Source organism: Mycolicibacterium psychrotolerans (assembly GCF_010729305.1).
GTDB classification, from domain to species: domain Bacteria; phylum Actinomycetota; class Actinomycetes; order Mycobacteriales; family Mycobacteriaceae; genus Mycobacterium; species Mycobacterium psychrotolerans.
In genome coordinates, this window is record NZ_AP022574.1 from 1,469,123 (window position 1) to 1,696,422 (window position 227,300).

Consider the following 227,300-nt stretch of genomic DNA (forward strand, 5'->3'; position numbering starts at 1 on the left):
GGCTGGGCCGTCAACGCCGACCTGCCGACCACGATGGGCTTCGACGGCGCGACGCAATTCGTCCGGCCGGAGGACACCGCGGAGTCGATTCCGTGCGGACCCGACCTCGACGCGATCGTCGAGGCGGTGAGCGAGTACTGGAAGGCCGGTTTCACCGACATCGCGCTGGTTCAGGTCGGCGGCGACAGCCAGGACGCGTTCTTCAAAGAAGCAGCAGAGCCGCTGCTCGACAAACTCCGCAGTGCCGCACAGTGAGGACGGGCCGATGACGCGAGGTAGTGGAATCTACGACGACGAGAGCGGGTCGACCGCCGACAAGGCGCAGGACACCGAGAAGGATCCGGACCGCGACACTCCCGACGTCGACAAGGACGGCGGCGAGCCGACGGCCTGAGCCCGTTCAGCGTTGTCGGCGGTCGAGCGCATCGATGCCGTGCAGGATCGCCCGCAGCCCGAACTCGTAGTGGGCGTCGGCGTCGTGTGCCGCCGAATGCGCTTGTCCCGCAGCGGTTCCGACCCGGGAGGCCAACGGGTAGCGCTCGGTGACGCCGAGCGTGGCGAGCTTGGCGCCCTCGCGCTGCCACCACTGCTCAGGCGATTCCTGAGTGCGCTCGCGGCGTGCGTGCGCCCGTGCCCGCGCGCACGAACGGACGAAGTCCAGCACCAGCGTCAGCGCGGCGTCTTTGTCGGTGTCGGAAAGCCCTAGCGGCTCGACCGCGGCCAGTTCGCGCTCGTACTTGGCGAGTGTGCCTGGACCGAGCACGGTGCGCTCCGACTCGATGTCCGCCATCCAGGGGTGCTCGTCGAACAGCCGGGCGTTGTCGGCGGCGACGGATCGCAGCCGGGCTTCCCAGTCGCCGGACAGCCCGCGATGCGTCATGTCCGCCCGGCATTGGTCCACCATGAGTTCGAGCAGTTGTTCGCGACCGTCGATGTAGGAGTACACCGACATCACCGGCGCGGCCAGGGCCTGCGCGACGTCACGCAGCGTGAAGGACAAGCCCGTGCGGTCGGCCACGGCGATGGCCGCGGCCACGACGGCGTCGACGGTGAACCGGGGAGGCCGGCCCCGGCGCGGTGCGGCAGGCAGTTCCCGACGCCACAGCAGTTCGATGGTGCCCATGTGCGCTCCAGCAGGCCGGTTGCATTTCCGTGCAGTGTACGGATACTGGTTCTCGTACAGAATACGAGAAAGGAATGTGCATGAAGGTGACTGGCACGGCGATTTCCCTCAACGTCGCCGATCCGAGCGCGTCAGCCGAGTTCCTGACCCGCCACGTCGGCCACACGGTCGCGATGCAGGCGGACGGATTCGTGTCGCTGAGCCACCCCGACGGCGGGCCGAATGTCGTCTATCTGCGCTCCGGCCTGCCGACGTTCCGGCCCGCGCACCGGGCCGGTAGCGCCGGCGACGGTCTGCTGCTGGTGTTCGTCGTCGACGACGTCGACGCGGTCTACGAGAACGTCCGCGCCGCCGGCGCCTCCGTCGTCACCGCTCCCGAAACCGAGCCGTGGGGTGAGCGGTACTGCCAGTTCGAGGACCCCAACGGGATCATCGTCCAGTTCGTCACGTGGGTGTGACGGGGTCGTGGCGGCGCTTCGTCTCCAGCCGGTACCAGGTCCACCAGAACAGGAGAGCCGCGGCGATCGACCCCGCGGCGGCCAGCCACTGCGAACTGAGGAAGAGGCGCCAGGCCGTGGGCCGGTCGTTCACGTAGGCAGAAGCCGCATGGAGCATCGCAACCGTGCCCAGCACCAAGCTCGCGGCACCGATGAGGCCCACGATCACGATGAACACTGTCCGTAACAGGTAGCGCTGCGGACGCGGAGAGACCACCGCACGGATCCGCCCCGTCCACGCCAGCACCTGGGCAGCCGTACATGCCACGGCCAGAGCCACGGCATCGGCGACGAGCGTGTCGGAGAGGCGGTGAACCTGAACGATGACGGTGTACGCCCCGATGCCCACCGCCCACGAGAGGGTGAAGAACATGGCAACGCCGCGGAAGCGGTAGGGCACCACGATCAGCGTCGCAAAAAGGAGACACATCGCCGCGGTGGTATGTCCACTGGGCACGGTGTTCTCGGCAATGGTGTTGTGTGCCGCCAGGAGATCAGGACGAGAGAGCACGTGATGTTTCAACAGTTGTGTCACGGCCTGGCCGCCGAGGATGACGCCGACTCCAGCGACCGCCAACCACACTTGACGACGCAGCAACCCGACCACTGCGACGAGTGCCGTGGCAGCCAGTTGTGAGGTCACCGTGATGGTGTGCAGCGCGTGCATCGCGACCCGACGCACGTCGGGATCGACCTGATGCGCGCCGCGCAGGGCCGCCTCCTCGAGTCGCTGTCCCGTGCTGGTCTGATCGGCCAACAGATAGACAGCAGCGCCGAAGAGCAGTGCCCCGATCATCACCCCCGTCCACTGGCGCGTGGCACGTCGTAGCAGGCGGTCGCCGTCGAGAGTCACCCCCTTGTGCGACCTCGTCACCAGTCACAGCCCTCTCGCCCGTCTGTGGGAAAAGAAAAACGCCCGAACCAGTTCGTCGGTCCGGGCGTTTCACCTGCGATCACACGAGTCGGGGTGGCGGGATTCGAACCCACGACCTCTTCGTCCCGAACGAAGCACGCTACCAAGCTGCGCCACACCCCGAGTGAAGCCACGACAGCGTATCGCACCGCCCGCCGTTGAAGCCAAACGCGTATCGGCTCCGCGACACGCCGCGGGATGGAACTGGCCTGCGGAAAGCGTTATGCACACTGAGAACGACGAACGGACGAAAGCAGGCGGGACATGACTGGGCTGGGTGCATCGATCTACCTGGGCTTCTTCGCGTTGGCCGCGCTGTGGCTGTTCCTGACCTCCGACGGCCCGCTGACGCGGCGCTCCGAGAATCAGGGCCAGCGGCCCGACCGCTCGAACTCGGCGAGCACCTCGGCCGGTTCGGACGGATCGAGCCCGTGGCTGGTGAGCCACTCGTCGCGGAAGTAGGTCTCCGCGTAGCGCTCGCCTCCGTCGGCGAGCAGCGTGACCACCGACCCGCTGCGCCCCTGCGACCTCATCTCGGCCAGCAGGCCGAACGCGCCCCACAGATTGGTCCCCGTGGACGGTCCCACCCGCCGGCCGAGCACCCGGCTCACGTGATGAGCGGCCGCCACCGACGCCGCGTCGGGCACCACGACCATCCGGTCGACCACACCCGGCAGGAACGACGGTTCGACCCGCGGCCGTCCGATCCCCTCGATCCTGGACGACTTCCCGGTGACGACGCCGGGATCGTCGTTCAGATACGACGGGTAGAACGCCGAGTTCTCCGGATCGACCACGCACAGCCGCGTCGGGTGGCGCCGGTAGCGCAGGTACCGCCCGATCGTCGCGCTGGTGCCGCCGGTGCCCGCGCCGACCACGATCCACTCCGGCACCGGGTGGGTCTCGCGTGCCATCTGATCGAAGATCGACTCGGCGATGTTGTTGTTGCCACGCCAGTCGGTCGCGCGTTCGGCGTTGGTGAACTGGTCGAGGTAATGCCCGCCGGTCTGGTCGGCCAGCCGTTGCGCCTCGGCGTACACCTGAGCTGACTCGGTGACGAAATGGCAACGGCCGCCCTGGGATTCGATCAGAGCGACCTTGGTGGCACTCGTCGAGGCCGGCATCACCGCGATGAACGGCAGCCCCAGCATCGACGCGAAGTAGGCCTCCGACACCGCCGTCGACCCGGACGACGCCTCGATGACGGTCGTGCCCTCGCAGATCCAGCCGTTGCACAGCGCGTAGAGAAACAGCGAGCGGGCCAGCCGGTGCTTGAGGCTGCCGGTGATGTGCGTGCTCTCGTCCTTGAGATACAGCGCCAGATCGCAGTCGTGCGACCAGCTCGACGGCAGCGGGTAGCGCAGCAGATGGGTGTCTGCGCTGCGGCGGGCGTCCGCCTCGATCAGCCGCACGGCGTTGTCGGCCCACGAACGGGACCGGTCATGCGCGGCCGAGGAGGCCGAGTGGTTCACCGCGCCGATACGGTGGGGTGGGACTGCCCCGCGCGCGTCCCCGCGTCCGACCCGCCGGTCGGTGCCGCCACCAGCGTCAGCAGTGTCGCCTCCGGCCGGCAGCAGAATCGCAGCGGCGCGAATGGCGACGTGCCGATCCCGGCCGAGACGTGCAGCTGGGTGCGTGCGCCCCACCGCGACGGCCCCTTCACCCGGGACCGGTCCAGGTCGCAGTTGGTCACGAGCGCGCCGTAGAACGGCAGGCACAGCTGCCCGCCGTGGGTGTGCCCGGCCATCACCAGCTGGTAGCCGTCGGTGGCGAAGCGGTCCAGCACCCGCGGCTCGGGGGAGTGGGTCAGCCCCAGCGTCAGGTTCGCGGTCGGGTCGGCCGCGCCGGCGATGGTGGCGTAGCGATCCCGCGACAGATGGGGATCGTCGACGCCGGCTGCGGCGATGTGCAGGCCGGCCACCTCGAACTCGCGCCGGGTGTGCGTCATGTCCAGCCAGCCCCGCTCGGTGAACGCCGCCCGCAGGTCCTGCCAGGGCAGCGGCTCACCGTGGATGCGGTGACCCGGGTTGGTCAGGTAGTTGGCCGGGTTCTTCAGCCGGGGCGCGAAGTAGTCGTTGCTGCCGAACACGAACACGCCGGGCACCGACAGCAGGTCGCCGAGGGCCTGAACCACCGCGGGCACCGCTTTCGGGTGCGCCAGGTTGTCACCGGTGTTGACCACCAGGTCGGGCTTCAGACCCGCCAGCTCGCGCAGCCACGCCTGCTTACGGCGCTGGGCCGGCCGCATGTGGATGTCGCTGAGGTGCAGCACCTTCAGGGGAGACGACCCGGGGGAGAGCACCGGCATCGTCGCCTCGCGCACGACGAACGCGTTGCGCTCGATCAGCGAGGCGTAGCCGATCCCGGCGACGAGGGCGCCCGCCGAAGCGAGAGCGGCGTTCTTCACTGTCGAGCTGGCAGAAACGGAAGACACGCGGTCCAGACTACTGCCAGTCGCCGTGCGGCGGACGGCCTGCGACCGTCACGGAGGAGGCGGCGGGGCCGGCGGCGGGCCGAGCACTGGGACGGTGATCGGCGGTAGACCCGGGATCTGGATCACGGTCTCGCCCACTGGCGGCGGAGGCAGCCCCGGGGGCAGCGCGCCGGGCGGCGGTGGCGGCGGCGCCGGAGCGATGCCGTTGGAGATCTGAATGGTGATGATCGACCCGGGCACCGTCTGACCGCTCGGGGTCGTCCCGACGACCGTGCCGTAGGACGACGCACTGTTCACCGGAGTCGCCTGGTCGGCGACCTGGAAGCCGGCCTCGCGCAACCGCTGCCGCGCCGTGTCCTGATTCATGCCGGCCACACTCGGCACCCGCGAGCCGGGAGCGCCGTCGACGTAGCGGGGGTCGGTCGGGGGCAGTGCCACGTCGCCGAAGGCAGTCGCGATGGGTTGCATGGCCGTGAACCACGTCCGGGCCGGCTCGTTGCCGCCGAACAGGTTGCCGTCACCGCACTGGCGCAGCGGGAACGAGCAGAGCTCGCCGGGGGCGTTGGAGTCGTCGTAGATGTAGTTGGCGGCCGCCAGCTGATTGGTGAAGCCGAGGAACCCCGACGACCGGTGCGCCTCGGTTGTGCCGGTCTTGCCCGACATCGGCAGGTTCCAGCCCACCGAGCCGGCCGCGCCGGCCGCGGTACCCGAGCCCTGGTCGTCCTTGCTCATCGCGTTGGCCAGCGTGTTGGCCAGCCCCTCGGGCACGGCCTGCTCGCAGGTCTCGGTGGTCACCGACACCTCCTCGCCGTTGCGGTCGACGACCTGCGCGATCGGGTTCGGCGGGCACCAGGTGCCCCCGGAGGACAGCGTCGCCGCGACGTTGGACAGCTCGAGTGCATTCACCTCGATGGGCCCCAGCGTGAACGACCCCAGGTTCTGCCGCTTGACGAAATCGGCCAGGCTCTCGTTGCTCTCGGGGTCGTAGTCGCGCGCGGTGCCGGGCAGTGCGTAGGACCGCAGCCCCAGCCGCACCGCCATGTCGACGGTGCGCTGCACGCCGACCTGGGCGATCAGCTTGGCGAACGCGGTGTTCGGCGACGTCGCCAGCGCGTCGGTGACGCTCATCTGGCCGCGGTAGTTGCCTGCGTTCTGCACACACCAGGTGGCCGGCGGGCAGCCGCGGGCGCCGCCGGTGCCCAGGCCCTTGGCCTCGAACCGCGACGGCGCGTCGAGCTGGGCGTTGATGCCCATCCCCATCTCCAGCGCCGCGGCGGTGGTGAAGATCTTGAAGATCGACCCTGCGCCGTCACCCACCAGCGAGAAGGGCTGAGGCTGCATGGTCTCGCCGGCATCGAGGTTCAGGCCGTAGGTCCGGTTGCTGGCCATCGCGAGCACCGGATGGGACTCCTTGCCCGGGCGGATCACGCTCATCACGCTCGCCACGCCGTCCAGATCAGGGCTGGCGATGCCGTCGATCGACGACTTCACGGTGTTCTGGATGTCGGGATCCAACGTGGTCTTGATCAGGTAACCGCCCTTGGCCACCTGGTCCTTGCTGATACCGGCGCGGGCCAGGTAGTCCAGCGCGTAGTCGCAGAAGAACGCACGATCACCGGCGGCGATGCAGCCACGCGGCAGTTCCTTGGGCGTCGGAAGGATGCCGAGCGGTTCCTGCTTGGCCGCCCGCAACTCGTCGGCGTGCTCGGGCAGGTTCTCGATCATCGTGTCGAGCACCAGGTTGCGCCGCGCCAGCGCACCGTCGGGGTTGGTGTACGGGTTCAGCGTGCTGGTCGACTGGACCATGCCGGCCAGCAGCGCGGCCTGCTGCCAGTTCAGCTCCGCGGCGTTGATACCGAAGTAGGTCTGGGCGGCGTCCTGCACGCCGAAGGCGCCGTTGCCGAAGGAGACCAGGTTCAGGTAGCGGGTCAGGATCTCCGGTTTGGTGAAGGTCTTGTCCAGCGTCAACGCCATGCGGATCTCCCGCAGCTTGCGCGCCGGGGTGGTCTCGATCGCCGCCCGCTTCTCCGCGTCGGTCTGCGCGATCACCAGCAGTTGGTAGTTCTTGACGTACTGCTGCTCGAGCGTCGAGCCACCGCGGGTGTCGAGGTTGCCGGACAGGTATCCCGACAAGCCGGTCAGCGTGCCCTGCCAGTCCACGCCGTTGTGCTCGGCAAACCTCTTGTCCTCGATCGACACGATCGCCAGCTTCATGGCGTTGGCGATCTGGTCGCTGGGCACCTCGAAGCGCCGCTGGCTGTAGAGCCAGGCGATCACATTGCCCTTCGCGTCGACCATCGTCGACACCTGCGGCACCTCACCCTCGACCAGCTGAGCCGAGCCGTTGGCCACCACATCGGAGGCGCGGTTGGACATCAGCCCCACTCCGCCGACGACGGGGAACATCAGCCCCGCGGCGATCACGCTCGCGAGAAGCACGCACCAGGCGAGCTTGATGACCGTCACCGCCTTGGGCGGCCGGGTCGTCTCGTCCTCCGGCATGCGTACAGAGTAGCGACGGGTGCAGGGCACACTGACGCCGAGCGGACCTGACTGACTCCTGGCAGAGGGTGACAAATGCAGAGGTCGGGCACTGTACCGGCCTGACGGCACGGTCGTCCCAAAAAAGTGGTCACGAATGTATTGCGCAGAATGCCTGTGACCACCTAAATTGAGCGCACAGTGCGATACAGGTCACACTAGACCCTCGCAATGTGGCGTAGATCGCATGCGGTGGTCGACGTCGGTGTATCAGCCGTCTGCGTTGTCGGGGCGCGGCCAGAACGAAGGGGATCGCTGGTGTCAGTTACCAAGCCCGCCGCTCGCAAGACCACTGTGAATCCGTCAGGTGAGTCCATTCTGCACGGCGCCGAGGCCGAAGCCCGTATTGCGTGGGTTTCGCAGGCCCGGTGTCGCCAGGCCGATCCCGACGAACTGTTCGTGCGCGGCGCAGCCCAGCGCAAGGCAGCGGTCATCTGCCGGCACTGCCCGGTGATCGCCGAGTGCGGCGCCGACGCCCTGGACAACCGCGTCGAGTTCGGCGTCTGGGGTGGCATGACCGAACGCCAGCGCCGCGCCCTGCTCAAGCAGCACCCGGAAGTGGTGTCCTGGTCGGATTTCTTCGCCGCACAGCGCAAACACCGCAGCGCCGGCTAGACCCGGCGGCTTTCCCCGCCGTCAAAATTTGCAGAAAGCGCCGCGGCCTGACGTTGTTCAGGCCGCGGCTGCGTCTCCGGTGATCTGATCGGCGATGGCCCGCAGGGCCTCCAGATCGGACACGTCGAACGGCAGCGACGGCACCCCGACGATCGCGACGTGCGGGTTGGCGCCGGTGAAGCGTGACAGCAGCCGGACCTCCCGCTTCGCGGTCGAGGCGCGGTCGGCGTGCACCCGCAGGACCGCGGCCGCCAGCGAGTCGGGATCCGACTTCTCCAGTTCCTCGGCAGCCTCGGTCGCCTTGTCGGCGTGCAGATCGCACAGCGTCGGGTGCGTCCGGTTGAGGATCAGTCCGGCCAGCGGCATCCGCTCGCTCGAGAGCCGGTCCACGAAGAACGACGCCTCACGCAGGGCATCCGGTTCGGCCGCCGACACGACGACGAACTGCGTGCCCCGGCGCTTGAGCAATTCATAGGTGCGGTCGGCCTTCTCGCGGAACCCGCCGAACGTGGCGTCCAGCGACTGCACGAAACCCGCTGCGTCCGAGAGCATCTGCGAACCCAGGATCGTCGACATGCCCTTCATCGCCAGCCCCACCGCGCCGGTGACCAGCCGGCCGATGCCGCGACCGGGAGCCAGCAGCAGCCGCCAGAGCCTGCTGTCCATGAAGCTGCCCAGCCGTTTCGGCGCGTCGAGGAAATCCAGTGCGTTGCGCGACGGCGGGGTGTCCACCACGATCAGATCCCACTTGTCCTCTGCCAGAAGCTGTCCCAGCTTCTCCATGGCCATGTACTCCTGCGTGCCCGCCAGGGAGGTGGCCACCGTCTGATAGAACTGGTTGTCCAGGATCGCGTCGGCGCGATCGGCGCCCGAGTACTGCACCACCATCTCGTCGAACGTCCGCCGCATGTCGAGCATCATCGCGTGCAGCTCACCGGGCACCTCGGGCGCGAGCGGAACCCGCTGCGGGGTGTTGCCCAGATCCTTGATGCCCAGCGCCTGGGCCAGCCGCTTGGCCGGATCGATGGTCAACACCACGACGGTGCGTCCGTACTCCGCGGCGCGCAGCGCCATGGCCGCGGCCGTCGTGGTCTTGCCGACGCCGCCCGCGCCACAGCACACCACCACGCGGTTGGCGGTGTCGTGCAGGATCGAGGCCAAGTCCAGGGCCGCTGGGGTGGTGCTCATCGGTTGCCTCCCGTCACCGCACGCCCTGATGGGCGAGCGCTTCGGCCAGTTCGTACAGGCTGCCCAGGTCGACCCCGTCGGGCAGCGCAGGCAGTTCCAGACGCGGGATCTCCAGCTCCACGAGCTGCTCCGCGCTCTCGGCGCGGGCCGCGATGCGCGTCGCGTGCTCGATGGTCTCGGTCAGTAGTCCCGCGAAGTCGTTGTCGGACAACGTGATTCCAACGCTTCCCAGGTCCGACCGAATCGCGTCGGCGTCGATGCCGCCCTCGGCGGCCTTCGCGAGGTCGTCGGGCGGCAGGTACGCCGGGATGTTGCGGTTGATGATCACGCTGCCGATCGGCAGCTCCATCCCCCGCAGTTCGGTGATCGCCTCCAGGGTCTCCTGAACCGGCAACGCCTCCAGCAGAGTGACGAGGTGGATGGCGGTGAGCTCCGAATGCAGCAGCCGCACCACCCCCTCGGCCTGCGAGTGCACCGGCCCGCCCTTGGCCAGATCCGACACCGCCTTGGTGACGTCGAGGAACCTCGCGATGCGCCCGGTGGGCGGGGAGTCGACCACGATCGAGTCGTAGTAGCCGTATTTGCCCTTCGCCTCTTTCGGGGTGCGGGTCACGACCTCTTTGATCTTGCCGGTGAGCAGCACGTCGCGCAGACCGGGAGCGATCGTCGTGGCGAACTCGACGGCCCCGATGCGGCGCATGGCGCGCCCGGCCAGCCCGAGGTTGTAGAACATGTCGAGGTACTCGAGGAACGCCGCCTCGGTGTCGACGGCCAGCGCGTTGACCTGCCCGCCACCCTCGGCGGTGGCGATCTTCACCTCTTCATATGGCAGCGGGGGTACGTCGAACAGCTGCGCAATTCCTTGCCGGCCTTCGACTTCCACCAGCAGCACCTTGCGGCCACCGGCTGCCAGCGCCAGCGCCAGCGCCGCCGCGATGGTCGACTTGCCGGTGCCGCCCTTGCCGGTGACGAAATGCAGCCGAGCCTCGGTCAGGCGCGCCGGCCAGCCGACCGGCTTGGAACCATGCGGTGTCACCTCAGGTGTGGTTGCCACCACTGCATGCTAGCCATAGGGGATCGGGCGCCGGATAAGCTCAGCCGCATGAGCGAACCGACCCGCTGGGAGTACGCCACCGTTCCGCTGCTGACGCACGCGACCAAACAGATCCTCGACCAGTGGGGCGAGGACGGCTGGGAGCTGGTCTCGGTGCTGCCCGGCCCGACCGGCGAGCAGCACGTCGCCTACCTGAAGCGACCCAAATGAGCTCGACCTGGTCCGCCCGGCTGGATGAGCTGGGGATCGCGCTGCCCGAGGTCGTCGCCCCGCTGGCGGCCTACGTGCCCGCGGTGCGGACCGGGAACCTCGTCTACACCGCAGGTCAGCTGCCCATCAGCGGCGGGGAACTGGCCGAGGTGGGCAAGGTCGGCGCGGAGGTGTCGGTCGAGGACGCAGCGCACCTGGCCCGTCGGTGCGCGCTGAACGCACTGGCCGCGATCGACGCGCTGGTCGGCATCGACGCGGTGGTCCGCGTGGTCAAGGTCGTCGGCTTCGTCGCGTCCGCGCCCGGCTTCGGTGGTCAGCCCGTCGTGATCAACGGGGCGTCAGAACTGTTCGGCGAGATCTTCGGCGAGGCAGGGGCCCACGCCCGCTCGGCGGTCGGGGTGTCGGAGTTGCCGCGCAACGCGCCGGTGGAAGTGGAAGTGATCGTCGAGGTCGCCGGAGGCGACGATCAGGCAGAGGTCGCCGGAGGCGACGATCAGGCAGAGGTCGCCGGAGGCGACGATCAGGCAGACGCCGACTAGGTGGAGCACCCCGCCTACGGATTGCTGCGGCCGGTGACCGACACCGCGTCGGTGCTGCTGTGCGACAACCCGGGGCGGATGACGCTCGACGGCACCAACACGTGGGTGCTGCGCGGGCCCGGCAGCACCGAGATGGTGGTCGTCGACCCCGGGCCCGACGACCGTGACGAGCACATCGAGCGGCTCGCCGCACTCGGCCCGATTCCCCTGGTGCTGATCAGTCACCGGCACGGCGACCACACCGGCGGCATCGACCGCATCGTGGAGCTGACCGACGCCGTGGTCCGCTCGGTGGGCAGCGGTTTCCTGCGTGGTCTCGGCGGACCGCTGACCGACGGTGAGGTGATCGACGCGGCCGGGCTGCGGATCACCGTGATGGCCACTCCCGGGCACACCGCCGATTCGCTGTCGTTCCTGCTCGACGATGCCGTGCTGACCGCGGACACCGTGCTGGGCCGCGGCACCACCGTCATCGACACCGAAGACGGCGACCTCGGGGACTACCTGGACTCGCTGCGGCGCCTGCACGGCCTCGGCCACCGCAGGGTGCTGCCGGGGCACGGACCCGATCTAGAGGACATGGCCGCCGTCACCGACATCTACCTCGCGCACCGCGAGGAGCGGCTCGACCAGATCCGCGGTGCGTTGCGCGACCTCGGGGACGACGCCACCGCCCGCGCGGTGGTCGAGCACGTCTACACCGACGTCGACGAGAGCCTCTGGGACGTCGCCGAGTGGAGCGTGCAGGCGCAGCTGAACTATCTGCGCCGCTGACTCACCCCGCCGAAACCGACGTTTGGGCGCGAAAACGGCCGGATTTCACGCCCAAACCGACGTTTGGGCGAAAGGGGTCAGCGCGCTCGGCGCGCCAGCCGCTCGGAGTCGCTGATCAGCACGCTCTTGCCCTCGAGCCGGATCCAGCCGCGATGGGCGAAGTCGGCCAGCGCCTTGTTCACGGTCTCGCGGGAGGCGCCGACGAGCTGGGCGATCTCCTCCTGCGTCAGGTCGTGGGTGACGCGCAACGCGCCGCCCTCCTGTGTCCCGAAGCGCTGGGCGAGCTGCAGCAGCTGCTTGGCCACCCGGCCGGGCACGTCGGTGAAGATCAGGTCGGCGAGATTGTTGTTGGTGCGGCGCAGCCGGCGGGCCAGCACCCGCAGCAACTGCTCGGCGATCTCGGGCCGGTCGGCGATCCAGGCCCGCAGCGCCTCGCGGTCCATCGAGACGGCCCGCACCTCGGTGATGGTGGTGGCGCTCGACGTGCGGGGACCCGGATCGAAGATCGACAGCTCGCCGAACATGTCCGACGGGCCCATGATCGTCAGCAAGTTCTCGCGGCCGTCCGGCGAGCGGCGTCCGATCTTCACCTTGCCCGAGATGATGATGTAGAGCCGGTCCCCGGGCTCCCCCTCAGCGAACACGGTGTGTCCGCGGGGGAAGTCGACAGGCTGCAGCTGCTTGGTCAGCGCGGAAACGGCGCTGGGTTCGACCCCCTGGAAGATTCCGGCCCTGGCCAGGATCTCGTCCACGTTGCCCCTCTTTGGAGATGTTGGTGGTCAGACATGCGCACGCTGACCCGCGATGAATCGTCAGATCAGTCTAGAGGCATGGCTTCCCATGACCAGCTCACGCTACACAGGATTGGCATGTGGGGTCTGCTGAAACCCCGTATTGACGCGCTGTGGAAAGGACCGGACCGTCGGCAAACCCGCCGGCGCCGCGCTGCGCCCGGCGACCGCGACGGCCGCCTCCCGCTCACCGCGGCGGCGATGCTGATCGTGGATGGCCGTGCCGAGGCCGTCGCGCACCAGGACGTCGACGTCACTGGCCTCGGCCTGATCCAGGAATTGGGCGACCTCGTCCGCCGAGATCGTCTCGCGGCGCAGCCCGGCCTCCACCCGCTCCAGACCAAACGTCGCCAGCATCAACAACCCGGGTATCAGCGCGACGAGCAACCACGACACAAGTCGGAAGTAAACACGGCCAAGGTCTCGGCGGGATCACGAAAAGCCCTCGTTAAGGACCGATCCGCGGACCGGCGCGTCGTCGCTGTGTCCGGGGTGCTCAGTACGCTGGCCTGGTGACCGTGACGCAGCGGAACAGCAAATGGGACAAAGAGACTCACCTGGGTCTCGTCCGGCGCGCCCGCAGAATGAATCGCACTCTGGCCCAAGCATTTCCGCATGTGTACTGCGAGCTGGACTTCACCAACCCGCTCGAGCTGACGGTGGCCACGATTCTTTCCGCCCAGAGCACCGACAAACGCGTCAACCTGACCACCCCTGCGCTGTTCGTCAAATACCGCACCGCCGCCGACTACGCAGGGGCCGACCGGGCGGAACTCGAGGAGCTCATCCGGCCCACCGGGTTCTTCCGGAACAAGGCCAACTCGCTGATCCGGCTGGGTCAGGAACTCGTCGAGCGGTTCGACGGGCAGGTGCCGGCCACGCTCGACGAGCTGGTGACGCTGCCGGGGGTGGGCCGCAAGACCGCCAATGTCATCCTCGGCAACGCGTTCGACATCCCCGGCATCACGGTGGACACCCATTTCGGCAGGCTGGTCCGCCGGTGGCGCTGGACCGCCGAGGAGGATCCGGTCAAGGTCGAACATGCGATCGGTGCGCTGATCGAGCGCAGCGAGTGGACGCTGCTCAGCCACCGGGTGATCTTCCACGGGCGCCGGGTGTGCCACGCCCGCAAGCCGGCCTGCGGTGTCTGCGTGCTCGCCAAGGACTGCCCGTCGTTCGGGACCGGGCCCACCGATCCGCTGGTGGCGGCCCCGCTGGTCAAAGGTCCGGAAACCGAGCACCTGCTGGCGCTCGCCGGGCTGTAGGGCGCCGATGAGCGCATCGGCACGCTGGAGCATCGTGGCGCTGATCGTCCTCATCGCGGTCGGGATGGCCCTGTTCGCCGAACTGGGCGCCGACGACGCCGGCCCCGCCACGCCGGGGACGGTGTCCGCGCGCGACAAGCGCGACGCCGACACAGACGCCGCGCTCGGCCCCCCGCGGGCCCGGGCCGACCTCGCGCCGTGCCCGTCGCCGGGCACCGGGCCCGGTCCTGAGGTGCTGCGCGGCATCGTCGTCGAGTGCGCCGGCGACGGGACGCCCGTCGACGTGGCCGACGCCGTCGCGGGACGGCCGACGGTGCTGAACCTGTGGGCGTACTGGTGTGGTCCGTGCGCCGACGAGCTGCCTGCCATGGCCGAATATCAGCGCCGCGCCGGTCCCGAGGTCACCGTGCTCACCGTGCACCAGGACGAGAACGAGACCGCGGCGTTGCTCCGGCTCGCCGAACTCGGGGTGCATTTGCCGACGCTGCAGGACGGACGCCGCCGCATCGCCGCTGCGCTGCAGGTCCCCAACGTGATGCCGGCGACAGTGGTGCTGCGCGCGGACGGTAGCGTGGCCGAGATCCTGCCCCGGTCCTTTGCGACCGCCGACGAGATCGCCGCCGCGGTCGACCCGAAGATTGGAGTGAGGTGAGCTGGGACAGCAGGGACGGTGAGTTGACGCCCGACGCCGCGCCGCCCTGGCTCACACCGCTGGTCAGCCGGCCCGACGCGGTCAAGAACGCCTACCGCCGCCGGGTGCCCGCCGAGGTGCTCGCCGCGCTCACCGCCGCCAACGCGACCGCGGCCGTCACCGGATCCCGCCGCGACGCGGCCGTGCTGGTGCTGTTCTCCGGACCAGAGGACGGAACCCCCGGCGTCCTGCCCGCCGACGCCGACCTGCTCGTCACCGTTCGCGCGTCCACGCTGCGCCACCACGCAGGCCAGGCCGCGTTTCCCGGCGGCGCGGCCGACCCCTGTGACCAGAGCCCGGTGCACACCGCGCTGCGGGAGGCGACGGAGGAGACGGGGCTCGCAGCAGGCCGGCTGCGCCCGCTGGCCACGCTGGAGAAGATGTTCATCCCGCCGTCGGGGTTCCACGTCGTGCCGGTGCTCGCCCACTCCACCGATCCCGGCCCGGTCGCGGTCGTCGACGAATCCGAGACCGCGCTCGTCGCACGGGTCCCGGTGCGCGCCTTCGTCAACCCGGCCAACCGGATCATGGTGTACCGCAAGGAGAACACCCGGCGCACCGCCGGGCCCGCGTTCCTTCTCAACCAGATGGTGGTGTGGGGCTTCACCGGTCAGGTGATCGCGGCGATGCTCGACGTCGCGGGCTGGGCGGTGCCGTGGGACACCGACGCCGTGTACGAACTCGGCGATGCAATGGCGCGACTGGACGCCGAGGACAGCTACGGTGAGGTCCAACGATGACATCGTCACAGTGGCTGGACATAGCCGTACTCGCCGTAGCGCTCATCGCCGCCATCTCGGGCTGGCGATCCGGGGCGCCCGGTTCTGTGCTGGCACTGGTCGGTGTGGTGCTGGGCGCGGTCGCCGGCGTGCTGTTGGCTCCGCACGTGGTCAACCACATCGACGGGCCGCGAACCAAGCTGTTCGTCACGCTTTTCCTGATCCTCGCGCTCGTGGTGATCGGCGAGATAGCCGGAGTCGTGCTCGGCCGCGCCGTGCGCGGGGCGATCCGCAACCCGACGCTGCGCGTCGTCGACTCGGTGGTCGGCGTCGCAGTGCAGTTGGTGCTCGTCCTGACGGCGGCCTGGCTGCTGGGTACCGCGCTTGTCTCGTCGCCGCAGCCCAATCTCGCTGCCGCGGTGCAGGGTTCCAAGGTGATCGCCGAGGTCGACTCGGTGGCGCCGAACTGGCTGCGGAGCGTGCCGGGCCGGTTGTCCGGGCTGTGGGACACCTCCGGGCTGCACGACGTGCTCAAGGACTTCGGGCCGACCCCGGTCGCGGCGGTCGACGCCCCGGACGCGTCGTTGGCGACGTCGGCGGTGGTGGGCGCCACGCGTTCGAGCGTGGTCAAGGTGCGCGGGGTCGCGCAGAGCTGCCAGAAGGTGCTGGAGGGCAGCGGTTTCGTCGTCGCCCCCAACCGGGTGATGTCCAACGCGCACGTGGTCGCCGGCTCGGAGAGCGTCACCGTCGAGGTCGATGGGCAGACCTACGACGCCGGGGTGGTGTCCTACGACCCCAACGCCGACATCTCGATCCTCGACGTGCCCAACCTGCCGTCGGCGCCCCTGCAGTTCGCCGACGCCCAGGCGCCCACCGGCACCGACGGCATCGTCATGGGCTATCCCGGCGGGGGTGATTTCACCGCGACGCCCGCACGTGTGCGGGAGGTGATCGAGCTCAACGGCCCCGACATCTACCGCAGCACCACGGTGACGCGCGAGGTGTACACGATCCGGGGCACGGTGAAGCAGGGCAATTCAGGCGGGCCGATGGTCAACCGCTCCGGCAAGGTGCTCGGGGTGGTGTTCGGCGCGGCGGTCGACGACGTCGACACCGGGTTCGTGCTCACCGCCGAGGAAGTGTCACGGCAGATGGCCAAGGTCGGCAACATCGAGCGGGTGCCGACGGGGACCTGCATCAGCGGTTAACGGTAGACCTGTCCCAGGAACCGGGCGAGCTGCTCGTTGACCGCCGCCGGCGCCTCCTCGTGGCCGAAATGCCCTGCGCCTGCAACGGATACGAAGCGGCCGTGCGGCGCATAGCGCTGGGTCCGGTACACCGGGTCGGCCAGCACATAGGGGTCGGCATCACCGCGCAGGTGCAGTACCGGCACCGAGATCGGCCGCTTCATCGAGCGCATGAAGCGCCGCCCCTCGCCGCGCAGCTGGCTGCGCACCGCCCAGCGCTGGTACTCCAGAGCCGAGTGCGCCGCGGACGGGATCTGGATGGCACGCCGCATGTGCGCCATCGTCTCCGAAAAGTCCTCTGTCGCCTGCCATTTCGCGCTTGACCGGCTGCGGACGATCCGCTCCAGCTCGGCTGCGTCGTGGCGGGTGAGCGCGCGCTCGGGCCACGTGGGCATCTGATAGCGCAGCATCCACGGCAGCAGCGCGCGACCCTGATCGCGTCGCCTCAGCGCCGACGCCCGCAACGCGGCCGGATGTGGGGAACTGACCGCGGCGATCGCGGTGACCACCCTCGGGTGCAGCACCGCGGTCGCCCAGCAGACCAGCCCGCCGTCGGCGTGACCGACCAGCGTCGCGGAGCTGTGGCCCAGCGCCCGCACCAGCCCTGCCGTGTCACCGGCGAGCGTCCAGCCGTCGTAGCCCCGCGGAGGTTTGTCGCTGCCGCCGTAGCCGCGCAGATCCACCGCGACGACGCGCGCCCCGGACAGCCCGCGCAGCTGATGGCGCCACGACCACCAGAACGAGCCGAACCCGTGCAGCAGGATGACCAGCGGCCGGTCCGTCAGCGGCCGTGACTGGTCGTCAGCGCGCGCCTCCAGGTCGGCTTCGACGACGTGGAAGCGAATCCCGTTGGCGTGCACATCGAGATGACGCCACGCTCCGTCGATGCGCACCACCGACGGATCGGGTTTGCCCATTACCAGCCGGAGGGATCGGCGGGCGCCGCCTGCTTACCGTCCGTCGTCGCGACAGCCTTCTTCTCCGCCCCCGACGTGAACGCCTCGGGGATCTCCTTGACCGACTCGATCGTCTTCTGCGGTCCGCGGATCCTGCGCACCTTCAAATAACCCAGCAGGGCCAGCGCCGCGGTCACCACCACCATGATCCCGAAGACGATGAGGAACGCCGCCCAGCGCCACAACCAGTTGTCGAGCAACTCGGCGAGGAAGAAGAAGAAGAAGAACGTCGAGTAGAACAGCACCACCAGCGCCAGGATGAAGAAGACGCTTCCGGTGAGGCCCTTCTTGACGTCACGGGTGATCTCGGCCTTGGCCAGTTCGACCTCGGCGCGGACCAGAGTCGACACCTGAGCGGTCGCGTCCTTGACCAGATCGCCGATGGACGGATCGGGCTTGGGCGCATGCGGGTCCACCAGCGGTATCGATGTCACCGTGGCCGGCGCGCCGTTTCTGCGATCGCTCACAAGAGCTTCCCTTCCCGCATGTGTTCTGGTCGCGGCTTATGTTGCCACGTGGCGGAGAACGAAACGATTCCGCGGTGACGTTAGACTGCCTTGATTCCTTCCATGGCGGGTCGGGCCACGTCGATTGGGGTGAGCAGGTGAGAACCAGCGACCAGCCTGGTGTCCGCATCATGAGTTCTCGCGCGATCGTCTCGGTGCTGCTGGCGATGATGCTGCTCGGCGGCGGGGTGGCCCACGCCGCCACGCCGGTACCGCTCGGCGGCGGTTCCGGCCTGGTGGTCAACGGCGACACGCTGTGCACGCTCACCGCGATCGGTAACGACAACCGCGGCAATCTGATCGGGTTCACCTCGGCGCACTGCGGCGGCCCGGGCGCCGTCGTGGCGGCCGAAGCCGACCAGCCCGCCGGCATCGTCGGGACGATGGTGGCCGGTAACGACGTGCTGGACTACGCGGTGATCCAGTTCGACCGGCAGAAGGTCCGGCCGGTCAGCGAGGTCAACGGGTTCCGTATCGACGGGCTGGGGCCCGACCCGGTGTTCGGCGAGGTGGCCTGCAAACTCGGCCGCACCACGGGCTACTCGTGCGGGGTGACGTGGGGTCCCGGCGAACAGCCCGGCACGATCGTCAATCAGGTGTGCGGCCAGCCGGGGGACTCCGGAGCGCCCGTGACCGTCGACAACAAGCTCGTCGGCATGATCCACGGAGCCTTCTCCGAGGAGCTGCCGACGTGCGTGATCAAGTTCATCCCGCTGCACACCCCGGCCGTGACGATGTCGATCAACACCCAGCTCGCCGACATCACGGCCAAGAACCGGCCCGGGACGGGCTTCGTCCCGGTGGCCTGATTCTCCTCGCGCAAGCGCTCGTCGGTGGCCTGAGCGGCTACTTGCTCGCGCGGATCGCCTCGAACACGCTCGGATCCAACAGGGTCGAGGTGTCCCCGAGCTCGCGGCCCTCGGCGACGTCACGCAGCAGACGACGCATGATCTTGCCGCTGCGCGTCTTCGGCAGCTCGGGCACGACATGGATCTCGCGAGGCTTGGCGATCGGGGAGATCTCGCGGGACACCTCGGCGCGCAGCTCGTCGACCATCTGCTCGCGGGGCGTGTCGGCATGGTGGGCCTTCAGGATGACGAACGCACAGATCGCCTGCCCTGTGTGGTCGTCGGTGGCGCCGACGACAGCGGCCTCGGCCACCCCGGAATGCCCGACGAGCGCGGACTCCACCTCGGCGGTCGAGATCCGGTGTCCGGACACGTTCATCACGTCGTCGATGCGGCCGAGCACCCAGATCTCGCCGTCCTTGCCGTACCGGGCGCCGTCCCCGGCGAAGTACCAGCCCTGCTCGGCGAACCGGGACCAGTACGTCTCCTTGAAGCGTTCCGGATCACCCCAGATACCGCGCAGCATCGCCGGCCACGGCTCGTCGAGAACCAGGTAACCACTGGCCTGCTCGCCGTGATCGGTGCCCGGCGCCAGCTCGTTGCCGTCGTCGTCGACGATCTTGGCCGAGATGCCCGGCAGCGCGCGCATCGCCGAACCCGGCTTGCAGTGCGTCACCCCCGGCAGCGGCGAGATCATGATCGCGCCGGTCTCGGTCTGCCACCAGGTGTCCACCACCGGCGTCTTGTCCCCGCCGAACACCAGGCGATACCAGCGCCACGCCTCGGGGTTGATGGGCTCACCGACCGAGCCGAGCAGCCGCAGGCTGGACAGGTCGTGTTCGAAGGCGAGCTCACGGCCCCACTTCATGAAGGTGCGCACCACCGTCGGCGCCGTGTAGTAGACGGTGACGCCGTACTTCTCGATGACCTGGAAGTGCCGGTGTTCGTCGGGGGAGGCGGGGGTGCCCTCGTAGACGACCTGGGTGAGGCCGTTGGACAGCGGCCCGTACACGATGTAGGTGTGCCCGGTCACCCAGCCGATGTCGGCGGTGCACCAGTAGACGTCGGACTCGGGCTTGATGTCGAACACGTAGTGGTGCGTGTAGGACGCCTGGGTGAGGTAGCCGCCCGAGGTGTGCATGATGCCCTTGGGCTTGCCGGTGGTGCCCGAGGTGTACAGCAGGAACAGCGGCTGCTCGGAATCGAACGCCTCGGGGGTGTGCTCGGTGGACGCGTTGGGCACCGTCTCGTGCCACCACAGGTCGCGGTCCTCGGCCCAGGGCACGTCGATGCCGGTGCGCTGCACCACCAGCACGTGCTCGACGGGGCTGCTGTCGCCGAGGGCCTCGATCGCCTCGTCCACACCGGCCTTCAGCGGGGCGGCCTTGCCGCGGCGGAACTGGCCGTCGGTCGTGATCACCAGCTTGGCTTCGGCGTCCTCGATGCGGGCCTTGAGCGCCGAGGCGGAGAACCCGGCGAACACCACCGAGTGCATGGCGCCCAGCCGGGCGCAGGCCAGCATCGCGATGATCGCCTCGGGGACCATCGGCATGTAGATGGCCACCCGGTCACCGGCGGTCAGCCCGAGCTCGGTCAGCGTGTTGGCGGCTTGGCACACCTCGTCCTTGAGCTGGGCATAGGTGATGTCGCGCGCGTCGCCGACCGGCTCACCCTCCCAGTGGATGGCCACGCGGTCGCCGTTACCTGCCTCGACGTGGCGGTCCACGCAGTTGTAGGCGACATTGAGTTTGCCGCCGACGAACCACTTCGCGAACGGGGCATCCGACCAGTCGAGCACCTCGGTGAACGGGGTGTCCCAGGCCAGCCGTTCGGCCTGCCTGGCCCAGAAGCCCAGCCGGTCTTTCGCGGCCTCCTCGTAGAGCGCCTCGGTGGCGTTGGCCTGGGCGCTGAACTCAGGGGCCGGCGGGTAGGAAGCCTGAACGTCAACATGCGTCTCGGTCATGACTGTGAGGGTAGTCACCCAACGTTGCATCGACGTTGGCAACTCACACGCGCCGCTGCGGGCGGCAGTTGACGCGCGCCGAACGTCGCGGCCGGCGCGCCCATCGGTACCTTCCCCGTCCACTACCGTGTGCGGGCGTGACCGATCCGCTCGCCCCGCTGACCACTCTGCCCGGCGTCGCCGAGGCGGGTGAAGAGGCCCGCGAGGCGCTCGGCCGGGCCCATCGGCACCGCACGAACCTGCGCGGCTGGCCGGCGACGGCCGCCGAAGCCGCCCTGCGGGCCGCGCGGGCATCGTCGGTGCTCGACGGCGGACCGTTGCAGTTCGCGCCGGAAGGCGCGCTCGCTTCGGAGGGCAGCGACAACGACCCCGTACTCGCGGGCGCCCTCCGGGTGGCCGAGGCGCTGGAGGGCGGCCAGGGCGCGTTGATCGGTGTGTGGCGACGCGCACCACTGCAGGCCATCGCCCGGCTGCACTCCCTGGCCGCCGCCGACCTCGTCACCGACGACGCGCTGGGCAGGCCTCGCGGCGACGCTGACATCGGGCGCCGGCTGGAACTGCTGGCCGACCTCGTGACCGGCGGTACGCGCGTGCCCGCCACGGTGCTGGCGGCGGTCGCACACGGCGAACTCCTGACACTCGCGCCGTTCGGCAGCGCCGACGGCGTCGTGGCGCGCGGAGTGTCGCGGTTGATCACCATCGCCAGCGGACTCGATCCGCACGGGCTCGGCGTCCCCGAGATGCACTGGATGCGACGCTCGGGCGACTACGCCGCGGCGGCACGGGGATTCGCGTCGGGCACTCCGGAGGGGCTGGCGGCGTGGCTGGTGCTCAGCAGCGAGGCGCTGCATGCCGGAGCCCGCGAGGCGCTCGCGATCGCCGCGGCGCAGACCTCCTGATCGGCGGATCGACAGACCCCTGCAGCAAAGAAAACGGGCGGCGTCCGAAGTAATTCGAAAAGTACTTCGGCGCGCCGCCCGCGAGCACGAGCCTCCGGTTACCATGCGTGCGTATGGGGTTGCGTGGGTGGCCTCGGCGTCCGTGCGATCCGCTTCGACTGCGACCCCACCCAAAGGGTCGTCGAGGTCGTCCGATCTTCACACTTACGCAGGCCCGCAACACTTTTGCCTGTTCCGCGGCATGTGCGCCGCGTGGGTTCCGGGACTCGTGCTGGGGAGCCGAGGTCGGGAGGTCGAACCTTCTCTTCCGGCTCGGCCTTGGCCTCACCCGGCTTCCGTGGTTCCTTTGTACTCCGTGACCACGGTCACATCAAGGGCCAATCCCGTTTTGTGACCCGACACCCGTCAGCAACGGCCCGGCGGCCCGGGCTCAGAACGCGAACCGGCGCAGCAGCGTGTAGGTCAGCGCGCCGGCGGCCAAGGCGCTGAGCCCCACGGCGAAGCTGGTCGCGACGGCAGCGCCGGACGGCGCCGCGGGCAGACGGTCGCGCAGCGACACCGGCTTGGAGAACGATCGCATCTGCCATCCGCGAGCGGCCGCCTCCTTGCGCAGCGTCCGGTCGGGATTGACCACCGTGGGATGGCCGACGGTCTCGAGCATCGGCACGTCGGTGATCGAGTCGGAGTAGGCGTAGCAGTGCTCCAGCGCATAACCCTCGCGGGCGGCCAACGCCCGGATCGCCTCCGCCTTGGCGTCGCCGTAGCAGTAGAACGCGATGTCGCCGGTGTACTTGCCGTCCTCGACGACCATCCGGGTGGCCATCGCGTGGGTGGCGCCCAGCGCGCGGGCGATCGGCCCGACGATCTCCTCGCCGGAGGCCGACACGATCACCACGTCGCGGCCGCACAGCTTGTGATCGGAGATCAGCTCCGCTGCTTCGGCAAACACGAGCGGGTCGACGATGTCGTGCAGCGTCTCGCTGACCGCCGACTTGACCTGTTCGACGTCCCAGCCGGCGCACATCGTCGTGATGTAGGACCGCATCCGGTCCATCTGATCGTGGTCGGCGCCGGACATGAGAAAGAGGAATTGCGCGTAAGCAGACTTCAGAACCGTCCGGCGATTCATTAGCCCTTGACTGAAGAAGGGTTTGCTGAAAGCGAAAGTGCTCGACTTCGCGATGACGGTTTTGTCGAGATCGAAGAACGCTGCGGTGCGGACCGGGCGCTCGGCGGAGGACGGACCATCAGCTGCTCGGAAGCTCGTCACCGGGTCGGATGAGGTCACAGCGTCAGCATAGAGCGCGCCCGAGTGACAAATCGGGGCAGATCGTACAAATTGGCAGTTCACGACACGTGGCTAGAACTGCAATCTTTTCTGGATTCGACCGACTTCTCTGCGTTGCGGTCTTGCGCCGGCCCGCTCGGGCGTGTGTATAGTGGGCATCACTCGGCTTATGCCGGGTGTGCATCAGCCCGACCCCCCGGGGCTGATACACGACGACCTCCGCCTCCTCCCCCCCTGGCGGGGGTCGTCCCTTTTCTGGGGTCATTCGTAAAGCGGATAGATCTGCTTCTCAGTAGATGGTTGCGGAACGCTGTTTTCGGCGAAGTCGACCCGCGTCTTGTGGATAAGTCCCGATCGCTCCACAGATCGTCCGACGGCCCTTCCCCACCCGAGGCTCTGCGCCCACGCTGAGAAGCATGTCGACCCCCGCCGCCATCCTGATCCTCGTCGAGGACGCCACGCTCACCATGACGGTGGACCGCGTGGTGGCTGCTGCGGGACTGCAGGTGGTCCGAGCTGCCGACACGTCGAACCGGCGTGCGTGGACGGGCGCCGCGGCGGTGCTGCTCGACGCGGCGGCTGCCCGCCGGTGCGCCGGGCAGGGGCTGCCGCGCCGGGCCCGCGTGCTGCTGGTCACCGGTTCTGCGCCGGAGCCGGCGGCGTGGGAGGCTGCCGTCACCGTCGGCGCCCAACGGGTGCTGACGGTTCCCGCCCAGGAGGCGGAGCTGATGGCCGTGCTCGCCGAGGCCGCCGAGGCCGCCCGCGACGGTGGCGCGCGCGGCGCGGTGGTGGCCGTGATGTCCGGCCGCGGCGGCGGTGGCGCATCGGTGTTCGCGGTGGCGCTCGCGCGGACGGCAGCCGAGGCTCTGCTCGTCGACGGCGATCCCTGGGGCGGCGGCCTGGATCTGGTGCTCGGCAGCGAGACCGAACAGGGGTTGCGATGGCCGGATCTCACCGTGGCAGGCGGACGGCTGACCTACCCGGCGCTGCGCGACGCGCTGCCGCGGCGGCACGGCGTCAGCGTGCTCTCCGGGAGTCGGGTGCTGTCCGGGGAGCGACCGTGCGACGACATCGACCCGCTGCCGCTCGACGCGGTGATCGACGCCGGCAGCCGGGGCGGTGTCACCGTGGTCTGCGACGTCGCCCGGCGGCCCGCGCCCGCCACCGACACGGCGTTGGCCGCGGCGGATCTGGTGGTGTTGGTCACACCGGCGGACGTCCGGTCCTGCGCCGCGGCGGCGGCGACCGGCCAGTGGGTCGCGAGCAGTAACCCCAACACCGGCGTCCTCGTCCGCGGGCCGGCTCCCGGCGGGCTGCGCCCGGTCGATGTCGCCCGGATCGTCGGCTTGCCGCTGCTCGCTTCCATGCGGCCGCAGCCGGGCATCGAGCAGCAGCTCGAGCGCGGCGGGCTGCGGATGCCCCGACGGTCACCGCTCGCGGTGGCGGCGCGCACGGTGCTCGCTGTGCTGCAGACCAAGCCGGCCGGCCACGACGCGGATGCCGCCGCGTGAACGCGCCGCTGCTGGACCGGGTGCGGGAGCGGCTGGCTGCCGATGGCGCGCCGCTGCGGCCCAGCGTCGTCGCCGCGGCGATCCGCGCGGAGTCCGGCGGGGTCCTCGGCGACACCGAAGTACTGACCAGCCTCCGCGAACTGCAGACCGAACTCGTCGGCGCAGGCATCCTCGAACCGCTGCTGTGCGCGCCGGGCACCACCGACGTGCTCGTCACCGCGCCCGACGCGGTCTGGGTCGACGACGGATCCGGTTTGCGACGCACCCCGATCTCGTTCGCTGACGAAGCGGCGGTCCGGCGCCTCGCGCAGCGGTTGGCGCTCGCTGCGGGGCGTCGCCTCGACGACGCGCAGCCCTGGGTCGACGGACATCTGAGCGGTCTGGGCCCGGCGGCGCCCGGCGCGCCGCTGAGTGTGCGGCTGCACGCGGTGCTGCCCCCGATCGCCGCGGCCGGCACGTGCCTGTCGCTGCGGGTCCTGCGCCCAGCCACCCAGGATCTCGACGCACTGGTCGAGGCGGGAGCGATCGACACCGACGCGGCCGCGCTGTTGCGCGGCGTCATCGCCGCCCGGCTGGCGTTCCTGGTCTCCGGCGGTACGGGCGCCGGGAAGACGACCCTACTCAGCGCGCTGCTCGGCGCCGTACCGGCAGATGAACGGATCGTGTGCGTCGAGGATGCCGCCGAACTGGCACCCCGCCATCCGCATGTGGTCAAGCTGGTCGCGCGCTGTCCGAACGTCGAAGGCGTCGGCGAGGTCACCGTCCGCGACCTGGTCCGGCAGGCACTGCGGATGCGGCCCGACCGGATCGTCGTCGGTGAGGTGCGCGGGGCCGAGGTCGTCGACCTGCTCACCGCCCTGAACACCGGTCACGACGGTGGCGCAGGCACCGTGCACGCCAACAACCCCGCCGAGGTGCCTGCACGCTTCGAGGCGCTCGCCGCGCTCGGCGGCCTGGACCGGGCCGCCCTCCACAGCCAACTCGGCGCGGCGATCCAGGTCGTGCTGCATGTGTCCCGCGACCGCGCCGGCCGGCGACGGCTGAGTGAGATCGGGATGTTCCGGCGCGGCGACGATGGTCGCGTGCAGGTGCTGCCGTGCTGGCACATGGATGCGGGCTTCGACCGCTGCGCCGACGACCTGCGCCGGCTCATCGGCACCCGGAGCCGACCGTGACGGCGGCGATGATGCTGGCGCTGGCGGTGCTCGTGGCGCCGTCCACCTCCCGCGGGCGCGCCCCGGTCCTGGTCCCGGCGCGACGCCGGCTTCCCGTCGCGGCGTGGGGAATCCTCGGCTGCCTGACGGTGTCGTTCGTGCTGCCGCTGAGCGCGGTCGTCTCCACTGCGGTGATGCTCGGCGTGCTGATGCTGCGGCGGCGCGCCCGCCGACGCCGCCGCGACGCCGTGGAGGAAGCCATCGCCCTGCAGGGTGCCCTCGACGTGCTGGTCGCAGAGCTGCGCGTCGGGGCGCATCCGGTCGCCGCCATGCGGGTCGCCGCCCGGGAATCCGGCGGCCGCGTCGCCGGGTCCTTCGGCGCGGTGGCGGCGCGCGCGCTGCTCGGAGCCGACGTGGCGGCCGGGTTGCGGGCGGAGGCTCGGCACTCCCGGGCGCCGGGCCACTGGGAACGGCTGGCGGTGTGCTGGCAGCTCGCACAGAGCCATGGCCTGGCGATCGCGACACTGATGCAGGCCGCGCAGCGGGACCTCGGCGAGCGGGAGCGGTTCCGGTCGCGCGTCGACGCCGGGATGGCCGGCGCGCGGGCCACCGGAAGCGTGCTGGCGGGGCTGCCCCTGCTCGGTGTGCTGCTCGGATGTGCGATCGGGGCCGACCCACTGGGGTTCCTGTTCTCCAGCGGGCCCGGCGGCTGGCTGCTATGCCTGGGGACGCTGCTGGTCGGCGCAGGCCTGCTGTGGTCGGACCGCATCACGGCGCGGGTGCTGACATGACGTGGGCTGCGGCGCTGCTCGCCGCCGCGGTGCTGGCCCTGCCACAGCCCGCGGCTGCGCGGATCCTGGCCGGCCTGCGATCACCCGGCGACGCCGGTCCGCCGGTCGCGTCCGACGATCCGTTGGCGGTGGCCGCCACGCTCGACCTGCTCGCAGCCTGTCTGCGGGCAGGCATGGCGGTGTCGACCGCGGCCGCCGGCGTCGCCGCGTCCGCGCCCGCGCCGCTCGCGGCGGTGTTGCAGCGGGCCGCCGACCTGCTGGCGCTGGGCGCCGACGCCGGCCAAGCCTGGGTCGACCACCAGGACGACAGCGATCCGCATGTCCGTGCGTTCGTGCGGATGGCGCGGCGGTCGGCTGCCTCGGGCGCCGCTCTGGCGCAGGGCGTCGAAGACCTGGCCGTGGCGTTGCGCGCCGATGCCGCGGATGCGGCAGGCGCCAGGGCCGAGCGGGCGTCCGTGCTCATCGCCGGCCCATTGGGGCTGTGCTACCTGCCGGCCTTCCTGTGCCTGGGGATCGTGCCCGTCGTGGCCGGGCTGGCCGGAGACGTCCTGCGGTCAGGGGTGTTGTGACAACAATCGAGGAGGAAACACATGGCCAGACAACGGATGGCGGATCTGCGGGCCCGCCTGCTCGTGCTCGCGGTGGCCGACGACGGCATGTCGACCGTCGAGTACGCCATCGGGACCATCGCCGCCGCGGCGTTCGGCGCCGTTCTCTACACCGTCGTCACCGGCGACTCGATCGTCGGCGCGCTGACGAACATCATCAGCCGGGCGCTCAACACCAACGTCTAGATGGCTCGGCCGGCTTCGCCACCGTCGAGGCGGCGTTGGCGATCCTGTCGCTGGTGGCGATGCTGGTGCTCTGTCTGGCGGGGCTCACCGCGGTCACCATGCAGGTGCGGTGCGTCGACGCGGCCAGAGAGGCGGCGCGGCTGGCGGCGCGCGGCGACGACGGCGCTGCCGCCGACACCGCACGCCGGGTCGCCCCGGCGGGAGCCGGGGTGCACCTGCGCCGAGAAGGCGGCTACGTCGTCGCGACTGTCACGTCGAGGTCGGCGATGCTGCCGGGCATCGAGATCGCGGCCCGCGGCGTGTCCGCCGTCGAACCGGCCGGCTGACGACCACGGCGCGGCCACGGTGGTCGCAGCGATGATGCTTCTCGCCCTCGGTGCGGTGACCACGGGCGGCGCTGTGGTCGGGTCGGCGGTGGTGGCCCGGCACCGGGCGTCGGCCGCTGCCGACCTGGCCGCACTGGCCGCCGCCGCCCAGGTCCCCGCGGGGCCGCAGGCAGCCTGCGCGGCCGCGGAGTCGGTGGCCCGGGCGATGGCCGCTACCGTGGCATCGTGCGACGTGGACGGACTCGATGTGATCGTGGTCGCCCGGGCCGCGCCCGGCTTCGGGGCGAGGGTGGCGGGCCCGGCGACGGCGTCGGCGCGGGCCGGACCGGCGGAGCCGGGGTGATCGCTGCCCGTCGATGTGTTTACGGCGTCGTAAGGCGGGTTACGCACACCTCATGATCGGCCACGAACTCCTCGTGGGCCGCTACGAACAGCGTGGCCTTCTCGGTCGCGGCGGCATGGCCGAGGTCCGCGACGGGTGGGACACCCGGCTGTGCCGTCCGGTGGCCATCAAGGTGCTGCATCCTGCCTTCAACAGCGACCCCGACCTGCGTCGGCGGTTCGAGGTGGAGGCACGCGCGGCCGCCGCCCTGGAGCACCCGAACGTCGTCGCGGTGCACGACTTCGGTGAGCACGAGGGATCACCGTTCATCGTGATGGAGCGGCTGCCCGGCCGCACGCTGCACGACGTGATGGGGGCAGGCCCGATGCCTCCGCAGCAGGTGCGCGCCGTGCTCGACGACGTCCTCGCCGGCCTCGGTGCCGCCCACGCCGCCGGGGTGCTGCACCGCGACATCAAACCGGGCAACATCCTGCTGTCGGCCAGCGGAGACCGGATGAAGGTCGCCGACTTCGGCATCGCCAAGACCGGCGGTGCCGCCGATACCAAGACCGGCCAGATCATCGGCACCATGTGCTACATGAGCCCGGAACGGGTGATGGGCGCCCCGGCGTCGGTGGCCGACGACCTCTACGCCGTGGCCGTCATCGGCTACGAAGCGCTGCTCGGGCACCGCGCGTTTCCGCACGACCACCCGGTCGCCCTCGCGCGCGCCATCATCGACACCCCGCCGCCGCCCTTGCGCGCCTGCCGCGCCGACGTCGACCCCGTACTCGCCGCTGTCATCGAACGCGGGATGGCTCGCGACCCGGCTCAGCGCTTCGCGAGCTCCGATCAGATGCGCGCCGCACTCGCCGGTGACCCCGCCGCGCTGATGGGCGGACCCGCCCCGGCGCCCGCCGTGACCGGTGTCCGCCCGGCGACCAGGGTGATGGCCACGCCGCTGCCGCCCACCGCCGGTTACCCGCCGCCGCCGCTGCGCTCACCACGGCGCAAGGGTCCGCGCCGCTACCTGCTCGCCGCTGCGGCCATCCTCACCGCGTTCGTCGTCGCGGCGATGGCCCTCGCGATGGATCCGTTCGCCTCCTCGCCGTCGCCTGCGTCGGTCAGCACCAGCACCAGCGTGCCGCCGCCCGCCACCAGCGTCGCCCCGCCTCCGCTCCCGGCGCCGGTTCCCGTGGTGCAGCAACCCGCGCCGGCACCTGTCCAACCCGCGCCGGGACCCGGCAACGGGAACGGAAACGGCAAGGGCAACGGCGGAAAGAAGAAGAAGGACTGAGGGCCGGCTCAGCGCTTGCCGTTTCTCCTTGTGCGCGTTCGCTTTTCGTCCACCACCGGGGCCTGGCGTTCGTCCAGTCGCGCCTCGCCGATCTCGGCGGGCGTCGGTAGCCGCATCTCGGCCAGCCCCGCGTGCACGCCGTCGCGGAGTTCGACGCGGTGCACCGTCACATGCACCGGCGTCCATCCGCCGTCACGGGCGACCACCCGGAGCACTCCGGACACGGCGCCGGTGCCGAAACTCGCGGCCATCTCGGTTGCGGTGGCCATGTCGTCCGGGTGGATCCCCTGCGCCCCGGACATCCCGGCGCGCCAGTCGAAGAACGGCACCGGATCGTCGAGCCACTTGACCAGCATCCAGTGTTGCGGATCGACGAGCGCCCGGTGCACGCCCGGCCGGGCGAGGCCCGCCAGGATGCGCTGCGCGAGCATATCGTCCTGCACCGTGCGCCCCTCCCGCACGCTGCGCCAGTTCATCGCCCGGCACACCAGACGCTCACGGCCGTCGTCGTCGGTCTCGGCGAGCGAGCGCGCGACGAACCCGATGGTGATCTGCTCGCCGCGGTAGTCGGTGACATCCCAGGTGCTGCAGATCGTCACGCCCGCTTCGGGTTCGATCAGCATGCTGATGACCTCGGCCTCGTGCGGCTTGAGGTCGCGGCGCGGCAGGTCGTCGGCGAAGGCGCGGTCGTGGGTGGGCTGTTTGGCCGGATCCCAGCCACCGATCTCCAGCGATTCGGTGGTGTCGGTGGCAGTGCCCGCGGTCAGATTCCACACGAGGGGGCCCACCGGCGGACGCGGAGGCGGTTCCTCGTCGGCCGCGCCGATCCACATCTGCACGCCGTGGATGCGGCCGTCGGACATCGCGACGACCTCGGTGCGGATCACGCAGTCGTTCTTCGGGGTGATGCTGCTCAAGCCGGACCCGCCGCGCACCGTCTCACTGATCGCGGTCTGGATCGCCATCAGGTGGGGGTTGCGCCGCAGCAACGACGAAATGGGAATGAGGTTCACGGTCCGTGCACCCTGCGCCACCACGGTCGGCTCACTGCCCAATGTCTCCACGAGCATCCAGTCGTGGCTCATGGCGTCGATCCTACCGAGGACGAGCCGCCCGGACCGGCGCGCTCAGCGCTGCGAATCGCGTACCGCGCCGCGCCCGAGAACTGGGGCAAACACGGCATCGGGGCCCCGTGGTCTTGCCCCACCCGCACGTGAGGGGGTAGGTTTCGATCCGTCGAGGCGGGTACGGATTCCGTTGTCGGCAACCACGGCGACTGTCGAGGGGTCGGTCGCCGGCACGGGTCAACACCCCGCCAGCGCGTCGAGAACCAGGCGCAGTACCCGGACCGCACCGTCCTTGTCCAGCGGATCGTTGCCGTTACCGCACTTGGGCGACTGCACGCACGACGGGCACCCCGCCGGGCATTCGCACGCCTCGATCGCCGAGGCGGTGGCTCCCCACCAGCGCGCGATCGCGCCGAAACCGCGCGCGGCGAAGCCGGCGCCGCCCGGATGGCCGTCGTAGACGAAGATCGTCGGCAGCCCGTCGACGGGCCCCACCGCGGTGGACACCCCGCCGATGTCCCCACGGTCGCAACTGGCGATCAGCGGCAGCAGCCCGATGGCCGCGTGTTCGGCCGCGTGCAATGACCCCGGTATCCGCAGCGGATCGATCCCGCTGTCCGCCAATGCTTCCGGCGTGATCGTGCACATCACCGCCATGGTGTCGAGCGTGCGGGTCGGCATGTCGAGTTCGCAGAAGTCGATGATCTCCCCGTCGAGACGGCGACGCAGGTATCCGGTGACGGTGTTGCTCACCGACACCGGCACCAGGCCGACGCTGACCGAACCGTGGTCGGACCGCTCACCGGTTCCGGTGACGGCGATGTCGGTCAGTTCCCGCGCGAACGTCGTGTAGCCGGGATCCTCGGCATGCACGAACGCGATGCCGTCCTCGAAGTCCAGCGAATCCACCACATAGCTCTCGCCCTGATGCAGATACACCGCGCCGGGATGCACCGAGGCGGGCGCCTGCCCCGCCCCCGCGCTGCCCAGCATCCGACCGGTGTCGGCCTCCAGGATCGCGATCTGCCCACCGCTGGCCCCGCGGATGTCCACCGCGGGATGCGGGTCGACGCCGGGCGCGGGGAAGTATCCACTCGGACGCCGGCGCAGCAGTCCGTCGTCGACGAGCGCGCCGGCCACCGCCTCCGCGTCCCACATCCGAACCTCCGCGTCGGTGAGCGGCAGTTCGGTTGCCGCGCAGAGCAGTTGAGGGCCCAGGACGTAGGGGTTGCCCGGATCGATGACCACCCGTTCGATCGGCTTGTCCAGCAGCGCCGCCGGGTGGTGCACGAGGTAGGTGTCGAGCGGATCGTCGCGCGCGATCAGCACCACCAGGGCGCCCTGGCCGCGCCGCCCCGCACGGCCGGCCTGCTGCCAGAACGACGCGACCGTGCCCGGAAACCCGGCCAGCACAACGGCATCCAGGCCCGCGATGTCGACACCGAGTTCCAGCGCGTTCGTGGTCGCCATACCCCGCAGGCGTCCGTCGGCCAGCGCCCGCTCCAGGAAGCGGCGGTCCTCGGCGAGATAACCCGCCCGGTAGGACGCCACCTGTGCCGCCAAGTCCGGGGCCGTGTCGACCAACCGCGCTCTGGCGCCCAGGGCGGCCAGCTCCGCGCCGCGCCGCGACCGCACGAACGTCAACGTGCGCGCCCCCTCGGTGATCAGATCGGCCATCACCCGGGAGGCCTCCGCGCCGGCCGATCGGCGCACCGGTGCCCCGTTCTCACCGACGAGATCGGCGATCAGCGCAGGCTCCCACAGCGCCACGGTGCGTGCACCCTGCGGTGATCCGTCCTCGGTGACCTCGGCGACGGTCTGGCCGATCAGCTCCGACGCCGTACGCGCCGGATCCGCCGTGGTGGCGCTGGCGAAGATGACGGTCGGCATCGCCCCGCCGGGTGAATAGCGTGCACACAGCCGCAGCAACCGGCGCAGCACCATGGCCACGTTGGAGCCGAAAATGCCGCGGTAGTAGTGACATTCGTCAACGACGACGTAGCGCAGGTGACGCAGGAAGATCGCCCAGCGGGCATGGTTGCGCAGCATCGACAGATGAATCATGTCCGGGTTGGAGAAGATCCACCGCGACCGTTCGCGCGCGAACCGGCGCACGTCGACGGAGGTGTCGCCGTCATACGGCGTCGGTGCGACGTCGTCGAGCCCGGCGGCCGCGGTCAGCGAGGCCACCGCGCGCAACTGGTCATGCCCGAGCGCCTTCGTCGGGGAGAGGTACAGCGCGCGGGACCGCGGATTCTCTGTCAGCGCCGTCAATATCGGGAGTTGGTAGGCCAGCGACTTGCCCGACGCGGTGCCGGTACTCAGCACGACGTGGCGACCGTCGCGCGCGAGTTCGGCCGCGGCGAGCTGATGCGACCACGGGGCCTCGATTCCGTGATCATGGAAGGCCCGCACCACATCTGGGGGCGTCCACGCCGGCCAGGCGAGGCTGCGCGCGCGGCGCGGCGGGAGGTCGGCGATGTGGCGCAGCGGGTGCTCGTCGGCCGGGGTGCCCTCGACCGCGCAGGCCAGCAGCTCGCGGCCGAAACCCGGCCCCGGATCAGCCACCTCGGACTCCTCCACACATCCCCTACAACGCGTCGTACGTCAATTGTCGCCTACATGTTGATTTTGAAGCGCTCGTCGGACTGTCGCAGCAGCCCGAGACGTGGTTGACTTACCGCGGTCGCAGCTTCTGTGTTCGTGTATACGCACTCGCAGGAACGACGTTGCGATCGCGGTTCCTGCGAGGGTTGTAGGTCGGGTCGAGTTCCGAGCACTCCACGAAGGTATGGCGGTCGGAACGGGCCCGGTCTGCCGGATGTCGGTGGACCGCTCCCGGTAAGAAGAGAAGGAAATTACGAAAGATGCCACAGGGAACTGTGAAGTGGTTCAACGCGGAGAAGGGCTTCGGCTTCATCGCCCCCGAGGACGGCTCCGCTGACGTTTTTGTCCACTACACGGAGATCCAGGGTTCCGGCTTCCGCACCCTGGAGGAGAATCAGAAGGTCGAGTTCGAGGTCGGCCAGAGCCCCAAGGGGCCGCAGGCCACCGGCGTTCGCGCCGTCTGAGCAACCGAAGACCTCTTCGAACACCCCCGCGCCATCCACACCAGGACGACGCGGGGGTGTTTCGTTTCGTCGTGAGGCGACGCGCAGCGGCAACGCAGGGTTCACGTCGGGGCGCTCGGGCTGGCCTACTGTCGTCAGTGTGAGCCAGCTGTCCTTCTTCTCGGCTGAGTCGGTGCCGCCGGCGATCGCCGATCTGACGGGGATTCTGGCCGCGCCGGGACAGGCCGTGCTGGTCGGCGGAGCCCAGGGGCAGGCCGCGCGCCTGTCGGTGGTGGTCGATCGGTTGTGGCGGGCCAACGGGCTGGCGGAGATGATCGCCGAGGCCGGTCTGGAGCCCGAGATCTCCCGCACCGACGAGAACACCCCGCTGATTCGCACCGCGCTCGACGTCCGCCTGGTCGCCATCGCCACGGAGTGGACGCGGGGGGCGGTCAAGACCGTGCCGGCGCAGTGGCTGCCCGGCCCGCGGGAGCTGCGGTCCTGGACGCTGGCCGCGGGCAGCCCGGAAGCCGACGATCGCTACCTGCTCGGGTTGGACCCGCACGCGCCTGACACGCATTCCGCGCTCGCGTCGGCGATGATGAGGGTGGGAATCGCGCCGACGCTGATCGGGACGAGGGGGGCGCGGCCCGCGCTGCGGATCAGCGGGCGACGACGACTGTCGCGCCTGGTAGAGAACGTGGGGGAACCTCCGGAGGACCCTGAGGCGTTGGCTCACTGGCCGCGGATCTGACGGTTCGGGCGTGATCGCGGCCCGGGGGGCCGGTTTGCGTCGGCACGCCCGGGGTGCCAAATTGATCGTTGCCGGAGCGGGGGAGCGCATGAACGTGCGAGCCTGCAGGGCGACAGAGAAAGAAGTAGTGCGAGTGAGAACAGTGAACGGGATAGGTGGCTGACGCAGACCGCGACCGCGGTGGCAACGGCAGAGTCCGGCGACTCGTCATAGTCGAGTCGCCTACCAAGGCGCGCAAAATCGCTGGTTATCTCGGTTCCAACTACATCGTCGAGTCGTCCCGCGGACACATCCGCGACCTGCCGCGCAACGCGGCCGACGTGCCCGCGAAGTACAAATCCGAGCCCTGGGCCCGTCTCGGGGTCAACGTCGAGCACAACTTCGAGCCGCTCTACATCATCAGCCCGGAGAAGAAGAGCACCGTTGCCGAGCTGAAGGACCTGCTCAAGAACGTCGACGAGCTCTATCTGGCCACCGACGGTGACCGCGAGGGCGAGGCCATCGCGTGGCATCTGCTGGAGACGCTCAAGCCCCGCATCCCCGTCAAGCGGATGGTGTTCCACGAGATCACCGAGCCGGCGATCCGCGCGGCCGCCGAAGACCCCCGCGATCTGGACAACGCCCTGGTCGACGCCCAGGAGACGCGCCGCATCCTCGACCGTCTCTACGGCTACGAGGTCAGCCCCGTGCTGTGGAAGAAGGTCGCGCCGAAGCTGTCGGCGGGCCGGGTGCAGTCCGTCGCGACGCGCATCATCGTCCAGCGCGAACGCGAGCGGATGGCGTTCCGCAGCGCCGGGTACTGGGACGTCACCGCGGAACTGGACGCCAGCGTCTCCGACGAGCAGGCCAGTCCGCCGACCTTCACCGCCAAGCTGAACACCGTCGACGGCCGCCGGGTCGCGAGCGGCCGTGACTTCGACTCGCTGGGCGGACTCAAGAAGCCCGACGAGGTCCGTGTCCTCGACGAGGCGGCGGCGAACGCCCTGGCCGCCGGTCTGCGCGGGGCACAGCTGCAGGTGGCCTCGGTCGAGCAGAAGCCGTACACCCGCCGGCCGTACCCGCCGTTCATGACCTCGACGCTGCAGCAGGAGGCGGGCCGCAAGCTGCGGTTCTCCTCCGAACGCACGATGAGCATCGCGCAGCGGCTGTACGAGAACGGCTACATCACCTACATGCGCACCGACTCGACGACACTGTCGCAGTCGGCGATCGATGCCGCCCGCAACCAGGCGCGTCAGCTCTACGGCGAGGAGTACGTGCACCCGTCGCCGCGTCAGTACACCCGCAAGGTGAAGAACGCCCAGGAGGCGCACGAGGCCATCCGCCCCGCCGGCGACGTCTTCCAGACGCCGGGCCAGCTGCACGCCGCGCTGGACACCGACGAGTTCCGGCTCTACGAGCTGATCTGGCAGCGCACCGTGGCCTCGCAGATGGCCGACGCGCGCGGCACCACCCTGAGCCTGCGCATCGCGGGCCAGGCCACGGGCGGCGAGCAGGTGGTGTTCAACGCCAGCGGCCGCACGATCACGTTCGCCGGGTTCCTCAAGGCCTACGTGGAGAGCCTCGACGAGCAGGCCGGCGGCGAGGCCGACGACGCCGAGAGCCGGCTGCCGAACCTGACCCAGGGTCAGCGCGTCGACGCCAAAGACCTGACCGCCGACGGGCACACCACCAGTCCGCCCGCCCGCTACACCGAGGCCTCGTTGATCAAGGCGCTCGAAGACCTGGGCATCGGCCGGCCGTCGACCTACAGCTCGATCATCAAGACGATCCAGGACCGCGGCTACGTCCACAAGAAGGGCAGCGCGCTGGTTCCGTCGTGGGTCGCGTTCGCGGTCATCGGACTGCTGGAGCAACACTTCGCGCGGCTGGTGGACTACGACTTCACCGCGGCGATGGAAGACGAGCTCGACGAGATCGCGGCGGGCAACGAGCGAAGGACCAACTGGCTCAACAACTTCTACTTCGGCGGCGAGCACGGGGTGGACGGCTCGATCGCGCGGGCCGGCGGGTTGAAGAAGCTGGTGGGCGGCAATCTCGAGGAGATCGACGCCCGAGAGGTCAACTCCATCAAGCTGTTCGACGATGCCGAGGGTCGGGCGGTCAACGTCCGCGTGGGCCGCAACGGCCCGTACCTGGAACGCATGATCGTCGGGGAAGACGGTGAGCCGACCCCGCAGCGCGCCAACCTCAACGACGACCTGACGCCCGACGAGCTGACCCTCGAGCTCGTCGAAAAGCTTTTCGCCACACCGCAAGAGGGCCGTTCCCTGGGCGTCGATCCGGAGACCGGGCACGAGATCGTCGCCAAGGACGGCCGCTACGGTCCGTACGTCACGGAGGTCCTGCCCGAACCTCCCGACGATGGCGAGGCCGGATCGACGGCGAAGAAGGGCAAGAAGCCGACGGGACCCAAGCCGCGCACCGGTTCGCTGCTGCGCTCCATGGATCTGGAGACGGTGACGCTCGAGGACGCGCTGAAGCTGCTGTCGCTGCCCCGCGTGGTCGGGGTGGACCCGGCCAGCGGTGAGGAGATCACCGCGCAGAACGGCCGCTACGGCCCGTACCTCAAGCGCGGCACCGACTCTCGCTCGCTGGCCACCGAGGAGCAGATGTTCGACATCACGCTCGACGAGGCGCTGAAGATCTACTCCGAGCCGAAGCGGCGTGGCAGGCAGGGCGCGGCGACGCCACCGCTGCGCGAGCTGGGCACCGACCCGGTGTCGGAGAAGCCGATGGTGATCAAGGACGGCCGCTTCGGCCCCTACGTCACCGACGGCGAGACCAACGCGAGCCTGCGCAAGGGCGACGACGTCATGTCGATCACCGACGCGCGGGCCTCGGAATTGTTGGCCGACCGCCGCGCTCGTGGCCCGGTGAAGAAGAAGGCTCCGGCGAAGAAGGCAGCCAAGAAGACGGCGGCCAAGAAGGCACCGGCCAAGAAAGCTGCCAAGAAGGCCTGACGACGATCAAGCGGCGAGGGAGGAGCCGCGTTGAGGAGTCAGGCAAGACGGAGAAGGCCTGAGCTCGTCTAGCGCGCCGACTTCGACACGTCGCTGCTGACCTCGCGCTCGACGCTGTCGGGCGTCACCAGGTGCACCGGGCGGGCGAGCTGCGTCGGCGCGGTGCGGCCGCGCAGGTTCACGGTCTCCCCGACGTCCCAGCACAGCGCCTCGGCGTCGAGCGCCTCGCTGACCGCGATCGCCGACGCCAGCACATGGCCCTTCTCCAGCTTCGCCAGCTCGGTGAGCCGGGCGGCCTCGTTGACCGGGTCCCCGATCACGGTGTATTCGAAGCGGGCCTGCGCGCCGATGTGGCCGGCGATCGCCCGCCCGGCGGACACGCCGATGCCGAACTCGGTTTCGCCGAGCACCTCGATCAGCTCGTCGTGCAGTTCCCGGGAGGCGGCCAGCGCCGCCCCGGACGCGTCGGGGTGTTCGATCGGGGCGCCGAAGATCGCCAGCGCCGCGTCACCCTGGAACTTGTTGACGAACCCGCCGTGCCGGTTCACGGTGTCGACGACCACGCGGAAGAAGTCGTTGAGCAGGTTGACGACCTCGGCGGCGGGGATGGTGGCGGCCAGATGCGTCGACCCGACCAGGTCGACGAACAGCACCGCCACGTCGCGTTCCTGGCCGCCGAGTTCGGTGCCGCGCTCCAGCGCCCGGCGGGCGACGTCCTCGCCGACGTAGCGGCCGAACAGGTCGCGCAGGCGCTGCCGCTCAGCGAGGTCGCGCACCATGTCGTTGAAGCCGGCCTGCAGCAGGCCCAGCTCACTGGCGTCGTAGATCTGCATGTGGGCGTTGTAGTTGCCCCGCTGCACCTCACCGAGCGCCCAGCGCAGCTGGCGCAGCGGGTCGGCGATCGACATCGCGACCAGCACGGTGCCCGCCAGCCCGATCACCAGCGCGACGATGGCCAGCAGCAGGATCGTCGTGATCACCCGGTCGGCGGGCGCGTTGAGGATGTCGAACTTGCTGGCCACCAGCGCCAGCAGGATCGCCACCAGTGGCACCCCGGTGGACAGCACCCACGTCAGCACCTGGCGCAGGATGACGCCGGGGGCGTGGAATTTCTCCGGCACGCCGCCGCGCAGCGCGGCCACCGCAACCGGCCGCAGCACCCGCTCGGACTGCAGGTAGCCGATGATCGCGGTCGCGGTGGCTCCAAGGCCCGTCGCCACGGCCACCACCGGCGCGGACTTGCTGGCCACCGGCCAGCTCGCGACGATGAACACCACGGATCCGAGCAGCCAGTTCGTCGCGCTGATCACCGAGCGGTAGAACGGCATCCGCAGCGCCCGCATGCGCGCGACCTCGGTGTCGGCGGGGTCGCGGTCGCCGAGCAGCATGTCGCGGCGCTGCCAGCGCATCACCGGGATCAGCATCCGCAGCGTCAGGTACGACGCCACAGTGAACGACACGAACAGGTAGGCGAGGAAGATCGACAGGTTGTAGGTGGGCAGGTCCTGCAGCTGAATGCGGTCCTCGGGGGGTAGCCCGAAGCGCAGGAAGCCGAGCACGAGCAGGGCGCCGATGATGTCGGCCTGCAGCATGCCGAGGGTGAACACCGGCCAGGGCGTGCGCGCGACCCAGCGGACGAATGCACTGATTCGCCCCATCTGGATCGCTTCGGCTGCCACCAGATCACCGTATCGGGCGGAGCTGACGGCTACGGGGCGTCTGAGACGGACGTGTCGGTTCGCAGCACTACTGTTATCCGCGATGGCCGGTGTTTTCTCGCGTCTTGTGGGCCAAGACGCCGTCGAGGCGGAGCTCACCGCTGCTGCGCGGGCAGCCCGCGGTGATTCCGCTCACAGCGGGGGTCCCGGTGAGGTGGGCACCATGACGCACGCCTGGCTGATCACGGGTCCGCCGGGGTCGGGGCGCTCGGTGGCCGCGCTGTGCTTCGCGGCCGCGCTGCAGTGCACCTCCGACGGCGTGCCGGGCTGCGGGGAGTGCCGGGCCTGCACGACGACGATGGCGGGCACCCACGCCGACGTCCGCCGGATCATCCCCGAGGGGCTCTCGATCGGGGTGGACGCTATGCGCACGATCGTGCAGATCGCGTCGCGCCGGCCCGGGACGGGCCGCTGGCAGATAGTCGTCATCGAGGACGCCGACCGGCTCACCGAGGGCGCCGCCAATGCGCTGCTGAAGGTCGTGGAGGAGCCGCCGCCGTCGACGGTGTTCCTGCTGTGCGCGCCGTCGGTGGATCCCGAGGACATCGCGATCACGCTGCGTTCGCGCTGCCGCCACGTCGCGCTGGTGACGCCCGGAGTGGACGCGATCGCGCGAGTACTGGTCGACACCGACGGTCTGCCGGAGGCCGAGGCGGCCTGGGCGGCGTCGGTGAGCGGCGGGCACGTCGGCCGGGCGCGCCGGCTGGCCACCGACGAGCAGGCCAGGGAGCGGCGCCGGCGGGCGCTGGGACTGGCCCGGGACGCGGCGACCCCGTCGCGGGCCTACGCCGCGGCCGAGGAGCTGGTGGCCACCGCGGAAGCCGAGGCCCGGGCGCTGACCGAGGACCGCAACGAGGTCGAGACCGAGGAGTTGCGCACCGCGCTGGGCGCCGGCGGCACCGGCAAGGGCACCGCGGGCACGATGCGCGGGGCCGCCGGGGCGCTCAAGGACCTGGAGAGACGGCAGAAGTCCCGCCAGACGCGCGCGTCGCGCGATGCGCTGGATCGGGCGCTCATCGACCTCGCCACCTACTTCCGCGACGCGCTGCTGATCGCCTCCGGGGCGGCCGACGTCGCCCCCAACCACCCCGATATGCGGGACAAGGTCGCGGCGATGGCCGGGCACGCATCGCCCGCCGCACTGCTGCGGTGCATCGAGGCTGTGCTCGAGTGCCGTGAGGCGCTGGCGGTCAACGTCAAGCCGAAGTTCGCCGTCGACGCCATGGTCGGCACCGTCGGGCAGGCGTTGCGCGGCTGACTTGGGTCGCGGGCAGGCCCTGCCGTAGAGTGGTGCCGCCCGACGTGCCGCCTTAGCTCAGTCGGTAGAGCGATTCACTCGTAATGAATAGGTCGGGGGTTCGATTCCCCCAGGCGGCTCCATGTTTCAGCGCCGAGTGTGCGTCCAGGGCGGGAATCGTCGTGGATTCCCGCCCTGGACGCACGCCCGGCACGCCCGGCTATTGCGGCGCCAGGAACCCGACGGGGCCCGACGCCACGCACACGGACAGCGCCGCGGTGTTGGCGCGCACGGTGATGGCGTCCCCGGCGCCGGGCAGCCGGACGAACACCCGGTTCAGCCCCGGCCGCACCGGCACCTTGACCTCGTCGCCCTCGGTCAGCGCCAGCATCATCGACCCGTCGGAATTGGCCAGGTAGTTGATCTCGACGGTCCAGTCCGCGGGTAGCAGCGGACCGTCCAGCGGCATCCGCACCGGGAAGTCCGGCTGCACCAGATAGCCGCACCGCGGATCGGGGCCGGGCCGGATACTGCGCACCCAGGTCACCTTCGCGCCGACGAGCCGGCCGGAGGAATCGAGCATCCGCAGATCCGTTGTCGCCGGAGCGAACTCGGGGCGTTCGCGCAGCAGAGCGAACATGTGCGAGGTCAGGTTCTCCGGCCACGCCACCCGCTGCAGCACCAGGGGGTCGACCTCCTGGTCGAGCATCGGGGCCGCGGAGGCGGCGTGCGCGGCGGCCAGACCGGCCTGTGCGGTGCGCAGGTAGTCCCGGGTGGGGTTGTCGCGCCAGCTGACCAGGAACGTCGCGGTCGAGTAGAGGCTGCTGACCACGAAAAGACCTGTGACACATACGATCCCGAGGGAACGCGCACGTGATGCGTCGAGCCACCGCGCCCTGTCCCGGTTCGGCGCGCACAACCCGACGGCGGCCAGCAGCGCCAGCACCACCACGAGATCGGGCAGATAGCGCAGGGTCTGCGCCAATTCCAGCGCGGTGAACCGCGAGGAGCGCATCAGGTAGATCGGGACCTGGCAGGCCACCGCGTATCCGAGCGCGGCCAGCCAGACGGGGCCGAGGCGCTGCTTGCGCAGCAGCGTCACCGCCACCACCGCGGCCAGCGCGATCCAGCCCAGCACCATGACGGCCGCCGGCGGGGTGGCCCACGGCGAGGCGGGCGCCCAGCGCTGCCAGTCCCACGGTCCGCCGACCAGACCCGGCACGATTCCGTGGGTCATCGAGCGCCACAGCAGATCCGCCGTCATCGACAGATCGAAGCTCCAGCGCTGCTGATCGACCACCGCCACATAGACGGCGACCCAGCCGGCGATGAGCGCCAGGCAGGCCACCCACAGCGCCCGCCCGCGCTGCCACACCTGCCGCACCGTCGCGCCGCCGGTCACGTGCCCGTACAGCGCGGCCACCGCGAACGCGACGAACGGCACGATCGCCGACTTCTCGAAGAACAGCAGCGCACCGAAGAACACCACGGTCCCGGTCACGGCGTAGCGCCTCGCCCCGGTGCGCACCAGCAGCAGGGCATCCGCGCACACCCAGGCCAGCGCCGCCAGCATCGGCAACGAGTTCAGCCCGGCCGCCCACCACGCGTACCCGGGCAGTGCCAGCGGGGTGAACAGCGCGAACGTCAACGGGATCAGCAGCACGGGGCGCCGGCCCAGCATCACGTGCATCGCCCGCAGCAGCGCCAGCGATGCGAGCAGCGCGAGCACCACCAGGCTGATCGCAGGCCCGATCCAGTTCAGCGGCGCGAGCCGGGTGATCGCCCCCGCGACCAGGAACGCGCCGGGCATCACGTGACCGTCGTGGTCGTCGAACAGGTAGCCCGGCGACAGCAGAGGTTGGGTGCCGGCCCGGCCGACCAGGATCAGGTCGTCCCAGTAGAAGTAGCCACCGAAGGCGAGAACCCCCCGGATCACCAACTGCAGCACGACCAGTGCGACGGCGGTGCGGGCGACCCATTTCATGTCGGCTCGACTCTACGGATGCGACGGGCGCGGCCGCGCCGCCGGTATGGTGGCCCCGTGCGCACACTGGTCACGGGGGCAGCCGGTTTCATCGGGTCGACGCTGGTCGACAGGTTGCTCGCCGACGGGCATGCGGTGGTGGGCCTCGACGACCTCAGCTCCGGGCGCAGCGAGAACCTCGGGCAGGCGGAGCGCTCCGACGACTTCGAATTCGTCAAGGCCGACATCGTCGAGGCCGACCTGATCGGTCTGCTCGAGGACGTGAAGCCCGAGGTGGTGTTCCACCTCGCCGCGCAGATCTCGGTCAGCCGCTCGGTCACCGAACCGGTGTTCGACTCCAGCGTCAACGTGGTGGGCACTGTGCGCCTCGCCGAGGCCGCCCGCCGCGCCGGCGTCCGCAAGGTCGTGCACACGTCGTCGGGCGGATCGGTCTACGGCGTTCCGCCGGCCTATCCCACCGACGAGAACAATCCGCTCGACCCGGCGTCGCCGTATGCGGCCAGCAAGGTGTGCGGCGAGGTGTACTTCGGCATGTTCCGCAACCTCTACGGCATGGACTGCAGCCACATCGCGCCCGCCAACGTCTACGGCCCGCGTCAGGATCCGCACGGTGAGGCCGGCGTGGTCGCCATCTTCTCCCGCGCGCTGCTGGCCGGCCGGCCGACGAAGATCTTCGGCGACGGCAGCGACACCCGCGACTACGTGTTCGTCGACGACGTCGTCGACGCGTTCGTGCGCGCGTCCGGCGAGGCCGGGGGAGGGCAGCGGTTCAACATCGGCACCGGCGTGGAAACCTCGACGCGGCAACTGCATTCGGAGATCGCGACGGCGGCCGGCGCGCCCGACGAGCCGGAGTTCCAGCCGCCGCGGCTCGGTGACGTGCGCCGCTCCTGCCTGGACAGCAGCCGCGCAGGGTCGGTGCTGGGGTGGCGACCGACGGTCGCGCTGAGCGACGGGGTGGCCAGGACCGTGGACTACTTCCGGGCCAACGGTTAGGGCTGGTCGGGCACCCGCGCGTTCTGCAGCGCCACCGCACGGGCGAGCCGGGTGTACTTGAGCTCGATGTCCTTGAAGCGCATGTAGGTCGACAGCGTGGTGAAGGCGAACGCGATGATCAGCACGTACTCCAGCAGGTCCGTTCCGCGGTCCACGCCGAGCCAATTCGCGACCACGGTGGTGTCGTCGGGCCGCAGGATCGCATAGATGCCCGTGATCACGAACAGCACGTAACCGACCTTCACCCACGCCTTGCTGCGGGCACTGCCGCGGGAGCGCAGCAGGTAGACCAGCAGCACCAGCACCGAGGCGATCAACAGCACCTGGATCCAGTTCATCGTGTCGTCCTTCTGCGCAGCAGACCGTCGAAGACGATGTTGACGCCGTTGAGCAGCGGCTGGCCCTTCGCCTTCGAGTAGTCGGTGTAGAGGATGTCGACCGGCACTTCGGCCACCCGCCAATGCTTTTCGTGAGCCAACGCGATGAACTCGCTGGCGTGTCCCATGCCGCTGATCGTGAGGTCGAGCTCGTCGGCGACGCGCCGGCCGAACACCCGCAGTCCGTTGTGGGCGTCGGTCAGACCGAGCTCGCGGTTGCGCCGGCCGACCCGCGCCACGGTCTTGAGCACCCACCGTTTCAGCAGCGGCGTCTGCGTGCCGGCCCCGGCGAAACGGGTGCCCACCACCAGATCCGGCCGTGTTTCGGGGGAGCCCGCGCGCAGCCGCTCGATCATCGTCACCACGTCGGCGACCCGGTGCTGCCCGTCGGCGTCGAAGGTGGCGAACACCTCGGCACCCGGCTGGTGGCGGGCGTATTCCACGCCGGTCTGGATCGCCGCGCCCTGCCCGAGATTGACCGGGTGGGTGACGACGTGCGCACCGGCTTGCAGGGCCGCGTCCCCGGTGCCGTCCTCGCTGCCGTCGTCGACGCAGACGACGTGTGCGAACACCGAGCGCACGTCAGTGATGACGTCGCCGATGACGGTCGCTTCGTGAAAGGCCGGGATGACGACCCACACGTCGCGGTAGCGCATGTCCGAGGTGTCGATGCGCAACAAAGTACACGCTCAGACGGTCGGAATTCTGGCAAGGGCGGCCAGGTGCACGGCGATGCCGAGCAGCGGTCCGCACAGCAGCGCGACGACGGTGCGCACCTGAAGATCCAGCGGCAGCGCGAGCAGCAACGCCGAGGCGACCGTCGCCGACATCCACCCGACCGCGTACGCGCGGTGCAGCGCCGCGGCCACGGCGGCCGCACCGGTCAGCGTCAGCAGCGCGATCGCCACGGCCGCCGCGGTCAGCCAGCCCAGCAGCGCGCCGTCGGCGACGTAGTCGTCACCGAAGCCTTCGCGCAGCAGCCACGGTCCGAACGCGGCCGCCAGCGCGACCCCGGCCACGCCCAGCGCCACCACGACCGCCGCCGGGGTGATCAACGCCCGGAGCCGGTGAGCGCGCTGGTCGACGAAGTGCGCGATCAGATTGCCCTGCATCGCGGTCAGTGGGACCAGCAGCGGGGCGCGGGTCAGCGTGACGGCCAGGATCACCACACCGCCCGCGGCCCCGAGATCGCCCGAGGTGGCCTTGAGCAGCACCGGGAAACCCATCACCAGCACCGCGCTGGCGCCGGCGGCGGCGATCGAATGGCCCGCCCCGCGCAGGAACGTCACCGTGCCCCCGGGCGTGGACAGCCGCGCCGCGGCGCGGGTGACCGGCGACGCGACCAGCATCAGCAACCAGCCGATCGAGCCGGCCACGGTCGCCCACAGGTAGCCGCCCAGTCCCCAGCCCAGCAGGAAGCTGCCCGCCGCGACCGCGACGCGCAGCAGCGCGTCGGCCACCATGAGCGCCCCGTACTCCGACCACCGGTCCAGCCCGGCGAGCAGTCCCAGCAGCGTGGTGTGCAGACAGAACCCGGCCAGCCCCACGGCCAGCAGGAGCACGCTGAGCAGGCGGGCCTCGGCGAACACGTGCCCCGCCCACAGCGGCGAGGTCGCGGCGATCACCGCCGCCGCGCCGATCCCGACGCCGATCGCGACCCGCACCGGCCTGGTGCGCGGCCCGGCGTCATCCCCCGAAGCGGCTTGCCGGACCTCGCGGGTGGTCTCCTGCAGCAACCCGAACGCGGCGCCGCTGGCCAGCCCGAACGCCCCCCAGAACACGCCGAACACGGAGAACCCGGCGGGTTCGAGGTCACGTGCGGCCAGGTAGAGCACCGCGTACCCGCACAGCGCGGACACCGCCGTCGCCGCGCCGACCCGCACGACGCTGCCCCGCGTGACCGCGCCCGGACCCGCCGCGGCGTCGGTCACGACGGGTGGTCCAGTGGCGGGACGTCGGTCGAGTACAGCCACGCCGCCCACAGCGGCCGCAGCGACTCGTCGGCGTAGCGGGCCGCCAGCCCGATGAAGTCGTCGGTCACCACGCTGGCGTGCCGGTAGCGCGTGGTCCACTCCTTGAGCAGCGCGAAGAAGTCCTTGTCGCCCAGGCTTTTGCGCAGCGCGTGCAGCGTGAGCGCGCCACGCTTGTAGACGCGGTCGTCGAACATGTCGCGCGGCCCGGGGTCGGCGAGCACCAGATCCTGCGCCGAGTTCGTCAGCCGCTGGTGATAGTGCCGGGCGAGTTCGTCGGCGCTCTCTTCGCCGCAGTGTTCGGACCACAGCCATTCGGCGTAGCACGCGAAGCCCTCGTGCAACCAGATGTGGCGCCAGCGCTGCACGGTGACCGAGTTGCCGAACCATTGGTGGGCCAGCTCGTGGGCGATCAACCGCTCGGCGCCACGTTCCCCGTCGCAGTGGTTCGCGCCGAAGATCGAAATGCCTTGTGCCTCGAGGGGAATCTCGAGGTCGTCGTCGGTCACCACCACGGTGTAACCGGAGTCCAACGGATACGGGCCGAACAGTTTGACGAACAGCTTCATCATCTGGCCCTGGCGGCCGAAGTCGTGGTCGATCTCCCGGCGCAGTCGCTCGGGCGCCACGGCGTGGATCTCGACGCCGTTCTTGGCCAGGCGGTGGCGCTCGTACATGCCGATCTGCAGCGTGATCAGGTACGTCGAGGTGGGTTCGGGCTGCTCGTACACCCACGTCGTCATCCCGGCCCGGGCGCGCCGGTTCAGCAGCTTGCCGTTGGCCAGCGCGAAATACGGGCTCTCCGTGCTGATCTGGATGCGGAAGCTGGCCTTGGCGCTCGGATGGTCGTCGCACGGGAACCACGACGACGCCCCGTTGGGCTGCCCGGCGACCAGCGCGCCCTCGGTGAGCTCCTCGAAACCCACCTCGCCCCACAGGGACCGGATGGGCCGCGGCGTGCCGGCGTAGCGCACCGCGACCGTCATCGCCGCGCCCGCGGGCAACCGGTCGGTGAGGCTGATGTGCAGCTTGGCGCCGGAGGTGCGGAAGTGCGCCGGCCGCTTGCCGTTGACCGTGACCTTCGACACCGAGAGTGCGTCGGACAGGTCGAGCGTGAAGGTCCCCAATTCGGCGAGCGTGACCGCGGTGATGGTGGCTGCCCCGGCCAGCCGGTTGATCGCGACCTTGTACTCGAGGTCGAGTTCGTAGCGGGAGACCCGGTAGCCGAAGTTGCCGGTGGCGGGCAGGTACGGATCGATGACCGGCGGCGACCCCTTCTTGGCCACCCGTTTGCGTGCTCTCACGCGGCCGCGGGCTTCTTCGTCTTCGGGCCCGCGGCGTCGCCGCGCTTCTTGCGCGACGGCAGCCACGGCGCGATCGGATTGCCCTGCCAGCGGGTCGAGGCGGGCACCTCGTCACCGCGCACCACCAGCGACGCGGGCCCGACGGTGGCGCCGGCGCCCAGCCGCGCGGCAGGCAGCGCCACGCAGTGCGGTCCGAGGGTGGCGCCGCGCTCGATGACGACGGTGTCCATCCGCATGATCCGGTCGTGGAACAGGTGCGTCTGTACGACGCAGCCGCGGTTGACCGTCGCGCCGTCGGCCAGAGTCACCAAGTCGGCCTCGGGCAGCCAGTACGTCTCACACCACACCCCGCGTCCGATCTTGGCGCCCAGCGCGCGCAGCCACACATTCATCACCGGGGTACCCGTGGCGGCCCGGGCGAACCACGGCGCCGCGACGGTCTCGACGAACGTGTCCGACACTTCGTTGCGCCACACGAACGACGACCACAGCGGGTGTTCGATCGCGGTGATCCGGCCCACCAGAAGCCATTTCGCCACCACCGCGATCCCGCCGGCCACGGCCCCGGCCGCCAGCAGCACCAAGCCCGTCAGGCAGGCGGCGCCCAGCCAGCCGAGCGTCAGCACCAGGGACTGCGCGGCCAGCAGCACGCCGACGCCGATCGCGAACGTGACGACGACGGGCACGAACCGGAACGTCTCGACGGTGGCCCGCAGCGCACGCAGTCGCGCCGAGGGATGGAACGTGCGCAGGGCGTCGGCCGCGGTCGGCTGCCGCCGCAGCCGCATCGGCGGGCTGCCCAGCCACGACGAACCCGCCTTGGCCTTGTGCGGCGTCGCCGACAGCACCGCCACCAGGCCGTCGTCGGGCACCCGGCGGCCGGGCTGGGTGATCCCCGAGTTACCGAGGAACGCCCGCTTTCCGACCGTCGCCCGCGCCACGTGGATCCAGCCGCCGCCCAGTTCGTAGGAGGCCACCATGGTGTCGTCGGCCAGGAACGCGCTGTCCTCGACCACGGTGAACTTCGGGATCAGCAGCGCCGTGGAGATCTCGGTGCCCTTGCCGATACGGGCGCCCAGCAGGCGCAGCCACCACGGCGTCAGCAGGCCCGCGTAGATCGGGAACAGGTAGTTGCGGGCGCCGTCCATCAACCGTTCGGTGGCCCACAGCTGCCAGCCCGACCGGCTGCGCACCGGGTGGTAGCCCTCGCGCAGACCCAGCGACAGCACCCGCACACCGAGCACCATCAGCGCCGCGTACACCACCAGCGCCGCGGCGGTGGCCGGGACGCTCCACGCCAGCGCGGGCAGCACCGCCTCGCCCAGCGTCGCCGTCCCGCGCACCCCCCAGCCGACCACGGCCAGGCCCACCGCCAGCGCCGCCAGCGGCAGCGCGCCCAGCAGCACCGACGTCACGCCGTACACCGCCACCCACAGCGGAGACCGCGGCGGACGGTGGTCGGGCCACGGATGCTTGGCCTTGCCGGACTTCACCGCCGGCGAGCCCTTCCAGTACTGCCGGTTCTTGACCTTCCCCACCACGCCGGAGCCGGGCGCCACATCGGCGTTCTTGCCGACCACCGCGCCGGGCAGCAGCGTCGTGCGCGCGCCGATGGTCGCGTCGTTGCCGACGGTGATGGGCCCGAGATGGAACTGGTCGCCGTCGATCCAGTGCCCGGTCAGGTCGACCTCGGGTTCGATGGAGCACCGGTGCCCGAGCGTCAGCATCCCCGTCACCGGCGGCGCGGAATGCAGATCGACCCCCGTGCCGACCGAATTGCCCAGTGCGCGGGCGTAATACACCAGCCAGGGCGCGCCGGCCATGTTCTCGGCGCCGCTGGCCTCGGCAAGGCGTTCGGCCAGCCACACCCGCAGGTGCACCGAGCCGCCGCGCCGGTAGGTGCCCGGCTGCAGTGTGCCGGCGAGGATACGGGCCCCCAGCACCGCGATGCCCATCCGTCCCGGCGGGGAGACGAACAGCAAGAACCCGACGAGAATCCACCACCAGCTGAGCGGCCACGCCCACGGCACCAGCGACAGCGCGGCGGCGATGTTGTTCGCGATCGCCAGCCACACCACCCACTGCATGCCGGTCAGGGTCGCCAGCGGCACCGTCAACGCCACCTGCGCCACCTGGGTCAGGCGCGAGACGGGCTTCACCTCCCGTGTCTCGACGGCCGGGGGCGGTTCGAGTTCCTCGAGATAGCCGGCCAGCGAGCCAAGCCGCGGATGGTCGTAGAGGTCGGCGACGGTCACCTGGGGGTAGCGCTGCCGCAGCGCGGCGATCAGCTGGGCCGCCGACAGCGAGCCGCCGCCGAGAGCGAAGAAGTCGGCCTGCGGACCGTCGATCGGGGCCGCCAGCACGTCGCGCCACAGCCCGGCCAGCCAGCCCAGCGTGCCGCCGAGGTCGGCGGCGTCGTCCTCGGCGGGGCCGACGGGCCACGGCAGTGCGTCGCGGTCCACCTTGCCCGACGTGCGGGTGGGCAGCACGTCGACGACGACCAGCCGCGGCACCAGCGCGGCGGGCAGCGACTCCGCCAGCCGGGACCGGGCCGCGCCGAGATCGAACGCCGCGCCCGGCGCGACGACGACGTACCCGACCAGCAGCGGCGTCCCGCTGGCGCTGCGCCGCACCGCGGCGGCGCCGCCGCTCACCCCCGGCAGATGCACCAGCGCGGTGTCGACCTCACCGAGTTCGATGCGCCTGCCGCCGACCTTCACCTGGTCGTCGGCCCGTCCGACGAAGTACAGCCCGTCGGCTTCCAGCCGCACCAGATCACCGCTGCGGTAGGCGCGGCTCCAAGAGCCGTGTGGGCTCAGAGAGGGTAGAGCGGCGTACTTCTCGGCGTCCTTCTCCGGGTCGAGGTAGCGCGCCAGCCCCACCCCGCCGATGACGAGCTCACCGACCTCACCGATCCGCACCGGATTCCCCGCGGCATCGACGACGGCCAGGTCCCACCCGGCCAGCGGCAGCCCGATACTCACCTGCCCGCCGGACCCGGTCAGCCGCGCCGCGCACGCCACCACCGTCGCCTCGGTCGGGCCGTAGGTGTTCCAGACCTCCCGGCCCTCGACCGCGAGCCGCTCGGCCAACTCCGGCGGGCACGCCTCACCGCCGAAGATCAGCAGGCGCACCGCCTCAAGCGCCTCGGCCGGCCACAGCGACGCCAGCGTCGGCACCGTCGAAACCACCGTGATGTCCCGGGACACCAGCCACGGGCCCAAATCCATGCCGCTGCGCACCAGCGACCTCGGCGCGGGCACCAGGCAGGCGCCGTGCCGCCACGCCAGCCACATCTCCTCGCACGACGCGTCGAAGGCCACCGACAGACCGGCCAGCACCCGGTCGCCCGGCCCGAGCGGATTGCCTTGCAGGAACATCTCGGCTTCGGCGTCGACGAACGCCGCGGCGTTGCGGTGGGTGACCGCGACACCCTTCGGGGTGCCGGTCGAGCCCGAGGTGAAGATGATCCACGCGTCGTCGCGGCTCAGCGGTGCGGTCGCGCGCCAGCCGCGCGAGGATCCGGGACCGCGGACCAGGCCGCGCTCGGTGATCACGCCGACGACGTCGGCCTCGGTGAACACCAGCTCGGCGCGCTCGGGCGGGTCGTCGGCATCGACCGGTACGTAGGCCGCGCCGGTGGCCAGTGTCGCCAGGATCGCGACGTAGAGCGCGTAGCTGCCCGACGGCATCCGGATCCCGATGCGGTCCCCGCGGCCGATCCCGCGCGCCGCGAGCCAGGCCACGCTGTCCTCGACATCGGCGATCAGCTCGGCGTAGGTGAGCTGGACGGTGCCGTCGTCGAGCGCGGTCGCGTCGGGATAGCGCCGCGCGGTCTCGTAGAGGATGTCGATCAGAGTGCGCGGCTGCGGAGCGAGCGACGACAGCAGGTACTGACCGGGGATCTCGGAGGTTGGATCCGCTGCTGTCACGGGTACAAACTACTCACTGCGCGAAGCCACTACTCGCCGTCGGGCGGCTGTCCATTTCGCGTGTCGGCGGCCCGACTGGCAGAATGACCGGCTTGGAGGGGAGTATTCCTTCGCCACAGTGTCGTCATCACGTCGTCCGTGACCGGACGACCGGTGCTGTGGGCCGACCACCGGTGACGGTGGCGGTGGAAGAGACCTCCGGCGTTGAACGACGACCGGAGGTTTGATGAACGTCAGTGCACTCGAGTGGGGCATCACGCTCAGCGTGACCATCGCGATCCTGCTCTTCGATGTGATCGTGATCGGGCGCCGCCCCCACGAGCCGTCCCGCCGCGAGACGGGAATCGCACTGACCGTCTACGTCAGCCTGGCCATCGCGTTCGGCCTGTGGACCTGGTTCTTCCACGGCAGCCAGTTCGGCATCGAGTTCTTCGCCGGCTGGCTCACCGAGTACAGCCTGTCGGTCGACAACCTGTTCATCTTCCTGATCATCATGGCCAGCTTCAAGGTGCCGAGGGTCTACCAGCAGCAGGCACTGCTCGTCGGCATCATCCTGGCGCTGATCTTCCGCGGCATCTTCATCGCGCTCGGCGCGGTGGCCATCGAGCAGTTCAGCTGGGTGTTCTACCTGTTCGGCGCGTTCCTGGTGTACACCGCGCTGAAGCTGGTCCGCGACACCGACCATGACGACGACGCCGAGAACGGCGTGGTGCGGTTCGCGCAGAAACACCTGAAGTTCACCGACCAGTGGGACGGGCTCAAGCTGTGGGTGAAGGAGAACGGCTCGCGGCTGATGACCCCGATGTTCCTGGTCATCGTCGCGCTGGGCACCACCGACCTGCTGTTCGCGCTCGACTCGATCCCCGCGATCTACGGGCTGACCCGCGAGCCCTATCTGGTGTTCACCGCCAACGTGTTCGCGCTGATGGGCCTGCGCCAGCTGTACTTCCTGCTCGGTGACCTGCTCAAGCGGCTGGTGTACCTGTCGCAGGGGCTGGCGTTCATCCTCGGCTTCATCGGCGTCAAGCTGCTGCTGCACGCACTGCACGAGAACGAGTTGCCGTTCATCAACGGCGGCGAGCCCGTGCCGGTGCCGGAGATCCCGACGCTGGCCTCGCTGGGCGTCATCGTGGTGACGCTGCTGATCACCACGGCGGCGAGTTTGTACAAGACGCGGGTGCACGACGTGCGCAAGGGCGAGGACGAGGCGCAGCAGGAGAACCCGGACCCGGCGGCCGACACGACGCGCTGACATTTCGTTGTGCTCGCGCTGATCGCAACGGGTGCCGCGGCTTCCGGCGCTGGCTAGCGTGGCCGGGTGCGGCTTTTCCTCTCCGACGACGCGGGTGTCAGCGAGCTCACCGACGGCCACCAGCCGATCATCCGGTTTGCGGCGCCCGACCTGCAGCGCGCGCGACGGGTCCGGGCCCGCATCCGGTCGGGCCAGGAGGACCTCGCGGTGATCCTGGACGTGACCGTCGCCGTCGCCGGTGACTTCCGGTCGGCGCGCAGCGCGTTCGAGGCCGCTGCGCAGACCGGCCTGGCCGGTGACACGATCCGCTACGCCGGCACGGTGGCCGGCCTGGTGGGTCTCATCGGAGACATCGAGTCGGCGGGCGTGGCCGACGGGGTGACGCTGATCGCGGCGTCGGACCGCCAGGACCTCGGCCGGATCGGGCGTGACGTGCTGCGCGCGCTCGCGTCCCGCGGTCAGGCCCGCGCGTCCTGAAGCGCCTCGTCGATCAGCCGGGCGTACCGCTGTGACCGGGCGGTGCCCGTCGTGCCCTGCCCCATCTTGTTCATGACGTAGGCGAACGTCGCGCGTCGGTCGAGGTCCATCACCACCAGCGAGCCGCCCCAGCCGCCCCACCAGCACACCCGGCCGGCGGGCACGGCGCGCACGCTCTCGGGTGTGGACAGCCCGAAGCCGATGCCGAAGCGCAGCGGCACCCCGAGCACCAGGTCGGTGCCGCGGGACTGCTCGGCGAAGATCAGGTCGACCGTGCCGGAAGACAGCAGCCGCATGCCGTCGACGCCGCCGCCCAGCGAGATCGCCCGCAGCGCCCGCACCAACCCGCGCGCGTTGCCGTGCCCGTTGGCGCCGCCGATGTCGGCCTGCCGCCATCGCGCCGTCTCGGCGACCGTGACGCCATACGCGCCGGGCGGGAAGGCCGCGAACGTCTTGACCGCGGGGTGATCGGGAGGCAACCGGTCAAGCCCGCGGTCGCGCGGCGGCGGCGCGACGAGCTGCGCGATCCGCGGTTCGTCCGCTTCGTGCGCGCCGATCTGGACGTCGGCGCCCAGCGGGCCCGCGATCTCGTCGCGCACGAAGTCCTTCAGCGTGACGCCGGTGATCCGGCGGATCAGCTCGCCGATCAGGTGGCCGTAGTTCATCGCGTGGTAGCCCGACGCGGTGCCCGGCGGCCACCACGGGGCCTGGTTCGCCAGGTGGGCCGTCGCACCCTCCCAGTCGTAGATCTGCTCGACGTCGAAGGGCACCTGCCACCCCGACACCCCGGAGGTGTGCGAGAGCAGGTGGCGCACCTCTATCGCGTCCTTGCCGTTGGCGGCGAACTCCGGCCAGTACGACGCGACCGGCGCGAAAGGATCCAGCTGGCCGCGGTCGACGAGGATCAGCGCCGCCAACGCGGTCAGCGTCTTGGTGCACGACCAGAAATTGACGATCGTATCCTGTTGCCAGTCAACGGTTTTCGCGCGATCTGCGGAGCCGCCCCACAGGTCGGCGACGAGCTCGCCGTCGACGTCGACCGCGATCGATGCGCCGAGCTCCTCACCGGTGGCGAGCTCGGTGGCCAGCGCCTCGGCGAGGCGGTCGAACCGCCGGTCCCAGCGACCCTGCACGGCACCACTCATGGGCCGAGCCTAAGCGGTCACCAGTTGTCACCAGTTGTCGTAGCCGCCCTCCGGGCCGAGCATGCGTTCCAGCCGGGTGCGGTTGATCCGGGCGAGTTCGTTGCGCACGATCTTGCGTTCGGTCTCGTAGTCGTTGAGCATCCGGTCGCGCAGCGTGGCGAGCACGTCGTCAGCGCGGTAGCCGTTGACGAACATCACGAAGCCGAACCCGAAGTGGTCGAGGTACGCCTTGGACGCCGCGGCCAGCTGGGCCATCATCTCCGGGCGCTCGTCGCTGATCGCGCACTGCTCGGCCTTGCACTTCTCGCTGCCGGGGCGCCGACCGACGTCCGGGTAGGCCTGCAGGATCGAGTCGATCGAGTCCTCGGCGAGTGCGAACAGCAGCGAGTCGGCGCAGCGGAACAGCTGGTCGTGACTGTCGAAGGGACGCTGCCGGGCCAGGTCGGCGGCCAGCGGGACGCTGTAGCAGCATTCGTAGACCGCGTGCACGGCGCGGCGCATCGGCATCGCATTGAATGCCTCGAGCCCGATCCCCTGATGCAGCAGCACACCGCAATGATCGGGTCTTCAGGGAACGGCGGCGTTACGCCGTGTTACGGGCACGCTAATTCCCGCGGCGGCCCCCGCACGAGATCCACTTTTTGTAGCGACTTACTCGCACTTCTGCTGCAAAAGGTGGATCTCGCCACCCTCCCTCGGTGCCCCTTGGTCGGCCTCCTCAACGCGGCTCGTTCCTCGCCGCTTGATCGTCGGCCTCAGTGCCCTTTGGTCGGCCTCCTCAACGCGGCTCGTTCCTTGCCGCTTGATCGTCGGCCTCAGTGCCCCTCGGTCTTGAACCTCTCGATCGACCGGTTCACCTCGGCCTCGGCCTCTTCACGACCCACCCAGTCGGCCGCCTTGACGAACTTGCCCGGCTCGAGGTCCTTGTAGTGGACGAAGAAGTGCTTGATGCCGTCGAGTTCGAAGTCCGAGATGTCGCTGAGGTCCTTGATGTGCTCCCAGCGCGGGTCGTCGGCGAGCACGCACAACACCTTGTCGTCGCCGCCCTTCTCGTCGGTCATCCGGAACATGCCGACCGGGCGGGCCTCGACGATGCATCCGGGGAACAGCGGCTCGGGCAGCAGCACGAGCGCGTCCAGCGGGTCGCCGTCCTCGCCGAGGGTGTCCTCGATGTAGCCGTAGTCCGCCGGATAACCGAACGCGGTGAACAGGTAGCGGTCCAGCTTCACCCTGCCGGTGTCGTGGTCCACCTCGTACTTGTTGCGCGAACCCTTGGGGATCTCGATGAGAACGTCGAACTGCACCGGGAGGCTCCTTCGGGTGACGGGCGATCAACAGGGGCGGAATCACCTTAATCCGGAGCGATACGCTGCTGTAGCGGGGTGGCTTTCGACCGATCGAGGGACAGGGGAAGTATGCGGCCCACTCGATGGCGGCGGTCCACCTATGTGGTGGTGGGGGCGGTGGTCGCCGTGCTGGTGGTGGTCGTCGTGGCCGCGGCCGCGCTGCTGGTCGGCCGACAGACCTCCGAGGCCGTGGCCGTCAAGCCCGCGCCCGCGCCGGCCACGGCCGATCCGGGAGTGGTCCCGGTGCCCGACACCGCCGACGCGCCGACACCGGCCGGGCTCGCCGCCGTGCTCAGGCCCGTCCTGGCCGATCCGAACCTCGGTCTGTTCACCGGGCGCATCACCGACGCGATGACCGGCGACGAGCTGTGGGCTCAGGGCGCGCACGTGCCGATGCAGCCCGCCTCGACGAACAAGCTGCTGACCACCGCCGCGGCGCTGCTGACGCTGGACCGCGACGCCCGGCTGACGACGCGCGTCGTGACCACCTCGCCCGGCGTCGTCGTGCTCGTCGGCGGGGGTGACCCCACGCTGTCGGCCGCCCCGCGCGGGGTCGACACCTGGTACCGCGACGCCGCCCGCATCGTCGACCTGGCAGATCAGGTGCGGCGCAGCGGGGTCACGGTCAGGACGGTGCAGGTCGACGTCAGCGCCTACAGCGGCCCGACCATGGCGCCCGGCTGGGACCCGCTCGACATCGACGGCGGCGACATCGCGCCGATGGAGGCGGTGATGCTCGACGGCGGCCGCACCCAGCCGGTCACCGTGGAATCGCGGCGGTCGCGCACTCCGGCACTCGACGCCGGCCGTGCGCTGGCCGTCGCGCTCGGGGCCGACCCGGCGACGGTCAGGGTGCTGCCGTCGGCGGCCCGGGGCCGGGAGATCGCGTCGGTGCAGTCACCGCCGCTGATGCAGCGGCTGCGCGACATGATGAACGCCTCGGACAACGTGATGGCCGAGTCGACCGGCCGCGAGGTCGCCGCCGAGACGGGCCGCCCGCAGAGCTTCGCCGGTGCGGCCGGCGCCGTGCTCGGCGCGCTGGACGACGCCGGGATCGACACCGGTGCGGCGCGCCTGCTGGATTCCAGCGGGCTTTCGGTCGACGACCGGCTGACCGCCGAGACCCTCGACGAGGTGGTGGGCGCCGCCGCCGGCGACGACCATCCCCGGTTGCGCCCGCTGCTCGACCTGCTGCCGATCGCCGGGGGCAGCGGCACGCTGTCCAACCGCTACCTGGACTCCGCAGGGCGCGGCGCCGCGGGATACCTGCGCGCCAAGACCGGATCCCTGACCGCCACCAACTCGCTGGCCGGCATCGTCACCGACTCCAGCGGCCGCGTGCTCACGTTCGCGCTGCTGTCCAACCAGGCAGGCCCGAACGGGCGCACCGCGCTCGACGCCTTTGCCGCGACACTGCGGACGTGCGGGTGCCGAACATGAATCAGCGTCGCGGACATGGTTTTTCGGTGGGCAACGCGGTGGACTGGAACCTGGCCGCCTCGTTCGGGGGCAAGCTGGCACGCCCCGAGCCGCCGGCCACGGACTACACCCGCACCCAGGCGGTGACGCAGCTGGCCGAGTCGGCGCGCGCGGCGGAGATCCCGGTGCGCGAGGTGACCGGTCTGGCCGAGGGCGAGGGAATCCCGGAGGCGCGCATCGTGAACCGGCCGGACTGGATCCGCGCCGCCGCGCACTCGATGCGGGTGATGACGGGCGGGCACGACGCGGCGGCCAAGCCCCGTGCCATCAGCGGGCGCATCGCCGGGGTGCAGACGGGTGCGGTGCTGGCGTTCGTGTCGTCGGGGATCCTGGGGCAGTACGACCCCTTCGGCGACGGCGGGCAGGAGCGCGGGGGTGGTGAGCTGCTGCTGGTGTATCCCAACGTGATCGCCGTGGAGCGTCAGCTGCGCGTCGACCCCGCCGACTTCCGGATGTGGGTGTGCCTGCACGAGGTCACCCACCGCGTGCAGTTCCGCGCCAACCCCTGGCTGGCCGGGCACATGTCCGGCGCGCTCGCGGTGCTCACCGAGGAAAGCGCCGAGGAGATGACCAAGGTCGTCGGTCGGCTCGCCGAATACGTCCGCGACCGTCGGTCCAACACCGAAGAGGCAGAACCCAATTCGGCCGGCATCCTAGGGCTGGTGCGGGCTGTGCAGTCGGATGCGCAGCGCGAGGCCCTTGACCGGCTGCTGGTGCTCGGGACACTGCTCGAGGGTCACGCCGACCATGTGATGGACGCGGTCGGGCCTGCCGTGGTGCCGTCGGTGGCGACGATCCGGCGACGGTTCGACCAGCGCAGGCACCGTCGGCAGCCGCCGCTGCAGCGGCTGCTGCGCGCGCTGCTCGGCGTCGACGCGAAGATGGACCAGTACACCCGGGGCAAGGCCTTCGTCGACCACGTGGTGTCGACGGTGGGCATGGAACGGTTCAACGTGATCTGGACCGGTCCCGACACCCTGCCGCTGCCCGCGGAGATCGACGAGCCGCAGCGATGGATCGACCGGGTGCTGTAGCGCAGTTGCGCGCGGCGCTGCGCCGGTTCACCGGGGAGCACGCGGTCGACGGCGAACGCTGGTGTGTCGCGCTGTCCGGTGGTCCGGACTCGCTGGCGCTGACCGCGGTCGCCGCCGCGATGAGGCCGACGACGGCGCTGATCGTCGACCATCGCCTGCAGGCCGGCTCGCACACCGTCGCGGCGACCGCGCGCGAGCAGGCGCTGATGCTGGGATGCGTTGCGGCGCAGGCGCTCTGCGTGGACGTCGGCACCGAGGGCGGCCCCGAGGCGGCGGCCCGGACGGCGCGGTACGCCGCCCTCGACCATGCCCGTGCGGGCGCACCGGTGCTGCTGGGGCACACGCTCGACGACCAGGCCGAGACGGTGCTGCTCGGCCTGGGCCGCGGATCGGGCTCCCGGTCGATCGCGGGCATGCGGCCCCACGATCCGCCGTGGTGCCGGCCGCTGCTGGGGGTGCGGCGCAGCGTCACCCACGCCGCGTGCGCCGAGCTGGCGCTGACACCGTGGCAGGACCCGCACAACGCGGACCCTCGCTACACCCGGGTGCGGTTGCGGACCGAGGTGCTGCCGACGCTCGACGAGGTCCTCGGCGGCGGCGTCGCCGAGGCGCTGGCCCGCACCGCGACCGCACTGCGTGAGGACAACGACGCACTCGACGGTCTCGCCGGTGACGTCGCGGCCGGCCTGGATCCCGGTGCGGACCTGCCGGTCGCGTCGCTCACGTCGCTGCCGGGGGCGCTGAGACGCCGGGTGATCCGGCGCTGGCTACTGGCCGGCGGCGCGGCCGGCCTGACCGACGGGCAGATCCGGGCGGTCGACACGCTGGTCACCGCGTGGCGCGGGCAGGGCGGGGTGGCCGTGCCGAGCCCGTTGTCGCGGCAGCGGTTGTTCGCGGGCCGGCGCGGCGGTGCGCTGACGCTCTACCGCGAGCCGGTGGCCGACTGAGCACCGCTACGCTCTAGGCGTGCCTGCGCATGCTGCGGAAATGTATCCCGGCGACATCAAGTCGGTGTTGCTGTCCGAGGAGCAGATCCGGTCCAAGACCGCCGAACTCGCAGCGCTGATCGCCGCCGACTACCCGACGCCCGGCCCGGGCGGGCAGGACCTGCTGCTGATCACCGTGCTCAAGGGCGCGGTCATGTTCGTCACCGACCTGGCCCGGGCCATCCCGCTGCCCACCCAGCTCGAGTTCATGGCGGTCAGTTCCTACGGTTCGTCGACGTCGTCGTCGGGCGTGGTGCGCATCCTCAAGGACCTCGACCGCGACATCAACGACCGCGACGTGCTGATCGTCGAGGACATCGTCGACTCCGGGCTGACGCTGTCGTGGCTGCTGCGCAACCTCGCGACGCGCCACCCCCGCTCGCTGCGGGTGTGCACGCTGCTGCGCAAGCCCGACGCCGTGCGCGCCGACGTCGAGATCGAGTATGTCGGCTTCGACATCCCCAACGAGTTCGTCGTCGGGTACGGCCTGGACTACGCCGAGCGCTACCGCGACCTGCCCTACATCGGCACGCTGGACCCCAAGGTCTACGAAGACTGACTCCCAGACGCCCAAACCGACGTTTGGGCGCGAAAGTGCGAGAAGTTCTCGCCATTTCGTCGAACTGGACGCAGGATCAGAGCCATGCCCGAGACCGCGCTCCGGATCTGTCCCTTCTGTGAGGCCACCTGCGGCCTGAGCCTGACCATCGACGACGGCCGGGTCGTCGGGGCCCGGGGGGACCGCGACGACGTGTTCAGCGCGGGCTTCATCTGCCCGAAGGGCGCGAGCTTCGGTGAACTCGACAACGACCCCGACCGCCTGCGTGCGCCGCTGGTCCGGCGCGACGGCGTCCTGACCGAGGCGACGTGGGAGGAGGCGTTCGCCGCGATGGCCGACGGTCTCGGCGCGGTGCTGCGCGACCACGGCGGCGCGTCGGTCGGCGCCTACCTCGGCAACCCCAACGCCCACACCGTGGCCGGCGCGCTGTACCCGCCGCTGATCATCCGCGGCCTCGGCACCCGCCAGGTGTTCTCGGCGAGCACGCTCGACCAGATGCCCAAGCATGTGTCGCTGGGGCTCATGTTCGGCAGCCCGGTCGCGTTCACGGTGCCCGACCTGGACCGCACCGACTATCTGGTGATCATCGGCGCCAACCCGCTGGTGTCCAACGGCAGCCTCGCCACCGCCGCCGACTTTCCCGGCAAGCTGCGCGCGCTCCGGAAACGCGGCGGGCGGCTCGTCGTCATCGACCCGGCCCGCACCCGCACCGCCGAGCTCGCCGACCGTCACCTCGCGCCGCGCCCCGGCACCGACGCGGCACTGCTGTTCGCCGTGGCCCACGTGCTGTTCGACGAGGACCTGGTCGCGCTCGGCGCGCTGGCCGAGCACGTCGCCGGCCTCGACGAGGTCCGCGCGCTGGCCCGCGACTTCGCGCCGGAGACCGTCGCCGGGTACTGCGGCGTCGACGCCGAGGACATCCGGACGCTGGCCCGCGAGCTCGCGGCGGCACCCAGCGCGGCGGTGTACGGCCGGATGGGCACGTCGACGGTCGAATTCGGCACGCTGGGCAGCTGGCTCGTTGACGTCGTGAACGTCCTCACCGGCAACCTGGACCGGCCCGGCGGCGCGATGTTCCCCTGCTCGCCCGTCGCGCCGGCGCCGCGTGGCCACCGGCCCGGCCGCGGATTCGCCACCGGCCGCTGGCGCAGCCGCGTCTCCGGTCGCCCCGAGGCGCTGTCCGAGCTGCCCGTCGCGGTCCTCGCCGAGGAGATCGAGACGCCGGGGGAGGGGCAGATCAAGGCGATGATCACGATCGCGGGCAACCCGGTGCTGTCGGCGCCCGACGGCGAGCGGCTCGACCGGGCCCTGGACTCTGTCGCGTTCATGGTGAGCGTCGACCCCTACCTCAACGAGACGACCCGCCACGCCGACGTGATCCTGCCGCCCCCGCCGCCGTCAAGCGCGCCACACTTCGACTTCGCGCTCAACGGGCTCGCGGTCCGCAACAACGCCCGGTACTCGCCGCCCGCCCTGCCGCTGCAGGGCCGGCCCGACGAGGCGGAGATCCTGTCGCGGATCGCGCTGGTGATCTATGGGCTCGGCCACGACGCGGACCCCTCGCTGGTCGACGAGCAGGTCATCGCCACCACGCTGGCCAAGGAGACCGCCGATGCCGGGTCGCCGGTGGCCGGGCGGTCGGTCGACGAGCTGACCGCGATGCTGCCCGACGGGCCCGGGTACGAGCGCCGGCTGGACATGATGCTGCGGCTGGGGGTATACGGGGACGCGTTCGGCGCGCGGCCCGACGGGCTGACGCTGAAGCGGCTCGAGGACGCGCCGCACGGCATCGATCTCGGCCCGCTGCAGCCGCGCCTTCTCGACGTGCTGCGTACGCCGTCGGGCCGGATCGAACTCGCTCCGCCGCCGCTCGTCGACGACGCGGCCCGGCTGCGCGCCGCCCTTGGCTCACCCACCGAGGGGTTCGTGCTGATCGGCCGCAGGCATCTGCGCTCCAACAACAGCTGGATGCACAACCTGCCCGCGCTGTCGGGCGGCACGAACCGGTGCACGCTGCGGATGCATCCCGACGACGCGGCCGACCTGGGCGTCACCGACACCGCGGTCGTCAAGGGCGCGGGCGGCGAACTGGTGGTGCCGGTCGAGATCACCGAGGACATCCGCCGCGGCGTGCTGTCCCTGCCCCACGGCTGGGGCCACGACCGTGCAGGCACCGGTCAGCAGCTGGCGGCCGGCCAACCCGGCGTCAACGTCAACCAGCTCAACGACGGCTCGGTGCTCGACCCCCTGTCGGGCACCGCGGTGCTCAACGGACTCCCGGTCACGGTCAGTACGACTAGCTGAGTTCCCAGACCACCGTCACCGAGAATCCGACGGTCTGCTGCCCCGGCTCGAGCGGAACCGCGGCCTCCATCGCCCGCGGCGCCGCGGGCATCGGCACCGGCGGCGTCGGACCGGCGGACTCGGAGATCGAGATGACCTTGCCCAGGTCCAGCCCGGAGAGCTGGGCGTACTGGGCGGCGCGGTCCTTGGCGTCTTCGAAGGCCCGCGCGCGGGCGTCGCGGACCAGCTGGGAATCATCCTCGATCGAGTAGCTGATGGAGTTGATCCGGGTGGCGTTGCCGCCGGTGCTGACGATCAGGCCGATCGCGTCGGAGGCCTTGGCGAGGTCACGGATGGTGACGGTGATCGAGTTGGTGGCGCGGTAGGCCGAGATCGTGGTGCTGTCGCTGCCGTACTGCGGCTGTAGATCGGCCGCGGTGGTGGCGATGTCCTTGCGGTCGATGCCGGCGCCGACCAGCGCGTCGATGACGGCCTTCTGGCGCTCGTTGGTCTGGTTCATCGCGCCGGTGGCGTCGGGCGCGAGGAACTCCATCGACGCGTTGACCGTCAGCGTGTCGGGGGTGCCCTGCACCTGGCCGGCGCCGACGACGGTCACCTGCCGGGTGTCCGAGCCCGGTGTCAGGGACTGTCCGCTCTGGGCGTCGCACCCGGCCAGCGTCACGGCGATGACGCCCGCCGCGGCGACGGCGAGGGGGAACCGGGTGGACGTGGCGCGGGCTGCGATCGGCATGGCTGGCACACTAGCCCGCCGATCGGTGCCTGCGGTGTCACTCCTGGCGGTGCCGCCCCCAGCGGTGCGGGGTGGACGCCTTCGGCGTGCTGGACGCCGTGGTGTCACGCTTGGGTGTCTCGGCGGCCTCGGGCGTGTCGGTCGTGGTCGACGGGGTATCCGCGGGTTCCGCGGACGGCTCGTCCGTCTGCGCCGGATCTGCAGACTCCTCGGTGACGGTCGAGTCCTCCTCGGCGGCAACCTTTTTGGAGAACAACGTGCGGCGCGGCGGCTTGCTGACAGGCTCGTCGGCGGTGACGGACGCCTCCGTGAGGGCCGAAGTCGTGACGGACGCCTCCGTGAGGGCCGAAGTCGTGACGGCGGACGTCGTGACGGTGGTGGTGACCGCGGTGTCGTCGGTCGACGCCGGCTCCTCGGGCGGTGCCGTGGGCTCGGCGGGCGTGGTCAGGTACGGGCGGTCGTAGGCGCTTTCGATGATCTCCTTCAGCGGCTCGTTGAGCGCGTCGGCCACTGCGGTCATACCGAGCATCCGGAGCGGCGCCAGCAGGGGCAGATTCTGGGTTGATACGAACACGTAGGTTGTGTTGCCTTCTGTCCACACCACATTGTCCGGATCACTTAAATCGACCCCGGTGTAGTTGAGGTGTATGGGGGACAACGCACCCGCAGCGACATTAGCCAGAGCGAGCAGATTGAAAGGATTGTCCGGCCAATCCGCTATGGGATCGTACTGACGCACGATATCGATTACCTGGTACTCACTCGGCGGATCGGCCGGCTCAATTCCGCCGTAAGCCCGTTTGGGATTGCCAATCAGTACGAACGACAACTCATTCGCGGAAGGAGCGGTGGGATCGCCGGCATGCTCGGCCATCCACTCAAGAGCCGCCATCGCTCCGTCGCTGTAGCCGAGTACGACGGTAGGCGTTCCAGGACTGATGCCAAGAGTGGACGTGTCCATCAGCCGGTCGTTGAGCGCAGCAGCCCCGCTCGCGGTGAAGAAAGAAAGATAGGGCACTGCCTCGCAACTATTGCTCTGGCAGAGCGCGCCACGCAGTTCAGAGTCGAGGGACATGATGGGCCAGAGGGGACCGATGGTGAGGACCCTCGCCGGCATTGGGGTCGGCTCTACCGCAGCTGCTTCGGCAGCAGGAGCCCCCAGCGGCATCAGAGCTGCGATCACGGCCAGCGGCGGAATGCTCTGTCGCAACCCGCTTCGCGGAATGCGTGGACGAGTCGCCGTCAGGGCATGCTTTCGGCCCGACCCTATACCGCGCAGCGACTCCTCGAGATCGGCGATCACCGCGACGAGCAGCGCATCGCGGTCGTCGAAGTGGCCGGACAACTCGGCTTCGGTGACCCCGGCCGCTGCGGCGACCTCGGCCATGCTCGCCGTCGTACCCAGATCGGTGAACGCCCGGCGCGCCGCCGTGATCAGTTCGCCCCGGTCGAGCCGCGCATTCTGACGTCCGCGCCGCTTTGCTGTGAAGCCCATGTCAATTCCCCCCGGTGAAGTGCGCCCCGTCCCGCAGCAAACATACCCACCGGTGAGGCACATCACACCTCAGACGCGAAGGAACGCGGTCAACAGACGGCTGACCTCCTCCGGCCGCTCCTCGGTCAGCCAATGCCCGGCGCCGTCCAGCAGCACCTCCCGGTACGGGCCGGTCACCACTTCGCTGGCGCGGTGGCGCGGCGTGTATGCCAGCGTCGCGTCGGCGGCGCCCCCGATGAACAGCGCGGGCACCTCGATCGTCGCGGCCGGGGTGTCGGCGGTCAGCTCCCAGTTGCGGTCGAAACAGCGGTACCAGTTCAGGGGAGCGGTGAAGCCGTGGCGGGCGAATGCCTCGGTGTAGACGTCGAAGTCGGCCTGGCCGAGCCATCCGGGAAGGGCCCCCGGATCGGGGATGCGGTCCAGGAGCCCGTCGGGTCCGGGCGCGAGCATGCGCAGCGCGGCGGCCTCGTCGCCCGTCGGCTGGGCGGCGAACAGCTTGCGCAGCGTCGTCGCCGGGTCCCGTCCCAGCTCGGCGTCGGCGGGGCCGGGCTGCTGGAAATACAGGATGTAGAAGAACCGGTCGCCGAACAGCTTGCGGAACGCCTCCGTGGTCGGGACGCGGGAGCGGGGCACCGGGGGCAGGCTGAGGCCGGCCACGGCCGAGAACCGGTCGGGGTGCAGCAACGGCGCCGCCCACGCGACGACGGCGCCGAAGTCGTGGCCGACCACCGCGGCGTCGTCGGCGCCGACCTCGTCGAGCAGGCCGACGACGTCGTTCACCAGTTCGGTGACCGTGTACGACTCGATCGCTGCCGGCTGATCGGAGCCGCCGTAGCCGCGCTGATCGGGGGCCAGAACGTGGAAACCGGCGTCGGCCAGTGCCCGCACCTGATGGCGCCACGTGTACGCCAGTTCCGGGAAACCGTGCAGCAGCACCACCGCGGGCGCACCCGGGTCGCCGGCCTCGGTCACCCGAAGCGCGACCCCGTTCGTGTGCACCGTCCGCATTCGCACGCCACTACTTTCGCCGAACGTGCTCCCACCGTCGTCCAAAGCGCCGAATCGCGACGGGGAATGCAGGTTCGGTGCCAGAACGCCGTCGGGAACTGCCGGACGTTGGTCTAGCGGTAGCCTTGACTATTCCAGCTGCGCGTATTGGAAGGATTTGGCCGGAGGCCCCGCCGCCGGCCGCACTCTGATGAACCGGACTCATGCATGAACCGTAAGAATGTGATCCGCACGCTCACGGTGATCGCCGTGGTGCTACTGCTCGGGTGGTCGTTCTTCTACTTCAGCGACGACACCCGCGGCTACAAGCCCGTCGACACCTCGGTCGCGACGGCGCAGATCAACAGCGGGAACGTCACCAGCGCGCAGATCGACGACCGCGAACAGCAGTTGCGCCTGGAGCTCAAGGACGGCAACGGCGACACCGAGGACAGCACCAAGATCATCACGAAGTACCCGACCGGGTACGGCGTGCCGCTGTTCGAGGCGCTGCAGGGCAAGAACGTCAAGACCAACACCGTGGTCAACCAGTCCAGCGTGCTGGGCTCGCTGCTGATCTACCTGCTGCCTCTGCTCCTGCTCGTGGGTCTGTTCGTGATGTTCTCCCGGATGCAGACCGGCGGGCGGATGGGCTTCGGCTTCGGCAAGTCGAAGGCCAAGCAACTGGGCAAGGACATGCCCAAGACCACGTTCGCCGACGTCGCGGGCGTCGACGAGGCGGTCGAAGAGCTCTACGAGATCAAGGACTTCCTGCAGAACCCCAGCCGGTATCAGGCGCTGGGCGCCAAGATCCCCAAGGGCGTGCTGCTCTACGGCCCGCCCGGCACCGGCAAGACGCTGCTGGCCCGGGCGGTTGCCGGCGAGGCCGGTGTCCCGTTCTTCACGATCTCCGGGTCGGACTTCGTCGAGATGTTCGTCGGCGTCGGCGCCTCCCGGGTGCGCGACATGTTCGAGCAGGCCAAGCAGAACAGCCCCTGCATCATCTTCGTCGACGAGATCGACGCGGTCGGCCGTCAACGCGGTGCCGGCATGGGCGGCGGCCACGACGAGCGCGAGCAGACGCTCAACCAGCTGCTCGTCGAGATGGACGGCTTCGGCGACCGGCAGGGCGTCATCCTGATCGCGGCCACCAACCGGCCCGACATCCTCGACCCCGCGCTGCTGCGGCCCGGCCGCTTCGACCGCCAGATCCCGGTGAGCAACCCCGACATCGCGGGTCGGCGTGCCGTGCTCAAGGTGCACTCGGCCGGAAAGCCGATCGCCCCCGACGCCGATCTCGACGGCCTGGCCAAACGCACCGTCGGCATGTCGGGCGCCGACCTGGCCAACGTCATCAACGAGGCCGCCCTGCTGACCGCGCGCGAGAACGGCACCGTCATCACCGGCGCCGCGCTCGAGGAGGCCGTCGACCGTGTCGTCGGCGGGCCGCGCCGCAAGGGCCGCATCATCAGCGAGCTCGAGAAGAAGATCACCGCCTACCACGAGGGTGGGCACACGCTCGCGGCGTGGGCGATGCCCGACATCGAGCCGATCTACAAGGTGACGATCCTGGCCCGCGGCCGCACCGGCGGGCACGCCGTCGCCGTGCCCGAGGACGACAAGGGCCTGATGACCCGCTCGGAAATGATCGCCCGCCTGGTGTTCGCGATGGGCGGCCGCGCCGCCGAGGAACTGGTGTTCCGCGAGCCCACCACCGGTGCGGTGTCCGACATCGAGCAGGCCACCAAGATCGCCCGCGCGATGGTCACCGAGTACGGCATGAGCTCGAAGCTCGGCGCGGTGCGCTACGGCACCGAGCACGGCGACCCGTTCCTGGGCCGCACGATGGGGACGCAGGCCGACTACAGCCACGAGGTCGCCCAGATCATCGACGACGAGGTGCGCAAGCTGATCGAGGCGGCCCACACCGAGGCCTGGGAGATCCTCACCGAGTACCGCGACGTGCTCGACACCCTCGCCGGTGAGCTCCTCGAGAAGGAGACGCTGCACCGGGCGGAGCTCGAGGCCATCTTCGGTGACGTGAAGAAGCGGCCCCGCCTGACCATGTTCGACGACTTCGGCGGTCGTGTCCCGTCGGACAAGCCGCCGATCAAGACGCCCGGTGAGCTCGCCATCGAGCGCGGTGAGCCGTGGCCGAAGCCGGTGCCGGAGCCAGCGTTCAAGGCCGCTATCGCCCAGGCGTCCAAGGCGGCCGCCGAGGCCGCACACCGCAACGGCGGCAACGGCAGCAACGGCGCCAACGGCGCGCCGGCCGGTGGCCAAACCCAGCCGGATTACGGTGCGCCCGCCGGCTGGCACGCCCCCGGCTGGCCGCCCCCGCCCCAGCAGGGCGGACCGCAGCAGAACCAGCCGTCGGGCTACTGGTATCCCCCGTCGGGCTACCAGGGCGCTCCGCCGCCGTACTATCCGCCTTACCATCAGCCCTACCCGCAGCCCGGTCCGCCGGATACGGGGCAGGGCCAGGAGGGCGGCCGGGACAACGGTCGCGACAACGGGCGCGGCAATCCGCCGGGCAACGGGTGACAGAGGAGACCTCGATGACGCGGTCGCAGGACGGTTCGGCCACGCTCACCACTCCGGTATTCGACCAGGCCCGCGCGGAAGCCGCGGTGCGCGAGCTGCTCATCGCGGTCGGGGAGGATCCCGACCGGCACGGGCTGGTGGACACCCCGGCCCGGGTGGCGCGCGCCTACAAGGAGATCTTCGCCGGTCTCCACACCGACCCGGACGACGTTCTCAACACCACGTTCGACGAGCAGCACGACGAGCTCGTCCTGGTCAAGGACATCCCGATGTACTCCACTTGCGAGCATCACCTGGTGTCCTTCCACGGTGTCGCGCACGTCGGATACATCCCCGGCCGGGACGGGCGGGTCACCGGCCTGTCCAAGCTGGCCCGCGTCGTCGACCTCTATGCCAAGAGGCCTCAGGTCCAGGAGCGGCTGACCACCCAGATCGCCGACGCGTTGATGCGCAAGCTGGATCCGCTCGGTGCGATCGTGGTGATCGAGGCCGAGCACCTCTGCATGGCGATGCGCGGAATCCGCAAGCCGGGCGCGCGCACCACGACATCGGCCGTGCGCGGACAGTTCAAGATAGACAAGGCATCTCGCGCCGAAGCCCTGGAACTGATCTTGCGGAAGTGACCACCGCCAGCCTCCCGCCCTCCACACCGACGAGCGTGGCTGTGATGGGGGTCGTCAACGTCACCGATGATTCGTTCTCCGACGGTGGGTTGTATCTCGACCGGGACCGCGCCGTCGCGCACGGCGTCGAGCTGGTCGATCAGGGCGCGGCGATCATCGACGTCGGCGGCGAGTCGACCCGGCCCGGCGCCAGCCGCGTCGATCCGGCCGTCGAGACGGGGCGGATCCTGCCGGTGATCGCCGAACTCGCGGGCCACGGCGTCACCGTCAGCGTCGACACCATGCACGCGGGGGTGGCCCGCGCGGCGCTGGAGAGCGGGGCGCGCATCGTCAACGACGTCTCCGGCGGGCAGGCCGACCCGGACATGGTGCGCGTGGTCGCCGACGCGGGGGTGCCCTGGGTGCTGATGCACTGGCGGTCGGTCGCCAGTGCCCGCCCGCACGAGGTGCCGTCCTACCGCGACGTGGTGACCGAGGTGCGCGACGAACTGATGGCCGGAGCCGACGCCGCGGTGCGCGCCGGCGTGGACGCGGACAAGCTGATCCTCGACCCCGGCCTCGGGTTCGCCAAGACCGCGCAGCACAACTGGGCGCTGCTGGCCGCGCTGCCCGAATTCGTCGCGACCGGTATCCCGATCCTGGTCGGCGCGTCGCGCAAACGTTTCCTCGGCGCACTGCTGGCCGACACCGACGGGCAGCCCCGCCCGCCGGGCGGCCGGGAGACCGCGACAGCGGTGATCTCGGCGCTTGCCGGCTGGCACGGCGCGTGGGGAGTGCGGGTGCACGACGTCCGCGCGTCGGTCGACGCGCTGGCGGTGGTGGCGGCCTGGAGACAGGCGGGGCAACAGGCGGGACGGCATGGCTGATCGAATCGAACTGCGCGGCTTACGCGTTCGCGGCAACCACGGGGTTTTCGACCACGAACGCAGGGACGGGCAGGACTTCGTCGTCGACATCACGGTGTGGATCGACCTGCAGGCCGCGGCGGCCAGCGACGACCTCGCCGACACGCTCGACTACGGCGCGCTCGCGCAGCGCGCCGCCGGCATCGTCGCCGGCCCGGCGCGGCAGCTGATCGAGACCGTCGCCGCGGAGATCGCCGAAGACGTGATGGGCGACCAGCGGGTTCATGCCGTCGAGGTGGTGGTGCACAAACCGGCCGCGCCGATTCCACTGGACTTCGCCGACGTCGCCGTCGTCGCGCGCCGGTCCCGGCGCGGCGGGCGCGGGGCGGCGCCGCAGTGACGTCGGTGGTGCTCTCGATCGGCTCCAACCTCGGGGACCGGATGGCGCATCTGCAGTCGGTCGTCGACGGCCTCGGCGACACCGTCACCGCGGTCTCACCGGTGTACGAGACCGACGCGTGGGGCGGGGTGGAGCAGGGTGCGTTCCTCAACGCCGTTGTGTTGGCTGATGATTCGACCTGCGATGCGTACGGTTGGCTACGTCGTGCGCACGAACTCGAGGACGCCGCGCAGCGGGTCCGCGAGCAGCGGTGGGGACCGAGGACGCTCGACGTGGATCTGGTGGTGGTGCACGACGGCAGCGATGAGGCCGGCGTCGAAGTCACCGTCGACGACGACGTCCTGACCCTGCCGCATCCGTATGCGCACGTGCGTGCGTTCGTGCTCATGCCGTGGCTGGCGGTCGATCAGGAGGCGACGCTCACCGTCGCCGGAAGGCCGACCGGCGTGGAGAAGCTGCTGGCCGCCGTCGACCCGGCCGAACGCGCCGGGGTGCGGCGCACCGGGCACGTGCTGCGGTTCGGGGCCGCGAGCTGATGGGGCCGACGCGCAAGCGGGACCTGACCGCCGCCGTGGCCGCCGCGGCTGTGCTGGGTTACCTGCTGGTGCGTGCCGCCTACCGGTACTTCCCGCCGATCACCGTGTGGACCGGGATGTCATTGCTCGGCGTCGCGATCGGCCTCGGTGGGTGGGGCTTCTACGTGCGGGCGCGGATCCGGGATGCCGAGATCGGCGTGGGCCGCGGCCGGCTCCATCCCCTCGCGGTCGCCCGGTCGGTGGTGATCGCGAAGGCCGCGGCGTGGATGGGTGCCGTGGTGCTCGGGTGGTGGCTGGCCGTGTCGGCCTACGTGCTGCCCCGGCGGGGCACGCTGCGGGTGGCCGCGGCCGACTCCCCGGGCGCGGTGATCGCCGCGTTGTGCGCGCTGGCGCTGGTGGTGGCCGCGTTGTGGTTGCAGCATTGCTGCCGGTCTCCCGACGACGCGCCCCCGGACGCTGACCCGGCGCCGGGCTGACCCGACACCCTCCTCAACCTGCCGAATCGCCGGAGAGGTCGACACGCGCGACGACCTGTGGCGGGTACAGTCGGCCCATGACCGATCCGACCCGCGGCGCCAGGATCCGGCGCGGTGCCCGTCGGCCCGGTTGGATCCTCACGACGGCTTTGCTGGTGCTCGCGATCGCCGCCAGTTCTGCCTTGGTTTTCACCAATCGCGTGGAGCTGCTCAAGCTTGCTGTGATCCTGGCGCTGTGGGCGGCGGTGGTCGCCGCGTTCGTGTCGGTGATCTACCGGCGGCAGAGCGACACCGACCAGGCCAAGGTTCGTGACCTCAAGTTGGTCTACGACCTGCAACTGGAACGGGAGATCTCGGCGCGTCGCGAATACGAACTGTCCGTCGAGTCGCACCTACGGCGCGAGCTCGCCGCCGAGTTGCGCGCCCAGTCCGCCGACGAGGTGGCTGCGCTGCGCGCCGAGTTGGCCGCGCTGCGCGCCAATCTGGAATATCTGTTCGACGCCGACCTGTCGCACCGGCCCGCGATCGAGACCGATCGTGCTGCGGCGCAGTCGTTCACCGAATGGGGGCCGCGCCCCGACAGCACCGGTCGCGTGCGCAGCAGCCGCATCGACACCGAGGAGACCGCGATTCTCGACGAGATCGACGAGCACTCCCCGGACACCGAGGAGAGTCCGATCATCGACGTCCCCGCCGAGCCGCACCCACCGGAGGACGCCTGGCCTCCCGCGGACGAGCCCGCCGGGGGCGCACACCGGCGCGCCGGTGCGCGCGAACCCGGCCCGGCGCCGTGGGCGCCCCCGCCGCCACCCGAGACACCGCCGCCGCCACCGCAGTTCCCGTGGCTGCCACCCCCGGCGCCACCGCAGGCGCCGCCCGAACCAGCACCCGAACCCGAACCCGCCCCGTCACCGGCGGCGGCACAGTCGACACCTGCATGGCAGCCGGCGCCCGCCGAGGGGCAATACATCCCGGCCGGTGAGCCGGGAAGCAACTGGGTCGCTCCGCCGGCGAACGGAATCGCGCCGGAGTACGTCGGCCGCAGGCGGGCACCCGACACCGAACCCGACACCGAACCCGAGGCGGAGCCGCCGCGGGGCCGGCACTCGTCGGCCGCCGAGACACCCGAGCCCGAGGCCGAGCCCGTCCCCGAGGACACCGACGACGACCGCGACGGGGGTGCCCACACCGGCGGCCAATCGGTTGCCGAGCTGCTGGCGCGGCTGCAGGCCACACCGTCGGGCGGGGGTCGGCGCCGACGCCGCGAGGACTGATCTCGGCGCTGCGTTAGGCTGTGGCCGACCGTCCGGTACCCGCGCCGCGGGACCGGAACGAACACTTCGAAACCAGCGAGGTCGTCTGCAATGGTGCAGCCCCCGGTCGGTGGGAATGCTCCCCATGACGGGCTCCGCCCGGCCCGGCTCACCGTCGGCGTCATCTCGGCCGGCCGGGTGGGCTCCGCGCTCGGCGCGGCACTGGAGCGGGCCGAGCACGTCGTCGCGGGGTGCGCCGCCGTGTCGAACGCGTCGCGCGCCCGCGCTGCGCGGTGGCTGCCCGACACGCCCGTGCTGCCGGTCGACGAGGTCGCCGCGCGCGCCGAGCTGCTTCTGCTCGCGGTTCCCGACGCCGAGCTGGCCGACCTGGTAGCGGGTCTGGCGGCCACCGGCGCGGTGCGGCCCAACACGATCGTGGCCCACACCTCCGGTGCCAACGGCATCGCGGTGCTCGCGCCGCTGGCCGAGCGCGGCTGCATCACGCTGGCCATCCATCCGGCGATGACGTTCGCCGGCGCCGACGAAGACGTCGACCGGCTGCGCGGCACCTGTTTCGGGATCACCGCGGCCGACGAGATCGGGTACGCGATCGCGCAGTCGCTGGTGCTCGAGATCGGCGGAGAGCCGTTCCGGGTGCGTGAGGACGCCCGCACGCTCTATCACGCCGCGCTCGCGCACGGCAGCAATCACGTGGTGACCGTGGTGCTCGACGCGCTCGAGGCGTTGCGGGCGGCGCTGTCGGGCCAGGAACTGCTGGGCCAGGACCTGGTCGCCGACGCGCCGGGCGGGCTGGCGGAACGGATCATCGGTCCGCTGGCGCGGGCGTCGCTGGACAACGCGCTGCGGCGCGGGCAGCGCGCGCTGACGGGCCCGGTGGCCCGCGGCGACGCACGCGCCGTGGCCGCCCACCTGGAGGCGCTCGACGAGGCGGATCACGAACTGGCAGAGGCGTATCGAACGAATTCGTGGCGGACGGCGCAACGGGCCAGGGCCCCGCGCGCCGTCTTCGACGTGCTGGCGGAGGCGGAACAGCGATGATCACCGGTAAGGCGCCGAAATTCTCGGCCGGTCAACTGAACGTGTACGCGCGGCCGCGCGACGTCTCCGACGTGACCCTGGCGCTGCGCGCCACGGGACGTCGGATCGTGTTGGTGCCGACGATGGGTGCCCTGCATGAGGGACACCTCACGCTGATCCGCGCCGCCAAGCGCGTGCAGGGCGCGGTGGTGGTGGTGTCGATCTTCGTCAACCCGCTGCAGTTCGGCGCCGGTGAGGATCTCGACGCGTATCCGCGCACCGTCGACGACGATCTCGAGGCGCTGCGGGCCGAAGGGGTCGAGATCGCGTTCACTCCGACCGAGGACGACATGTACCCGCAGGGCAGGCGCACCACGGTGCTGCCAGGGCCGCTCGGTGCCGAACTCGAAGGTGCTTCGCGGCCAACCCATTTCGCCGGTGTGCTGACCGTGGTGCTGAAGCTGTTCAACACCGTGCACCCGAACCGCGCCTACTTCGGCGAGAAGGACTACCAGCAGCTGACGCTGATCCGGCAGATGGTCACCGACCTGGATCTCGGCGTCGAGGTGATCGGAGTCCCGATCGTGCGGGAGGCCGACGGGCTGGCGATGTCGTCGCGCAACCGCTACCTCGATCCGGTGCAGCGCGAGCAGGCCGGGGCCTTGTCCGCCGCGCTGCTGGCCGGCATGTACGCCGCGGCCACCGGGGTGCCCGCAGCGCTGGACGCCGCCCGCGCGGTGCTCGACGAGGTGCCCGCGCTCGCGCTGGACTACCTGGAAGTGCGCGACCCGATGCTCGGGCCGGCTCCCGCCGAGGGGCCCGCACGGATGCTGATCGCCGCGAAGCTCGGGGCCACCCGACTGCTCGACAACATCGCGATCGACGTCGGCGCCAGTGCCGGCATTGACGGCCACCCCCGCACCCCCAGCGGTGAGAGCCACGAATTACCCTGGAGGAATTGATGTTCCGCACGATGCTCAAGAGCAAGATCCATCGCGCGACCGTGACGCAGGCCGATCTGCACTATGTGGGATCGGTGACGGTCGACGCGGACCTGATGGATGCCGCCGACCTGATCGAGGGGGAGCAGGTCACCATCGTCGACGTCGACAACGGCGCCCGGCTGGTCACCTATGTGATCACCGGTGAGCGTGGCAGCGGGGTGATCGGGATCAACGGCGCCGCAGTACATCTGGTGCACCCCGGGGATCTGGTGATCCTGATCGCCTACGCGGTGGTCGACGATGCGGAGGCCAGGGCGCTGCAGCCGCGGGTGGTGTTCGTCGACGCGGACAACAGGGTCGTCGAGCTCGGGAGCGATCCGGCCCGGGTTCCGGCGCACGCGCCGGATCTGTTGTCGGCGAGGTGATCTGCGGTGCTTCTCGCGATCGACGTCCGTAACACCCACACCGTCGTCGGCCTGATCTCCGGCAGCGGCGACCATGCCAAGGTGGTCTCGCACTGGCGGATCCGAACCGAGTCCGAGGTCACCGCCGACGAGCTCGCGCTGACCATCGACGGGTTGATCGGGGACGACGCCGAGCGGCTCACCGGCGCCGCGGGCCTGTCCACGGTGCCGTCGGTGCTGCACGAAGTCAGGGTGATGCTCGAGCAGTACTGGCCCTCGGTGCCGCATGTGCTGATCGAACCCGGTGTGCGCACCGGCATCCCGCTGCTGGTCGACAACCCCAAGGAGGTCGGGGCCGATCGCATCGTCAATTGCCTTGCCGCATACCAGAAGTACGGCACCGCCGCGATCGTGGTCGACTTCGGGTCGTCGATCTGCGTCGACGTCGTGTCGGCCAGGGGGGAGTTCCTCGGCGGCGCGATCGCCCCGGGGGTGCAGGTGTCCTCGGACGCCGCGGCGGCCCGTTCGGCGGCGCTGCGGCGCGTCGAGCTGACTCGCCCGCGCTCGGTGGTCGGCAAGAACACCGTCGAGTGCATGCAGGCCGGTGCCGTGTTCGGGTTCGCCGCCCTGGTGGACGGTCTGGTCAGCCGGGTGCGCGAGGACGTCGACGGGTTCGGCGGCGACGACGTCGCGGTGGTGGCGACCGGCCACACCGCACCGCTGGTGCTGCCCGATCTGCGGACCGTCGAGCACTACGACCGGCACCTGACGCTGGACGGGCTGCGGCTGGTGTTCGAACGCAACCGTGACGGCCAGCGGGGAAAGCTCAAGCAGGCCCGCTAGCTAAAAATACGTCCGGATCAGGTCGACGACGCGGTCCTCGGCGTCGAGCACGGGGATCAGCCGCCATTTGTCGAACACGGTGCAGGGGTGCGAGATCCCGAACCGTAGCCACTGACCGACCTCGGCGGCGTCGCGACCACCGAGCCGCAGGTTCGCGTGCTGGTCGTACAGCGTGGTCAGCGCGCTGCCGGGCAGATCCAGCGGCACCGGCAGACCCTGGTCGAATCCGACGTCGCGCCGGCCCATCGCCACCACCGCCAGCTCCGGCTCCGGCCGGGACACCACCGGGCCGCGGACCTCGAACGCGGGCCGCAGCCCGTCGCCGCCGTCCCGGGTCAGCGGCGACGTCCGCGCGTAGATCCCGTGATCGTGGGTCAGGTAGCAGCCGCTGCGCAGCACCGTGCGCACCGGGAGGTCACCGGGCCAACCGGTCAGCGCGTCCGCGACCGCGTCGAAATAGGTGCTTCCGCCGGCGCTGACCATCATCGACTCGGTCTGCACCAGCGGCGCCAGCCCGATCGCCGTCTCCCGCAGCAGCCGGAGGTGATCGGCCACCACGTCGTGCGTTTGCGGTGTCAGAGCCTGGCCGACGGCGGCCTCGTATCCGGCCACCCCCGCCAGCCGCAGCCGCGGGGAGGCCGCGACGGCGCGGGCGACGGCGTCGACGTCGTCGCGACTTCGGCAGCCGCTGCGGCCGCCGGGAATCCCGACCTCGACGCACACGTCGAGCGGCCGGCTCGTGCCGCCCAGCCCCGCGGTCATCAGCTCGACGCCGCGCACCGAGTCCACCCAGCAGGTGAACCCCAGCTCCGGGTGCGCGTCCAGTTCGGCGCCCACCCACGCCAGTCCGGCGCGGTCGACGAGTTCGCCGGCCAGCACCAGCGCGGCGACGCCGAAGGCGCGGTAGACGGTCGCCTGAGTCACCGTGGCCACGGTGATCGCGCAGGCCCCGGCTGCGAGCTGGCGGGCGGCCAGCTGCGGCGCCATGTGCGTCTTGCCGTGTGGCGCCAGGTCGACGCCGCGGTCCCGGCACCATGCCGCCATCGTCGCGAGGTTGTGCGTCAGCGCCTCGGCGCGCAGCACGCACACCGGGCCGGGGGCCTCGTCGTCGGACCACCGCGGTCGCTCGGCGACGATCTCGGCGGCCCTGCGACCCCACCACTGGACGGGGACGCCCTTGAACCTCCAGTCCAGCGGCTCGTCGGCAGCTGCGGGCATGGTCATCCGTTCATTTAAGCTGGCACGTCGTGACCGACGAATCCGGCAACGCAGATCTCGCCAGCGACATCCCCGAAGACATCCCCGAGCAGTTCCGGATCCGTCAGGCGAAGCGCCAGAAGTTGCTCGACGAGGGTCGCGAGCCCTACCCCGTCGAGGTGGCCCGCACCCACACCCTCGCCGAGGTGCGCCAGGCGTTCCCCGCACTCGCCGCCGACGAGACGACCGGCACGTCGGTCGGGGTGTCGGGCAGGGTCGTCTTCGCTCGCAACTCCGGCAAGCTGTGCTTCGCGACGCTGCAGGAGGGCGACGGCACCCAGCTGCAGGCGATGATCAGCCTCGACCGCGTCGGCCAGGAGTCGCTCGACGCGTGGAAGGCCGACGTCGACCTCGGTGACATCGTGTTCGTCCACGGCGAGGTCATCAGCTCGCGCCGCGGCGAATTGTCTGTGCTGGCCGATTCCTGGCAAATTGCGTCGAAGTCGTTGCGACCATTGCCGGTGGCGCACAAGGAGATGAGCGAAGAGGCGCGGGTGCGGCAGCGCTACGTCGATCTCATCGTGCGCCCCGAGGCCCGCACGATCGCCCGCCAGCGCATCGCCGTCGTGCGTGCCGTGCGTTCGGCCCTGGAGCGGCGGGGTTTCCTGGAGGTCGAGACGCCGATGCTGCAAACGCTGGCCGGCGGCGCGGCGGCGCGTCCGTTCGTCACCCACTCCAATGCGCTCGACGCGGATCTTTACCTGCGCATTGCCCCGGAACTTTTTCTCAAGCGTTGCGTCGTCGGCGGTTTCGATCGGGTTTTCGAGTTGAATCGGGTGTTCCGAAACGAAGGCGCCGATTCCACGCATTCCCCCGAATTCGCGATGCTGGAGACTTATCAGGCCTACGGCACGTACGACGATTCCGCGGTCGTGACGCGGGAACTCATCCAGGAGGTCGCCGACGAGGCGATCGGCACGCGGCAGGTGACTTTGCCCGACGGAAGTGTCTACGACCTCGACGGCGAATGGGACAGCGTCGGAATGTATCCGTCTTTGTCCGAGGCGCTCGGGGAGGAGATCACGCCGCAGACTCCGGCCGAACGGCTCTGGCAGATCGCCGACCGACTCGGCGTCGAGATTCCCCGTGATCGCGGATATGGACACGGAAAATTGGTCGAGGAACTGTGGGAGCACGCGGTCGGCGACACTTTGTGGGCACCCACATTCGTCCGCGACTTCCCAGTGGAGACCACGCCGCTGACCCGCGAGCATCGGAGTATCGACGGGGTCACCGAAAAATGGGATCTCTACATTCGTCACATCGAACTCGCGACCGGCTATTCCGAACTCATCGATCCGGTGATCCAGCGGGAAAGGTTCGAGGCGCAGGCACGTGCCGCCGCCGCGGGCGATGACGAAGCAATGGCTCTCGACGAGGACTTTTTGTCGGCGCTCGAGTACGGCATGCCCCCGACCACGGGTACCGGAATGGGCATCGACCGCCTGCTCATGGCGTTGACCGGGCTGTCGATTAGGGAGACGGTTTTGTTCCCGATTGTTCGTCGGCACGGCTACTGAACCGCCCCGATTGTCGCGTTGTTGAATGGAAAGCCCATTTATGGCAGATTGATGCCGGGGATTGGGAGCCTAGCGAGCATTAATGGTCGCGCAGCGCGTACAGAAGGGCACTGGCCATGGCCAAGAAAGTCACCGTCACCCTCGTCGACGATTTCGACGGTGAAGGCGCCGCCGACGAGACCGTCGAATTCGGTCTCGACGGAGTGAGTTATGAGATCGACCTGTCCGCCAAGAACGCCACCAAACTCCGCAATGATCTGAAGCAGTGGGTCGAGGCGGGCCGTCGGGTCGGTGGCCGTCGCCGCGGCCGTGCGGTCGGCACCGGCCGGGGCCGCGCCGCCATCGACCGCGAGCAGAGCGCGGCGATCAGGGAGTGGGCGCGCCGCAACGGTCACAACGTCTCCACCCGCGGCAGAATCCCCGCCGACGTCATCGACGCGTTCCACGAAGCAACGTAAAGGCTGGTTGCCGGCAGACTTTTCCACGGCGGTCGTTCGCTAACGGCGAACCCGTCGGCGTCCACGGGCCGAAACGAAATCCGCGCCGGGCGCGTTGGTCAGGACAGTGCCGGGTGGTCACCGCCTCCGCGCCCATTGCCGCCGCCGCTTTCAGCCGGCGGTGAACCGGGGCGACAGGCGGGGCACCCGGGGCCGCCGCCCATTACAGTGGACGGCAGGTGCAGAGCACTTTCTCGTGCGTGTGCCTACCTATGCGATGGAGAGCAGGTAACCACGGATGTTCGAAAGATTCACCGACCGTGCACGTCGGGTTGTCGTCCTGGCTCAAGAAGAGGCCCGGATGCTCAATCACAACTACATCGGCACCGAGCACATCCTGCTGGGACTCATTCACGAGGGTGAGGGAGTGGCCGCCAAGTCACTCGAATCGCTGGGCATCTCCCTGGAGGGTGTGCGCAGCCAGGTCGAGGAGATCATCGGTCAGGGCCAGCAGGCGCCGTCCGGGCACATCCCCTTCACCCCGCGTGCCAAGAAGGTGCTGGAGCTGAGCCTGCGCGAGGCGCTGCAGCTCGGCCACAACTACATCGGCACCGAGCACATCCTGCTGGGCCTGATCCGCGAGGGTGAGGGCGTGGCCGCGCAGGTGCTGGTCAAGCTCGGTGCGGAACTGACCCGGGTGCGCCAGCAGGTCATCCAGCTGTTGAGCGGCTACCAGGGCAAGGAGACCGCCGAAGCCGGCACCGGCGGGCGCGGCGGCGAGGCGGGTAACCCGTCGACGTCGCTGGTGCTCGACCAGTTCGGCCGCAACCTGACCGCCGCCGCGATGGAGGGCAAGCTCGACCCCGTCATCGGCCGCGAGAAGGAAATCGAGCGGGTCATGCAGGTGCTCAGCCGCCGCACCAAGAACAACCCGGTCCTGATCGGCGAGCCCGGCGTCGGCAAGACCGCCGTCGTCGAGGGGCTGGCGCAGGCGATCGTGCACGGCGACGTTCCCGAGACGCTCAAGGACAAGCAGCTCTACACGCTCGACCTTGGTTCGCTGGTCGCGGGCAGCCGCTACCGCGGTGACTTCGAGGAGCGCCTGAAGAAGGTGCTCAAGGAGATCAACACCCGCGGCGACATCATCCTGTTCATCGACGAGCTCCACACGCTCGTCGGTGCCGGTGCCGCCGAGGGCGCGATCGACGCCGCCTCGATCCTCAAGCCGAAGCTGGCCCGCGGTGAGCTGCAGACCATCGGCGCGACCACTCTCGACGAGTACCGCAAGTACATCGAGAAGGACGCCGCGCTCGAGCGACGGTTCCAGCCGGTGCAGGTCGGCGAGCCGACGGTGGCGCACACCATCGAGATCCTCAAAGGGCTGCGCGACCGCTACGAGGCGCACCACCGCGTCTCGATCACCGACGGTGCGATCGCGGCGGCCGCGACCCTGGCCGACCGCTACATCAACGACCGTTTCCTGCCCGACAAGGCGATCGACCTGATCGACGAGGCCGGCGCCCGGATGCGGATCCGCCGGATGACCGCGCCGCCGGACCTGCGCGAGTTCGACGAGAAGATCGCCGACGCGCGCCGGGAGAAGGAATCGGCGATCGACGCGCAGGACTTCGAGAAGGCCGCCAACCTGCGCGACAAGGAGAAGCAACTCGTCGCGCAGCGGGCTGAGCGTGAGAAGCAGTGGCGCTCAGGCGATCTCGATGTGGTCGCCGAGGTCGACGACGAGCAGATCGCCGAGGTGCTCGGCAACTGGACCGGTATCCCGGTGTTCAAGCTCACCGAGGAGGAGACCACCCGTCTGCTCCGCATGGAGGACGAGCTGCACAAGCGGATCATCGGCCAGGAGGATGCCGTCAAGGCTGTCTCCAAGGCCATCCGCCGTACGCGTGCCGGTCTGAAGGACCCCAAGCGCCCGTCGGGCTCGTTCATCTTCGCCGGCCCGTCCGGTGTCGGTAAGACCGAGCTGTCCAAGGCGCTGGCCAACTTCCTGTTCGGCGACGACGACGCGCTCATCCAGATCGACATGGGCGAGTTCCACGACCGCTTCACCGCCTCGCGGCTGTTCGGTGCCCCTCCGGGCTACGTCGGCTACGAGGAGGGCGGCCAGCTCACCGAGAAGGTGCGCCGCAAGCCGTTCAGCGTCGTGCTGTTCGACGAGATCGAGAAGGCCCACCAGGAGATCTACAACAGCCTCCTGCAGGTCCTCGAGGACGGCCGGCTCACCGACGGTCAGGGCCGCACGGTCGACTTCAAGAACACCGTGCTGATCTTCACCTCGAACCTCGGGACGTCCGACATCTCCAAGGCGGTGGGCCTCGGCTTCACCCAGGGCGGTGGCGAGAACAACTACGAGCGGATGAAGCAGAAGGTCAACGACGAGCTGAAGAAGCACTTCAGGCCGGAGTTCCTGAACCGTATCGACGACATCATCGTGTTCCACCAGCTGACGCAGGACGAGATCATCCAGATGGTCGACCTGATGATCGGCCGGGTCGGCAATCAGTTGCGGGCCAAGGACATGACGATGGAGCTGACGGATCGGGCGAAGGCTCTGCTTGCCAAGCGTGGCTTCGACCCGGTGCTCGGTGCCCGCCCGCTGCGGCGCACCATCCAGCGCGAGATCGAGGACCAGCTGTCGGAGAAGATCCTCTTCGAGGAGGTCGGACCCGGCCAGAACGTCACGGTCGACGTCGACAACTGGGACGGCGAGGGCCCCGGCGAGGACGCGGTGTTCACCTTCCACGGTGGACCGAAGCGCTCCGAGACGCCGGAGCCGGACCTGGCTCAGGCAGGAGCGGCAGGCGCGCCCAGCGTCGCCGAGTAACGCACGCACACAGCGAACGGGCGGTCACTCCGGAATCTTGACTGAGGACGGGGTGGCCGCCGCTTTGCTGTGCGCTTATGGTCCTCGATGCAACGACGACCAGATTAAGTGTCTGGAATCCGGAGCTCATTCGACGATGGGTCAGCCATCCCAGACTCGTTGGATCGCTTGACGGGGCATCCTCGACATGAGGTCTCTATTACAAGCCGATGACGGCTCGAACAACGCCTGCGGATCCCTGGCTGGGAAGAAAGTTCCTGAACGGGCGCCTTAGAACAACTTTTGCGTGACACCCGATCCGCGGTCGTGACCGGATCGGTCCGGCGGCCATGCTGTCTCGAGCAGTGAATAGAGTACCCCGACTGCATAGCTCGGCACCCAAGAGGTCTCATCCAATATGCAATTCTGTGGGCTTTAACGCCGAGCCAATGCTTCGACCTGAAGCGTTCTTTAATCACACAGCCTCTCTGTACATCTCCATCCAGACTAGGACACTTCACGGATCGGGTTCGGCAGCTAGCACTCGCTGTTGTCCAGGAACTATCCTCCGCGCCCGGCCGCTCGACATCTCAGCCGCGCAGCGGACACCCGGTCAGTAATCATCCGACCTACGGGGTATCGGCCACCGTCAAGGACGGTTGGCAGTGGCGGCGGAGTTGTGGTGAGGTGAGAAGGATGAGGGGGAGGGAGTAAACGATGGTCAACTTACTCGAAGCGGCCAAGTTCACGGTCTATCGAACTCCGGTACTCAATCGGCTGATGTCACCGCAATATCCATACAAGCTTGATCCCGGCGAGTTGTGCGCCATGGTCGGTTTCATTGACGCTACACGCGGTACGGGCGCAGCTGTGGTTGAGATTGGCGTCGCCCAGGGCGACACGTCAGTCTTCCTGCTCGAACATCTCAAGACAACAGGCGATGATCGGACGGTGCACCTGTTCGACACATTCGCCGGTTTCACTGAGACCAGCCTTGACCACGAGGTGCAGGCCCGTGGTAAGAAGCGGACCGAACTCGACAAATTCCGGTACGGCGACGAAGCCCGCTTCAATGCCAACCTGCGACGTCTCGGCTACAGTCGATTCCAAGTTCACAGCGGCGATGCCGCGGAGTTCGATTGGCCCTCACTCGGCCCGCTCGGCGCGGTTATCCTCGATATCGATCTTTATCAGCCGACGATCGAAATTCTTGAGGTGATCTTCCCGCGCCTGGTCCCAGGTGGCGGCATTGTGCTAGACGACTGCCTGCCCGACACCCCATGGGACGGGTCTTTGCAGGCGTACGAGGAGTTTATCCAAGATCATGCTCTGCCGTTCGAGCGGGCCGGTCATAAGGGCGCGGTAGTGCGCGCCCCCGAGTGACGCACGCACACAGCGAACGGGCGTCACCTTCCCCAATTTGAGGACTGAGGGGAGGTGGCCGCCTCGTTGGCTTATGATCCTGCATGTCATCGACGGATATCGGAATCTGGTGAGACTCCAGAACGGTCGCGCCACTGTGAACAGTCAGACCCGATGCCGTCGTCACTGCCGACTGGGACGCGAAATCCCGGAAAGGACTCACCCATGACCGCTCCCCACGCATCCACCACACGCGCGAGGGCCATCGACTTCTCGGCCACCAGGGCGGTGCTGTGGCTGTCGCTGACGGCATTCTTCGCGCTGCTGACGCTGTACTTCGTCGGCCTGGACCAGGGCGCCACCTCGGTGTTCGGCTCCAACACCGCGATCCACGAGTTCCTTCACGACGCGCGGCACCTGCTCGGCTTCCCCTGCCACTGACCAGGCCGTCAGGGGACAACAGAACATGGAGAAGCAGATCATCTGGCGCGGCCTGCTGGCCGGCGCCGTAGCCGGTGTGCTCGCGTTCGTCTTCGCGCGGCTGTTCGTCGAACCGCAGATCGACCGCGCCATCGCCTACGAGGACGGCGTCGGCGCCGCCCACGAGGCGATGAGCCATGGCGGACACACCCACGGCGAGGCGGGCGGCGGCTTCAGCCGCGCCATCCAGACGAACATCGGGATGGGGCTGGGGGTGCTGCTGTTCAGCGTCGCGATCGGCGCGCTGTTCGCCGTGGTGTTCGCGTTGGCCTACGGGCGGGTGGGCGACATCTCCGCCCGCCTGCTGTCGGTCTACGTCGCGGGCGGCATGCTGCTGAGCCTGTATGTCGTGCCGTTCCTGAAATACCCGGCCAGCCCGCCTGCGCTCAGCCTGGACGAGACGATCCGCCAGCGCACGCTGCTCTACCTGCTGATGGTGGTGCTCTCGGCCGCGCTTCTGGTCGGCGCGGTGATCCTCGGCCGGCGACTGGCGGGGCGGTTCGGCGGCTGGAACACCACGCTCGCGGCCGCGGGCGCGTACGTCGTGGCCGTCGCCGCGGCGATGCTGGCGTTGCCGTCGGTCGACGAGACGCCAGGTCCGCTGGTCGACGACGCGGGCACGATTCTCTACGGCGGTTTCCCGGCCGACGTGCTCTACGACTTCCGGCTCGCCTCGCTCGGCACGCAGGTCGTCGTCTACGCGGCGATCGGGCTGGTGTTCGCCGCGCTGGTGTCGCGTCTGCTCGGTGAGCGAAAGCAGGTCGTCTCCGCATCGTGAGCGAGGTCGTTCGGCTGACCTTCGTGTCGCACGCCATGACCGACGCGATGGCGGCCGGACGATTTCCCACCGACGAGCCGCTCAACGCGCTCGGCCGCAGGCAGGCCGCCGCTGTCGACGTGCGCGGCGCCGAGCGCGCCTACTGCGGTCCGGAGGCGCGGGCGATCCAGACCGCGGACGTGCTCGGCGCGCATCCGCAGATCGAGCCCAGGCTCGCCGACCTGGACTGCGGACGGTGGCGCGGTGAGGTGCTGGGCCGCGTCCAGCCCGCCGAGCTGGCGATCTGGCTGACCGACCCCGCCCGGGCGCCGCACGGCGGCGAGACGGTCGTCGACCTGATCGAGCGGGTGCGCGACTGGATGGAGTCGCTGACGTCCGAGCGGGTCCGGGTTCTCGCGGTCACCCATCCGGCGGTGATCCGCGCCGCGATGCTCGTCGTGCTCGATGCGCCGCCCAGGTCGTTCTGGCGCATCGACATCGCACCGGTCAGCGCGACGGTAATGCACTTCCGCGGGCACGCCTGGACCTTGCACTCGCAGCCCTGAACTACCGCGGCGCCACCATGCCGAACATCTGCCGGGCGATCGACAGCAGCCAGGACGCCGCGGTCGGGCTGCGGTACTGCGACCAGTTCGTCTGCATGCTGACCACCCAGCCCTGACCGGTGCGGTCCTCGGCGTACCAGCTGAAGGTCAGATCGCCGGGGAGGTTGCCTGCCTTCGCCCCGATGTAGGGCCACTGCGTGCGGTCCAGGTCTATACCCGGCACGACGGACAGGATGTCGCGCACGGGTGCGGCCTCGCCGGTGGCGCCCTGCTGTAGAGCGGCGTGCAATCGGCAGATGTCAGCGGCGCTGGCGTACCACTCGGCGCCGATGTCGGAGGCCGGCATGTGGGTGCGCTGCGGGTCCGGCTCGTAGGGGCGGGCGTTGGTCTGCTGCAGCAGCTTCGCGCGCCCCGCGGGCGTGGCCTGCTTCCACTGTTCCCGCAGGTTCGGTTCGCCCCAGCCCACCGAGAACAGTTCGTGCATGGTCGGAAACGGCGTCATGCTCGCGGGGTCGTGATGGCCCGCGGCCACCAGCGCATGTTCGATGGCGCCGGGACCCATCCGCTCGATCAGCAGGTCGGTGGCCATGTTGTCGCTCGCGGAGATCATCTGCTGGGCAGCGTCGCGCACGGTCACCGTGGCGCCCGGCGGCAGCTTGTCGAAGCCCGAGGAGCCGACGGCTTTGGCCTCCGCGGTGATGGTCAGCGGGTCGGTCCACGCGACCGTGCCCGCCTTGACCGCGTCGGACAGGGCGTAGAGCACGTACAGCTTGAAGATCGACGCCAGCGGCAGCGACATCTCGGTGTTGGTGCCTGCCACCTTCGTGCACCGACCGTCGGTCACCTTGGCCACCTGGTAGGAGTACCGCGCACCCGACTTCGTCAGCTCCGTGTCGACGTCGGGCCACGACGTGATCCGCGGCGGCACCAGTTCGGCGGAGAACCGGTCGACCATGCCCGCGTCGTCGGTGCGCAGTTCGATGGTCTGGCCCACCCCGTAGGAGGTCAGCACATGCAGGGTGGCGCTGCCGGCGCCGACGTCGAGACTCGTGACCGTGAACGGCCGGTCCCACCACATCCGGTCCAGCGTCACGCCGACGGCCTCGACGACCTGAGGGGCGGCCAGGGTGCGCACGCCGTTCTCCCCGATGGGCCAGTCGCTGTTGAGCATGTCCATGGTCTGCTTGGCGCGCAGACCCTGTGGGGTGTTGATCTGGATGGGAACGCCGTAGGCGGCGTCGGCCGGGGCCGGACGGGTGCCGGTGCAGCCGCACGCCAGGGCTGCGACGGACAGCAGGGCGACCGCGCTCGCGGCCACTCGGCGGCGTCGAGCCCCGGCGCCCCTACGCGTCGGTGCGGGTTCCTGCAACGTCGAGCACAACCTCGAACTCGAGCAGCGACGCGCCCTTGGCGACCGGGTTGGCACGCTCACCGGCGTGCGCCTCGATGGCAGGCCCGCTGGCCCATGCCTGGAACGCCTCTTCGGACTCCCACTGCGTGACGACGAAGTACCGGTCCTCGCCCTTGATGGGGCGCAGCAGCTGGAAGCCGAGGAAGCCGGCCTGATTGTCGACGGCGTGGGCGCGGTGGGCGAACCGCTTCTCCAGTTCCGGGCCGGCGCCGGGTGGGACCTCGATCGCGTTGATCTTCACCACCGGTGTCGGCTTGGCGTTCTGCTCGGACATGGCGTTCAGGCTACCGCGTTGCCCCGGCATGATGAGCCCATGGACCTGCTCACGGCCGCGGGCGGCAGCGGCCGCCCGTTGGTACTGGTGCACGGGCTGATGGGCCGGGGCTCCACCTGGTCGCGGCAATTGCCGTGGCTGACCCGGTGGGGCCGGGTCTACACCTACGACGCTCCGTGGCACCGCGGCCGCGACATCGCCGACGACCACCCGGTCTCGACCGAACGCTTCGTCGCCGATCTCGCCGACGCCGTCGCATCGCTGGGGGAGCCTGCCGTCATGATCGGCCACTCGATGGGCGGGCTGCACTCGTGGTGTCTGGCCGCCGCGCGACCGAAGCTGGTCGAGGCGGTGGTCGTCGAGGACATGGCACCGGATTTCCGCGGGCGCACGACGGGTCCGTGGGAGCCGTGGGTGCACGAGCTGCCGGTCGAGTTCGGTACCGAGGCGCAGGTGTACGAGGAGTTCGGTCCGGTCGCGGGGCGGTACTTCCTCGAGGCGTTCGATCGGACCCCGACCGGGTGGCGGCTGCACGGGCACCCCGGTCGGTGGATCGAGATCGCCGCGGAATGGGGCACGCGCGACTACTGGGCGCAGTGGCGGGCCGTCGGCGTGCCCGCGCTGCTGATCGAGGCGGGCAACTCGGTGACCCCGCCGGGACAGATGGCCGAGATGGCGCGCACCCGCAGGCAGACGACCTACGTGCAGGTGCCGGGTGCCGGTCATCTCGTGCACGACGACGCCCCGGGGAAATATCGGGACGCCGTCGAGACGTTTCTAACGACGTTCACCCGTGGCGCTTGAGCTCGGCCAGGACGGCTGACGCTCGAAGCGTGTCCGGATGGCGTCCATATCGTGCGCGACGCGGGAGAGGTCACGGTCGTCCTCGAAGAGCCGGCCCGCCAGCGGCGCGGCGAAGCGGAACTGGTCGCGGTGCAGCCGCAGCACGCCGGAGCGGTGAGCCGCCCAGGTCAGCCCGGCTGCGAGGGCGAACGGGAGGGACAGGATCAGGAAGGTCAGTGCGATGCTCATGGCAGTAATGGTGCGCCAGGAAAATATCGTGCCAACAGTGGCAGAAGCGACATCCGTGGATAAGATGCTGCCATGACGATACGCACGGTGTCGGCGCTGGTCCTCGACGGATTGGCGGTGTTCGAGTTCGGCGTGATCTGCGAGGTGTTCGGCATCGACCGCTCGGCCGACGGCGTGCCGAACTTCGATTTCAAGGTCTGCGGCCCCGAGCCCGGCAAGCCGCTGCGCACCTCGGTCGGCGCGACGATCATCCCCGACCACGGCCTCGACGACCTCGTCGGAGCCGACCTGGTGGCCATCCCCGCGATCGGCGGTTCGGAGTATCTGTCCGAGGCGCTCGACGCGATCCGCCGGGCCGCCGACTCCGGCGCGATCATCCTGACGGTGTGCTCGGGAGCATTCGTCGCAGGCGCGGCCGGCCTGCTCGACGGACGGCCGTGCACCACCCACTGGATGCACGCCGACGAGCTCGCGCGCATGTATCCGACCGCCAAGGTGGACCGCAACGTGCTGTTCGTCGACGACGGCAACCTGATCACCAGCGCGGGAACCGCGGCGGGCATCGACGCGTGCCTGCATCTGGTGCGCCGCGAGATGGGCAGCGAGATCACCAACAAGATCGCCCGCCGCATGGTGGTGCCGCCGCAGCGCGACGGCGGGCAGCGCCAGTACATCGACCAGCCGATCCCGGTCCGGTGTTCGGAGCGCTTCGCCCCCCACCTGGACTGGATCCTGGCCAACCTGGACAAGCCGCACACCGTGACGTCGCTTGCGCGCCGGGCGCACATGTCCGGCCGCACCTTCGCGCGCCGGTTCGTCGAGGAGACCGGCCGCACGCCGATGCAGTGGGTCACCGATCAGCGGGTGCTCTTCGCGCGCAGGCTGCTCGAGGAGACCACGATGGACATCGACGGCATCGCCGACCAGTCGGGCTTCGGCAACGCCACGCTGCTGCGCCACCACTTCCGCCGGATCATCGGCGTCACCCCGTCGGACTACCGGCGCCGATTCGCTTCCGCCGCAGCCGACTCCGAGTGCGCGGCGACGGCCTGATCGCCGGCTTCGCCCGCCAAAGCGAACCTGCCGTCGCCGGTCTGCTCCACCAGTCCGTCGACCAGAAGTGAGCCCAGGCACCGGTCGCGCTGCGCGGTGTCGGTGGTCCACGCCACGTCAAGCTCGGCGCGGGTGACCGGAGAAGCACTGGCGCGCAACACATCCAACAACCGGCCCCGCACCTGCCGGTCGGTACCGGCGTACTTCTGCACCTTGCGCGCCGGCCCGGTGCCCGCGGGGAAGCCCAGCGAACGCCACGTGCAGTGGCTCAGCGGGCACACGCCGCACTTGGGGGAGCGCGCCGTGCACACCGTCGCTCCGAGCTCCATCAGCGCCACCGAGAACGTCGGCGCGGTGTCGTCGTCGGGCAGCAGCGTCGCCACGTCGTCGAGGTCGCGCGCCGAGGCCGCGGCAGCGTCGTCGCGGCCGTGCACCGCGCGGGCCACCACGCGGCGCACGTTCGTGTCGACCACCGGCACCCGCTGCCGGTAGGCGAAGCAGGCCACCGCCCTGGCGGTGTAGGTGCCGATGCCGGGAAGCGACAGCAGCGTGTCGACGTCGTCGGGCACGACGTCGCCGTGCTCGGTGGCGATCACCGTCGCGCACTCGTGCAGCCGCTTGGCCCGGCGCGGATAGCCGAGCTTGCCCCACGCCCGCAGCACCTCGCCTGCGCTCGCCGCGGCGGTCGCCGACGGCGTCGGCCAGCGGGCGATCCAGTCCAGCCAGATGGGCTCCACCCGCGCGACGGGCGTCTGCTGCAGCATGAACTCGCTGACCAGGATCTGCCACGCCGAGACGCCCGGCCGGCGCCACGGCAGATCCCGCTGCTCGGTGGCGTACCAGTCCAGCAGCTCACCGGTGTCGATCATCGATGCAGGCTGGGGCAGAATGTCGGCCATGCCGAACACGAACCCGTTGACCGCGTGGAAAGCACTCAAGGAGGGTAACGAGCGCTTCGTCGCGGGCAAGCCCGAGCATCCCAGCCAGAGCATCGAGCGCCGCGCCAGTCTCGCCGCGGCGCAGAAGCCGACAGCGGTGGTCTTCGGCTGCGGGGACAGCCGGGTGGCGGCGGAGATCATCTTCGACCAGGGCCTCGGCGACATGTTCGTGGTGCGCACCGCCGGCCACGTGATCGACAGCGCGGTGCTCGGGTCGATCGAGTACGCGGTCGCCGTGCTCAACGTGCCGCTCATCGTCGTGCTGGGGCACGACAGCTGCGGCGCCGTCGGCGCGACCCTGGCCGCGCTCGACGAGGGCGCGGTACCCAGCGGCTACATCCGCGACATCGTCGAGCGGGTGACGCCGTCGATCCTGGTCGGCCGCCGCGAGGGCCTCACCAGGGTCGACGAGTTCGAGGCCCGGCACGTCACCGAGACGGGCCGCCAGCTGCTGAGCCGATCGACGACGATCGCCGACGCGGTGCGCGACGGCAAGCTCGCGATCGTCGGGCTGACCTATCACCTGGCCGACGGCCAGGTGGTGCTGCGCGACCACATAGGCGACATCGGCGAGAACTGAAAGGCGACACGCCGGGCGACGTCGGACATGGTGTACTGACCTGCCCTTACCGTGATGTCGTGCTGGATCTAGAACCGCATGGCCCGCTGCCCCAACAGATCTATTGGCGACGCAGGGCTCTCGCGCTCGGCGTGGCCGCGCTCGTCATCGGCATCATCGCCGCCGTGGTCGCGGTCGTCGTGATGAACAGCACCAGCAACGAGCAGCCCACCGCCAACGAGTCGCAGCAGACGCAGGCGGCCGCCCCGCCGACGCCGCTGCCCGGCGAGAACCCCGGGGTCAAGACCCCGATCCAGCCGCCGGCCCAGCAGGCCCCGCCGCCGACCGCCACCCCGACAGCGGCCGTGGTGCCCCCGCCGATCCTCAAGGAGGGCGACGACTGCCCCGACTCGACGCTGGCGGTCAAGGGCATCACCAACGAGCCGCAGTACGTCGTCGGCGACCAGCCGAAGTTCACGATGGTCGTCACGAACATCGGCCTGGTGGCCTGCCAGCGCGACGTGGGCGCAGCGGTGCTCGCCGCCTACGTGTACTCGCTGGACAACCAGCGGCTGTGGTCGAACCTGGACTGCGCGCCGTCCAACGAGACGCTGATCAAGACCTTCCAGCCCGGTGAGCAGGTGACCACCGAGGTGACGTGGACGGGCATGGGTTCGGCGCCGAACTGCCCGCTGCCGCGCCAGCCGATCGGGCCGGGCACCTACAACCTGGTCGTCCAACTGGGCAACCTGCGCTCGGCGACGGTTCCGTTCATGCTCGCCCAGCCGCAGCAGCTGCCGCCGGGTGCGCCGGGAGCGGTTCCGGCACCGGCGCCCGCGCCGGCACCGGGCGGCTGAGTCAGGCCAGCCGGTCGGCGATCGTCGACTCGGCCAGCTGCGACAGACCCTCGCGGATGTGGCGGGCCCACATCGAGCCGATGCCCTCCACCGACTGCAGATCGCTGGCGCTCGCAGCCAGCAGGCCCTGCAGCGAGCCGAAGTTGCGCACGAGCAGGTCGACGTGCGCGAACTGCAGCCGCGGGATGCCCGCCATCGCCCGGTAGCCCCGAGAGCTCATCGCCGAATCCTGCGCCTCTGCGGTCGACGGATAACCGAAAACCCGTGCCAGCGTGGTGAAGTCGAGCAGCTCGCTGTCGGAGAGCCCGTCGAGTTCCTCGAGGGTGGCGGTGACCTGGGCGGCGGTCGGCGGGTCCGGGTTGGCGTGGTAGTCCCGCACGATGAGCTCGCGGTCGGTGTCGTTGTCGCCCACCAGCTCGTCGAGCTGCAGTTTGAGCTGTCGGCCGTCGGTGCCGAGTTCGACGACGTCGGAGTCGATCTCGAGGCTGATCCGGCGCACCATCTCGAGGCGCTGCACCACGGTCATCACGTCGCGCAGCGTCACGAAGTCCTCGATCTCGGCCATCGACAGCTGCCGGCTCACCTCGTCGAGGCGGGTCTTGTAGCGCTCCAGCGTGTCGATGGTCTGGTTGGCCCGCGACAGGATCGTCGCCGACTCGGGCACCACGTGCCGCTCGCCCGCGACGTACACCGTCACGATGCTCATCGAGTGGCTGACGGAGATCACCGGGTAGCCGGTCTGGATCGCGGTGCGCTCGGCCGAGCGGTGCCGGGTGCCGGACTCCTCGGTCGGGATCGACGGGTCGGGCACCAGCTGGACGTTGGCCCGCAGAATGCGGCTGCCGTCGCTGGAGAGCACCACGGCGCCGTCCATCTTCGACAGCTCGCGCAGCCGGGTCGGTGCGTAGCGCACGTCCAGCGAGAAACCGCCGTCGCAGATCGCCTCGACGCTGTCGTCGTAGCCGATGACGATCAGCGCCCCGGTGCGCCCCCGCAGAATGCGTTCCAGGCCGTCACGCAGCGGGGTGCCGGGCGCCAGCCGGGCGATCGTCTCCCGCAGTGTCGGCCGGGCCAGCTGCACGACCGTGCGTGAGGTCCGTCCCGTCGACTTCACGGCCATCTGTTCCCCTCGGATCCGCCTCAGTTCGCGCCATTCTGGCTGATCCGGCGCAGGACCTGCAATGCCGAGGTGATGTCGTCGGCCGGGATCGTGCGCAGCCCGGCGGGCGGGGGCGGCACCCCGGCGGGCACGACGGCGCAGGTGAAGCCCAGCCGCGCGGCCTCCGACAGCCGGCGGTCCATCCCCGTCACCCGGCGCAGGTCCCCGGCGAGCCCGACCTCCCCGATCGCGATCGCGTTCGTCGGCATCGGCAGGTCGGTGAACGCCGACGCGATGGCCAGCGCCACCGCGAGATCGGACGACGAGTCGGTCAGACGCATGCCGCCGACCGTGGACAGGTAGATGTCGTTGGCGCCGACGGGCAGCCGGGCCCGCTTCTCCAGCACGGCGGTGATCATCGCCGCCCGCGAGGAGTCGATGCCGCTGACCGCCCGGCGCGGGCTGCCGCTCGCCGGTGAGCCGATGAGCGCCTGCACCTCGCCGATCATCGGCCGCTTGCCGTCCAGCGTCACCGTCACCGATGTGCCGGGCACCGCCTTGGGGCGCTGGTCGAGGAACAGTCCCGACGGATCGGAGACGCACTCGATCCCGTTGTCGTGCAACAGGAAACACCCCACTTCGTCGGCGGCGCCGAACCTGTTCTTGACGCCGCGCACCATCCGCAGCGACGTCGCCCGGTCGCCCTCGAAGTGCAGCACGACGTCGACGAGGTGTTCCAGGGATCGGGGCCCGGCGATCGCGCCGTCCTTGGTGACGTGGCCGACGAGCAGCATGGCCACCCCGGTGGTCTTGGCCGTCATCGTCAGGGCGGTGGTGACCGCGCGGACCTGGGTGACACCCCCGGTGACTCCGTCCGCCTCGGTGGTCGACATGGTCTGCACCGAGTCGACGACCACCAGCGACGGCGCGACCGCCTCGATGTGGCCGAGCGCGGTCTGCAGATCCGACTCCGCGGCGAGGTAGACCTCGTCGTGCGCGCAGCCGGTGCGTTCGGCGCGCAGCCGGATCTGGCCTGCCGACTCCTCACCCGACAGGTACAGCGCCCGGCGACCGGTCTGCGCCCACCGGTGGGCCACCTCGAGCAGCAGTGTGGACTTGCCGACCCCCGGATCGCCGGCAAGCAACGTCACCGAACCGGGCACCAGGCCGCCGCCCAACACGCGGTCGAGTTCGCTGACCCCGGTGTGGAAGTGCCGCGTGCTGCCCGGATCGATGGAGCTGATCGGCACCGCCGGAGACGTGGGAGCGACGACACGCCGGGTGGCCGAACCGCCGACCGCGGTCAGCGCGACTTCGTCGACCGTGCCCCAGGTGCCGCACTCAGAGCAGCGGCCGACCCACTTGGGCGTGATGTGGTGGCATTCCGAACACCGGTATTGCGAACGTGTTTTCGAAGTCCGGGCCACGGGGTGACGGTATCCGCCGGGACCGACAGATCGGGCGCGGCGCGCCCGGTGCGAAGGTCAGTGCCCGCCGGAGTGGCCTTCGGCCGGCGCGCCGTCGTCGGTGACCTCGCGCCGCGGCGCCTCGCCCGCGGAGATCGGCACCGGCACGGTGGCGTCGCCGGACTTCTCGAACGTGAAGGTGAAGTCGTAGGTCAGCCCGTTGGTGATCGGCTTCTTCAGCGCCACCTTGGCCTCGGCGGCGTCGGCGGGCTCGACGCTCTCCAGCGCTTTGGTCTGACCGTCGGGGGTGCCGACCACCAGCACACCGTTGGCCGGCAGCGCGCCGTCACCGGTCAGCGTCACCGTGCCCACGTCGGACGTGATCCGGACCAGCTTGTCGTTGACGTCGGCCGAGGTGTTGGCGGCGGTGAAGATCAACTCGACGTCGCGGCCAGGCTGGACGTAGTCCGCGGTCTGCTGGGCGCGCAGGTGCACGTTGCGCAGCGCGATGGGACCGGCTTTGCCGCTGGTGCCGTTGATCGCGGGCTCTTGCGTCGCGGTCTGGGACACCTGGCCCGCGCCGCAGCCGCTCAGGGCGACGGACAGGCCCACCGCGGCGGTCGCCACAGCGGCGGTGATGACAGAAGTGCGCCGTTCTAAGGGGTTCACTGGGTGCCTCCTGCTCGGCCGACAACGCGACGTGACATGCCGGTCTTCCTGGTTCGACTATGCAGAGTAGTAGGTCGCGATTGCGCACGGTAGCGCAGGGCGCGAGAGATGCGGCCCAGGCCCGCGCCTTGCACGGATTCGTCGGTGTGTCAACCCCTGGTGTTCGCCGACTGTGCCCCTGACCTGCATTGTTGGCGCACCCCTGTCGGCGGCGCGTGTTAAACTCGTCATGTGAAAGGGGCTCGAAACTGATGATTTTCAAGGTCGGAGACACCGTTGTCTATCCACACCACGGTGCTGCGTTGATCGAGGCGATCGAAACCCGGACCATCAAGGGCGAACAGAAGGAATATCTCGTCTTGAAGGTCGCCCAGGGTGATCTCACCGTTCGGGTGCCCGCGGACAACGCCGAATACGTGGGTGTGCGCGATGTCGTCGGACAGGAAGGCCTCGACAAGGTCTTCCAGGTGCTCCGCGCCCCGCATACCGAGGAGCCGACCAACTGGTCGCGCCGGTACAAGGCCAATCTGGAGAAGCTCGCCTCCGGTGATGTGAACAAGGTGGCCGAGGTCGTCCGTGACCTGTGGCGCCGCGATCAGGAGCGCGGTCTGTCCGCCGGCGAGAAGCGCATGCTGGCCAAGGCCCGGCAGATCCTGGTGGGTGAGCTCGCGCTGGCCGAGAACACCGACGACGAGAAGGCTGCGACCATTCTCGACGAGGCTCTCGCCGCCGCGTCCTGAAGGACGTGATTCCCCGCGTCGGTCTCGGGACCGACGTTCATCCCGTCGAAGTCGGACGCCCGTGCCGGCTGCTGGGTCTGCTGTTCGACGACGCCGACGGCTGTGCCGGTCATTCCGACGGTGACGTCGCCGCCCATGCCCTCTGCGACGCTCTGCTGTCCGCGGCGGGTATGGGCGACATCGGCGAGGTCTTCGGCACCGACCGCCCGCAGTGGCGGGGGGTGTCCGGTGCGGACATGCTGCGCCACGTGCGCTCGCTGCTCGACGGCGCCGGCGTGCGCGTCGGCAACGCCGCAGTGCAGGTCATCGGCAACCGGCCCAAGATCGGTCCCCGCCGGGCCGAGGCCCAGCAGGTGCTCTCCGAACTGCTGGGGGCCCCGGTTTCGGTGTCTGCCACCACCACCGACGGCCTCGGTCTGACCGGGCGGGGCGAGGGTCTGGCGGCGATCGCGACGGCCCTGGTTTTTGACGATGAGGGTTTCGCCTGATCGGGCCGGTAAGCTGGCCCGTCGTGACCGAACGCCCCGCAGCTGTCATGCGGCTCTATGACACCTTGTCTGGCGGTGTGCGCGATTTCGCGCCACTGCGGCCCGGCCACGTCTCGATCTACCTGTGTGGCGCCACGGTGCAGGGCCTGCCGCACATCGGCCACGTCCGCAGCGGTGTCGCGTTCGACGTGCTGCGCCGCTGGCTGACCGCCAAGGGCTTCGACGTCGCGTTCATCCGCAACGTCACCGACATCGACGACAAGATCCTCACCAAGGCCGCCGACGCGGGCCGGCCGTGGTGGGAGTGGGCGGCGACCTACGAGCGGGCGTTCTCGGCCGCCTACGACGCGCTCGGCGTGCTTCCCCCGTCGGGCGAGCCGCGCGCCACCGGGCACATCACCCAGATGGTGGAGCTGATCGAGCGGCTGATCGACCGCGGCCACGCCTACACCGGGGCGGGCGACGTCTACTTCGACGTCGCGACCCTGCCGGACTACGGCAAGTTGTCCGGCCACCGGATCGACGACGTGCACCAGGGTGAGGGCGTCGCGACGGGCAAGCGCGACCAGCGTGACTTCACGTTGTGGAAGGGCGCAAAACCGGGTGAGCCGTCGTGGCCCACGCCGTGGGGCCGCGGCCGCCCCGGCTGGCACACCGAATGTGTCGCGATGGCCCACGAGTACCTCGGCGCCGAGTTCGACATCCACGCCGGCGGAATGGACCTGGTGTTCCCGCACCACGAGAACGAGATCGCCCAGGCCGAGGCCGCCGGGGACGGCTTCGCCCGGTTCTGGCTGCACAACGGCTGGGTCACCATGGGCGGGGAGAAGATGAGCAAGTCGCTGGGCAACGTCCTGGCGATTCCCGCTGTGCTGCAACGGGTTCGGGCCGCCGAGTTGCGCTACTACCTGGGCAGTGCGCACTACCGATCGATGCTCGAGTTCTCCGAGACCGCGCTGGCCGACGCCGCGAAGGCCTACACCGGCATCGAGGACTTCCTGCACCGGGTGCGCACCCGCGTCGGCGCGGTGGTGCCGGGCGAGTGGACGCCGAAGTTCGGCGCCGCGCTCGACGACGACCTGTCGGTGCCGATCGCGCTGGCCGAGGTGCACGCAGCGCGCGCCGAGGGCAACCGCGCACTCGATGCCGGAGACCACGAGTCGGCGCTCAGCCACGCGATGTCGATCCGCGCGATGATGGGCATCCTGGGCGCGGATCCGCTCGACGAACGCTGGGAGTCCCGCGACGAGACGTCGGCGGCGCTGGCGGCGGTCGACGTACTGGTCCAGGCCGAGGTGCGGCGACGCGAAGAGGCCAGGGCGCGCCGTGACTGGGCCGAGGCCGACGCGATCCGCGACCGGCTCAAGGAGGCGGGCATCGAGGTGACCGACACCGGCGACGGTCCCCAGTGGTCACTGTCGGACGGGACGGACAAGTAATGGCGGGCAACTCTCAGCGGCGCGGCGCGGTGCGCAAGGCCGGCACCAAGAAGGGCCCGCAGGTCGGCTCCGGCGGCGTGCGTCGCCGCGGGCTGGAGGGCAAGGGCGCGACCCCGCCTGCGCACCAGCGGCCCAACCATCCGGCGGCCAAACGCGCCGCCAAGGCCGCCCGTTCGCAGCAGGGCAGACACCGCAAGACCGACGAGACCGAGGTTGTCCTCGGCCGCAACCCCGTGGTGGAGTGCCTGCGCGCCGGGGTTCCTGCGACGGCGCTCTACGTCGCGCTCGGCGCCGATTCCGACGAACGGCTGACCGAGGCGGTGCAGACCGCGGCCGACAGGGGCATCGCGATTCTCGAGGTGCCGCGGCACGACCTCGACCGGATCGCCGCCAACGGCATGCACCAGGGCCTGGCACTCCAGGTGCCGCCCTACGCGTACGCCCACCCCGACGATCTGCTGGCCGCGGCGAAGAAGGATGCGGCCCCGCCGCTTCTGGTCGCCCTGGACAACATCTCCGACCCACGCAACCTGGGCGCCATCGTGCGTTCGGTCGCGGCGTTCGGCGGACACGGCGTGCTGATCCCGCAGCGCCGATCCGCGTCGGTGACCGCGGTCGCGTGGCGCACCAGCGCGGGCGCCGCGGCACGCACCCCGGTGGCCCGGGCGACCAACCTCAACCGCGCGCTCAAGCAGTACGCCGACGCGGGCGTGCAGATCGTCGGCCTCGACGCCGGCGGCGACACCGCGATCGACGACATCGACGGCAGCGGCCCGATCATGGTGGTGGTCGGTTCCGAGGGCAAGGGGCTGTCCCGGCTGGTGCGGGAGAACTGCGACGCCATCGTGTCGATCCCGATGGCCGGGCCCACCGAGTCGCTCAACGCGTCGGTGGCCGCCGGAGTGGTGCTCGCCGAGATCGCGCGGCAGCGCCGCGGCTGATCAGACGCCGAACAGCCGCAGCCCCGCCCACAGCGCGAGCACCGACGCGACGAGCACGGCCGGTGTGGTGGCCAGGCCGACGCGGCTGAACTCGGCGAAGCTGGGGTTGATGTCCCGGCGGACCACGCTGCGCCACAACAGGTTCGCCAGCGACCCGACGTAGGTCAGGTTCGGGCCGACGTTGACGCCGATCAGCACCGCCAGCACGGCCGCGGGACCGACCGGGGTCACCAGAGGTAGCAGCACCAGCACGGCGGGCAGATTGTTGACGACGTTGGAGAGCACTGCGGCCACGGCCGCGATGCCGAGCAGCGCCAGCAGGCCCTGCCCGTCGGGCAGCACCCTCTGCATCGCGGACTCGAGCCCGTTGCGCATCACCGCGGCCACCACCACGCCCAGGCACAGCACGAACGCCAGGAACGGCAGGTCGAGCGCCGCGGTGATCTCGGCGATCGAGCTGCGCCGCGTCACGAGCCCGCGCACACCGAGAACCACGGCCCCGGCCAGCGCCGCCCAGGCCGGCGACAGCCCGAGCAGCGAGGTGATCGCGAAGCCGGCCAGCGTCAGCGCGACGACCACCAGCGCGAACAGCGGCACGTCCACGGGTTCCCGGGGCGCAGGCCGGGCCCGGACCCGTAGGTCCTTGGCGAACAGCAGGCGCAGCAGCACGAACTCGACGGCGATCGCGGCCAGCCACGGCAACGTCATCAGCGCGGCGAAGTGCAGGAACGTCAGCCCCGCCGCGCCGAAGGCCAGCAGGTTGGTCAGGTTGGACACCGGCAGCAGCAGTGACGCGCTGTTGGACAGGTGCGCGGTCGCGTAGGCGTGCGGCCGGGCCGGCACGGCCAGCGTGCGCGCGGTGGCCAGCACCACAGGCGTCAGTAGCACGACCGTGGCGTCCAGGCTCAGGATCGCGGTGACCGCCGCGGAGATCCCGAACACCGACACCAGCAGCCGGCTCTGCCCGCCCGAGGTGGCGCGGGCCATCAGCACGCCCGCGGCGTGGAACAGTCCCTCGTCGTCGCAGAGCCGGGCGAGCACCAGCACCGCCGCCAGGAAGCCCACGACGGGTGCGAGCCGGGTCACCTCGGCCAGCGCGTCATGCCGGTCGATCGCGCCGGCCACGATCACGAGTGCGGCGGCGGGCACCGCGACGACGGCTTCGGGCCAACCGTGGGGGCGCAGCAGTGCGAACCCGAGGACCGCGACGAGCGCGGCCACCGACAGGATCAATTCCATGGATCGGCGCGCTGCCAGAGGGTCGGCAGGTGCAGGGGGATGCCGTCCTCGGCGGCCAGCCGGCTGAGCACCCGCATCGAGGCGTCGAGGTCGTCGGCGGCGAACGGCAGCGCGCGCAGCGGCTGATCCAGGGGGCGGAAGAAGTCGTCCCAGTGGATGAGCACGACCCGGCGCGCCCCGACCGTGCGCACGGTCTCCGTCCAGTACTCCACGAGGTAGCTCTCCGGCTGCAGCCCGAGCTGCCCGACGCCGAGGTAGGCGACGTCGGCGTGCCTGCCGCGCAGCGCGCCGCGCAGGTAGCCGGCGCTGCCGACGATCAGCAGTGTGCGGCCGCTGGGCCGGTGGGCCACCAGCGTGGACCAGGCCTCGCCGCAGCGGTACGCCGACGCCCGCGCGGGCGGCCGGACGGGCGCGGTGATCTGTCCGGGGAAGCGGTCGGGCGGGCAGTGGTGCCCCTCGATCAGCGTCAGGTCGTACGCCCCGGCGGTGACCGGCCGGCCGGGGGTGACGACGTCGACGCGGTCCAGGTCCGCACCGCGCCCGAGGTGCGCCGCGGAGGCGCCGCCGATGAGCCGCGCCCCGGTGCGGCCGGCGACGACTGCCGAATCCATCGCGTGGTCGAAATGGGTGTGAACCGGGGTGACGGCGTCGAGGCGCTCGACACCGAGCCTGCTCAGGGCGTGCTGGATGCGGGGCTGCGACGGGCGCAGGGGGCGGGTCGCGACGGTCAGCAGGCCGGGCCGGCTGAAGAACCCGTCGGTCATCACCGCGGAGTCGCCGTCGTCGATGAGCAGCGTCGTGACGCCGGCCCACGTCACCGTGACCGGGGCCGTCGCGGCCGCGGCGGGCACGTCGAAGCGGTGGGCGTAGGCGGTGAGATCGGGACGGCCGAGCCTCAGACGCATGACGGCCACCCTAGGGCGTGCGCGCCGCCCTGACGCCGCGCAGTCCCGCCACCGCGGCGCCGAGGCAGGCGGCGGCCACCGCGCCTGCGAACCACGGGAACACCGACCCCAGATCCCACTGCGTGGCCGCCCATCCCGCGACGAGCGTCGGTACTGCCATCGCGGTGTAGGCCAGCAGGTAGAACGCCGACATCGTCTCGCCGCGGCGGCCGGCGGGCACCACGTCGGACAGGTGGCGCAGCGAGCCTCCGAAGCCGAGCCCGAACGTCGCGCCGAGCAGCGCCGCGGCCACGAACACCAGCTGCGGCTGGTGGGTCAGCAGCACCGGGATGGTCAGCAGCAGCGACACGGCCATCCCGACGTCGCCGACGATCGCGGAGTACTTGGCCGGCAGCCGGGTCGCGGCGAGCTGGGCCAGCGCCGCGGCGAACGCCGTGGTGCCGACGACGGCACCGCCGAAGACGAGGTTGTCGATGTGGGTCTGCCGGGCGGCCAGCGACGGGTACAGCGACAGCAGCACGCCCAGCACTGACCACGACGCCATAGCGCCGAGCGCGGAGAACCAGAAGTCGGACCGGATCTCCTGCGGTACCGCGGGTTTGGCGATGCGGATCGGTCCCTGGGCGCGATCGGTGTGCGGCTCGCGCAGGGCCAGCAGCCCGATCCCGACGATCAGGCAGATCACGGCGACCACCGCGTACGGGGTGCGCAGCGGGTGCGGCGCGTACTGGGCGAGCAGCGCGGAGCCCAGGATGGCGACGGTCATGCCGACGTTGAAGCTGACGCCGGAGAGCTGACCCGACCGCACGCCGTGGTCGGGGCGCAGGTCCAGCAGGGCGGCCGCACCGGCGACGACGATCGAGCCGACGGCAGCGCCGTGGATGGTGCGGGCGAGCAGCAGCAGCGCCATGTTGTCGGCGACGAGGAAGACGCCCAACCCGACCAGCAGCGCGATCAGGGCGCCGACGAGCACCGGTTTGCGGCCCACCACGTCGGAGATCCGGCCCGACACCAGCACGGCGGCGAGCGCGGCGACGGCGTAGACCGCGAACACGATCGTGGTGGCCAGCGGCGAGAGGTGCCAGTTCGACTCGTAGATGCCGTACAGCGGCGCGGGCAGCCCCGACACCCCGAGCGCGACGCCGCTCAGCACCAGCAGCAGCGGGTAGGCCCAGCGCTGCGTCTCGCTGATCGGACGGTCGATCGCCACCATCGGGTGCCCCACTTTCCGGTCGGTTTGACAGACATCGAACCCGATCGAGCGTACGCTGGGTTCGACGAACATCAAACCCCGCGTGGTGAAGGACACTCATGGCCGACGACGCGCACCCGGTCGCTCCGGTGCAGCAGGTGCTGGCGGCGCTGCACGATCCGGTCCGGCTGGAGATCGTGCGGCGGCTGCACAACGCCGGCGCGCCACTGCAGTGCGGGGCGCTCTACGACGGCATCAACAAGTCGACGGCGACCCACCATTTCAAGATCCTTCGGGAGGCCGGCGTGACCGAGCGCCTGGTCATCGACGGACTGACGTTCCAGCGGCTGCGCGTCGACGAGGTGGAGACCGCCCTGCCGCGGTTGCTGGGCAGCGTGGTGTCGTGCGCCAACCGCGACGCCGGCGCCTCCGTCAGCTGAACGGCGAGAGGTCGACGCCCTCGGCCAGCAGCCGGGTCCGCACCGCGGTGGCGATCTGCACGGCGCCCTCGGAGTCGCCGTGCACGCACACCGATTCGACGGTGATCGGAATCGTCGAGCCGTCCACCGCGGCCACCCGGCCCGCGGTGACCATCGAGATCACCCGTTCGGCGATCTCGTCGGGGTCGCTCAGCACCGCGTTGCGCTCCCGCCGCGACACCAGCTGCCCGTCCGGCCGGTAGGACCGGTCGGCGAACGCCTCGGCGACCGTGCGCAGCCCGAGCTCGCCGGCCGCGTCGAACAGCACCGAGCCGGCGAGGCCCAGCAGAGGGAGCTCCGGATCCACCGCGTGCACCGCCTCGGCCACCGCGCGGGCCTGGTCGCGGTGGGTGACCACCGCGTTGTACAGCGCGCCGTGCGGCTTGACGTAGGACACCGTCGAACCGGCGGCCTTGGCCAGCGCTGACAGCGCGCCGATCTGGTACATCACGTCGGCGGCCAGCTCTTCGGGTGGCACATCGATGAACCGGCGGCCGAAGCCCGCGAAGTCGCGGTAGCTGACCTGGGCGCCGATCCGCACGCCGCGTTCGGCGGCCAGCCGGCACGTGCGCGCCAGAGTCGCCGAGTCCCCGGCGTGGAAGCCGCAGGCGACGTTGGCGCTGGTGACGATTCCCAGCATCGCGTCGTCGTCGCCGAGCTGCCATACCCCGAAGCCCTCGCCGAGGTCGGCGTTGAGGTCGACCGTGCGGGTGGCCACGACGACCAGCCTAACGGCGGCTGCCGATCAGCCAGCAGATCAGGAAGATGGCGAACGAGATCGTGGTGACGAACACCGACACCGGCACGCCGGGGGCCAGGGACAGCACCAGGCCGCCGATGGCCGCGGTCTCGGCGAACAGCACCGAGGCGCCCATCGCCTTGACCGGGGACGTGAACACCCGTGCCGCCGCGGCCGCCGGGGTGATCAGCAGCGACATCACCAGCAGTGCGCCGACGATCTGCACGCCCTGGGCGGCGGTGACGCCCACCAGCGCGGCGAACACGATGCCCAGGCCGCGCACCGGCACGCCGCGGCCGGCGGCCACCTCCGGATCGACGGTCGCGAACAGCAGCGGCCGGTAGGACACCGCGAGCACCGCGATGACCAGCGTGGCCACCACGGCCAGCAGTGTCAGCCCGGAGTATCCGACGCCGACGATCTGCCCGGTCAGCAGCGCGAAGCTGGTTCCGGTGCGGCCGGGGTAGAGGTGGATGAACAGCACCGCCAGGCCCAGGCCGAACGCCAGCACCACGCCGATCGCCGAGTCGCGCTCGCGGGCCCGCTGGCCGAGGATGCCGAACAGCACGGCCGCCAGCGCTGACCCCAGCAGCGCGCCGATGCCGATGTTGAAGCCGGCCAGCAATGCGAAAGCCGCGCCGGTGAGGGACAGCTCGCTCGAGCCGTGCACCGCGAAGGACATCTGCCGCATGACGATCAGCGGGCCGACGATGCCCGACACGAGCGCCAGCAGCGCCGAGGCGAGCAGCGCCTGCTGGACGAAGTCGCGGCCGAGCAGGTCGGCGGTGGCGCCGAAATCGAAGAAGTGGGCGACGACGTCGGAGAGCTTGTCATTCATGGGCGTGCCCCGGGCCCTCGCAGTGGTCGTGCTGGTACTGGCTGTGTTCGCCGATGACGATGTAGCGCCCGCCGATCTCGAGCACCTCGATCTCGGCGCCGTAGAGCTCCGACAGAGTCTCCGACGTCATCACCTCGGCGACCGTGCCGACGCGGAACCGGCCGTCGACGAGGTAGATGACCCGGTCCACGTACGGCAGCACCGGATCGACCTCGTGGGTGACGAACAGGACCGCCGTGCCTGCGTCGCGGCGGCGCCGGTCGATCAGGGCCGAGACCAGGCCTGCGTTGGCGGGATCGAGATTGAGCAGCGGCTCGTCGCACAGCAGCAGCACGGGGTCGGTCACCAGCGCCTGCGCCACCCGGATGCGCTGCAGCTCGCCGCCGGACATCACGCCCACCGACGCGTGCGCCAACCCGGTGCCGTTGACCTGGGCCAAGGCCTGCCGGACCGCCTCTCGTTTGGTGCGGCGCGCGGCCGGGCCCCAGCCGGCGAAGCCCCACCGGTGCCCGTCATAGCCGAGCGCCACCAGATCCGATGCGCGCAGCGACAGCCCGCGGTCCATCGAACGGTGCTGGGGCACATAACCGATCTGCTGGCTGCCCGTCGTGACGGGTGCGCCGGCGATCCGCACGCTGCCTGCGCTCAGCGGTACCTGTCCCAGCAGCACCTTGAGCAGCGACGTCTTGCCGGTGCCGTTGGGGCCCAGCACGGCGATGAACTCGCCGGCGCGCACCGTGAGGTCGAGGTCGTCCCACAGCACGCGGTCGCCGAAGGACAGCCGCGCGTGGCGCAGTTCTACGAGGTCGTCGATGGGCACGGAGGGTGATTATCGGCCGGGTGGCGCCGGACTATCCAGCGCGGCCGCGATCTCGTCGACGGTCTTGCGCTGCCACCGCAGGTAGTCCATGCCGTCGGGCAGCGTCTCGGTGACCGAGATGACCGGCAGCACGGCTCGGCGCGCGGCGTCCGAGAGTTGCTTGCTGACCGGTCCCTCCGTCTGGGTGTTCACCACGATGGCCGACACCTGGCGGTTGTTGATCAGGTCCAGCACGGCGGCCAGATCGCCGGGAGACGGGTCGCCACCCTCCTCGACGGCGTTCGCGAACGACGGCGGCGTCTTGTCCTCGATGCCGGCGTTGCGCAGGGCGTAGTACGCGACGGGTTCGGTGGACACGACCGAGGCGCCGGGGTGGGCTTCGCCGATGCCGCGCTGCGCCAGCGTGAGCGTGTCCAGGTCGTCGCCGAACTTCTGCGCGTTGGCGGTGTAGTCCGCGGCGTGTTCGGCGTCGGCCTGCCCGAGGGTTTCGGCGATGTGGTCGGCGACGGCCTTCACTGTCGGGAGGTCGTAGAAGACGTGCTCGTTGGGCGGCGGCTGGGTCGGCGAGAGCGACGACGCGTCGATGGTCGGGATGTCGGGCGAGTTCTGCAGGACGTCCTCGATCCAGTGGTCGTAGTGGTCGCCGTTGTAGAGGACCAGGGATGCGTCGGCGATCTCGGCAACGTCGGACGGGCTGGCCTCGAAGGAGTGCGGGTCGGCGACGGTGCCGCTGACGATGGGCTTCACGGTCGCGTGGTCGCCGACGACGGCGGTGGCGACGCTGCCCCACACGTCGGTGGAGGCGACCACGTTGGCGGTGCCGTGCTCGGTGTTCGGCTGCTGCTGGGAACAGCCGGCCGTGGTGACCGTGAGCAGGGCGGCCACGGCCACGGCGGGCAGGGCGACGAGGGCTCGCATGCGCAACTCCTGATACAAATGAAAATCGTTTCCATTAACTTCGTCAATGTAGCGCATGTGTGCCGGTGCGTGCTCAGCGCCGGGGTGATGGGTGATGAATTACCCTCTACAGAGCATGTCCAGGACTCCGACGCCGAGACGGCGCGCGACCCTGGCTTCCCTGGCCGCCGAACTCAAGGTCTCGCGCACCACCGTCTCCAACGCCTACAACCGGCCGGATCAGCTGTCGGCCGAACTGCGCGAGCGGGTGCTGTCCACGGCCAAGCGGCTCGGCTACCCGGGACCCGACCCGGTGGCCCGCTCCCTGCGCACCCGCAGGGCCGGCGCGGTGGGCCTGATGATCACCGAACCGCTGAACTACTCGTTCAGCGATCCCGCGGCGCTCGACTTCGTCGCCGGGCTCGCCGAATCGTGCGAGGCGGTCGGGCAGGGGCTGCTGCTGGTGGCGGTCGGCCCCAACCGCAGTGTCACCGACGGAACGGCCGCGGTGCTGGCCGCGGGTGTCGACGGGTTCGTGATCTACTCAGCCTCCGACGACGACCCGTACCTGCCGGTGGTGCTGCAGCGTCATCTGCCCGTCGTGGTGGTCGACCAGCCCAAGGACGTGCCGGGCACGTCGCGGGTCTGCATCGACGACCGGGCCGCGATGCGCGCGCTGGCCGAGTACGTGCTCGAACTGGGGCACCGCGAGATCGGGTTGCTGACCATGCGGCTGGGCCGCGACTGGCCGCACGGCGGTCCCCGGCCGGCGCTGGCCGACCCCGAACGCGTCCGCACCCCGGACTTCCACGTCCAGAGCGAGCGCATCGGCGGTGTGCGCGACGCGATGGCCGCCGCCGGCCTTCGCCCGGACTCGCTGACCGTGGTGGAGAGCTATGAGCATCTGCCCTCCTCGGGGGGCGCAGGCGCCGACGTGGCACTGGAGGCCAACCCGCGCATCACCGCGCTGATGTGCACCGCCGACGTGCTCGCCCTCTCCGCGATGGACCGGCTGCGCGCCCGCGGGGTGTACGTGCCGGGGCAGATGACGGTGACCGGGTTCGACGGGGTGCCCGAGGCGCTGTCGCGCGGGCTGACCACCGTGCGGCAGCCGAGCATCGAAAAGGGCCGTCGCGCAGGGGAATTGCTGCACAGTCCGCCTCGGTCGGGGCTGCCGGTCGTCGAGGTGCTCGACACGGAAGTGGTGCGGGGGCGCACCTCGGGTCCGCCCGCTTAACCTCCGGCGCGCACCGTCAGCAGGAACTCCAGTGCGGCGGCCACGTCGTCGGGCGAGGACACCCGCTGCGTCGCCGCGGTGTCGCCGGGCCCGACCTTCACCCCGACGTCGGCGTCGGTCAGCCTGCGGACGCCTTCTCGTCGGTCACGTCGTCGCCGAAGAACACCACCGCCGACGCGTCGTGTTCGGCCCGCAGGATGTCGAGCGCCTCACCCTTGTCGGTGGAGATCACCGCGAACTCCAGCACCGCCTTGCCCGTCGTGGCGTGCGGCCAGCGCGACGAGTGCGCGGCCCGCGTCGGGCAGCGGCCGCGCGTCGGCGGGGTTGTTGACGATCGGGGACAGCGTGCCGTCGAAGTCGGAGGCGACAAGCAGCCGCGGGACCCGGGCCGCGGCCTCGAGGGCGGAGATGAGCTCCTGCGGCAGCACGGTGTCAGATCTTAGGCTGCTCGCCGTCGCCGATCAGCAGCCGCATCGCCAGATCGAGGCGCTTGCTCACGTCGGTCGCCGAGGCGCGGCGGGTCAGCCACGCGAGCAGGTTCGACAGCCACACATCGGAGATCACGCGGGCGATGTGGTACTGGTCCTCGGTGGGTTCGCCGTCGCTCATCGCCCGGGCGAACATCGAGTCCATCAGCTTGCCGACGTAGTCGACCTCGCCGGCGGCCGACGCGTCGGCGAACACGAAGGCCCGCGTCATCGCCTCGGTCAGCAGCGGGTTGCGCTGCATGGCCCGATTGAGCTTGCCGACCATGATGTTGAGCCGCTGATACGGCGTGGCGCCGGCGGCCAGCACCGAGCGGTCGGTCTTGGCGTCGATGCGCTCGAACTCGCGGCCCAGCGCGGACACCAGCAGGTGCACCTTCGACGGGAAGTAGCGGTAGAGCGTGCCGACCGCGACGTCGGCCCGTTCGGCCACCGCCCGCATCTGCACGGCCTCGTAGCCGCCCTTGGACGCGATCGCCAGGGTGGCGTCCAGGATGCGTTTGCGGCGCTCCCGCTGCGCCTCGGAGCCCAGTTCGGATTCGGCCAGCACCGCGACGTTCATCACCTGACGGGGACGGGTGTCCGATCCCGCGGCGCCGGCGCGCGGCGACGTGCCTGCTGACGACTCAGACGACCCGGACATGCGGTTCGTGGCTCCTTCGGTGTGCGGTGCAACTGCTGAAAACGATACGCATGCCGGCCGGAGGTTTCCCACCGCCGCACTGTGTCGATCACGACAGTGGTCTGCTGCGATGGCGTTCGACTTGACGGTCGAACGCTGGCACTATTAGAACACGTTCTAGTGCGAAGCACGCTGTTCTCACCCAAACCCTAGGAGTCACGGTGTCTGCGACTATCACCGACGAGCAGGCCGCGGCGCGGGAACTGGTCCGGAGCTGGGCGTCGGGGTCGGGGTCCGTCGACGCGGTCCGCGACGTCGAACACGGCGCTCCCGACGCGTGGCGCGGGCCCTATGCCGCACTGGCCGACCTGGGGATGTTCGGCGTCGCGCTGCCCGAGGAGCACGGCGGCGCCGACGGCACCGTCTCCGATCTGTGCGCGATGCTCGAGGAGGCTGCGGCCGCCCTGGTGCCGGGCCCGGTGGCCACCACGGCGCTGGCCACGCTGGTGCTCGGGGACGCCCACGCCGAGTGGCTCGGGCAGCTCGCCTCCGGTGAGCGCACCGCGGGCGCCGCGCTGAGCGCCGACGTGACCGTGGCCGACGGCACGGTGTCCGGGACGGCGTCGGCCGTGCTCGGCGCCACGGCCGACGGACTCCTGCTGCTGCCTGCCGGCGACGCGTGGGTGCTGGTCGACGCCTCGGCGCCGGGCGTCACCGTCGAACCGCGCAAGGCCACCGACTTCTCCCGCCCGCTGGCGCGGGTGGTGCTCGACCACGCGGCCGCGGTGCCGGTCGCGCTCCCGGCCGCACGGGTGACCGACCTCGCGGCGACGCTGGCCGCGGCCGAGGCCGCCGGGGTGGCGCGCTGGCTGCTGCAGACCGCCACCGAGTACGCGAAGGTGCGCGAGCAGTTCGGCAAGCCCATCGGCAGCTTCCAGGCGATCAAGCACATGTGCGCCGAGATGCTGCTGCGCTCCGAGCAGGCGTCGGTGGCCGCGGCGGACGCGGCCCGCGCCGCGGGCGAATCCGATGATGCCCAGCTGTCGATCGCCGCGGCGCTGGCGGCCTCGGTGGGCATCGAGGCCGCCAAGGCCAACGCCAAGGACTGCATCCAGGTGCTCGGCGGCATCGGCATCACGTGGGAGCACGACTCGCACCTGTATCTGCGGCGGGCCTACGGCCTGGCGCAGTTCCTGGGCGGCCGGTCGCACTGGCTGCGCCGGGTGGCGGCGCTGACCCAGCAGGGTGTGCGCCGCGACCTGCAGATCGACCTCGCGTCGGTGGCCGACCTGCGGCCCGAGATCGCTTCTGCGGTGGCCGAAGTCGCGGCCGCGCCGGTCGACCGGCGGCAGCCCGTGCTGGCGGAGACGGGTCTGTTGGCGCCGCACTGGCCGCGGCCGCACGGGCGCGGGGCCGGCCCCGCCGAGCAGTTGCTGATCGACCAGGAGTTGGCCGCGGCAGGCGTCACCCGGCCCGATCTGGTGATCGGGTGGTGGGCCGTGCCCACGATCCTCGAACACGGCAGCGCCGAGCAGATCGAGCAGTTCGTCCCGGCGACGCTGCGCGGGGACCTGATGTGGTGCCAGTTGTTCAGCGAGCCGGGCGCCGGCTCGGACCTGGCGGCGCTGCGCACCAAAGCCGTTCGTGCCGAGGGCGGTTGGAAGCTCACCGGGCAGAAGGTGTGGACCTCGGCGGCGCAGAAGGCGCACTGGGGGGTGTGCCTGGCCCGCACCGATCCCGACGCTCCGAAACACAAAGGCATCACGTACTTCCTCATCGACATGAAGAGCCCGGGCATCGTGATCCGGCCGCTGCGCGAGATCACCGGCGACGAACTGTTCAACGAGGTGTTCTTCGACGACGTCTTCGTGCCCGACGAGATGGTGGTCGGCGGCGTCAACGACGGGTGGCGGCTGGCGCGCACCACGCTGGCCAACGAGCGCGTGGCGATGGCGCAGGGCACCGCGCTGGGCAATCCGATGGAGGAGCTGCTTCGCGTGGTGTCCGAGTCGGATGTCGATGACGCACAACGGGATCGGCTCGGCGAGCTGATCGTCACCGCGCAGGTCGGTTCGCTGCTGGATCAGCGCATCGCCCAGCTCGCTGTCGGCGGCCGTGACCCCGGGCCGCAGGCCAGCGCCCGCAAGCTGATCGGCGTGCGCTACCGCCAGGCGCTCGCGGAGTTCCGGATGGAGCTGTCCGAGGGCGCAGGCGCGGTGGAGAACCAGCAGGTGCACGACTTCCTCAACACCCGCTGCCTGACCATCGCGGGCGGCACCGAGCAGATCCTGCTGACGATGGCGGGGGAGCGGCTGCTCGGCCTGCCGCGTTAGCCGAACCGGGTCTGCGCGCAGGCGGACGGCGTGGTGAGGTTCACCCCGCCGTAGACGACCTGGATCTGGGAGCAGGCGATGAAGTCCGCGTCGGTGGCCGGCAGGCCGGTGCGCCACTGGATGGGCACCGAATCGCCGTCGGCGGTGAAGCGGGTGATGGGCCCGCCGCCGAAGTAGGTGATCGACAGCTCGACGTCGTCGAGGGCCCGGTACATCTTCGACAGCACGTTCTCGTGGTTGGCGCCCTTGAGCTCGCGCGGGTTGCCCGACGGCGCGCTGTACCAGGCCTGCTGCCAGACGTCCTTGCTGGAACTGCGCAGCGTGACCGTCTGACGCGCCCACGTGTCGCCGGGGAACCCGGTGGGACCCTCTCGCGTCAGCATGCTCGCCGTGGTGGTGAAGAAGCACCGAGCCTGGGCCGCATCGCAATTCGCCGACACCTGCATCTGGATCGACGTGGCGGGGTCGACGGGGATCGAGGACGTCTTCGTGTCCGACGCGGCAGTCGCCGTCGCCGGGTGGACGAGGACCGTGGTCAGCAGTGCTATCCCCAGTGTCCTGGCGCCTGCTGCTGCGAGCCGGTTCATCCTGGCAAACCTATCCGCTCGTCACTCGTCATAGGTCACTTCGACCGAATCCGAGAGCGGGTGGGCCTGACACGCCAGGATCAAGCCCTCGTCGAGATCCTGGTCTTCGAGCACATCGTTGACCTCCATCTCGATCTCGCCGGACTTCTTGACCACCGCGCAGGCGCCGCAGTGTCCCTCGCGGCAGGAGAACGGCGCATCGAGTCCCTTGTCCAGCAGCACGTCGAGCAACTTCGCCCGCCTCGGCCAGGACACCTCGTGGGTGGTGCCGTCCAGCGTCACCACCGCGGTCGCCGGGCCCTCGTCGCTGTCGTCGTCGGCGATGACCACGGCGGCGAACGGGTCGGACTCCAGCGACTTGAACACCTCGATGTGGATGCGTTCGGCGGGTGATCCGCAGGCGGTGAGCGCCTCCTGCGCGGCCGCCATGAAGGGCGCGGGACCGCAGAGGAAGGCCTCCCGCTCGCGGTAGGGCGCGAACAACTCGGCGAGCGCGGCCGCACTCGGGAGCCCCTGCACCGATTCCAGCCAGTGCACGACGGTCAGCCGGTCGGGGTACTTGGCCGCCAGGTCGCGCAGCGCGGCCGCGAAGATCACCGACGTCTCGTCGCGGTTGGCGTAGACGAGCGTGACCTTGCCGCCGCCCTCGGCCAGCGCGGACTTGAGGATGGCCATCATCGGGGTGATGCCGCTGCCCGCGGCCAGCAGCAGGAAGTCGGTGTCGAGCGTGCGGGGGACGAACGTTCCCGACGGGGCCAGCACGTGCACGCGCATGCCGGGGTGGGCGTGGTCGCACAGCCAGTTCGAGGCGTATCCGTCGGCGGTGCGCTTGACGGTGACGGTCATCGGGTCGCCGGTGGACGGCGAGCTGCACAGCGAGTAGCACCGGGCGACCGAGCCTGTCCGCTCGCTGGGCACCCGCAGCGTGAGGAACTGGCCGGGCGCGTAGCGCAGTTTCTCCTCGGGCACGGGTGCATCGGACGGCGCGGTGAACACCAGCGAACGGGCGTCGGCGGTCTCGTCGATCACCTGCGCGATCTCGAGTTCCAGCACGTGGTTGCCCAAAGGCTCGTCGGTCACAGTCGACTCTCTCTTCCCCACCGTCGGGCGTTCATAACTAGAACAGGTTACAGAAATGCATGTGTGCTGGTCCAGCGGCCACAGGACACCGCTACTCGACACAAATCGTAACGTGTTCTAATCTTTGGGCAGGTCCCTACACCCGGGAGGCACAACAGTGACGTCCATTGAACAGCGCGACGTGCAGTCGGTTCTAGCCGGCATCGACGATCTGCTGCCGCGGATCGCCAAACGCGCTCCAGCCGCCGAGGAACTGCGGCGCCTTCCCGATGAGACCGTGGCCGAACTCGACGAGGTCGGCTTCTTCAAGCTTCTGCAGCCCGAGCAGTGGGGCGGCCTGCAGTGCGATCCGACGGTTTTCTACGAGGCCGTCCGGCGCATCGCCAGCGCCTGCGGGTCCACCGGATGGGTCTCCTCGATCATCGGCGTGCACAACTGGCACCTCGCGCTGTTCGACCAGCAGGCCCAGGTGGACGTGTGGGGCGACGATCCCACCGTCCGGGTGTCGTCGTCCTACGCGCCGATGGGCGCGGGCACGGTCGTCGACGGCGGCTACCTGGTCAGCGGCGCCTGGCAGTGGTCGTCGGGATGTGACCACGCCACGTGGGCGTTCCTCGGCGGCCCGGTGATCAAGGACGGCCGGCCGGTCGACTTCGGCAGCTTCCTGATCCCGCGGGACGACTACCGCATCGACGACGTGTGGAATGTGGTGGGGCTCAAGGCCACCGGCAGCAATACCGTGGTGGTCAAGGACGTGTTCGTCCCGCGGCACCGGTTCCTGTCCTACAAGGCGATGAACGACGGCACCGCGGGCGGCTACCAGACCAACACCGCGCCGGTCTACAAGATGCCCTGGGGCACCATGCATCCGACGACCATCAGCGCGCCGATCATGGGCATGGCCTACGGCGCCTACGACGCGCACGTCGAGCATCAGGGCAAGCGCGTGCGTGCGGCGTTCGCCGGTGAGAAGTCCAAGGAGGATCCATTCGCCAAGATCCGGATCGCCGAGGCCGCCAGTGACATCGACGCCGGTTGGCGTCAGCTGATCGGCAACGTCGGCGAGGAGTACCAGCTGCTGCACGCCGGCCAGGAGATCCCGTTCTCCCTGCGCGCCCGTGCCCGCCGCGACCAGGTGCGTGCCACCGCGCGTGCGATCGCGTCGATCGACCTGTTGTTCGAGGCGTCGGGTGCGACCGCGCTCAACCTCGACCAGCCGGTGCAGCGGTTCTGGCGTGATGCGCACGCCGGCCGGGTGCACGCGGCCAACGAGCCCGAGCGCGCCTACCTGATCTTCGGCAACGACGCGTTCGGCCTCCCGCCCCAGGACACGATGGTCTAGATGACCTCGTTCGCCGCGGAAGCTGCTCAGCAGCAGGAGATCACGTTCGAGTCGACCTCACGCTATGCGCAGGTCGCCGACGACATGAGGCTGCACTACCACGAGGCAGGCGACCCCGAGTCGCCCACCGTCGTGCTGCTGCACGGTGGTGGCCCCGGCGCGTCGAGCTGGTCGAACTTCAGCCGCAACATCGGGGTGCTGGCCCGGCATTTCCATGTGCTGGCCGTCGATCAGCCCGGCTACGGGCACTCCGACAAGCACACCGAGCACGAGCAGTACAACCGCTACAGCGCGACCGCGCTGCTCGGTTTGTTCGACCACCTGGGCATCGAACGTGCCGCGCTGGTGGGCAATTCGCTCGGCGGCGGTACCGCGGTGCGCTTCGCGCTCGACAATCCCAAGCGCGCTGGCCGGCTGGTGTTGATGGGCCCGGGCGGGCTGAGCGTGAACCTGTTCGCGCCGGACCCCACCGAGGGCGTCAAGCTGCTGGGCCGCTTCGCCAACGACCCGACCCGCGAGAACATCGAGAAGTTCCTGCGCATCATGGTCTTCGACCAGTCGCTGATCACCCCCGAGCTGGTCGAGGAGCGGTTCCGGATAGCCAGCACCCCGGAGTCGCTGGCAGCCACCAAGGCGATGGGGAAGTCCTTCGCCGGAGCCGACTTCGAGCTCGGCATGATGTGGCGTGACGTCTACAAGCTGCGCCAGCCGGTGCTGTTGATCTGGGGCCGCGAGGACCGCGTGAACCCTCTCGACGGGGCGCTGGTCGCGCTCAAGCAGATCCCGCGGGTGCAGCTGCACGTGTTCGGGCAGTGCGGGCACTGGGCGCAGCTGGAGAAGTTCGACGAATTCAACAAGCTGACCATCGATTTCCTCGGAGGCTGAAGCCGTGACGATCCGTTCACTGGGTTACCTGCGCATCGAGAGCACCGACGTCGGGGCGTGGCGCGAGTACGGACTCAAGGTGCTCGGCATGGTGGAGGGATCCGGCGCAACCGACGGCGGGCTGTATCTGCGCATGGACGAGTTCCCGGCCCGGCTCGTGATCGTCCCCGGTGAGCGGGACCGGCTGCTGGTGTCGGGCTGGGAGACGGCCAACGCGGCAGGGCTGCAGGAGATCCGGCAGCGCCTCGACGTGCACGGCACGCCGTACAAGGAGGCCACCGCCACCGAGCTGGCCGATCGGCGCGTCGACGAGATGATCGTGTTCGACGACCCGTCGGGCAACACCCTCGAGGTGTTCCACGGTGTGGCACTGGAGCATCGCCGCGTCGTCAGTCCCTACGGCCACAAGTTCGTCACCGAGGAGCAGGGGCTCGGCCACGTCGTGCTCACCACCCGCGACGACGTCGAGACGCTGCACTTCTACCGCGACGTGCTCGGGTTCAGCCTGCGGGACTCGATGAAGTTGCCGCCGCAGCTGGTGGGCCGCCCGGCCGACGGTGCGCCGGCCTGGCTGCGCTTCCTCGGGGTGAATCCCCGCCACCACAGCCTGGCGTTCATGCCGGGCGAAACACCCAGCGGCATCGTGCATCTGATGGTCGAGGTGGAGAACGCCGACGACGTCGGGCTGTGCCTGGACCGTGCGCTGCGCCGCAAGGTCAAGATGTCGGCGACGCTGGGCCGGCACGTCAACGACAAGATGCTCTCTTTCTACATGAAGACGCCCGGCGGTTTCGACATCGAATTCGGTTGTGAGGGGCTCGAAGTCGACGACCACAGCTGGGTCGCCCGGGAAAGCACCGCGGTGTCGCTGTGGGGTCACGACTTCAGCGTGGGTTTCAAGTAGCAGTGTCGGGCGCACCCATCGACCCGCGCACATTCCGCAATGTGCTGGGACAGTTCTGTACGGGCATCACCGTGATCACCACGATGTCTGAAAGTGCCACGGGCGCCGACCCCGTCGGCTTCGCCTGCCAGTCGTTCGCCGCGCTGTCGCTGGAGCCGCCGCTGGTGCTGTTCTGCCCGACCAAGGTCAGCCGCTCCTGGCAGGCGATCGAGGCCAGCGGCCGGTTCTGCGTGAACATCCTGCACGAGAACCAGAAGGACGTCTCGGCGCGCTTCGGCTCCCGCGAGCCGGACAAGTTCGCCGGCATCGAGTGGTCGCTGTCGAAACTGGGGTCGCCGATCATCGGCGGCACGCTGGCCCACATCGACTGCACGGTGGCCTCGGTGCACGACGGCGGCGATCACTTCGTGGTGTTCGGCGCGGTGCATTCGCTGTCCGACGTTCCGAAGAAGAAGCCGCGACCGCTGCTGTTCTACCAGGGGCAGTACACCGGCATCGAGCCGGACAAGACGACTCCGGCCGACTGGCGCAACGATCTCGAGGCGTTCCTGACCGCCACCACCGACGACACCTGGCTCTAGCCGGCGCGCTCGGCGGCCCCGCGCAGCAGGCTGTCGACGATCTCCAGATGGGTGGGCAGCACCCGTGTCCAGAGCGTCCGCGCCACGGGGTTGGCCAGCTGGACGAAGGTGGCGAACTCGACGCCGCCGTCGGTCACTCGCGCCACCAGCTGGCCGGTCAGTCCGAGTAGCGAATCACCCTGCAGCAGAATGCATTCGGCGTCGCGGTGGGCGATGGGCCAGCCGGCGATCGCGTCCGGACCGCGGTGGTGCACCCGCAGCCCCAGCATCGTCCAGCCCGCGGTCAGCCGCGCCCGCATCGCGGCCGAGGGTCCTTCGAGGATCTCCCGGGCCCACTGCTCGGGTGTCCTGCTGTGGGGTTGGTCGGTGGCGAGTAGGTGGGTGTCGACATGGTCGACGCGGTCGAGGGTGCAGCACGCGTGCAGCGTGTCGGTATTCGGTTCCATAGATACAGCACTGTACTGTATCTAACGTGGCGCCACCAGTACGAACATCGCGAGAGCTCTGGATCGACACCGGCCTGGATCTGTTGGCCACCGAGGGGCCCGGCGCCGTGCGCGTCGAGGTGCTCGCGCAACGTCTCGGCGTGACGCGCGGCGGCTTCTACCGGCAGTTCGGCGGTCGCGCGGAACTGGTCGACGCGATGCTGGATGCCTGGGAGCACCGCAGCATCGACGACGTGCGCCGCCGCGTCGAGGCCGAGGGTGGTGATGCGGCCGGCAAGGCGCGCAAGGCCGGAATGCTGACCTTCGCCCCGGACCTGTTGCCGATCGATCTCGCCGTGCGGGAGTGGGCCCGGCGGGATGCCGCCGTCGCGGCCCGGCTGCGCCGGGTCGACAACCGCAGGATGGACTATCTACGGGAACTGATCTCGACCATGTCCGGCGACGCCGGGGACGTCGAGGCGCGCGCGATGCTGGCGTTCTCGCTGGTGATCGGGGACCACCTGATCGCCGCCGACCGGTTCGTCGGCGGACGGGCCCGGGTGCTGCGCGATGCCACGCGGCTGATCCTGGGCTGAATCACACGGTTGTCATTCATCCACAGTGGGGACAACCCTGTGGATGAACGCCGCGATCCTGGCGCTGACGTCGCGGTGCACTGTCTCGTTGAGGATGTCGTGGCGGGCGCCGTCGAACTCGACGAGTTCAAGCGGCGCGACGGTCTCGGCGTAGGCGCGCACGGCGCCGACAGGGGCGATCGGGTCATTCGTGCCGTGGACGGCCAGGGTCGGCACGGTCAGCGTCGGAAGGTCGGCGCCGAAGCGGTCCCAGGCCCGGTCCAGCTCGCGGGTCAGGGCGCGGCTGTCGGCACCGACGAACGCGAGTGGGTCGTTGACGATCGAGTCGAGATAGAAGGGGTCGGACGAGAGCCACTCCGGATCCAGATCGAGCGACGTGTTGCCGTCGAGTAGTTCGCGCACCGGAACCAGCGGGGCGCCGGAGATGACCGCGCCGGGATACCGGTCGCCGTCGGCGAGCGCACGGAACAGCGTCACGACGGCGCCGTACGAGTGGCCCTGCGCGATCACCGGAAGCCCGGGGTGCTCCCGCAGGGCCAGTTCGGTCAGCGCGTCGGCCAGCGCCGAGCTGTCCTCGATGGTGCCGAAGTCCCCGCGATCACCGACGGTGAGGCCGTGGCCGAACTGGTCGACGGCCCACAGGTCGATCCCCGCCGCGTTCAGCGCGAAGCCGTACCGGTGGTAGAGCCCGGAGTGCTCGCCGAATCCGTGCAGGAACACGACCGCGGCGCGCGGGTCGGGCGCGGCCCAGTGCCGGTAATACGCGCGTCCGCGGGAATGCTCGAGGAAAGGCATGCCTCACGCTAACCGCGCGCCGAGCAGGACGTCGCGCTGATCGTTCATCCGCGCGACGATCGCGTCGACGACGGCGGCCACCTCCGGCCGGCGCAGCGTCTCCGGCCGGGTGACCAACCAGTAGGCGAGCCGGATCGACACCGTGTCGGCCAGCACGCGCACCAGATCGTCGTGCCGGTCGGCCATGAAGCAGGGCAGCAGTCCGAGGCCCGCCGCTGCCCTGGTCGCCTCGACGTGGACGAACACGTTGGTCGACGTGACCGATTCGCGCATGGCGGGGGCGAAGCTGGCGGCCAGGTCCAGATCGTCGACCTGCAGCATCGAGTCGATGAAGTACACCAGTGGAAAGCGTTGCAGGTCAGCCACGTTCGCGGGGGGCCCGTGCTCGGCGAGGTAGTCGCGCGAGCCGTACAGGCCGAGGCAGTAGTCGCCCAGGCGCATCGCGGTGGCCCGGTGCACCGTGGGCTCGCCGACAACGACCTCCACGTCGAGCCCCGAGCGCTGCTGGCTGGCGCGCCGGGTGGCGGCCACGATCTCCACCGCCACCTTCGGGTGCCTGCGCTGCACCGCCGCGGCGGCCGGCGCGGCGATGTAGGCCGAGAAGCCGTCCGTCGCCGAGATGCGCACGACGCCCTCGAGCGTGCGGCTGCCGCCGGCGTCGACCGTCAGCGAGCGCACCGCCGATTCGACGGCTTCGGCGGCGGCCAGCGCGTCGCGACCGAGATCGGTCAGTTCCCAGCCGCCTGCCACCCGGGCCAGTACCCGGCCGCCCATCGCCTGCTCGAGTGCGGCGATGCGACGGCTGATGGTGGTGTGGTTGAGCCCGAGTTCCTCGGCCGCGGTGGTGTACCGGCCGGTCCGGCCGACGGCGAGGAGCACCAGGAGGTCGTCCGCGCTGGGCCGCCGGTTCGCGCTCGTCATCTGTGCAGTTTTGCAGATCTCTGCTGCAGTTTTGGTCATTGCTGCGGTGGGTAGCTGCAGGAATACTCACTGACATCTGTGGTCGGCATCACAAAGGAGGGGTGTGGGATGAGCACGCAACACGACTCGGGACCTGCGGGGTCGGGGTCGGTCACGACCGGACTCAAGCGCGTCGTCGCCGCGTCGATGGCGGGCACCGTCGTGGAGTGGTACGAGTTCTTTCTCTACGCCACCGCGGCCACGCTGGTCTTCAACAAGGTGTTCTTCGCCGAGGGCACCAGCGAGGCCAGCGGGCTGATCGCGGCGCTGCTGACCTACGCCGTCGGCTTCGTCGCCCGTCCGCTGGGCGGCGTGGTGTTCGGCCACTTCGGAGACAAGCACGGCCGCAAGAAGCTGCTGCAGTTCGCGATCCTGCTCGTCGGCGTCGTGACGTTCCTGATGGGCTGCCTGCCCACCTACGCGCAGATCGGCGTCTGGGCGCCGATCCTGCTGGTCCTGCTGCGCTTCCTGCAGGGGTTCGCCGTCGGCGGGGAATGGGGCGGTGCGGTGCTGCTCGTCGCCGAGCACAGTCCCAGCAAGGACCGTGCGTTCTGGGCCAGTTGGCCGCAGGCCGCGGTGCCCGTCGGCAACATGCTGGCCACCGTGGTGCTGCTGGTGCTCACCGGCACGCTGTCCGACGAGGCGTTCCTGTCGTGGGGTTGGCGGGTCGCGTTCTGGCTGTCGGCAGTCGTGGTGCTGATCGGGTACTACATCCGCACCAAGGTCACCGATGCGCCGATCTTCGTGGAGGCCCAGCAGGAAGTCGAGCGCGTCAAGGCGGTGTCCTACGGCGTGGTCGAGGTGCTGAAGCGTTATCCCCGTGGAGTTTTCACGGCGATGGGACTGCGATTCGCGGAGAACATCATGTACTACCTCGTCGTCACGTTCTCGATCGTCTACCTCAAGACCCACGTCGGCGCCGACACCAGCGACATCCTGTGGTGGCTGCTGGCCGCACACGCCGTGCACTTCGTGGTCATCCCGCAGGTCGGACGGCTCTCGGACCGCTTCGGGCGTCGCCCGGTCTACATCACCGGCGCGATCCTGGCAGCCACCTGGGGCTTCTTCGCCTTCCCGATGATGAACACCGGCAACTACCTGATGATCATGGCCGCGATCATCCTCGGCCTGATGATCCACTCGCTGATGTACGCCCCGCAGCCGGCGATCATGGCCGAGATGTTCCCCACCCGGATGCGCTACTCGGGTGTCTCGCTCGGCTACCAGGTGACCTCGATCTTCGCCGGGTCGCTCGCGCCGGCGATCGCCACCTGGCTGCTCGGAGATTTCGGCACCTGGGTGCCGATCGCGCTGTACCTGGCCGGGGCCGCCGTCATCACGCTGATCGCCGCCTGGTTCACCCGTGAGACCAACGGCCTGGACCTCGGAGCGCTCGACGAGGCCGACCGCGAACAGCTCGCCAAGGCGGGCATCGCATGACCGAACTCGAGGGCCGGACCGCCCTGGTGACGGGCGGGGCGAGCGGCATCGGCGCCGCCTGCGCACGGGAACTCGCGGCGCGCGGCGTCGCCGTCACCGTCGCCGACATCGACGACGTCGGCGCCAAGGCGCTCGCCCAGGAGATCGGCGGCACGGCGTGGGCCCTCGACCTGTCGGACGTCACAGCGCTGGAGGATCTGCGGCTCGACGTCGACATCCTGGTAAACAACGCCGGTATCCAGAGCATCAACGCGATCGCCGAGTTCCCGCCGGAGAAGTTCCGCACCATGCTGGCGCTGATGGTGGAGGCGCCGTTCCTGTTGATCCGGGCCGCGTTGCCGCACATGTACCGCGAGGGCTACGGGCGCGTCATCAACATCTCGTCGATCCACGGGCTGCGGGCCTCTCCGTTCAAGGTGGCCTACGTGACCGCCAAGCATGCGCTCGAGGGTCTGTCCAAGGTGACGGCGCTCGAGGGCGGCCCGCACGGCGTGACGAGCAACTGCGTCAACCCCGGCTATGTGCGCACCCCGTTGGTGACCAAGCAGATCGCCGATCAGGCCCGAACGCATAACATCGCCGAGGATCAGGTCATCACCGACATCCTCCTCAAGGAGAGTGCGGTGAAGCGGCTCGTGGAACCCGAGGAGGTGGGCGCGTTGGTGGGATGGCTGGCAACGCCGTCGGCAGGGATGGTGTCGGGAGCGTCGTACACGATGGACGGTGGATGGAGCGCCCGTTGACGGCGACGACCGACGTCCCGCAGTGGGTTCCCACCGAGGACGACGTCAGCGGCGCGCGGGTCACCGACTTCGCGCGGTTCGCCGAGCGACGGACCGGTGGCAGCTATCCGGACTACCGTGCGCTGTGGCAGTGGTCGGTCGACGACATCGAGGGTTTCTGGTCGACGCTGTGGGACTACTTCGACCTCGGTGAGCGCGGCTCGACGGTGCTGGCGAGCCCCGAGATGCCCGGTGCGCGTTGGTTTCCCGGCGCGACGTGCAACTACGTCGACCAGGTCGTCCGCAACGCGCGCACTGACCGGCCGGCGATCATCGCGGTCACCGAGAACGGCCCCGACCGCGAGGTGTCCTGGGACGAGCTGCTGGGCCGCGCTGCCGCGTTCGCGGACAAGCTGCGGGCGGGCGGGGTCGAGCCGGGCGATCGCGTGGTCGGCTACCTGCCCAACATCGCCGAGGCGGTGATCGCGTTCCTCGCGACGGCGAGTATCGGTGCGGTGTGGAGCGCATGCGGTCAGGACTATTCGGCGAAGGCCGCGCTGGACCGTCTCGGTCAGCTCGAGCCCAAGGTGCTCGTCGCCGCCGACGGTTATCAGTTCGCCGGCAAGTACCGGGACAAGCGCGACGACGTCGCTGCGCTGCGCGACGGACTGCCGAGCGTGGTGGCCACGTTCTCGCTCGCCGATCTGACCGAGGTCGCGTCGCACGGTATCGACAGCGTGGCCGTGCCGTTCGATCACCCGCTGTGGATCCTGTTCTCGTCCGGCACCACCGGATTGCCGAAGGGCATCATGCACGGCCACGGCGGTGTCGTGGTCGAGCATCTCAAAGCCGTTGCGCTGCAGTCGGACATGGGCCGCGACGACACCTTTTTCTGGCACACCAGTCCCAGTTGGATGATGTGGAACTTCCAGATCGCCGGGTTGCTCGTCGGCGCGACGATCGTCTGCTACGACGGCAGTCCCAATGCGCCGGAACCCGATGCGCTGTGGGGGATCGCGGCCAGGGTGGGCGCGACCGTGCTGGGAACCAGCCCCGGTTATGTGCTCGGCTGTATGAAGGCCGACGCGCGTCCGGCCGGCGCCCACGATCTGTCGGCGCTGCGCAGCGTCGGCATCACCGGATCGTCGCTTCCCGCAGCGTCGTCGCTGTGGCTGGCGGACAACGTGGGTGTGCAGGTGGCGTCGATCAGCGGCGGTACCGATGTGGTCTCGGCGTTCATCGGCGGCGTTCGCACCGTTCCGGTGTGGCCCGGCGAGCTGTCGGCGCCGTTCCTCGGGGTGGCACTGGATGCCTGGGACGAATCGGGCAAGCCGGTGCGGGGTGAGGTCGGTGAACTCGTGATCACCAGGCCGATGCCCTCGATGCCGGTCGCCTTCTGGAATGACCCCGACCAAAGTCGTTATCGCGAAGCCTATTTCGAGACCTATCCTGGCGTGTGGCGGCACGGCGACTGGATCACGATCACCGACCACGGCAGCGTGATCGTGCACGGCCGCTCGGACTCCACCCTGAACCGGCACGGCATCCGCATGGGCAGTGCCGACATCTATCAGGCGGTGGAGAGCCTGCCCGAGATCGTCGAGGCGCTGGTGATCGGCGCCGAGCAACCCGACGGCGGGTACTGGATGCCGCTGTTCGTGGTGCTCGGCGACGGCGTCGACCTCGACGACACCCTGCGCGACCGCATCAATGGCGTGATCCGCACCGAGGTCTCGCCGCGGCACGTGCCCGACGAGATCATCGTCGCCCCGGGCGTTCCGCATACCCGCACCGGCAAGAAGCTCGAGGTGCCGATCAAGAAGCTGTTCCAGGGCGGTGACGCCGCCAAGGTCGTCGAACGCAGCGCCGTCGACGATCCCGCACTGCTCGACTGGTACGTCACGCAGCGTCGAACCTGAGGCCCTTACCGGTAGCGGTACCTGTTGATTGGTGGCCAGCCATGGCGACGCGCGCGCGGCTGCGCGTGAGGATCGAGGAGTCAACAGATCCGACATCCACAGAAGAACGACATGACCACCAGGACCGCCGCACTGGCCACCATCACCTCCGCACTGACAGGCATGGTGATCGCGTTCGCGCCCGCCGCTGCCGCCGACACCACCGCCCTGGCCGACGGGCATCCGGTCGGGGCCGGTCAGAACGTCGGCACCGACCCGCTGATCCCGTTCGGCACGGAACCGATGTCCCCGGTGCGACTGGGCTACGTCGACAGCAACCACGACGAGGCCAACACCTCCAACGGCGGCGTCGACATACCGTTCTGATCCGGCGCATGCTGACTCGGCGGGCCGGCCCGTAGGCCCTCAGAGCCGTCAGGCAGCGTCGAGCCGGACCAGATCGATACCGAGCCCGCCCTCGATCACGCTGAATCGTCGCCAGACCGGCGGTCCGGGCAGGGGTGGTGCGGTGGAGTGGTAGGTGGCGCCGGTGGGGGTTCGGTATTCGGCGGTGTGTCGGCCGTCGGTGTCGGTGGTGGTGGTGGTGGTGGTGACGGTCCAGCCGGGGGCTTCTTTGGTGTAGTTGCAGGCTTCGCAGGATCCTGCCCCGTTGCCCGCGCTGGTCTTGCCGCCCTTGTGGTGCGGTGTGGCGTGGTCGTGGTGGCGGATCGGGGCGTTGCAGTAGGGGGTGCGGCAGGTCTGATCGCGCAGCCCGATGAACGCCGCCAACCCCTTCGGGAAGATCCGCGCCTTGGACTCCATCGCGACCAGTTGCCCGCTGGTGGGGTGCCGGTAGAGCCGGCGCAGCGTGGCTTTGGCGTCCTCATCCTTCACCGCGTCGGACACGAGGTCGCGCACCACCACCGCCGGGACCGGGCCGTAGCCCTGGACCCAGCCCGGGGCGTCGTCTTCCCCGAACAGGGTGGTGTCGGCGAGCACCAGGTTCAGCGCGATCGGGGCGGGTTTGTCGGCGGGCCGTCCGGTGACACGCTGGTAGAGGGTGTCGGTCATGACCTGTCCCCGCGCCCGCCCGTCGCCGGTGGTGTCGGCTTCGCGCTTGAGCGCCGCGTAGACCCCGACGCCTTGGGGAAGCGGCATCAAGAAGGTCAGGTACACCATGCCGTTGGGGGCGCATCGGGTCCAGGCTCCGGCGCTTTGGGCGGCCCGGTTCTTGCGCTCGACGACCGCGGCGGCATCCAGGCGGGCGGCGATCGCCGCGGCGGCGGCCTCGATCCGCGCATTCCCCAACCCCACCAGAGCTTGCTGGTCGGCGCACAGTTCTTTGTCCAGCGCGCGCCGGTCTTCCACGGTCAGGCAGGCCGACTGTTTGACGATCAGGGTGGCCCGGTACTCGGTGAGTACCCCGGACTCCAGGGCGGCCAGGGTGTGTGGCATTTCGTGGACCAGAGCATTGGCCATCCCGAGGTGGGTGTTGCCGTTGACCGGCGCGTCCAGCCGCGCCAGCGCGATCTCCGAGGCCAACCCCCGGCCTCGTTTGCGCGCCGGTATCCCGGCGGCGTTCTCGGCGGCGCGCCGCTTGGCCGCCCACAACGCCGTCGCCCGGGCTTGGGCCGCCGCCGCAATGGCCTTCAGGCGTTCACACCGCTCGACCTCGTCCCGCAACGCCGCCTCCGACGCCTCGGGATCGATATCGAACACATGTGCGAACATGTCACCGACGCTACTCCGGCCCTCCGACAAATGAGGCCTTGGCCGGATCTATGAGCACCGGTGCGAACGTCCGACCAGCCGATCAACGGCGGGGCCGACACACCGTTCTGATCCACGCGATGCGGCCCGCGAACGTTCGCGGCGGCGCATGCTGGCCCCGAGGGGCCTCGAGCGCAGACGGGGGTGGTCGTCATCACCGATCCGGTGCGTGAACAGTTGCACGCGGTATGGGCCGCGGTCGCACCGTCGTGGGGTGAGCATGCCGGCGCCATCGACATCCGGGGCGCCGGGGTGACGCGCGCGATGTTCGATGCCGTCGACCTCGCCCGCGGTGACCAAGTGCTCGAACTCGCCGCAGGCCCGGGCAGCGTCGGGTTGACCGCGGCGGAGGTCGTCGGGCCGGGCGGCTCGGTCGTCGTCTCGGACATCGAACCGCAGATGGTGGCGATCACGGCGGAGCGCGCGCAGCGTCGTGGCCTGGCGAACGTCACGACCCGCGTGCTGGACCTCGAACACATCGAATGTCCGGCAGCTTCTTTCGACATCGTGTTCTGCCGGGACGGGCTGATGCTCGTGCCCGATCCGGCCGCGGCGGTGCGGGAGGTCCACCGGGTCCTGCGACCTGGCGGCCGGGCTGCCTTCGCCGTGTGGGCGGAACGTCGACACAACACCTGGCTGGGTGCGCTCCTCGACGCGGTGACCGCCGAACTCGGCGTGGCGATTCCCCCGCCGGGGATGCCGGGTCCGTTCTCTCTCGCCGAGCCGGGCGTACTCGAGGAACTGTTGAGAGCGGCGGCATTCGCTGAGGTGACGGGGCGCGACGTCGAGACTCCGTTGCACGTGCGGTCTTTCGATGAGTGGTGGTCCGTGGTTCCGGCTCTGGCGGGCCCACTCGCATCGCTCCTGGAGAGCCTTCCCGCGGAGATGACTACGGCAATCAGGACGAGCGCCCAGGCCGACCTCGCGACATTCGCCGGCGCTGACGGCTACGACCTGCCCGGCATGAGCGTCGTCGCAACCGGTCGTCGGCGGAGCACGACGTGAAGACGTGAACGACGGCGAGGGACCGGCCCGGGAGGAGTGTTGCCGCGCCGGCTCGTCGATCGACGACCTGCTGGACCAGGCAGTGGCAGCGATCAACCGCGGCGACCGAGTCGCCGCTACGGCGCTGGCTGACGATGTGTTGGCCGTCGACCACGGGAACGTCGAAGCCGAGGATCTGCTCACCGCACCTGAGGGCGGCGAGATCCGGCGATTGACGATCCTCTACGTGGACCTGGTTGATTCGGCGGAGCTGGCCGACCACGCCGGACTCGACACGTACGGACAATTGGTGAGCCGCTACCACGACGTGGTGGCGCGGACCGTGAGTCGCTTCGACGGCTACGTCGACTGCCCCACCGGCGAGAGCATCCTCGCGGTCTTCGGTCACCCGATAGCCCACGAAGACGATTCACGCCGTGCGGTACTGGCGGGTCTGGAGATCACCGGCGAGGTGGATCGGATGGGCCGGTCCTTCGGGCACCGTTTCGGTATGCGCATCGCCGCACGGGCAAGCATCCACCGCGGGCTCGTCTACCTCGACACCACGCAGAATGACGTCTACGGTCTGGGCGCCAATCTGGCGGCGCGCGTAGCCGGCTTGGCACCTCCCGGAACGGTGGTGGTCTCGGCAACGGTCGCGCCATTGGTAGAGAACATCTTCGAGCTGGCGGCGCGTGAACCGGCGGCAGTGAAGGGAGTCTCCGAGCTGGTCGCCTATTACGAGGTACTGGGTGAACGAGTGACGCAGCCCGTGCACACCGCCCTCGTCGGACGCGACCGCGAACTCGCGCAGTTGCGACGGTTGTGGACACATGCACAGGCCGGCGCATTGATTACCGCGGGCGTGGTCTTACGCGGCGAGGCGGGGATCGGCAAGTCATCGCTGGCGGCCGCCGTGGCCGGACTGGCGCAGGACTCGGGGGCGGTGGTGCTGACGATGGGCGGGTCGGCCCTGCACACCGACGCTGGTCTGCACCCGATCCGTGGTCTGTTGGAAACACGTTGCGACATCACCGAAATCACGCCCCCATCCGAGCGTCTGCGGCTGCTCGAGGCAGAGTTGGTGGCGCTGGGACAAGATCCGGCACGTGACGTTCCGTTGCTGGCGCCGGTGCTGAGCATCGGACCGGAGCACGGTTACCAGCCCGCCGCAGCGGAGGGAGAAAGGCTCTATCACCTTGTCGGAGAAGCGGTTCAGCGCTGTCTGATGGCGTGCCTCGGCCGGGGTCCCGCCCTGCTGCTGGTCGAGGACGGGCACTTTCTCGATCGGTCCACCGTCGAGACGATCGGCTCACTTCTCGTCGCTGCCGACGGCGGACTGCTCGTGGTGGTGACGGGTCGCCCCGGCGCGTGGCTGCCGCCCGATTGGCCGGTGACCGTGCTCGATCTCGACCCGTTGACGAGCGACGAGGCCGACATCCTGATCAACGTCCTCAATCCGGATGTGTCGGCGGATGTCCGGGCAGCGGTGGCCGAGCGGTGTGACGGGATTCCGTTCTACATCGAGCAGGTCACGGCCGGGCTCACCCAAACCGGCGTGCCGGAAGGACTCTACGAGCCCTTGCTTGCCCGGCTGCGGGCGAGCGCCAGCGTGGTGCCGGTCGTGGAGGCGGCGGCATTGATCGGCCGACAGATCGACGCCGACGTGCTGCGCTCGGTGGTCGACCTGAGCGACGATGGGCTCGGCGGCGTCCTCGAGGAGCTCGCGAACGCGCGGGTGCTCGAGCCGGCGGGGCCGAGGGCGTGGCGTTTTCGCCATGAACTGCTTCGCGAGCTCGCTTCGGAGTTGGCACCGCCGACCGTCCGTCGCACCCTGCACGCCAAGATCGCCGCTGCTCTCGTCGGCGGCGTGGGAGGCGAGCCCGACTGGCAGCTGGTGGCCACCCACTACCAGCACGCCGAAAACCACGATGAGGCGGTGTCGGCGTATCAGCGGGCATCGGTGGGCGCGCGTCGGCGCGGTGCGCTTGCCGAGGCACGCGGCTACCTCTCTCGCGCACTTGCTCAGGTCGACGCTCAGCTACCGGGGCCGGACCGCGACAAGCGCGAATTGACGGTGCGTCTGGAACGGGGATTTCTGGCGAGCGCCGCCGAGGGTCCGATGAATCATTCGACATCGCTGGACTTCGAGGAGTGTCTGCGGTTGGGCGGCACGGACGTGCACGACGACGACGTGGTCGGCACGCTGCTTGCTCTGGGCGGCTACTACTTCGCCGTCGGAGATCTGTTTCGGTCTACGGCAGTACTGGGTTCCCTACGCGCGGGCATGAACGACGACAGGGCGTACTTCCGACCGGTGGTCGACGCCTGCCTCGGTGTCGAGGAATGGATGAACGGTGCGTTCGCGGTGGCACGCGAGCAGTTGGAGGAGGCGACGGCCGCGTTCGCCGCTGCGGGGCATCACAGCCTGGAATCGCTGTGGTTCGCCCCGACCGACCCGATCGTCATGGCGCACGGGATCCTCGGTCTCGACCGGATCGCCTGTGGAGACCTTGACGGCGCGCAGGAGCACGTGCTGCTGGCTGCGTGCCGGGCTGACGAATTGAGTTTCCCGCAGGGCCCTTTCAGTCTGGCGTTCACTCGCTTCTTCGAGATATGGGTTCGCATCGAGGCGGGCCAGATCGGGCGTGCCGCCACGCTGGCGGACGAGTTGATCGAGCACGCCGATCGATACGGATTCGAGGTCTGGGCACTGTGGGGTGCCGCTCAACGCGCCGTTGTCGACGCCCTGGATGCCGTCGGCGGCGACGCCGATGTTCTGTCTGAGCTCATCAACCGTGCGACCGCGATTGTCGAGTCGGTCCGCCGTGCCGGACTGAACGTGTTCATCACGTTGTTCGATGGCGCTGTGGCTAGGGTACTGATTGCCGGCGGCCGTAGAGGCGACGCCCGCCTTCACCTCGACACGGCACTCGCGCTGGGCCGCGACATCGGGATGCGCTTCTACGAGGCCGAATTACGCCGTCTTCGGGCGCATACCCACACCGACCCCGATACCCGCCGGGCGGACCTGAGGGCGGCCCTCGACATTGCCCGAGGCCAGGGCGCCCACCTGTATGAATTACGCTCCGCACTCGACGATTTCGCACTGCGGGGGGAACCCGCCCACGGTGCGCTGGCGGCCGTGGGCGATCGGTTCGCGGCAGACAACCCGCTCCCGGAATGGACGCGTTGCCTGGCTGCGCTGACGGCAGTCACTCCGAAGCAGTGATGACGGGCGGCACGGCCATCGCGCCGCGGACGTCACTCGATCGGGGAGCGTTCACCCAGCACGCGATGGTAGATGACCGGACCATCGAATGCCTTGGTCTGCGGAGATGACTGGGCTCGCAAGGCGAAATCGCCCGCAACCAACGCCTTCAGTTCCGATGAGATCACCACTGCACCGGGTGATGCGAGCCCGGAGATTCGCGTTGCCCTATTGGCGGTCGACCCGGTGAAATCGTGATGGGCTCTGTCGAGGTAGACGGGACCGCAATGTACGCCGACTCTGACATCGACGCTGAAACCGAAGCGACGATCGACGTGTTCACTGAGCCGCGATACCTCACGCACGATCTCCAGACCTGCCAGAACCGCGCGACGCGCATCGTCGGAGTGTGCGGTCGGATGACCGAAGACGGCCAGTAGCCCGTCCCCTTTGGTGAAGCCGATACGTCCCCCGTACCGGTCGACGACCTGAAGCACCTGCTCGCGGTAGCGGCCCACCACCATCCGATACGTTTCAGGCTCAACTCGGGCCGACAACGCCGTCGAGTCCACCAGATCGGCGAAGAACAACGTCACCGCCACGATCTCGCCGCCGCCCCCCAGGGGCGCGAGCAGGTCGTCGTCGGCAGAACCGTCGATCACCTCGATATGGTGTCACCCAGATCGCCAAGGTGGTCGTCCTTCGAGATTCACGGCGCGGAGCTCAGGCCTGGGCGGGGTCGGCCAGCACCGGCGCGAACGCCAACTCGGCTGCGCCGATGACGAGCGTCTCGGCTCCGAGCGTGGCGGCGACGACACGGACCAGGTCCCTCGGTCCGCCCATGCTGCGCCGGGACAGTTCCTCGCGGAGCACGCCGTCCGCGTACGCGGGAAAGGCCCGCAGGAATCCGCCGAGGACGATCAAGCGCGGGTTCAGCATGTTGATCGCGTTGCCCAGCGCGACGGCCAGGGCGCGGGCCTGCCGGTTGAGGACGTCGCGCTCCGCGTCGGTGGGGCACGGCGGGGGCGCCGACGGATCGGCGCGGTCCAGTTCGGCGATCAGCCGTGCCAGCGGCGCCTGGGTCACCTCGGTCTCCAGGCAGCCGACGCTGCCGCAATGGCACTGTTCGCTGCCGCCCACATAGGTGTGTCCCAACTCGCCCGCGTAGCCCGCGACCCCCTCGAGCAGTCCGCCGGCGACGACGAAACCCGCGCCGATGCCGCTGGGTCCGCCGTTGACGTAGATCAGATGGCCGGCGTCGTGATGATCACCGAAGAGATGCTCCGCGGTGGCTCCCGCGTTGGCGTCGTTGGCGGCATAGACGGGCAAGTCTATTGCCGTGCTGAGCATCTCGCCGATCGCGACATCGTGCCAGTCGAGGTTGGGCGCCAGTTGGACCACCGACTCGGGCCCGTGCACCAGCCCGGGTACCGCGACCCCGATGGCCGTCAGCGCCGCTCCGCCGGACAGGTCGCGACGCATGCGGTCGATCGCCCCGGTCGCCAGCGCCACGGTGTCCGCGGGGGTCGGCACCCGATCGGTGGGGCAACGCACGGTTTCGAGCACCGCGCCGCCCATCGCGACCACTCCGACACTGACGGCGTCGACCTCCGGTGTCACTGTGGCGGCCAGCACGCGACGGCCGGGGCGCACGATGGGGCTCGGCCGGCCGACCTGGGACACCGACGGGGCGGGCGATTCCTCGACGAGGCCTCGGGCGGTCAACTCCTCGACGAGATCCTTTGTGGTGGAACGGGACAACCCGGTGTGACGGGTCAACTCGGCGCGGCTGAGGGCGCGGTTCCGATGGACGAGGGTCAGGACGCTGGACAGGTTGCGACGCCTCACGTCGTCGGTGCTGGTGCCCATGCGGGCGGCCCGGCGTGCCTCGCTCGGTCCCATGGATGCCCTCGCCTTCGGCCTTGACAGTGGTGCAGACCACATCTTATGTTCGCGCAGAGAACAAAATACACACCCTGGAGCTTTCTCATGACCGTTCTGGAATCCGGTGCCGCCGCCTCAGGTGCACTGGCGCCGACCCCGTCCGACAAATTCTCGTTCGGACTGTGGACCATCGGCTGGCCGGCCAGCGACCCGTTCGGTGTCGCCACCCGGCCCGCGCTCGACGTGGTGGAAGCCGTCGAGCGGCTCGCCAAGCTCGGGGCCTACGGGCTGACCTTCCACGATGACGACCTCTTCCCGTTCGGCAGTTCCGAGGCCGAGCGGCGACGGATGATCGACCGGCTTGATTCCGCGCTGTCGGCCACCGGCCTGGTGGTGCCGATGGTGACCACCAACCTGTTCACCCAGCCGGTGTTCAAAGACGGCGGATTCACCAGCAACGACCGTGCGGTGCGCCGTTTCGCGTTGCGCAAGGTTCTGCGCAACCTCGACCTCGCCATGGAACTCGGCGCCGAGACCTTTGTCCTGTGGGGTGGCCGCGAAGGCAGCGAATACGATTCGGCCAAGGACGTGCAGGCCGCTTTCGAGCGCTATCGCGAGGCGCTGGATCTGTTGTGCCAGTACGTGACAGACCAGGGCAGCGGCCTGCGGTTCGCCATCGAGCCCAAGCCCAACGAACCCCGTGGCGACATCCTGCTGCCGACCGTCGGGCACGCGCTGGCGTTCATCGAGACCCTCGCTCACCCCGAGATGGTCGGCGTCAATCCCGAGACCGGCCACGAACAGATGGCCGGACTGAACTTCATGCACGGCATCAGCCAGGCCCTCTACAGCGGCAAGCTGTTCCACATCGACCTCAACGGTCAGCGCGGCATCAAGTTCGACCAGGATCTGGTGTTCGGCCACGGCGACCTGGCCAACGCGTTCGCACTGGTCGATCTGCTCGAACACGGCGGCCCTGACGGCGGCCCCGCCTACACCGGGCCGCGGCATTTCGACTACAAGCCCAGTCGCACGGAAGACAGTGCAGGGGTGTGGGCGTCGGCGGCGGCGAACATGCGGATGTATCTGTTGCTGCGGGAACGCGCCGCCGCGTTCCGCGCCGATCCCGCCGTCGTCGAAGCGATGACCCAGGCTAAGGTCGCCGATCTACGGACGCCGACGCTCGATCCCGGCGAAACCTATGCCGACCTGCTCGCGGACCGATCCGCCTACGAGGATTTCGACGCCGATTCCTACTTCGGTGCAAAGGGATTCGGCTTCGTCGCGCTCAACCAACTGGCTCTCGACCACCTGATGGGTGCCCGGTGAGCCGCTGGACGTGACGTGCGTCACGTTATAAGTTGCCCCAGATAACAAAACTCGTTCGGAGGCCCACACCGTGAAACGTACGCGCACCCTGCTCACCGCCCTGCTCACGACCACCGTCGTCGCGGTCAGCCTCAGCGGCTGCAGCAGTTCCGATTCCGGCGGCGGGAGCAGCCAGAGCGGCAAAGGCAAGATCGGCGTCATCCTGCCCGACACGAAATCATCGGTGCGGTGGGAGACCAAGGACCGTCCCGCGCTCGAGGCCGCCTTCAAGGAGGCGGGCGTGGAGTACAACATCCAGAACGCCGAGGGCTCGGCCGACCAGATGGCGACCATCGCCGACGGCATGATCGCCGACGGGGTGACGGTGCTGGCCATCGTCAACCTGGACTCCGACAGCGGCGCCTCTATCCAGCAGAAGGCCGCCTCGCAAGGGGTCAAGACCATCGACTACGACCGGCTCACGCTCGGCGGTTCGGCCGACGCGTACGTCTCGTTCGACAACACCAAAGTCGGTGAGCTGCAAGGCCAGGGCCTGGTGGACTGCCTCGGCGGCAAGCCGGCCAACGTGGTGTTCCTCAACGGCTCGCCCACCGACAACAACGCCACCCTGTTCTCCACCGGTGCGCACTCGGTGATCGACGCGACGCCGAGCATCAAGAATGTGGGGGAGCAGGCGGTGCCGGACTGGGACAACGACAAGGCGGTCACCATCTTCGAGCAGCTCTACACCGCGGCCGGCGGCAAGGTCGACGGGGTCTACGCCGCCAACGACGGTCTGGCCGGCTCGGTGATCTCGATCCTGGACAAGAACAAGCGCGCGGGACAGGTGCCGGTCACCGGGCAGGACGCCACCGTCGAGGGCCTGCAGAACATCCTCGCCGGCACCCAGTGCATGACCGTGTACAAGTCCGCGACCGAGGAGGCGGGTGCGCTGGCCAAGGCCGCGATCGCGCTGGCCAACGGTCAGACACCGGAGACCAACAGCACCTCCCGCGACGATCAGGGCAACCGCGACGTGCCGTCGGTGCTGTTGACGCCCAAGTCCATCACCAAGGACAACGTCGACGTCGTGTTCACCGACGGCGGCCAGTCCAAGGACGAGGTGTGCGCAGGCCAGTTCGCGGCGATGTGCTCGGCGGCGGGACTGTAGCCGACATGGTTGCCCCGGTCGACGAGATCTCGACCACCGAGCCCATCCTCGAACTGCGTTCTGTCAACAAGAGTTTCGGCGTCGTGCACGTGCTGCACGACATCGACTTCCGGGTCTATCCCGGGCAGGTCACCGCGCTGGTCGGTGACAACGGCGCGGGAAAGTCCACTCTGGTCAAGGCGATCGCGGGGATCCATCCCATCGACACCGGCACCTACCTCTTCGAGGGGCAGCCGGTCACCGTGCACGGTCCCAACGACGTCGCTGCGCGCGGCGTCGAGGTCGTCTATCAGGATCTGGCGCTGTGCGACAACCTCGACATCGTCGAGAACATGTTCCTCGGCAGGGAACTGACCCATCGCGGCGTGCTCGACGAGGCCCGGATGGAGACGATGGCGCGCGACGCGCTGAAGTCGCTGTCGGTGCGGACGGTCACCTCCGTGCGCCAGACGGTGTCGAGCCTGTCGGGAGGTCAGCGCCAGACCGTGGCGATCGCGAAGTCGGTGCTGTGGAACTCGAAAGTGGTTCTGCTGGACGAGCCCACGGCCGCGCTCGGCGTCGCGCAGACCAAGCAGGTCATCGACCTGGTGCGCCGGCTCGCCGACCAGGGGGTGGGCGTCGTGCTGATCTCGCACAACCTGGCCGACGTCTTCGAGGTGGCCGACCGGATCTGTGCGCTGTATCTGGGCCGGGTGGCCGCCGACGTCAGGACCACCGACGTCACCCACAGCCAGGTCGTCGAACTGATCACCGCCGGGCGCTCCGGCAACCTCGGGCTGGCGCCGGCCGAGGCTGCCGAGTCGATGTGACACACGTGGAGGACACGAAATGACCACAGTCGGTTCGCCCGCCGGGGGCGCGGTGGCGGCCTCCGATTTCGCCGCGGACGCGCACTCCGACGCCGGATTCGGCGACGCGGTGCGTGCGTACGTGCGCCGGGTCCGCGGCGGCGACATGGGCTCGCTCCCCGCGGTGCTCGGCCTCATCGTGTTGTTCGTCGTGTTCGGGCTCGCCAACGACCGCTTCATGTCGGCACTGAACCTGGCCAACCTGATCACGCAGGCCGGCTCGATCTGTGTGCTGGCGATGGGGTTGGTGTTCGTGCTGCTGCTCGGCGACATCGACCTGTCCGCCGGGGTGGCGGGCGGGGTGTCGGCGTGCGTGATGGGACTGACCATCGTCGAGGCGCGGTGGCCGTGGTGGGCGGCGGTGGCGGCCGGCATCGCGTGCGGCGCGGCGATCGGTCTGGCCATCGGCCTGCTGCGCGCCAAGCTCGGGATCCCGTCGTTCGTGGTCACCCTGGCGTTCTTCCTCGGCCTGCAGGGCGTCACCCTCAAGCTCATCGGTGAGGGTGGCTCGGTCCGGGTGGACAACCCGGTGATCCGCGGCCTGACGGTGAGCAACCTGCCGGTGTCGGTCGGCTGGGCCATCGCGTTCGCAGTCGCCGTCGGCTTCGGCGCGCTGGAGGTGTGGCAGTACCAACGCAAGCGGTCCCTGCAGTTGGCGCACGCCCCGCTCGGCGTGGTCGTCGCGCGCGTCGTCGCCGTCGCCGCCGTGGTTCTCGGTGTCACGTTCGTCCTGAGCGTGAACCGCAGTGTCAACCCCAGCGTGCAGATCCGCGGCGTGCCCTATGTGCTTCCGCTGATCCTGGTGCTGCTCATCGCGATGACGCTGCTGCTCAAGCGGACCGCCTACGGACGGCACATCTACGCCGTCGGCGGCAACGCCGAGGCGGCGCGCCGGGCAGGCATCTCGGTCAACAGGATCCGGGTGTCGGTGTTCATCGCGTGCTCGTCGCTCGCGGCGCTCAGCGGCATCATCGCGGCGTCCTACGCCGGCAAGGTGTCCGCGTCGTCCGGGGCGGGCAACACCCTGCTGTATGCCGTCGGTGCGGCGGTGATCGGCGGCACCAGCCTGTTCGGCGGCCGCGGCCGGGCGGTCGACGCGGTGATCGGCGGCGTCGTGGTCGCGACGATCGCGAACGGGCTCGGCCTGCTCAACCAGTCGTCGTACATCAACTTCCTGGTGACCGGGGGCGTGCTGCTACTCGCCGCGAGCGTGGATGCGATCTCGCGTCGACGTCGCTCCTCGACCGGGCTGGGGTAGGGCTCTCAACCCAGCCAGGCGCCGATGCGGCGCAGCGCCTCCTCGATGTCGGCGGTGGGTCCGGCGAAGGACAGCCGGACGAATGCGCCGCCGCGCACGGTGTCGAAGTCGACGCCCGGTGCGATCGCAACCCCTGTGTCCTGCAATAGCTTCGAACAGAAGCTCAGCGAGTCGGTGGTCAGGTGCGAGACGTCGGCGTAGACGTAGAACGCGCCGTCCGTGGGCGCGAGCCGGTCGATCCCGATCGCGCGCAGCCCGTCGAGCAGCAGCGTGCGGTTGGTCGCGTAGCCGTCGAGCAGTGACTCCGCCTCGGCGATCGACTCCGGTGTGAACGCGGCGACGGCGGCCAGCTGCGGCAGCACCGGCGGGCAGATGGTGAAGTTGCCGGTCAGCCGATCGACGGCGCGCCGCAGCTCCCGGGGCACCAGCATCCATCCCAGCCGCCAGCCCGTCATCGCGAAGTATTTCGAGAAGCTGTTCATCACAACGGATTCCCGCGAGGTCTCCCAGGCGCAGCTGGTCGCCGGGGCACCGGGGTACACCAGCCCGTGGTAAACCTCGTCGTTGATCAGCCGCACCCCGGACGAGGCGCACCAGGCGGCGATCGCCGCGAGCTCGTCGGGCGGGATCACGGTGCCGGTCGGATTGGCCGGGCTCGCGACGATCACCCCGGCGATCGGCGGGTCCAGTTCGGTCAGCATCGTCAGCGTCGGCTGAAACCGGGTGTCCGGGCCGCACGGCAACTCGACGACCTCGCATCCCAGCGCCGTGAGGATGTTGCGGTAACAGGGATATCCGGGGCTGGCGATCGCCACCCGGTCGCCGGCGTCGAAACAGGCCAGGAACGCCAGCAGGAAGCCCCCGGAGGAACCCGTCGTGATCACGACGTCGTCGGGGTCGACGGCGAGTCCGTGGCGGTGTTCGTAGGCCCCCGCGATCGCCGAGCGCAACTCGGGGATGCCCATGGCGACGGTGTAGCCGAGCCGGTTGTGCTGCAGTGCGACGACAGCCGCGTCCCGGACGGCCGACGGCGCACCGGCGCTTGGCTGTCCCGCGGACAGGTTCACCAGGTCGCCGTGGGTGCGTGCCCGCTCCGCGGCGGCCAGCCACACGTCCATCACGTAGAACGGCGGGATGCCGGCCCGCAGCGAGACGCTCATCCCGTCAGGCTAGAACACCTCGGATTCGAGGCGGCGCAGCTGCTCGCGCGGCGGACCGAGCAGGGTCGCGCTGCCGTGCGCGCGCTTGAAGTACAGCTGGATGTCGCTCTCCCAGGTGATCGCGATGCCGCCGTGCAGCTGCACGGCCTCGGCGGCCACCAGCGACAGGGCCTCACTGGCCGCCAGCCGGGCCAGCGCGGCGGACGCCGCCGAGGGTTCGGCGATCGCCCCCTCGACGACGGCCTTGGCCGATTCGACGGCGACGTGCATGTCGGCCATCCGGTGCTTGAGCGCCTGGAAGCTGCCGATCGGCCGGCCGAACTGCACGCGGTCCTTGGTGTAGGCAACGGTGCGGTCCAGGCACCGCGACGCCGCGCCCACCTGCTCGGCCGCCAACAGGAGCGCCGCGGTGTCGGCCAGCCCGGGGTCCGGGCCGAGTACCGCCGTCTCGGTGGGCTCCAGCGCGGCCAGCGGGCGGGTGATGTCCATCGCGACCGCCGGGGTGGTGGTGAAAGAGCGCCAGTGCGTGAGTGATTGACCATCGGCGGCGATCACCACGTCGGCCACGTTGCCGTTCAGGACGTAGCCCGCGTCGAACACGACGGTGCCGATCGCGCTGCCTTCGGCCAGCGCCTCCAGCAGGTCGGTGTCGGGTTCGTCGAGCGACAGCAGGGCCACCTGGGCCAGGATCGTGCCGAGCAGCGGGGTAGGCACCAACGCCTTGCCCAACTCTTCGAGCACCACCGCGGCGTCGGCGAGTTCGCCTCCCGCACCGCCGAGTTCCTCGGGCACCACCAGCGCGGCAGCACCGACCTGTTCGCACAGCATCGCCCACAGCGCCTCGTCGTAACCGCGCTCCGACGCCGCCGCCTTGCGGACGGCCTCGGAGGAGGCGTGTTTGTCGACCAGCGCAGCGACGGTGTCGCGCAACAACTCCCGTTCTTCGCTCGAACTCACAATGCCTCCAACACTCGTCGACGGTGCCACGTCGGGTCGCCCCATGCGGGACGCAGCGCCTGCACCCGCAACAGCAGCAGCGACAGGTCGTGCTCCTGGGTGTAGCCGATCGCGCCGTGGGTCTGCAGTGCCGAGCGGGCGGCGAGCAGCGCGGCGTCGGCCGCGGCGACCTTTGCGGCGCTGACGTCGCGGGCGGTGTCGTCGGAGCCGCCCGCCAGCGACAGCGCGGCTCCGTACACCAGCGGGCGCGCCATCTCGACGGCGATCAGCACGTCGGCGAGCTTGTGTTTGATCGCCTGGTAGGTGCCGATGATGGTGCCGAACTGGCTGCGCTGCTTGGCGTAGTCGACCGAGGCGTCGAGCATCGCCTGCGCGGCCCCGATCAGCTGTGCCGCGGTGGCCAGGGCGCCGAACTCGAAGGCCTGCGCCACGTCGGCGGGCCGGCCGTCACCGGCGGAGGTGACCTCGAACAGGTGCCTGCTCGGGTCGACCGACTCGTGCCGCGCCGCGGGTGCGGCGTCGCCGACCTGTCCGTCGGCGGCGAGCAGCACCAGCCCGGCGGTGTCGGCGTCGACCGCCCGCGCGACCAGGGGCGGGGCCGCCACGGTGGCGACGAGATCCCCGGAGGCCAGCGCACCGGCACGCTCGTCGTCGGCGAGCAGGATCGGCGCCACCGCGATCGATTCCGCAACGGGCCCAGGCACATTCCAGCGGCCCAGCCGCTCCAGCGCCACCACCAGGTCGACGGGATGGGCGTCGATGCCGTCGAAACGTTCGGGCACCATCAGTGCGGTCACGCCGAGGTCGGACAGCTGCGCCCACACCTTGCGCCCGGGCGCGGGGTCGCCGGCGGCCCAGGCCCGCACGGCGTCGGGCAAATTCGCAGCACCCAGGGCGGCGTCGATACTCGCCGCGAAATCCCGCTGCTGGTCATCGATCTCGAAGTTCACGTCATCTACTTTCGGGGCAGGCCCAGCAGCCGCTCGGCGATGATGTTGCGCTGGATCTCGTTGGTTCCGGCGTAGATCGGCCCGCCGAGCGCGAAGAGCAGACCTTCGGTGACCGAGTCCATCAGTTCACCGTCGGAGCCGCGCAGATCCAGCGCGGTCTGGTGCAGGGCGACGTCGAGGTCGGACCAGAAGACCTTGGTGATCGACGATTCGGCACCCAGTTCGCCGCCGTTGGATACGCGAGTGACGGTGCCGAAGGTGTGCAGGCGATAGGCCTGCGCCTTGATCCACGCGTCGGCGACGCGGTCGGTGAACGCCGGGTCGGGATTGTTCTTCCACTGTGCGACAAGCCGTTCCGCCGGTGCCAGGAAGCGGGCCGGGCTGCGCAGCGACATGCCGCGCTCGTTGCTCGACGTGCTCATCGCCGCGCGCCAGCCGTCGTGCACCCCGCCGATCACGTCCTCGTCCGGCACGAACACGTCGTCGAGGAAGATCTCCCCGAATCCGGTGGCCCCGCCGAGCTGTGCGATCGGCCGTACCGTCACCCCGTCGGCCTTCAGGTCGAACATGACGTAGGTGAGGCCCTTGTGCCGCTGCGCCTCGGGATCGGAGCGGAACAGCCCGAAGGCGCGCTCACCGAACACCGCCCGCGAGCTCCAGATCTTCTGGCCGTTGAGCAGCCAGCCACCGTCGGTTCTGGTGGCCGTCGAGCGCAGCGACGCCAGATCGCTGCCGGATTCCGGCTCCGACCAGGCCTGCGCCCAAATCTCCTCGCCGCTGGCCATTTTCGGCAGGATGCGGTCGCGTTGCTCCTCGGTGCCGTGGGCGAACAGGGTGGGCGCGAGCATCGACGTGCCGTTGGCGCTGGCCCGTCCCGGCGCGCCGGCGCGGAAGTACTCCTCTTCGTAGACGATCCACTGCAGTAGCGACGCGTCCCGGCCGCCGTACTGTTTCGGCCACGTGATCACCGAAAGCCCGGCGTCGAAGAGCACCTTGTCCCAGCGACGGTGCTGTTCGAAACCCTCTGCGGTGTCGTAGGACTCGGTGGGGAAGTCGGCGGTGTGGCCGGCCAGGAAGTCGCGCACCTCGGCGCGGAACTCGTCGGTGGCCTCGTCGAAGGTCAGGTCCATCAGCTTCTCCCTCGCAGTTGGGGCTTGACCACCTTGCCGCCGGGGTTGCGCGGCAGCGCGTCGAGGAACTCGACCGAGCGGGGGGTCTTGAAGTTGGCCAGGTGCGCGCGCGCGTGCTCGATGACGGTCTTCTCGTCGAGATCGGCGCCGGGCAGCGCGACGACGAAGGCCTTGCCGACCTCGCCGAGCCGTTCGTCGGGCACCCCGATGACGGCAGCTTCCGCGACACCGGGCAGCCGCGCGAGCACCTGTTCGATCTCGGCGGGGTACACGTTGAAGCCGCCGCAGATGTACATGTCCTTGAGGCGGTCGGTGATCTTGAGGTTGCCGGCCTCGTCGAGTTCGCCGACATCGCCGGTGTGCAGCCAACCGTCGCCGTCGATCGCCGCGGCGGTGGCCGCCGGATCGTCGAGATACCCCAGCATCACGTTGGGTCCGCGCAGCAGCACCTCGTTCTGGTCACCGATGCGCAGTTCGAAGTCCGCGATCGGGCGGCCGGACGTCGTCGCGACGGTCACCGCGTCGTCGTCGGCACGGCACATGGTGCCGAACCCGGCAGCCTCGGTCAGTCCGTACGCGGTCAGCACGATGTCGATGTCGAGCTCGTTCTGCATCCGCTCGATCAGCACGACCGGGATCGTGGCGGCCCCGGTGACCGCGAACCGCAGCGAACTCAGGTCGAATTCGGGGCGCTTCGGGTGGTCGAGCAGCGTCTGATAGATCGTCGGCGGCCCGGGCAGCACCGTGATGCGGTGCTCCTGCACGGCGCGCATCGCCTTCTCCGGGTCGAAGGTCAGCTCGGGGAACAGCGTCGCGCCGGTCTGCAGGCAGGCCAGGATGCCGGCCTTGTAACCGAAGTTGTGGAAGAACGGGTTGATGCACAGGTAGCGGTCGGCGCTGGTGACCTGCCCGCACGCCGCCCACGCCGCCGACGCGTCGAGGGACTGCCGGTGCGCGCAGCGCACCCCCTTGCTGCGGCCGGTGGTGCCGGAGGTGAACAGGATGTCTGAGACGTCGTCGGCGCCGACGGCCGCGGCGCGGGCGTCCACCGCGGACAGGGCGGAGACGCTCCTGCCCGCCGCCACGAACTCGTCCCACGTGCCGTCGTCCTGCTCGACCGGGATGCGCACGACGTGGCGCAGCGCGGGCAGCGACGACCGCTCGACGCTCGCCGCCTTGTCGGCGCCGAGGAACTCACCGGAGGCGAACAGCAGCGGCGTCGCGGTGCGGGCCAGGATGTCGGTGGCCTCACTGGCGGTGTAGCGGGTGTTGAGCGGGACGAGCACACCGCCGGCGTGATGGACGGCCAGGCAGGCCACCACCCAGTGCCATGTGTTGGGCGACCAGATCGCGACCCGGTCGCCGGCTTCGACGCCGGCCTCGATGATCGCCGCGGCGGCCTGGCGAACCTCGGTGCGCAGCCCGGCGAACGTCATTGTCCTGGTGGGCGTGACCACCGCTGGGTGGTCGGGGAGCTCGCGCGCGATCCGGTCCAGAACCGCGGGAGTGGTCCGCTGTGGTGACATTCCCGGGTCGTCCTCTGTCCCTCTAACAAAGCAAGTGCTTGGTAGGTTAGCCTACAGGGGTGATAGAGGTCCAGGAGTTCAGGGCGCAGGTGCGCGACTGGCTCGCCGAGAACCTCGTCGGCGAGTTCGCCGCGCTCAAGGGTCTCGGCGGCCCAGGCCGCGAGCACGAAGCCTTCGAAGAGCGGCTGGCCTGGAACCGCCATCTGGCGGCGGCCGGCCTCACCTGTCTGGGCTGGCCGGAAGAACACGGCGGCCGCGGACTCTCGGTCGCGCACCGCGTCGCGTTCTACGAGGAGTACGCGAAGGCCGACGCGCCCGACAAGGTCAATCACCTGGGTGAGGAACTGCTCGGCCCGACGCTGATCGCCTACGGCACACCCGAGCAGCAGCAGCGCTTCCTGCCGAAGATCCTCGACGTCACCGAGCTGTGGTCGCAGGGCTACTCCGAACCCGGAGCGGGCAGCGATCTGGCCAACGTGGCCACCACGGCCGTACTCGATGAGTCGGGTCAGCAGTGGGTGATCAATGGCCAGAAGGTGTGGACGTCGCTGGCGCACTGGGCGCAGTGGTGTTTCGTGGTGGCCCGCACCGAGAAGGGTTCCAAGCGCCACGCCGGCCTGTCCTACCTGCTGGTGCCGCTGGACCAGCCGGGCGTCGAGATCCGCCCGATCATCCAGTTGACCGGCGACTCCGAGTTCAACGAGGTGTTCTTCGACGACGCCCGCACCGACGCCGATCTGGTGGTCGGCGAGGCCGGCGACGGGTGGCGCGTGGCGATGGGGACGCTGACGTTCGAACGCGGGGTGTCCACGCTGGGCCAGCAGATCCGCTATGCGCGCGAGCATTCCAACCTCGTCGAGGTGGCCAAGCGCACCGGCGCCGCCGACGACCCGTTGATCCGTGAGCGGCTGGTCCGGTCATGGGCGGGCCTCAAAGCGATGCGGTCCTACGCGCTGGCCACCATGGACGAGGACCGGCCGGGCCAGGATTCGGTGTCGAAGTTGTTGTGGGCCAACTGGCATCGCGAGTTGGGCGAGATCGCGATGGATGTGGTCGGGATGGCGGGCCTGACGCTGCCGGACGGGGAGTTCGGTGAGTGGCAGCGCCTGTACCTGTTCTCCCGCGCCGACACCATCTACGGGGGTTCGAACGAGGTGCAGCGCAACATCATCGCCGAGCGCGTGCTCGGCCTGCCCAGAGAGGCCCGATCGTGACCGATCTGTCCGTCGCTCCCACCGAGATCGAGGGCCACAACCTGCTGGCCGGCAAGGTCGTCCTCGTCACCGCGGCCGCCGGTACGGGCATCGGGTCGACCACCGCGCGGCGCGCGCTGGCCGAGGGCGCCGACGTCGTCGTCTCCGACTACCACGAACGCCGGTTGGGTGAAACACGCGACGAACTCGCCGCGCTCGGGCTGGGGAACGTGCACGCGGTGGTGTGCGACGTCACCTCCACCGAAGCCGTCGACGCACTGATCGCCTCGGCCGTCGAGAAGGCCGGCAGGCTCGACGTCCTGGTCAACAACGCGGGGCTCGGGGGCCAGACCCCGGTCGTCGACATGACCGACGACGAGTGGGACCGGGTGCTCAACGTGACGCTGACGTCGGTGATGCGGGCGACGCGCGCCGCGCTGCGGTACTTCCGCGACGCGGGACACGGCGGCGTGATCGTCAACAACGCCAGCGTGCTGGGCTGGCGCGCGCAGCACTCCCAATCGCATTACGCCGCAGCCAAAGCCGGCGTGATGGCACTGACGAGGTGCAGCGCGATCGAGGCCGTCGACTACGGTGTGCGGATCAACGCGGTGTCGCCCAGCATCGCCCGGCACAAGTTCCTGGAGAAGACCTCGAGCAGTGAGCTGCTCGACCGGCTCGCCCAGGGGGAGGTGTTCGGCCGCGCCGCCGAACCGTGGGAGGTCGCGGCCACCATCGCGTTCCTGGCCAGCGACTACTCGAGTTACCTGACCGGCGAGGTGATCTCGGTGTCGAGTCAGCACCCATGAGCGCGGGACCCGCCAACACCCGTCGTGACGAGCTCCTCGCGCTCGCCGCGACGATGTTCGCCGAGCGTGGACTGCGGGCCACCACGGTCCGCGACATCGCCGACTCCGCCGGCATCCTCTCGGGCAGTCTGTACCACCACTTCTCGTCGAAGGAGGAGATGGTCGACGAGGTGCTGCGCGGATTCCTCGACTGGCTCTTCGAGCGCTACCGCCAGATCGTCGAGACCGAGCCGAATCCGTTGGAGCGCCTCAAGGGACTGTTCATGGCCTCGTTCGAGGCGATCGCCACCCGGCACGCCGAAGTCGTGATCTACCAGGACGAAGCCAAGCGGCTGTCGGCGCAGGAGCGGTTCTCCTACGTCGAGGAGCGCAACAGGGAGCAGCGCAAGATGTGGGTCGACGTCCTCACCCAGGGCATCGAGGAGGGTTACTTCCGCCCGGATGTCGACGTCGACCTCGTCTACCGGTTCATCCGCGACACCACCTGGGTGTCGGTCCGCTGGTATCAGCCGGGCGGACCACTGACCGCCGAAGAGGTTGGTCGGCAGTATCTTTCGATCGTTCTCGGCGGTATCACCACCACAGAAGGAGTTCACCATGGCTGAGTCAGTTCGGCAGGCCTACGTCATCGACGCCGTCCGCACCGCCATCGGCAAGCGCAACGGATCCCTGGCCGGTGTGCATCCGGTCGACCTGGGTGCGGCCGGGTGGCGCGGCCTGTTCGACCGCAACGACGTCGACCCGGGCGCGGTAGACGACGTGATCGCCGGATGCGTCGATGCGATCGGCCCGCAGGCCGGCAACATCGCGCGGTTGTCCTGGCTGGCGGCCGGCTTCCCCGAGGAGGTGCCGGGCGTGACCGTCGACCGGCAGTGCGGGTCGAGCCAGCAGGCAGTCTCGTTCGGCGCGCAGGCCATCATGTCCGGCACCGCCGACCTCATCGTGGCCGGCGGCATGCAGAACATGAGTCAGATCCCGATCAGTTCGGCGATGCTCGTCGGTGAGCAGTTCGGATTCACCTCGCCGACAAACGAATCCAAGAGCTGGCTGCACCGCTACGGCGATCAGGAGATCTCGCAGTTCCGCGGCGCGGAGTTGATCGCCGAGAAGTGGGACATCTCGCGCGAGGAGATGGAGCAGTACGCGCTGACCAGCCATCAGCGCGCGCAGGCCGCGATCCGCGCAGGCCACTTCGACAACGAGATCCTCGAGGTGGACGGGTTCCGGGTCGACGAAGGGCCACGCGACACGTCGCTGGAGAAGATGGCGACGTTGAAGACCCTCGTCGACGGCGGACGACTGACCGCGGCGATGGCCAGCCAGATCTCCGACGGCGCGAGCGCGGTGCTCCTCGCTTCCGAGCAAGCGGTCAAGGACCACGGTCTGAAGCCCCGCGCCCGTATCCACCACGTCAGTGCCCGCGGCGCCGACCCGGTGTTCATGCTCACCGGACCCATTCCGGCCACCCGCTACGCGCTGGACAAGGCCGGGCTGTCGATCGACGACATCGACACCGTGGAGATCAACGAGGCGTTCGCGCCGGTGGTGCAGGCCTGGCTCAAGGAGACCAAGGCCGATCCCGAGAAGGTCAACCCCAGCGGCGGCGCGATCGCGCTCGGTCATCCCCTCGGTGCCACGGGCGCAAAGCTTTTCGCGACGATGCTGAACACACTCGAGCGCATCGGCGGGCGCTACGGCCTGCAGACGATGTGCGAGGGCGGCGGCACCGCCAACGTCACGATCATCGAGCGGCTCTAGTCGAACCGCCGGCCTCAGTGGTCGTGCAGGATGACGCCGCGGATGTTGCGGCCCGCGCGCATGTCCTCGTAGCCCTCGTTGACCTCGGCCAGCTTGTACTCGTGGGTGACGGTCTCGTCGAGCAGCAGCTTGCCCTCGCGGTACAGCGACAGCAGCCGCGGGATGTCCGCGCGCGGGTTGGCCTCGCCGTAGAGACTGCCCAGCAGTCGCTTCTGGAAGAGCGTGAACATCATCATGCCCAGCGTCGCCTGGTTGTCGGTCATCGATGACAGCGCGGTCATCACGACGGCGCCGCCCTTGCGGATGATGTTGACGGCGTCGTCGAGCATCGACCCTTCGAGCAGGCCGACGGTCAGGATCGCCGAATCGGCCATCACCCCGCGGGTCAGCTCCGCGACGAGCGCGGTCGCCTCCGGTAGCGACGTGACGAAATGTGTTGCGCCCAGCTGCATCGCCTTGGCCCGCTTGTCCTCGACGGGCTCGACGACCACGATCTTCTCGGCGCCGGCAATCCGCGCGCCCTGCACGGCGCCGCTGCCGATCCCGCCGAAACCGATCACCACCACGGTATCGCCCGGCTGCACGTCGGCGGTGTTGACCGCCGACCCCCACCCGGTGGTGACGCCGCAGCCGAGCAGGCACGCCCGGGACAGCGGAAGGTCGTCGTCGATCTTGACGATCGATGCCTCCGGCACGGTGCCGTACTGGGAGAACGTGCCGACGAGCGCCATCACGCCGATGTCCTGCCCGCGGGCGTGGCGCCGGTAGGTGCCGTCCAACTGCGTGCCCGCCATGATGATCGCGCCGAGGTCGCACAGGTTCTGGTGACCGGTCGAGCACCACCGGCATCGGCCGCAGGCGGGTAGGAACGAGGCGACGACGTGGTCACCCGGCGCCAGACCGGTGACGCCCGCGCCGACCTCACGCACGACCCCGGCCCCTTCGTGACCGCCGATCATCGGCAGCGGCACCGGCAGGTCGCCGGTCCGGATGTGCTCGTCGGAGTGGCACAGCCCGGTGGCCTCCCACGACACCAGCACCTCGCCGTCACCCGGCGGGTCGAGATCGATCTCTTCGACGGTCCAGTCGGACCCGAACTCCCAGAGGATGGCCGCGTTGGTCTTCATCGGGCCGAGTCTAGGAAGGCGGCTCGGCGCTCGCGGCGGATTCGCGGAGACGGTCAGGCAGTGGTGAGGGCGAGGCCCGCCAGCGCGATCAGCCAACTCGCGAAGCTGCCGACCAGGAAGTACTCGGTGACTTCATCGATCCCCTGGCCGATGCCGGGGCCGGCTGAGCCGGCGCTGTCCGCCGACTCCTTGCGTGCGGCGTTGAGCTCGGGGAACCGGATGATGCCCTTGGCCGCGATCACCGCTGAGGCCGCGCCGAACTGGCCGCCCAGCCCCAGCCCGACGATCAGCAGTCGCTCCATCGGCCCGAGTAACCGGCCGCCCTTGAGGCGGTCCGAGGGCTGTGGCACACCGGCAGGGCGGACCGCGCCGACCGCGCCGAGGATCAAGCGCACCAACTGATTTGCGGTGACCAGTTGCAGCGCGACGATCCCGAGAATCATCACCGCCCGGTCCGGCTCCACCCCCTCCAGCCCGACCCAGGGCAGCCACCGGCCCAGCGGCCCGGCCACCTCCGACGACCAGCCTCCGAACGCGACCATCAGCGCAGCGCCAACGCCGAACACGGTGAGTGCCCGGCCGTGCCGGGTCCCGGTGCGCTCGGCCGCACCGCCCAGCACCACCCACGCGACCGACACCGCGGCGGCGACGACGAGCAACGCGATGTCGCCGCGATGCCACAGCCCGGCCGACGCCGCGCACACGACGACCGTCAAAGGGCCCGCGACGAGGGCGAGCCACTGATGCGCGCTGAGTTTGCGGCAGATGTCGGCGACGCCGACCGCGATCAGGAACACGGCCAGGGCGTTCATCGGATCTCCCGGAGTTCCTCGGCGGAGGCGAGGAGCAGGTCCAGTCCGGCCCTGCCGGCACGCTGGGACACCGCCGAGGCGCTGATCCCCTCCGCCATCGCCAACTCCTTCTTCGATCGCCCGGCCCGCATCCCCGCCAGGATGCGCAGGGCACGTTCGTCCAGCGATCCAAGCAGATGGTCCCGACACATCAGGGCGGCGTTGACGGCGTGCGGGTCGGCTCCCTCGCCGGTGCCGTTGCGGAACGCGGTGCGCACCTGGGCCAGGCCGGGTTGCTGCTGGGCGGACGCGGTCCACTCGATGGCCTCGCGGGCTGCCCACCACCCCGGACCGTCCTGCACGCCTGTCTCATCGAGGGCGGTGACCACACCCCAGCCGATGCCGAAGCGGACATCGATGTCGGGCGCCAGGGACAGGCGCAGCGTCAGTGCCGCATCGATCGCGTGCCCGACGGTGGAAAAGGCGCCCTGGAATTCGTCGCCGACGGTGATCGCGGGCGGGTCGACGGCGCTGTCGGCGACGGCCGCCAGCGCCCCGGTCAGTCGGCGGTGCAGGCCGCGCCGGTCGGCGAACGCCCGGGAACCCACGATGTCACCGATGACCGTTGCGCACAGTGTTGAAGCCGTGTGCTTCACTCGAGCCATATGAAGACTATAGCTTCATTTCAGAAGTATGAAGCCCAAAGCTTCACTTTCTGATGAACGATCCCGCGGATTCCAGGTGCTCGATCGCCTCGCCGACGATGCTCTCGATCAACTCGGCGCACGAGGGCAGGTCGGAGATGATGCCGGCGACCTGCCCCGAGGCCAGTACGCCGGCATCGGTGTTGCCCTCCACCAGGCCGGCCTTCAGCAGCATCGGGGTGTTGGCGGCCATCACGACCTGGGACCAGGTCAGGTCCTTGCCGTGCCGCATCGCCATGCCGTCGCGGATCATCGACCGCCACGTCATGCCGGTCATCTTCTTGAACTTCTGTGCGTTGGTCACCGCCGCGGCGAGGCCACGCACCGGGGATCCGCTCTCCAGTTTCTCCACCAGGCCGGTACGCAGCACCCGGTGGGGCATCCCGTCGACCCGGGTGGAGACCACGGTGCCGTCCAGCGCCGCCTGCAGGTAGCGCTGCTTCACCGCGTCGGGCACGGTCGAATCGGAGGTCAGCAGGAAACGCGTACCCATGGCCACGCCCGCGGCGCCGTAGGACAGCGCGGCCGCGAGCCCACGCCCGTCGAAGAAACCGCCCGCGGCGATCACCGGCATCCCGGTGTCGGCGACCGCGTCGAGCACCGACGGCAGAAGCAGCGTCGTGGCGATCGGCCCGGTGTGGCCGCCGCCCTCGCCGCCCTGCACGATGACGGCGTCGGCGCCCCAGCCGGCGACCTTCTTCGCGTGCTTGGCCAGGCCCACCGACGGGATGACCACCACGCCCGCTTCTTTGAGCCGCGCGATCAGATCGGGCTTGGGGGCCAGGGCGAAGGAGGCGACTCTGACTCCTTCGCGGATCAGGAGGTCGACGCGGTCGTTCGCGTCGCCGGCGTCGGCACGGATGTTGATGCCGAAGGGTTTGTCGGTCGCGGCCTTGACCTTGGCCACGGCGGTGGTCAGTTCCTCGAGCGTCATGGTGGCCGAGGCGAGGATGCCAAGACCGCCCGCGTTCGACGTCGCCGCGACCAGCCGGGCGCCGGCCACCCACCCCATACCGGTCTGCACGACCGGGTGCTCGATGCCCACCAGTTGGGTGAGCGGGGTGGTCAACCGACTCATCGGACTTCCTTGTCGCGCAGCGCTTTCGGGTCGATCACCTCGCGCAGGATCGTCAGCTCGTCGGCGGTCGGCAGCCGAGTGGTGTCTGCCTCGCCGAGTCCGTGCACCTCGAACGAGGTGTTCTCGGTAACCTGTGCGGGCTCGATCCCGGGATGGAGTGACACCGCGCGCATCTGGTGGTCCGGTCCGTTGAAGTCGAACACACCCAGGTTGGTCACGACCCGGAAGACGTTGACGAACCGGTAGGCGGGATTGTCCGGATCGACCTTGTCCCAGCCGATCCCGGAGACCACGTCGACGGACCCGCCGAACACTCGGGTGGAGTGGTTGCCCACCCAGTAGCTGGTGGCGTGGTTGATCGTGTTGCCGGGTGCGCCGCGTACCCCGAACATCTGCCGGGTCGGGTGCTGCAGGGGCCCGAACGCCGACAGGTTCTGATTGCCGTAGCGGTCGATCTGGTTGGCGCCCATGACGACATGGCGACGGCCCCAGGCCAGGGTCTCGAACACCCGGCCGAACGGCATCCAGCCCTCGATGGCCGCAGCCGCGCCGATCGCGGGGGTGTCGGCGATCAGCCGGGCCTCGCCGTCGGTGAGCAGGATGTCGGGGGAGAAGGTCAGCCGCGCCAGCCGGGCGCCGATCGAGACGATGGTGGTCATCGGGCTGACCATGATCTCGCCTGCGTCACGGAACAATTCGGCACAGGCGACGGCGCACACCTCGGCGCGGGTTGCGGAGATCATCCTCGGTCCTCCTCGGTGGACTCCTTGAACTTCCGCACGGCCGCCTGGTAGTCGGCCTCGCTGCCGGACAGGTACGTCTCGACGAACGTCGACCAGGTCTCGTCGGATCCGGCGGCCTCGGCGTAATGGCGCTGGAACTTCTCGTCACGCCGGTAGTCGGGCTCGGCCGTGGTGAAGTGCGCACCGCCCGGCGCCTCGACCACGGTGTCGACCATCATCCGGTTGATCAGCAGGGCCTGCGGCGGAACGGATTTCACGAGCTCCTCGGTCGGCACCACCTTCTCCACCGACAGGTAGCGCCTCTCGGCCGACATCAGGAACAGGTCGTCGAAGTACGGATCGATACCGGTGTAGGCCGCGTTGCCCTGCGCGTCGCCGACGTTCAGGTGCACGAACGCGGCGTCGAGGTTCAGCGCGGGCATCGCGATGAGCTCCTCGTAGCCGTCGCCCGGCGGGCAGGAGCGAAGCGACCCGGGGATGATCGGGGTGGGATACGGCGAGCGCACGGTCTTGAGCTCGTCGCCCCAGAACGCGCGGACGTCGCTGCCGAGTCCGGCGCGGATCGGCAGGAACGGCAACCGCTGGGCGGCGGCCTGCAGTCCGCAGCGCAGCATGCCCTCGTCCATCTCGCGCGCCTCGATCGTTCCTGAGGTGCGTGCCTTGGCGAACCACGGATCGTAGAACGGCGGCGAGTCCAGCGACACGAAGCCGTAGTAGACCCGCTTGATCTTGCCCGCCGAGCAGAGCAGGCCGACGTCGGGACCGCCGTAGCTGACCACGGTCAGGTCGGTGACGCCGGTGCGCAGCAGCGCCCGCACGAACGCCATCGGTTTGCGCCGCGATCCCCACCCGCCGATGCCGATCGTCATGCCGCTCTCGATACCGGCGACCGCCTCGTCGAGAGTCGTCCGTTTATCGGTCATTTGGCTCCCTTGTCCGTACCCGCGAACGCATCCCGGTGTTCGTCGGAGACGCCGGCGAGATTGAGTTCGAACGTGAAGCCCTGCTCCATGCGGTAGCGCGCGTTGACCGGCTGGATGTCGATGAAGTTCAGTGCTTCCTTGGCGGCGCGGATCACCCGGGTGTCCTTGGCCGCGATGTCGCGCGCCACCCGCAGGGCCGCTTCGTCGAGGTCGGCACGGGGGACGACCTCGTGCACCGAGCCGAAGTGGTGCAGCGTCTCGGCGTCGACGGTGGCCGCCGTGAAGAACAGCCGGCGCATCATGTGTTGCGGCACAAGGCGGGACAGGTGGGTCGCCGCGCCGAGTGCGCCGCGCTCGACCTCGGGCAGTCCGAACTTCGCGTCGTCGGAGGCGACGATGACGTCGGCGTTGCCGACGAGCCCGATGCCGCCGCCCACGCAGAATCCGTTGACCGCCGCCACCACCGGCACCGCGCATTCGTACACCGCGCGGAACGCCTCGAAGCAGCCCCGATTGGCGTCGATCAGCGCGGTGAAGCCCTCGGTCTTCTGCATCTCCTTGATGTCGACGCCGGCGTTGAAACCCCGTCCCTCGGCGCGCAGGATCACCACGTGCGTGGCGAGGTCACGGCCGGCCGCGGTGATCGCGTCGGCGAGTTCGAACCAGCCGCGCGACGGAATCGCGTTGACGGGCGGGTAGTCGACGGTGACCGAAACGATTCCCGGTTCCACGGTCGCGGTGGTGATCGGCATGCGCAACTCCTGGGTGGCTACCTAAGCAAGCACTTGCTTGGTACGCTAGCACAGTGACTGACGCCGTCGACAGCACCATCCGTCTCGCCCTCACCGGCCGCGTCGTGCTCGTGACCGGCGGTGTGCGCGGTGTCGGCGCCGGCATCAGCAGGGTCTTCGCGGATCAGGGCGCCACGGTCGTGACATGTGCACGCCGGCCCGTCGACGGATCGCCGTTCGAGTTCCGCCCGTGCGACATCCGCGACGACGACGCGGTCGCCGCGCTCGTCGACGGCATCGTCGCCGACCACGGCCGTCTCGACGTCGTGGTGAACAATGCCGGTGGCTCGCCGTACGTCGCGGCCGCCGAGGCGTCGGCGAAGTTCAGCCGCAAGATCGTCGAGCTCAACCTGCTCGGGGCACTGTCGGTGTCCACGCACGCGAATGCGGTCATGCAGCAGCAGGATTCGGGTGGTGCGATCGTGAACATCTCCAGCGTCAGCGGCCGGCGGCCCACCCCCGGCACCGTCGCCTACGGCGCGGCCAAGGCCGGCATCGAGAACATCACCGCCACGCTCGCGGTCGAGTGGGCACCCAAGGTACGGGTGAACTCGGTGGTCGTCGGCATGGTCGAGACCGAGCAGTCCGAACTGTTCTACGGCGACGCCGACTCCATCGCCGCGATCTCGCGCAATGTGCCACTCGGCCGGCTCGCCAGACCCGAGGACATCGGCTGGGCGACGGCGTTCCTCGCATCACCGGCGGCGTCTTACATCAGCGGGGCGTCGCTCGAAGTGCACGGCGGCGGCGAGCCGCCGCACTACCTGTCGACCACCACTGCGGACATCAAACACTAGAGGAGACAACGACGATGGGATTGCTCGACGGCCGTGTGGTCATCGTGACGGGTGCGGGCGGCGGCATCGGACGCGCGCATGCTGTGGCTTTCGCCGCCGAAGGCGCGCGGGTGGTGGTCAACGACATCGGTGTGGGCCTGGACGGATCGCCGGCCGGCGGCGGAAGCGCCGCGCAGAGTGTCGTCGACGAGATCGTCGGCGCCGGAGGCGAAGCCGTCACCAGTGGCGCCAACGTCGCGGACTGGGCGCAGGCCGAAGGCCTCATCCAGACGGCGGTCGACGCGTTCGGCGGGCTCGACGTCCTGGTCAACAACGCCGGCATCGTGCGTGACCGGATGTTCGCGAACACCAGCGAAGAGGAATTCGACGCGGTCACGGCCGTGCACCTCAAGGGGCACTTCGCGACCATGAAGCACGCCGCCGCCTACTGGCGCGCCAAGTCCAAGGCCGGCGAGCAGGTGGACGCCCGCATCGTCAACACCAGTTCGGGTGCGGGACTGCAGGGCAGCGTCGGGCAGGCCAACTACAGCGCCGCCAAGGCGGGCATCGCGGCGCTGACGCTCGTCGCCGCCGCCGAGATGGGCCGCTACGGGGTGTCGGTCAACGCGATCGCGCCATCGGCGCGCACCCGGATGACCGAGACCGTCTTCGCCGACATGATGTCCACGCAGGACCAGGATTTCGATGCGATGGCCCCGGAGAACATCTCGCCGCTGGTGGTGTGGCTGGGCAGCGTCGAATCGCGGGACGTCACCGGCAAGATGTTCGAGGTCGAGGGCGGCAAGATCCGCGTGGCCGAGGGGTGGGCGCACGGACCGGAGATCGACAAGGGCGCGAAGTGGGATCCGGCCGAACTAGGCCCCGTCGTGGCCGACCTGCTCGCCAAGGCGCGCCCCGCGGTACCCGTCTACGGCGCCTGAGTCAGGCCGGGTCGCAGATGATGATCGGGATCTTGCGCGAGGTGTAGGACCGGTAGTTCGCGTAGTCGGGGTACATCGCGTCGAGCTTGGGCCAGTAGTGGTCGCGCTCGTCGTCGGTGGCTTCCCGCGCGACGAGGGAGAGCGTGTCCCGTTTGGTCTGGAACGTCACAGTCGTGTGTGTCTTGATGTTCAGATACCACATCGGGTGGGTGTCGCGGCCGCCTTGGGATGCGACGAGCACGATCCGCTGGTCCTCTTGGAGGAACAGCAGTGGCACGTCTCGGGGTTCGCCGCTCTTGCGGCCCTTCGTCGTCAGGATGCCGACCTCGGAGCCGCGCAGGAACTTGTCGCCGAACCGGCCGTTGGTCTTCTTGAACAGCCAGGTCTGTCCGCGCGACATCCATTTGATGGCGACGGCGACGGGCTTGGAGTTCAGGCTCTTGATCTGCTTGTCGGACAGCGGGCGGGAGGGTTCGGCCACGGCGTGCACCTTATCGCGTCAGGAACGGGCGGATGTCGGCCCGGATGTGGTGGATCTGGGCGCGGCCGGACGGGTCGTCGGCGGGGATCAGGAACGTCTCGTCGATGTGGGCGCCCACCCGGCGACCGGCCAGTCGCGGCTTGGTCACCAGGTCGAAGCGGGCCCGGACAGTGTCACCGTCGACGGTGAACTCCGGTGTGGTGACGGCTTCGATCACCCGGTACTGCAGGCCGCCGTTGAGGCTGCGCCGCAGGTGGTTTCCGGAGAAGCCGGTCTTGAGGCCCACCTCGGTGCGGGTACACCCGGGCGCGAACGGCACGCCGTCGGCGTCGTGGCTGGCCAGCGCACTGATGTAGGCCTGCGCCGCGGCGATGCGGTCCGAGTCCGAAATCACGGGTGATTCCTCAAATGCGCTCGATGATGGTTCCGGTCGACAGCGCACCGCCGGCGCACATCGTGATCAGTGCGGTGGTCTTGTCGGTGCGCTCCAGTTCGTGTAGCGCGGTGGTGATCAGTCGGCTGCCGGTGCTGCCGACCGGGTGGCCGAGGGCGATCGCCCCGCCGTTGACGTTGACGGTGTCCATGTCGGGCTCGTGCACCCGGGCCCAGGACAGCACGACCGACGCGAACGCCTCGTTGATCTCCGTGATGTCGATGTCGCCCATCTTCATGCCGGCCTTCTCGAGCACCTTGGCCGTCGACTGCACAGGCCCGTCGAGGTGGTAGTACGGCTCGGCGCCGACCAGGGCCTGGCTGACGATGCGGGCGCGTGGCGTCAGACCGAGCGCACGCGCCTTGTCCTCGTCCATCCACAACACCGCGGCGGCGCCGTCGGAGATCTGCGACGAGGTGCCCGCGGTATGAATGCCACCCTCCATCACCGGGTTCAGGGAAGCCAGCCCTTCCAGCGTGGTGTCCCGCAGCCCCTGGTCACGGGTCACCGGCGCCCGCTCGTCGGTGGGCTTCTTGTTCTCGTCGAGCACGGGAGCCTCGATGGGGCTGATCTCCCGGTCGAACCGGCCCTCGGCCCAGGCCTGCTTGGCCTTGCGCTGCGATTCGAAGCCGAAGCGGTCGATGTCCTCCCGGCTGATGCCGCGCCGCTTGGCGATCCGTTCGGCCGCGGTGAACTGATCCGGCAGGTCGATGTCCCACGACGCCGGGCGGATGATGCTGCGGTCCGGGCCCGCGTTGGCGCCCAGTCCCACGCGGCTCATCGCCTCGACGCCGCACGCGATGCCGACATCGATGGCGCCCGAGGCGATCAGACCCGCCACCAGACCGTTGGCCTGCTGGCCGCTGCCGCACTGGCAGTCGATCGTCACCGCGCCGACATGATCGGGCAGTCCGGCCACCAGCCAGCTCACCCGGGTGATGTTGTTGGACTGCTCGCCGAACTGCGTGACGCAGCCGCCGATGACCTGCTCCACCTCTCCGGCGTCGATGCCGGACTTCTCGACGAGCGCCTTCTGAACGGCCCCGAGCAACTCGGTGGCGTGCAGTCCTGAGAGCCAGCCGTTGCGCTTGCCGATGGGGCTGCGGGTGGCTTCGACGATGACAGGGTTACCCATGGCGTCAGGCTAGAACACGTTTCATTACTCTGACAAGCGGCGATGCCGCCGTGCCTTTCATCTGCGGTGGAGGCATGTTTTACTGGCACTAGAACACGTTGCAATTGAGGAGTGCTTCCCTATGCCTGGCCCGAACTCTTGCCCGATCAGCCCTGACTTCGACTTCCTCGACGCGAGCCTGAATCTCGAGCGTCTGCCGGTCGAGGAACTCGCCGAACTGCGCAAGTCCGAGCCTATCCACTGGGTGGATGTGCCGGGCGGCACGGGGGGCTTCGGCGACAAGGGTTACTGGCTGGTGACCAAGCACGCCGACGTCAAGGAGGTGTCCAAGCGCAACGACCTGTTCGGCAGCTCCCCCGACGGTGCGATACCGACGTGGCCGCAGGGCATGACCCGCGATGCGATCGACCTTCAGAAGGCCGTGCTGCTGAACATGGATGCGCCCCAGCACACCCGGCTGCGCAAGATCATCTCCCGCGGGTTCACACCCCGCGCCGTCGGACGGCTCGAGGCCGAGTTGCGCGACCGTGCGCAGAGGATCGCCCAGACCGCCGTCGCGGAGGGCTCGGGCGATTTCGTCGAGCAGGTGTCGTGCGAGTTGCCGCTGCAGGCCATCGCCGGGCTCCTCGGTGTCCCGCAGGAGGATCGCGACAAGTTGTTCCGGTGGTCCAACGAGATGACCGCCGGTGAGGACCCCGAGTACGCCGACGTCGACCCGGCCATGTCGTCCTTCGAGCTCATCACCTACGCGATGAAGATGGCCGAGGAGCGCAAGAACAACCCGACCGAGGACATCGTCACCAAGCTCATCGAGGCCGACATCGAGGGCGAGAAGCTCTCCGACGACGAGTTCGGCTTCTTCGTGGTGATGCTGGCGGTGGCCGGCAACGAGACCACCCGCAATTCGATCACCCACGGCATGATCGCGTTCTCGCAGAACCCCGAGCAGTGGGAGCTCTACAAGAAGGAGCGGCCGGAGACCGCCGCCGACGAGATCGTCCGCTGGGCCACGCCGGTGTCGGCCTTCCAGCGGACCGCGCTGGAGGACACCGAACTCGGCGGGGTGAAGATCAAGAAGGGCGAGCGCGTCGTGATGTCCTACCGCTCGGCCAACTTCGACGAAGAGGTCTTCGAGCACCCGGACCAGTTCGACATCATGCGCAACCCGAACCCGCACGTCGGGTTCGGCGGCACCGGCGCGCACTACTGCATCGGCGCGAACCTGGCGAAGATGACGATCAACCTGATCTTCAACGCCGTCGCCGACAACATGCCGGAACTCAAGCCGATCGGCGATCCGGAGCGGTTAAAGTCGGGCTGGCTCAACGGCATCAAACACTGGCAGGTGGACTACACCGGCAAGGGTTGCCCGGTCAGCCACTGACACATCGAGACTCGAGGAGGTGTCGGGTGGACTTCAGTCCAGACGAGGGTCAGCAGGCGGTCGCCGATGTGGTGACGTCCGTGCTGGAGCGCGACAACAGCTGGGACGCTTTGGTTTCCGGCGGTGTGCTGGCACTGGCCGCCCCGGAACGGCTCGGCGGTGACGGGCTCGGGCTCGCCGAGATCGCGACCGCGCTGACCGAGATCGGCAGGCGCGGGACGATCAGCCCGGCGCCGGTGACCCTCGCTGCGGCGGCGGTGCTGGGCGAGCTGGCATCCGAACCGCAGCAGGACCGCTATCTCGCGGGTCTGGCCAAGGGGTCGGTGCTCAGCTTGGCACTCAACGAACCCGGCGCCTCACAGCCCGACCGGCCGGCGACCACGCTCTCGGCCGGCCGGCTCAACGGCACCAAACTCGCCGTCGGCTACGCCGGGCAGGCGCACTGGCTGGTGGTCACCACCGACGCTGGCGTGGTCGTGGTGCGCGGCGATGCCGACGGGATCTCGGCGACGAAGACGCCGACGTCGACCGGTGCCGATGAGTTCGTGGTGACGTTCGCCGACGTCGCGGTCGACGACGACGACGTCCTCGCCGGGAGCACGGCCCATCGCGTGAACCAGTTGGCGCTGGCCGCCTTCGGCGCCTTCGCTGCCGGCCTGGTGGCCGGCGCGCTTCGACTGACCGCCGACTACGTCGCGACCCGCGAGCAGTTCGGTCGGCCGCTGTCGACGTTCCAGACCGTCGCGGCGCAACTGTCCGAGGTCTACATCGCCTCGCGCACCGTGTCGCTGGTGGCGACCTCGGCAGTGTGGTTGCTATCCCAGGGCCTCGACGCCGAGGACGACCTCGCGATCCTCGGTTACTGGCTCACCTCGCAGGCGCCGCCGGCGATGCGGCTGTGCCACCACCTGCACGGCGGTATGGGGATGGACATCACCTACCCGATGAACCGCTACTTCTCGTCGATCAAGGATCTGACCCGGGTGCTGGGTGGTCCGACACACCGTCTCGATCTGGTGGGAGCGTAAATGTACATCGAACTGACCCCCGAGCAGCGGGCTCTGCAAGCCGAACTGCGACAGTACTTCTCGACGCTCATCACGCCCGAAGAGGCCGAGGCGATGGAGTCGAACCGGCACAACGAGGCCTACCGCGCGGTGATCAAGCGGATGGGTTCAGACGGCAAGCTCGGCATGGGCTGGCCCAAGGAGTACGGCGGCCTGGGGTTCGGCCCGATCGAACAGCAGATCTTCGTCAACGAGGCCAACCGTGCCGACGTCCCGTTGCCCCTGGTGACGCTGCAGACCGTCGGCCCCACGCTGCAGGTGTACGGCACCGAGGAGCAGAAGAAGAAGTTCCTGCCCGGAATCCTCTCCGGCGACATCCATTTCGCCATCGGCTACTCCGAACCCGACGCGGGCACCGACCTGGCCTCGCTGAGGACGGCAGCGGTGCGCCAACGGGACGAGGCCGGCGAATACTTCCTGGTCAACGGGCAGAAGATGTGGACGACCGGCGCCCACGACGCCGATTACATCTGGCTGGCCTGCCGCACCGATCCGGAAGCCGCCAAGCACAAGGGCATTTCGATCCTGATCGTCGACACCAAGGATCCGGGCTTCTCCTGGACGCCGATCATCCTGTCCGACGGCGCGCACCACACCAACGCGTCGTACTACAACGACGTGCGGGTGCCCGCCGACATGCTCGTCGGTGAGGAGAACGGCGGCTGGAAGCTGATCACCACCCAGCTCAACCACGAGCGGGTGGGCCTGGGCCCGGCCGGGCGCGTCGCCGGTATCTACGACCAGGTGCATGCATGGGCGTCCAAACCCGGCTCCGACGGCGTCACGCCGATCGAGCAGGCCGACGTCAAGCGGCTGCTGGGTCAGATCAAGGCGATCTGGCGGGTGAACGAGCTGCTGAACTGGCAGGTCGCGGCGTCGGGGGAGACCATCGCCGTCGCCGATGCCGCAGCCACCAAGGTCTTTTCGACCGAACGCATCCAGGAGGTCGGCCGGCTCGCCGAGGAGATCGTCGGCACCTACGGGAATCCGGCGGATCCGCAGACCGGTGAGCTGCTCGACTGGCTGGACAAGATGACCAAGCGCAATCTCGTCATCACCTTCGGCGGCGGCGTCAACGAGGTGATGCGCGAGATGATCTCGGCGTCGGGGCTCAAGGTCCCGAGGGTCCCCAGGTGAGCGGGGAGCGGACCATCGAAGACATCACGGCCGCGGCGGAGCGCGTCAAGGCCGAGGGTAAGAGCGCGCCGCGACAGGCGCGACACCCGGTGAATCAGCCGATGGTCGACCACTGGCTCGACGCGATGGGCGACAGGAACCCCATCTACGTCGACGAGCAGGCCGCGAAGGCCGCCGGGCATCCCGGCGTGGTGGCGCCGCCGGCGATGATCCAGGTGTGGACGATGATGGGGCTGGGCGGCGTCCGCCCCGACGACGACCCGCTGGGCAAGATCCTCGAATTGTTCGACGAGGCAGGCTATGTCGGCGTCGTCGCCACCAACTGCGAGCAGACCTACCACCGCTACCTGCAGCCGGGTGAACAGGTGAGCGTCACTGCCGAGCTGACCGACGTCGTCGGCCCGAAGCGCACCGCGCTGGGCGAGGGTTTCTTCATCACCCAGACGATCACCTGGACTGTCGGTGGTGAACCTGTCGCCGAAATGCTCTGGCGCATCATGAAGTTCCGTCCCGCCGACCAGGACGCGCCCGCGTCGGCCGTCCCCGAGGACCTCGACACCGAGTCGATGATGCGGCCCGCGTCCTCGAAGGACACCAAGTTCTTCTGGGACGGCGTCAACGCCCACGAACTGCGGATCCAGAAGCGTCCCGACGGGACGCTGCAGCACCCGCCGGTGCCCGCCCTGTGGGCGGACCCCGAGGTTGAGGTGGCTTCGTCGGATTATCTCGTCGCGTCGGGTAAGGGCACCGTGTTCAGCTACGTGGTGCACCACGCCCCGAAGGTGCCGGGCAGAACGCCGCCGTTCGTCATCGCCCTGGTCGAACTCGAGGAAGGGGTACGGATGCTCGGCGAACTCCGCGACGTCGATCCTGCCGCCGTGAAGATCGGAATGCCTGTGCGCGCAACGTATATCGACTTCCCGGACAGCACGTCCGGGCCGGCGTGGACGCTGTACGCCTGGGAGCCCGACGCATGAGCGTCCCCATTGTCGAGGTCGGCACCAAGCTTCCCGAACTCGCTCTCTACGGTAATCCGACGTTCATCGTGTCGACGGCGATCGCCACCCGCGACTACCAGGACGTCCACCACGACCGTGACAAGGCGCAGGCCAAGGGCTCCAAGGACATCTTCGTCAACATCCTCACCGACACCGGTCTCGTCCAGCGGTTCATCACCGACTGGGCCGGCCCCGCCGCGGTGATCAAGTCCATCTCCCTGCGCCTCGGGGTGCCGTGGTACGCCTACGACACGGTGACGTTCACCGGGGAGGTGACCGAGATCGTCGACGGCCTCATCACGTTGAAGATCGTGGGCCGCAACAGCCTCGGTGACCACGTCATCGCCACTGCCACACTCACCATCGGGGGTGCCGCGTGACCGACGGTCTGTCCGGCAAGGCGGCGATCGTCGGTATCGGCGCCACCGATTTCTCCAAGAACTCCGGACGCAGCGAGCTGCGGCTGGCCGCCGAGGCGGTGCTCGACGCTCTCGACGACGCCGGGCTGACCCCCGCCGACGTCGACGGCATGGTGACCTTCACGATGGACTCCAACACCGAGGTCGCGGTGGCCCGCGCCACCGGCATCGGAGAGCTGAAGTTCTTCTCCAAGATCCATCACGGCGGGGGCGCGGCCTGCGCGACCATCCAGCAGGCGGCCCTGGCCGTCGCCACGGGCGTGGCGGAATGTGTTGTCGCCTACCGTGCTTTCAACGAGCGCTCGGGAATGCGCTTCGGTCAGGTGCAGATGCGGTTGGTCGAGAACGCCGACTCCACCGGGGTGGACAATTCGTTCTCCTACCCGCACGGTCTGTCGACGCCCGCGGCGCAGGTGGCGATGATCGCGCGCCGCTACATGCATCTGTCCGGCGCGACGAGCCGCGATTTCGGCGCGGTGTCGGTGGCCGACCGCAAGCACGCGGCCAACAATCCGAAGGCCTACTTCTACGGCAAGCCGATCAGCATCGACGACCACCAGAACTCGCGGTGGATCGCCGAGCCGTTGCGGCTGCTGGACTGCTGCCAGGAGACCGACGGCGGCGTGGCGCTCGTCGTGACCACGCCCGAGCGGGCCAAGGACCTCAAGCACCGACCCGCGGTCATCGAGGCCGCCTCGCAGGGCTCGAGCCCCGACCAGTACTCGATGGTGAGCTACTACCGTCCCGAGCTGGGCCTGCCGGAGATGGGGCTGGTTGGCCGACAGCTCTGGGAGCAGTCAGGGCTGACGCCCGGGGACATCCAGACCGCGATTCTCTACGACCACTTCACCCCGTTCACGTTGATCCAGCTCGAGGAGCTCGGTTTCTGCGGCAAGGGCGAGGCCAAGGATTTCGTGGCTGACGGCGCGATCGAGATCGACGGCAGACTGCCGATCAACACCCACGGCGGGCAGCTCGGCGAGGCCTACATCCACGGCATGAACGGCATCGCCGAGGGAGTGCGCCAACTCCGCGGAACCTCGGTCAATCCGGTGCCCGACGTCGAGCACGTGCTCGTCACCGCGGGCACCGGCGTGCCGACGTCGGGGCTCATCCTCGGCTGAGGCGGCGTCTCAGCAAAGTTCCACCGAGCCCGACGAGCGGCCCGCCCGGCATCGATGTCGACGTGTCGGATTGCCGACGACCGGCTCCGTTCCCGCGCACGAGAATCGGCCCCGTCGGAACAAGATCGGATCTTGGCTGGAAGTTCCCGGATCATGGGTTGTCGGGTGAAGGGCCCGTCGGCTCAGCGCCGAGTGATTGCGTATGCAAATGCCGTCGAACAGTGGCAATCGATTCGCTTGACCGCAATTTCAGCAAACGCTGATAATGGTTCGTGACCTGGCGTGGGGGCACTGGCGCCCAGGTTCACGCGTCGAGGGGGCCGGCCATGAGCAGCAGCAGATCGCATGGATGTGATGATCGGCGGTCGTCTGTCCGCATCGCGGCAGCGGCGATCGTCGCGGGCGGTCTTGCGGTCAGCGCTTCGCTCTATCACATACCGGGACACCTTTCGCCGCTGGAACTCTGGCAACAGGAGGACGGGTCGATGTCGATCGCGTCCGGTCGCATCGGATCGGTGGTGGCTGACCAGATCATCGATCTCACCGATGCCGAACTGCCGACACTCGCGCACCTGGCCGAGATCCTGCACGACAACTTCCCGACCGTGCGTGCCGACCTCTTCCTGACTGCGGTGGAGAAACACGGGTTACCCCAGATCGTCAGGACCCTCGAGGTGTTGGCGTCCGCAGGATTCGCGATGCCGGTATCTGCGGTGCTGTTCGGCGGCGGTGGCGGGGCGGGTTCGCCGGGGTCACCGATCGGGATGGCGGATCTGGAGTTGCTGTGGCAGTTCCTCAGCCAGCAGCTGCCCGCGGCGATGATCCAGGGATTCGCCGACGTCGTCGGTGCGTTCATGCCCGCGTCGGTCAGCACGGCGCAGGTGCAGCGTGCGGTGCAGGTGCTTACATTCGCCCCACCCGTCGCGCCGCCCGCACCCGTCGCAGCGCCGGTCATGCCGTCGAGCGTTGTCGCGACGCCACCGGCGCCGGCGGTCGCAACGCCGCCACCAGCGCCCGCGCCGCCGTCGCCCGCGCCCGCGCCGCCGTCGCCCGCGCCGGTCGTCGTGGCCGCGCCGCCCCCGGTGGAAGTGTCAGCTCCGCCGACCGTCGAGATCTCGACGCCCGCGCCGCCCACGAAGACGCCCGAGGTCACGCCGGGCCCGTCCGTACCGGAGGCTGACGACACCGGGAACAAGGGCATAGGTGACGATTCCGGGCCGGCCGAGGGTTCGTCCCCCGGCGACGTTTCCGGTCCCCAGCACGGTGGGGGTCCCAATGGCGACACCGCCCACGGCGGCGATGCAGGATCCGCCCCAGGTCAGGGCTCGGGCGACGCGTCGGGTCCGGACAACGGTCGGTCCGGCGGTGCAGCGGGTGGGGGACGGTCCGGGGATACGGGCAGCGATGGTGGGTGACCGCGGCGACGTGGCTACACCGGTGTCGTCGCTCCGCATCGACGGGTGTGCCCCGCAGGACCGAGGCGGGGTGCCTACTACCCTGTCGGAATGAGCTCTCACGAGCCCGATCCCGACGACGCAGACACAGGGCCGCTCCATGTGGACGACGTGCAGGCGCCGCCTGTGGCGGCGGACCGGCGTTTCGACGCGCCGCTGTCGGTGAACCCGCGGCCGGTGCGCCGGAACAACAGGTCCGTTGCGCTGATCGCGGTGGCGACCGTCGCGGTCGTCGGCCTCGGGGTGCTGGCCTGGACGTTCTGGCCGTCGCCTGAAGAGTCCTCGGCGGGCGACGACAACGCGGCGACGTCAGCAACAGAGACGCAACAGCAGGCCGAGGCGCGTTTGATGCGGTTGCTGCCGCGCGGATACGCGCCCGGCGCTTGTGAATCCGTCGTGCCGGCGCGGGGCGCGCTCGCGCAACTGAGCTGTGGGAAGAACGACGACGTCGGGGGGCCGTTGACGGCCACCTACACGCTGGCCAAGGACAGGGCTGCCGTGAAGGATCTCTTCGACGACATCGTCAGCACCTCGTCGGTGGTGGACTGCCCCGGCAACATCCAGTCCCCCGGACCGTGGCGGCGCAACGCCACCCCGGAGCAGACCGCAGGAACGCTGGTGTGCGGGTTCCAGCAGAGCAAGCCGACGGTCGGGTGGAGCACCGACGCCGAGTTGTTGATCAGTGAGGTGCAGTCCGGCCCCCAGGGACCGAACATGGTGCAGCTGTACACCTGGTGGGCCTCACACTCGTAGCGGTCCACCAGGTGTGAGGCTGTCAGGCCGGTGGCGGCACCACGACGGTGGTCGTGGCGGGCGCCTGCTCCGCGGCAGGAGTACCGCTGCTGCCCGCCGGAAGCGGTGTCCCGGAACTGCCCTGCGGGGCCGGTGCGACGGCGGCGGGAACCGGTGCCGGGCTGGCCGGCGCGGCGGCAGCGGCGGCCTCGGGCAGCGGTGTCCCTGCGCTGCCCGCCGGGATCGGGGTGCCCGAACTGCCCTCCGGCAGCGGGGTGCCCGCGCTGCCCGCGGGCACCGGGGCGGCCGTCGGAGCGGGGGCGGCGGAGGCCGGCGCGGCACCCGGCGTGGGTGTCGTCGACGTCTCCGGAGAGGTGGTCTGGGCCGTGCCGGACGCTGCGGGCGACGAACCGGTGTATGCGGGAGTGCGGGCCCCGGTCGACCCGCTCGGGGGAGCGGGCGGTGCCTCCACCCACAGCAGCATCGGGTCGGGCCCGCCGGTGGAGTAGAACACGCTGTCGGGCTTCTCGCCGGTCACGTCGAAATAGATCTTGCCGGTGGTCTTCTCGCCCTGAACCAGGGTTGACGGGTTCACGCCCTGCGGGGTCGCGACGCCGAACAGCACCCGGTAGGTGTCGCCGTTACGGGCGCGTGCGTTGAGATTCGAGACGATGGGGGTCGCCGAACCGGAGATGGCCTCGTCGGTGGCGGTGGCCTCCCACAGCGTGCCGACGGGCTGGTACGGGATCATGTCGGTGCTCGGCTTCAGGCCGGTGACGGTCCAGTGCTGTACGACATTGCCGTTGACGAGTTCCCCCGGCTGTCCGAGGTACTTGACCTCTGGATCGGCCGAGGCAAACGGCGCACCGGTCATGCTGACGGCGGCCGCGGCAGCGACGGTCCCGGCGACCAGAGCGGGCTTGATTTTCACGACAATGTCCTCCTGGTTTCGTTGAGCGAGCAGCGAGGTTTACCCCCGGGAGCAACCTAACAGGTCACAGCAGTCTCTCGGTGCGCTGGAGTGTCGATTGTGGTGCCGTGTGCGGCCCGTCGCGGTGGCTTGGCCGAACACCGTCGACGTTATGATCGCGCGCATGTCCGACACCAAGCCGCTGTCGTCGACGTCTGACACCAAACACAGCTGCGTCGCCCCGGTCGCACTCGCCGTCGCCGTCGTCGCCCTGGCCGTCGCCGCGTGGGGTCTCCTGCGTTCGCCATCCGATGACGCGGAGGGGTCGACGTCCTCGTCATCCGGTGATCCCAAGACCCAGGTCTGCGACGCCTTCACGATGGTGCGCAACGCGGTGTCGCTGCAGACCAACGCCGACCTCGGCAATGATCGGGTGGCTCAGCAGGCGGTTGCCGCGAATGCGCGGCTGGCCACCCTCGGCGGGGGCGAGTTCCTGCTCTCGCGCCTCAACGGATCGGTGCCGGCCGATCTCGCCGACGCGGTCAGGTCGTTCGCGAACGACCTGACCTACATCGGCATGGGCCAGCTGGCCGGAGCGCCCGCCGACGATCCCGCGCAATCCAACCGGGAGAAGACCGCCCAGGCGACCGCGGCGAAGATCGACACCCTCTGCCGCTGATCTCGGGATCAGACGGGAACGAACTCGACCCCGGCCAGGGCGACCGCGTCGTCGCGCTCCGGGGCGGTGACCACCGCGGAGTAGCCGGCCTGTCCGTCACCGGAGTTCTTCCAGACGCTGATCCGCAGGGTCTCGCCGGGGAACACCACGCCGGCCATCCGCGCGCCGTAGGACTTCAGCCCGCTGACCTCGCCGTCGAGCAGGTTGTCGACCAGCGCCTTGCACGTCATGCCGTAGGTGCACAGTCCGTGCAGGATGGGCCGCGGAAAGCCCGCTGCTGCAGCGAAATCCGGGTCCGAGTGCAGCGGATTGCGGTCTCCGCACATCCGGTAGAGCAGTGCCTGCTGCGGTGAGGTCGGCAGCGACAGCTCGATGTCGGGCGCGCGCTCCGGCGCCGCAGCCGACCCCGACGGACCGCGATCGCCGCCGAAACCGCCCTCGCCGCGGGCGAAGATCGACCGCTTCTGGGTCCACAGCAGCGTGCCGTCGGGATCTTTCACCTCGGTCTCGGACCAGATGACCGCGGCCTTGCCCTTGTCCCAGATCTCGGTGAACCGGGTGACGGCGACGCCGGTACCCGCAGCAGGGATCGGGCCGGGGACGGTGACCGCCTCGCTGGCGTGCAGCACCTTGCTCAACTCGATGTCGATGCCGGGGAACTTCACCGCCGGCGGCTCGGTCATGTGAAAGCTCTGCGCCACATTGCCGAACGTCGGCAGCACCTGCGGTGTGCCGTCGGTCAGGTAGCGCAACTCGCGCCTGTCCATCGGGTCGGCGCCCGCGCCGAGGCCGAGGTGGTAGAGCTGGATGTCGCTGCTGCTCCAGGAGAACTCGACGGGGTCGAGTTCGGCGCCGATGGCCTCGTCGAGGTTGATGGGCACGCGCTACTCCTTGCCGGCGAGGTCGAGTGCCGCCAGATAGCCGAACGTCATGGCCGGGCCGATGGTGCCGCCCGGACCCGGATAGGTGTGGCCCATCACGGGTGCGCTGACGTTACCCGCGGCGTAGAGGCCTTCGATGACCGAGCCGTCGTCGCGCAGCGCGCGGCCGTGGGTGTCGGTGACGACGCCGCCCTTGGTGCCCAGATCGCCGGGAACCATCTTGGCGGCGTAGAACGGTGCGTGGCTGATCTCGCCGAGGTTCGGATTCGGCTTGTTCGTCGGATCGCCGTAGTAGCGGTCGTACGCGCTCTGTCCGCGCTTGAAGTCCTCGTCGACTCCGGTGCGGGCGAAGCCGTTGAAGCGCTCGACGGTGGCGGTGAAGGCATCGGTGGGCAGGCCCGTCTTGGCGGCCAGCTCGGCGAGGGTGGCGGCCTTGACGATCACGCCGGATTCTATCCACTTGTTCGGAATCCGTTGTCCCGGTTGCAGTCCGGCGAAGATGTACCGATCCCGGTACTGCTGGTCGAACACCAGCCAGGCCGGGATGTTCTCGCCGGGCCCCTGCCCCTGCCCGTACTGGCCGCCGTACATGTGGTGGCACGCCTCCACGTAGGGCATCGACTCGTTCATGAACCGCTTGCCGTTCATGTTGACGATGATCGAGCCCGGGGAGTTACGCTCCGACAGCGCGAACCACGGCGCCCCGACCAGCGGCACCGTCGGCCCCCACCACGCGTCCTCCATGACGTCGAGTGCGGCGCCCAGCTTCTCGGCGGCGAGGATGCCGTCGCCGGTGTTGGCCACCGCGCCGACGGTCCACTCGGTGGTGATGGGTGCGCGCTGGTACTTGACCCGCATCTGCTCGTTGTGCTCGAATCCGCCGCTGCCGAGGATCACCCCGCGGCGGGCCCGGATCAATTGCGGCTCAGCGCTTTCCGGATCTTCGGTGTTACGCACGTAGATGCCTCGGACAACACCGTCCTCGACATACAGGTCGGTCATCGCGGTGTTCAGCCGGACCGGGACGCCGGCCTCCTTCAGGCCGATGCGCAGCGGCGCGATGAGTGCGCGGCCCATGCCGACCAGGTTCTTGCCCGTCGCCTGTGCCCACATCGTGCGGGCGCCGACCTTCAGGCTGCGCAGCACGCCGCGCGGATGCCGCTTGAGCTGGTTGAGCCGCACGTAGTCCTGCTGCATGACCACGACGTTGAGCGGCACCTTGCCGTAGGGCGGCTCGAGGCCTTTCATGTCGGAACCGAGCTTCTTGGCGTCGAACGGCTTGGGCTCCACCGACCGTCCGGTGGCCTTGCCGCCCGGCGACTCGGGGTAGTAGTCGGAGTAGTTCGGCACCCAGCACAACTTCAGCGGTGAGTGCTTCAGCACGAACGACAGCATCTCGGGGCCCCGGTCGAGATAGGTGTCGATCTTCTCGGACGGCACCACGTCACCGATGATCGCGTGCAGGTAGGTGCGTGCGGCCTCGCGGGTGTCGCTCACCCCGTCCCGCTTCAACACCTCGTTGTTCGGAATCCACACCCCGCCGCCCGAGCGGGCGGTGGAACCACCGTAGTGCGGGGCCTTCTCGACGACTATCGTCGAGAGTCCCTGATGAGCGGCGGTGAGGGCGGCGACCATGCCCGCGGCACCGCTGCCCACCACGACGACGTCATACTCCTGCTCCGTCATGTAGAACACGTTATAGAATTGCCCGGCCGACTAACAACTGTGCCGGTCGACGAAACGAGGGGACTTCACTTTCATGTTGCCCGCGCACACGCGCGAGAAGCTCGCCGCCGAGCTGGCCGAGGCCGAGCGAACCCGCGAACCCATCTCCCCGCTGACCGAGCGGCACCCCGACATCGACGTCGTCGACGCCTACGAGATCCAGCTGATCAACATCCGGTCGAAGATCGCCGGCGGCGCCCGGGTGATCGGGCACAAGGTGGGCCTCTCGTCGGAGGCGATGCAGAAGATGATGAACGTCGACGAGCCGGACTACGGGCATCTGCTCGACGACATGGAGGTCTTCGAGGATCGCCCGGTCGAGTCGGCGAAGTACCTGTATCCGCGGGTCGAGGTGGAGGTCGGGTTCATCCTGTCCGACGATCTACCCGGCGCGGGATGCACCGAGGACGACGTGCTGGCGGCGACGGCCGCTTTCGCGCCGGCCATCGAGCTCATCGACACCCGGATCACCAACTGGCAGATCAAGTTGTGCGACACGATCGCCGACAACGCGTCGTCGGCGGGGTGGATGCTCGGTGAGGCGCGGGTGTCCCCGAAGGATGTGGATATCCGCGCGATCGACGCGGTGCTCACCAACAACGGCGAGACCGTCGCCGAAGGGCGCAGCGACGCGGTGCTGGGCAATCCGGTCACCGCGGTGGCCTGGCTTGCCCGCAAGGTCGAGAGTTTCGGGGTGCGTCTGCGTGCCGGGGACATCGTGCTGCCGGGGTCGTGCACGCGTGCGATAGATGCACCCCCCGGCAGCCATTTCGTCGCCGACTTCAGCGGGTTAGGTTCAGTACGACTGGATTTCGAATAGGAGCCTCAATGGCCGGCAACAAAGCGACCGTGGCGATCGTCGGGTCGGGCAACATCAGCACCGACCTGTTGTACAAGCTTCTTCGTTCGGAGTGGCTGGAGCCACGCTGGATGATCGGCATCGATCCGGAGAGCGATGGCCTGGCCCGGGCGCGCAAGCTCGGGCTGGAGACGTCGCACGAAGGCGTCGACTGGCTGCTGGCCCGCGACGAGATGCCCGACATGGTGTTCGAGGCCACCAGCGCCTACGTCCACCGGGACGCGGCGCCGCGCTACGCCGAGGCGGGTATCCGGGCGGTCGACCTCACACCGGCTGCGGTCGGGCCGGGGGTGATCCCGCCGGCGAATCTGCGCGAGCACCTCGACGCCCCGAACGTGAACATGGTGACCTGCGGTGGGCAGGCGACCATCCCGATCGTCTACGCGGTCAGCCGCGTGGTCGGGGTGCCTTATGCCGAGATCGTGGCCTCGGTGTCCTCGGCATCGGCCGGGCCGGGCACCCGGGCCAACATCGACGAGTTCACCAAGACCACCAGCGCGGGAGTGCAGCACATCGGCGGCGCCCAGCGCGGCAAGGCGATCATCATCCTCAACCCCGCCGATCCACCGATGATCATGCGGGACACCATCTTCTGCGCGATCCCGGAGGACGCCGACCACGCCGCGATCACCGCGTCGATCAAGGATGTGGTGGCCGAGGTGCAGACCTACGTGCCGGGCTACCGGCTGCTCAACGAGCCGCAGTTCGACGAGCCGTCGATGGTCAACGGCGGCAACCACGTCGTCACCACGTTCATCGAAGTGGAGGGTGCGGGCGACTACCTGCCGCCCTACGCTGGAAACCTGGACATCATGACCGCCGCGGCCACCAAGGTGGGCGAGGAGATCGCCAAGGAAGTCCTGGCTGCAACCGCAGGAGGTCACGCATGAGTACCGACGACATCTACTTCAACCCGATGTGGGACGTGCGGATGACCGACACGTCGCTGCGCGACGGTTCGCATCACAAGCGGCACCAGTTCACCAAGGACGAGGTCGGCGCGATCGTCGCGGCGCTGGACGCCGCCGGGGTGCCGGTCATCGAGGTGACCCACGGCGACGGCCTGGGCGGGTCGAGCTTCAACTACGGGTTCTCCAAGACACCCGAGCAGGAGCTGATCAAGCTCGCGGCCGAGACCGCGAAAGAGTCCAAGATCGCGTTCCTGATGCTGCCGGGCGTGGGCACCAAGGAGGACATCAGGGAGGCGCAGGACAACGGCGGGTCGATCTGCCGCATCGCCACCCACTGCACCGAGGCCGATGTCTCGATCCAGCACTTCGGGCTGGCCCGGGAACTGGGTCTTGAGACCGTCGGCTTCCTGATGATGAGCCACACCATCTCCCCGGAGAAACTCGCCGCGCAGGCCCGCATCATGGCCGATGCGGGCTGTCAATGCGTGTACGTCGTCGACTCGGCGGGTGCGTTGGTGCTCGAAGGGGTGGCCGACCGGGTCGCGGCATTGGTGGCCGAGCTCGGCGACGACGCCCAGGTGGGTTTTCACGGCCACGAGAACCTCGGCCTGGGCGTCGCCAATTCGATCGAGGCGGTCCGGGCGGGGGCCAAGCAGATCGACGGGTCGTGCCGCCGGTTCGGCGCCGGTGCAGGCAACGCGCCGGTCGAGGCGCTGATCGGGGTGTTCGACAAGATCGGCGTCAAGACGGGCATCGATTTCTTCGACATCGCCGACGCCGCCGAAGAGGTGGTGGCCCCGGCGATGCCCGCAGAGTGCCTGCTGGACCGCAACGCGCTGATCATGGGCTACTCGGGCGTCTACTCGAGCTTCCTCAAGCACGCCATCCGCCAGTCCGAGCGGTACGGAGTGCCTGCGCACAAGCTGCTGCACCGCGCCGGGCAGCGCAAGCTCATCGGTGGCCAGGAAGACCAGCTGATCGACATCGCGTTGGAGATCAAGCGGGAGATGGACGCCGCCTCGGCCGGGTGAGCCCGCGCGACCCGGCGCGCTCGGGCCGCGAACGTACGGTTTCTGACGGAATTCGCCCGCATCCCGTCACAAAGCGAACACTCGGCACATTTTTTCAGAATTTTCGCGGCACCGTTGACGTGCGGTGATGCGGGTCATCTCGCCACGACGCCGCCCGCGGCGCGTTTGGCATCGGCGGGGATCGGCTAGGCCTTGGGGTGCGACCAACTGATCGCAGACCCAAAGGAGTGATTTCTCGTGACTACCGCTACGACCGTTCGACGTGGACTGTTCGGCATGTTCGCCGGCGGCCTGCTCGCCTTCGGCTCGGCGGCGATCATCGCCCCGGTGGCCAGCGCTCAGCCGGCGCCAGGCCCGGCCCCGGCCCCGGAGTGCGCGGCCAGCAGCGTCGCGGGCACCGTCAGCACGGCAGCAGCGTCTGAGGGCGCCTACCTCACGGCGAACCCGCAGACCAACGAGGCGCTGACGCAGATCTCGGCGCAGCCGCAGCCGCAGGCCAAGCAGGCCTACATGGCGTTCTTCGCCGAGAACCCGCAGGTCGAGCAGCAGCTGAAGGCCATCCATGAGCCGGTCAGTGCGCTGAAGGACCGCTGCGGGGTGACCGTCTCGCCGACCCCGGTGGCCCAGGCGTTGTGGAGCACCGACGACCAGGCGCCCGAGGTTCCGGTGACCCCGGCACCCGAGGCCCCCATGGAGTCGGAGACGCCGACGGCCTAGTTCTAACGATTTGACGACACTCACCGCGTCTGCCACGGCGGGCGCGGTGAGTGCGTGTCGGGCCGGTACGCTCTGGCTGGTCGACGCGTTCCGCGCCGGCCTGCCGTAATGGTTCGGCCCTCCCGACATCGGAGTACTCCTGACGAACGGCCTGTCGCCAGTCGATGTGAGTCCCGGGGACGACCTCGTGACCGGACTCGTCGACGTTCCGCGCGCACGCGGGTGGATCCACCTGTGCTGCGCGGTGCTCGCCGTCATTGCCGGGGTTGCGCTGTTGCAGTCCGCATGGATCGCGACGTCGCCGGGCGCACTGGGAGCCGTTGCGGTGTACGTGGCGGCCGTCGTGGCCATGTTCACCGTCAGCGCCACCTACCACCGGGTGCGGTGGGGCTCCCAGATTGCCGAGAAGTGGATGATGCGGCTCGACCACTCGGTGATCTTCGTGTTCATCGCGGCCAGCTACACCCCGTTCGCCCTGCTGGTGATGCCGCCCCGCGTCGGCGCCGATGTCCTCGTCATCGTGTGGACCGGCGCCGCGGCCGGGGTGGTGCTCAAGATGTGCTGGCCCGCGGCTCCGCGATGGGTTGGTGTCCCGCCCTATCTGCTGCTCGGCTATGTCGCGGTCGCCTTCGCCGAGGTGTTGCTCGACGGCGCGGGGCTGACGGTGGTGGTTCTGCTGGTCGTCGGCGGGGTGCTCTACAACATCGGCGCCGTTCTCTACGGCGTCCGCTGGCCGAATCCTTGGCCCGCCACGTTCGGTCACCACGAGTTCTTCCACGCCTTCACCGCCGCGGCCGCGGCATGCCACTTCGCCGCCATCTGGCTTGTCGTCCGCTGACGGCACGATGGGGGACATGCCGACCCGAGCCGATGCGCAGGCGATCCTCGAACAACTCGCCGGACCGGATGCGCTGCTGCGCGACGACCAGTGGACCGCGATCGAGGCCCTGGTGGTGCAGCGCCGCCGGGCCCTGGTCGTCCAGCGCACGGGTTGGGGGAAGTCGGCGGTCTACTTCATCGCCGCGAAGCTGCTGCGCGGCACCGGGCACGGCGCGACGGTCATCGTCTCCCCGCTGCTGGCCCTGATGCGCAACCAGGTCGCCGCCGCCGACCGGGCCGGCGTGCGCGCGGCCACCATCAACTCCAGCAACGTCGCCGAATGGGACGACATCCATCAGCGGGTCCGCGACGCCGATCTCGATGTACTGCTCGTCAGCCCCGAGCGGCTCAACAACCCCGATTTCCGGGACGCCGTACTGCCGGCGCTCGCGCGGGACGCCGGCCTGGTCGTCGTGGATGAGGCGCACTGCGTCTCGGACTGGGGCCACGACTTCCGGCCCGACTACCGGCGCATCCGCACGTTGATCTCCGAGCTGGGCACCGACGTCCCGGTGCTGGCGACCACCGCGACCGCCAACGACCGCGTCGTCGACGACGTCGCCGCGCAACTGGGGGTCGGCGGTCGCGACACCCTGGTGCTGCGCGGCGGCCTGGATCGCGAATCGCTGCGGTTGTCGGTCGTGCAGGCCGGCAACCCCGCCCAGCGCGCGGCGTGGCTGGCCGCCCACCTCGGGTCGCTGCCGGGGTCGGGCATCGTCTACACGCTGACGGTGGCGCAGGCCCATGACGTGGCGGCGCTGCTGCGCGAGCAGGGGCACCCGGTCGCGTCCTACACCGGTGCCACCGAGGCCGCTGAACGCGAGCAACTCGAGGCGGACCTGCTCGGCGACCGGGTCAAGGCCCTGATCGCGACATCGGCGCTCGGCATGGGGTTCGACAAACCCGACCTCGGGTTCGTCGTGCACCTTGGCGCACCGTCCTCGCCGATCGCCTACTACCAGCAGGTGGGCCGCGCCGGCCGCGCCACGGAGCGCGCCGAGGTCATCCTGCTGCCCGGACGCGAGGATGCCGATGTCTGGCACTACTTCGCGTCGGTGGCCTTCCCCGCGGAATCATTGGTGCGCAAGGTGATTCGCGAACTCGACAGCGAGCGCCCGCTGTCGACGGCCGCGCTCGAGCCGCTGGTGGACCTGAATCGGTCGCGACTGGAGATGGTGCTCAAGGTGCTCGACGTCGACGGTGCCGTGCGTCGCGTGAAAGGCGGCTGGGTCGGCACCGGGGCGCCGTGGGAGTACGACGAGGCGCGCTACCGCACTCTCGACGAGGCCCGCAGGCGCGAACAGCAGGCGATGCTCGACTACCAGGCGACGCAGGGCTGCCGGATGGCGTTTCTGCGTGCCCAGCTCGACGACCCCGAGCTCAGTGCGGACGAACGCTGCGGCCGGTGCGACAACTGCACCGGTGAGCGGTACAGCGCCGACGTCGACGCGGCGGCCGCCGAGGACACCCGCCGGGCCCTGATGCGGCCGGGGGTCGAACTGGCACCGCGCAAACAGTGGCCGACCGGCCTGGCCAAACTCGGCATCGACCTGTCCGGCCGGATCGCCGAACGCCCACAGCCGGGCCGCGTCATCGGCCGGCTGACCGACCTGGGCTGGGGTGCGCGGCTGCGCGCCTTGCTCGACGGGCCGGATAGCGAGGTGCCCGACGACGTGGTGGCCGCGGCGGTCAAGGTGCTCGCCGCGTGGGACTGGGCGGTCCGGCCGACCGCGGTGATGGCGCTCGATTCCGAGACGCACCCGGTGCTGATCGCGTCGCTGAGGTCCCGGCTGGCCGAGCTGGGCCGGCTGACCGATCTCGGCACACTGCGCTACGCCCCCGGGCGACGCCCGGCGACGGCGGCGAACTCGGCCTACCGCGTCGCGGCGCTGAACGGAGCGTGGTCAGCGCCCGACCCTCTGCCGGCCGGCGCCGGTCCGGTCCTGCTCGTCGACGACCTGGCCGACACCGGCTGGACGCTGACGATGGCCGCCCGGGTCGTGCGTGCGGCCGGCGCGGACGACGTGCTGCCGTTCGCGCTGGCCGCCACCAGCTGACGTCAGCGCCACCGCGGCTTGCTGCCGCCGAGTTGCGCGGTGACCGCGTCGGCGGTCCCGACCACCGCACGGGCCCGCTCGGTGATCTCACGCTCGCTCAACGCCGCCCCGATGTGCATGGAGGCGACCATCACCTGCCGCCGGTGGTGGTCGTAGACCGGCGCCGAGATCACGCTGATGTCATGCCGCTTCCGGGCGGAACGGTCCTCGCGCAGAGACACCCGCTCGCCGATGTCGGAGACCAATTCACCCAGCAGCGCCCGTAATTCGTCGGGCAGCGTCGCCGACATCCCGGCCATCAGGCTGTACAGGCGGCGGCCGCCGGGCGTCAGCCGCTCCACCAGGTAGCCGTCGGAGCGGCACTCGGTGATCACGCGGGCGAGTCGCGCGGTGTCGGTGCGCAGCGGGATCGTCGGCTCCCGCGCCAGCCAGGCGCGTTCGGCGTCGTCATCCCACAGCACGAACATCAGCCCGACCGGCGGTGCGAACGGGTAGCTCTGCCCGACCTCGACCCCCGGTCGCGCGCCCGGCGGTGAGACGAGATCGAGCACGGTGATGCGGTCGTCGACCACGGCCGACAGCGCGGCGGTGATCCCGTAGCGGGCCGACAGCCGCCGCAGCGCCTCCCGGGCGGCGGGACTGACCCGCATCGACTCCTGTGCCCGGTGGCCCAGAGTGATCAGCGAGGGCCCCAGCCGGTAGGTCTTGTCGGCACTGTCGCGGACCAGGTAGCCGGCGTCGGCCAGCGACGTGACGATGCCGAGGCAGGTCGGCTTGCTCAAGCCGAGCCGGCGGGCCAGCTCCGAGACGCCGAAGCGTTCCGCCGGCCGCGCGGCGAGGAAGTCCAGCACGGCGACGACGCGGTCGGTCGGGGGCGACATGCGGCGGGAGGTCTCGGCCACGAGAGCAGCATACGATTTCGGTACACATATGGAACAGAGCGGTCGATATATTGACTACCGGTAGAACGCGTTCTAGTTTCAGGGGCGTGTACTCCCAGCCGCTGATCGATGCCATCGCCGAGGCGGAAGCGCTCGTCGCCGCCGCCCCGTTCATCGAGACCGAAGCCGACCTCCTCGAGGGGCTCCAGTATTTCGCCGGCTGCGTCGCGGCCTGCACGCACGTCGCGTTCGATTACGACCGCGACCATCCGTTCCTGCACAGCGGCACCGGCCCGTTCACGAAGATGGGGCTGGACAACCCGGACACGCTCTACTTCGGCACCCGGGTGGTGCCGGGGCACGAGTACGTCGTCACCGGACGCCGCGGGAGCACCACCGACCTCAGCTTCCAGATGCTCGGCGGCGAGTACACCGACGACAACGTCCCCGACAGTGAGACGGCCTTCGACGACCGCGAACTCGACATCGCCGCCGACGGATCATTCGAGTGGCGGGTGGTGCCGAAGTCACCCGCGCAGTTGGTGATCCGCGAGGTCTACAACGACTGGTCCGCGCAGCGTGGCACGCTGGCGATCGCGCGCACCGACACCGCGGGCACCGCGCCGCCGCCATTGACGACCGAGCTGATCGAGAAGCGCTACGCGGTGGCGGGGAAGCAACTGGTGCAGCGGGTCAAGACGTGGTTGCAGTTCCCGCAGTGGTTCTACAACACGCTGCCGGTGAACACGATGGTCGCCCCGCGGCTCACCCCGGGCGGACTGGCGACGCAATACTCCTCGGTCGGGCACTTCGACCTGGCGCCCGATCGGGCGATGGTCATCACGGTGCCGGTGTCGGACGCGCCGTACATGGGCTTCCAGCTGGGCAGCCTCTGGTACATCTCGCTGGACTACATCAACCACCAGACGTCGTTGAACGGCACTCAGGCGCAACCGGATCCGGACGGCAAGATCCGCATCGTGGTCTCCGACGCCAACCCCGGCGTGACGAACTGGGTGGAGACGCTCGGGCACCGCAAGGGCTACCTGCAGTTCCGCTGGCAGCGGGTGTCTCGGCAGATGACGGAGTCCGACGGACCCGAGGTGGCCGTGATGGGCCTCGACCAGGTCGCCGGCGCGCTGCCGTACTACCAGGACAACAAGATCTCCGACGAGGACTGGCGCGCGCGGATCGCGTTGCGCCAGCAGCTGATCGGCTACAGGATGGTGGGCTGACGATGGGCATGCTGGAGAACAAGGTCGTCCTGATCAGCGGGGTCGGACCGGCACTCGGAACGACGCTGGCGCGCCGCTGTGCCCTGGAGGGAGCGGACCTGGTGCTGGCCGCGCGCACCGTCGAGCGGCTCGAGGGCGTCGCCGCCGAGATCGACCGCATCGGCCGGCGAGCGGTGTCTGTGGGCACCGACATCACCGACGAAGCGCAGGTGACCAACCTCGTCGAGAAGAGCCTCGAGGCGTACGGCAAGGTCGACGTCCTGATCAACAACGCGTTCAAGGTGCCGTCGATGAAGCCGTTGGCCAAGACCAGCTTCGAGCACATTCGCGAGACGTTCGAGCTCACGGTGCTGGGCGCGCTGCGACTGATCCAGGGGCTGACGCCGGCGCTTGCCGAGACCAACGGCTCGGTGGTCAACGTGAACTCGATGGTGGTGCGGCACTCCGATCCCAAGCAGGGCGCCTACAAGATGGCCAAGTCGGCGCTGCTGGCGATGTCGCAGTCGCTGGCCAGTGAGCTGGGCACCCAGGGCATCCGGGTGAATTCGGTTCTGCCGGGCTATATCTGGGGTGGCACGCTGCAGGGGTACTTCGAGCATCAGGCCGGCAAGTACGGCACCACGGTCGAGGAGATCTACAAGGCGGCCGCTGTCAACAGCGACCTGAAGCGGCTGCCCACCGAGGACGAGGTGGCCTCGGCGATCCTGTTCATGGCCAGCGACCTGTCCAGTGGCATCACCGGTCAGGCCCTGGACGTCAACTGCGGGGAGTACAAGGCGTGAGTTCTACCCGGACCAACGTCGGCACCGTCGAGGATCTGCATGTCTCGGCGGTGAAAGCCTGTGGCCTCGACGATTTCGGCAGCGACGACGACAACTACCGGGAGGCGCTCGCCGTCCTGCTCGAGTCCTATCAGCGCGACGCCAACCTCACCGAGTTCGGCAGCAAGATGCAGCGCTTCTTCGTGCGCAACGCGCTGGTCGCCCGGCTGGTGTCGGAGGCGGCGTTCAAGCAGTACCCGCAGCACGTCGACGTGCCGATCGAGCGGCCGATCTTCGTCACGGGCCTGCCGCGCACCGGCACCACGGCCGTACACCGGTTGCTGGCCGCCGATCCGCGCCACCAGGGGTTGGAGTTGTGGCTCGCGGAGTTCCCCCAGCCGCGGCCGCCCCGTGAAACGTGGTCGCAGAACCCGGTTTTCCAGCAGCTGGACGCGCAGTTCAGCAAGGCACACGCCGAGAACCCGGATTACACGGGGCTGCACTACATGACCGCCGACGAGGTCGAGGAGTGCTGGCAGCTGCTGCGGCAGTCGCTGCACTCGGTGAGCTACGAGACCTTGGCGCACCTGCCCACGTATTCGCAGTGGCTGTCCCGGCAGGACTGGACGAAGCCGTATCGGCGGCACCGCAAGAACCTGCAGTTGATCGGGCTCAACGACGTCGGCAAGCGCTGGGTGCTCAAGAATCCGAGCCACCTGTTCGCCCTCGACGCGCTGTTCGCCACGTATCCGGATGCACTGGTGATCCAGTGTCACCGGCCGGCGGAGACGATCATGGCCTCGATGTGCTCACTGGCCCAGCACACCACCGAGGGGTGGTCGAACACCTTCGTGGGCACGGTGATCGGCCAGGACTCTCTGGAAACCTGGTCGCGCGGGCTGCGGTTGTTCAACGCCGAACGCGCCAGCCACGATCCGGCCCAGTTCTACGACCTGGACTACTTCGCGCTGATCAAGGACCCGATCGGGGCGGTCGAGGACATCTACCGCGCATTCGGCATCGACTTCACCGCCGAGGCGCGGGCAGCCATGGCGCACACCCACGAGGAGAGCAGGCAGGGCCCCCGGGCGCCCAAGCACAGCTACTCACTCGCTGACTACGGACTGACCGAGGAGCAGGTCAAGGCGCAGTTCGACGGCCTGTGAACCCCTGATTCTCGCCCAAACCAACGTTTGGGTGGATTTCTCCAAGTAAGCCACACCATTTCGTCGTGTTCGGCACGCGCTGACCGCACCCGTTGGTGTCCCTCGGGCGTGCGCCGAGATCGACGAAATGGCGTGCTTCACTCACACAAATTCGCCCAAACGTTGGTTTGGGCGACAGGAACGGGGGGTCAGCCGTCGCCGGGGGAGGGGGCGCTCGAGTACTCCTCGAGGCAGCCCTCCGCCACGGCGTGCCGGATGCTGTCGGCCAGTCGCGGGCACGACCGCTCGCGGGCGGGATCGCCACCGGCCGCGCGGATCTCGGCGAAGTGCGCGCATCGCGTGGTCGCCTCGGCGGTCCACTGCACGGACGTGTGCGTCGGTCCCAGCTTCTTGACGCGAACCGCGACGTGGCAGAAGCGGCAGTCCACCGACGCCAGGCCGGAGGTCAGGTACCGCTCGCGATCCCGCTGCGTGCTCTCCCGCACGGCGGCGGCGCGGTCCGGATCGGCCGCGAAATCCGGTGCCTTGCGCCATGATCCGGGCGCCCCGCCGTCGGGGACCGGATGGTGGCCGTGCTCGTGCTCCTCGTCGTCGTGCCCGTGCAGCAGCAGCATCGACCGCGCGAGTCGGTCCACATCCGGCGTCTGGCTCATGTGGCCTGCTTCTCGGCTTCCCGCGCCTTGAGGTTCTCCTCGACCTCGACATGCCACTTCTCGTTGGCCACCGTCGTATCGACCTCCATCTCGAAGCGGTCGGTCATGTCCGGTGTCACGTCGGCGGCGTCGACGTAGAACTGCTGGTACCAGCGGCGCATCTGGTAGACGGCGCCGTCCTCCTCGACCAGCAGCGGATTGTCGATGCGGGTCTTGTGTTTCCAGATCTCGACGTCCTGCAGGAAGCCCTTGCTGACACCGTCGGTGAACGCGTCGGCGAGCTTCTGGGTGGTGTTGTCGTCGAGGCCCTTGGGCTTCTCGACGATGACGCCCCACTGCAGCACGAACGAATCCTGGGTCACCGGGTAGTGGCAGTTGATCAGGATCGACTCGGCCTTGAAGTCGCCGTAGGTGTTGTGCAGCCAGTTGATCATGAACGACGGTCCGAAGTAGCTGGCTTCGGAGTCGAGCTTGGCCTCGCCGTAGGCGGTGCCCATGTCGTTGACATCGGGCCGGCCCACGTTGTGCAGGTACTGCGAGGCGATGTGGCCCTCGAAGACGTTCTTGAAGTACGTGGGCAGCCCGAAGTGGATGTAGAAGAAGTGCGCCATGTCGGTGACGTTGTCGATGATCTCGCGGCAGTTGCTGCCTTCGATCAGCATCGTGTTCCACTTCCAGTCGGTCCACTCGCCGCTGCCCCACTCGGGGATCTCCGGGATGCGGACCTCTTCCTGCGGAGGGTTGCCCTCGTGGTCGTGCCACACGAACAGCAGCCCGCCGCGCACGTCGGTGTGCCAGGCGCGGGTGCGGGCCAGCCGCGGGGTGCGCTTGGCGTAGGGGACGAGCTTGCACTTGCCGTCGCCGCCCCACCGCCAGTCATGGAAGGGGCAGGCGACCTCGTCGCCCTTGATGGTGCCCTGCGCCAGGTTCCCGCCCATGTGGCGGCAGTAGCCGTCCAGTACCTTCAGCTCGCCCGCCGAGTCGGCGAAGACGACCAGCATGGTGCCGAAGATCTCGATGCCGTGCGCCTCGCCGTCGAGGTAGTTCTTCACCGGCCCCAGGCAGTGCCAGCCGCGCGCGAAGCGGTCGGGCAGCGTGCCCGTGTCGATCTCACGAACACTCGTGGTTCCCGCAGTATCGGTGCTCACCTCGGGCCTCCCCATTTCATCTCTCGAATTAGAACACGTTACAGTTTTCCGCCTCCGTCGCGCAATCCAATGGACGTTCACCTGCGGAAAATGTTGCTCACACCACGCCGAACCGGTGTTGCACGGCGGGTACCCGCCTCGCCGTGGACCTATCGCGGGGGATATAGTGCACACCGTGTTCACTATTGCGCAAGCGCCGAGACGGCCGGTGGTGGCGTCGCGGCGCTGGCTCGCGGTCGCCGCGGCGACGTTTGCGGTCGCCTGGGGAGGTAACGAGTTCACCCCGCTGCTGGTCATGTACCGCGAGGGCGAGCGCTTCTCCGCGCTGACGGTCGACCTGCTGCTGTTCGCCTACGTGCTGGGTATCGTCCCTGCGCTGCTGATCGGCGGACCGCTCTCGGACCGCTTCGGCCGTCGCCCGCTGATGCTGCCTGCTCCGTTGCTCGCCGCGGCCGGCTCGCTGATCCTCGCCGCGGGCGCGCAGTCGGCGCCGGTACTCGCCGCGGGTCGGGTGTTCAGCGGGCTCGCGCTCGGCCTGGCGATGGCCGTGGGCGGCAGCTGGCTCAAGGAACTGTCGGCTCCGCCGTGGGGCGACGGAACAGCCGGCGCCAGGCGCGCCGCCATGAGCCTGACGGCGGGATTCGGCCTCGGGGCAGGCGCGGCGGGGCTGCTCGCCCAGTGGGGTCCGGCGCCCGCGGTGCTGTCCTACGCCTGCAATGCCGCCATGGCTCTGGCGGCCGCGGCGGTGCTCACCGTCGCGCCCGAGACGCGGCAGCGGCACGACTCCGGCCGCCCGTGGTGGACGGACCTGGCCGTCCCGGCACCGGCCCGGCGCCGCTTCCTGCTCGTCGTGCTGCCGGTCGCGCCGTGGGTGTTCGGTGCGGCGGGCTCGGCCTACGCGGTGTTGCCCGCGTTGATGACCGACCGCGCAGGCGGCACGCCGATCGCTTTCTCGGCGCTGCTGTGCGTCGTGGCGCTGGGGGTGGGTTTCGCGGTGCAGCAGGCCGGACGGGCACTGGGCGCCGACGGTCCCCGCGGCGTGGCGATCGCGCTGCTGCTGCTCGTCGCGGGCATGGGTTGCGCCGCGTGGGCGGCCGCGGTGTTGACGGTGCCCGCGGCGCTCGTCGCGGCCGCGGTGCTCGGCGCCGGGTACGGGATGGCACTGCTGGCCGGTCTGCAGGAGATCCAGCGCCTCGCCGGCCCCGACGACCTGGCCGGGATGATCGCGCTGTTCTACAGCCTCAGCTATCTGGGCTTCGGCGTCCCCGCCGTGCTGGCGTTCGCCTTTGCGTCGGGGGTGAGCTACCCGGTGATGTTCGGCGTGGGAGCAGCCGTCGCGCTCGGCTGCCTGGTTGTCACGCTGACAGGGGCCCGGCGGTCCTAGGGTTGGCGGATGGCCACCCGCCGCGGACGTCCCCGCAGTGAGGCGGTGCGCAGCGCCGTGCTCGCCGCCGCGGCCGACCTGGCGCGCCACGGCGGCCCCGGCGCGGCGACGATCGACGCCATCGCACGGCGCGCGGAAGTCAGCCGCACCACCATCTACAAGTGGTGGCCGTCCGCAGCGGCGATCGTGCTCGAGGGTCTACTCGACTCCGTGCGCGAATCGATCGTGCGCCCACCGGGAAGCACGACCGTGCAGGCGCTGGTCCATCACGTCGGCGCCCTCAACGCGATCCTCGCCGACCCGACCGTCGGCCCGCTGCTGCGCAATGTGATGGCTGCTGCGGCAGGTGATCCGGCCATCCAGTCGGCGCTGCTCGACCAGTGGATCGAGCCGCGGCGCGGGGCGGTGGTGACGACGCTTCTCGACGCCGTCGCCACCGGCGAGCTCGATGGTGACACCGACATCGAGGTGGTGGTCGACGCACTGGTGTCACCGCCGTACTACCGGCTGGTGTTCGGCATGCCGCCGCTGACCGAGGAGGCGGTCGACGCCCTCGTCGACACGGTGTGGAGCGGCTGCGCCTAGCGGTCCTGCCAGCCGGAGTGGATGTATGTGTCGGCGAACCGCTTCAGCGAGTCCTTCTTCTGCTCGATCGGCGCGTCGAAGCCGAGTCCGTCGAACACCCAGGGGATCACGATGTTGTCGGTGACGCCGGCCTCGGCGAGCTCACGATGGCCGTCGACGCCGAACTTGTCGATGCAGACGGCCTGAAACTCGAACGGTTCATCGGCCCGGCCGTACTCGGCGCGCAGCGCGTTGAGCTTGCCGATGGTCTCGGCGAGTTGCTCGCCGGTCATCATCGCGCTGGTCCATCCGTCGCCGACGCGGGCGGCGCGCTTGAGTGCGACGTCGGTGTCGCCGCCGACGTAGAACGGCACCGGTCTGCTCGGCGCGGGGCTCATCTGCAACCGGTCGAAGTCGTAGAACTCGCCGTGGAATTCGACCATGCCGCCGCCGAGCACGAGCTTGATCACCTCGATCATCTCGTCGACGCGCTTGCCCCGCTTGGCGTAGGGCACTCCGCACCACTCGAACTCCTCTGGTGCCCAGCCGATTCCGACGCCGAAACCGAACCGGTCACCCGTCAGGTTCGCCACCGAGCCGACCTGACGCGCCAGCAGCAGCGGGTTGCGCGAGCCGAGCTTCATCACGTTGGTGTAGAAGCGCAGCGTCGAGGTCACCGCCCCCATCGCGCCCGCGGCGATCAGCGGGTCGACCCACGGGGTGTCCTCGTTCCACATCCGCGAGCCGTCCGGTGTGTACGGGTAGTCCGCGGACTGCTTCTCCATGTAGAACAGCGAGTCGGGCAGCGCGATCGAGTCGAAGCCGACCTCTTCGGCGGTGCGGGCGATCTCGAGCAGCTGGTCGATGGGCCCCATCGCCACGCTGCAGGTGTACTGCATCACGCGCCGCGCTTGTCGCTCGAGACGACCCACATCGAGTAGTACTGTGCGCCACCGCCGTACGCGTGACCCAAGGCTTTGCGCGCGCCCGGAACCTGGTGGTCGCCGCCCTTGCCCATCACCTGGATCGCCGACTCCGCGAAGCGGATCATGCCGGAGGCGCCGATCGGATTCGACGACAGGACCCCTCCGGACGGGTTGAACGGGATCCGCCCGCCGATGGCGGTCTCGCCGGCCTCGGTCAGCTTCCAGCCTTCACCCTCCGCGGCGAAGCCGAGGCTCTCCAGCCACATCGGCTCGTACCACGAGAACGGCACGTACACCTCGCCCACGTCGATCTCGTCGATCGGACTGGTGATCCCGGCGGCCTTCCACAGCGCCGCCGCGGCGTCCCGGCTGGCCCGCGGATTGACCTGATCGCGGCCCGCGTAGGCCAGCGGTTCGGTGCGCAGCGCGGTGGCGTGGATCCACGCCACCGGATGTCCGTCGGCGACACGGGCGTCGGCGCTGGCCTCGTCCCCGATCACCAGCGCGGCCGCACCGTCCGAGGACGGGCACGTCTCGTCGTAGCGGATCGGATCCCACAGCATCGGGGACGCCATCACCTTCTCCAGCGTGATGTCCGGCTGGTGCAGATGCGCGAGCGGGTTCTTGGCGCCGTTGAGCCGGTCCTTGACCGCCACCATCGCGCCGATGTGAGTCGGCGCACCAGAGCGGCGGATGTAGGCGCGCACGTGCGGAGCGAAGTAGCCGCCCGCACCGGCACCGACGGGCTTGGTGAACGGAACCGGAATGCTCAGCGCCCACATGGCATTCGACTCGGACTGCTTCTCCCATGCCATCGTCAGCACCCGGCGGTACTTGCCCGACTGCACCAGACTGGTCGCGACGATCGCCGTCGATCCGCCGACCGAACCGGCGGTGTGCACGCGGATCAGCGGCTTGTTCGTCGCGCCGGTCGCGTCGGCCATGAACAGTTCGGGCATCATCACGCCCTCGAAGAAGTCCGGCGCCTTGCCCACGACCACCGCGTCGATGTCGGCCATCGTCACGCCCGCGTCAGCCAGCGCGCGGTCGATCGCCTCGCGGACCAGGCCGTTCATCGAGACGTCCTTGCGCTTGGCGACGTACTTGGTCTGGCCGGTGCCCAGGACGGCGGCGAGATTCTTTGCCATGCTTACTTGCCCTCCATAACAGCAACCAGATTCTGTTGCAGCGCAGGCCCGCTCGTCGCGTGCGCGAGCACGCGGGAGGCGTTGCCGTCGAAGATGTGCCGGGCGGCGAAGCCGATACGCTCCAGCCCGGCCGAGAACATCGGGTTGGCGGCGAGCGCGCCGCCGGACGGGTTTATCGTCGTCGCATCACCGAGGCCGGTGGCCTCTTTGAGGATCAGCTGCTGGTGGCTGAACGGTGCGTAGACCTCGGCGATCTCGATCGAGGAGGCATCCCCTCCGGTCGCGGCCTGCGCCGACGCCGCCGTCGACGGCGACGTCGTCAGATCGCGGGCGCCGAGCACGGGGGTCTCGATGCGATGCTCGAAACCGGTGATCCAGGCGGGCCGCTCCCGCAGCTCACGGGCGCGGTCGCCGGCGGCCAGCACGATCGCCGAGGCGCCGTCGGTGATCGGCGCGATGTCGTGGCGGCGCAACGGTTCTGCGAAGTACGGGCGCTCCAGCAGCTCCTCGATGCTTCCGCCCTCGAGGCGGTCGACGCGGGGTGCGGCGTTGAGCGAGTCGAGAGCCACCTGGGCCATCTGCTCGGCGGTCCACTTGCCCGCGTCCAGCCCGAAGCGTGCCTGCAGCCCGGCCATGCTGACCGAGTCCGGCCACAGCGGTGCGACGGTGTACGGGTCGGTCTGCAGCGCGAGCACGCGGCGCAGGGTGCCGGCGCTGGACTTGCCGAAGCCGTACACCAGCGCGGTCTCCACCTCGCCGGTGAGGATCTTGATGTAGGCCTCGTACAGCGCCCAGGCGGCGTCCATCTCGACGTGCGACTCGTTGATCGGCGGTACCGCCCCGATCGAGTCGATCGCGGAGATGAACGAAAACGCGCGGCCGGCAAGGTAATCCGAGGATCCTGAGCACCAGAACCCGATGTCGGGAACCCCGATGCCCAACTCGGCGTAGATCTCGGCGAAGCACGGCATGAGCATCTCGACGCCGTTGGTGGTGCCGTCGGTGCGGCGGACATGCGGTGCGTGCGCGAAGCCGACCACTGCTACGTCAGTCATGGTTTCCCTTGTCAGAGGTGATGCTTGTAGGTGTCGTACTCGGCGTCGGGTTCACCCGTCGGCCGGAAGTACTCGATGTTGTCGATGCCCAGCCCCCATTCCTCGCGGGGCTTCCAGACCGCCTGGACGCGCATGCCCATCCGGACCTCGTTGGCGTCGATGTCCGACACCAGGTGCAGGACCGGGATGTCGGCGCCGTCGAGCAGCACGTAGGCCGCGACGTAGGGCGGCTTGATGCGCTGCCCCGCGAACGGGATGTTGATGATCGCGAACGTGGTGACGGTGCCCGTGTCGGCCAGCTCGACGAACTGATCGAGCGGTTGGCCGGTGGCCGGGTTGGCTTCGCGCGGCGGAAAATACACCTTTCCATCGGAATGTGGGCCGCCGGAGCGGGCGCCCAGCAAGGTGCCCTTCTCCAGCGCGCGCAGGAACGCGCTCTCGGGCATCGACGCGGTGTGCTGGATCTCGATCGAGGTCGGCACGACGAGCATCGTGACGGGGTCGAGTCCCTCAGCAGGCGCCGGCACCTCCTCGGCCTGGTCGCCGAGCGCGAAGTAGGCGATGTCGGTGATGGCGCCGACGGTCTCCTCGGCCCAGTGGGCGTGCACCCGCGCGCCGGTGCTGACGGCCTCGGGACCGTCGGCCGCGACGGCGTGCAACAGGGGGGTGTCGGCGCCGTCGAGGCGGATCAGCGCCCATGCGAACGGCCGGTCCGACGGCTGCCCCTCCAGCGGCTCGGGCTGCCACGTCCACGACAGCACCGTGCCGACGCTGGCCACCGGTACGATCTCGGTCAATTGTTCGTAGGTGACGGGGTCGTACTCCGCCGGCGGAACGTGCACCCGGCCGTCGGATCCGCGCACCCCGACAATGCGTCGCTCGCGCAGAGCGGTGAAGAACTCGCCGAGGAGTGGTCCGACTGAACGGGTGTAGTCGAATGCGAGCCTCAACGGCGCTGACAGCGGCGGCTCATGCGTGTCGATCTGCACCGGACTGCTTTGGCTGGTGGTCACGGCATCGAGTAGAACAGGTTCTAAGAATGGTTTCAAGGACAGGTGCGGAGGCGACGGCATGAAGTTGGGATTGCAGCTCGGATACTGGGGCGCGCAGCCGCCGGACAACCACGCCGAACTCGTCGCCGCGGCCGAGGACGCGGGCTTCGACACGGTGTTCACCGCCGAGGCGTGGGGCTCGGACGCCTACACCCCGCTGGCGTGGTGGGGCCGCGAGACCACCCGGATGCGTCTGGGCACCTCGGTGATCCAACTCTCCGCTCGCACCCCGACCGCGTGCGCGATGGCGGCGCTGACACTGGACCACCTGTCGGGCGGCCGGCACATCCTGGGCCTCGGCGTCTCCGGGCCCCAGGTGGTCGAGGGCTGGTACGGGCAGAAGTTCCCGAAACCGCTGGCCCGCACCCGCGAGTACATCGACATCCTGCGCCAGGTGTGGGCCCGGCAGGCGCCGGTGCACAGCGACGGTCCGCACTATCCACTGCCGCTGACCGGTGAGGGAACCACCGGGCTGGGGAAGAACCTGAAGCCGATCACACATCCGCTGCGCGCCGACATCCCGGTCATGCTGGGCGCCGAGGGGCCCAAGAACGTCGCGCTTGCCGCCGAGATCTGCGACGGGTGGCTGCCGATCTTCTACTCGCCGCGGATCGCGGCCATGTACAACGAGTGGCTGGACGAGGGCTTCGCCCGGCCGGGGGCGCGCCGCACCCGGGAGACGTTCGAGATCTGCGCGACGGCGCAGGTCGTCGTCACCGACGACCGCCCGGCGATCATGGAGTTGATGAAGCCGCACCTGGCGCTCTACATGGGCGGGATGGGCGCCGAGGACACCAACTTCCATGCCGACGTCTACCGCCGGATGGGCTACGCCGAGGTCGTCGACGACGTCACCCGGCTGTTCCGCAGTGGACAGAAGGACGGCAAAGAGCGAGCGGCGAAGGTCATTCCCGACGAGCTGGTCGACGACTCGGCGATCGTCGGCGATCTGTCCTACGTGCAGGAGCAGGTCAAGGCGTGGGAAGCCGCCGGAGTCACGATGATGGTGGTCGGTGCCCGGTCCGCCGAACAGATCCGGGATCTCGCCGCGCTGGTGTAGACAGTTCTTGCCGTCTGTCTAGAACACGTTCTAGATTGACGTTGTGACTCAACACACCATCGCCGGCACGGTCCTGACCATGCCGGTGCGTGTACGCACCGCGCACCAGCACACGGCGATGTTCGTCGTCGACGCCGACGCCGCGCAGCGGATGATCGACTACAGCGGGCTACGCGTCTGCCGCTTCGGCCGGGGTCACCGCCGATCGCTCGTGGTCCTCATGCTGATGCGTTACGAGGACACCGATCTGGGCCAGTACTGGGAGTACGGCACCAACGTGATGGTCAATCCGCCGGGTTCGCACGCCGAGGGGCTCACGGCGCTGCAGTCCGCGGGCGCGTTCGTGCACCACCTTCCCGTCGACCAGGCCTTCACCCTCGAGGCGGGCCGCACGATTTGGGGCTACCCCAAGGTGATGGCGGATTTCTCCATCCGCACCGGGCGCACGTTCGGGTTCGACGTGCGCATCGACGGGCGGTTGGCGGTCGGCATGGACTTCAAGCCCGGGCTGCCGGTCCCCGCGGCGTTCACGTCCCGCCCGCAGGTGCATTCGACGTACTCGTATGCCGACGGCGTGATCCGGGAGACGCCCGGGGAGATGCGGATGACGGGCGTGCGCTACCGGCCCGGCGGGGTGGACCTCCGCCTCGGCGACCACCCCTACGCCGCCGAACTCGCCGCACTCGGACTGCCGAAACGCGCCCTGGTGTCGAGTTCGGCTGCCAACGTGGACATGACATTCGGCGACGCCAAGGAGATCGTGTGACCGCCATTGCCCCCGCCAAGCCCGACGTCGATCTCGCCGACGGCAACTTCTACGCCGACGGTCGCGCGGCGCGGGAAGCCTACGCGTGGATGCGCGCCAACCAGCCGGTGTTCCGGGACCGCAACGGGCTGGCGGCCGCGACGACCTATCAGGCGGTGCTCGACGCCGAGCGCAACCCGGAGCTGTTCTCCAGCACCGGCGGGATCCGGCCCGACCAGCCGGGCATGCCGTACATGATCGACATGGACGATCCGTCGCACATCCTGCGCCGCAAGCTGGTGAACTCCGGGTTCACCCGCAAGCGCGTGATGGACAAGGTGCCCTCGATCGAGCGCCTGTGCGATGCGCTGATCGACGGGGTGTGTGAGCGCGGGGAGGCGGACTTCGTCCGCGACATCGCGGCGCCGCTGCCGATGGCCGTCATCGGGGACATGCTCGGCGTGCTGCCCGAGGAGCGCGACAAGCTGCTCGAGTGGTCCGACGACCTGGTGTGCGGGCTGTCCTCGACGGTCGACGAGCAGACGATCCAGAAGCTGATGGACACCTTCGCCGCGTACACCGCCTTCACGATGGAGGTGATCGCCGACCGTCGCGCCAACCCGACCGACGACCTGTTCTCGGTGCTGGTCAACGCCGAGGTCGAGGGTCAGAAGATGTCCGACGACGAGATCGTGTTCGAGACGCTGCTGATCCTCATCGGCGGCGACGAGACCACGCGCCACACGCTGTCGGGCGGCACCGAGCAGGTGCTGCGGCATCAGGATCAGTGGCAGCGGCTGCGCGCCGATCACGAGTTGCTGCCCGGCGCCATCGAGGAGATGCTGCGCTGGACGTCGCCGGTGAAGAACATGTGCCGGACGCTGACCGCCGACACCGAGTTCCACGGCACGTCGCTGACGGCCGGCGAGAAGATCATGCTGATGTTCGAGGCGGCCAACTTCGACGAGTCGGTGTTCGGCGACCCGCATAACTTCCGTATCGACCGGAACCCGAACAGCCACTTGGCTTTCGGCTTCGGCACCCACTTCTGTCTCGGTAACCAGCTGGCCCGGCTCGAGCTGAAGATCATGATGACCAAGGTGTTGACCCGGCTGCCGGACCTGCGGCTGGCCGACGAGAACATGCTGCCGCTGCGCCCGGCGAACTTCGTCAGCGGCCTGGAGTCCATGCCGGTGGTGTTCACCCCGACCGCGAAGGTGCTCGGCTAGCCTCCCCAGCGACCTTTACCGGACCTTGACCGTGTGGTGAATTCAGCCCTCCACCATCGCAGAGGTGAGTAGCCTTTCTTCGGTGGAGCTGGGGGTTCTGGGCCCTCTGCACGTCCGGCAGTTCGGTCTTCCGGTCGCGATTCCGGGCGCCAAGCCACGGGCCATCTTGACGATGCTCGGGTTGTCGGGCGGTGCCGTCGTTCCCGGGGACACGCTCGTCGAACTGCTGTGGGGGACGGATCCACCGCGCACCGCGGCGAAGGCTCTGCAAACGCACATCTCGGCGCTGCGTCGCGCGCTGGGTGACGGCTTCGTGCTCACCCAGGGCACGGGATGGACCGTCAACACGCCCGAGATCGACGCTGTCCGCTACGGAACGGCCGCTGCACTGGGCCGTGAGGCGATGGCCGCCGGGGACGCCGGTCACGCGGTGGCCCGCTTCGACGAGGCGCTGAGACTGTGGCGCGGCGCGCCGGAAATGCCCGACAGCCGGCGCGGGGCCGCGGAGAGGATCCGCTGGACCGAGGGGCACGCCGCTCTGGTAGAGGACCGCGCCGATGCATTGCTGGCGACGGGCCGGTCCGCGGAGCTCATCGGCGAACTCGAAGCCGCGATCGCCGAGGCCCCGCTGCGCGAGCGGCGTTGGGGCCAACTGATGCTCGCCCTCTATCGGGCCGGCCGGCAAGGTGAAGCACTTGCTGCGTATCAACGGGTCCGCGCACTGCTTGCCGACGAGCTGGGTGTCGACCCGGGACCGGAGCTGCGTAGGCTGGAGTCCAAGATCGTCGTCCAAGACGACTCACTCGAACTGCCCGTCTACCAGAATGTTTCGTCCGTCATGCGGGCGGTGACGTTCCTGCTCACCGACATCGAGGGGTCAACCGCGGCGTGGGAGCACGATGCCGACGCCATGGCAGTGGCGCTGGCCCGCCACGACGAGGTCGTCGGGCACGTGGTCACCTCGCGCGGCGGGCGACTCATCAAGACCCGTGGCGAAGGTGATGCGACGTTCTCGGTGTTCGACCGCCCGTCGGGGGCGGCTGCGGCTGCCGTCGAATTGCAGGAAGCCATCCGCCGCGAACCGTGGGCGCTCGCCGAACCGATGCGGATTCGGATCGCCCTGCACACCGGCGAGGTGGAGTTCCGCGACGGCGACTACTTCGGTCGCGCGGTCAACCGGGCCGCTCGCCTGCGGTCGCTGGCCGACGGCGGCCAGATCCTGTGCTCAGGGGCGACAGCTGAACTGGTCATCGATTCCCTGGCCGACGACGTCGTTCTGGCCGATCTCGGCACGCGTCAGCTGAAGAACCTCGCCCGCCCGGAGCACGTGTTCGAGCTGCAGCTGCAGAGTCCCGATGACTCCCGTCCGCCCACGGTCGATGCGCCCGTCGAACGGCCGGTCATGCCCGTCTTGCTGGCTGGTGCCGGCCCGTTCGTGGGCAGAGCCGGCGAGATCGAGCTACTGCTGGCCGGATGGCAGACGACACTCGACTCCGGAGCGCGAGCGGTACTGATCTCGGGCGAGCCCGGCGTCGGGAAGACGCGGCTGGCGGGGGAGTGGTCCCGTCGGGCGTATGAGGAGGGCGCCGCCGTGCTGTACGGCCGCTGCGACGAGGACCTCGGCGCGCCGTACCAGCCGTTCGCCGAGGCGCTGCGATCGCTGCTGCCGTGCGTAGGGCCCCAGCGGTTGCGCGGCCTGCGCGGGATCGAGGCGCTCCTGCCACTGGTTCCGGGCTTGCCTGACGTGCTTCCCGAGTTGGCGGCGCCGCCGCGCGCCGACCCCGACACCGAACGCTATGCGCTCTTCGACGCGGTGGTTGCGGTGATGGGCGCGGTGTCCGCGAGCACACCCGTGATTCTCGTCCTCGACGATCTCCATTGGGCGGCCAAGCCGACACTGTTGCTGCTGCGACACCTCCTCCGTTTCGGCGAGCACGCACGCGTGCAGATCATCGGGACGTACCGCAGCACCGACCTCGATCGGTCGCACCCGCTGGCCGCGATGCTGGCCGACCTGAACCGCGACGGCATCGCCAACAGGCTGCAGCTCGGCGGGCTCGAGCGCGACGATGTCACGGCGTACCTGGCCGCGGCGGGTTATGACGACGAAGACCTCGCCCGAGCGCTGGCCTCGGTGACCGGCGGCAATCCCTTCTTCCTCATCGAGGCGCTGCGGCATGTGGACGAGAGCGGTGGTCGCTGGGATCCGAGTACTCTGCCGCAGGGTGTCCGAGAAGCCGTGAGTCGCAGGCTGTCTCGTCTGTCGGTCGAGACGAACAAGGCCCTCGGCGCGGCGGCCGTCGTGGGCAGCCGGTTCGCCGTCGACCTGGTCGAGCGGGTGATGGACCAGGATCTCGTCGATGCGTTCGACGAGGCGTGCAAAGCGGGCATCGTCATCGAGGAGCCTGGTGGGCTGTACCGCTTCAATCACGCTCTCGTGCGGCAGTCGCTCCTCGCCGAACTGGCGTCGGTTCGGCGAATGCGACTGCACCAGCGGATCGCTGTGGCACTGGAGTCGGAGCCTGGGGCCGACGAACTGTTGGCCGAGTTGGCCCATCACTACTTCGAGTGCGCGTGGGCAGGTAATGCCGCCAAGGCGGTCGACTACTGCAGACGGGCCGCGGACCAGGCGATGGCGCGGCTGGCTTACGAGGGCGCCGCCGACCTCTACGACAAGGCGCTCCATGCGCTCGAGGAACTCGACGACGACCTGCCGGATCGCGGTGAACTGCAGGGTGAGTTGTCGATCGCGCGCTGCGAGGCGCTGCTCGCGGCGGGTGACGTCGCTTCGGCGGGGAGTGCGGTCGCGCAACTACGCCGAGCTGCGGGCGATTCCGGACGGCTCGCGGCGTGGGGTGTCTGCTTCGACGGCCAGCTCTCGTCGCTCACCGATCCGGGCCGACTGGACGAGTTCGAGTCTTCGGTCGGTGAGGCCGCCCGGACACTGGCCGAGTTGAAGGATTCGGCGGGGGAGGCCAAAGCGCACACCGTACGCGCCGGATGTCTCGCGCGGCTGGGCCGGATCGGAGACTGCGAGGCGGCGCTGGACCAGGCGTTGACGGCGGCTCGACGGGCGCGGGATCACCGCCGCGTGAACGCGGTGCTCGCCAACGCGCCACTGGCGGCGCTGTGGGGGCCGAACCCGGTGCCGCGCGCCGGCGGTCGTTGCCTGGATGTCGTCCGCCTGCTGAGGATCACGACGGGCTCTCCGATCGTGGAGGCCACGTCGACGCGCTGCCAGGCGCTACTGGACGCGTTCCGTGGGCGTGCTGACGCCGGGCGACAACTGATCGACTCGGCGAGGCGGTCGCTGTCCGAGTTGGGCATGCGGCACGCGCTCCTGGAGGTGGAGCAGTTCGCCGGCATCATCGAGTTGGTCGCCGACGAGCACGCCGCCGCAGAGCCGCACCTGCGGCGGGCTTACCGCGGCTTCCGTCGTATGAGGTTGGACGCCGACACCGCGGAGACCGCCGCGCTGTTGGCACGGGCGTGCCTGACCCTGGGACGGGATGCTGATGCCGACGAATTGTGCGCGGAGAGTGAACGTCTCGCCGGCCACGCGCTGAAGGCGTCGATCTCGTGGCGGACGGTGCGGGCACAGCTACTGGCGCGGGGCGGTGACCTCGACGGTGCTCGTCGGGTAGCGGAGGAGGCGGTCGCTCTCGCCGAGCGCACGGACGCGCTGGTGGACCACGGCGATGCGTGTCTGGCACTGGCGGCGGTATTGGTTGCCGCGGGTGATGTGGGGGGAGCACGGTCCGCGGCTGAACGCGCTCTCGAGCTATACGAGTTGAAAGGTGCTGCGGCCCTCTCTGATCAGGCGCTCCTGATGCTGAGGCAACAGCACGACTCAGCCATCCAGTCTCGTTCGGAGGTCACTGTCGTGAAGCTCGACAACGCCTGTGTGCGAGCCGGTGAGCGGGTCATTCAGGCCATCAATCGTCAGGACTGGGAACAGCTCGAGCGGCTCATCGCACCGAAGATCGAACTGGAGAGTCGCCGTAAGATCGTCGGTTTCGCACCAATGCGATTCTCGTTCGAAGGGTGGCGACGGGAGATGAGTCGCTATCTCGATCTTGGATTCAACGACTACCGCCAGACTATCGTCGCGATACGGGGTGACCGATTCGCGCTCTCCAAACTCTTGATGGATACACGCGACGACAGCATCGGTGCTCCACGAGACGAGGCCCTGCAGGTGGTGGGACTCGACGAAGATGGCCGAATCGCGTTGCAGGTCTCGTTCGACGTGGAGGATGTCGACGCCGCGCTGGCGGAACTCGAGAGTCGGCACGCACGGCTAGACGCACAACGGCGTCGACGGATGCTCGAGAACACCGCGACCCGCGCCGACGACCATGCTTACGCGCTCTTCGCCCGCGGCTGCCTCGATGAGATCGGAGCGCTGTACGCAGAAGACCTTCACATCGAAGATCGACGGCACGGGTTCTATCGCGAGAGTGACGACCGCGAAACAGCCCTCGCGAATGTCCGTGCGATAGCGGAGATCGGCGCAATGATCACCCACACGCCTCTCGCTGTGCGCGGAGATCGTCTCAGTCTCAGTCACATACGCTTCGAGGAGCATGATCGGCAGACCGGCTCATTCTTCGCTGAGTCGCTCGAGCTGAATGAGGTCGACGCCGAGGGTGTGATGGTGACCAGAATCGTGTTCGATGTCGACGACCTCGACGCGGCCATCGCAGAACTCGACAGTCGTTACGCCGCAGGCGAGGCGCGCCCACACGCCGACGCCTGGTCGATCATCGTCGAGGGTTGCGCCTTTCTGAAGTGTCACGGGACCTGGCCTATCACAGATGATTTCGTCGGCGTCGACCATCGTTCGGGCGCGACGTCCGCACCGGAGGACATGACGGCCTTCATACGGGAATCGGCGCTGGACACGCCCGGCATCGAGCTGTATGTCGAGGCTGTCCATCGGCTCGCCGATTCTGCAGCAGTGATCACCACGGTCACCATGGGGACATCCACCCAGGGGTTCGACGCCGAGTGGCGATCGATGGGTGTGATCGTCTTCGAAGGAAGGTTGATAGCTCGGACCGAGGTGTTCGATGTGGCGGATCTCGATGCCGCGCTGGCGCGGTTCGACGAGCTGAGTCGGCCGCAGCGATCGCTGGAGAACGACGCGACCCGCTGCTACGAGCGCTTCAACTCGTGCTTGGCCAGAGGCGATCGGGAGGGTTTGGCCGCGACACTGGCGGACGACTTCGTCGCCGACGACAGTCGTCGCGTCGTCGGGTCGGGTCGGGTCGGTCGTGACGCCGCGATCGACCACGTCCGGGTTCTCTCGGATCTCGGCGTCACCGAGGCGACGTCGACGATTCTCGCCACCCGGGGGAATCGTCTGGCATTGATGCGTGCTCACTTCCGGGGTCGCGACGTGCGACCCGACGCCTTCTCCATCGACGTGCTCCACCTCGCCGAGGTCGGCGAGGCCCATCGGATGACGGGGTTCGCCGCCTTCGATGTCGATGATTTCGACGCCGCCATCACCGAACTCGATGCGAGATATCTGGCTGGCGAGGCTGCACCGTTCGCGCGGATATTCTCGGTCTTCGCGCAGGGGTTCTCCGCACTGAATCGCCGTGAGATTCCGGCGACGACGACGCGCTTCGTCGACATCGACCGTCGGTCCGGAGCGGGGCTCGGCTCGGGTGACTTGAGGGCATACCTGGCGATTGCTCTCCAGGACACGGAGAACAACTGTCTGTATGTGGAAGCCGTGCACCGGCTGAGCGAGGTGGGCGCGGTCATCACCCACGTGGCGAGGGGCTTAACCTCGGAGGGGCTCGGCCTGGAGTGGCGAATGGTCGACGTACTCACAGTCGAAGGTGACCTCATCGACCGCTGCGAGATGTTCGACGACAGTGACCTCGATGCGGCAATCGCCAGGTTCGACGAATTGTGCAGCCCCGCATCCCGGCTGGAGAACTCGGCCAGCCGCGTCTACGACCGCTGGGTGGCGGCGTATCACCATCGGGACTGGATGGCCATGCAGGAGCTGATGGCGCGCGACATCATCCATGCCGACCGCCGTCGGGTGGTGAATGGCGGTGTCCAGCTGGGTCGCGAAGCGGTTATGACCAACATGAGGGCCATTGCCGCCGTCGGAGTGACGGACATCGACCCGTCCGTCATCGCGACCCGCGGGGATCGCCTCGCGCTCGTGCACCAACGTGTATCGGGTGACCGGCGGCCCTCTGCGTTCCGCTCGGACATCGTGAGTGTCGTCGAAATCAACGCTCACCATTGCTTCACTCGCGGCGTCGCCTTCGATCCCGACGATCTGGGGGCTGCTCTCGCTGATCTCGACGCCCGCTATCTCGTAGGCGAAGCTGCGCCGCATGTGCACACGTGGTCGGTTGTCATGGCGGGATATGCCGCCTTCAACGAAGGTGAACTGTCTGCTCTGACGCCCGACTTCGCGAGTCTCGACCATCGCCGCGCCGCTGCGTTCGCTCCCGGCGAGCTGGTCCGGTACATCCAGGCTGCATGGGAGGATTCACCGGGGACCAGCATCCGGGTGGAAGCTGTGCATCGGCTTAGCGATCGCGGTGCCGTTATCACGCATTTTTCGGCCGGTACATCCCGAGCGGGGTTCCACGCCGAGTGGCGGGACATCGCCGTAGCGATGGTGAACGGCGACGCCCTCGGTCGGATGGAGCTCTTCGACGCGACCGATCTCGACGCCGCGCTCGCACGCTTCGACGAACTCAGCGCCACAGGGACTCTGGAGAACGAGGCGAGCCGAGCAACGGAGCGATTCGTACATTGCTTTGCGATAAGTGACTGGGATGCTCTGACCGAAAACCTCCATAGCGAGTTCACTTTGGACGATCGCCGTCATGTAGTGGGCGCAGGAATCCGGCGCGGTCGAGATGCTGAGATCGAGGATCTTCGGGCGTTCACTGACGTCGGGCTCATGAACGCGGCGTTCACCGTTATTGCGACCAGGGGCGAGCGACTCGTGCTTTCGCGGACGACGATCGGGCAGCTAGATAGTCAGATCGGCGACGTGCACACCGACATGTTGGCGATAGCCGAGGTCGATGCCGAAAGTCGTATGACCGCGACCGTGTTGTTCGATCCGAACGACATCGACGCCGCCGTCTCCGAACTCGATGCCCGGTTCATGGCCGGCGAGGGCGCGCTGTACGCGGACATCTGGTCGCTGGTGATTAAGACCTACGCCGCGTTCAACCGGCATGAGTTGTCGAAGACGACGCCGGACTGGGCGAACATCGACCACCGGCTCGGCGTCGGATCCGCGACCGGCGAGATGAACACTTACGTCAGCGCCATGTGGGAGGTGGTGCCCGACGTCAGCACCCACATCGAATCCGTGCATCGTCTGAGCACACTGGGAGCGGTGTTCACCCACACCGAGCGCGGCACCTCGCAGGAGGGCTTCGCCGCGGAGTGGCGCGAGGTTGCGCTCCTCACCTTCGACGGAGATGCGATCAACCGCTGCGAGCTGTTCGACGAAAACGATCTGGATATGGCCGTGGCCAGGTTCGACGCACTCGGCTGATCTGGTGTGCGCTCAGATCGCGATCTCGTGCGGAATCACGATCTGGACGCACACCAGCGACTATTTCATTTCATCTGGAAGTTCGGGGCGCGCTTCTCCTTGAATGCCCGCGGACCCTCCTTCGCGTCCTCGGACAGGAACACCGGGATGCCGTTGGCGGTGTCGGGCTTGAACGCCTCTTCCTCGTGCATGCCCTCGGTCTCGCGGATGGTCTTCAGGATCGCCTGCACCGCCAGCGGCCCGTTGTTGTTGATCACCTCGGCGATCTCGAGCGCCTTGTCCAGCGCGCTGCCATCGGGCACCACGTACCCGATCAAGCCGTAGGACAGCGCCTCGGCCGCGGTGATGTGGCGGCCGGTCAGCAGCAGATCACACGCGATCGTGTAGGGAATCTGGCGTACCAACCGCACCGCTGACCCGCCCATGGGGTACAGGCTCCACTTCGCCTCGGAGATGCCGAACTTCGCGCTCTCCCCGGCCACCCGGATGTCGGTGCCCTGCAGGATCTCGGTGCCACCGGCGATCGCCGGCCCTTCGACCGCGGCGATCAGCGGCTTCTTCAGCCGCCGGCCCTTGAGCAGGCCGTCGATGCGGGACGGGTCGTAGCTGCCGTCCTTGAACGAATCACCCGGTGGCTTGGCCGACGCGGCCTTCAGATCCATGCCCGCGCAGAAGTAGCCGCCCGCGCCGGTCAGGATGCAGGTTCGGATCTCCGGATCGTCGTCGACGCGGTCCCAGGACTCGACCATGATCGAGAGCATCTCGCCGGAGAGCGCGTTACGCGCCTCGGGCCGGTTCATCGTCACGATCAGCGTGTGTCCGCGCTGCTCAACGAGGCAATCGGGCTGCTTCTGGGGTTCGCTCACGGGTGTCCGCCTTTCCGCATCGAAGACAGCGACTTGTCTGGAAATGTAACACGTTCTAATTTAGAGCCGTGGCCCTGAACATCGCCGATCTCGCCGAGCACGCCATCGACGCCGTGCCTGACCGCGTCGCCCTCATCTCGGGCGACGAGAAGCTGACCTACGCCGAGCTCGAGGAGAGGTCGAACCGGCTGGCGCACTACCTGCTCGACCACGGCGTCAAGAAGGACGACAAGGTCGGGCTGTACTGCCGCAACCGCATCGAGATCGTCATCGCGATGCTCGGCATCGTCAAGGCCGGCGCGATCCTGGTCAACGTCAACTTCCGGTACGTCGAGGGCGAACTCAAGTACCTCTTCGACAACTCCGACATGGTCGCGCTCGTGCACGAGCGCCGCTACGCCGACCGGGTGGCCAACGTCCTGCCCGAGACCCCGAACGTCAAGACCATCCTCGTCGTGGAAGACGGAACCGACGAGGACTTCCAGCGGTACGGCGGCGTCGAGTTCTACGCCGCGCTGGAGCAGGGCTCCCCGGAGCGGGACTTCGGCCCGCGCAGCGAGGACGACATCTACCTGCTCTACACCGGCGGCACCACCGGATTCCCCAAGGGTGTGATGTGGCGCCACGAGGACATCTACCGAGTCCTGTTCGGCGGCACCGACTTCGCGACCGGTGAGCCGATCGCCGACGAGTTCGGCCTGGCCAAGCAGGCGGCCGAGAACGGGCCGATGGTCCGCTACCCGATCCCGCCGATGATCCACGGCGCCACGCAGTCGGCCACCTGGATGGCGCTGTTCTCCGGCCAGACCACCGTGCTGGTACCGGAATTCGACGCCGACGCGGTGTGGCGCACCATCCACGAGCACAAGGTGAACCTGCTGTTCTTCACCGGCGACGCGATGGCGCGGCCGCTGCTCGACGCGCTGCTCGCTCACCAGGACGCGGGCAACGAGTACGACCTGTCGAGCCTGTTCCTGCTCGCCAGCACCGCGGCGCTGTTCTCCACCAGCATCAAGGAGAAGTTCCTCGAGCTGCTGCCCAACCGCATCATCACCGACTCGATCGGCTCCTCGGAGACGGGTTTCGGCGGCACCAGCGTGGTGGCCAAGGGTGAGTCGCACACCGGTGGGCCGCGGGTGACCATCGACAAGAACACCGTCGTGCTCGACGAGGATGGCAACGAGGTCGAGCCGGGATCGGGCAAGCGCGGCATCATCGCCAAGCGCGGTCACATCCCGGTCGGCTACTTCAAGGACGACGAAAAAACCCGGCAGACATTCCGTGTGATCAACGGCGTGCGCTACGCGATCCCCGGCGACTACGCCGAGGTGGAGGCCGACGGCACCGTGACGATGCTGGGCCGCGGCTCGGTGTCGATCAACAGCGGCGGCGAGAAGATCTACCCCGAGGAGGTGGAGGCTGCGCTCAAGGGCCACCCCGACGTGTTCGACGCGCTGGTCGTCGGCGTCCCCGACCCTCGGTTCGGTCAGCACGTGGCCGCAGTGGTCCATTGCCGCGAGGGCACCCGCCCGACGCTGGCCGACCTGGACGCGTTCGTGCGCAGCGAGATCGCGGGCTACAAGGTGCCGCGCAGCCTGTGGCTGGTCGACGAGGTGAAGCGCTCGCCCGCAGGCAAACCCGACTACCGGTGGGCCAAGGACGTGACCGAACAGCGTCCCGCCGACGAGGTCCACGAGAAGCATGCGGTGAACTCATGACGGGGCGAGTGCAGCGACGGGAGAAAATGTGAGAACCGAACTGTGCGATCGCTTCGGCATCGACTACCCGATCTTCGTCTTCACGCCGTCGGAGAAGGTGGCCGCGGCGGTCAGCAAGGCCGGCGGCCTGGGTGTGCTGGGCTGTGTGCGGTTCAACGACGCCGATGATCTCGAGAACGTCCTGCAGTGGATGGACGCCAACACCGACGGCAAGCCGTACGGCGTCGACATCGTGATGCCGGCGAAGGTGCCCACCGAGGGCACGTCCGTCGACATCAACAAGCTCATCCCCGCCGAGCACCGCGAGTTCGTCGACAAGACGCTCGCCGACCTCGGCGTTCCGCCCCTGCCTGCTGACGAGGAACGCTCCGAAGGCGTTCTGGGATGGCTGCATTCGGTGGCACGCAGCCATGTCGAGGTGGCCCTCAAGCACCCCATCAAGCTGATCGCCAACGCGCTGGGCTCACCGCCCAAGGACGTCATCGACCAGGTTCACGAGGCCGGGGTGCCGATCGCGGCGCTGGCCGGCTCCGCCAAACACGCGCTGCGCCATGCCGAGAACGGCGTCGACATCGTCGTCGCCCAAGGCCACGAGGCCGGCGGGCACACCGGTGAGATCGGCTCCATGGTGCTCTGGCCCGAGATCGTCGATGCCCTCGATGGCAGGACGCCGGTGCTCGCGGCCGGCGGCATCGGCACCGGCCGGCAGGTGGCCGCCGCGCTGGCCCTTGGCGCACAAGGCGTCTGGATGGGTTCGGCGTTCCTCACCTCGGCCGAGTACGACCTCGGGGTGCGCCTGGAGTCGGGCCGCTCGGTGATCCAGGAGGCCATGCTCAGCGCCACCTCGGCCGACACGGTGCGGCGACGCATCTACACCGGCAAGCCGGCGCGGCTGCTCAAGAGCCGCTGGACCGACGCGTGGGACGCCGACGCCGCACCCGAACCGCTCCCGATGCCGCTGCAGAACATCCTGGTCAGCGAGGCCCACCAGCGGATGAGCGAATCCTCCGATCCCACCGCGGTCGCGATGCCGGTCGGGCAGATCGTCGGCCGGATGAACGAGATCCGTCCCGTCGCCGACATCATCGCCGAACTGGTGTCCGGTTTCGAGGAGGCCACGCGGCGACTGGACGGCATCCGCGAGGGCTGACCGGTCTACAGTCGATCGGCATGACGATCGACGTCTGGATGCAGCACCCGACCCAGCGTTTCCTCGACAACGACATGCTGGCGTCGCTGCGCCGCTGGACCGGTGACGCCATGCCCGCGCAGGACCTGCCGATCGACCTCACGATCGCCTCGATGGACGCCGCTGGGGTCGGGTTCGGGCTGCTCAGCGCCTGGCGCGGACCCAACGGTCTCGACCTGGTCTCCAACGACGAGGTGGCCACCTGGGTACGCTCCCACCCGGACCGGCTCGCCGGCCTGGCCACCGTCGACCTCGACCGGCCGATGGCGGCCGTGCGCGAGCTGCGCCGACGGGTGCGCGACGACGGGTTCGTCGGTCTGCGGGTGGTGCCCTGGCTGTGGCGGCTGCCGCCGACCGACCGGCACTACTATCCGCTCTTCGCCGAATGCGTGGAACTCGGCGTGCCGTTCTGCACCCAGGTCGGGCACACCGGGCCGCTGCGGCCGTCGGAGACCGGGCGGCCGATCCCGTACATCGACGAGGTCGCGCTGGACTTCCCCGAGCTGGTGATCGTCTGCGGCCATGTCGGTTACCCGTGGACCGAGGAGATGGTCGCGGTCGCCCGCAAGCACCAGAACGTCCACATCGACACCTCCGCGTACACGACCAAGCGGCTGCCGCCGGAGTTGACCGCGTTCATGAAGACCCGGACGGGCCAGCGAAAAGTGTTGTTCGGCAGCAACTATCCGATGATCGGCCACACCCACGCCCTGGACGGCCTCGACGATCTGGGTCTGTCCGACGCCGCGCGGCACGACTATCTGCACGGCAACGCCGAACGCGTGTTCACCCGACTCGGGCAGGTTCGATCATGAACGGCGCCCGCGCGCTGCTCGACACCCTCGTCGGCAACGGCGTGAACGTCTGCTTCGCCAACCCCGGCACCTCGGAGATGCATTTCGTCGCCGCGCTGGACACCGTCGGCGGTATGCGCGGCGTGCTGACGCTGTTCGAGGGCGTCGCCACCGGAGCCGCCGACGGGTACGCCCGCATCGCCGGCACGCCCGCCGCGGTCCTGCTGCACCTGGGCCCCGGTCTGGGCAACGGGCTGGCCAACCTGCACAACGCGCGCCGGGCGCACACCCCGATGGTCGTCGTGGTCGGCGATCACGCCACCTATCACAAGAAGTTCGACGCCCCACTGGAATCCGACATCGACGCGGTCGCGGGCTCCGTGTCGGGCTGGGTGCACCGCACGAAGCGGCCGGGCGACGTCGCGGCCGACACCGTAGCCGCGCTCGACGCCGCCCGCCGCGGCGTGGTGTCGACGCTGATTCTGCCTGCCGACGTGTCGTGGAGCGACGGGGCCACCTCCGCCGAGCGTGAAGCTACCGTCACGTTCGGCGGCGGGCGTGACGATGGCTTCACACTCGATGACGGCGCGGTGCGCGCCGCCGCGTCGGCGCTGCGCTCCGGGGAACGCACCGTGCTGCTCGTCGGCGGTGACGCCACCCGCGCACCGGGACTGGCGGCCGCCGTCCGCATCGGCGAGGCCACCGGAGCGACCGTGCTCTGCGAGACGTTCCCGGCCCGGCTCGAGCGCGGCGCGGGTGTCCCTGCGATCGAGCGGCTCGCGTACTTCGCCGAAGCGGCCGCCGAACAACTGGCCGGAGCGCAGCACCTGGTACTGGCCGGCGCGACGTCCCCGGTGTCGTTCTTCGCCTACCCCGGCAAGCCGAGCGATCTGGTGCCCGACGGCTGCGCGGTGCACATGCTCGCGTCGCATCGCGGTGCGGCCGCGGCGCTGGAGCACCTGGCCGACGAGCTGGCGCCGGGCAGCACCGCGACAGTGGCGTCGTTGGCACGGCCCGATCTGCCGACCGGCGACCTGACCGCGTTCGCGGCGGCCGCCGTGATCGGCGTGCTGCTGCCCGAGGGGGCGATCGTCGTCGACGAATCCAACACCGCTGGTGTGGGCGTCGCTGCGGCGACCGCCGGCGCGCCGGCCCATGACGTGCTGACGCTGACCGGAGGCGCCATCGGCTACGGCATCCCGGCCGCGGTCGGCGCGGCGATCGCGGCACCGGACCGTCCGGTGGTGTCGCTGCAGGCCGACGGCTCCGCGCTGTACACGATCTCGGCGCTGTGGACGCAGGCCCGGGAGAACCTCGACGTGACGACGGTGATCTTCGACAACGGCGCCTACGACATCTTGCGCATCGAGCTGCAGCGGGTCGGCGCGACGGACGGCCACACACCCGGACCGAAGGCGCAGGAACTACTCGATCTGGGCAGCCCCGCAATGGATTTCGTGCGGATCGGCGAGGGCCTCGGCGTGCCCGGCCGCCGGGTCCGCACCGCCGAGGAGCTGGCCGCCGCACTGGCCGACGCGTTCGCCGAGCCGGGTCCGCACCTGATCGACGCGGTCGTGCCGTCGCTGCTGTCCTGACCGGCGTCAGGGCAGGATGATGGCCTGCTCGGACACGGTGGTCAGACCCGCCTCGGCGATGTCGAACTCGCTCTGCGCTGCGTCAGCATTGAACTGCACCACATAGACGCCCTCGTCGGTGGGGACCACCACCGTCGTCTGTGCCACGACCTTGGTGACGCCGTCCTTCACCCACGTGCCGCCGAGCTGATAGCTGAGGTAGTCGTCGCGCCCCCCAGGACCCGGCGCCCCGATCGGCGTCCAGCCGGCGAGGGCCGGGAGCTCGCCGGGAGCCGTGTCGATCAGCGCCTGCGGGTCGACGGCGCCGGTCAGCTTCGACATCAGCACCACGATGTTCGGTGTGTACTCCTCGGGCCGGGGCCCCCGGTAGACGACGGCGGAATAGGCCCACTCCGGAGTGAGGGAACCCGCGTCCTCCCAGCCGTCCATCGACGGCAGGTCGACGGACGGAGCGCCCGCGTCGCCACGGTGGATCACGGTCTCCTGCAGGCCGTTGGCAGTGATGTAGTCGCGAATCGTCCGGGGGCGCGAAGGAGCCGTGTTCGGCTCGGCTGCGGCAGCAGGCGGCGTGGAGGAGACGGGACCCGTCGGCGCCGACGACGACGGATCACCCTCGGTGGGCGAGCCGCACGCGGACACGACGACCGCGGCCACGGCCACCGTGGCGAACCGGACGACGGCGGTGCGGGTCATGGCTGGAATCCTGCCGCCCCCGCATCCGCCTTGTCCAGGGAAGTGGCCTTTGCAACTACTTGTTTGCTGTGTCGGTCGGCGCCGCTCTTTCCGCGGCGAGGCGCGCCAGGTTCTGTTCCACCTCCTGCTGCCAGAGATCGAAGGCGTGGGTGGTGTCGACCTCCTGCTCGAAGCGGTCGGTCATGTCGGCCGTGACGTCCGCGGCGTCGACGTAGAACTGCTGATACCAGCGCCGGTGCTGGTACACCGGGCCGTCCTCCTCGGTCAGCAACGGGTTGTCGATGCGGGTCTTGTTCTTCCAGATCTCGACGTCCTGGAGGAAGCCCTCGCCGAACGTCCGGTTCATCGCCGCCGCGAGCTTGGCGGCCTTGTCGGCGGGCAGTCCGGGCATCTCGGCGACGGCCACGCCCCACTGCAGCATGAAGGAGTGGTGCGTCACCGGGTAGTGGCAGTTGATCAGCGCCACCTCGACGGTGAACCCGGGTGCCAGGTCGTTGTGCAGCCAGTTGATCATGTAGGCAGGCCCGAAGTATGTGGCCTCCGACCTCAGATGGGTCCCCTCCCAAAGCTTCTCGGGGTCGGCCGTGTAGTCCGGCCGCGGCTTGGACTCCATGTACTGGCTGGCGGTGTGCCCTTCGATCACGTTCTTGAAGTAGGTCGGATACGCGTGGTGGATGTAGAAGAAGTGCGCCATGTCGACGTTGTTGTCGACGATCTCGCGGCAGTGCGCGCCCTCGATGAGGATCGAACTCCATTGCCAAGGCGACCAGCGGCCCTCGTCGTAGCCCTCGATCATCGGCGGGGTGAGCTCGGCCGGCGGCGTGGAACCTTCCGGGTCGTGCCAGACCAGCAGCTGGCCGTTCACCTCGGTGGTGAGCCATGCCCTGGTGCGCGCCATCCGCGGAGTCCGCTTGGCGTACGGGACGAGTGAGCATCGTCCGTCGCCACGCCATCGCCAGTCGTGGAAAGGGCACGCGATGTCGTCGCCCTTGACAGTGCCCTGGCCGAGGTTGCCCCCCATGTGGCGGCAGTACCCGTCGAGGACCTTGAGGGCTCCGGTGGAATCGGCGAACACCACCAGCATGGTGCCGAAAGCATTGACGCTGTGCGGTTTTCCGTCCCGGAACGTCTCGGCCAGACCGAGGCAGTGCCAGCCGCGGGCGTAGCGTGTGATCGCCGCTCCGGTGTCGATCTCACGGATGTGCTCGGTCATATCTGGGCCCTTCCTGTCATGTCCAGCACGGCCAGGTGGCTGAAAACCATGCTGGTGCCGATGGGGTTGCCTCCGCCGGGGTAGGCGGTGCCGCTGGGGGCGGCCATCGTGTTGCCCGCCGCGTACAGGCCGGGGATCACCGCGCCCGCGGTGTCGAGGACCCGCGCGGCGGCGTCGGTGCGCAGGCCGCCCTTGGTGCCCAGATCGGACACGCCGAACGCGGCGGCGTGGAACGGTGGTCGTTCGATCGGGACCAGCGGTGACGCGCCGCCGGAGAACGCGCGGTCGTAGGCTTCACCGCCGCGGCCGAAGTCCTCGTCGACTCCGCTGCGCGCGAACTCGTTGAAGCGGGCCACGGTGTCCTCCAGGTTCCGCGCGGGGACGCCGATCGCGGCAGCCAGGTCGGCGAGAGTGTCTGCCGTGCGCCACAATCCGGCCGACACGTAGCGCTCGGTCTCCACCATGGACACGTTCGGCGCCTTCACCGGCGGCACGACGCCTTCGCGATCGTCGTAGACCATCCAGTAGGGCGGTGTCACCGCACCGTCGGCCATCGCCGCCAGCACCGCCCGGCCCAGCCGGTCGTAGGCCGCTGACTCGTTGACGAACCGCCGGCCGTGGTCGTCGACGAAGATGCCGCCGGTGAACCACAGGGCGAAGGCCGATGTGCCGTCGGGATGGGTGAGTCCCGGCGACCACCAGGCCTGGTCCATCAGGTCGGTATCGGCGCCTGCGGCGATACCGGCCAGATGCGCCAGCCCCCGATTCGATGGCGGCCCCATGGTGTCGCTGGATCGGCCGGGCACGCCGTAACGGGATCGCATCTCGTCGTTGTGCTCGAATCCGCCGGTGGCGAGCAGCACGCCGCGGCGGGTCCGGATGGCGCGGCTGCCCTCGTCGGTCGTCACGACCGCGCCGACCACGGCGCCGTCCTCGACGACGAGCTGGGTCAGCGCGGTGTTCAGCCGCGTGGCGGCGTTGGGGTGACGGCGCAGCGCGATCAGGAAGCGGGCGATCAGCGCACGCCCGCCCACGAAGTAGTCCTCGGGCTGCGGACGGCCGAGCCGGTCGGTGTCGAGCGGGCCGCGGATGAGTTCGACCAGATCCGGTGCGGCGGCGGTCCGCAGCGGCTTGGCCGCGATGTGCCGCATACCGTCGTCGCGCGCCTTCGGGGCGGAACCGAAGTAGTCCGGCCAGGGCAGCAGCGAGAACTTCAGTTGCTCATCGGCTTCGAGATAGGCGATCAGCGGTGCGCCGCCGCGCACGTAGGCCTCCCGCAGCGATGCGGGCGTGCGGTCGCCGACGACGGCGTTGTAGTACTCCAGCGCGTCGTCGAGGGTGTCGTCGACGCCGGCGCGCTGCAGCACGGGGTTGCACGGGAACCACATCCCGCCGCCGCCGGAGTAGGCGGTGGTGCCCCCGAACCTGTCCGACGCCTCGACCAGAAGGACGTCGAGGCCCTCGCCTGCCGCGGTGTAGGCGCCGGTGACCCCGCCCGCCCCCGACCCGGCGACCAGCACGTCGGTCTCCTCGTCCCAATCACGGTCACGCATGGGATTCCCTTCCGTACGACGAGAACTCGTCGTCGAGCGCCTGCCGGTCGGCGGCGCTCATGAGCCGGTACTCCGGTTGTCCGCGACCGGCCCAGCGGTACACCGCCTCCGCGGTGTGCCAGCGCTGCGCCTGCAGATCGCGTTTGAGGATCTTGTTCGACCCGGTGGCCGGCAGGTCGGCCGACACACGAAGCAGCCGGGGGAACCCCTTGGCGCCCAGATCCTCCTGCGCACAGAGGAACGCGGCGAGCGCGGCGGCGTCGAAGGTGCGCGGATCGGCGACCTCGACGGCGGCCATCACCTGGTCGCCGGAACGCGGATCGGGCACCCCGTACACCGCCGCGGCGATGACGTCCGGATGGCGCCGCAGCACCCGTTCGATCGTCAGCGCCGAGGTGTTCTCCCCGTCGACGCGGATCCAGTCACCCCGCCTGCCCGCGAAGTACAGGAATCCGTCGGTGTCGACGTAGCCGAGGTCCCCGGTCCAATACCAGCCATTGCGGGTTCGCTCGGCGTCGGCGGCGTCATTGCGGTAGTACCCCTCGAAGTCCCGCGCTGCGCGCCGGTCGACGATCTCGCCGATTGCCTCGTCAGCGTTGCGGACCCGGCCCGTCTCATCGAGGACAGCAGGGGGACAAGGCTGAGCTGTGTCGGGATCGACGACCACCACGTCGGGGTGGGCGGGGCGGCCGAGCGCGCCGGGCGGGGCGGCCTGGTCCGGTGCCGCCACCGCTCCGCCCTCGCTGGAGCCGTAGCCCTCGAACAGTTCGGCGCCGAACCGGCGCCGGAACTCCTTCCGGTCCTCAGGGGAGGCCTCGGTGCCGAATCCGCGTTCCAGGGGGTTGTCGGCGTCGTCGGGCGCCTCCGGGGTGGCCATCAGGTAGGCCAGCGCCTTCCCGACATAGGTGAAGAACGTGGCGCCGAAGAACCGGACGTCGGGCAGGAAACCGGACGCCGAGAACGCCGGGGTCAGACACACCGTCGCGCCGTTGGCCAGCGCAGGCGCCCACAGCGCCATGAGCGCGTTGCCGTGGAACAGCGGCATGCAGCAGTAGTCGACGTCGCCGCGGTGGTGACCGAACTTGTCGGTCGCCGCGTAGGCGATCCGGGCCAGCCGGCCCTGAGTGCAGCGCACCGCCTTCGACGTGCCGGTGGTGCCGGAGGTGAACAACAGCAGCAACAGGGTGTCCCCATCGACGCCGGGGGCGGCGCCCGATGTTCCGTCACACTCCTCGAGCCGACGGCGATAGCCGTCGTCGTCGACGCGCAGGATCGCCTCGGCCGCGATGCCGTGATCCAGACCGGCGAGGCGCTCGGAACCGGCGGTGTCGGTGACGATCATCGCGCAGTCGGCATGCCGGATGTCGGCGGCGAGATCCGATGCGCCGCGGGTCGGATTGAGACCGACGACGGTTGCCCCTGCGAGTGCGGCCGCGCCCAGCCAGAACACGAAGTCCGGCACGTTGTCGAGCAGGACGCCGATGTGAAACGGCGTACCCCGGGCGTTTTCGCGGTGCAGTGCGGTCGCCAGTCTCGCGCGCGCGGCCGACTCGGCCACCACCTCGTCCCACGACCACTGCTGCTCCCGCGTGCGCAGGCCGGCGTGCCGGTCGCCGCGACGGTCGAGCAGCATCGTGGCGACGTCGGTGCGCCGGGATCCGCTCACGGCCGGACGATCTCGTGCACGGGATCATCACAGTCGGCGCCCTCGGCCGACAGCCTGCGCTTGACCACCTTGAAGGTCTCGGTGCGTGGCAGCGCCGTCGCCACCCGCACGCACACCGGCCACTGCTTGGGTCCGAGATCGGTCTGGCGCGACAGGAATTCGGCGAACGCCGACGGGTCGAAGCCCGTCGGGTCGGGCACCACCAGCGCAGCCATCACCCGGTCGCCGACCGCCTCGTCGGGAATCGGGTAGACGACCGCCTCGGTGACGTCGGGGTAGCGCATGAGGATGCGCTCGATGGGTGCGGTGCCGAGGTTCTCGCCGTCGACCCGCATCCAGTCGCCCAGGCGGCCGGCGAAGTACGCGAAGCCGTTCTCGTCCCGGTAAGCCAGGTCGCCGCTGTGGTAAACCCCGCCGCGCATGCGGTCGGCCTCGGCCTCGGGATCCCGGTAGTAGCCGCGGAACTGGCCGGGCCCCTCGGTGTTGACCAGTTCGCCGATCACGCCGGGCGGGCATTCCTCGCCGGTGTCGACGTCCAGGATCGTCACACCGGCGACCAGTGGTCCGAGCGCACCCTCCGGAGTGTCGGGCGTGCGGGCGATCGACACCCCGCCCTCGCTCGACCCGAACCCGTCGACCACCTCGACGGCGAACCGTCGCGCGAAGCGCGTCAGATCACGCGGTGCGCCCTCGTTGCCGTAGGCGACGCGCAGCGGGTTGTCCGCGTCGTCGGGCCGCTCGGGAGTGGCCAGGATGTAGGACAGTGGCTTGCCGACGTAGTTGGCGTAGGTGGCCCCGACGCGGCGGATGTCGGGGAAGAACTGCGACGCCGAGAACTTGCGCCGCAACGCGATCGACGCGCCTGCGGCCACCGCGGGCGCCCACCCGGCCATGATCGCGTTGGAGTGGAACAGCGGCATGGACAGGTAGCAGGTGTCCGTGGCGCCGAGGCCGAACCGCTGGGACAGCATCTGGCCGGGGACGGCCACCTTCTCGTGCGTGCAGCGCACCGCCTTGGGATCGCCGCTGGTGCCCGAGGTGAAGATCAACATGAACAGGTCGTCGGGGCCGGCGGGCCGGAACTCGACGTCGGCGTCGGCGTACGCGGCCACTTCGGCGGCGAACGCACAGGATTCGACGTCGACCGCCGCGATGCCATCCACCGCACTACCGCGGTCGGCCAGCACCAGCTGACAGTCCGCGTGGTCGATGTCGCGCTGCAGCGCGGCCCCTCGCCGAGTGGGGTTCAGCCCGACCGGCACGATGCCCGAGAGCGCGGCGGCCACCAGCACCGTGGAGAAGAACCTCGTGTTGCCCGCCAACACCCCGACATGGGGCGGCCGCGTCGGATCCAGGCGCGCCCGCAGTGCCGCCGCCAGTGCGGCGCCCTGCCGAATGTGGCTGCGCCAGTTGATGTACGACGGCTCCCCGGCGCCGTCGATGCCGTACACGCCCCGGTCCTCGACATCGGCCAGCGACGCCACCAGGGCGGACACGGTCGGTGCGACGGGAGTGCCCACCGAGGCCGGCTCAGGCCGGGGTGTCGGCCAGCTCGCGGCCGATGCGGAGCAGTTGCCCCGTCGCCCCGCCGAGCGCGAACTCCGTCTGCTTGGCGGCCAGGAAGTAGCGGTGCACCGGATGGTCTGTGTCGATCCCGACACCGCCGTGCACGTGCACCGTGGTGTGTGCCACGCGGTGGCCCGCCTCGGCGGCCCAGAACGCGGCACTGGCGACGTCGACGTCGGCAGGCAGATCTTCGGAGAGCCGCCACGCTGCCTGCGTGAGGGTCAGCCGCAGCCCCTTGATGTCGATGTAGCCGTCGGCCAGCCGCGAGGACACCGCCTGGAAGCTGCCGATCGGCCGGTCGAACTGCTCGCGCTCGCGCGCATAGGCGGAGGTGAGCTCGAGCGCCCGTTCGACTACGCCAAGCTGATAGGCGCTGCGGCCCAGCGCGGCGCGGGTGACGAGCCAGTCCAGCACCTCGGGACCTCCGACCCGGCGCTCGGCGGGCACCTCGGCACCGTGTAGCTCCAGCGCGCCCATGCTGCCGTGCCCGGTGGTGTCCAGCGCGGTCACCGTGACACCGGGCTCGGCCGCGGACACGACGAAAACGGCCGCACCCGAGTCTGTTTCGGCCGGCACCAGGAAGGCGTCGGCGTGCGGCCCGTAGGCGACCAGGGTGCGCGTGCCGGTCAGCGTGAAGCCCGAGCCGGTGGCCTGCGCCCGTACGGGGCCCTCGCCCATCTCGCCGTCGAGCGCGATCGCGAGGATCTTCTCGCCACCGATCGCCGGCGCCGCCCAGTCCTGCTGCAGCGCCTCGGAGCCGAACGCGGCGAGCGCGCCCGCACCGAGCACCACCGATTCGAGGTAGGGCACCGCGGCCAGCTGACGGCCCAGCGCCACCAGCACCGCGACCTCCTCCAGAACCCCGAAACCGCCGCCGCCCAACGACTCCGGCGACGTGGTGGACAGGATGTCCGCGTCGATCAGCTTGCTCCAGAGATCGCGGTCGAACCGTCCGCCCGTGTCGGGGCCGAGGCCGTCGAGTGCGCGCTGATGCTCCGGCGTGCAGATCGACTCGGTGATGGTGCGCACCAGGCCGCCGAGATCCTCGCTGGCCTCTGTGGTCGTGAAGTCCATCGGGGACGTCTCCTTACCGGTTCACTCGGGGCAGGCCGAGCGCGACCATGCCGATGATGTCGCGCTGGATCTCGTTGGTGCCGCCACCGAACGTCAGGATCAGGCAGGAGCGGTGCATGCGCTCGATGCGGCCGCGCAGCAGCGCACCCGGCGAGTTCGTCCGCAGCGTGGCGGCGGTGCCCAACACCTCCATCAGCAGGCGGTAGGCCTCGGTCGCCAGCTCGGTGCCGTAGACCTTGGCCGCCGACGCGTCGGCCGGTGACGGCGCGGCGTCCTCGGTCGAGGCCAGTTCCCAGTTGATCAGCTTGAGCACCTCGGCCTTGGCGTGCACGCGGGCGAGGTTGAGCTGCACCCACTCCGAGTCGATCAGCCGGTTGCCGTGGACGTCCTTGGTGTTCTGCGCCCACTCGCGGACGGCGTTGAGCGCCAGGAAGATGGGTTGCGCGGAGACAAGGGCCACCCGCTCGTGGTTGAGCTGGTTGGTCACCAGCTTCCAGCCGGCGTTCTCCTCGCCGACGAGGCTGGTCACCGGCACCCGGACGTCCTGGTAGTAGGTCGCGCTGGTGTCGACACCCGCCATCGTGTGCACCGGCGTCCACGAGAAGCCCTCCGCCGTGGTCGGCACGATCAGCATCGAGATGCCGCGGTGCTTCTTGGCTTCCGGGTTGGTCCGCGCCGCCAGCCACACGTAGTCGGCGTAGGCGATGAGCGACGTCCACATCTTCTGGCCGTTGATCACGTAGTCGTCGCCGTCGCGGACCGCGGTGGTGCGCAGCGAGGCGAGGTCGGTGCCTGCACCCGGCTCGGAGTAGCCGATCGAGAAGTGCAGTTCACCCGCGGCGATCTTGGGGAGGAAGAACTTCTTCTGCTCATCGCTGCCGAAACCCATGATCGTCGGCGCGACGCTGTTGATCGTCAGGAACGGGACCGGGACGTTGGCGATCGCCGCCTCGTCGTTGAAGATCAGCCCTTCCATCGGCGGACGTGCCTGCCCGCCGTACTCCGTCGGCCAGGACAGCGTCAACCAGCCGTCCTTGCCCATCTGGGCGACGGTCTCGCGGTAGACGTTCCCGCGCCCCATCTCGCCGTCATTGCTCGCCAGCGCTTCGGCGCGCTCGGGCGTCATGAGCTTCGAGAAGTACGCGCGCAGTTCGCGACGCAACTCCTCTTGTTCGGGGGTGTAGCCGATCCGCATCGCGCGTCCTCACTAGTCTGCGAGCCTGTATCCCGGTGCCATCCCGGATGCCCATGCGAACACCTCAGGTCTTCCCCGGTTGTAACACGTTCTAGTCTTGGGGTCCAGGGTGGTGTCACACTGGGCGCTGCGGATCGGCCCGACAGCGAAGGACCGTCAGGAGGTTGTCATGCGAGTGGAAGTGGATCGTGACCGTTGTGAAGGCAACGCCGTCTGCGTCGGAATAGCCCCCGACCTGTTCGAGCTCGATGACGAGGACTACGCGGTGGTGAAGGCCGACCCCGTACCCGCCGGGGAGGAGGCCGTGGCCGAGCAGGCCGTCGCCGAGTGCCCCCGCGCCGCCCTGATCCGACACGACTAGAGGTATTCATAAGTTGACCGACATCGATCTGTCCGGCCGCGTCGCGGTCGTCACCGGCGCCGCCGCCGGCCTGGGCCGCGCCGAAGCCATCGGACTCGCCCGCGCCGGCGCCATGGTCGTCGTCAATGACATCGCCCCGGCGCTCGACCGCTCCGACGTCCTCGACGAGATCGCCGGTGCGGGCTCGAAGGGCGTCGCCGTCGCCGGCGACATCAGTGAGCGCTCCACCGCCGACGAACTGGTCGAGACCGCCGACGGACTCGGCGGCCTTGGCATCGTCGTCAACAACGCCGGTATCACCCGCGACCGCATCCTGTTCAACATGACCGACGAGGAGTGGGATGCGGTCATCGCCGTGCATCTGCGCGGCCACTTCCTGCTGACCCGCAACGCAGCCACCTACTGGCGGTCGAAGGCCAAGGCCGGCGACGGGCAGGTGTACGGGCGGATCATCAACACCTCCTCGGAGGCGGGACTGTCCGGCCCGATCGGGCAGCCCAACTACGGTGCCGCCAAGGCCGGGATCACGGCGCTGACGTTGTCGGCGGCCCGCGCCCTCGGCCGCTTCGGCGTCCGCGCCAACGCGATCGCCCCCCGCGCCCGCACCGCGATGACCGCGGGCGTGTTCGGCGACGCGCCCGAACTCGGCGACGGCGCAGTGGACCCGCTGTCGCCGGAGCACGTGGTCAACCTGGTCCGATTCCTCGCCTCGCCTGCGGCCGAAGCCGTCAACGGACAGCTGTTCATCGTCTATGGTCCGACGGTGACGCTTCTCGCGGCGCCGACGGCAGAGAAGCAATTCAGTGCCGACGGCGACGAATGGGACGCGTCAGCGCTTTCAGCGACCTTGCAGAATTACTTTGCTGATCGCGATCCAGAGAAGAGTTTCTCTGCGGCGATGGGACTCGGGGATCGAGACTGACAGTCTTGGTTGTCAGTGCTTTCGATCGACTAGAACGTGTTCTAGAATGACCTGCATCACACCCGCTCTGAGCTGGGTGGATATAAGAGCTTGAGCAGATTTGCCGGACTTTGACACGGCGAACGTGTTCTAGTTAGTATGATCCGGCTCACGAAGAGCAGTGCTGAGCACAAGGGTGGGATTCCGTCGCGGACGGCTTCGTTACATGAGTTCGCCAACGCGCACGTCGTCGGTGCCCTGGACCGAGATCGGAGCAGAGGTTGATCGAACAGCTTGCGGCGCCCGCGCGGGCCGTGGGCGGGTTCGTCGAGATGTCGTTGGACACCTTCGCCAAGACCTTCCGCCGCCCGTTCCAGTTCCGCGAGTTCCTCGATCAGACGTGGATGATCGCCCGGGTGTCACTGGTGCCCACGCTGCTGGTGGCGATCCCGTTCACCGTGCTGGTGGCGTTCACACTCAACATCCTGCTGCGCGAGATCGGCGCGGCCGACCTGTCGGGCGCCGGCACCGCGTTCGGCACCATCACCCAGCTGGGCCCGGTGGTGACGGTGCTCGTGGTCGCCGGGGCGGGCGCGACGGCGATCTGTGCCGATCTTGGCGCGCGCACGATCCGCGAGGAGATCGACGCGATGCGGGTGCTGGGCATCGACCCGATCCAGCGCCTGGTCGTGCCCCGCGTGCTGGCCTCGACGTTCGTGGCGCTGCTGCTCAACGGTCTGGTGTGCCTGATCGGACTGTCGGGCGGCTACGTGTTCTCGGTGTTCCTGCAGGGAGTCAACCCGGGCGCGTTCATCAACGGATTGACCGTGCTGACCGGTCTCGGGGAGTTGGTGCTCGCCGAGATCAAGGCGCTGCTGTTCGGTGTGGTGGCAGGGCTCGTGGGCTGCTACCGCGGGCTCACGGTCAAGGGCGGCCCCAAGGGCGTCGGCAACGCGGTCAACGAGACCGTGGTCTACGCGTTCATCTGCCTGTTCGTGATCAACGTGATCATGACGGCGGTCGGGGTCAGGGTGCTGGCGCGGTGATGAGCTCGTGAGCTACGACGTCACGCTGCGGCTGCGGCGCGCGTTCCGCGGGGTGCCTCGTCTGGTGGACACCGTGGGCGAGCAGGCGCTGTTCTACGGCGAATCGGTGCGCTACATCCCCAACGCGATCACCCGCTACCGTCGCGAGACGGTGCGGCTGATCGCCGAGATGACGATGGGCACCGGCGCGCTGGTGATGATCGGCGGCACGGTCGGGGTGGCGGCGTTCATGACGCTGGCGTCGGGTGGCGTCATCGCCGTGCAGGGCTACTCGTCGCTGGGCAACATCGGCATCGAGGCGCTGACCGGCTTCCTCTCGGCGTTCCTGAACGTGCGCATCGTCGCCCCGGTGATCGCCGGGATCGCGCTGGCGGCCACCATCGGCGCCGGCGCCACCGCCCAACTGGGCGCCATGCGGGTGGCCGAGGAGATCGATGCCGTCGAATCGATGGCCGTGCACTCGGTTTCGTACCTGGTTTCGACCCGGCTGATCGCCGGGCTGATCGCGATCGTCCCGCTCTACGCCCTGTCGGTGCTCGCCGCGTTCTTCGCCGCGCGGTTCACCACCGTCTACATCAACGGCCAGTCGGCCGGGCTGTACGACCACTACTTCAACACCTTCCTGGTGCCCACCGACCTGCTGTGGTCGTTCCTGCAGGCGATCGTGATGTCGATCGCGGTCATGCTCGTGCACACCTACTACGGCTACAACGCCTCCGGCGGCCCGGTCGGCGTGGGTATCGCCGTCGGACAGGCCGTGCGCACCTCGCTCATCGTCGTCGTGACGATCGTGCTGTTCATCTCCCTGGCCGTCTACGGCGCGTCGGGCAACTTCAACCTCTCCGGATAGACGGGACATCGATGGCCAACGGTGACGCCAAGCGCAGCCACGTGAGGATCGCTGCGGCGATCCTCGCCGCGCTGGTGCTCGCCGCCGCCGTGTTCACCTACCTGTCCTACACAGCGGCGTTCACGCCCACCGACGAGGTGACGATCCTGTCGCCGCGGGCCGGTCTGGTGATGGAGACCAAGGCCAAGGTCAAGTACCGCGGCCTGCAGGTCGGCCAGGTCGAGTCCATCGAATACGCCGGCGACGACGCCAAACTGACCCTGGCCATCAACAGAGACGATTTGGACTACATCCCGTCCAACGCCACGGTCCGCATCGCCGGCAACACGATCTTCGGCGCCAAGTCCGTGGAGTTCCTGGCCCCGCAGGACCCCGAGAAGACCTCGCTGCGGCCGGGTACGCAGGTGCGCGCCCAGGACGTCCAGCTCGAGGTCAACACGCTGTTCCAGACCCTCAGTGACGTGCTGGCCAAGGTCGACCCGGTGAATCTGAACGCGACGCTGTCGGCGCTGGCGGAGGGGCTGCGCGGCCACGGCGACGACCTGGGCGCCGGCCTGTCCGGGCTCAATTACTATCTGCAGCAACTGAACCCGAAGCTGCCGACCCTGCAGGACGACTTCCGTAAGGCCGCCATCGTCACGAACATCTATGGTGACGCCGCGCCCGACCTGGTGAAGGTGTTCGACAACGCGCCGGCGATCAGCCGGACCGTGGTCGAGGAGCAGGACAACCTCAACGCCACGCTGCTGGCCGCCACCGGTCTGGGCAACAACGCGGCGGACACGCTGGAACCCGGTGCCGACGACTTCATAGCCGCGATCCAGCGGTTGCGGGCGCCGCTGCGGGTGGCCGGCGAGTACTCACCGGAGATCGGTTGCGTGCTCGAGGGCACCTCCAACGCCATCGACCGGTTCGCGCCGATCATCGGCGGCATCCGGCCCGGCCTGTTCGTCTCGTCGAACTTCCTTCCCGGTGCGCCGGCGTACACCTATCCGGAGAGCCTGCCGCTCGTGAACGCCTCCGGCGGCCCGAATTGCCGCGGCCTGCCCAATGTTCCGAGCAAGCAGTACGGCGGCAGCTGGTATCGCACACCGTTCCTCGTCACCGACAACGCCTACGTGCCGTTCCAGCCGAACACCGAGCTGCAGTTCGACGCCCCGTCGACCCTGCAGTTCCTGTTCAACGGCGCATACGCCGAAAGGGACGACTACTGATGAGCCGACTCAGTAGGGAGAACCGCATCCTGGTCAACGTCGGGGTGTTCACCGTGGTCATGCTGCTGGTGGGCGCGATGCTGGTGGTGGTGTTCGGGGAGTTCCGCTTCGGATCGGACAAGAACTACCACGCGACGTTCACCGATGCGTCGCGGCTCAAGGCCGGCCAGGACGTCCGTATCTCCGGCGTGCCGGTGGGCAGCGTCAAGGACGTCACGCTCAACGACGACAACACCGTCGATGTCGCGTTCAATCTCAGCGAGCGCTACCAGCTCTACACGTCGACCCGGGCCGTGGTCCGCTACGAGAACCTGGTCGGCGATCGCTACCTGGAGATCGTGTCCGGGCCCGGAGACCTGGTGAAGGTGCCACCCGGCGGCACGTTGACCAACACCCAGCCGGCACTGGATCTCGACGCGCTCCTCGGCGGCCTGCGTCCGGTGTTCAAGGGCCTCGACGGGCAGAAGATCAACGAGGTCAGCAACGCGATCATCGAACTCCTCCAGGGTCAGGGTGGTGCACTGTCCCAGATGCTCTCCAGCACAGCCGCATTCACGCAGAATCTGGCGGCGCGCGACCAGCTGATCGGCGATGTGATCAACGACCTCAACACCGTGCTGGGCACCGTCGACGAGAAGGGCGCCCAGTTCGACGCCACCGTCGACCGACTGCAGAAGCTGCTGACCGGTCTGGCCGAGGGGCGTGACCCCATCGCCGGGGCCATCGGGCCGCTCGCCACGGCCACCACCGACTTGACCGAGACGCTGCAGAACAGCCGGCGGCCGCTGCAGGGCGTGCTCGAGAACGTGCGCCCGCTGGCGCAGCGCCTCGACGAGCGCAAGGGTGACGTCAACAAGGTGATCGAGCCGCTGGCCGAGAACTATCTGCGGCTCAACGCTCTCGGCGCGTACGGATCGTTCTTCAACATCTACTACTGCTCGATCCGCATGAAGATCAACGGCCCGGCGGGCAGTGACATCCTTATTCCGTTCGGCGGACCGTCGGACCCGTCGAAGGGGAGGTGTTCCGACAATGGCTAGCCCCGAGGGCGGAAACCCGCTCCGCACAGGCATCTTCGGCATCGTGCTGGTGACCTGCCTGGTGCTGGTCTCGTTCGGCTACAGCAACCTGCCGTTCATGCCGCAGGGCAAGCCGTACGAGGCGTTCTTCACCGATGCCGGCGGCATCTCGCCGGGCAACGACGTCAACGTCTCGGGGATCAAGGTCGGCAAGGTCAAGAGCGTTTCGCTGGCGGGGGACACCGCGAAGGTCACGTTCACCGTCGACCGCAAGGTCCGCGTCGGTGACCAGTCGCTGGTGGCCATCAAGACCGACACCGTGCTCGGCGAGAAGTCGCTGGCGGTCACCCCGAAGGGCGCCGGCTCGGTCACGTCGATCCCGCTGGGACGCACCACTACTCCGTACACGCTGAACACCGCGCTGCAGGATCTCGGGCAGAACGCCAGCGAGCTGGACAAGCCGCGCTTCGAGCAGGCGCTGCAGACGCTCACCGATTCGCTGCGCGACGCCAAGCCGCAGTTGCGCGGTGCCCTCGACGGCGTGACGAGCCTGTCGCGCAGCCTCAACAAGCGCGACGAGGCCCTCGAGCAGCTGCTCACCCACGCCAAGCGGGTGTCCGACACGCTGGCCCAGCGGTCGGGCCAGGTCAACCAGCTCATCATCGACGGCAACATGCTCTTCGCCGCGCTCGACGAGCGCCGTCAGGCGCTGAGCAACCTGATCGCGGGAATCGACGACGTCTCGGCGCAGCTCTCCGGCTTCGTGGCCGACAACAAGCGCGAGTTCGGCCCCGCCCTGGAGAAGCTGAACCTGGTGATGGACAACCTGTTGGAGCGTCGCGACCACATCGGCGAAGCGCTCAAGCGGCTGCCGCCGTACGCCACCGCCCTCGGCGAGGTGGTCGGATCGGGTCCGGGGTTCCAGATCAATCTCTACGGCCTGCCGCCCGCCACGCTGTCCGAGGTGCTGCTCGACACCTACTTCCAACCGGGCAAGCTGCCCGACAGCCTTGCCGACTACCTGCGCGGATTCATCTCCGAGCGGCTCATCATCAGGCCGAAGTCGCCATGACAGAACAGAATTCGAGCTCCGGAAAAGGCCGCGTGCTGCGTATCGCACTGGCGGTGGTCCTCGTCGCGGTGCTGGTGTCCGGCCTGTACCTGCTGTGGCCGTCGCGCACCGGACACAAGGTCGTCGCCTACTTCCAATCGGCGGTCGGTCTCTATGGCGGCGACGAAGTGCGCGTCATCGGCGTGCCGGTGGGCCGCATCGACTCGATCGAGCCCCGTGCCGACGACGTCAAGATCACCATGACCATCGACGACGGCATCAAGCTCCCGGCGAACGCGCAGGCGCTGATCATCTCGCCGAACCTGGTGGCGGCGCGGTTCATTCAGCTCACGCCCGCCTACACCGGTGGCCCGGTGATGGCCGACGGCGCCGAGATCGGCCTGGACCGCACCGCCGTGCCAGTCGAGTGGGACGAGGTCAAAGAGCAGCTGACCCAGCTCAGCTCCCAGCTCGGCCCGCAGCAGAACTCGGTGCAGGGACCGCTCAAGGCCTTCGTGGACCAGGCCGCCGACACCCTCGACGGCAACGGCGACTCGTTCCGGCAGGCGATCCGCGAACTGTCGCAGACCGCAGGCCGCCTCGGCGACTCCCGTACGGATCTGTTCGGCACGGTCCGCAACCTGCAGGTGCTGGTGAACGCGCTGTCGAACAGCAATCAGCAGATCGTCCAGTTCACCAACCACGTGGCATCGGTGTCCCAGGTGCTCGCCGACAGCTCAACAGATCTGGACAACACGCTGGGGACGCTGAACCAGGCGCTGTCCGACGTCAAGGGGCTGCTGGGCGAGAACAACAAGGCGCTGATCGACCAGGTCGCCAAGCTGACCGATTTCACGAACCTGCTCACCGAGCACAGTGACGACATCGAGCAGATCCTGCACATCACCCCGAACGGTCTGGCGAACTTCTACAACATCTACAACCCCGCCCAGGGCACCGTCGGCGGCCTGTTGACGCTGCCCAACTTCGCCAACCCGGTGCAGTTCATCTGCGGTGGCACCTTCGACATCGGCGCCAACCCGGACAACTACAAGCGCGCGGAGATCTGCCGTCAGCGGATGGGCCCGGTGTTCAAGCGGATCGCGATGAACTTCCCGCCGCTGCTGTTCCATCCGATCAACAGCATCACCGCCTACAAGGGTCAGATCATCTACGACACCCCCGCGACGGAGGCCAAAGCCCAGACGCCGGTGCCGTACCTGCAGTGGCAGAACGCGCCGGGCACCACACCTCCGCAGGTGGGACCGGGAGCCGACCTCACCTCGCTGTTCCTGCCGACGGCGCCGAGTAATGCTGCCGCGCCGCAGAGTTCGTCGCACAACGGTGGTCCCGCGGCCGGACCGGCGCCCGGGCCCGCACCCGTACCGGCCGGAGGGGGTGGATGATGCGCAACGTCGTCAAACCGGCCCTGGCTGTCGGCATGCTGACGGTGCTGGTGTCGGGGTGCGAGTTCGGCGGGCTCAACTCGCTGAACATGCCGGGCACCGCCGGTCATGGCCCCGGCGCGTTCTCGATCACCGTCGAACTGCCCGATGTCGCGACGCTGCCGCAGAACTCACCGGTCATGGTCAACGACGTGACGGTCGGCAGTGTCTCGGGAATCGACGCCGTGCAGCGCGCCGACGGCTCGTTCTACGCGGCGGTCAAACTGTCGCTCGACAAGGACGTCAACCTGCCGTCCAACGCGGTGGCCAAGGTGGCCCAGACCTCGCTGCTGGGCTCCCAGCACGTCGAGCTCGCCGCTCCGGAGGGCAAGGCCGTGGGCCGGCTGGGCCAGGGCGATCAGATCCCGCTGGACCGCACCGGCCGCTATCCGACGACCGAGGAAGTGCTGTCGTCGTTGGGCGTCGTCGTCAACAAGGGCAATCTCGGTGCGCTGCAAGATATCACCGAGGAGTTCTACAACGCCGTCGTCGACCGGCAGGGCACCTTCACCGATCTCATTCCGCGCCTGGCCGAACTGACGTCGTCGCTGGACCGCCAGACCAACGACATCATCTCCGCCGCCGAGGGGCTGGACCGGTTCGCGGGCATCCTCGCGCGCAGCAAGGACAGCCTGGGCCGCACCCTGGACACGCTGCCCGCCGCACTCGAGGTGCTCGACCGCAACCGCGCCAGCATCGTCGACACGTTCACCGCGCTGCGGCGGCTCGCGGTCGTCGGGTCGAAGATCCTGTCGGAGACGAAGGTCGACCTGGCCGAGGATCTGAAGGACTTCTTCCCGGTGATCAAGGCACTCAACGACAACGCCGACGATTTCATCAAGGACCTCGAGTTCCTGCCGACGTTCCCGTTCCACTACCAGTACCTGCGCAAGGCGGTCCGCGGCGACTACCTCAACGTGTTCGTCACGTTCGACCTGACGCTGCGCCGCCTCGGGGAATCGGTGTTCACCACCTCGCTCGGGCTGGACCCGAACATGAAGCGGATGGGAGAGATCATCAACCCGCCGGACTTCCTGACCGGGGCGATGGCGAACCTGTCCGGCCAGGCGGCCGATCCCTTCAAGGTCCCGCCGGGCACGGCGGCCCAGCACGAGGGGGCACCGTAGATGCTGGACAAGCTCTCCAGGATTCAACTCTCGATCTTCGCGGTCGTCACGGTGCTGACCGTCGGCGCGATCTCGATCTTCTACCTGCGGGTGCCTGAGGCGATCGGGCTGACCTCCTATCAGGTGACCGCGAATTTCACCGCCGCAGGCGGGCTGTACGAGAACGCCAACGTGACCTACCGCGGGGTCACGGTGGGTCAGGTCGAGTCGGTCGGTCTCAGCGACACCGGCGTCGTCGCGCACATGCGGCTCGACAGCGGAACACCGGTGCCGGACAACGTGACCGCGACCGTCAAGAGCGTGTCCGCGGTCGGCGAGCAGTACGTCGACCTCGTTCCGCCCGCGAAGGCCGCGACGGCGACGCTGCGCAACGGCTCCGACATCCCCGTCGACCGCACCGCGATCGGACAGGACATCGCGGGCCTGCTGGACCAGGCCGACTCGTTGGTCAGCAGCCTGGGCAACAGCCGCATCAAGGACCTGTTGCGCGAGACGTTCAAGGCGTTCAACGGTTCCGGGCCCGAACTCGCCCGCCTGATCCAGTCCGCCCGTCTCCTCGTCGACGAGGCCAACGCCAACTACGGGCAGACCACCCAGCTGATCGACCAGGCGGGGCCCTTCCTGGATTCGCAGATCGCCAGCGGCGACAGCATCCGATCACTGGCCGACGGCCTGGCACGGTTCACCGGCGAGGTGGCCAACGCCGATCCGCAGCTGCGCACCCTGCTGCAGACCGCGCCCGGGGCCGCAGGCGTCGCGAGTGACACGTTCGAGGGCATCCGGCCGAATTTCCCGATGCTCGCGGCCAACCTCGCGAACCTGGGCCGGATCGGTGTCATCTACAACAAGTCCATCGAACAGGCGCTGGTGATCTTCCCCGCGCTGCTGGCGGCGCTGAACACCGTCGCAGGCGGCGTGCCGGCCGACGAGGGCGGCAAGCTGGACTTCAAGATCCACCTGAACGACCCGCCGAGCTGTTCGGTCGGTTTCATCCCGCCGACGCAGATCCGCTCACCGGCGGACACGACGCTGCGCGAACTGCCCACCGACCTGTACTGCAAGACGCCGCAGAACGATGCGGCCGTGGTGCGCGGGGCGCGCAACTACCCGTGCCAGGAGTTCCCCGGCAAGCGCGCACCGACGATCCAGCTGTGCCGCGACCCCAAGGGTTACGTTCCGGTCGGCACCAATCCCTGGCGGGGACCGCCGGTACCCCTCGGGACACCGATCGAGGACGGACGCAACATCTTGCCGCCCAACAAGTTCCCGTTCATCCCGCCCCAGGTGGATCCGGATCCCGGGCCGCCGGTCGTGCAGCTGCCGCCGGGTGCGGTCCCCGGTCCGGGCCCGGCCCCGCACGCGCCGTTCCCGCTGCCGGTGCCGCCCAACCAGCCGGGTCCCCTGCCGGCCCCGTGGCCGTACTTCGCGCCGCCCGACCAGGTGGTGCCCCCGTACGGGCGGACCCCACCGGGTCCGCCGGCGCCCGCGCCTGCCGCGCCGGCACCGGCCGCGCCGGCACCCGCGGCACCGACGCCGTCCGGCCCTCTGCTGCCCGCCGAGGCGGTTCCGCAGGCCGCCGCACCCGCGATGGCGAGCTATGACCGCAACGGGAAGTTCGTCGACCCCGCGGGCGGGACTGGCGTTTTCGCCCCCGGAGCTGACAAACTGGCGCCCGCAGAGAACTGGGTCGACCTGATGTTGTCCCCGAAGCAGGTATAGGCAGTCTTTAGTGGTTGAAGAAGTTGTGGGAGAAACTGTGCCCAGGCCCGCACGGCGCCGCGCCTCGCGGGCCGCGGGGCCGGCCAGTGGCACCGAACCCGAGAGCGTCACGGCCGTCGTCGTCGACGCCCCCACCGCCAAGGTGCGTCCGTCGATGTCGGCCGCGCCGCCGCCGCGACGTCCTGCCCATCGCGGACTGGTGGCGCTGGTGTCGCTGCTGACGCTGGTCGTACTAGCCGGCGCGGTGGCCGGAGGGGTGGCCTGGATGCTCGCCACGCAGCGCACCGAGAAGGCAGAGCTGGCCCGCGACCAGCGCTTCGTCGACACCGCGTCACAATTGGTCGTCAACATGTTCAGCTACACCCAGGACGACATCGACGACAGTGTGAACCGGTTCGTCAACAGCACCAGCGGGCCGCTGCGCGACATGCTCAGCCAGGACAACAACGTCGACAACCTCAAGGCGATCTTCCGGGACACCAACGCCAGCTCGGAGGCCGTCATCAACGGCGCCGCGCTGGAGAAGGTCGACGACGTGAGCGGCAACGCCGCGGTCCTGGTGTCGTCGCGGGTGACCGTGACCGACATCGACGGCACCAACAAGCCCTCGCAGCCCTACCGGATGCGGGTGATCGTGCACGAGGACGACAACGGACACATGACCGGATACGACCTCAAATACCCCGACGGCGGCAATTGATGGGTGATCGGGTCGCCAAGTTCATCGCGGCGCTGGGCGTGCTGCTGGCCCTCGGGCTGGTCGCCCTGGGCGCCGTCGGCGGCCGGCTGTACTGGAGCGGGGTCGAGTTGCGGGGCGAACAGACCGCCCGCGCCGAGCTGGCCCCCCTTGCCCAGCAACAGATTCCGAAGGTCTTCGGGTACGACTACCAGACCGTCGAGCGCAGCCTCAACGAGATCTATCCGCTGCTGACGCCGGCCTACCGCAAGGAATTCGAGGACCGCGCGACCAAGGACATCATCCCTCAGGCACGTGATCGTCAGCTCGTCAGTCAGGCGAATGTCGTCGGCGTGGGAGTGCTGGAGGCGCAACGCAATTCCGCGTCGGTGATGGTCTACATGAACCGCACCGTCACCGACAAGTCGCGTCAGCCTGTCTACGACGGGAGCCGACTGCGCGTCGACTACCAGAAGGTCGACGGCAAATGGCTGATCAACTACATCACGCCGATCTAGCCTGAGGTCCCGGCCAGCGCCTCCAGGAACGACCGCGCCCAGCGATCCACGTCGTGGGCCAGCACCTGCCGGCGCAGCGCCCGCATCCGCCGCCTGCCCTCCTCGGGCGCCTGGGTCAGCGCCGCCTCGATGGCGTCCTTGACGCCCTCGAGGTGATGCGGGTTGGTCAGATAGGCCTGCCGCAATTCGGCTGCGGCGCCGGTGAATTCGCTCAGCACCAGGGCGCCGCCGAGATCACTGCGGCACGCCACGTACTCCTTGGCCACCAGGTTCATCCCGTCGCGCAGCGGTGTCACCAGCATGACGTCGGCGGCGACGTAGAACGCGATCAGATCCTCGCGGGGCACGGGGCGGTGGAGGTAGTGCAGTACAGGGTGGCCCACCTCCCCGTACTCGCCGTTGATGTGCCCGACCTGGCGCTCGATGTCCTCGCGCATCGCGATGTAGCTCTCCACCCGCTCGCGGCTGGGCGTGGCCAGCTGGACCAGCACCGTGTCGTCGGGGTCGACCCGGTGTTCGTCGAGCAGTTCGGAGAACGCACGCAGCCGCACGTCGATGCCCTTGGTGTAGTCCAGCCGGTCGACGCCGAGCAGGACCTTGCGCGGGTTGCCCAGCTCGGCGCGGATCTCGCGGGCCCGCTGGCGGATCTTGCGGGTGCGGGCCTGCTGGTCCAGATCGCCTGCGTCGATCGAGATCGGGAACGCGCCCACCTTGACGGTGCGGAATCCGACGTTGACCTCACCGAAGCGGGACCGCACGCCCACGCTGCCGCGTGAGGTGTTGGCGCCGACCAGACGGCGGGCCAGGATCAGGAAATTCTGCGCGCCGCCGGGCAGGTGGAAACCGACGAGATCGGCGCCCAGCAGACCCTCGGTGATCTCGGTGCGCCACGGCATCTGCATGAACAGCTCGACCGGCGGGAACGGGATGTGCAGGAAGAAGCCGATGGTCAGATCGGGCCGCAGCATGCGCAGCATCTTGGGGACCAGCTGCAGCTGGTAGTCCTGCACCCACACGGTGGCGCCTTCCGCGGCGGTCCGCGCGGTCGCCTCGGCGAAGCGGCGGTTGACCTCGACGTAGCGGTCCCACCACTCCCGGTGGTAGATCGGCTTGACGATGACGTCGTGGTAGAGCGGCCACAGCGTGGCGTTGGAGAACCCCTCGTAGTACTCGGCGACGTCGTCGGCGGACAGCCGGACCGGCACGAGCGTCATGCCGTCCTGCTCGATCGGATCGTCGAAGCTGTCCGGATCGTCGGCGTCCTGGGGCACTCCCGGCCAGCCGACCCAGGCGCCGCTGCGTTTGCGCAGCAGCGGCTCGAGTGCGGTCACCAGTCCGCCCGGACTGCGCTTGAACTCGGTGGTGCCGTCGGGCAGGAACACCATGTCGATGGGCAACCGGTTGGCGACGACCACGAAGTCGGCGTCGCCCGAGCGGACTTCGGGGCCGCCCGGGTCGGTCATCAGGCGTCGAGTTTCGCCGGTCCGATACCGAGCATCGACAGGAAGACGCGGCACTCGTCGGCGTCGGTGGCGTAGGCGGCGACGACGCGGCGCGCCTGGCGTTCGGTGCTGTCGGCGATCGGCTCGACGTCGCCGAGTTCGGCGGGATCAGATTTGGCAGGCATACGACAACTCTAGCCAACGGTTGTCGCACGGCCGTTACTGTGCTCGATGTGGTGGACGCCGAGCAGGTGACGTACGAAACCCTCGACGAGGGCCGGATCGCGCGGATCTGGCTGAATCGGCCCGACGCGCACAATGCGCAGTCCCGCACGCTGCTGGTGCAGCTCGACGAGGCGTTCGGCCGCGCCGAGGCCGACGACGTGGTGCGGGTGGTGATCCTCGCCGCACGCGGCAAGAACTTCTCGGCCGGCCACGACCTCGGCTCCGAGGCCGCGCTGGCCGAGCGGGCACCCGGCCCCGGTCAGCATCCGACGTTCCGGAGCAACGGCGCGACGCGGTCCGGGGTCGCCGAACGGACTTACCTGCAGGAGTGGCACTACTTCTACGAGAACACCTGCCGGTGGCGGGACCTGCGCAAGATCACCATCGCCTCCGTGCAGGGCAACGCGATCTCCGCCGCCCTGATGCTGATCTGGGCGTGCGACCTGATCGTCGCGGCCGACGACGCGAGGTTCAGCGACGTCGTCGCGGTCCGGATGGGCATGCCCGGCGTCGAGTACTACGCCCACCCGTGGGAGTTCGGGGCGCGCAAGGCCAAGGAACTGCTGCTCACCGGCGATTCGATCGACGCCGACGAGGCACACCGACTGGGCATGGTGTCGAAGGTGTTCCCGCGCGCCGAGTTGGAGGACAGGACCGTGGAGTTCGCGCGGCGCATCGCCGAGCGCCCCACCATGGCCGCACTGCTGGTCAAGGACTCGGTGAATGCCGCAAGCGACGCGATGGGCTTCGCGGAGGCGCTGCGCCACGCCTTCCACATCCACGAACTCGGCCACGCCCACTGGGCGGCGCACAACGAGAACCGGTATCCCATCGGCCTGCCGCCGGAGGTTCCGGACTGGCGGACGCTCGGACCGCCAAAGCCCGCCCGCCGCGACCAGCCGTGACGTATAACTGGAACCTGTTCTAGTTAGGTCGTCGAAGGAGTCGAGCGTGGAGATCATGCTGTCGGGACGGACGGTGCTGGTCACCGGTGGGGGCAGCGGGATCGGCAAGGCGGTGGCCGCGGCCGTGGTGGAGGCCGGCGGCAACGCGATGCTCATGGGCCGCAACGCCGACAGGCTCGCCGCAGCCGCCGAGGAGATCGGCGGCGCGGTGCGCTACGAGCCCGGGGACGTCACGGACGAGGACGAGGTGGCACGCACCGTGGCGGCGGCCGCGGCATGGACGGGCCGGCTCGACGGCGTCGTGCACTGCGCCGGCGGCAGCGACACGATCGGGCCGATCACCCAGCTGGACTCGGCGGCGTGGCGGCGCCTGATCGACTTGAACATCAACGGCACGTTCTATGTGCTCAAGCATGCGTCCCGGCAGATGGTGCGCGGCGGCGGTGGATCGTTCGTCGGCATCTCCTCGATCGCTGCGAGCAACACCCACCGGTGGTTCGGCGCGTACGGCGTCTCCAAGGCCGGTCTGGACCACATGATGCAGCTGGCAGCCGACGAGCTGGGGCCATCCCTGGTGCGGGTGAACTCCCTGCGGCCGGGACTGATCCGCACCGATCTGGTGGCAGCCATCTTCATGTCGCCGGAGGTCAGCGGCGACTATGCGGCCGCCACCCCGCTGCCGAGACCGGGGGAGGCGGAGGACGTCGCCAACGCGGCGGTGTTCCTGCTCAGCGACGCCGCGAGTTACATCACCGGCCAGCTGATCAACGTCGACGGCGGCATGATGCTTCGCCGCGGGCCGGACTTCTCGGCGATGCTCGAACCCGTCTTCGGCGCCGACGGTCTGCGCGGGGTCGTACCGGACTAGCTGCCGGGCCGGGGTCCACCGGCCTCCCAGGCCGCGACCCCGCCGAGCGCCGCCCAGTCGAGGTCGCGTCCGCCGCCGGCCAGCAGCGCCAGGAAGCGGTCGCGGACCAGGCTCGCGACCGGTAGCGGCACCTGAAGCTGCTCGGCGGCGGCCAGCACCAGCCGAACGTCCTTGAGCCCGAGGTGGGCCGCGAAGCCCGCCGGTTCGAATTCCTCGCGGGCCATCAGGCCGCCGTAGGTCTGGTAGACCGGCGCGGTGAACAGCGTCGAGGTGAGCAGTTCGAGGTAGTGCTGCTTGTCGACGCCGGCCTTGGCGATCAGCGCCATCGCCTCACCCAGCGACTCGATCACCGAGACGATCAGGAAGTTGCCCGACAGCTTGACCAGGTTGGCGACGGCGGGCTGTTCCGAGAGCACGAACGTGCGCTGCCCGATGGCGTCGAACACCGGCTGGGCGGCCGCGACGGCGTCGGGGGCGCCGGCGGCGACGACGAACAGCTTGGCGGCGGCGGCCGCTTCGGGCCTGCCGAACACCGGCGCGGAGACGAAGGCCTGCCCGGCGTCGGCGTGCGCGTCGTGCAGCCGTTCGGCCAGCGCGACGCTGATGGTGCTCGCCGAGATGTGCAGGCATCCCTCCGGCAGCGACGCCAGAATGCCCGCCTGATCGGGACCGCCGAAGGTCACCGCTTCCACCGCAGCGTCGTCGGCGAGCATCGACACGACGACCTCGCTGTCGCAGACCTCGGCCGCCGTCGCCGCCGCGGTGGCACCCCGCTCGGCCAGCGCAGCGGCCTTCCCCGGCGATCTGTTGTACGCGACGACCTGATGGCCGGACGCCAGCAGGTTGGCGGCCATGCCAGACCCCATGTTGCCCAACCCGACGAATCCGATTCTCATGCCGTCGAGTCAATCACCTCCGCGGCGCGCTTGACCGCGTTGACGATGCCCTGATACCCGGTGCACCGGCAGAAGTTGCCCGACAGCCCCTCGCGGATCTCGTCGTCGGTGGGGTTCGGATTGTCGCGCAGCAGCGCAGTGATGCTGGTGACGAAACCCGGAGTGCAGAAACCACATTGGAGGCCGTGGCACTCGCGCATCGCGGCCTGCACCGGCGAGAGCGTGCCGTCGGCGTCGGCCACGCCCTCGACGGTGGTGACCTCCTGCCCGTCGACCTGGACGGCGAAGATCAGGCACGAGCGCACCGCCTGCCCGTCGAGCAGCACGGTGCAGGCGCCGCACGCGCCGTGCTCGCAGCCCAGGTGGGTGCCGGTGAGCCCGCACCGCTCCCGCAGGTAGTCGGCCAACGTCATCCGCGGCTCGACGGACGCGCGGTAACACCGGCCGTTGACCGACACCTCGACGGGGGATTCATGCATGACGGGCCTCCGTGGTCGCCTCGAGCCACGCCCGCGCCACCATCGTGGCGCCGACCTTCCTGCGGTAGGCCGCGCTGCCCTGCAGGTCGGCGGGGATGTCCTCGAGGGCCGACACCGCGAGCCGGCCCACCTCCTCGGCGGTCACGTCGGTGACGGGCCGGCCGGCAGCCGCGCGCTCGGCCGGTGTGCCGCGCTGCGGCGTCGACCCCATACCGAGCAACCCGATGCCGCAGCGGGTGACGGTGTCGTCGCCGTCGAGCTCGACCGCCACGGTGGCGCCGGCGATCGCGAAATCGCCGTGGCGGCGCGCGAATTCCTGCACAGAGAAGCCGACCCGACCGGACCACACCGGGAACGTGACCGCGGTGAGGATCTCGTCGGCGGCCAGCGTGGTCTCCCACAGGCCGGTGAAGAACGCCGCGGCCGGGATCCGGCGGGTGCCCCGCACCGAGGTCGCCTCGATCTCGGCGTCGAGGGCCACCGCGACCGCGGCGTACTCGGCGGCGGGGTCGGCGTGCGCGATCGCCCCGCCGAGGGTGCCGCGCGTGCGGATCTGGAAGTGCCCGATGTGCGGTGTGGCCAGGGTCAGCAACGGAACCGCTTCGGCCACTTCGTCGTCCATGCCGACCAGTGCGTGCGGTGTGCCCGCGGCGATGCGCACGGTGTCGCCGCGTCGCTCGATGTCCGACAGTTCACCGATGCGCGAGATGTCGATGAGGTTGTCGAAGTGGGTGAGCCGCATCGCGAGCATCGGCACCAGGCTCTGGCCCCCGGCGAGGATCTTCGCGTCGTCGCCGAGGTCTTTGAGCAGGGACAGTGCGCCTGCGACCGTGTCGGGGCGGTGATAGGCGAACGGGGCCGCCTTCACGACAGCAACCGGGCCAGTGCGGCCTGCAGATCTTCGGCCAGCACCGCGGCCGGCTCCTTGCGCCTGCGGCGCCCGAGCAGGTAGCCGGCCGCACCCGACAGGGCGGCCGCGACGAGCACCGGCCCATAGCGTTCGGCCATCGGCGCGGCGACCACCCGCAGCAGATCGACAGACTCGTCGGCGGCCGGCGCGGACGTCGCTGCGGCCGAGGTGGTTCCGCCCAGTTCCGCCTCCAGCGCGCGGGCGAACTGGGCGATCAGATTCCCCGACACGTCGGCGAGCACGCCGCGGCCGAACTGGGCGGCCTTGCCCGAGATCGCCAGGTCGGTCGAGATCGCGACGAAGGTCGACTCGCCCTCGTCCTCGAGATGGGCGGTGACGGTTGCCGCGGCGGTGCCGTTGCCGCGTGTCTCCCTCCCTTCGGCGCGCAGCACGATGCGTCCGGCCGCCGCGTCCTTCTCCTGGTAGGACGCAACGCCTTTGTAGGAGACGGTGATCGGTCCGACCTTGACCTTGACCGCGCCGTCGAAGCTGTCGCCGTCCACCGACAGCAGCGTGGCGCCGGGCAGGCACGGTGCCACGCGGCGGACGTCGGTGAACACCTCCCAGACCTGCGCGGCGGGGACGACGACCCGGAAGTCGTTGTTCAGCTCCACTGTTCGTGGTCCTTTCCTCGGCCTGCGCGTTCGATGAGGTCGACGATCGTGGCGGGGGTGGCGGGAAGTTCGGTCACCGTGACGCCGAGCGGGGCAAGCGCGTCGTTGATCGCGTTGATGACCGCGGGCGGTGA

General features: G+C 69.4%; 216 protein-coding genes, 2 tRNA genes and 2 pseudogenes (2 of these 220 running past the window's edge). 126 read left to right on the plus strand and 94 right to left on the minus strand.

The features are described from left to right. Positions 1–255 carry the final stretch of an LLM class F420-dependent oxidoreductase gene (locus G6N45_RS07280; protein ID WP_163721216.1) on the plus strand. It extends 732 nt beyond the left edge of the window, so only the last 255 of its 987 coding nucleotides appear in the window; its start codon lies beyond the left edge, outside the window; the stop codon is at positions 253–255. A 10-nt stretch (positions 256–265) separates the two neighbouring features. Further along, entirely contained in the window at positions 266–394 is a 129-nt protein-coding gene (locus G6N45_RS28240) for a hypothetical protein (protein WP_264058167.1), read from the plus strand. Between the two features lie 6 nt (positions 395–400). Here G6N45_RS28240 and G6N45_RS07285 read toward each other — a convergent pair whose 3' ends face one another. Next, positions 401–1,123, minus strand: a complete 723-nt coding sequence (locus G6N45_RS07285; protein ID WP_163721217.1) for a TetR/AcrR family transcriptional regulator C-terminal domain-containing protein — start codon at positions 1,121–1,123, stop codon at positions 401–403. A gap of 80 nt (positions 1,124–1,203) precedes the next feature. Between G6N45_RS07285 and G6N45_RS07290 the strand changes: the two genes are divergently transcribed. Then, positions 1,204–1,581: a VOC family protein gene (locus G6N45_RS07290; protein ID WP_163721219.1), complete on the plus strand. Its 378-nt coding sequence runs from the start codon at positions 1,204–1,206 to the stop codon at positions 1,579–1,581. Here the strand turns inward: G6N45_RS07290 and G6N45_RS07295 are convergent. From G6N45_RS07295 to ponA2, 5 genes are all read right to left on the minus strand, one after another. Beyond that, positions 1,568–2,494: a phosphatase PAP2 family protein gene (locus G6N45_RS07295; RefSeq protein ID WP_246228911.1), complete on the minus strand. Its 927-nt coding sequence runs from the start codon at positions 2,492–2,494 to the stop codon at positions 1,568–1,570. The two genes, G6N45_RS07290 and G6N45_RS07295, sit on opposite strands and share 14 nt — an antisense overlap. A gap of 88 nt (positions 2,495–2,582) precedes the next feature. After that, a tRNA-Pro gene (locus G6N45_RS07300) sits at positions 2,583–2,656 on the minus strand. 242 nt (positions 2,657–2,898) lie between these two features. Beyond that, positions 2,899–4,005 carry an L-cysteine desulfhydrase Cds1 gene (cds1, locus tag G6N45_RS07310; RefSeq protein ID WP_163721221.1) on the minus strand — a complete coding sequence of 369 codons (1,107 nt, stop codon included), beginning with the start codon at positions 4,003–4,005 and terminating at the stop codon, positions 2,899–2,901. Then, positions 4,002–4,967 (minus strand): metallophosphoesterase, encoded by a 966-nt coding sequence (locus G6N45_RS07315; protein WP_163721223.1) that lies wholly within the window; start codon positions 4,965–4,967, stop codon positions 4,002–4,004. Before G6N45_RS07315 ends, cds1 begins: the two co-directional genes overlap by 4 nt. 48 nt (positions 4,968–5,015) lie before the next feature. Further along, a complete protein-coding gene (gene ponA2 / locus G6N45_RS07320) occupies positions 5,016–7,469 on the minus strand; it encodes a transglycosylase/D,D-transpeptidase PonA2 (protein ID WP_163721225.1) in 2,454 nt (817 codons plus the stop codon). Positions 7,470–7,766: 297 nt separating this feature from the next. Between ponA2 and G6N45_RS07325 the strand changes: the two genes are divergently transcribed. After that, a complete protein-coding gene (locus G6N45_RS07325; RefSeq protein ID WP_163721227.1) occupies positions 7,767–8,123 on the plus strand; it encodes a WhiB family transcriptional regulator in 357 nt (118 codons plus the stop codon). A 57-nt stretch (positions 8,124–8,180) separates the two neighbouring features. On the opposite strand, the gene G6N45_RS07330 is transcribed toward G6N45_RS07325, so the two are convergent. Continuing rightward, positions 8,181–9,311 carry an ATPase BagB gene (locus tag G6N45_RS07330; protein ID WP_163721229.1) on the minus strand — a complete coding sequence of 377 codons (1,131 nt, stop codon included), beginning with the start codon at positions 9,309–9,311 and terminating at the stop codon, positions 8,181–8,183. Positions 9,312–9,324: 13 nt separating this feature from the next. Further along, complete coding sequence (locus tag G6N45_RS07335) at positions 9,325–10,365, minus strand: ATPase BagA (RefSeq protein ID WP_163721231.1); 1,041 nt, start codon at positions 10,363–10,365, stop codon at positions 9,325–9,327. 48 nt (positions 10,366–10,413) lie between these two features. Between G6N45_RS07335 and G6N45_RS07340 the strand changes: the two genes are divergently transcribed. From G6N45_RS07340 to G6N45_RS07350, 3 genes and pseudogenes are all read left to right on the plus strand, one after another. After that, positions 10,414–10,575 (plus strand): Sp36 family protein, encoded by a 162-nt coding sequence (locus G6N45_RS07340; protein ID WP_014817956.1) that lies wholly within the window; start codon positions 10,414–10,416, stop codon positions 10,573–10,575. Further along, positions 10,572–11,030, plus strand: a pseudogene (locus tag G6N45_RS07345) (RidA family protein); the annotation flags it as partial. The gene G6N45_RS07340 and the pseudogene G6N45_RS07345, both read left to right, overlap by 4 nt. Positions 11,031–11,114: 84 nt before the next feature. Beyond that, entirely contained in the window at positions 11,115–11,888 is a 774-nt protein-coding gene (locus G6N45_RS07350; RefSeq protein WP_163721232.1) for an MBL fold metallo-hydrolase, read from the plus strand. 77 nt (positions 11,889–11,965) lie between these two features. Here the strand turns inward: G6N45_RS07350 and crp are convergent, their stop codons facing one another. Together crp and G6N45_RS07360 are read right to left on the minus strand one after the other, a co-directional pair. Further along, on the minus strand, positions 11,966–12,640 hold the full coding sequence (gene crp / locus G6N45_RS07355) for a cAMP-activated global transcriptional regulator CRP (protein ID WP_003931718.1): 675 nt from the start codon (positions 12,638–12,640) through the stop codon (positions 11,966–11,968). A gap of 102 nt (positions 12,641–12,742) precedes the next feature. Next, positions 12,743–13,075 (minus strand): hypothetical protein, encoded by a 333-nt coding sequence (locus G6N45_RS07360; RefSeq protein WP_163721235.1) that lies wholly within the window; start codon positions 13,073–13,075, stop codon positions 12,743–12,745. Positions 13,076–13,188: 113 nt separating this feature from the next. Here G6N45_RS07360 and nth point away from each other — a divergent pair, with 113 nt between their 5' ends. The 4 genes from nth to marP are packed head-to-tail and all read left to right on the plus strand — an operon-like array spanning position 13,189 to position 16,562. Further along, positions 13,189–13,944, plus strand: a complete 756-nt coding sequence (gene nth, locus G6N45_RS07365; protein WP_163728005.1) for an endonuclease III — start codon at positions 13,189–13,191, stop codon at positions 13,942–13,944. Between the two features lie 7 nt (positions 13,945–13,951). Continuing rightward, the gene (locus G6N45_RS07370; RefSeq protein ID WP_163721237.1) at positions 13,952–14,596 is read left to right on the plus strand and encodes a TlpA disulfide reductase family protein; all 645 of its coding nucleotides are present in this window, start codon (positions 13,952–13,954) and stop codon (positions 14,594–14,596) included. Then, the gene (locus G6N45_RS07375; protein WP_163721239.1) at positions 14,593–15,375 is read left to right on the plus strand and encodes an NUDIX hydrolase; all 783 of its coding nucleotides are present in this window, start codon (positions 14,593–14,595) and stop codon (positions 15,373–15,375) included. Before G6N45_RS07370 ends, G6N45_RS07375 begins: the two co-directional genes overlap by 4 nt. Then, entirely contained in the window at positions 15,372–16,562 is a 1,191-nt protein-coding gene (gene marP, locus G6N45_RS07380) for an acid resistance serine protease MarP (protein WP_163721240.1), read from the plus strand. The genes G6N45_RS07375 and marP overlap by 4 nt, the downstream gene beginning before the upstream one ends. Here marP and G6N45_RS07385 read toward each other — a convergent pair. Next, positions 16,559–17,518, minus strand: coding sequence for an alpha/beta fold hydrolase (locus tag G6N45_RS07385; RefSeq protein ID WP_163721242.1), 960 nt, complete (start codon positions 17,516–17,518; stop codon positions 16,559–16,561). The two genes, marP and G6N45_RS07385, sit on opposite strands and share 4 nt — an antisense overlap. After that, positions 17,518–18,024, minus strand: coding sequence for a phage holin family protein (locus tag G6N45_RS07390; protein WP_163721244.1), 507 nt, complete (start codon positions 18,022–18,024; stop codon positions 17,518–17,520). The genes G6N45_RS07385 and G6N45_RS07390 overlap by 1 nt, the downstream gene beginning before the upstream one ends. Positions 18,025–18,194: 170 nt before the next feature. On the opposite strand from G6N45_RS07390, the gene G6N45_RS07395 reads away from it, so the two are divergent. Then, positions 18,195–18,872 (plus strand): S1 family peptidase, encoded by a 678-nt coding sequence (locus G6N45_RS07395; RefSeq protein WP_163721246.1) that lies wholly within the window; start codon positions 18,195–18,197, stop codon positions 18,870–18,872. A 37-nt stretch (positions 18,873–18,909) separates the two neighbouring features. Here the strand turns inward: G6N45_RS07395 and acs are convergent, their stop codons facing one another. Then, positions 18,910–20,874 (minus strand): acetate--CoA ligase, encoded by a 1,965-nt coding sequence (gene acs, locus G6N45_RS07400; RefSeq protein ID WP_163721248.1) that lies wholly within the window; start codon positions 20,872–20,874, stop codon positions 18,910–18,912. A gap of 137 nt (positions 20,875–21,011) precedes the next feature. Between acs and G6N45_RS07405 the strand changes: the two genes are divergently transcribed. Beyond that, entirely contained in the window at positions 21,012–21,773 is a 762-nt protein-coding gene (locus tag G6N45_RS07405; protein ID WP_163721250.1) for an oxidoreductase, read from the plus strand. Between the two features lie 430 nt (positions 21,774–22,203). Here G6N45_RS07405 and G6N45_RS07410 read toward each other — a convergent pair whose 3' ends face one another. Further along, positions 22,204–23,061, minus strand: a complete 858-nt coding sequence (locus G6N45_RS07410) for an HAD-IB family hydrolase (protein ID WP_197746871.1) — start codon at positions 23,059–23,061, stop codon at positions 22,204–22,206. Between the two features lie 416 nt (positions 23,062–23,477). On the opposite strand from G6N45_RS07410, the gene ssd reads away from it, so the two are divergent. Genes ssd through G6N45_RS07445 form a run of 8 tightly spaced genes read left to right on the plus strand, consistent with a single transcriptional unit; the run spans position 23,478 to position 29,256 of the window. After that, on the plus strand, positions 23,478–24,572 hold the full coding sequence (gene ssd, locus G6N45_RS07415) for a septum site-determining protein Ssd (protein ID WP_163721254.1): 1,095 nt from the start codon (positions 23,478–23,480) through the stop codon (positions 24,570–24,572). After that, positions 24,569–25,747, plus strand: coding sequence for a TadA family conjugal transfer-associated ATPase (locus G6N45_RS07420; protein WP_163721256.1), 1,179 nt, complete (start codon positions 24,569–24,571; stop codon positions 25,745–25,747). The genes ssd and G6N45_RS07420 overlap by 4 nt, the downstream gene beginning before the upstream one ends. Before the next feature lie 8 nt (positions 25,748–25,755). Then, entirely contained in the window at positions 25,756–26,517 is a 762-nt protein-coding gene (locus G6N45_RS07425; protein WP_163728008.1) for a type II secretion system F family protein, read from the plus strand. Next, positions 26,514–27,086 carry a type II secretion system F family protein gene (locus G6N45_RS07430; protein ID WP_163721258.1) on the plus strand — a complete coding sequence of 191 codons (573 nt, stop codon included), beginning with the start codon at positions 26,514–26,516 and terminating at the stop codon, positions 27,084–27,086. Before G6N45_RS07425 ends, G6N45_RS07430 begins: the two co-directional genes overlap by 4 nt. 21 nt (positions 27,087–27,107) lie before the next feature. Continuing rightward, positions 27,108–27,311: a DUF4244 domain-containing protein gene (locus G6N45_RS07435; RefSeq protein WP_163721260.1), complete on the plus strand. Its 204-nt coding sequence runs from the start codon at positions 27,108–27,110 to the stop codon at positions 27,309–27,311. 59 nt (positions 27,312–27,370) lie between these two features. Continuing rightward, the gene (locus tag G6N45_RS27995) at positions 27,371–27,637 is read left to right on the plus strand and encodes a TadE family type IV pilus minor pilin (protein ID WP_246229045.1); all 267 of its coding nucleotides are present in this window, start codon (positions 27,371–27,373) and stop codon (positions 27,635–27,637) included. Continuing rightward, positions 27,558–27,980, plus strand: coding sequence for an Rv3654c family TadE-like protein (locus tag G6N45_RS28000; RefSeq protein ID WP_407664333.1), 423 nt, complete (start codon positions 27,558–27,560; stop codon positions 27,978–27,980). Before G6N45_RS27995 ends, G6N45_RS28000 begins: the two co-directional genes overlap by 80 nt. 52 nt (positions 27,981–28,032) lie before the next feature. After that, a complete protein-coding gene (locus G6N45_RS07445) occupies positions 28,033–29,256 on the plus strand; it encodes a serine/threonine-protein kinase (protein ID WP_170312431.1) in 1,224 nt (407 codons plus the stop codon). A gap of 8 nt (positions 29,257–29,264) precedes the next feature. On the opposite strand, the gene G6N45_RS07450 is transcribed toward G6N45_RS07445, so the two are convergent. Both G6N45_RS07450 and G6N45_RS07455 read right to left on the minus strand, forming a co-directional pair. Continuing rightward, positions 29,265–30,341 (minus strand): PAS domain-containing protein, encoded by a 1,077-nt coding sequence (locus G6N45_RS07450; RefSeq protein ID WP_163721263.1) that lies wholly within the window; start codon positions 30,339–30,341, stop codon positions 29,265–29,267. Positions 30,342–30,560: 219 nt separating this feature from the next. After that, positions 30,561–32,891 carry a DNA 3'-5' helicase SftH gene (locus tag G6N45_RS07455; RefSeq protein ID WP_163721265.1) on the minus strand — a complete coding sequence of 777 codons (2,331 nt, stop codon included), beginning with the start codon at positions 32,889–32,891 and terminating at the stop codon, positions 30,561–30,563. Between the two features lie 299 nt (positions 32,892–33,190). Here G6N45_RS07455 and G6N45_RS07460 point away from each other — a divergent pair, with 299 nt between their 5' ends. The 3 genes from G6N45_RS07460 (at position 33,191) to topA (ending at position 37,090) form a co-directional block, all read left to right on the plus strand. After that, positions 33,191–33,394 (plus strand): cold-shock protein, encoded by a 204-nt coding sequence (locus G6N45_RS07460; protein ID WP_006243848.1) that lies wholly within the window; start codon positions 33,191–33,193, stop codon positions 33,392–33,394. Between the two features lie 139 nt (positions 33,395–33,533). Beyond that, positions 33,534–34,127, plus strand: a complete 594-nt coding sequence (locus G6N45_RS07465) for a hypothetical protein (protein WP_163721267.1) — start codon at positions 33,534–33,536, stop codon at positions 34,125–34,127. A gap of 155 nt (positions 34,128–34,282) precedes the next feature. Further along, positions 34,283–37,090 carry a type I DNA topoisomerase gene (gene topA / locus G6N45_RS07470; RefSeq protein WP_163721269.1) on the plus strand — a complete coding sequence of 936 codons (2,808 nt, stop codon included), beginning with the start codon at positions 34,283–34,285 and terminating at the stop codon, positions 37,088–37,090. A gap of 68 nt (positions 37,091–37,158) precedes the next feature. Here topA and G6N45_RS07475 read toward each other — a convergent pair whose 3' ends face one another. Further along, positions 37,159–38,769, minus strand: a complete 1,611-nt coding sequence (locus G6N45_RS07475; RefSeq protein ID WP_163721272.1) for an adenylate/guanylate cyclase domain-containing protein — start codon at positions 38,767–38,769, stop codon at positions 37,159–37,161. Between the two features lie 82 nt (positions 38,770–38,851). Between G6N45_RS07475 and G6N45_RS07480 the strand changes: the two genes are divergently transcribed. Beyond that, positions 38,852–40,066 (plus strand): DNA polymerase III subunit delta', encoded by a 1,215-nt coding sequence (locus G6N45_RS07480; RefSeq protein WP_163721273.1) that lies wholly within the window; start codon positions 38,852–38,854, stop codon positions 40,064–40,066. A gap of 46 nt (positions 40,067–40,112) precedes the next feature. Continuing rightward, positions 40,113–40,188: transfer RNA gene (locus G6N45_RS07485), tRNA-Thr, on the plus strand. 77 nt (positions 40,189–40,265) lie between these two features. Here G6N45_RS07485 and G6N45_RS07490 read toward each other — a convergent pair. Continuing rightward, positions 40,266–42,029: a hypothetical protein gene (locus tag G6N45_RS07490; protein WP_163721275.1), complete on the minus strand. Its 1,764-nt coding sequence runs from the start codon at positions 42,027–42,029 to the stop codon at positions 40,266–40,268. A gap of 57 nt (positions 42,030–42,086) precedes the next feature. Between G6N45_RS07490 and G6N45_RS07495 the strand changes: the two genes are divergently transcribed. Then, on the plus strand, positions 42,087–43,025 hold the full coding sequence (locus G6N45_RS07495) for a GDP-mannose 4,6-dehydratase (protein WP_179965287.1): 939 nt from the start codon (positions 42,087–42,089) through the stop codon (positions 43,023–43,025). On the opposite strand, the gene G6N45_RS07500 is transcribed toward G6N45_RS07495, so the two are convergent. The 5 genes from G6N45_RS07500 to G6N45_RS07520 are packed head-to-tail and all read right to left on the minus strand — an operon-like array spanning position 43,022 to position 50,608. Continuing rightward, positions 43,022–43,363, minus strand: coding sequence for a DUF2304 domain-containing protein (locus G6N45_RS07500; RefSeq protein ID WP_057149387.1), 342 nt, complete (start codon positions 43,361–43,363; stop codon positions 43,022–43,024). The genes G6N45_RS07495 and G6N45_RS07500 overlap by 4 nt on opposite strands. Next, positions 43,360–44,058, minus strand: coding sequence for a polyprenyl-phospho-N-acetylgalactosaminyl synthase PpgS (locus tag G6N45_RS07505; protein ID WP_163728014.1), 699 nt, complete (start codon positions 44,056–44,058; stop codon positions 43,360–43,362). Before G6N45_RS07505 ends, G6N45_RS07500 begins: the two co-directional genes overlap by 4 nt. A gap of 33 nt (positions 44,059–44,091) precedes the next feature. Beyond that, the gene (locus G6N45_RS07510; protein WP_163721280.1) at positions 44,092–45,333 is read right to left on the minus strand and encodes a hypothetical protein; all 1,242 of its coding nucleotides are present in this window, start codon (positions 45,331–45,333) and stop codon (positions 44,092–44,094) included. Continuing rightward, positions 45,330–46,676, minus strand: a complete 1,347-nt coding sequence (locus G6N45_RS07515) for a M1 family metallopeptidase (RefSeq protein ID WP_246228913.1) — start codon at positions 46,674–46,676, stop codon at positions 45,330–45,332. Before G6N45_RS07515 ends, G6N45_RS07510 begins: the two co-directional genes overlap by 4 nt. Further along, a complete protein-coding gene (locus tag G6N45_RS07520) occupies positions 46,673–50,608 on the minus strand; it encodes a Pls/PosA family non-ribosomal peptide synthetase (RefSeq protein WP_163721282.1) in 3,936 nt (1,311 codons plus the stop codon). The genes G6N45_RS07515 and G6N45_RS07520 overlap by 4 nt, the downstream gene beginning before the upstream one ends. Before the next feature lie 226 nt (positions 50,609–50,834). On the opposite strand from G6N45_RS07520, the gene G6N45_RS07525 reads away from it, so the two are divergent. Continuing rightward, positions 50,835–51,860 carry a TerC family protein gene (locus G6N45_RS07525; protein ID WP_163721284.1) on the plus strand — a complete coding sequence of 342 codons (1,026 nt, stop codon included), beginning with the start codon at positions 50,835–50,837 and terminating at the stop codon, positions 51,858–51,860. Between the two features lie 66 nt (positions 51,861–51,926). After that, on the plus strand, positions 51,927–52,337 hold the full coding sequence (locus tag G6N45_RS07530; protein ID WP_163721286.1) for a hypothetical protein: 411 nt from the start codon (positions 51,927–51,929) through the stop codon (positions 52,335–52,337). Here the strand turns inward: G6N45_RS07530 and G6N45_RS07535 are convergent. The 3 genes from G6N45_RS07535 to G6N45_RS07545 form a co-directional block, all read right to left on the minus strand. Beyond that, entirely contained in the window at positions 52,319–53,482 is a 1,164-nt protein-coding gene (locus G6N45_RS07535) for a serine hydrolase domain-containing protein (RefSeq protein ID WP_163721288.1), read from the minus strand. The two genes, G6N45_RS07530 and G6N45_RS07535, sit on opposite strands and share 19 nt — an antisense overlap. 27 nt (positions 53,483–53,509) lie before the next feature. Next, on the minus strand, positions 53,510–54,031 hold the full coding sequence (locus tag G6N45_RS07540; protein WP_163721290.1) for a 2-oxo-4-hydroxy-4-carboxy-5-ureidoimidazoline decarboxylase: 522 nt from the start codon (positions 54,029–54,031) through the stop codon (positions 53,510–53,512). Between the two features lie 266 nt (positions 54,032–54,297). Beyond that, entirely contained in the window at positions 54,298–54,786 is a 489-nt protein-coding gene (locus G6N45_RS07545) for an inorganic diphosphatase (RefSeq protein ID WP_057149380.1), read from the minus strand. Between the two features lie 111 nt (positions 54,787–54,897). Here G6N45_RS07545 and dacB point away from each other — a divergent pair, with 111 nt between their 5' ends. The 5 genes from dacB (at position 54,898) to G6N45_RS07570 (ending at position 61,190) form a co-directional block, all read left to right on the plus strand. Continuing rightward, the gene (gene dacB / locus G6N45_RS07550; RefSeq protein ID WP_163721292.1) at positions 54,898–56,268 is read left to right on the plus strand and encodes a D-alanyl-D-alanine carboxypeptidase/D-alanyl-D-alanine endopeptidase; all 1,371 of its coding nucleotides are present in this window, start codon (positions 54,898–54,900) and stop codon (positions 56,266–56,268) included. Further along, positions 56,265–57,341, plus strand: coding sequence for an Rv3626c family coenzyme F420 biosynthesis-associated protein (locus G6N45_RS07555; protein ID WP_163721293.1), 1,077 nt, complete (start codon positions 56,265–56,267; stop codon positions 57,339–57,341). Before dacB ends, G6N45_RS07555 begins: the two co-directional genes overlap by 4 nt. Further along, entirely contained in the window at positions 57,320–58,288 is a 969-nt protein-coding gene (gene tilS / locus G6N45_RS07560; protein ID WP_163721295.1) for a tRNA lysidine(34) synthetase TilS, read from the plus strand. The genes G6N45_RS07555 and tilS overlap by 22 nt, the downstream gene beginning before the upstream one ends. A gap of 40 nt (positions 58,289–58,328) precedes the next feature. Beyond that, on the plus strand, positions 58,329–58,886 hold the full coding sequence (hpt, locus tag G6N45_RS07565) for a hypoxanthine phosphoribosyltransferase (RefSeq protein ID WP_179965352.1): 558 nt from the start codon (positions 58,329–58,331) through the stop codon (positions 58,884–58,886). An 84-nt stretch (positions 58,887–58,970) separates the two neighbouring features. After that, positions 58,971–61,190 carry a molybdopterin-dependent oxidoreductase gene (locus G6N45_RS07570; protein WP_163721300.1) on the plus strand — a complete coding sequence of 740 codons (2,220 nt, stop codon included), beginning with the start codon at positions 58,971–58,973 and terminating at the stop codon, positions 61,188–61,190. On the opposite strand, the gene G6N45_RS07575 is transcribed toward G6N45_RS07570, so the two are convergent. From G6N45_RS07575 to G6N45_RS07585, 3 genes are all read right to left on the minus strand, one after another. Beyond that, a complete protein-coding gene (locus G6N45_RS07575; RefSeq protein ID WP_163721302.1) occupies positions 61,183–61,920 on the minus strand; it encodes an SIMPL domain-containing protein in 738 nt (245 codons plus the stop codon). The two genes, G6N45_RS07570 and G6N45_RS07575, sit on opposite strands and share 8 nt — an antisense overlap. A gap of 37 nt (positions 61,921–61,957) precedes the next feature. Continuing rightward, positions 61,958–63,415, minus strand: a complete 1,458-nt coding sequence (locus G6N45_RS07580) for a PE-PPE domain-containing protein (RefSeq protein ID WP_163721304.1) — start codon at positions 63,413–63,415, stop codon at positions 61,958–61,960. A 69-nt stretch (positions 63,416–63,484) separates the two neighbouring features. Further along, positions 63,485–64,423 (minus strand): alpha/beta fold hydrolase, encoded by a 939-nt coding sequence (locus G6N45_RS07585; protein ID WP_163728019.1) that lies wholly within the window; start codon positions 64,421–64,423, stop codon positions 63,485–63,487. Between the two features lie 207 nt (positions 64,424–64,630). Here G6N45_RS07585 and ftsH point away from each other — a divergent pair, with 207 nt between their 5' ends. From ftsH to G6N45_RS07640, 11 genes are all read left to right on the plus strand, one after another. Continuing rightward, a complete protein-coding gene (ftsH, locus tag G6N45_RS07590) occupies positions 64,631–66,946 on the plus strand; it encodes an ATP-dependent zinc metalloprotease FtsH (RefSeq protein WP_163721306.1) in 2,316 nt (771 codons plus the stop codon). Between the two features lie 14 nt (positions 66,947–66,960). Further along, positions 66,961–67,569: a GTP cyclohydrolase I FolE gene (gene folE / locus G6N45_RS07595; protein WP_163721309.1), complete on the plus strand. Its 609-nt coding sequence runs from the start codon at positions 66,961–66,963 to the stop codon at positions 67,567–67,569. Positions 67,570–67,613: 44 nt separating this feature from the next. Next, on the plus strand, positions 67,614–68,435 hold the full coding sequence (gene folP / locus G6N45_RS07600; protein ID WP_163728022.1) for a dihydropteroate synthase: 822 nt from the start codon (positions 67,614–67,616) through the stop codon (positions 68,433–68,435). Then, positions 68,428–68,814 carry a dihydroneopterin aldolase gene (gene folB / locus G6N45_RS07605; protein ID WP_163721311.1) on the plus strand — a complete coding sequence of 129 codons (387 nt, stop codon included), beginning with the start codon at positions 68,428–68,430 and terminating at the stop codon, positions 68,812–68,814. Before folP ends, folB begins: the two co-directional genes overlap by 8 nt. Continuing rightward, positions 68,811–69,350, plus strand: a complete 540-nt coding sequence (folK, locus tag G6N45_RS07610; RefSeq protein WP_163721313.1) for a 2-amino-4-hydroxy-6-hydroxymethyldihydropteridine diphosphokinase — start codon at positions 68,811–68,813, stop codon at positions 69,348–69,350. Before folB ends, folK begins: the two co-directional genes overlap by 4 nt. Then, complete coding sequence (locus G6N45_RS07615; RefSeq protein ID WP_163721315.1) at positions 69,350–69,826, plus strand: DUF3180 domain-containing protein; 477 nt, start codon at positions 69,350–69,352, stop codon at positions 69,824–69,826. The genes folK and G6N45_RS07615 overlap by 1 nt, the downstream gene beginning before the upstream one ends. A 77-nt stretch (positions 69,827–69,903) precedes the next feature. Then, positions 69,904–71,100: a DUF6779 domain-containing protein gene (locus tag G6N45_RS07620; RefSeq protein ID WP_163721317.1), complete on the plus strand. Its 1,197-nt coding sequence runs from the start codon at positions 69,904–69,906 to the stop codon at positions 71,098–71,100. A 90-nt stretch (positions 71,101–71,190) separates the two neighbouring features. Then, positions 71,191–72,138 carry a Rossmann-like and DUF2520 domain-containing protein gene (locus G6N45_RS07625; protein ID WP_163721319.1) on the plus strand — a complete coding sequence of 316 codons (948 nt, stop codon included), beginning with the start codon at positions 71,191–71,193 and terminating at the stop codon, positions 72,136–72,138. Then, a complete protein-coding gene (gene panC, locus G6N45_RS07630) occupies positions 72,135–73,079 on the plus strand; it encodes a pantoate--beta-alanine ligase (RefSeq protein ID WP_163721321.1) in 945 nt (314 codons plus the stop codon). The genes G6N45_RS07625 and panC overlap by 4 nt, the downstream gene beginning before the upstream one ends. After that, positions 73,079–73,486 carry an aspartate 1-decarboxylase gene (gene panD / locus G6N45_RS07635; RefSeq protein WP_163721323.1) on the plus strand — a complete coding sequence of 136 codons (408 nt, stop codon included), beginning with the start codon at positions 73,079–73,081 and terminating at the stop codon, positions 73,484–73,486. The genes panC and panD overlap by 1 nt, the downstream gene beginning before the upstream one ends. 6 nt (positions 73,487–73,492) lie before the next feature. Continuing rightward, positions 73,493–74,308, plus strand: coding sequence for a type III pantothenate kinase (locus tag G6N45_RS07640; protein WP_163721325.1), 816 nt, complete (start codon positions 73,493–73,495; stop codon positions 74,306–74,308). Here G6N45_RS07640 and G6N45_RS07645 read toward each other — a convergent pair whose 3' ends face one another. Continuing rightward, a complete protein-coding gene (locus tag G6N45_RS07645) occupies positions 74,309–75,532 on the minus strand; it encodes an alanine racemase (RefSeq protein WP_163721327.1) in 1,224 nt (407 codons plus the stop codon). A gap of 23 nt (positions 75,533–75,555) precedes the next feature. Here G6N45_RS07645 and lysS point away from each other — a divergent pair, with 23 nt between their 5' ends. From lysS to G6N45_RS07680, 7 genes are all read left to right on the plus strand, one after another. Beyond that, on the plus strand, positions 75,556–77,085 hold the full coding sequence (lysS, locus tag G6N45_RS07650) for a lysine--tRNA ligase (protein ID WP_163721328.1): 1,530 nt from the start codon (positions 75,556–75,558) through the stop codon (positions 77,083–77,085). Positions 77,086–77,201: 116 nt separating this feature from the next. Further along, positions 77,202–77,543 carry a histone-like nucleoid-structuring protein Lsr2 gene (gene lsr2, locus G6N45_RS07655; RefSeq protein ID WP_043413060.1) on the plus strand — a complete coding sequence of 114 codons (342 nt, stop codon included), beginning with the start codon at positions 77,202–77,204 and terminating at the stop codon, positions 77,541–77,543. Between the two features lie 277 nt (positions 77,544–77,820). After that, on the plus strand, positions 77,821–80,364 hold the full coding sequence (clpC1, locus tag G6N45_RS07660; protein WP_163721338.1) for an ATP-dependent protease ATP-binding subunit ClpC: 2,544 nt from the start codon (positions 77,821–77,823) through the stop codon (positions 80,362–80,364). 696 nt (positions 80,365–81,060) lie between these two features. Further along, positions 81,061–81,726, plus strand: a complete 666-nt coding sequence (locus G6N45_RS07665) for a TylF/MycF/NovP-related O-methyltransferase (protein WP_163721341.1) — start codon at positions 81,061–81,063, stop codon at positions 81,724–81,726. Positions 81,727–81,930: 204 nt separating this feature from the next. Continuing rightward, positions 81,931–82,146: a CbtB domain-containing protein gene (locus tag G6N45_RS07670; protein ID WP_163721342.1), complete on the plus strand. Its 216-nt coding sequence runs from the start codon at positions 81,931–81,933 to the stop codon at positions 82,144–82,146. Positions 82,147–82,171: 25 nt separating this feature from the next. After that, positions 82,172–82,963 carry a CbtA family protein gene (locus tag G6N45_RS07675; RefSeq protein WP_163721344.1) on the plus strand — a complete coding sequence of 264 codons (792 nt, stop codon included), beginning with the start codon at positions 82,172–82,174 and terminating at the stop codon, positions 82,961–82,963. Next, entirely contained in the window at positions 82,960–83,508 is a 549-nt protein-coding gene (locus G6N45_RS07680; RefSeq protein WP_057149356.1) for a histidine phosphatase family protein, read from the plus strand. The genes G6N45_RS07675 and G6N45_RS07680 overlap by 4 nt, the downstream gene beginning before the upstream one ends. 1 nt (position 83,509) lies before the next feature. Here G6N45_RS07680 and G6N45_RS07685 read toward each other — a convergent pair whose 3' ends face one another. Continuing rightward, positions 83,510–84,826 (minus strand): serine hydrolase, encoded by a 1,317-nt coding sequence (locus tag G6N45_RS07685; RefSeq protein ID WP_163721345.1) that lies wholly within the window; start codon positions 84,824–84,826, stop codon positions 83,510–83,512. 25 nt (positions 84,827–84,851) lie between these two features. Next, on the minus strand, positions 84,852–85,193 hold the full coding sequence (gene mhuD / locus G6N45_RS07690; RefSeq protein WP_048418600.1) for a mycobilin-forming heme oxygenase MhuD: 342 nt from the start codon (positions 85,191–85,193) through the stop codon (positions 84,852–84,854). A 39-nt stretch (positions 85,194–85,232) separates the two neighbouring features. On the opposite strand from mhuD, the gene G6N45_RS07695 reads away from it, so the two are divergent. Further along, complete coding sequence (locus G6N45_RS07695; RefSeq protein ID WP_163721347.1) at positions 85,233–85,997, plus strand: alpha/beta fold hydrolase; 765 nt, start codon at positions 85,233–85,235, stop codon at positions 85,995–85,997. Here G6N45_RS07695 and G6N45_RS07700 read toward each other — a convergent pair. Then, the gene (locus G6N45_RS07700; RefSeq protein ID WP_057149353.1) at positions 85,971–86,225 is read right to left on the minus strand and encodes a hypothetical protein; all 255 of its coding nucleotides are present in this window, start codon (positions 86,223–86,225) and stop codon (positions 85,971–85,973) included. The genes G6N45_RS07695 and G6N45_RS07700 overlap by 27 nt on opposite strands. 72 nt (positions 86,226–86,297) lie before the next feature. On the opposite strand from G6N45_RS07700, the gene G6N45_RS07705 reads away from it, so the two are divergent. Continuing rightward, on the plus strand, positions 86,298–87,278 hold the full coding sequence (locus G6N45_RS07705) for a GlxA family transcriptional regulator (protein WP_163721349.1): 981 nt from the start codon (positions 86,298–86,300) through the stop codon (positions 87,276–87,278). Here the strand turns inward: G6N45_RS07705 and G6N45_RS07710 are convergent. Next, positions 87,221–88,177 carry an iron-sulfur binding domain-containing protein gene (locus tag G6N45_RS07710; RefSeq protein WP_163721351.1) on the minus strand — a complete coding sequence of 319 codons (957 nt, stop codon included), beginning with the start codon at positions 88,175–88,177 and terminating at the stop codon, positions 87,221–87,223. The two genes, G6N45_RS07705 and G6N45_RS07710, sit on opposite strands and share 58 nt — an antisense overlap. Here G6N45_RS07710 and G6N45_RS07715 point away from each other — a divergent pair. After that, the gene (locus G6N45_RS07715) at positions 88,176–88,796 is read left to right on the plus strand and encodes a carbonic anhydrase (RefSeq protein ID WP_163721353.1); all 621 of its coding nucleotides are present in this window, start codon (positions 88,176–88,178) and stop codon (positions 88,794–88,796) included. The two genes, G6N45_RS07710 and G6N45_RS07715, sit on opposite strands and share 2 nt — an antisense overlap. A 59-nt stretch (positions 88,797–88,855) precedes the next feature. After that, the gene (locus G6N45_RS07720) at positions 88,856–89,632 is read left to right on the plus strand and encodes a hypothetical protein (RefSeq protein WP_179965289.1); all 777 of its coding nucleotides are present in this window, start codon (positions 88,856–88,858) and stop codon (positions 89,630–89,632) included. A gap of 1 nt (position 89,633) precedes the next feature. Here the strand turns inward: G6N45_RS07720 and disA are convergent, their stop codons facing one another. The 3 genes from disA to G6N45_RS07735 are packed head-to-tail and all read right to left on the minus strand — an operon-like array spanning position 89,634 to position 92,806. Next, positions 89,634–90,752, minus strand: coding sequence for a DNA integrity scanning diadenylate cyclase DisA (disA, locus tag G6N45_RS07725; RefSeq protein WP_057149349.1), 1,119 nt, complete (start codon positions 90,750–90,752; stop codon positions 89,634–89,636). Between the two features lie 20 nt (positions 90,753–90,772). Then, positions 90,773–92,158: a DNA repair protein RadA gene (radA, locus tag G6N45_RS07730; RefSeq protein ID WP_057149348.1), complete on the minus strand. Its 1,386-nt coding sequence runs from the start codon at positions 92,156–92,158 to the stop codon at positions 90,773–90,775. 57 nt (positions 92,159–92,215) lie between these two features. Continuing rightward, a complete protein-coding gene (locus G6N45_RS07735) occupies positions 92,216–92,806 on the minus strand; it encodes a copper chaperone PCu(A)C domain-containing protein (protein WP_163721355.1) in 591 nt (196 codons plus the stop codon). A 251-nt stretch (positions 92,807–93,057) separates the two neighbouring features. Here G6N45_RS07735 and carD point away from each other — a divergent pair, with 251 nt between their 5' ends. Genes carD through rlmB form a run of 4 tightly spaced genes read left to right on the plus strand, consistent with a single transcriptional unit; the run spans position 93,058 to position 96,414 of the window. Beyond that, the gene (gene carD, locus G6N45_RS07740) at positions 93,058–93,546 is read left to right on the plus strand and encodes an RNA polymerase-binding transcription factor CarD (RefSeq protein WP_043412998.1); all 489 of its coding nucleotides are present in this window, start codon (positions 93,058–93,060) and stop codon (positions 93,544–93,546) included. A 5-nt stretch (positions 93,547–93,551) separates the two neighbouring features. Further along, on the plus strand, positions 93,552–94,034 hold the full coding sequence (ispF, locus tag G6N45_RS07745; protein WP_163721356.1) for a 2-C-methyl-D-erythritol 2,4-cyclodiphosphate synthase: 483 nt from the start codon (positions 93,552–93,554) through the stop codon (positions 94,032–94,034). A gap of 47 nt (positions 94,035–94,081) precedes the next feature. Beyond that, complete coding sequence (cysS, locus tag G6N45_RS07750) at positions 94,082–95,473, plus strand: cysteine--tRNA ligase (protein WP_163728025.1); 1,392 nt, start codon at positions 94,082–94,084, stop codon at positions 95,471–95,473. Next, a complete protein-coding gene (gene rlmB / locus G6N45_RS07755) occupies positions 95,473–96,414 on the plus strand; it encodes a 23S rRNA (guanosine(2251)-2'-O)-methyltransferase RlmB (protein WP_057149343.1) in 942 nt (313 codons plus the stop codon). The genes cysS and rlmB overlap by 1 nt, the downstream gene beginning before the upstream one ends. On the opposite strand, the gene G6N45_RS07760 is transcribed toward rlmB, so the two are convergent. From G6N45_RS07760 to G6N45_RS07770, 3 genes are read right to left on the minus strand one after another with little or no spacing between them, the layout of a single operon-like run. Continuing rightward, the gene (locus G6N45_RS07760) at positions 96,415–97,653 is read right to left on the minus strand and encodes an SLC13 family permease (RefSeq protein ID WP_163721358.1); all 1,239 of its coding nucleotides are present in this window, start codon (positions 97,651–97,653) and stop codon (positions 96,415–96,417) included. Then, the gene (locus G6N45_RS07765) at positions 97,644–98,558 is read right to left on the minus strand and encodes an MBL fold metallo-hydrolase (RefSeq protein ID WP_163721360.1); all 915 of its coding nucleotides are present in this window, start codon (positions 98,556–98,558) and stop codon (positions 97,644–97,646) included. The genes G6N45_RS07760 and G6N45_RS07765 overlap by 10 nt, the downstream gene beginning before the upstream one ends. Positions 98,559–98,568: 10 nt before the next feature. Further along, positions 98,569–99,771, minus strand: coding sequence for an MFS transporter (locus G6N45_RS07770; protein ID WP_163721363.1), 1,203 nt, complete (start codon positions 99,769–99,771; stop codon positions 98,569–98,571). Positions 99,772–99,869: 98 nt separating this feature from the next. On the opposite strand from G6N45_RS07770, the gene G6N45_RS07775 reads away from it, so the two are divergent. Next, entirely contained in the window at positions 99,870–100,190 is a 321-nt protein-coding gene (locus G6N45_RS07775; RefSeq protein WP_163721365.1) for an ArsR/SmtB family transcription factor, read from the plus strand. Here G6N45_RS07775 and G6N45_RS07780 read toward each other — a convergent pair. Genes G6N45_RS07780 through G6N45_RS07795 form a run of 4 tightly spaced genes read right to left on the minus strand, consistent with a single transcriptional unit; the run spans position 100,183 to position 103,544 of the window. Next, a complete protein-coding gene (locus G6N45_RS07780; RefSeq protein ID WP_163721367.1) occupies positions 100,183–100,947 on the minus strand; it encodes a LamB/YcsF family protein in 765 nt (254 codons plus the stop codon). The genes G6N45_RS07775 and G6N45_RS07780 overlap by 8 nt on opposite strands. Before the next feature lie 10 nt (positions 100,948–100,957). After that, entirely contained in the window at positions 100,958–101,806 is an 849-nt protein-coding gene (locus G6N45_RS07785; protein WP_163721369.1) for a metal ABC transporter permease, read from the minus strand. Further along, positions 101,799–102,626 carry a metal ABC transporter ATP-binding protein gene (locus G6N45_RS07790; RefSeq protein ID WP_163721371.1) on the minus strand — a complete coding sequence of 276 codons (828 nt, stop codon included), beginning with the start codon at positions 102,624–102,626 and terminating at the stop codon, positions 101,799–101,801. Before G6N45_RS07790 ends, G6N45_RS07785 begins: the two co-directional genes overlap by 8 nt. A gap of 9 nt (positions 102,627–102,635) precedes the next feature. Beyond that, complete coding sequence (locus tag G6N45_RS07795) at positions 102,636–103,544, minus strand: metal ABC transporter solute-binding protein, Zn/Mn family (RefSeq protein WP_163721373.1); 909 nt, start codon at positions 103,542–103,544, stop codon at positions 102,636–102,638. A gap of 115 nt (positions 103,545–103,659) precedes the next feature. On the opposite strand from G6N45_RS07795, the gene G6N45_RS07800 reads away from it, so the two are divergent. Then, positions 103,660–104,760, plus strand: coding sequence for an Rv3575c family transcriptional regulator (locus G6N45_RS07800; protein ID WP_163721375.1), 1,101 nt, complete (start codon positions 103,660–103,662; stop codon positions 104,758–104,760). On the opposite strand, the pseudogene G6N45_RS07805 reads toward G6N45_RS07800, so the two are convergent. Both G6N45_RS07805 and kstR read right to left on the minus strand, forming a co-directional pair. Further along, positions 104,757–105,188 (minus strand): annotated as a pseudogene (locus G6N45_RS07805) (hypothetical protein). The gene G6N45_RS07800 and the pseudogene G6N45_RS07805 sit on opposite strands and share 4 nt — an antisense overlap. 4 nt (positions 105,189–105,192) lie before the next feature. Continuing rightward, complete coding sequence (kstR, locus tag G6N45_RS07810) at positions 105,193–105,888, minus strand: cholesterol catabolism transcriptional regulator KstR (RefSeq protein WP_057149333.1); 696 nt, start codon at positions 105,886–105,888, stop codon at positions 105,193–105,195. 200 nt (positions 105,889–106,088) lie between these two features. Here kstR and G6N45_RS07815 point away from each other — a divergent pair, with 200 nt between their 5' ends. After that, entirely contained in the window at positions 106,089–108,200 is a 2,112-nt protein-coding gene (locus G6N45_RS07815) for an acyl-CoA dehydrogenase family protein (protein WP_163721377.1), read from the plus strand. On the opposite strand, the gene G6N45_RS07820 is transcribed toward G6N45_RS07815, so the two are convergent. Beyond that, on the minus strand, positions 108,197–108,787 hold the full coding sequence (locus tag G6N45_RS07820; protein ID WP_163721379.1) for a hypothetical protein: 591 nt from the start codon (positions 108,785–108,787) through the stop codon (positions 108,197–108,199). The genes G6N45_RS07815 and G6N45_RS07820 overlap by 4 nt on opposite strands. A 21-nt stretch (positions 108,788–108,808) precedes the next feature. Next, positions 108,809–109,867 (minus strand): ferredoxin--NADP reductase, encoded by a 1,059-nt coding sequence (locus G6N45_RS07825; RefSeq protein ID WP_163721381.1) that lies wholly within the window; start codon positions 109,865–109,867, stop codon positions 108,809–108,811. A gap of 157 nt (positions 109,868–110,024) precedes the next feature. Here G6N45_RS07825 and hsaA point away from each other — a divergent pair, with 157 nt between their 5' ends. From hsaA to hsaB, 4 genes are read left to right on the plus strand one after another with little or no spacing between them, the layout of a single operon-like run. Then, entirely contained in the window at positions 110,025–111,209 is a 1,185-nt protein-coding gene (gene hsaA, locus G6N45_RS07830) for a 3-hydroxy-9,10-secoandrosta-1,3,5(10)-triene-9,17-dione monooxygenase oxygenase subunit (RefSeq protein WP_163721383.1), read from the plus strand. After that, on the plus strand, positions 111,210–112,094 hold the full coding sequence (hsaD, locus tag G6N45_RS07835; RefSeq protein WP_163721385.1) for a 4,5:9,10-diseco-3-hydroxy-5,9,17-trioxoandrosta-1(10),2-diene-4-oate hydrolase: 885 nt from the start codon (positions 111,210–111,212) through the stop codon (positions 112,092–112,094). It abuts the gene before it with no gap. 4 nt (positions 112,095–112,098) lie between these two features. Next, positions 112,099–112,998, plus strand: coding sequence for an iron-dependent extradiol dioxygenase HsaC (gene hsaC / locus G6N45_RS07840; RefSeq protein ID WP_163721387.1), 900 nt, complete (start codon positions 112,099–112,101; stop codon positions 112,996–112,998). A gap of 2 nt (positions 112,999–113,000) precedes the next feature. Then, complete coding sequence (gene hsaB / locus G6N45_RS07845) at positions 113,001–113,579, plus strand: 3-hydroxy-9,10-secoandrosta-1,3,5(10)-triene-9,17-dione monooxygenase reductase subunit (protein WP_163721389.1); 579 nt, start codon at positions 113,001–113,003, stop codon at positions 113,577–113,579. Here hsaB and G6N45_RS07850 read toward each other — a convergent pair. Beyond that, positions 113,576–114,025 carry a hypothetical protein gene (locus G6N45_RS07850; RefSeq protein WP_163721391.1) on the minus strand — a complete coding sequence of 150 codons (450 nt, stop codon included), beginning with the start codon at positions 114,023–114,025 and terminating at the stop codon, positions 113,576–113,578. The genes hsaB and G6N45_RS07850 overlap by 4 nt on opposite strands. A 26-nt stretch (positions 114,026–114,051) precedes the next feature. Here G6N45_RS07850 and G6N45_RS07855 point away from each other — a divergent pair, with 26 nt between their 5' ends. After that, complete coding sequence (locus tag G6N45_RS07855; RefSeq protein ID WP_163721393.1) at positions 114,052–114,600, plus strand: TetR/AcrR family transcriptional regulator; 549 nt, start codon at positions 114,052–114,054, stop codon at positions 114,598–114,600. A gap of 12 nt (positions 114,601–114,612) precedes the next feature. On the opposite strand, the gene G6N45_RS07860 is transcribed toward G6N45_RS07855, so the two are convergent. Further along, positions 114,613–115,395, minus strand: a complete 783-nt coding sequence (locus G6N45_RS07860; protein WP_163721395.1) for an alpha/beta fold hydrolase — start codon at positions 115,393–115,395, stop codon at positions 114,613–114,615. A gap of 3 nt (positions 115,396–115,398) precedes the next feature. Beyond that, positions 115,399–116,316 carry a LysR family transcriptional regulator gene (locus tag G6N45_RS07865; protein WP_179965290.1) on the minus strand — a complete coding sequence of 306 codons (918 nt, stop codon included), beginning with the start codon at positions 116,314–116,316 and terminating at the stop codon, positions 115,399–115,401. A 108-nt stretch (positions 116,317–116,424) separates the two neighbouring features. Between G6N45_RS07865 and G6N45_RS07870 the strand changes: the two genes are divergently transcribed. The 4 genes from G6N45_RS07870 (at position 116,425) to G6N45_RS07885 (ending at position 120,802) form a co-directional block, all read left to right on the plus strand. After that, positions 116,425–117,795, plus strand: a complete 1,371-nt coding sequence (locus G6N45_RS07870; protein ID WP_163721399.1) for an MFS transporter — start codon at positions 116,425–116,427, stop codon at positions 117,793–117,795. Further along, entirely contained in the window at positions 117,792–118,538 is a 747-nt protein-coding gene (locus G6N45_RS07875; RefSeq protein WP_163721401.1) for a 3-hydroxybutyrate dehydrogenase, read from the plus strand. Before G6N45_RS07870 ends, G6N45_RS07875 begins: the two co-directional genes overlap by 4 nt. Further along, a complete protein-coding gene (locus tag G6N45_RS07880) occupies positions 118,523–120,436 on the plus strand; it encodes an acetoacetate--CoA ligase (RefSeq protein WP_163721403.1) in 1,914 nt (637 codons plus the stop codon). Before G6N45_RS07875 ends, G6N45_RS07880 begins: the two co-directional genes overlap by 16 nt. A 111-nt stretch (positions 120,437–120,547) precedes the next feature. Next, the gene (locus tag G6N45_RS07885; RefSeq protein WP_163721404.1) at positions 120,548–120,802 is read left to right on the plus strand and encodes a hypothetical protein; all 255 of its coding nucleotides are present in this window, start codon (positions 120,548–120,550) and stop codon (positions 120,800–120,802) included. 48 nt (positions 120,803–120,850) lie between these two features. Here G6N45_RS07885 and G6N45_RS07890 read toward each other — a convergent pair whose 3' ends face one another. Next, the gene (locus tag G6N45_RS07890; protein WP_163721407.1) at positions 120,851–122,146 is read right to left on the minus strand and encodes an HNH endonuclease; all 1,296 of its coding nucleotides are present in this window, start codon (positions 122,144–122,146) and stop codon (positions 120,851–120,853) included. Positions 122,147–122,329: 183 nt separating this feature from the next. Here G6N45_RS07890 and G6N45_RS07895 point away from each other — a divergent pair, with 183 nt between their 5' ends. Next, positions 122,330–123,190 (plus strand): class I SAM-dependent methyltransferase, encoded by an 861-nt coding sequence (locus G6N45_RS07895; RefSeq protein WP_246228914.1) that lies wholly within the window; start codon positions 122,330–122,332, stop codon positions 123,188–123,190. 4 nt (positions 123,191–123,194) lie between these two features. Then, a complete protein-coding gene (locus G6N45_RS07900; RefSeq protein WP_163721409.1) occupies positions 123,195–126,401 on the plus strand; it encodes an ATP-binding protein in 3,207 nt (1,068 codons plus the stop codon). 32 nt (positions 126,402–126,433) lie between these two features. Here the strand turns inward: G6N45_RS07900 and G6N45_RS07905 are convergent, their stop codons facing one another. Together G6N45_RS07905 and G6N45_RS07910 are read right to left on the minus strand one after the other, a co-directional pair. Continuing rightward, positions 126,434–127,042 carry an adenylate/guanylate cyclase domain-containing protein gene (locus G6N45_RS07905; protein ID WP_246228915.1) on the minus strand — a complete coding sequence of 203 codons (609 nt, stop codon included), beginning with the start codon at positions 127,040–127,042 and terminating at the stop codon, positions 126,434–126,436. A 61-nt stretch (positions 127,043–127,103) separates the two neighbouring features. After that, a complete protein-coding gene (locus G6N45_RS07910; RefSeq protein WP_163721411.1) occupies positions 127,104–128,282 on the minus strand; it encodes an ROK family transcriptional regulator in 1,179 nt (392 codons plus the stop codon). 87 nt (positions 128,283–128,369) lie between these two features. Between G6N45_RS07910 and xylA the strand changes: the two genes are divergently transcribed. From xylA to G6N45_RS07930, 4 genes are all read left to right on the plus strand, one after another. Further along, on the plus strand, positions 128,370–129,593 hold the full coding sequence (xylA, locus tag G6N45_RS07915) for a xylose isomerase (protein WP_163721413.1): 1,224 nt from the start codon (positions 128,370–128,372) through the stop codon (positions 129,591–129,593). 70 nt (positions 129,594–129,663) lie between these two features. Continuing rightward, complete coding sequence (locus tag G6N45_RS07920; protein WP_048418549.1) at positions 129,664–130,743, plus strand: sugar ABC transporter substrate-binding protein; 1,080 nt, start codon at positions 129,664–129,666, stop codon at positions 130,741–130,743. Between the two features lie 5 nt (positions 130,744–130,748). Continuing rightward, positions 130,749–131,552: an ATP-binding cassette domain-containing protein gene (locus G6N45_RS07925; RefSeq protein WP_163721415.1), complete on the plus strand. Its 804-nt coding sequence runs from the start codon at positions 130,749–130,751 to the stop codon at positions 131,550–131,552. A gap of 19 nt (positions 131,553–131,571) precedes the next feature. Next, positions 131,572–132,849 carry a sugar ABC transporter permease gene (locus G6N45_RS07930; protein ID WP_163721417.1) on the plus strand — a complete coding sequence of 426 codons (1,278 nt, stop codon included), beginning with the start codon at positions 131,572–131,574 and terminating at the stop codon, positions 132,847–132,849. 5 nt (positions 132,850–132,854) lie between these two features. Here G6N45_RS07930 and G6N45_RS07935 read toward each other — a convergent pair whose 3' ends face one another. The 5 genes from G6N45_RS07935 to fadD3 are packed head-to-tail and all read right to left on the minus strand — an operon-like array spanning position 132,855 to position 138,572. Next, entirely contained in the window at positions 132,855–134,009 is a 1,155-nt protein-coding gene (locus tag G6N45_RS07935) for a pyridoxal phosphate-dependent aminotransferase (RefSeq protein ID WP_163721419.1), read from the minus strand. A gap of 9 nt (positions 134,010–134,018) precedes the next feature. Beyond that, positions 134,019–134,966, minus strand: coding sequence for an acyl-CoA dehydrogenase IpdE2 (ipdE2, locus tag G6N45_RS07940; RefSeq protein ID WP_246228916.1), 948 nt, complete (start codon positions 134,964–134,966; stop codon positions 134,019–134,021). Beyond that, the gene (locus tag G6N45_RS07945) at positions 134,963–135,916 is read right to left on the minus strand and encodes an acyl-CoA dehydrogenase family protein (RefSeq protein ID WP_163721423.1); all 954 of its coding nucleotides are present in this window, start codon (positions 135,914–135,916) and stop codon (positions 134,963–134,965) included. Before G6N45_RS07945 ends, ipdE2 begins: the two co-directional genes overlap by 4 nt. 5 nt (positions 135,917–135,921) lie before the next feature. Then, positions 135,922–137,046 (minus strand): acyl-CoA dehydrogenase family protein, encoded by a 1,125-nt coding sequence (locus G6N45_RS07950; protein WP_163721424.1) that lies wholly within the window; start codon positions 137,044–137,046, stop codon positions 135,922–135,924. After that, positions 137,046–138,572, minus strand: coding sequence for a 3-((3aS,4S,7aS)-7a-methyl-1,5-dioxo-octahydro-1H-inden-4-yl)propanoate--CoA ligase FadD3 (gene fadD3, locus G6N45_RS07955; protein ID WP_163721426.1), 1,527 nt, complete (start codon positions 138,570–138,572; stop codon positions 137,046–137,048). The genes G6N45_RS07950 and fadD3 overlap by 1 nt, the downstream gene beginning before the upstream one ends. 59 nt (positions 138,573–138,631) lie before the next feature. Here fadD3 and ipdE1 point away from each other — a divergent pair, with 59 nt between their 5' ends. Genes ipdE1 through fadA6 form a run of 4 tightly spaced genes read left to right on the plus strand, consistent with a single transcriptional unit; the run spans position 138,632 to position 142,332 of the window. Continuing rightward, positions 138,632–139,786, plus strand: coding sequence for an acyl-CoA dehydrogenase IpdE1 (gene ipdE1 / locus G6N45_RS07960; RefSeq protein WP_163721428.1), 1,155 nt, complete (start codon positions 138,632–138,634; stop codon positions 139,784–139,786). Continuing rightward, positions 139,783–140,574 carry a (5R,7aS)-5-hydroxy-7a-methyl-1-oxo-2,3,5,6,7,7a-hexahydro-1H-indene-carboxyl-CoA reductase gene (ipdF, locus tag G6N45_RS07965; RefSeq protein WP_163721430.1) on the plus strand — a complete coding sequence of 264 codons (792 nt, stop codon included), beginning with the start codon at positions 139,783–139,785 and terminating at the stop codon, positions 140,572–140,574. The genes ipdE1 and ipdF overlap by 4 nt, the downstream gene beginning before the upstream one ends. Beyond that, a complete protein-coding gene (gene kstR2, locus G6N45_RS07970) occupies positions 140,571–141,179 on the plus strand; it encodes a TetR family transcriptional regulator KstR2 (protein WP_163721432.1) in 609 nt (202 codons plus the stop codon). Before ipdF ends, kstR2 begins: the two co-directional genes overlap by 4 nt. Beyond that, positions 141,172–142,332, plus strand: a complete 1,161-nt coding sequence (gene fadA6, locus G6N45_RS07975; RefSeq protein WP_163721434.1) for a steroid 3-ketoacyl-CoA thiolase FadA6 — start codon at positions 141,172–141,174, stop codon at positions 142,330–142,332. The genes kstR2 and fadA6 overlap by 8 nt, the downstream gene beginning before the upstream one ends. A 14-nt stretch (positions 142,333–142,346) precedes the next feature. Here fadA6 and G6N45_RS07980 read toward each other — a convergent pair whose 3' ends face one another. The 7 genes from G6N45_RS07980 to echA20 are packed head-to-tail and all read right to left on the minus strand — an operon-like array spanning position 142,347 to position 148,450. Then, positions 142,347–143,459 (minus strand): NDMA-dependent alcohol dehydrogenase, encoded by a 1,113-nt coding sequence (locus tag G6N45_RS07980; protein WP_163721436.1) that lies wholly within the window; start codon positions 143,457–143,459, stop codon positions 142,347–142,349. A gap of 53 nt (positions 143,460–143,512) precedes the next feature. After that, a complete protein-coding gene (locus tag G6N45_RS07985; RefSeq protein ID WP_163721438.1) occupies positions 143,513–144,271 on the minus strand; it encodes a hypothetical protein in 759 nt (252 codons plus the stop codon). Next, positions 144,268–144,915, minus strand: coding sequence for a SatD family protein (locus G6N45_RS07990; RefSeq protein ID WP_163721440.1), 648 nt, complete (start codon positions 144,913–144,915; stop codon positions 144,268–144,270). Before G6N45_RS07990 ends, G6N45_RS07985 begins: the two co-directional genes overlap by 4 nt. A 43-nt stretch (positions 144,916–144,958) precedes the next feature. Then, positions 144,959–146,032, minus strand: a complete 1,074-nt coding sequence (ipdC, locus tag G6N45_RS07995; protein ID WP_163721442.1) for a (3aS,4S,5R,7aS)-5-hydroxy-7a-methyl-1-oxo-octahydro-1H-indene-4-carboxyl-CoA dehydrogenase — start codon at positions 146,030–146,032, stop codon at positions 144,959–144,961. After that, positions 146,029–146,775 carry a cholesterol ring-cleaving hydrolase subunit IpdB gene (gene ipdB, locus G6N45_RS08000; protein ID WP_163721444.1) on the minus strand — a complete coding sequence of 249 codons (747 nt, stop codon included), beginning with the start codon at positions 146,773–146,775 and terminating at the stop codon, positions 146,029–146,031. Before ipdB ends, ipdC begins: the two co-directional genes overlap by 4 nt. After that, complete coding sequence (gene ipdA, locus G6N45_RS08005; RefSeq protein WP_163721445.1) at positions 146,772–147,698, minus strand: cholesterol ring-cleaving hydrolase subunit IpdA; 927 nt, start codon at positions 147,696–147,698, stop codon at positions 146,772–146,774. Before ipdA ends, ipdB begins: the two co-directional genes overlap by 4 nt. Then, positions 147,695–148,450, minus strand: a complete 756-nt coding sequence (gene echA20, locus G6N45_RS08010; protein ID WP_163721447.1) for a (7aS)-7a-methyl-1,5-dioxo-2,3,5,6,7,7a-hexahydro-1H-indene-carboxyl-CoA hydrolase — start codon at positions 148,448–148,450, stop codon at positions 147,695–147,697. Before echA20 ends, ipdA begins: the two co-directional genes overlap by 4 nt. 53 nt (positions 148,451–148,503) lie before the next feature. On the opposite strand from echA20, the gene G6N45_RS08015 reads away from it, so the two are divergent. Both G6N45_RS08015 and G6N45_RS08020 read left to right on the plus strand, forming a co-directional pair. After that, positions 148,504–149,286 (plus strand): SDR family oxidoreductase, encoded by a 783-nt coding sequence (locus G6N45_RS08015; protein WP_163721449.1) that lies wholly within the window; start codon positions 148,504–148,506, stop codon positions 149,284–149,286. 14 nt (positions 149,287–149,300) lie between these two features. Beyond that, positions 149,301–150,206, plus strand: a complete 906-nt coding sequence (locus G6N45_RS08020; RefSeq protein ID WP_163721451.1) for an SDR family oxidoreductase — start codon at positions 149,301–149,303, stop codon at positions 150,204–150,206. Position 150,207: 1 nt separating this feature from the next. Here the strand turns inward: G6N45_RS08020 and G6N45_RS08025 are convergent, their stop codons facing one another. From G6N45_RS08025 to G6N45_RS08035, 3 genes are read right to left on the minus strand one after another with little or no spacing between them, the layout of a single operon-like run. Next, positions 150,208–150,687: a nitroreductase family deazaflavin-dependent oxidoreductase gene (locus tag G6N45_RS08025; RefSeq protein ID WP_163721453.1), complete on the minus strand. Its 480-nt coding sequence runs from the start codon at positions 150,685–150,687 to the stop codon at positions 150,208–150,210. A 10-nt stretch (positions 150,688–150,697) separates the two neighbouring features. After that, complete coding sequence (locus tag G6N45_RS08030; protein WP_163721455.1) at positions 150,698–151,081, minus strand: DUF8021 domain-containing protein; 384 nt, start codon at positions 151,079–151,081, stop codon at positions 150,698–150,700. 10 nt (positions 151,082–151,091) lie between these two features. Further along, positions 151,092–152,255, minus strand: coding sequence for a steroid 3-ketoacyl-CoA thiolase (locus G6N45_RS08035; protein WP_057149293.1), 1,164 nt, complete (start codon positions 152,253–152,255; stop codon positions 151,092–151,094). A gap of 121 nt (positions 152,256–152,376) precedes the next feature. On the opposite strand from G6N45_RS08035, the gene G6N45_RS08040 reads away from it, so the two are divergent. The 8 genes from G6N45_RS08040 to G6N45_RS08075 all read left to right on the plus strand — a co-directional run bounded on the left by G6N45_RS08040 (position 152,377) and on the right by G6N45_RS08075 (position 160,591). Continuing rightward, positions 152,377–153,639, plus strand: coding sequence for a cytochrome P450 (locus tag G6N45_RS08040; RefSeq protein WP_163721458.1), 1,263 nt, complete (start codon positions 152,377–152,379; stop codon positions 153,637–153,639). 26 nt (positions 153,640–153,665) lie between these two features. Next, positions 153,666–154,667, plus strand: a complete 1,002-nt coding sequence (locus G6N45_RS08045; protein WP_163721460.1) for an acyl-CoA dehydrogenase family protein — start codon at positions 153,666–153,668, stop codon at positions 154,665–154,667. Further along, positions 154,668–155,843 carry an acyl-CoA dehydrogenase FadE29 gene (fadE29, locus tag G6N45_RS08050; protein WP_163721462.1) on the plus strand — a complete coding sequence of 392 codons (1,176 nt, stop codon included), beginning with the start codon at positions 154,668–154,670 and terminating at the stop codon, positions 155,841–155,843. Further along, entirely contained in the window at positions 155,840–156,820 is a 981-nt protein-coding gene (locus tag G6N45_RS08055) for a bifunctional MaoC family dehydratase N-terminal/OB-fold nucleic acid binding domain-containing protein (RefSeq protein ID WP_179965291.1), read from the plus strand. Before fadE29 ends, G6N45_RS08055 begins: the two co-directional genes overlap by 4 nt. Next, positions 156,817–157,221 (plus strand): MaoC family dehydratase, encoded by a 405-nt coding sequence (locus tag G6N45_RS08060; protein ID WP_163721464.1) that lies wholly within the window; start codon positions 156,817–156,819, stop codon positions 157,219–157,221. The genes G6N45_RS08055 and G6N45_RS08060 overlap by 4 nt, the downstream gene beginning before the upstream one ends. Positions 157,222–157,229: 8 nt before the next feature. After that, positions 157,230–158,384, plus strand: a complete 1,155-nt coding sequence (locus tag G6N45_RS08065; protein WP_179965354.1) for a 17-hydroxy-3-oxo-4-pregnene-20-carboxyl-CoA lyase — start codon at positions 157,230–157,232, stop codon at positions 158,382–158,384. Positions 158,385–158,869: 485 nt separating this feature from the next. Beyond that, entirely contained in the window at positions 158,870–159,799 is a 930-nt protein-coding gene (locus tag G6N45_RS27800; RefSeq protein ID WP_179965292.1) for a hypothetical protein, read from the plus strand. 90 nt (positions 159,800–159,889) lie between these two features. Then, positions 159,890–160,591 carry a hypothetical protein gene (locus G6N45_RS08075; protein WP_163721468.1) on the plus strand — a complete coding sequence of 234 codons (702 nt, stop codon included), beginning with the start codon at positions 159,890–159,892 and terminating at the stop codon, positions 160,589–160,591. A gap of 22 nt (positions 160,592–160,613) precedes the next feature. On the opposite strand, the gene G6N45_RS08080 is transcribed toward G6N45_RS08075, so the two are convergent. Then, complete coding sequence (locus tag G6N45_RS08080; RefSeq protein ID WP_163721469.1) at positions 160,614–161,501, minus strand: MPT63 family protein; 888 nt, start codon at positions 161,499–161,501, stop codon at positions 160,614–160,616. 163 nt (positions 161,502–161,664) lie between these two features. On the opposite strand from G6N45_RS08080, the gene G6N45_RS08085 reads away from it, so the two are divergent. Continuing rightward, a complete protein-coding gene (locus tag G6N45_RS08085) occupies positions 161,665–162,159 on the plus strand; it encodes a hypothetical protein (protein WP_246228917.1) in 495 nt (164 codons plus the stop codon). 8 nt (positions 162,160–162,167) lie between these two features. On the opposite strand, the gene G6N45_RS08090 is transcribed toward G6N45_RS08085, so the two are convergent. Continuing rightward, complete coding sequence (locus tag G6N45_RS08090; RefSeq protein WP_163721472.1) at positions 162,168–163,040, minus strand: enoyl-CoA hydratase ChsH3; 873 nt, start codon at positions 163,038–163,040, stop codon at positions 162,168–162,170. Positions 163,041–163,043: 3 nt separating this feature from the next. Continuing rightward, on the minus strand, positions 163,044–164,735 hold the full coding sequence (gene kstD / locus G6N45_RS08095; protein ID WP_179965293.1) for a 3-oxosteroid 1-dehydrogenase: 1,692 nt from the start codon (positions 164,733–164,735) through the stop codon (positions 163,044–163,046). A gap of 64 nt (positions 164,736–164,799) precedes the next feature. On the opposite strand from kstD, the gene G6N45_RS08100 reads away from it, so the two are divergent. From G6N45_RS08100 to G6N45_RS08125, 6 genes are all read left to right on the plus strand, one after another. Next, positions 164,800–165,585: a 2-keto-4-pentenoate hydratase gene (locus G6N45_RS08100; protein ID WP_163721482.1), complete on the plus strand. Its 786-nt coding sequence runs from the start codon at positions 164,800–164,802 to the stop codon at positions 165,583–165,585. An 8-nt stretch (positions 165,586–165,593) separates the two neighbouring features. Continuing rightward, positions 165,594–166,514: an acetaldehyde dehydrogenase (acetylating) gene (locus G6N45_RS08105; RefSeq protein WP_163721484.1), complete on the plus strand. Its 921-nt coding sequence runs from the start codon at positions 165,594–165,596 to the stop codon at positions 166,512–166,514. Further along, positions 166,511–167,566: a 4-hydroxy-2-oxovalerate aldolase gene (gene dmpG, locus G6N45_RS08110; RefSeq protein ID WP_057149264.1), complete on the plus strand. Its 1,056-nt coding sequence runs from the start codon at positions 166,511–166,513 to the stop codon at positions 167,564–167,566. Before G6N45_RS08105 ends, dmpG begins: the two co-directional genes overlap by 4 nt. 237 nt (positions 167,567–167,803) lie before the next feature. Then, positions 167,804–168,283, plus strand: coding sequence for a hemophore-related protein (locus G6N45_RS08115; RefSeq protein WP_246228918.1), 480 nt, complete (start codon positions 167,804–167,806; stop codon positions 168,281–168,283). Positions 168,284–168,470: 187 nt separating this feature from the next. Then, positions 168,471–169,121, plus strand: coding sequence for a PAQR family membrane homeostasis protein TrhA (trhA, locus tag G6N45_RS08120; protein ID WP_246228919.1), 651 nt, complete (start codon positions 168,471–168,473; stop codon positions 169,119–169,121). Positions 169,122–169,137: 16 nt separating this feature from the next. Then, the gene (locus G6N45_RS08125; protein ID WP_163721487.1) at positions 169,138–171,219 is read left to right on the plus strand and encodes a RecQ family ATP-dependent DNA helicase; all 2,082 of its coding nucleotides are present in this window, start codon (positions 169,138–169,140) and stop codon (positions 171,217–171,219) included. 2 nt (positions 171,220–171,221) lie between these two features. On the opposite strand, the gene G6N45_RS08130 is transcribed toward G6N45_RS08125, so the two are convergent. After that, positions 171,222–172,100, minus strand: coding sequence for an IclR family transcriptional regulator (locus G6N45_RS08130; RefSeq protein WP_163728049.1), 879 nt, complete (start codon positions 172,098–172,100; stop codon positions 171,222–171,224). Positions 172,101–172,207: 107 nt separating this feature from the next. Between G6N45_RS08130 and G6N45_RS08135 the strand changes: the two genes are divergently transcribed. From G6N45_RS08135 to G6N45_RS08145, 3 genes are read left to right on the plus strand one after another with little or no spacing between them, the layout of a single operon-like run. Further along, positions 172,208–173,335, plus strand: coding sequence for a hypothetical protein (locus G6N45_RS08135; protein WP_163721489.1), 1,128 nt, complete (start codon positions 172,208–172,210; stop codon positions 173,333–173,335). Between the two features lie 8 nt (positions 173,336–173,343). Beyond that, positions 173,344–174,117 carry an SDR family oxidoreductase gene (locus G6N45_RS08140; protein WP_407664334.1) on the plus strand — a complete coding sequence of 258 codons (774 nt, stop codon included), beginning with the start codon at positions 173,344–173,346 and terminating at the stop codon, positions 174,115–174,117. Then, positions 174,114–175,262, plus strand: a complete 1,149-nt coding sequence (locus G6N45_RS08145; RefSeq protein ID WP_163721493.1) for a sulfotransferase family protein — start codon at positions 174,114–174,116, stop codon at positions 175,260–175,262. Before G6N45_RS08140 ends, G6N45_RS08145 begins: the two co-directional genes overlap by 4 nt. Positions 175,263–175,450: 188 nt before the next feature. On the opposite strand, the gene G6N45_RS08150 is transcribed toward G6N45_RS08145, so the two are convergent. Then, positions 175,451–175,915: a hypothetical protein gene (locus G6N45_RS08150; protein WP_163721495.1), complete on the minus strand. Its 465-nt coding sequence runs from the start codon at positions 175,913–175,915 to the stop codon at positions 175,451–175,453. Then, entirely contained in the window at positions 175,912–177,063 is a 1,152-nt protein-coding gene (locus G6N45_RS08155; RefSeq protein ID WP_163721497.1) for a 3-ketosteroid-9-alpha-monooxygenase, oxygenase component, read from the minus strand. Before G6N45_RS08155 ends, G6N45_RS08150 begins: the two co-directional genes overlap by 4 nt. Positions 177,064–177,229: 166 nt before the next feature. Here G6N45_RS08155 and G6N45_RS08160 point away from each other — a divergent pair, with 166 nt between their 5' ends. Further along, positions 177,230–178,447 (plus strand): MFS transporter, encoded by a 1,218-nt coding sequence (locus tag G6N45_RS08160; protein WP_163721499.1) that lies wholly within the window; start codon positions 177,230–177,232, stop codon positions 178,445–178,447. Between the two features lie 9 nt (positions 178,448–178,456). After that, positions 178,457–179,032: a TetR/AcrR family transcriptional regulator gene (locus tag G6N45_RS08165; protein WP_163721501.1), complete on the plus strand. Its 576-nt coding sequence runs from the start codon at positions 178,457–178,459 to the stop codon at positions 179,030–179,032. On the opposite strand, the gene G6N45_RS08170 is transcribed toward G6N45_RS08165, so the two are convergent. Genes G6N45_RS08170 through G6N45_RS08185 form a run of 4 tightly spaced genes read right to left on the minus strand, consistent with a single transcriptional unit; the run spans position 179,029 to position 183,153 of the window. After that, positions 179,029–179,910, minus strand: coding sequence for a TIGR03619 family F420-dependent LLM class oxidoreductase (locus tag G6N45_RS08170; protein ID WP_163728052.1), 882 nt, complete (start codon positions 179,908–179,910; stop codon positions 179,029–179,031). The two genes, G6N45_RS08165 and G6N45_RS08170, sit on opposite strands and share 4 nt — an antisense overlap. Then, positions 179,910–181,085 carry a thiolase family protein gene (locus tag G6N45_RS08175; protein WP_163721503.1) on the minus strand — a complete coding sequence of 392 codons (1,176 nt, stop codon included), beginning with the start codon at positions 181,083–181,085 and terminating at the stop codon, positions 179,910–179,912. Before G6N45_RS08175 ends, G6N45_RS08170 begins: the two co-directional genes overlap by 1 nt. Positions 181,086–181,087: 2 nt before the next feature. After that, the gene (locus tag G6N45_RS08180; protein WP_163721505.1) at positions 181,088–182,140 is read right to left on the minus strand and encodes a thiolase family protein; all 1,053 of its coding nucleotides are present in this window, start codon (positions 182,138–182,140) and stop codon (positions 181,088–181,090) included. Positions 182,141–182,151: 11 nt separating this feature from the next. Beyond that, a complete protein-coding gene (locus G6N45_RS08185) occupies positions 182,152–183,153 on the minus strand; it encodes a Zn-ribbon domain-containing OB-fold protein (RefSeq protein ID WP_179965295.1) in 1,002 nt (333 codons plus the stop codon). A 58-nt stretch (positions 183,154–183,211) separates the two neighbouring features. On the opposite strand from G6N45_RS08185, the gene G6N45_RS08190 reads away from it, so the two are divergent. From G6N45_RS08190 to G6N45_RS08205, 4 genes are all read left to right on the plus strand, one after another. After that, positions 183,212–184,252, plus strand: coding sequence for an LLM class F420-dependent oxidoreductase (locus tag G6N45_RS08190; RefSeq protein WP_057149252.1), 1,041 nt, complete (start codon positions 183,212–183,214; stop codon positions 184,250–184,252). Between the two features lie 43 nt (positions 184,253–184,295). After that, positions 184,296–185,018 carry an acetoacetate decarboxylase family protein gene (locus tag G6N45_RS08195; RefSeq protein WP_163721507.1) on the plus strand — a complete coding sequence of 241 codons (723 nt, stop codon included), beginning with the start codon at positions 184,296–184,298 and terminating at the stop codon, positions 185,016–185,018. Positions 185,019–185,023: 5 nt separating this feature from the next. Next, entirely contained in the window at positions 185,024–186,226 is a 1,203-nt protein-coding gene (locus G6N45_RS08200; protein ID WP_407664335.1) for a cytochrome P450, read from the plus strand. Positions 186,227–186,308: 82 nt separating this feature from the next. Continuing rightward, positions 186,309–193,778, plus strand: coding sequence for an ATP-binding protein (locus G6N45_RS08205; RefSeq protein WP_163728058.1), 7,470 nt, complete (start codon positions 186,309–186,311; stop codon positions 193,776–193,778). 65 nt (positions 193,779–193,843) lie between these two features. On the opposite strand, the gene G6N45_RS08210 is transcribed toward G6N45_RS08205, so the two are convergent. After that, a complete protein-coding gene (locus G6N45_RS08210) occupies positions 193,844–194,644 on the minus strand; it encodes a crotonase/enoyl-CoA hydratase family protein (protein WP_163721512.1) in 801 nt (266 codons plus the stop codon). Between the two features lie 68 nt (positions 194,645–194,712). Here G6N45_RS08210 and G6N45_RS08215 point away from each other — a divergent pair, with 68 nt between their 5' ends. Genes G6N45_RS08215 through G6N45_RS08230 form a run of 4 tightly spaced genes read left to right on the plus strand, consistent with a single transcriptional unit; the run spans position 194,713 to position 199,940 of the window. Then, positions 194,713–196,362 carry a medium/long-chain-fatty-acid--CoA/3-oxocholest-4-en-26-oate--CoA ligase gene (locus tag G6N45_RS08215; RefSeq protein ID WP_163721513.1) on the plus strand — a complete coding sequence of 550 codons (1,650 nt, stop codon included), beginning with the start codon at positions 194,713–194,715 and terminating at the stop codon, positions 196,360–196,362. A gap of 28 nt (positions 196,363–196,390) precedes the next feature. After that, positions 196,391–197,512, plus strand: a complete 1,122-nt coding sequence (locus tag G6N45_RS08220) for an NAD(P)H-dependent flavin oxidoreductase (protein WP_163721515.1) — start codon at positions 196,391–196,393, stop codon at positions 197,510–197,512. Positions 197,513–197,532: 20 nt separating this feature from the next. Further along, complete coding sequence (locus G6N45_RS08225) at positions 197,533–198,366, plus strand: amidohydrolase family protein (RefSeq protein ID WP_163721517.1); 834 nt, start codon at positions 197,533–197,535, stop codon at positions 198,364–198,366. Then, entirely contained in the window at positions 198,363–199,940 is a 1,578-nt protein-coding gene (locus tag G6N45_RS08230) for an acetolactate synthase large subunit (protein WP_163721519.1), read from the plus strand. Before G6N45_RS08225 ends, G6N45_RS08230 begins: the two co-directional genes overlap by 4 nt. Positions 199,941–199,946: 6 nt before the next feature. Here G6N45_RS08230 and G6N45_RS08235 read toward each other — a convergent pair whose 3' ends face one another. Genes G6N45_RS08235 through G6N45_RS08265 form a run of 7 tightly spaced genes read right to left on the minus strand, consistent with a single transcriptional unit; the run spans position 199,947 to position 208,900 of the window. Further along, positions 199,947–200,633 carry an LpqN/LpqT family lipoprotein gene (locus G6N45_RS08235; RefSeq protein WP_163721521.1) on the minus strand — a complete coding sequence of 229 codons (687 nt, stop codon included), beginning with the start codon at positions 200,631–200,633 and terminating at the stop codon, positions 199,947–199,949. Positions 200,634–200,688: 55 nt separating this feature from the next. Beyond that, entirely contained in the window at positions 200,689–201,846 is a 1,158-nt protein-coding gene (locus G6N45_RS08240; RefSeq protein ID WP_163721523.1) for a 3-ketosteroid-9-alpha-monooxygenase, oxygenase component, read from the minus strand. After that, positions 201,843–203,399 carry an FAD-binding protein gene (locus G6N45_RS08245; protein ID WP_163721524.1) on the minus strand — a complete coding sequence of 519 codons (1,557 nt, stop codon included), beginning with the start codon at positions 203,397–203,399 and terminating at the stop codon, positions 201,843–201,845. Before G6N45_RS08245 ends, G6N45_RS08240 begins: the two co-directional genes overlap by 4 nt. After that, complete coding sequence (locus tag G6N45_RS08250) at positions 203,392–205,032, minus strand: steroid-22-oyl-CoA synthetase (protein ID WP_220100593.1); 1,641 nt, start codon at positions 205,030–205,032, stop codon at positions 203,392–203,394. Before G6N45_RS08250 ends, G6N45_RS08245 begins: the two co-directional genes overlap by 8 nt. Before the next feature lie 29 nt (positions 205,033–205,061). Continuing rightward, positions 205,062–206,585, minus strand: a complete 1,524-nt coding sequence (gene fadD17 / locus G6N45_RS08255) for a long-chain-fatty-acid--CoA ligase FadD17 (protein WP_163721528.1) — start codon at positions 206,583–206,585, stop codon at positions 205,062–205,064. Between the two features lie 10 nt (positions 206,586–206,595). After that, positions 206,596–207,705 carry an acyl-CoA dehydrogenase family protein gene (locus G6N45_RS08260; RefSeq protein ID WP_163721530.1) on the minus strand — a complete coding sequence of 370 codons (1,110 nt, stop codon included), beginning with the start codon at positions 207,703–207,705 and terminating at the stop codon, positions 206,596–206,598. 13 nt (positions 207,706–207,718) lie between these two features. Continuing rightward, positions 207,719–208,900 carry an acyl-CoA dehydrogenase family protein gene (locus G6N45_RS08265; protein WP_163721532.1) on the minus strand — a complete coding sequence of 394 codons (1,182 nt, stop codon included), beginning with the start codon at positions 208,898–208,900 and terminating at the stop codon, positions 207,719–207,721. 169 nt (positions 208,901–209,069) lie between these two features. Here G6N45_RS08265 and G6N45_RS08270 point away from each other — a divergent pair, with 169 nt between their 5' ends. From G6N45_RS08270 to G6N45_RS08325, 12 genes are all read left to right on the plus strand, one after another. After that, on the plus strand, positions 209,070–209,261 hold the full coding sequence (locus G6N45_RS08270; RefSeq protein WP_163721534.1) for a ferredoxin: 192 nt from the start codon (positions 209,070–209,072) through the stop codon (positions 209,259–209,261). 13 nt (positions 209,262–209,274) lie between these two features. Further along, entirely contained in the window at positions 209,275–210,183 is a 909-nt protein-coding gene (locus G6N45_RS08275; RefSeq protein ID WP_179965296.1) for a 3-oxoacyl-ACP reductase, read from the plus strand. Between the two features lie 260 nt (positions 210,184–210,443). After that, complete coding sequence (locus tag G6N45_RS08280) at positions 210,444–211,208, plus strand: MlaE family ABC transporter permease (protein ID WP_048418483.1); 765 nt, start codon at positions 210,444–210,446, stop codon at positions 211,206–211,208. Between the two features lie 7 nt (positions 211,209–211,215). Then, positions 211,216–212,058: an MlaE family ABC transporter permease gene (locus tag G6N45_RS08285; protein WP_163721536.1), complete on the plus strand. Its 843-nt coding sequence runs from the start codon at positions 211,216–211,218 to the stop codon at positions 212,056–212,058. An 11-nt stretch (positions 212,059–212,069) separates the two neighbouring features. Next, complete coding sequence (locus G6N45_RS08290; RefSeq protein ID WP_163721538.1) at positions 212,070–213,272, plus strand: MCE family protein; 1,203 nt, start codon at positions 212,070–212,072, stop codon at positions 213,270–213,272. Next, on the plus strand, positions 213,272–214,312 hold the full coding sequence (locus tag G6N45_RS08295; protein WP_163721541.1) for an MCE family protein: 1,041 nt from the start codon (positions 213,272–213,274) through the stop codon (positions 214,310–214,312). Before G6N45_RS08290 ends, G6N45_RS08295 begins: the two co-directional genes overlap by 1 nt. Next, positions 214,305–215,363, plus strand: coding sequence for a virulence factor Mce family protein (locus G6N45_RS08300; protein WP_163721543.1), 1,059 nt, complete (start codon positions 214,305–214,307; stop codon positions 215,361–215,363). Before G6N45_RS08295 ends, G6N45_RS08300 begins: the two co-directional genes overlap by 8 nt. Continuing rightward, on the plus strand, positions 215,360–216,748 hold the full coding sequence (locus G6N45_RS08305; protein ID WP_163721545.1) for an MCE family protein: 1,389 nt from the start codon (positions 215,360–215,362) through the stop codon (positions 216,746–216,748). Before G6N45_RS08300 ends, G6N45_RS08305 begins: the two co-directional genes overlap by 4 nt. Next, positions 216,745–217,914, plus strand: a complete 1,170-nt coding sequence (locus G6N45_RS08310; protein ID WP_275996599.1) for an MCE family protein — start codon at positions 216,745–216,747, stop codon at positions 217,912–217,914. The genes G6N45_RS08305 and G6N45_RS08310 overlap by 4 nt, the downstream gene beginning before the upstream one ends. After that, on the plus strand, positions 217,915–219,633 hold the full coding sequence (locus tag G6N45_RS08315; RefSeq protein ID WP_163721547.1) for an MCE family protein: 1,719 nt from the start codon (positions 217,915–217,917) through the stop codon (positions 219,631–219,633). A gap of 37 nt (positions 219,634–219,670) precedes the next feature. Next, positions 219,671–220,333: an Rv1363c family protein gene (locus G6N45_RS08320; RefSeq protein ID WP_246228920.1), complete on the plus strand. Its 663-nt coding sequence runs from the start codon at positions 219,671–219,673 to the stop codon at positions 220,331–220,333. After that, positions 220,333–220,827: a mammalian cell entry protein gene (locus tag G6N45_RS08325; protein WP_163721550.1), complete on the plus strand. Its 495-nt coding sequence runs from the start codon at positions 220,333–220,335 to the stop codon at positions 220,825–220,827. Before G6N45_RS08320 ends, G6N45_RS08325 begins: the two co-directional genes overlap by 1 nt. Here the strand turns inward: G6N45_RS08325 and G6N45_RS08330 are convergent. After that, a complete protein-coding gene (locus G6N45_RS08330; RefSeq protein ID WP_163721552.1) occupies positions 220,824–222,290 on the minus strand; it encodes an alpha,alpha-trehalose-phosphate synthase (UDP-forming) in 1,467 nt (488 codons plus the stop codon). The genes G6N45_RS08325 and G6N45_RS08330 overlap by 4 nt on opposite strands. Next, positions 222,290–222,454 carry a hypothetical protein gene (locus G6N45_RS27665; protein ID WP_162260429.1) on the minus strand — a complete coding sequence of 55 codons (165 nt, stop codon included), beginning with the start codon at positions 222,452–222,454 and terminating at the stop codon, positions 222,290–222,292. Before G6N45_RS27665 ends, G6N45_RS08330 begins: the two co-directional genes overlap by 1 nt. A gap of 48 nt (positions 222,455–222,502) precedes the next feature. On the opposite strand from G6N45_RS27665, the gene G6N45_RS08335 reads away from it, so the two are divergent. Together G6N45_RS08335 and G6N45_RS08340 are read left to right on the plus strand one after the other, a co-directional pair. After that, on the plus strand, positions 222,503–223,399 hold the full coding sequence (locus tag G6N45_RS08335) for an enoyl-CoA hydratase (protein WP_163721554.1): 897 nt from the start codon (positions 222,503–222,505) through the stop codon (positions 223,397–223,399). Between the two features lie 55 nt (positions 223,400–223,454). Further along, positions 223,455–224,267 (plus strand): SDR family oxidoreductase, encoded by an 813-nt coding sequence (locus tag G6N45_RS08340; RefSeq protein WP_163728068.1) that lies wholly within the window; start codon positions 223,455–223,457, stop codon positions 224,265–224,267. Here the strand turns inward: G6N45_RS08340 and G6N45_RS08345 are convergent. The 5 genes in view from G6N45_RS08345 to G6N45_RS08365 are tightly spaced (each overlapping or abutting the next) and all read right to left on the minus strand, a layout consistent with a single transcriptional unit that may run on beyond the window. Continuing rightward, positions 224,264–225,163, minus strand: a complete 900-nt coding sequence (locus tag G6N45_RS08345) for an NAD(P)-dependent oxidoreductase (protein WP_163721556.1) — start codon at positions 225,161–225,163, stop codon at positions 224,264–224,266. The two genes, G6N45_RS08340 and G6N45_RS08345, sit on opposite strands and share 4 nt — an antisense overlap. Next, positions 225,160–225,642, minus strand: a complete 483-nt coding sequence (locus G6N45_RS08350) for a (2Fe-2S)-binding protein (RefSeq protein ID WP_057149224.1) — start codon at positions 225,640–225,642, stop codon at positions 225,160–225,162. The genes G6N45_RS08345 and G6N45_RS08350 overlap by 4 nt, the downstream gene beginning before the upstream one ends. Then, positions 225,635–226,510, minus strand: a complete 876-nt coding sequence (locus G6N45_RS08355; protein ID WP_163721558.1) for an FAD binding domain-containing protein — start codon at positions 226,508–226,510, stop codon at positions 225,635–225,637. The genes G6N45_RS08350 and G6N45_RS08355 overlap by 8 nt, the downstream gene beginning before the upstream one ends. Further along, positions 226,507–227,166, minus strand: coding sequence for an SRPBCC family protein (locus G6N45_RS08360; RefSeq protein ID WP_163721560.1), 660 nt, complete (start codon positions 227,164–227,166; stop codon positions 226,507–226,509). Before G6N45_RS08360 ends, G6N45_RS08355 begins: the two co-directional genes overlap by 4 nt. Continuing rightward, positions 227,157–227,300: the end of a xanthine dehydrogenase family protein molybdopterin-binding subunit gene (locus G6N45_RS08365; RefSeq protein WP_163721563.1), read on the minus strand. The gene runs 2,208 nt beyond the window's last position; the window shows 144 of its 2,352 coding nt (coding positions 2,209–2,352); the start codon falls outside the window, past its right edge; it ends in the stop codon at positions 227,157–227,159. The genes G6N45_RS08360 and G6N45_RS08365 overlap by 10 nt, the downstream gene beginning before the upstream one ends.

What these genes read in the sequence shown, in the direction of transcription:
- G6N45_RS07985 (WP_163721438.1), bottom strand. Translation starts at nt 144,271, where the DNA reads ATGAACGCCCTGGCCGTGTTCCTGATCGCGGTCGGCGTCGCCGACATC.
- G6N45_RS08265 (WP_163721532.1), bottom strand. Translation starts at nt 208,900, where the DNA reads ATGCGGATCGGCTACACCCCCGAACAAGAGGAGTTGCGTCGCGAACTG.
- clpC1 (WP_163721338.1), top strand. Translation starts at nt 77,821, where the DNA reads ATGTTCGAAAGATTCACCGACCGTGCACGTCGGGTTGTCGTCCTGGCT.
- G6N45_RS07555 (WP_163721293.1), top strand. Translation starts at nt 56,265, where the DNA reads ATGAATCAGCGTCGCGGACATGGTTTTTCGGTGGGCAACGCGGTGGAC.
- G6N45_RS07615 (WP_163721315.1), top strand. Translation starts at nt 69,350, where the DNA reads ATGGGGCCGACGCGCAAGCGGGACCTGACCGCCGCCGTGGCCGCCGCG.
- G6N45_RS07785 (WP_163721369.1), bottom strand. Translation starts at nt 101,806, where the DNA reads ATGAATGACAAGCTCTCCGACGTCGTCGCCCACTTCTTCGATTTCGGC.
- panD (WP_163721323.1), top strand. Translation starts at nt 73,079, where the DNA reads ATGTTCCGCACGATGCTCAAGAGCAAGATCCATCGCGCGACCGTGACG.
- G6N45_RS07765 (WP_163721360.1), bottom strand. Translation starts at nt 98,558, where the DNA reads ATGCGTCTGAGGCTCGGCCGTCCCGATCTCACCGCCTACGCCCACCGC.
- disA (WP_057149349.1), bottom strand. Translation starts at nt 90,752, where the DNA reads ATGGCCGTGAAGTCGACGGGACGGACCTCACGCACGGTCGTGCAGCTG.
- G6N45_RS07480 (WP_163721273.1), top strand. Translation starts at nt 38,852, where the DNA reads ATGGCCGGTGTTTTCTCGCGTCTTGTGGGCCAAGACGCCGTCGAGGCG.
- echA20 (WP_163721447.1), bottom strand. Translation starts at nt 148,450, where the DNA reads ATGCCGATCACCACCGCGACCGTGGAACCGGGAATCGTTTCGGTCACC.
- G6N45_RS07760 (WP_163721358.1), bottom strand. Translation starts at nt 97,653, where the DNA reads ATGGAATTGATCCTGTCGGTGGCCGCGCTCGTCGCGGTCCTCGGGTTC.
- G6N45_RS07935 (WP_163721419.1), bottom strand. Translation starts at nt 134,009, where the DNA reads ATGAGCGTCTCGCTGCGGGCCGGCATCCCGCCGTTCTACGTGATGGAC.
- G6N45_RS07990 (WP_163721440.1), bottom strand. Translation starts at nt 144,915, where the DNA reads ATGGCTCGAGTGAAGCACACGGCTTCAACACTGTGCGCAACGGTCATC.
- G6N45_RS07885 (WP_163721404.1), top strand. Translation starts at nt 120,548, where the DNA reads ATGACCACCAGGACCGCCGCACTGGCCACCATCACCTCCGCACTGACA.
- folB (WP_163721311.1), top strand. Translation starts at nt 68,428, where the DNA reads ATGGCTGATCGAATCGAACTGCGCGGCTTACGCGTTCGCGGCAACCAC.
- G6N45_RS08240 (WP_163721523.1), bottom strand. Translation starts at nt 201,846, where the DNA reads ATGACCGAGCACATCCGTGAGATCGACACCGGAGCGGCGATCACACGC.
- G6N45_RS08235 (WP_163721521.1), bottom strand. Translation starts at nt 200,633, where the DNA reads ATGACCCGCACCGCCGTCGTCCGGTTCGCCACGGTGGCCGTGGCCGCG.
- G6N45_RS08190 (WP_057149252.1), top strand. Translation starts at nt 183,212, where the DNA reads ATGAAGTTGGGATTGCAGCTCGGATACTGGGGCGCGCAGCCGCCGGAC.
- G6N45_RS07425 (WP_163728008.1), top strand. Translation starts at nt 25,756, where the DNA reads ATGATGCTGGCGCTGGCGGTGCTCGTGGCGCCGTCCACCTCCCGCGGG.
- G6N45_RS08310 (WP_275996599.1), top strand. Translation starts at nt 216,745, where the DNA reads ATGATGCGCAACGTCGTCAAACCGGCCCTGGCTGTCGGCATGCTGACG.
- G6N45_RS08035 (WP_057149293.1), bottom strand. Translation starts at nt 152,255, where the DNA reads ATGGGTAACCCTGTCATCGTCGAAGCCACCCGCAGCCCCATCGGCAAG.
- G6N45_RS07290 (WP_163721219.1), top strand. Translation starts at nt 1,204, where the DNA reads ATGAAGGTGACTGGCACGGCGATTTCCCTCAACGTCGCCGATCCGAGC.
- G6N45_RS07505 (WP_163728014.1), bottom strand. Translation starts at nt 44,058, where the DNA reads ATGCGCTACCGCGACGTGTGGGTCGTCATCCCGGCCTTTCACGAAGCG.
- panC (WP_163721321.1), top strand. Translation starts at nt 72,135, where the DNA reads ATGATCACCGGTAAGGCGCCGAAATTCTCGGCCGGTCAACTGAACGTG.
- G6N45_RS07500 (WP_057149387.1), bottom strand. Translation starts at nt 43,363, where the DNA reads ATGAACTGGATCCAGGTGCTGTTGATCGCCTCGGTGCTGGTGCTGCTG.
- G6N45_RS07330 (WP_163721229.1), bottom strand. Translation starts at nt 9,311, where the DNA reads ATGAGCACCACCCCAGCGGCCCTGGACTTGGCCTCGATCCTGCACGAC.
- G6N45_RS07285 (WP_163721217.1), bottom strand. Translation starts at nt 1,123, where the DNA reads ATGGGCACCATCGAACTGCTGTGGCGTCGGGAACTGCCTGCCGCACCG.
- G6N45_RS07820 (WP_163721379.1), bottom strand. Translation starts at nt 108,787, where the DNA reads ATGAACCGGCTCGCAGCAGCAGGCGCCAGGACACTGGGGATAGCACTG.
- G6N45_RS28240 (WP_264058167.1), top strand. Translation starts at nt 266, where the DNA reads ATGACGCGAGGTAGTGGAATCTACGACGACGAGAGCGGGTCGACCGCC.
- G6N45_RS08100 (WP_163721482.1), top strand. Translation starts at nt 164,800, where the DNA reads ATGTTGCCCGCGCACACGCGCGAGAAGCTCGCCGCCGAGCTGGCCGAG.
- G6N45_RS08315 (WP_163721547.1), top strand. Translation starts at nt 217,915, where the DNA reads ATGCTGGACAAGCTCTCCAGGATTCAACTCTCGATCTTCGCGGTCGTC.
- G6N45_RS08060 (WP_163721464.1), top strand. Translation starts at nt 156,817, where the DNA reads ATGAGCGTCCCCATTGTCGAGGTCGGCACCAAGCTTCCCGAACTCGCT.
- G6N45_RS07675 (WP_163721344.1), top strand. Translation starts at nt 82,172, where the DNA reads ATGGAGAAGCAGATCATCTGGCGCGGCCTGCTGGCCGGCGCCGTAGCC.
- folP (WP_163728022.1), top strand. Translation starts at nt 67,614, where the DNA reads ATGGGGGTCGTCAACGTCACCGATGATTCGTTCTCCGACGGTGGGTTG.
- G6N45_RS07665 (WP_163721341.1), top strand. Translation starts at nt 81,061, where the DNA reads ATGGTCAACTTACTCGAAGCGGCCAAGTTCACGGTCTATCGAACTCCG.
- G6N45_RS07395 (WP_163721246.1), top strand. Translation starts at nt 18,195, where the DNA reads ATGAGTTCTCGCGCGATCGTCTCGGTGCTGCTGGCGATGATGCTGCTC.
- ipdC (WP_163721442.1), bottom strand. Translation starts at nt 146,032, where the DNA reads ATGAGTCGGTTGACCACCCCGCTCACCCAACTGGTGGGCATCGAGCAC.
- ipdA (WP_163721445.1), bottom strand. Translation starts at nt 147,698, where the DNA reads ATGACCGATAAACGGACGACTCTCGACGAGGCGGTCGCCGGTATCGAG.
- G6N45_RS08270 (WP_163721534.1), top strand. Translation starts at nt 209,070, where the DNA reads ATGCGAGTGGAAGTGGATCGTGACCGTTGTGAAGGCAACGCCGTCTGC.
- G6N45_RS07385 (WP_163721242.1), bottom strand. Translation starts at nt 17,518, where the DNA reads ATGGGCAAACCCGATCCGTCGGTGGTGCGCATCGACGGAGCGTGGCGT.
- hsaD (WP_163721385.1), top strand. Translation starts at nt 111,210, where the DNA reads ATGACCTCGTTCGCCGCGGAAGCTGCTCAGCAGCAGGAGATCACGTTC.
- ponA2 (WP_163721225.1), bottom strand. Translation starts at nt 7,469, where the DNA reads ATGCCGGAGGACGAGACGACCCGGCCGCCCAAGGCGGTGACGGTCATC.
- acs (WP_163721248.1), bottom strand. Translation starts at nt 20,874, where the DNA reads ATGACCGAGACGCATGTTGACGTTCAGGCTTCCTACCCGCCGGCCCCT.
- cysS (WP_163728025.1), top strand. Translation starts at nt 94,082, where the DNA reads ATGCGGCTCTATGACACCTTGTCTGGCGGTGTGCGCGATTTCGCGCCA.
- dmpG (WP_057149264.1), top strand. Translation starts at nt 166,511, where the DNA reads ATGAGTACCGACGACATCTACTTCAACCCGATGTGGGACGTGCGGATG.
- G6N45_RS08295 (WP_163721541.1), top strand. Translation starts at nt 213,272, where the DNA reads ATGAGCCGACTCAGTAGGGAGAACCGCATCCTGGTCAACGTCGGGGTG.
- G6N45_RS08350 (WP_057149224.1), bottom strand. Translation starts at nt 225,642, where the DNA reads ATGCATGAATCCCCCGTCGAGGTGTCGGTCAACGGCCGGTGTTACCGC.
- G6N45_RS08150 (WP_163721495.1), bottom strand. Translation starts at nt 175,915, where the DNA reads ATGAGCCAGACGCCGGATGTGGACCGACTCGCGCGGTCGATGCTGCTG.
- G6N45_RS07950 (WP_163721424.1), bottom strand. Translation starts at nt 137,046, where the DNA reads ATGGACCTGACCTTCGACGAGGCCACCGACGAGTTCCGCGCCGAGGTG.
- G6N45_RS08130 (WP_163728049.1), bottom strand. Translation starts at nt 172,100, where the DNA reads ATGTCGCCCCCGACCGACCGCGTCGTCGCCGTGCTGGACTTCCTCGCC.
- G6N45_RS07435 (WP_163721260.1), top strand. Translation starts at nt 27,108, where the DNA reads ATGGCCAGACAACGGATGGCGGATCTGCGGGCCCGCCTGCTCGTGCTC.
- G6N45_RS08330 (WP_163721552.1), bottom strand. Translation starts at nt 222,290, where the DNA reads ATGACCGACCCGGGCGGCCCCGAAGTCCGCTCGGGCGACGCCGACTTC.
- marP (WP_163721240.1), top strand. Translation starts at nt 15,372, where the DNA reads ATGACATCGTCACAGTGGCTGGACATAGCCGTACTCGCCGTAGCGCTC.
- G6N45_RS08230 (WP_163721519.1), top strand. Translation starts at nt 198,363, where the DNA reads ATGAACGGCGCCCGCGCGCTGCTCGACACCCTCGTCGGCAACGGCGTG.
- G6N45_RS07775 (WP_163721365.1), top strand. Translation starts at nt 99,870, where the DNA reads ATGGCCGACGACGCGCACCCGGTCGCTCCGGTGCAGCAGGTGCTGGCG.
- lsr2 (WP_043413060.1), top strand. Translation starts at nt 77,202, where the DNA reads ATGGCCAAGAAAGTCACCGTCACCCTCGTCGACGATTTCGACGGTGAA.
- G6N45_RS08170 (WP_163728052.1), bottom strand. Translation starts at nt 179,910, where the DNA reads ATGCAGTACACCTGCAGCGTGGCGATGGGGCCCATCGACCAGCTGCTC.
- G6N45_RS07460 (WP_006243848.1), top strand. Translation starts at nt 33,191, where the DNA reads ATGCCACAGGGAACTGTGAAGTGGTTCAACGCGGAGAAGGGCTTCGGC.
- G6N45_RS07795 (WP_163721373.1), bottom strand. Translation starts at nt 103,544, where the DNA reads ATGCGAGCCCTCGTCGCCCTGCCCGCCGTGGCCGTGGCCGCCCTGCTC.
- G6N45_RS27665 (WP_162260429.1), bottom strand. Translation starts at nt 222,454, where the DNA reads ATGCCTGCCAAATCTGATCCCGCCGAACTCGGCGACGTCGAGCCGATC.
- G6N45_RS08105 (WP_163721484.1), top strand. Translation starts at nt 165,594, where the DNA reads ATGGCCGGCAACAAAGCGACCGTGGCGATCGTCGGGTCGGGCAACATC.
- G6N45_RS07525 (WP_163721284.1), top strand. Translation starts at nt 50,835, where the DNA reads ATGAACGTCAGTGCACTCGAGTGGGGCATCACGCTCAGCGTGACCATC.
- G6N45_RS08260 (WP_163721530.1), bottom strand. Translation starts at nt 207,705, where the DNA reads ATGGACTTCACGACCACAGAGGCCAGCGAGGATCTCGGCGGCCTGGTG.
- G6N45_RS07430 (WP_163721258.1), top strand. Translation starts at nt 26,514, where the DNA reads ATGACGTGGGCTGCGGCGCTGCTCGCCGCCGCGGTGCTGGCCCTGCCA.
- mhuD (WP_048418600.1), bottom strand. Translation starts at nt 85,193, where the DNA reads ATGTCCGAGCAGAACGCCAAGCCGACACCGGTGGTGAAGATCAACGCG.
- G6N45_RS08140 (WP_407664334.1), top strand. Translation starts at nt 173,344, where the DNA reads ATGCTGGAGAACAAGGTCGTCCTGATCAGCGGGGTCGGACCGGCACTC.
- G6N45_RS07580 (WP_163721304.1), bottom strand. Translation starts at nt 63,415, where the DNA reads ATGGGCTTCACAGCAAAGCGGCGCGGACGTCAGAATGCGCGGCTCGAC.
- G6N45_RS07710 (WP_163721351.1), bottom strand. Translation starts at nt 88,177, where the DNA reads ATGGCCGACATTCTGCCCCAGCCTGCATCGATGATCGACACCGGTGAG.
- ftsH (WP_163721306.1), top strand. Translation starts at nt 64,631, where the DNA reads ATGAACCGTAAGAATGTGATCCGCACGCTCACGGTGATCGCCGTGGTG.
- G6N45_RS07575 (WP_163721302.1), bottom strand. Translation starts at nt 61,920, where the DNA reads ATGCCGATCGCAGCCCGCGCCACGTCCACCCGGTTCCCCCTCGCCGTC.
- G6N45_RS07585 (WP_163728019.1), bottom strand. Translation starts at nt 64,423, where the DNA reads ATGCGGACGGTGCACACGAACGGGGTCGCGCTTCGGGTGACCGAGGCC.
- G6N45_RS07370 (WP_163721237.1), top strand. Translation starts at nt 13,952, where the DNA reads ATGAGCGCATCGGCACGCTGGAGCATCGTGGCGCTGATCGTCCTCATC.
- G6N45_RS07910 (WP_163721411.1), bottom strand. Translation starts at nt 128,282, where the DNA reads ATGGGACCGAGCGAGGCACGCCGGGCCGCCCGCATGGGCACCAGCACC.
- G6N45_RS07870 (WP_163721399.1), top strand. Translation starts at nt 116,425, where the DNA reads ATGAGCACGCAACACGACTCGGGACCTGCGGGGTCGGGGTCGGTCACG.
- G6N45_RS07880 (WP_163721403.1), top strand. Translation starts at nt 118,523, where the DNA reads ATGGAGCGCCCGTTGACGGCGACGACCGACGTCCCGCAGTGGGTTCCC.
- dacB (WP_163721292.1), top strand. Translation starts at nt 54,898, where the DNA reads ATGCGGCCCACTCGATGGCGGCGGTCCACCTATGTGGTGGTGGGGGCG.
- G6N45_RS07875 (WP_163721401.1), top strand. Translation starts at nt 117,792, where the DNA reads ATGACCGAACTCGAGGGCCGGACCGCCCTGGTGACGGGCGGGGCGAGC.
- G6N45_RS07980 (WP_163721436.1), bottom strand. Translation starts at nt 143,459, where the DNA reads ATGAAGACCAACGCGGCCATCCTCTGGGAGTTCGGGTCCGACTGGACC.
- hpt (WP_179965352.1), top strand. Translation starts at nt 58,329, where the DNA reads ATGTATCCCGGCGACATCAAGTCGGTGTTGCTGTCCGAGGAGCAGATC.
- G6N45_RS07490 (WP_163721275.1), bottom strand. Translation starts at nt 42,029, where the DNA reads ATGAAATGGGTCGCCCGCACCGCCGTCGCACTGGTCGTGCTGCAGTTG.
- G6N45_RS08300 (WP_163721543.1), top strand. Translation starts at nt 214,305, where the DNA reads ATGGCTAGCCCCGAGGGCGGAAACCCGCTCCGCACAGGCATCTTCGGC.
- G6N45_RS08165 (WP_163721501.1), top strand. Translation starts at nt 178,457, where the DNA reads ATGGCCACCCGCCGCGGACGTCCCCGCAGTGAGGCGGTGCGCAGCGCC.
- G6N45_RS07670 (WP_163721342.1), top strand. Translation starts at nt 81,931, where the DNA reads ATGACCGCTCCCCACGCATCCACCACACGCGCGAGGGCCATCGACTTC.
- G6N45_RS07535 (WP_163721288.1), bottom strand. Translation starts at nt 53,482, where the DNA reads ATGAGTGGTGCCGTGCAGGGTCGCTGGGACCGGCGGTTCGACCGCCTC.
- G6N45_RS07445 (WP_170312431.1), top strand. Translation starts at nt 28,033, where the DNA reads ATGATCGGCCACGAACTCCTCGTGGGCCGCTACGAACAGCGTGGCCTT.
- G6N45_RS08020 (WP_163721451.1), top strand. Translation starts at nt 149,301, where the DNA reads ATGGGATTGCTCGACGGCCGTGTGGTCATCGTGACGGGTGCGGGCGGC.
- kstR2 (WP_163721432.1), top strand. Translation starts at nt 140,571, where the DNA reads ATGAGCGCGGGACCCGCCAACACCCGTCGTGACGAGCTCCTCGCGCTC.
- G6N45_RS07700 (WP_057149353.1), bottom strand. Translation starts at nt 86,225, where the DNA reads ATGAGCATCGCACTGACCTTCCTGATCCTGTCCCTCCCGTTCGCCCTC.
- G6N45_RS07645 (WP_163721327.1), bottom strand. Translation starts at nt 75,532, where the DNA reads ATGACCATGCCCGCAGCTGCCGACGAGCCGCTGGACTGGAGGTTCAAG.
- G6N45_RS27800 (WP_179965292.1), top strand. Translation starts at nt 158,870, where the DNA reads ATGTCGATCGCGTCCGGTCGCATCGGATCGGTGGTGGCTGACCAGATC.
- G6N45_RS07850 (WP_163721391.1), bottom strand. Translation starts at nt 114,025, where the DNA reads ATGGAACCGAATACCGACACGCTGCACGCGTGCTGCACCCTCGACCGC.
- G6N45_RS08175 (WP_163721503.1), bottom strand. Translation starts at nt 181,085, where the DNA reads ATGGCAAAGAATCTCGCCGCCGTCCTGGGCACCGGCCAGACCAAGTAC.
- xylA (WP_163721413.1), top strand. Translation starts at nt 128,370, where the DNA reads ATGACCGTTCTGGAATCCGGTGCCGCCGCCTCAGGTGCACTGGCGCCG.
- G6N45_RS07865 (WP_179965290.1), bottom strand. Translation starts at nt 116,316, where the DNA reads ATGACGAGCGCGAACCGGCGGCCCAGCGCGGACGACCTCCTGGTGCTC.
- G6N45_RS08340 (WP_163728068.1), top strand. Translation starts at nt 223,455, where the DNA reads ATGCTGTCGGGACGGACGGTGCTGGTCACCGGTGGGGGCAGCGGGATC.
- ssd (WP_163721254.1), top strand. Translation starts at nt 23,478, where the DNA reads ATGTCGACCCCCGCCGCCATCCTGATCCTCGTCGAGGACGCCACGCTC.
- G6N45_RS07800 (WP_163721375.1), top strand. Translation starts at nt 103,660, where the DNA reads ATGTCCAGGACTCCGACGCCGAGACGGCGCGCGACCCTGGCTTCCCTG.
- G6N45_RS08305 (WP_163721545.1), top strand. Translation starts at nt 215,360, where the DNA reads ATGACAGAACAGAATTCGAGCTCCGGAAAAGGCCGCGTGCTGCGTATC.
- G6N45_RS07715 (WP_163721353.1), top strand. Translation starts at nt 88,176, where the DNA reads ATGCCGAACACGAACCCGTTGACCGCGTGGAAAGCACTCAAGGAGGGT.
- ipdB (WP_163721444.1), bottom strand. Translation starts at nt 146,775, where the DNA reads ATGATCTCCGCAACCCGCGCCGAGGTGTGCGCCGTCGCCTGTGCCGAA.
- G6N45_RS07570 (WP_163721300.1), top strand. Translation starts at nt 58,971, where the DNA reads ATGCCCGAGACCGCGCTCCGGATCTGTCCCTTCTGTGAGGCCACCTGC.
- G6N45_RS08250 (WP_220100593.1), bottom strand. Translation starts at nt 205,032, where the DNA reads ATGCTGCTCGACCGTCGCGGCGACCGGCACGCCGGCCTGCGCACGCGG.
- G6N45_RS07625 (WP_163721319.1), top strand. Translation starts at nt 71,191, where the DNA reads ATGGTGCAGCCCCCGGTCGGTGGGAATGCTCCCCATGACGGGCTCCGC.
- G6N45_RS07695 (WP_163721347.1), top strand. Translation starts at nt 85,233, where the DNA reads ATGGACCTGCTCACGGCCGCGGGCGGCAGCGGCCGCCCGTTGGTACTG.
- G6N45_RS08125 (WP_163721487.1), top strand. Translation starts at nt 169,138, where the DNA reads ATGCCGACCCGAGCCGATGCGCAGGCGATCCTCGAACAACTCGCCGGA.
- G6N45_RS08225 (WP_163721517.1), top strand. Translation starts at nt 197,533, where the DNA reads ATGACGATCGACGTCTGGATGCAGCACCCGACCCAGCGTTTCCTCGAC.
- G6N45_RS07860 (WP_163721395.1), bottom strand. Translation starts at nt 115,395, where the DNA reads ATGCCTTTCCTCGAGCATTCCCGCGGACGCGCGTATTACCGGCACTGG.
- G6N45_RS08085 (WP_246228917.1), top strand. Translation starts at nt 161,665, where the DNA reads ATGTCCGACACCAAGCCGCTGTCGTCGACGTCTGACACCAAACACAGC.
- rlmB (WP_057149343.1), top strand. Translation starts at nt 95,473, where the DNA reads ATGGCGGGCAACTCTCAGCGGCGCGGCGCGGTGCGCAAGGCCGGCACC.
- G6N45_RS07450 (WP_163721263.1), bottom strand. Translation starts at nt 30,341, where the DNA reads ATGAGCCACGACTGGATGCTCGTGGAGACATTGGGCAGTGAGCCGACC.
- G6N45_RS07770 (WP_163721363.1), bottom strand. Translation starts at nt 99,771, where the DNA reads ATGGTGGCGATCGACCGTCCGATCAGCGAGACGCAGCGCTGGGCCTAC.
- G6N45_RS07925 (WP_163721415.1), top strand. Translation starts at nt 130,749, where the DNA reads ATGGTTGCCCCGGTCGACGAGATCTCGACCACCGAGCCCATCCTCGAA.
- carD (WP_043412998.1), top strand. Translation starts at nt 93,058, where the DNA reads ATGATTTTCAAGGTCGGAGACACCGTTGTCTATCCACACCACGGTGCT.
- G6N45_RS07890 (WP_163721407.1), bottom strand. Translation starts at nt 122,146, where the DNA reads ATGTTCGCACATGTGTTCGATATCGATCCCGAGGCGTCGGAGGCGGCG.
- G6N45_RS08325 (WP_163721550.1), top strand. Translation starts at nt 220,333, where the DNA reads ATGGGTGATCGGGTCGCCAAGTTCATCGCGGCGCTGGGCGTGCTGCTG.
- fadA6 (WP_163721434.1), top strand. Translation starts at nt 141,172, where the DNA reads ATGGCTGAGTCAGTTCGGCAGGCCTACGTCATCGACGCCGTCCGCACC.
- G6N45_RS08040 (WP_163721458.1), top strand. Translation starts at nt 152,377, where the DNA reads ATGCCTGGCCCGAACTCTTGCCCGATCAGCCCTGACTTCGACTTCCTC.
- G6N45_RS08345 (WP_163721556.1), bottom strand. Translation starts at nt 225,163, where the DNA reads ATGAGAATCGGATTCGTCGGGTTGGGCAACATGGGGTCTGGCATGGCC.
- G6N45_RS07930 (WP_163721417.1), top strand. Translation starts at nt 131,572, where the DNA reads ATGACCACAGTCGGTTCGCCCGCCGGGGGCGCGGTGGCGGCCTCCGAT.
- G6N45_RS08075 (WP_163721468.1), top strand. Translation starts at nt 159,890, where the DNA reads ATGAGCTCTCACGAGCCCGATCCCGACGACGCAGACACAGGGCCGCTC.
- fadD3 (WP_163721426.1), bottom strand. Translation starts at nt 138,572, where the DNA reads ATGTCACCACAGCGGACCACTCCCGCGGTTCTGGACCGGATCGCGCGC.
- folE (WP_163721309.1), top strand. Translation starts at nt 66,961, where the DNA reads ATGACGCGGTCGCAGGACGGTTCGGCCACGCTCACCACTCCGGTATTC.
- G6N45_RS07620 (WP_163721317.1), top strand. Translation starts at nt 69,904, where the DNA reads ATGACCGATCCGACCCGCGGCGCCAGGATCCGGCGCGGTGCCCGTCGG.
- G6N45_RS07340 (WP_014817956.1), top strand. Translation starts at nt 10,414, where the DNA reads ATGAGCGAACCGACCCGCTGGGAGTACGCCACCGTTCCGCTGCTGACG.
- kstR (WP_057149333.1), bottom strand. Translation starts at nt 105,888, where the DNA reads ATGTCCGGGTCGTCTGAGTCGTCAGCAGGCACGTCGCCGCGCGCCGGC.
- G6N45_RS08245 (WP_163721524.1), bottom strand. Translation starts at nt 203,399, where the DNA reads ATGCGTGACCGTGATTGGGACGAGGAGACCGACGTGCTGGTCGCCGGG.
- G6N45_RS08180 (WP_163721505.1), bottom strand. Translation starts at nt 182,140, where the DNA reads ATGACTGACGTAGCAGTGGTCGGCTTCGCGCACGCACCGCATGTCCGC.
- G6N45_RS08290 (WP_163721538.1), top strand. Translation starts at nt 212,070, where the DNA reads ATGGCCAACGGTGACGCCAAGCGCAGCCACGTGAGGATCGCTGCGGCG.
- fadE29 (WP_163721462.1), top strand. Translation starts at nt 154,668, where the DNA reads ATGTACATCGAACTGACCCCCGAGCAGCGGGCTCTGCAAGCCGAACTG.
- tilS (WP_163721295.1), top strand. Translation starts at nt 57,320, where the DNA reads ATGGATCGACCGGGTGCTGTAGCGCAGTTGCGCGCGGCGCTGCGCCGG.
- G6N45_RS27995 (WP_246229045.1), top strand. Translation starts at nt 27,371, where the DNA reads ATGCTGGTGCTCTGTCTGGCGGGGCTCACCGCGGTCACCATGCAGGTG.
- G6N45_RS07705 (WP_163721349.1), top strand. Translation starts at nt 86,298, where the DNA reads ATGACGATACGCACGGTGTCGGCGCTGGTCCTCGACGGATTGGCGGTG.